Origin of the sequence: Xanthomonas sp. WHRI 6106, from assembly GCF_040202405.1 — a bacterium.
Taxonomy (GTDB): Bacteria; Pseudomonadota; Gammaproteobacteria; order Xanthomonadales; family Xanthomonadaceae; genus Xanthomonas; species Xanthomonas cannabis.
In genome coordinates, this window is the sequence record NZ_JBEGFC010000001.1 from 85435 (window position 1) to 314381 (window position 228947).

Annotated in this window: 189 protein-coding genes, 4 tRNA genes, 2 other RNA genes, 4 pseudogenes and 1 riboswitch (1 of these 200 running past the window's edge); of the genes and pseudogenes, 126 read left to right on the plus strand and 73 right to left on the minus strand. The window is 65.7% G+C overall.

Translation table 11 applies throughout. From position 1 onward, the window contains the following. Nucleotides 1–277 precede the first annotated feature (277 nt). Nucleotides 278–2248: a peptidyl-prolyl cis-trans isomerase gene (locus ABQZ09_RS00465; protein ID WP_184552621.1), complete on the plus strand. Its 1971-nt coding sequence runs from the start codon at nucleotides 278–280 to the stop codon at nucleotides 2246–2248. Between the two features lie 433 nt (nucleotides 2249–2681). On the opposite strand, the gene ABQZ09_RS00470 is transcribed toward ABQZ09_RS00465, so the two are convergent. After that, a complete protein-coding gene (locus ABQZ09_RS00470) occupies nucleotides 2682–3857 on the minus strand; it encodes a lytic transglycosylase domain-containing protein (protein WP_166744013.1) in 1176 nt (391 codons plus the stop codon). Further along, entirely contained in the window at nucleotides 3854–4621 is a 768-nt protein-coding gene (gene gloB / locus ABQZ09_RS00475) for a hydroxyacylglutathione hydrolase (RefSeq protein ID WP_349775829.1), read from the minus strand. The genes ABQZ09_RS00470 and gloB overlap by 4 nt, the downstream gene beginning before the upstream one ends. A 12-nt stretch (nucleotides 4622–4633) precedes the next feature. Between gloB and ABQZ09_RS00480 the strand changes: the two genes are divergently transcribed. The 3 genes from ABQZ09_RS00480 to dnaQ are packed head-to-tail and all read left to right on the plus strand — an operon-like array spanning nucleotide 4634 to nucleotide 6516. After that, nucleotides 4634–5290 carry a hypothetical protein gene (locus ABQZ09_RS00480; RefSeq protein WP_184552618.1) on the plus strand — a complete coding sequence of 219 codons (657 nt, stop codon included), beginning with the start codon at nucleotides 4634–4636 and terminating at the stop codon, nucleotides 5288–5290. 30 nt (nucleotides 5291–5320) lie between these two features. Then, nucleotides 5321–5773 (plus strand): ribonuclease HI, encoded by a 453-nt coding sequence (rnhA, locus tag ABQZ09_RS00485; protein ID WP_047695411.1) that lies wholly within the window; start codon nucleotides 5321–5323, stop codon nucleotides 5771–5773. An 8-nt stretch (nucleotides 5774–5781) separates the two neighbouring features. Next, complete coding sequence (gene dnaQ / locus ABQZ09_RS00490; protein WP_039404011.1) at nucleotides 5782–6516, plus strand: DNA polymerase III subunit epsilon; 735 nt, start codon at nucleotides 5782–5784, stop codon at nucleotides 6514–6516. Nucleotides 6517–6647: 131 nt separating this feature from the next. Here the strand turns inward: dnaQ and ABQZ09_RS00495 are convergent, their stop codons facing one another. Then, on the minus strand, nucleotides 6648–7352 hold the full coding sequence (locus ABQZ09_RS00495) for a PP2C family protein-serine/threonine phosphatase (protein WP_039404013.1): 705 nt from the start codon (nucleotides 7350–7352) through the stop codon (nucleotides 6648–6650). 195 nt (nucleotides 7353–7547) lie between these two features. Here ABQZ09_RS00495 and ABQZ09_RS00500 point away from each other — a divergent pair. Then, a tRNA-Ser gene (locus ABQZ09_RS00500) sits at nucleotides 7548–7638 on the plus strand. Nucleotides 7639–7895: 257 nt separating this feature from the next. Beyond that, nucleotides 7896–8300, plus strand: coding sequence for a DUF6165 family protein (locus ABQZ09_RS00505; RefSeq protein WP_039404016.1), 405 nt, complete (start codon nucleotides 7896–7898; stop codon nucleotides 8298–8300). A 177-nt stretch (nucleotides 8301–8477) separates the two neighbouring features. Here the strand turns inward: ABQZ09_RS00505 and ABQZ09_RS00510 are convergent, their stop codons facing one another. Further along, the gene (locus tag ABQZ09_RS00510) at nucleotides 8478–9527 is read right to left on the minus strand and encodes a glycosyltransferase family 9 protein (RefSeq protein WP_349775830.1); all 1050 of its coding nucleotides are present in this window, start codon (nucleotides 9525–9527) and stop codon (nucleotides 8478–8480) included. 20 nt (nucleotides 9528–9547) lie between these two features. On the opposite strand from ABQZ09_RS00510, the gene ABQZ09_RS00515 reads away from it, so the two are divergent. The 6 genes from ABQZ09_RS00515 to ABQZ09_RS00540 all read left to right on the plus strand — a co-directional run bounded on the left by ABQZ09_RS00515 (nucleotide 9548) and on the right by ABQZ09_RS00540 (nucleotide 13645). Next, nucleotides 9548–10297: a 3-deoxy-D-manno-octulosonic acid kinase gene (locus tag ABQZ09_RS00515; protein ID WP_047695414.1), complete on the plus strand. Its 750-nt coding sequence runs from the start codon at nucleotides 9548–9550 to the stop codon at nucleotides 10295–10297. Then, nucleotides 10297–11046, plus strand: a complete 750-nt coding sequence (locus tag ABQZ09_RS00520; RefSeq protein ID WP_349775831.1) for an MBL fold metallo-hydrolase — start codon at nucleotides 10297–10299, stop codon at nucleotides 11044–11046. The genes ABQZ09_RS00515 and ABQZ09_RS00520 overlap by 1 nt, the downstream gene beginning before the upstream one ends. Continuing rightward, nucleotides 11046–12080 (plus strand): GTP 3',8-cyclase MoaA, encoded by a 1035-nt coding sequence (gene moaA / locus ABQZ09_RS00525; RefSeq protein WP_039404024.1) that lies wholly within the window; start codon nucleotides 11046–11048, stop codon nucleotides 12078–12080. The genes ABQZ09_RS00520 and moaA overlap by 1 nt, the downstream gene beginning before the upstream one ends. A 388-nt stretch (nucleotides 12081–12468) precedes the next feature. Beyond that, a complete protein-coding gene (gene moaC / locus ABQZ09_RS00530) occupies nucleotides 12469–12966 on the plus strand; it encodes a cyclic pyranopterin monophosphate synthase MoaC (RefSeq protein ID WP_184552613.1) in 498 nt (165 codons plus the stop codon). After that, complete coding sequence (moaD, locus tag ABQZ09_RS00535; RefSeq protein WP_039404028.1) at nucleotides 12963–13208, plus strand: molybdopterin converting factor subunit 1; 246 nt, start codon at nucleotides 12963–12965, stop codon at nucleotides 13206–13208. The genes moaC and moaD overlap by 4 nt, the downstream gene beginning before the upstream one ends. Beyond that, the gene (locus tag ABQZ09_RS00540; RefSeq protein ID WP_104581094.1) at nucleotides 13205–13645 is read left to right on the plus strand and encodes a molybdenum cofactor biosynthesis protein MoaE; all 441 of its coding nucleotides are present in this window, start codon (nucleotides 13205–13207) and stop codon (nucleotides 13643–13645) included. Before moaD ends, ABQZ09_RS00540 begins: the two co-directional genes overlap by 4 nt. Before the next feature lie 536 nt (nucleotides 13646–14181). On the opposite strand, the gene ffs is transcribed toward ABQZ09_RS00540, so the two are convergent. After that, nucleotides 14182–14278, minus strand: an RNA gene (gene ffs / locus ABQZ09_RS00545) — signal recognition particle sRNA small type. Nucleotides 14279–14352: 74 nt separating this feature from the next. Further along, a tRNA-Ser gene (locus ABQZ09_RS00550) sits at nucleotides 14353–14445 on the minus strand. A 135-nt stretch (nucleotides 14446–14580) separates the two neighbouring features. On the opposite strand from ABQZ09_RS00550, the gene dnaX reads away from it, so the two are divergent. The 4 genes from dnaX (at nucleotide 14581) to ABQZ09_RS00570 (ending at nucleotide 18046) form a co-directional block, all read left to right on the plus strand. Beyond that, the gene (gene dnaX / locus ABQZ09_RS00555; RefSeq protein WP_349775832.1) at nucleotides 14581–16581 is read left to right on the plus strand and encodes a DNA polymerase III subunit gamma/tau; all 2001 of its coding nucleotides are present in this window, start codon (nucleotides 14581–14583) and stop codon (nucleotides 16579–16581) included. Between the two features lie 6 nt (nucleotides 16582–16587). Then, nucleotides 16588–16908, plus strand: coding sequence for a YbaB/EbfC family nucleoid-associated protein (locus ABQZ09_RS00560; RefSeq protein ID WP_005913896.1), 321 nt, complete (start codon nucleotides 16588–16590; stop codon nucleotides 16906–16908). A 100-nt stretch (nucleotides 16909–17008) separates the two neighbouring features. Further along, nucleotides 17009–17602 carry a recombination mediator RecR gene (gene recR, locus ABQZ09_RS00565; RefSeq protein ID WP_039564564.1) on the plus strand — a complete coding sequence of 198 codons (594 nt, stop codon included), beginning with the start codon at nucleotides 17009–17011 and terminating at the stop codon, nucleotides 17600–17602. A gap of 93 nt (nucleotides 17603–17695) precedes the next feature. Further along, entirely contained in the window at nucleotides 17696–18046 is a 351-nt protein-coding gene (locus ABQZ09_RS00570; protein WP_039404049.1) for a histidine triad nucleotide-binding protein, read from the plus strand. Between the two features lie 299 nt (nucleotides 18047–18345). On the opposite strand, the gene ABQZ09_RS00575 is transcribed toward ABQZ09_RS00570, so the two are convergent. Genes ABQZ09_RS00575 through ABQZ09_RS00590 form a run of 4 tightly spaced genes read right to left on the minus strand, consistent with a single transcriptional unit; the run spans nucleotide 18346 to nucleotide 22736 of the window. Continuing rightward, on the minus strand, nucleotides 18346–18879 hold the full coding sequence (locus ABQZ09_RS00575) for a Slp family lipoprotein (protein ID WP_039404052.1): 534 nt from the start codon (nucleotides 18877–18879) through the stop codon (nucleotides 18346–18348). Further along, complete coding sequence (locus ABQZ09_RS00580) at nucleotides 18876–20828, minus strand: transglutaminase TgpA family protein (RefSeq protein ID WP_349775833.1); 1953 nt, start codon at nucleotides 20826–20828, stop codon at nucleotides 18876–18878. The genes ABQZ09_RS00575 and ABQZ09_RS00580 overlap by 4 nt, the downstream gene beginning before the upstream one ends. Continuing rightward, nucleotides 20821–21777 (minus strand): DUF58 domain-containing protein, encoded by a 957-nt coding sequence (locus tag ABQZ09_RS00585; RefSeq protein ID WP_039404056.1) that lies wholly within the window; start codon nucleotides 21775–21777, stop codon nucleotides 20821–20823. Before ABQZ09_RS00585 ends, ABQZ09_RS00580 begins: the two co-directional genes overlap by 8 nt. 5 nt (nucleotides 21778–21782) lie before the next feature. Then, on the minus strand, nucleotides 21783–22736 hold the full coding sequence (locus ABQZ09_RS00590) for an AAA family ATPase (protein ID WP_039404058.1): 954 nt from the start codon (nucleotides 22734–22736) through the stop codon (nucleotides 21783–21785). Nucleotides 22737–22773: 37 nt separating this feature from the next. Here ABQZ09_RS00590 and ABQZ09_RS00595 point away from each other — a divergent pair, with 37 nt between their 5' ends. From ABQZ09_RS00595 to ABQZ09_RS00605, 3 genes are all read left to right on the plus strand, one after another. Then, nucleotides 22774–24615, plus strand: a complete 1842-nt coding sequence (locus ABQZ09_RS00595) for a glycosyltransferase family 39 protein (RefSeq protein ID WP_349775834.1) — start codon at nucleotides 22774–22776, stop codon at nucleotides 24613–24615. Between the two features lie 8 nt (nucleotides 24616–24623). Beyond that, complete coding sequence (locus tag ABQZ09_RS00600) at nucleotides 24624–25598, plus strand: glycosyltransferase family 2 protein (protein ID WP_039404062.1); 975 nt, start codon at nucleotides 24624–24626, stop codon at nucleotides 25596–25598. A 266-nt stretch (nucleotides 25599–25864) separates the two neighbouring features. Beyond that, nucleotides 25865–27451 (plus strand): hypothetical protein, encoded by a 1587-nt coding sequence (locus ABQZ09_RS00605; protein WP_349775835.1) that lies wholly within the window; start codon nucleotides 25865–25867, stop codon nucleotides 27449–27451. A gap of 14 nt (nucleotides 27452–27465) precedes the next feature. Here ABQZ09_RS00605 and ABQZ09_RS00610 read toward each other — a convergent pair whose 3' ends face one another. Then, nucleotides 27466–28041 carry a Maf family protein gene (locus ABQZ09_RS00610; protein ID WP_349775836.1) on the minus strand — a complete coding sequence of 192 codons (576 nt, stop codon included), beginning with the start codon at nucleotides 28039–28041 and terminating at the stop codon, nucleotides 27466–27468. 108 nt (nucleotides 28042–28149) lie between these two features. On the opposite strand from ABQZ09_RS00610, the gene ABQZ09_RS00615 reads away from it, so the two are divergent. From ABQZ09_RS00615 to ABQZ09_RS00680, 14 genes are all read left to right on the plus strand, one after another. Further along, a complete protein-coding gene (locus ABQZ09_RS00615) occupies nucleotides 28150–28659 on the plus strand; it encodes a YceD family protein (protein ID WP_039564560.1) in 510 nt (169 codons plus the stop codon). A 97-nt stretch (nucleotides 28660–28756) separates the two neighbouring features. Beyond that, nucleotides 28757–28951 carry a 50S ribosomal protein L32 gene (rpmF, locus tag ABQZ09_RS00620; protein WP_039404068.1) on the plus strand — a complete coding sequence of 65 codons (195 nt, stop codon included), beginning with the start codon at nucleotides 28757–28759 and terminating at the stop codon, nucleotides 28949–28951. An 89-nt stretch (nucleotides 28952–29040) separates the two neighbouring features. After that, nucleotides 29041–30018, plus strand: coding sequence for a beta-ketoacyl-ACP synthase III (locus tag ABQZ09_RS00625; protein WP_005995227.1), 978 nt, complete (start codon nucleotides 29041–29043; stop codon nucleotides 30016–30018). Nucleotides 30019–30078: 60 nt separating this feature from the next. Beyond that, nucleotides 30079–30861, plus strand: a complete 783-nt coding sequence (locus tag ABQZ09_RS00630) for a BUD32 family EKC/KEOPS complex subunit (protein WP_349775837.1) — start codon at nucleotides 30079–30081, stop codon at nucleotides 30859–30861. Between the two features lie 104 nt (nucleotides 30862–30965). Continuing rightward, the gene (gene fabD / locus ABQZ09_RS00635) at nucleotides 30966–31910 is read left to right on the plus strand and encodes an ACP S-malonyltransferase (protein ID WP_349775838.1); all 945 of its coding nucleotides are present in this window, start codon (nucleotides 30966–30968) and stop codon (nucleotides 31908–31910) included. Nucleotides 31911–31992: 82 nt separating this feature from the next. Continuing rightward, nucleotides 31993–32736, plus strand: a complete 744-nt coding sequence (fabG, locus tag ABQZ09_RS00640; RefSeq protein ID WP_349775839.1) for a 3-oxoacyl-ACP reductase FabG — start codon at nucleotides 31993–31995, stop codon at nucleotides 32734–32736. 154 nt (nucleotides 32737–32890) lie between these two features. Next, on the plus strand, nucleotides 32891–33130 hold the full coding sequence (gene acpP / locus ABQZ09_RS00645) for an acyl carrier protein (protein ID WP_002814322.1): 240 nt from the start codon (nucleotides 32891–32893) through the stop codon (nucleotides 33128–33130). A 143-nt stretch (nucleotides 33131–33273) separates the two neighbouring features. Next, nucleotides 33274–34509: a beta-ketoacyl-ACP synthase II gene (fabF, locus tag ABQZ09_RS00650; RefSeq protein WP_349775840.1), complete on the plus strand. Its 1236-nt coding sequence runs from the start codon at nucleotides 33274–33276 to the stop codon at nucleotides 34507–34509. Nucleotides 34510–34682: 173 nt separating this feature from the next. Continuing rightward, on the plus strand, nucleotides 34683–36038 hold the full coding sequence (locus tag ABQZ09_RS00655; RefSeq protein WP_349775841.1) for an aminodeoxychorismate synthase component I: 1356 nt from the start codon (nucleotides 34683–34685) through the stop codon (nucleotides 36036–36038). Between the two features lie 60 nt (nucleotides 36039–36098). Further along, nucleotides 36099–37172, plus strand: a complete 1074-nt coding sequence (mltG, locus tag ABQZ09_RS00660) for an endolytic transglycosylase MltG (RefSeq protein ID WP_039404093.1) — start codon at nucleotides 36099–36101, stop codon at nucleotides 37170–37172. Continuing rightward, a complete protein-coding gene (locus ABQZ09_RS00665; RefSeq protein WP_349775842.1) occupies nucleotides 37169–38128 on the plus strand; it encodes a DNA polymerase III subunit delta' in 960 nt (319 codons plus the stop codon). The genes mltG and ABQZ09_RS00665 overlap by 4 nt, the downstream gene beginning before the upstream one ends. Further along, nucleotides 38125–38478, plus strand: coding sequence for a PilZ domain-containing protein (locus ABQZ09_RS00670; RefSeq protein ID WP_003483889.1), 354 nt, complete (start codon nucleotides 38125–38127; stop codon nucleotides 38476–38478). The genes ABQZ09_RS00665 and ABQZ09_RS00670 overlap by 4 nt, the downstream gene beginning before the upstream one ends. 231 nt (nucleotides 38479–38709) lie before the next feature. Then, nucleotides 38710–38784, plus strand: a tRNA-Val gene (locus tag ABQZ09_RS00675). 280 nt (nucleotides 38785–39064) lie between these two features. After that, a complete protein-coding gene (locus ABQZ09_RS00680; protein ID WP_039404101.1) occupies nucleotides 39065–39391 on the plus strand; it encodes a hypothetical protein in 327 nt (108 codons plus the stop codon). Nucleotides 39392–39440: 49 nt separating this feature from the next. Here the strand turns inward: ABQZ09_RS00680 and prpR are convergent, their stop codons facing one another. Next, nucleotides 39441–41051, minus strand: a complete 1611-nt coding sequence (gene prpR, locus ABQZ09_RS00685) for a propionate catabolism operon regulatory protein PrpR (protein WP_349775843.1) — start codon at nucleotides 41049–41051, stop codon at nucleotides 39441–39443. Between the two features lie 124 nt (nucleotides 41052–41175). On the opposite strand from prpR, the gene prpB reads away from it, so the two are divergent. Both prpB and prpC read left to right on the plus strand, forming a co-directional pair. After that, a complete protein-coding gene (gene prpB, locus ABQZ09_RS00690; RefSeq protein WP_349775844.1) occupies nucleotides 41176–42072 on the plus strand; it encodes a methylisocitrate lyase in 897 nt (298 codons plus the stop codon). 72 nt (nucleotides 42073–42144) lie between these two features. Continuing rightward, a complete protein-coding gene (prpC, locus tag ABQZ09_RS00695; protein WP_184552579.1) occupies nucleotides 42145–43299 on the plus strand; it encodes a bifunctional 2-methylcitrate synthase/citrate synthase in 1155 nt (384 codons plus the stop codon). Nucleotides 43300–43322: 23 nt separating this feature from the next. Here the strand turns inward: prpC and ABQZ09_RS00700 are convergent, their stop codons facing one another. Beyond that, the gene (locus tag ABQZ09_RS00700; protein WP_349775845.1) at nucleotides 43323–43505 is read right to left on the minus strand and encodes a hypothetical protein; all 183 of its coding nucleotides are present in this window, start codon (nucleotides 43503–43505) and stop codon (nucleotides 43323–43325) included. A 32-nt stretch (nucleotides 43506–43537) separates the two neighbouring features. On the opposite strand from ABQZ09_RS00700, the gene acnD reads away from it, so the two are divergent. From acnD to pbpC, 10 genes are all read left to right on the plus strand, one after another. Beyond that, nucleotides 43538–46129, plus strand: a complete 2592-nt coding sequence (acnD, locus tag ABQZ09_RS00705) for a Fe/S-dependent 2-methylisocitrate dehydratase AcnD (RefSeq protein ID WP_349775846.1) — start codon at nucleotides 43538–43540, stop codon at nucleotides 46127–46129. 91 nt (nucleotides 46130–46220) lie between these two features. Continuing rightward, nucleotides 46221–46463 (plus strand): type II toxin-antitoxin system ParD family antitoxin, encoded by a 243-nt coding sequence (locus ABQZ09_RS00710; RefSeq protein WP_349775847.1) that lies wholly within the window; start codon nucleotides 46221–46223, stop codon nucleotides 46461–46463. Further along, on the plus strand, nucleotides 46460–46777 hold the full coding sequence (locus ABQZ09_RS00715) for a type II toxin-antitoxin system RelE/ParE family toxin (protein WP_349775848.1): 318 nt from the start codon (nucleotides 46460–46462) through the stop codon (nucleotides 46775–46777). The genes ABQZ09_RS00710 and ABQZ09_RS00715 overlap by 4 nt, the downstream gene beginning before the upstream one ends. Nucleotides 46778–46866: 89 nt before the next feature. Next, complete coding sequence (prpF, locus tag ABQZ09_RS00720; RefSeq protein ID WP_349775849.1) at nucleotides 46867–48066, plus strand: 2-methylaconitate cis-trans isomerase PrpF; 1200 nt, start codon at nucleotides 46867–46869, stop codon at nucleotides 48064–48066. Nucleotides 48067–48539: 473 nt separating this feature from the next. Further along, entirely contained in the window at nucleotides 48540–50756 is a 2217-nt protein-coding gene (locus ABQZ09_RS00725; RefSeq protein ID WP_349775850.1) for a TonB-dependent receptor, read from the plus strand. 75 nt (nucleotides 50757–50831) lie between these two features. After that, on the plus strand, nucleotides 50832–51827 hold the full coding sequence (locus tag ABQZ09_RS00730) for a nucleoside hydrolase (protein WP_266103843.1): 996 nt from the start codon (nucleotides 50832–50834) through the stop codon (nucleotides 51825–51827). A gap of 1054 nt (nucleotides 51828–52881) precedes the next feature. Then, complete coding sequence (locus tag ABQZ09_RS00735) at nucleotides 52882–57759, plus strand: alpha-2-macroglobulin family protein (protein WP_503018387.1); 4878 nt, start codon at nucleotides 52882–52884, stop codon at nucleotides 57757–57759. A gap of 674 nt (nucleotides 57760–58433) precedes the next feature. Then, nucleotides 58434–61496 carry a TonB-dependent receptor gene (locus ABQZ09_RS00740; protein WP_349775852.1) on the plus strand — a complete coding sequence of 1021 codons (3063 nt, stop codon included), beginning with the start codon at nucleotides 58434–58436 and terminating at the stop codon, nucleotides 61494–61496. Between the two features lie 187 nt (nucleotides 61497–61683). Continuing rightward, on the plus strand, nucleotides 61684–62631 hold the full coding sequence (locus tag ABQZ09_RS00745) for a glycerophosphodiester phosphodiesterase family protein (protein WP_349775853.1): 948 nt from the start codon (nucleotides 61684–61686) through the stop codon (nucleotides 62629–62631). Nucleotides 62632–63017: 386 nt separating this feature from the next. Next, nucleotides 63018–65438, plus strand: a complete 2421-nt coding sequence (pbpC, locus tag ABQZ09_RS00750; protein ID WP_503018261.1) for a penicillin-binding protein 1C — start codon at nucleotides 63018–63020, stop codon at nucleotides 65436–65438. A gap of 462 nt (nucleotides 65439–65900) precedes the next feature. Here pbpC and ABQZ09_RS00755 read toward each other — a convergent pair whose 3' ends face one another. Together ABQZ09_RS00755 and ABQZ09_RS00760 are read right to left on the minus strand one after the other, a co-directional pair. Further along, nucleotides 65901–66461: a ferritin-like domain-containing protein gene (locus ABQZ09_RS00755; RefSeq protein WP_349775855.1), complete on the minus strand. Its 561-nt coding sequence runs from the start codon at nucleotides 66459–66461 to the stop codon at nucleotides 65901–65903. Nucleotides 66462–66502: 41 nt separating this feature from the next. Then, nucleotides 66503–66985, minus strand: coding sequence for a peroxiredoxin (locus ABQZ09_RS00760; RefSeq protein ID WP_039407975.1), 483 nt, complete (start codon nucleotides 66983–66985; stop codon nucleotides 66503–66505). Nucleotides 66986–67148: 163 nt separating this feature from the next. Here ABQZ09_RS00760 and ABQZ09_RS00765 point away from each other — a divergent pair, with 163 nt between their 5' ends. The 10 genes from ABQZ09_RS00765 (at nucleotide 67149) to ABQZ09_RS00810 (ending at nucleotide 76554) form a co-directional block, all read left to right on the plus strand. Continuing rightward, entirely contained in the window at nucleotides 67149–67625 is a 477-nt protein-coding gene (locus tag ABQZ09_RS00765; RefSeq protein WP_349775856.1) for an Hsp20/alpha crystallin family protein, read from the plus strand. A 397-nt stretch (nucleotides 67626–68022) separates the two neighbouring features. After that, nucleotides 68023–68919 (plus strand): DnaJ C-terminal domain-containing protein, encoded by an 897-nt coding sequence (locus tag ABQZ09_RS00770; RefSeq protein WP_039407969.1) that lies wholly within the window; start codon nucleotides 68023–68025, stop codon nucleotides 68917–68919. Nucleotides 68920–69750: 831 nt separating this feature from the next. Further along, nucleotides 69751–70137, plus strand: a complete 387-nt coding sequence (gene pilH, locus ABQZ09_RS00775) for a twitching motility response regulator PilH (protein ID WP_039407238.1) — start codon at nucleotides 69751–69753, stop codon at nucleotides 70135–70137. Nucleotides 70138–70579: 442 nt separating this feature from the next. After that, nucleotides 70580–71716, plus strand: a complete 1137-nt coding sequence (hflK, locus tag ABQZ09_RS00780) for an FtsH protease activity modulator HflK (RefSeq protein WP_039407235.1) — start codon at nucleotides 70580–70582, stop codon at nucleotides 71714–71716. After that, nucleotides 71716–72579, plus strand: a complete 864-nt coding sequence (hflC, locus tag ABQZ09_RS00785) for a protease modulator HflC (RefSeq protein WP_039407232.1) — start codon at nucleotides 71716–71718, stop codon at nucleotides 72577–72579. The genes hflK and hflC overlap by 1 nt, the downstream gene beginning before the upstream one ends. Nucleotides 72580–73107: 528 nt before the next feature. Continuing rightward, nucleotides 73108–73572: an REP-associated tyrosine transposase gene (locus ABQZ09_RS00790; RefSeq protein ID WP_349775857.1), complete on the plus strand. Its 465-nt coding sequence runs from the start codon at nucleotides 73108–73110 to the stop codon at nucleotides 73570–73572. A 329-nt stretch (nucleotides 73573–73901) separates the two neighbouring features. Beyond that, nucleotides 73902–74087, plus strand: a complete 186-nt coding sequence (locus tag ABQZ09_RS00795; protein ID WP_039407247.1) for a DUF2065 domain-containing protein — start codon at nucleotides 73902–73904, stop codon at nucleotides 74085–74087. A gap of 415 nt (nucleotides 74088–74502) precedes the next feature. Next, nucleotides 74503–75795 (plus strand): adenylosuccinate synthase, encoded by a 1293-nt coding sequence (locus tag ABQZ09_RS00800; protein WP_024938603.1) that lies wholly within the window; start codon nucleotides 74503–74505, stop codon nucleotides 75793–75795. Nucleotides 75796–75971: 176 nt separating this feature from the next. Beyond that, nucleotides 75972–76256 carry a YlcI/YnfO family protein gene (locus tag ABQZ09_RS00805; protein WP_104581120.1) on the plus strand — a complete coding sequence of 95 codons (285 nt, stop codon included), beginning with the start codon at nucleotides 75972–75974 and terminating at the stop codon, nucleotides 76254–76256. A 1-nt stretch (nucleotide 76257) separates the two neighbouring features. Then, the gene (locus ABQZ09_RS00810) at nucleotides 76258–76554 is read left to right on the plus strand and encodes a type II toxin-antitoxin system RelE/ParE family toxin (RefSeq protein ID WP_349775858.1); all 297 of its coding nucleotides are present in this window, start codon (nucleotides 76258–76260) and stop codon (nucleotides 76552–76554) included. Between the two features lie 175 nt (nucleotides 76555–76729). Here the strand turns inward: ABQZ09_RS00810 and ABQZ09_RS00815 are convergent, their stop codons facing one another. From ABQZ09_RS00815 to bdcA, 3 genes are all read right to left on the minus strand, one after another. Then, nucleotides 76730–78055: a Smlt3024 family type IV secretion system effector gene (locus ABQZ09_RS00815; RefSeq protein WP_349775859.1), complete on the minus strand. Its 1326-nt coding sequence runs from the start codon at nucleotides 78053–78055 to the stop codon at nucleotides 76730–76732. 25 nt (nucleotides 78056–78080) lie between these two features. Continuing rightward, a complete protein-coding gene (locus tag ABQZ09_RS00820; RefSeq protein WP_349775860.1) occupies nucleotides 78081–78944 on the minus strand; it encodes a Smlt3025 familytype IV secretion system inhibitor in 864 nt (287 codons plus the stop codon). A 258-nt stretch (nucleotides 78945–79202) separates the two neighbouring features. Further along, nucleotides 79203–79916 (minus strand): SDR family oxidoreductase, encoded by a 714-nt coding sequence (gene bdcA / locus ABQZ09_RS00825; RefSeq protein WP_349775861.1) that lies wholly within the window; start codon nucleotides 79914–79916, stop codon nucleotides 79203–79205. A gap of 71 nt (nucleotides 79917–79987) precedes the next feature. On the opposite strand from bdcA, the gene ABQZ09_RS00830 reads away from it, so the two are divergent. Beyond that, nucleotides 79988–80578, plus strand: a complete 591-nt coding sequence (locus ABQZ09_RS00830; protein ID WP_349775862.1) for a TetR/AcrR family transcriptional regulator — start codon at nucleotides 79988–79990, stop codon at nucleotides 80576–80578. Nucleotides 80579–81187: 609 nt separating this feature from the next. Continuing rightward, nucleotides 81188–81823, plus strand: coding sequence for a hypothetical protein (locus ABQZ09_RS00835; RefSeq protein ID WP_349776096.1), 636 nt, complete (start codon nucleotides 81188–81190; stop codon nucleotides 81821–81823). Between the two features lie 41 nt (nucleotides 81824–81864). On the opposite strand, the gene ABQZ09_RS00840 is transcribed toward ABQZ09_RS00835, so the two are convergent. Further along, on the minus strand, nucleotides 81865–82083 hold the full coding sequence (locus ABQZ09_RS00840; protein WP_349775863.1) for a hypothetical protein: 219 nt from the start codon (nucleotides 82081–82083) through the stop codon (nucleotides 81865–81867). 1095 nt (nucleotides 82084–83178) lie between these two features. Between ABQZ09_RS00840 and ABQZ09_RS19855 the strand changes: the two genes are divergently transcribed. From ABQZ09_RS19855 to ABQZ09_RS00860, 4 genes and pseudogenes are all read left to right on the plus strand, one after another. Further along, the gene (locus ABQZ09_RS19855) at nucleotides 83179–83517 is read left to right on the plus strand and encodes an XVIPCD domain-containing protein (protein WP_503018388.1); all 339 of its coding nucleotides are present in this window, start codon (nucleotides 83179–83181) and stop codon (nucleotides 83515–83517) included. A 417-nt stretch (nucleotides 83518–83934) separates the two neighbouring features. Then, nucleotides 83935–84198, plus strand: coding sequence for a YlcI/YnfO family protein (locus ABQZ09_RS00850; protein WP_349776098.1), 264 nt, complete (start codon nucleotides 83935–83937; stop codon nucleotides 84196–84198). Nucleotides 84199–84204: 6 nt separating this feature from the next. Next, nucleotides 84205–84513, plus strand: a complete 309-nt coding sequence (locus ABQZ09_RS00855; protein WP_349775864.1) for a type II toxin-antitoxin system RelE/ParE family toxin — start codon at nucleotides 84205–84207, stop codon at nucleotides 84511–84513. 40 nt (nucleotides 84514–84553) lie between these two features. Beyond that, nucleotides 84554–84670, plus strand: a pseudogene (locus ABQZ09_RS00860) (restriction endonuclease); the annotation flags it as partial. 148 nt (nucleotides 84671–84818) lie between these two features. Here ABQZ09_RS00860 and ABQZ09_RS00865 read toward each other — a convergent pair. The 3 genes from ABQZ09_RS00865 to ABQZ09_RS00875 are packed head-to-tail and all read right to left on the minus strand — an operon-like array spanning nucleotide 84819 to nucleotide 91432. Then, a complete protein-coding gene (locus ABQZ09_RS00865; RefSeq protein ID WP_349775865.1) occupies nucleotides 84819–88082 on the minus strand; it encodes a type I restriction endonuclease subunit R in 3264 nt (1087 codons plus the stop codon). Nucleotides 88083–88091: 9 nt separating this feature from the next. Beyond that, entirely contained in the window at nucleotides 88092–89372 is a 1281-nt protein-coding gene (locus tag ABQZ09_RS00870) for a restriction endonuclease subunit S domain-containing protein (RefSeq protein WP_349775866.1), read from the minus strand. Next, nucleotides 89369–91432: a type I restriction-modification system subunit M gene (locus ABQZ09_RS00875; protein ID WP_349775867.1), complete on the minus strand. Its 2064-nt coding sequence runs from the start codon at nucleotides 91430–91432 to the stop codon at nucleotides 89369–89371. Before ABQZ09_RS00875 ends, ABQZ09_RS00870 begins: the two co-directional genes overlap by 4 nt. Before the next feature lie 906 nt (nucleotides 91433–92338). On the opposite strand from ABQZ09_RS00875, the gene ABQZ09_RS00880 reads away from it, so the two are divergent. Further along, nucleotides 92339–92605 (plus strand): XAC0095 family protein, encoded by a 267-nt coding sequence (locus ABQZ09_RS00880; protein WP_349775868.1) that lies wholly within the window; start codon nucleotides 92339–92341, stop codon nucleotides 92603–92605. 5 nt (nucleotides 92606–92610) lie between these two features. Here the strand turns inward: ABQZ09_RS00880 and ABQZ09_RS00885 are convergent, their stop codons facing one another. Further along, nucleotides 92611–93240: a TetR/AcrR family transcriptional regulator gene (locus tag ABQZ09_RS00885; RefSeq protein WP_104581130.1), complete on the minus strand. Its 630-nt coding sequence runs from the start codon at nucleotides 93238–93240 to the stop codon at nucleotides 92611–92613. Between the two features lie 181 nt (nucleotides 93241–93421). Between ABQZ09_RS00885 and ABQZ09_RS00890 the strand changes: the two genes are divergently transcribed. The 3 genes from ABQZ09_RS00890 (at nucleotide 93422) to ABQZ09_RS00900 (ending at nucleotide 96850) form a co-directional block, all read left to right on the plus strand. Continuing rightward, a complete protein-coding gene (locus ABQZ09_RS00890) occupies nucleotides 93422–94201 on the plus strand; it encodes a histidine phosphatase family protein (RefSeq protein WP_349775869.1) in 780 nt (259 codons plus the stop codon). Then, nucleotides 94201–95070, plus strand: a complete 870-nt coding sequence (locus ABQZ09_RS00895) for an NAD(P)H-hydrate dehydratase (protein WP_349775870.1) — start codon at nucleotides 94201–94203, stop codon at nucleotides 95068–95070. The genes ABQZ09_RS00890 and ABQZ09_RS00895 overlap by 1 nt, the downstream gene beginning before the upstream one ends. 301 nt (nucleotides 95071–95371) lie before the next feature. Then, a complete protein-coding gene (locus tag ABQZ09_RS00900; RefSeq protein ID WP_349776099.1) occupies nucleotides 95372–96850 on the plus strand; it encodes a glycoside hydrolase family 30 protein in 1479 nt (492 codons plus the stop codon). Between the two features lie 279 nt (nucleotides 96851–97129). On the opposite strand, the gene ABQZ09_RS00905 is transcribed toward ABQZ09_RS00900, so the two are convergent. Both ABQZ09_RS00905 and ABQZ09_RS00910 read right to left on the minus strand, forming a co-directional pair. Beyond that, complete coding sequence (locus tag ABQZ09_RS00905; RefSeq protein ID WP_349775871.1) at nucleotides 97130–98935, minus strand: glycoside hydrolase family 15 protein; 1806 nt, start codon at nucleotides 98933–98935, stop codon at nucleotides 97130–97132. Then, entirely contained in the window at nucleotides 98932–99834 is a 903-nt protein-coding gene (locus ABQZ09_RS00910; RefSeq protein WP_349775872.1) for an SDR family oxidoreductase, read from the minus strand. Before ABQZ09_RS00910 ends, ABQZ09_RS00905 begins: the two co-directional genes overlap by 4 nt. A gap of 248 nt (nucleotides 99835–100082) precedes the next feature. Here ABQZ09_RS00910 and ABQZ09_RS00915 point away from each other — a divergent pair. Together ABQZ09_RS00915 and ABQZ09_RS00920 are read left to right on the plus strand one after the other, a co-directional pair. Further along, nucleotides 100083–100520: pseudogene (locus ABQZ09_RS00915) on the plus strand (DUF429 domain-containing protein); the annotation flags it as partial. Between the two features lie 82 nt (nucleotides 100521–100602). Beyond that, nucleotides 100603–100746, plus strand: a complete 144-nt coding sequence (locus tag ABQZ09_RS00920; RefSeq protein WP_349775873.1) for a DUF429 domain-containing protein — start codon at nucleotides 100603–100605, stop codon at nucleotides 100744–100746. A gap of 1 nt (nucleotide 100747) precedes the next feature. On the opposite strand, the gene ABQZ09_RS00925 is transcribed toward ABQZ09_RS00920, so the two are convergent. Together ABQZ09_RS00925 and ABQZ09_RS00930 are read right to left on the minus strand one after the other, a co-directional pair. Next, a complete protein-coding gene (locus ABQZ09_RS00925) occupies nucleotides 100748–103102 on the minus strand; it encodes a GH92 family glycosyl hydrolase (protein ID WP_349775874.1) in 2355 nt (784 codons plus the stop codon). A gap of 280 nt (nucleotides 103103–103382) precedes the next feature. Then, entirely contained in the window at nucleotides 103383–104363 is a 981-nt protein-coding gene (locus ABQZ09_RS00930) for an SDR family oxidoreductase (RefSeq protein ID WP_349775875.1), read from the minus strand. Between the two features lie 161 nt (nucleotides 104364–104524). Here ABQZ09_RS00930 and ABQZ09_RS00935 point away from each other — a divergent pair, with 161 nt between their 5' ends. Continuing rightward, the gene (locus ABQZ09_RS00935) at nucleotides 104525–105154 is read left to right on the plus strand and encodes an alpha-ketoglutarate-dependent dioxygenase AlkB (protein WP_349775876.1); all 630 of its coding nucleotides are present in this window, start codon (nucleotides 104525–104527) and stop codon (nucleotides 105152–105154) included. A gap of 211 nt (nucleotides 105155–105365) precedes the next feature. Further along, on the plus strand, nucleotides 105366–107060 hold the full coding sequence (locus tag ABQZ09_RS00940; RefSeq protein ID WP_349775877.1) for an FAD-dependent oxidoreductase: 1695 nt from the start codon (nucleotides 105366–105368) through the stop codon (nucleotides 107058–107060). Between the two features lie 116 nt (nucleotides 107061–107176). Here the strand turns inward: ABQZ09_RS00940 and ABQZ09_RS00945 are convergent, their stop codons facing one another. Continuing rightward, a complete protein-coding gene (locus ABQZ09_RS00945; RefSeq protein ID WP_349775878.1) occupies nucleotides 107177–107923 on the minus strand; it encodes an EAL domain-containing protein in 747 nt (248 codons plus the stop codon). 148 nt (nucleotides 107924–108071) lie between these two features. On the opposite strand from ABQZ09_RS00945, the gene ABQZ09_RS00950 reads away from it, so the two are divergent. Continuing rightward, nucleotides 108072–108710 carry an HD domain-containing protein gene (locus ABQZ09_RS00950; protein WP_349775879.1) on the plus strand — a complete coding sequence of 213 codons (639 nt, stop codon included), beginning with the start codon at nucleotides 108072–108074 and terminating at the stop codon, nucleotides 108708–108710. A 114-nt stretch (nucleotides 108711–108824) separates the two neighbouring features. After that, the gene (locus ABQZ09_RS00955) at nucleotides 108825–111359 is read left to right on the plus strand and encodes an excinuclease ABC subunit UvrA (RefSeq protein WP_349775880.1); all 2535 of its coding nucleotides are present in this window, start codon (nucleotides 108825–108827) and stop codon (nucleotides 111357–111359) included. A 257-nt stretch (nucleotides 111360–111616) separates the two neighbouring features. On the opposite strand, the gene ABQZ09_RS00960 is transcribed toward ABQZ09_RS00955, so the two are convergent. From ABQZ09_RS00960 to ABQZ09_RS00975, 4 genes are all read right to left on the minus strand, one after another. Next, nucleotides 111617–113902: a glycoside hydrolase family 3 N-terminal domain-containing protein gene (locus ABQZ09_RS00960; protein ID WP_349775881.1), complete on the minus strand. Its 2286-nt coding sequence runs from the start codon at nucleotides 113900–113902 to the stop codon at nucleotides 111617–111619. A 224-nt stretch (nucleotides 113903–114126) separates the two neighbouring features. After that, nucleotides 114127–116424 carry a xanthine dehydrogenase family protein molybdopterin-binding subunit gene (locus tag ABQZ09_RS00965; protein ID WP_349775882.1) on the minus strand — a complete coding sequence of 766 codons (2298 nt, stop codon included), beginning with the start codon at nucleotides 116422–116424 and terminating at the stop codon, nucleotides 114127–114129. Beyond that, on the minus strand, nucleotides 116421–117509 hold the full coding sequence (locus tag ABQZ09_RS00970; protein WP_349775883.1) for an FAD binding domain-containing protein: 1089 nt from the start codon (nucleotides 117507–117509) through the stop codon (nucleotides 116421–116423). The genes ABQZ09_RS00965 and ABQZ09_RS00970 overlap by 4 nt, the downstream gene beginning before the upstream one ends. After that, nucleotides 117482–118060 carry a (2Fe-2S)-binding protein gene (locus ABQZ09_RS00975; RefSeq protein WP_349775884.1) on the minus strand — a complete coding sequence of 193 codons (579 nt, stop codon included), beginning with the start codon at nucleotides 118058–118060 and terminating at the stop codon, nucleotides 117482–117484. The genes ABQZ09_RS00970 and ABQZ09_RS00975 overlap by 28 nt, the downstream gene beginning before the upstream one ends. Nucleotides 118061–118344: 284 nt before the next feature. Between ABQZ09_RS00975 and ABQZ09_RS00980 the strand changes: the two genes are divergently transcribed. The 4 genes from ABQZ09_RS00980 to ABQZ09_RS00995 all read left to right on the plus strand — a co-directional run bounded on the left by ABQZ09_RS00980 (nucleotide 118345) and on the right by ABQZ09_RS00995 (nucleotide 121361). Next, a complete protein-coding gene (locus tag ABQZ09_RS00980) occupies nucleotides 118345–119676 on the plus strand; it encodes a DUF763 domain-containing protein (protein WP_349775885.1) in 1332 nt (443 codons plus the stop codon). Beyond that, entirely contained in the window at nucleotides 119673–120266 is a 594-nt protein-coding gene (locus ABQZ09_RS00985; RefSeq protein ID WP_184552507.1) for a GIY-YIG nuclease family protein, read from the plus strand. The genes ABQZ09_RS00980 and ABQZ09_RS00985 overlap by 4 nt, the downstream gene beginning before the upstream one ends. Nucleotides 120267–120329: 63 nt before the next feature. Then, nucleotides 120330–120671 (plus strand): cupin domain-containing protein, encoded by a 342-nt coding sequence (locus ABQZ09_RS00990; RefSeq protein ID WP_349775886.1) that lies wholly within the window; start codon nucleotides 120330–120332, stop codon nucleotides 120669–120671. A gap of 186 nt (nucleotides 120672–120857) precedes the next feature. Then, complete coding sequence (locus ABQZ09_RS00995; protein WP_349775887.1) at nucleotides 120858–121361, plus strand: DUF6496 domain-containing protein; 504 nt, start codon at nucleotides 120858–120860, stop codon at nucleotides 121359–121361. 103 nt (nucleotides 121362–121464) lie between these two features. On the opposite strand, the gene ABQZ09_RS01000 is transcribed toward ABQZ09_RS00995, so the two are convergent. Both ABQZ09_RS01000 and ABQZ09_RS01005 read right to left on the minus strand, forming a co-directional pair. Beyond that, nucleotides 121465–121890, minus strand: a complete 426-nt coding sequence (locus tag ABQZ09_RS01000; RefSeq protein ID WP_349775888.1) for a type II toxin-antitoxin system death-on-curing family toxin — start codon at nucleotides 121888–121890, stop codon at nucleotides 121465–121467. 8 nt (nucleotides 121891–121898) lie between these two features. After that, nucleotides 121899–122120 (minus strand): AbrB/MazE/SpoVT family DNA-binding domain-containing protein, encoded by a 222-nt coding sequence (locus ABQZ09_RS01005; protein ID WP_184552504.1) that lies wholly within the window; start codon nucleotides 122118–122120, stop codon nucleotides 121899–121901. Between the two features lie 151 nt (nucleotides 122121–122271). Between ABQZ09_RS01005 and lexA the strand changes: the two genes are divergently transcribed. The 6 genes from lexA to ABQZ09_RS01035 all read left to right on the plus strand — a co-directional run bounded on the left by lexA (nucleotide 122272) and on the right by ABQZ09_RS01035 (nucleotide 131942). Further along, a complete protein-coding gene (lexA, locus tag ABQZ09_RS01010; RefSeq protein WP_349775889.1) occupies nucleotides 122272–122877 on the plus strand; it encodes a transcriptional repressor LexA in 606 nt (201 codons plus the stop codon). A gap of 1 nt (nucleotide 122878) precedes the next feature. Continuing rightward, nucleotides 122879–123532, plus strand: coding sequence for a translesion DNA synthesis-associated protein ImuA (gene imuA, locus ABQZ09_RS01015; RefSeq protein WP_039413325.1), 654 nt, complete (start codon nucleotides 122879–122881; stop codon nucleotides 123530–123532). Between the two features lie 9 nt (nucleotides 123533–123541). Beyond that, the gene (locus ABQZ09_RS01020; RefSeq protein ID WP_349775890.1) at nucleotides 123542–124960 is read left to right on the plus strand and encodes a Y-family DNA polymerase; all 1419 of its coding nucleotides are present in this window, start codon (nucleotides 123542–123544) and stop codon (nucleotides 124958–124960) included. Nucleotides 124961–125131: 171 nt separating this feature from the next. Then, the gene (locus ABQZ09_RS01025) at nucleotides 125132–128383 is read left to right on the plus strand and encodes an error-prone DNA polymerase (protein ID WP_349775891.1); all 3252 of its coding nucleotides are present in this window, start codon (nucleotides 125132–125134) and stop codon (nucleotides 128381–128383) included. Between the two features lie 352 nt (nucleotides 128384–128735). Beyond that, nucleotides 128736–129554 (plus strand): HDOD domain-containing protein, encoded by an 819-nt coding sequence (locus tag ABQZ09_RS01030; RefSeq protein ID WP_039566614.1) that lies wholly within the window; start codon nucleotides 128736–128738, stop codon nucleotides 129552–129554. A 435-nt stretch (nucleotides 129555–129989) separates the two neighbouring features. Next, the gene (locus ABQZ09_RS01035) at nucleotides 129990–131942 is read left to right on the plus strand and encodes an OPT family oligopeptide transporter (RefSeq protein ID WP_349775892.1); all 1953 of its coding nucleotides are present in this window, start codon (nucleotides 129990–129992) and stop codon (nucleotides 131940–131942) included. Nucleotides 131943–132037: 95 nt separating this feature from the next. Here the strand turns inward: ABQZ09_RS01035 and ABQZ09_RS01040 are convergent, their stop codons facing one another. Continuing rightward, the gene (locus tag ABQZ09_RS01040; RefSeq protein WP_349775893.1) at nucleotides 132038–132415 is read right to left on the minus strand and encodes a hypothetical protein; all 378 of its coding nucleotides are present in this window, start codon (nucleotides 132413–132415) and stop codon (nucleotides 132038–132040) included. A 63-nt stretch (nucleotides 132416–132478) separates the two neighbouring features. On the opposite strand from ABQZ09_RS01040, the gene ABQZ09_RS01045 reads away from it, so the two are divergent. From ABQZ09_RS01045 to ABQZ09_RS01060, 4 genes are all read left to right on the plus strand, one after another. After that, complete coding sequence (locus tag ABQZ09_RS01045) at nucleotides 132479–133324, plus strand: transporter (RefSeq protein ID WP_349775894.1); 846 nt, start codon at nucleotides 132479–132481, stop codon at nucleotides 133322–133324. 146 nt (nucleotides 133325–133470) lie between these two features. Continuing rightward, nucleotides 133471–135591, plus strand: a complete 2121-nt coding sequence (locus tag ABQZ09_RS01050; protein WP_349775895.1) for a prolyl oligopeptidase family serine peptidase — start codon at nucleotides 133471–133473, stop codon at nucleotides 135589–135591. 374 nt (nucleotides 135592–135965) lie between these two features. Continuing rightward, complete coding sequence (locus ABQZ09_RS01055) at nucleotides 135966–136445, plus strand: hypothetical protein (RefSeq protein ID WP_349775896.1); 480 nt, start codon at nucleotides 135966–135968, stop codon at nucleotides 136443–136445. Between the two features lie 123 nt (nucleotides 136446–136568). After that, a complete protein-coding gene (locus tag ABQZ09_RS01060) occupies nucleotides 136569–137294 on the plus strand; it encodes an AraC family transcriptional regulator (RefSeq protein WP_039413302.1) in 726 nt (241 codons plus the stop codon). 1171 nt (nucleotides 137295–138465) lie between these two features. Here ABQZ09_RS01060 and ABQZ09_RS01070 read toward each other — a convergent pair. The 4 genes from ABQZ09_RS01070 to gcvP all read right to left on the minus strand — a co-directional run bounded on the left by ABQZ09_RS01070 (nucleotide 138466) and on the right by gcvP (nucleotide 146416). Continuing rightward, the gene (locus ABQZ09_RS01070) at nucleotides 138466–140574 is read right to left on the minus strand and encodes a catalase (RefSeq protein WP_349775897.1); all 2109 of its coding nucleotides are present in this window, start codon (nucleotides 140572–140574) and stop codon (nucleotides 138466–138468) included. A 190-nt stretch (nucleotides 140575–140764) separates the two neighbouring features. After that, complete coding sequence (locus ABQZ09_RS01075; RefSeq protein ID WP_349775898.1) at nucleotides 140765–141619, minus strand: aldo/keto reductase; 855 nt, start codon at nucleotides 141617–141619, stop codon at nucleotides 140765–140767. Nucleotides 141620–141725: 106 nt separating this feature from the next. Continuing rightward, entirely contained in the window at nucleotides 141726–143396 is a 1671-nt protein-coding gene (locus ABQZ09_RS01080) for a carboxylesterase/lipase family protein (RefSeq protein ID WP_349775899.1), read from the minus strand. 146 nt (nucleotides 143397–143542) lie between these two features. Further along, nucleotides 143543–146416 (minus strand): aminomethyl-transferring glycine dehydrogenase, encoded by a 2874-nt coding sequence (gcvP, locus tag ABQZ09_RS01085; protein ID WP_349775900.1) that lies wholly within the window; start codon nucleotides 146414–146416, stop codon nucleotides 143543–143545. 90 nt (nucleotides 146417–146506) lie between these two features. After that, nucleotides 146507–146621, minus strand: a riboswitch (glycine riboswitch). Nucleotides 146622–146885: 264 nt separating this feature from the next. Between gcvP and ABQZ09_RS01090 the strand changes: the two genes are divergently transcribed. After that, complete coding sequence (locus ABQZ09_RS01090; RefSeq protein WP_039565791.1) at nucleotides 146886–148139, plus strand: multidrug effflux MFS transporter; 1254 nt, start codon at nucleotides 146886–146888, stop codon at nucleotides 148137–148139. Between the two features lie 16 nt (nucleotides 148140–148155). Then, nucleotides 148156–148560 (plus strand): hypothetical protein, encoded by a 405-nt coding sequence (locus ABQZ09_RS01095; RefSeq protein ID WP_349775901.1) that lies wholly within the window; start codon nucleotides 148156–148158, stop codon nucleotides 148558–148560. 276 nt (nucleotides 148561–148836) lie between these two features. On the opposite strand, the gene ABQZ09_RS01100 is transcribed toward ABQZ09_RS01095, so the two are convergent. From ABQZ09_RS01100 to ABQZ09_RS01120, 5 genes are all read right to left on the minus strand, one after another. Beyond that, on the minus strand, nucleotides 148837–150771 hold the full coding sequence (locus ABQZ09_RS01100; protein ID WP_349775902.1) for an XVIPCD domain-containing protein: 1935 nt from the start codon (nucleotides 150769–150771) through the stop codon (nucleotides 148837–148839). 132 nt (nucleotides 150772–150903) lie between these two features. Next, entirely contained in the window at nucleotides 150904–152922 is a 2019-nt protein-coding gene (locus ABQZ09_RS01105; RefSeq protein ID WP_184552483.1) for a M2 family metallopeptidase, read from the minus strand. 259 nt (nucleotides 152923–153181) lie between these two features. Further along, entirely contained in the window at nucleotides 153182–154843 is a 1662-nt protein-coding gene (locus ABQZ09_RS01110; protein ID WP_349775903.1) for a phosphoethanolamine transferase, read from the minus strand. Then, nucleotides 154840–155604, minus strand: a complete 765-nt coding sequence (locus ABQZ09_RS01115) for a phosphatase PAP2 family protein (protein ID WP_349775904.1) — start codon at nucleotides 155602–155604, stop codon at nucleotides 154840–154842. Before ABQZ09_RS01115 ends, ABQZ09_RS01110 begins: the two co-directional genes overlap by 4 nt. A gap of 99 nt (nucleotides 155605–155703) precedes the next feature. Then, the gene (locus ABQZ09_RS01120; protein WP_349776100.1) at nucleotides 155704–157437 is read right to left on the minus strand and encodes an ArnT family glycosyltransferase; all 1734 of its coding nucleotides are present in this window, start codon (nucleotides 157435–157437) and stop codon (nucleotides 155704–155706) included. 215 nt (nucleotides 157438–157652) lie between these two features. Between ABQZ09_RS01120 and ABQZ09_RS01125 the strand changes: the two genes are divergently transcribed. After that, on the plus strand, nucleotides 157653–158369 hold the full coding sequence (locus ABQZ09_RS01125; protein WP_166743392.1) for a response regulator transcription factor: 717 nt from the start codon (nucleotides 157653–157655) through the stop codon (nucleotides 158367–158369). Next, entirely contained in the window at nucleotides 158362–159669 is a 1308-nt protein-coding gene (locus tag ABQZ09_RS01130) for a sensor histidine kinase (protein ID WP_349775905.1), read from the plus strand. The genes ABQZ09_RS01125 and ABQZ09_RS01130 overlap by 8 nt, the downstream gene beginning before the upstream one ends. Here the strand turns inward: ABQZ09_RS01130 and ABQZ09_RS01135 are convergent. The 5 genes from ABQZ09_RS01135 to ABQZ09_RS01155 form a co-directional block, all read right to left on the minus strand. Beyond that, nucleotides 159655–160146: a hypothetical protein gene (locus ABQZ09_RS01135; RefSeq protein ID WP_039409866.1), complete on the minus strand. Its 492-nt coding sequence runs from the start codon at nucleotides 160144–160146 to the stop codon at nucleotides 159655–159657. The two genes, ABQZ09_RS01130 and ABQZ09_RS01135, sit on opposite strands and share 15 nt — an antisense overlap. A 153-nt stretch (nucleotides 160147–160299) precedes the next feature. Then, nucleotides 160300–160557, minus strand: a complete 258-nt coding sequence (gene minE / locus ABQZ09_RS01140; RefSeq protein WP_011036323.1) for a cell division topological specificity factor MinE — start codon at nucleotides 160555–160557, stop codon at nucleotides 160300–160302. Nucleotides 160558–160559: 2 nt separating this feature from the next. Continuing rightward, nucleotides 160560–161369 carry a septum site-determining protein MinD gene (gene minD, locus ABQZ09_RS01145; RefSeq protein WP_012444318.1) on the minus strand — a complete coding sequence of 270 codons (810 nt, stop codon included), beginning with the start codon at nucleotides 161367–161369 and terminating at the stop codon, nucleotides 160560–160562. A 35-nt stretch (nucleotides 161370–161404) separates the two neighbouring features. Next, a complete protein-coding gene (gene minC / locus ABQZ09_RS01150) occupies nucleotides 161405–162151 on the minus strand; it encodes a septum site-determining protein MinC (RefSeq protein ID WP_039409811.1) in 747 nt (248 codons plus the stop codon). A gap of 3 nt (nucleotides 162152–162154) precedes the next feature. Continuing rightward, entirely contained in the window at nucleotides 162155–162751 is a 597-nt protein-coding gene (locus ABQZ09_RS01155) for a GNAT family N-acetyltransferase (protein ID WP_039409814.1), read from the minus strand. A 244-nt stretch (nucleotides 162752–162995) separates the two neighbouring features. On the opposite strand from ABQZ09_RS01155, the gene ABQZ09_RS01160 reads away from it, so the two are divergent. The 5 genes from ABQZ09_RS01160 (at nucleotide 162996) to ABQZ09_RS01180 (ending at nucleotide 167488) form a co-directional block, all read left to right on the plus strand. Next, nucleotides 162996–164192, plus strand: a complete 1197-nt coding sequence (locus ABQZ09_RS01160; RefSeq protein ID WP_228313777.1) for a sensor histidine kinase — start codon at nucleotides 162996–162998, stop codon at nucleotides 164190–164192. Beyond that, complete coding sequence (locus tag ABQZ09_RS01165) at nucleotides 164193–164834, plus strand: response regulator (protein WP_349775906.1); 642 nt, start codon at nucleotides 164193–164195, stop codon at nucleotides 164832–164834. Between the two features lie 328 nt (nucleotides 164835–165162). Beyond that, on the plus strand, nucleotides 165163–166344 hold the full coding sequence (locus ABQZ09_RS01170) for a polyketide cyclase (RefSeq protein WP_039409823.1): 1182 nt from the start codon (nucleotides 165163–165165) through the stop codon (nucleotides 166342–166344). A 95-nt stretch (nucleotides 166345–166439) separates the two neighbouring features. Continuing rightward, on the plus strand, nucleotides 166440–166811 hold the full coding sequence (locus ABQZ09_RS01175) for a DUF423 domain-containing protein (protein WP_047695953.1): 372 nt from the start codon (nucleotides 166440–166442) through the stop codon (nucleotides 166809–166811). Nucleotides 166812–166813: 2 nt separating this feature from the next. Next, on the plus strand, nucleotides 166814–167488 hold the full coding sequence (locus ABQZ09_RS01180; RefSeq protein ID WP_349775907.1) for a DNA-3-methyladenine glycosylase family protein: 675 nt from the start codon (nucleotides 166814–166816) through the stop codon (nucleotides 167486–167488). 36 nt (nucleotides 167489–167524) lie between these two features. On the opposite strand, the gene ABQZ09_RS01185 is transcribed toward ABQZ09_RS01180, so the two are convergent. Next, a complete protein-coding gene (locus ABQZ09_RS01185; RefSeq protein WP_349775908.1) occupies nucleotides 167525–168322 on the minus strand; it encodes a M15 family metallopeptidase in 798 nt (265 codons plus the stop codon). Between the two features lie 105 nt (nucleotides 168323–168427). Here ABQZ09_RS01185 and ABQZ09_RS01190 point away from each other — a divergent pair. Then, nucleotides 168428–168494, plus strand: a non-coding RNA gene (locus ABQZ09_RS01190) — sX9 sRNA. Between the two features lie 14 nt (nucleotides 168495–168508). Here ABQZ09_RS01190 and ABQZ09_RS01195 read toward each other — a convergent pair. The 5 genes and pseudogenes from ABQZ09_RS01195 to ABQZ09_RS01215 form a co-directional block, all read right to left on the minus strand. Continuing rightward, a pseudogene (locus tag ABQZ09_RS01195) lies at nucleotides 168509–169078 on the minus strand (PH domain-containing protein); the annotation flags it as partial. 1 nt (nucleotide 169079) lies between these two features. Beyond that, the gene (locus tag ABQZ09_RS01200) at nucleotides 169080–169259 is read right to left on the minus strand and encodes a hypothetical protein (protein ID WP_349775909.1); all 180 of its coding nucleotides are present in this window, start codon (nucleotides 169257–169259) and stop codon (nucleotides 169080–169082) included. Then, a complete protein-coding gene (locus tag ABQZ09_RS01205; protein ID WP_228313775.1) occupies nucleotides 169256–169435 on the minus strand; it encodes a type II toxin-antitoxin system antitoxin in 180 nt (59 codons plus the stop codon). The genes ABQZ09_RS01200 and ABQZ09_RS01205 overlap by 4 nt, the downstream gene beginning before the upstream one ends. After that, the gene (locus ABQZ09_RS01210) at nucleotides 169432–169716 is read right to left on the minus strand and encodes a hypothetical protein (protein WP_349775910.1); all 285 of its coding nucleotides are present in this window, start codon (nucleotides 169714–169716) and stop codon (nucleotides 169432–169434) included. The genes ABQZ09_RS01205 and ABQZ09_RS01210 overlap by 4 nt, the downstream gene beginning before the upstream one ends. Nucleotides 169717–169725: 9 nt before the next feature. Further along, nucleotides 169726–170595 (minus strand): SPFH domain-containing protein, encoded by an 870-nt coding sequence (locus ABQZ09_RS01215; RefSeq protein ID WP_039564995.1) that lies wholly within the window; start codon nucleotides 170593–170595, stop codon nucleotides 169726–169728. A gap of 126 nt (nucleotides 170596–170721) precedes the next feature. Between ABQZ09_RS01215 and purT the strand changes: the two genes are divergently transcribed. Continuing rightward, a complete protein-coding gene (gene purT / locus ABQZ09_RS01220) occupies nucleotides 170722–171924 on the plus strand; it encodes a formate-dependent phosphoribosylglycinamide formyltransferase (protein ID WP_228313773.1) in 1203 nt (400 codons plus the stop codon). A 274-nt stretch (nucleotides 171925–172198) separates the two neighbouring features. Here purT and ABQZ09_RS01225 read toward each other — a convergent pair whose 3' ends face one another. Next, a complete protein-coding gene (locus ABQZ09_RS01225; protein WP_349775911.1) occupies nucleotides 172199–173428 on the minus strand; it encodes an endonuclease/exonuclease/phosphatase family protein in 1230 nt (409 codons plus the stop codon). A 51-nt stretch (nucleotides 173429–173479) separates the two neighbouring features. Next, nucleotides 173480–174394 (minus strand): arginyltransferase, encoded by a 915-nt coding sequence (locus ABQZ09_RS01230; RefSeq protein WP_349775912.1) that lies wholly within the window; start codon nucleotides 174392–174394, stop codon nucleotides 173480–173482. Nucleotides 174395–174434: 40 nt separating this feature from the next. Between ABQZ09_RS01230 and ABQZ09_RS01235 the strand changes: the two genes are divergently transcribed. Continuing rightward, a complete protein-coding gene (locus ABQZ09_RS01235) occupies nucleotides 174435–175025 on the plus strand; it encodes an EF-hand domain-containing protein (protein ID WP_349775913.1) in 591 nt (196 codons plus the stop codon). A gap of 480 nt (nucleotides 175026–175505) precedes the next feature. On the opposite strand, the pseudogene ABQZ09_RS01240 reads toward ABQZ09_RS01235, so the two are convergent. The 4 genes and pseudogenes from ABQZ09_RS01240 to ABQZ09_RS01255 all read right to left on the minus strand — a co-directional run bounded on the left by ABQZ09_RS01240 (nucleotide 175506) and on the right by ABQZ09_RS01255 (nucleotide 179481). Beyond that, nucleotides 175506–176698 (minus strand): annotated as a pseudogene (locus ABQZ09_RS01240) (RNA polymerase sigma factor). A gap of 330 nt (nucleotides 176699–177028) precedes the next feature. Continuing rightward, complete coding sequence (locus tag ABQZ09_RS01245) at nucleotides 177029–177526, minus strand: putative signal transducing protein (RefSeq protein ID WP_039409852.1); 498 nt, start codon at nucleotides 177524–177526, stop codon at nucleotides 177029–177031. Between the two features lie 208 nt (nucleotides 177527–177734). Next, complete coding sequence (tesB, locus tag ABQZ09_RS01250; RefSeq protein WP_039409857.1) at nucleotides 177735–178640, minus strand: acyl-CoA thioesterase II; 906 nt, start codon at nucleotides 178638–178640, stop codon at nucleotides 177735–177737. A gap of 70 nt (nucleotides 178641–178710) precedes the next feature. Then, complete coding sequence (locus ABQZ09_RS01255; protein WP_047695971.1) at nucleotides 178711–179481, minus strand: enoyl-CoA hydratase/isomerase family protein; 771 nt, start codon at nucleotides 179479–179481, stop codon at nucleotides 178711–178713. A 23-nt stretch (nucleotides 179482–179504) separates the two neighbouring features. On the opposite strand from ABQZ09_RS01255, the gene ABQZ09_RS01260 reads away from it, so the two are divergent. Beyond that, a complete protein-coding gene (locus tag ABQZ09_RS01260; RefSeq protein WP_221205392.1) occupies nucleotides 179505–179975 on the plus strand; it encodes a copper chaperone PCu(A)C in 471 nt (156 codons plus the stop codon). A gap of 213 nt (nucleotides 179976–180188) precedes the next feature. Here the strand turns inward: ABQZ09_RS01260 and ABQZ09_RS01265 are convergent, their stop codons facing one another. Further along, nucleotides 180189–180593 carry an acyl-CoA thioesterase gene (locus tag ABQZ09_RS01265; RefSeq protein ID WP_266103743.1) on the minus strand — a complete coding sequence of 135 codons (405 nt, stop codon included), beginning with the start codon at nucleotides 180591–180593 and terminating at the stop codon, nucleotides 180189–180191. After that, on the minus strand, nucleotides 180593–183559 hold the full coding sequence (gene uvrA / locus ABQZ09_RS01270) for an excinuclease ABC subunit UvrA (protein WP_349775914.1): 2967 nt from the start codon (nucleotides 183557–183559) through the stop codon (nucleotides 180593–180595). Before uvrA ends, ABQZ09_RS01265 begins: the two co-directional genes overlap by 1 nt. 291 nt (nucleotides 183560–183850) lie before the next feature. Between uvrA and rplU the strand changes: the two genes are divergently transcribed. The 3 genes from rplU to obgE all read left to right on the plus strand — a co-directional run bounded on the left by rplU (nucleotide 183851) and on the right by obgE (nucleotide 185736). After that, entirely contained in the window at nucleotides 183851–184171 is a 321-nt protein-coding gene (rplU, locus tag ABQZ09_RS01275; protein ID WP_003484328.1) for a 50S ribosomal protein L21, read from the plus strand. 12 nt (nucleotides 184172–184183) lie between these two features. After that, nucleotides 184184–184444 (plus strand): 50S ribosomal protein L27, encoded by a 261-nt coding sequence (rpmA, locus tag ABQZ09_RS01280; protein ID WP_003484326.1) that lies wholly within the window; start codon nucleotides 184184–184186, stop codon nucleotides 184442–184444. 239 nt (nucleotides 184445–184683) lie between these two features. Further along, nucleotides 184684–185736 (plus strand): GTPase ObgE, encoded by a 1053-nt coding sequence (obgE, locus tag ABQZ09_RS01285; protein ID WP_039409562.1) that lies wholly within the window; start codon nucleotides 184684–184686, stop codon nucleotides 185734–185736. A gap of 91 nt (nucleotides 185737–185827) precedes the next feature. Here obgE and rpsT read toward each other — a convergent pair whose 3' ends face one another. Continuing rightward, on the minus strand, nucleotides 185828–186097 hold the full coding sequence (gene rpsT / locus ABQZ09_RS01290) for a 30S ribosomal protein S20 (protein ID WP_003484323.1): 270 nt from the start codon (nucleotides 186095–186097) through the stop codon (nucleotides 185828–185830). A gap of 116 nt (nucleotides 186098–186213) precedes the next feature. Here rpsT and murJ point away from each other — a divergent pair, with 116 nt between their 5' ends. The 13 genes from murJ (at nucleotide 186214) to ABQZ09_RS01355 (ending at nucleotide 202812) form a co-directional block, all read left to right on the plus strand. Beyond that, entirely contained in the window at nucleotides 186214–187818 is a 1605-nt protein-coding gene (gene murJ / locus ABQZ09_RS01295; RefSeq protein ID WP_228333590.1) for a murein biosynthesis integral membrane protein MurJ, read from the plus strand. Between the two features lie 290 nt (nucleotides 187819–188108). Next, nucleotides 188109–189254, plus strand: coding sequence for a bifunctional riboflavin kinase/FAD synthetase (locus tag ABQZ09_RS01300; RefSeq protein ID WP_349775915.1), 1146 nt, complete (start codon nucleotides 188109–188111; stop codon nucleotides 189252–189254). Nucleotides 189255–189260: 6 nt separating this feature from the next. Continuing rightward, nucleotides 189261–192092 carry an isoleucine--tRNA ligase gene (gene ileS, locus ABQZ09_RS01305; RefSeq protein WP_349775916.1) on the plus strand — a complete coding sequence of 944 codons (2832 nt, stop codon included), beginning with the start codon at nucleotides 189261–189263 and terminating at the stop codon, nucleotides 192090–192092. A 259-nt stretch (nucleotides 192093–192351) separates the two neighbouring features. Then, nucleotides 192352–192870 carry a signal peptidase II gene (gene lspA / locus ABQZ09_RS01310; RefSeq protein ID WP_349775917.1) on the plus strand — a complete coding sequence of 173 codons (519 nt, stop codon included), beginning with the start codon at nucleotides 192352–192354 and terminating at the stop codon, nucleotides 192868–192870. Nucleotides 192871–192934: 64 nt separating this feature from the next. Then, complete coding sequence (ispH, locus tag ABQZ09_RS01315) at nucleotides 192935–193885, plus strand: 4-hydroxy-3-methylbut-2-enyl diphosphate reductase (protein WP_039564998.1); 951 nt, start codon at nucleotides 192935–192937, stop codon at nucleotides 193883–193885. A gap of 63 nt (nucleotides 193886–193948) precedes the next feature. Continuing rightward, nucleotides 193949–194024 (plus strand) — tRNA-Thr (locus ABQZ09_RS01320). A 357-nt stretch (nucleotides 194025–194381) separates the two neighbouring features. Beyond that, nucleotides 194382–195317, plus strand: a complete 936-nt coding sequence (cyoA, locus tag ABQZ09_RS01325; RefSeq protein WP_349775918.1) for a ubiquinol oxidase subunit II — start codon at nucleotides 194382–194384, stop codon at nucleotides 195315–195317. Then, a complete protein-coding gene (gene cyoB, locus ABQZ09_RS01330; protein WP_047696032.1) occupies nucleotides 195317–197317 on the plus strand; it encodes a cytochrome o ubiquinol oxidase subunit I in 2001 nt (666 codons plus the stop codon). Before cyoA ends, cyoB begins: the two co-directional genes overlap by 1 nt. Next, nucleotides 197314–197949: a cytochrome o ubiquinol oxidase subunit III gene (gene cyoC / locus ABQZ09_RS01335; RefSeq protein WP_179454805.1), complete on the plus strand. Its 636-nt coding sequence runs from the start codon at nucleotides 197314–197316 to the stop codon at nucleotides 197947–197949. Before cyoB ends, cyoC begins: the two co-directional genes overlap by 4 nt. Further along, nucleotides 197949–198284: a cytochrome o ubiquinol oxidase subunit IV gene (cyoD, locus tag ABQZ09_RS01340; RefSeq protein ID WP_003484294.1), complete on the plus strand. Its 336-nt coding sequence runs from the start codon at nucleotides 197949–197951 to the stop codon at nucleotides 198282–198284. The genes cyoC and cyoD overlap by 1 nt, the downstream gene beginning before the upstream one ends. A gap of 166 nt (nucleotides 198285–198450) precedes the next feature. After that, the gene (locus ABQZ09_RS01345) at nucleotides 198451–200331 is read left to right on the plus strand and encodes a M61 family metallopeptidase (protein ID WP_349775919.1); all 1881 of its coding nucleotides are present in this window, start codon (nucleotides 198451–198453) and stop codon (nucleotides 200329–200331) included. Nucleotides 200332–200704: 373 nt separating this feature from the next. After that, nucleotides 200705–202096 (plus strand): DNA repair protein RadA, encoded by a 1392-nt coding sequence (gene radA, locus ABQZ09_RS01350; RefSeq protein ID WP_349775920.1) that lies wholly within the window; start codon nucleotides 200705–200707, stop codon nucleotides 202094–202096. A 329-nt stretch (nucleotides 202097–202425) separates the two neighbouring features. Next, on the plus strand, nucleotides 202426–202812 hold the full coding sequence (locus ABQZ09_RS01355) for a DUF805 domain-containing protein (protein WP_184552449.1): 387 nt from the start codon (nucleotides 202426–202428) through the stop codon (nucleotides 202810–202812). 120 nt (nucleotides 202813–202932) lie between these two features. Here the strand turns inward: ABQZ09_RS01355 and ABQZ09_RS01360 are convergent, their stop codons facing one another. Beyond that, nucleotides 202933–203718: a winged helix-turn-helix transcriptional regulator gene (locus tag ABQZ09_RS01360; RefSeq protein WP_228313939.1), complete on the minus strand. Its 786-nt coding sequence runs from the start codon at nucleotides 203716–203718 to the stop codon at nucleotides 202933–202935. A 917-nt stretch (nucleotides 203719–204635) separates the two neighbouring features. Here ABQZ09_RS01360 and ABQZ09_RS01365 point away from each other — a divergent pair. From ABQZ09_RS01365 to ABQZ09_RS01375, 3 genes are all read left to right on the plus strand, one after another. Further along, nucleotides 204636–205991, plus strand: coding sequence for a helix-turn-helix transcriptional regulator (locus ABQZ09_RS01365; RefSeq protein ID WP_349776101.1), 1356 nt, complete (start codon nucleotides 204636–204638; stop codon nucleotides 205989–205991). Nucleotides 205992–206201: 210 nt separating this feature from the next. Further along, nucleotides 206202–208070: an ATP-binding protein gene (locus tag ABQZ09_RS01370; RefSeq protein WP_349775921.1), complete on the plus strand. Its 1869-nt coding sequence runs from the start codon at nucleotides 206202–206204 to the stop codon at nucleotides 208068–208070. A 24-nt stretch (nucleotides 208071–208094) separates the two neighbouring features. Next, nucleotides 208095–210419: a tetratricopeptide repeat protein gene (locus ABQZ09_RS01375; protein WP_349775922.1), complete on the plus strand. Its 2325-nt coding sequence runs from the start codon at nucleotides 208095–208097 to the stop codon at nucleotides 210417–210419. A 75-nt stretch (nucleotides 210420–210494) separates the two neighbouring features. Here ABQZ09_RS01375 and ABQZ09_RS01380 read toward each other — a convergent pair whose 3' ends face one another. Further along, entirely contained in the window at nucleotides 210495–210659 is a 165-nt protein-coding gene (locus tag ABQZ09_RS01380) for a hypothetical protein (RefSeq protein WP_349775923.1), read from the minus strand. Nucleotides 210660–211058: 399 nt separating this feature from the next. Between ABQZ09_RS01380 and ABQZ09_RS01385 the strand changes: the two genes are divergently transcribed. The 7 genes from ABQZ09_RS01385 (at nucleotide 211059) to ABQZ09_RS01415 (ending at nucleotide 219353) form a co-directional block, all read left to right on the plus strand. Further along, nucleotides 211059–211901: an STAS domain-containing protein gene (locus ABQZ09_RS01385; protein WP_349775924.1), complete on the plus strand. Its 843-nt coding sequence runs from the start codon at nucleotides 211059–211061 to the stop codon at nucleotides 211899–211901. A gap of 1 nt (nucleotide 211902) precedes the next feature. Next, nucleotides 211903–212265, plus strand: coding sequence for an STAS domain-containing protein (locus ABQZ09_RS01390; RefSeq protein ID WP_039410097.1), 363 nt, complete (start codon nucleotides 211903–211905; stop codon nucleotides 212263–212265). Continuing rightward, nucleotides 212262–212657, plus strand: coding sequence for an ATP-binding protein (locus ABQZ09_RS01395; RefSeq protein WP_039410100.1), 396 nt, complete (start codon nucleotides 212262–212264; stop codon nucleotides 212655–212657). The genes ABQZ09_RS01390 and ABQZ09_RS01395 overlap by 4 nt, the downstream gene beginning before the upstream one ends. Further along, nucleotides 212648–213658 (plus strand): ATP-binding protein, encoded by a 1011-nt coding sequence (locus tag ABQZ09_RS01400; RefSeq protein WP_349775925.1) that lies wholly within the window; start codon nucleotides 212648–212650, stop codon nucleotides 213656–213658. The genes ABQZ09_RS01395 and ABQZ09_RS01400 overlap by 10 nt, the downstream gene beginning before the upstream one ends. Beyond that, nucleotides 213655–214524, plus strand: a complete 870-nt coding sequence (locus tag ABQZ09_RS01405) for a sensor histidine kinase (protein ID WP_039410106.1) — start codon at nucleotides 213655–213657, stop codon at nucleotides 214522–214524. Before ABQZ09_RS01400 ends, ABQZ09_RS01405 begins: the two co-directional genes overlap by 4 nt. Further along, nucleotides 214521–216476 (plus strand): response regulator, encoded by a 1956-nt coding sequence (locus ABQZ09_RS01410; protein ID WP_349775926.1) that lies wholly within the window; start codon nucleotides 214521–214523, stop codon nucleotides 216474–216476. The genes ABQZ09_RS01405 and ABQZ09_RS01410 overlap by 4 nt, the downstream gene beginning before the upstream one ends. Before the next feature lie 510 nt (nucleotides 216477–216986). After that, entirely contained in the window at nucleotides 216987–219353 is a 2367-nt protein-coding gene (locus ABQZ09_RS01415; protein ID WP_349775927.1) for a TonB-dependent receptor, read from the plus strand. 102 nt (nucleotides 219354–219455) lie between these two features. On the opposite strand, the gene trxC is transcribed toward ABQZ09_RS01415, so the two are convergent. The 6 genes from trxC to ABQZ09_RS01445 all read right to left on the minus strand — a co-directional run bounded on the left by trxC (nucleotide 219456) and on the right by ABQZ09_RS01445 (nucleotide 226513). Beyond that, complete coding sequence (gene trxC, locus ABQZ09_RS01420; protein WP_184552438.1) at nucleotides 219456–219902, minus strand: thioredoxin TrxC; 447 nt, start codon at nucleotides 219900–219902, stop codon at nucleotides 219456–219458. Nucleotides 219903–220072: 170 nt separating this feature from the next. After that, nucleotides 220073–220438 carry a DUF1428 domain-containing protein gene (locus tag ABQZ09_RS01425; RefSeq protein WP_039410146.1) on the minus strand — a complete coding sequence of 122 codons (366 nt, stop codon included), beginning with the start codon at nucleotides 220436–220438 and terminating at the stop codon, nucleotides 220073–220075. A gap of 381 nt (nucleotides 220439–220819) precedes the next feature. Continuing rightward, nucleotides 220820–221944 (minus strand): hybrid sensor histidine kinase/response regulator, encoded by a 1125-nt coding sequence (locus tag ABQZ09_RS01430; protein WP_039410116.1) that lies wholly within the window; start codon nucleotides 221942–221944, stop codon nucleotides 220820–220822. Further along, a complete protein-coding gene (locus ABQZ09_RS01435; RefSeq protein WP_349775928.1) occupies nucleotides 221941–222525 on the minus strand; it encodes a chemotaxis protein CheB in 585 nt (194 codons plus the stop codon). The genes ABQZ09_RS01430 and ABQZ09_RS01435 overlap by 4 nt, the downstream gene beginning before the upstream one ends. Then, nucleotides 222522–223370, minus strand: a complete 849-nt coding sequence (locus tag ABQZ09_RS01440) for a CheR family methyltransferase (RefSeq protein ID WP_184552432.1) — start codon at nucleotides 223368–223370, stop codon at nucleotides 222522–222524. The genes ABQZ09_RS01435 and ABQZ09_RS01440 overlap by 4 nt, the downstream gene beginning before the upstream one ends. Next, the gene (locus ABQZ09_RS01445; RefSeq protein ID WP_228333161.1) at nucleotides 223343–226513 is read right to left on the minus strand and encodes a response regulator; all 3171 of its coding nucleotides are present in this window, start codon (nucleotides 226511–226513) and stop codon (nucleotides 223343–223345) included. Before ABQZ09_RS01445 ends, ABQZ09_RS01440 begins: the two co-directional genes overlap by 28 nt. Nucleotides 226514–226670: 157 nt before the next feature. Here ABQZ09_RS01445 and ABQZ09_RS01450 point away from each other — a divergent pair, with 157 nt between their 5' ends. Both ABQZ09_RS01450 and ABQZ09_RS01455 read left to right on the plus strand, forming a co-directional pair. After that, nucleotides 226671–227834, plus strand: coding sequence for a PAS domain-containing hybrid sensor histidine kinase/response regulator family protein (locus tag ABQZ09_RS01450; protein WP_349775929.1), 1164 nt, complete (start codon nucleotides 226671–226673; stop codon nucleotides 227832–227834). After that, complete coding sequence (locus ABQZ09_RS01455) at nucleotides 227827–228195, plus strand: response regulator (protein ID WP_349775930.1); 369 nt, start codon at nucleotides 227827–227829, stop codon at nucleotides 228193–228195. The genes ABQZ09_RS01450 and ABQZ09_RS01455 overlap by 8 nt, the downstream gene beginning before the upstream one ends. Before the next feature lie 28 nt (nucleotides 228196–228223). On the opposite strand, the gene ABQZ09_RS01460 is transcribed toward ABQZ09_RS01455, so the two are convergent. Then, nucleotides 228224–228947, minus strand: the 3' portion of a protein-coding gene (locus ABQZ09_RS01460; RefSeq protein WP_349775931.1) for a glycoside hydrolase family 16 protein. 626 nt of this gene lie beyond the right edge of the window; the window shows 724 of its 1350 coding nt (coding positions 627–1350); its start codon lies off the right edge, out of view; the stop codon is at nucleotides 228224–228226.

Below are 228947 nucleotides of genomic sequence, written 5' to 3' on the forward strand. Positions count from 1 at the left end.
CCAGTTGTACCCGAGCCCTCGGCCTTGTGCCGGGGGTTTTTTTTTATGGTGTCTGGCTCGCGGTGGGTTTGGCGGTTGCAGCGCTGCAGACAGATGGCCTGGGCATGGCGGAGTGGGTGCCATGTCTACCCTTCTCTCCACCACGTCCAGGGCGCCGCGGCCTCTGCGCCGGGATCCGGTTTTATGCATCGCCGCGCTGTGGTGGCGGGCGTCGGGCTGGGTGCTTGGCGTCAAGCGGGTTACACTGCGCGGCTCGCCCACAGGCCGTGATTTGCCAATGCTGCAGAAACTTCGCGACAAGACGTCAGGCTGGATCGCTACCGCCATCCTGGGGTTGCTGATGATTCCGTTCCTGTTCGTCATCGACAACAGCTACCTGGGCGGCATTGGCGCCAACAACGTGGCCAAGGTACAGGCGCCACCGACGTGGTGGAAATCGGCACCGTCATGGTGGCCGGTCTCGCTGCTGTGGCAGCACCACGAGATCAGTACGCAGGATTTCCGTGCACGCTTCGAGCAGGCGCGCATGCAGGAACGTCAGCGCCAGGGCGAGAATTTCGACCCGCGCACATTCGAATCCCGCGAGAACAAGCTGCAGGTACTCGATCAGCTGGTCGACGAACAAGTGGTGCGTCTGGGCGCGGAAGATGCCGGCATCGTGATCGGCGATGCGACGGTGCGCGACTACATCACCAACATCCAGGCGTTCCAGGTCGACGGCAAGTTCAGCCCCGACCAGTATCGCGCCGCGCTGGCACAGGGCACGCCGCCGCGCACGCCTGCGCAGTTCGACGCGCTGGTACGCGACAGCCTGCAGCAGTCGGTGATCCCGCAGGCCGTGGCCGAATCGGGGTTTGCAACCAAGGCCGAGTTCGAGCGCCTGCTCAAGCTGATGGGCGAGACGCGCGATGTGGAGTTGGCAATGCTGCCGGCGCCGGCGGCCGATACCGCACCCGTCAGCGATGCGCAGATCAAGCAGTGGTACGACACGCATGCGCAGGACTTCCGTCAGCCCGAGACGGTGACCATCGAATATGTGGAGCTCAATGCGGCCACGATGCCGCCTGCCACGGCAGCCGACGAGGCGACGTTGCGCAAGCGCTATGAGGAAGAGAAGGCGCGCTTCGTCGAGCCGGATCAGCGTCTGGCGTCGCATATCCTGATCAGTGCCGGCAGCGATGCTGCCGCGCAAAAGGCGGCCGAGGCGAAGGCGGCAAAGCTTGCAGCGGAAGCCAAGCAGCCAGGCGCCGATTTTGCGGCACTGGCCAAGGCCAACTCGCAGGACCCCGGTTCCAAGGCTGCCGGTGGCGACCTGGGTTGGGTCGAGAAGGGCACCATGGTCAAGCCATTCGAAGACGCACTGTTTTCGATGAAGGCGGGCGACGTGGTCGGGCCGGTCAAGAGCGAGTTCGGTTATCACGTGATCCAGTTGCGTGAGGTCAAGGGCGGCCAGGGCAAGTCGTTCGAGCAGGTTCGTGACCAGCTGGCCGCCGAGCAGCTCAAGGCAGACGCCGACAAGGCATTTGCGGACGTGAGCGGCAAGTTGGTGGATCAGGTCTACAAGAACCCCACCGCGCTGGAGCCTGCGGCCAAGCAGGTCGGCCTGCCGGTGCAGATGCTGGGCCCGTTCTCGCGGACCACGGCCAGCGGCATTGCCGCCAACCCGGCGGTGCTGCGTTCGGCGTTTTCCGAAACGCTGGTGCAGGACGGGACGGTGAGCGACCCGATCACCATCGCGCCCAACCACAGCGTGGTGCTGCGTGTGACCAATCACACCGCCGAACAGGCGTTGCCGTTGGACAAGGTGCGCGACAAGGTGATTGCCGCGGTCCACGCCGATCGCACTGAAAAGGCGGCGGCTGCTGCGGCCGATGCGCTGCTGGCGCGCGTGCAGAAGGGCGAGACCCTGCAGGCACTGGCTGCAAGCGAGAAGCTGCAGGTGCAGCCGATTCCGGGGTTGCCGCGTACCGCGCCGATTCCGACGCCGGCTGCAAACCGCGCAATCTTCAGTGCCCCGCGTCCGACTGCAGGCAAGCCATCGGCAGGAAAGGTGGAGCTCGATGGCGGTCGTTTCGCGGTCTTCGTCATCAGCAAGGCGACGCCGGGCGACCTCAAGCAGATGCCGGCAGAACAGCAGACGATGCTGCGCGAGCAGCTGAGCCAGATCGATGGCAACAATGCCGCGCAGGCCTATGTCAAAGAAATGCGCAAGCGGTACAAGATCCAGATCGAAGAAGCGCAGCTGTAAGGTCGCGCTGTCGGATGGTGTCAGAAACGAGCCCGGGTAACCGGGCTTTTTCTTTGCCTGTCACTGTGCCGCCCGAACAGTCCGAAGGTGCGGTGGTGTGTTCGCCTGTGCCAGCGTTTGGCGCATGCAGGACTTGCTGCCTGGATTGGGAAAGACGTTTCCAGGCAAGGCAGTTCGGTGGCAATGGCGCGCATGGCCCGCGCTCGGGCGGCGTTGCAAGCTATCCAGTGCAGGATTGCCGGGCACGAGCGGCCGACCGGGTCGTTACTCACTGCGCGTAGTGTTGTGGTGGTAGCGGCCGTGGCCGCGAGGGGCCGTTCCCGGTAACGCCCCCCTCGCGGCCAGGGTCGCTCCTGCACGAGCGTGATGGCTATGGCGGTTGGGGACTTCGGCACCCGGCACCGGAACAGTGGGGGCGCCGACTGGTGCGCCCTCAGGGTGCGTCGTTGAACGACAGCACCATGCCCGGCTTCAGTACCGCGCGCTTGTCCAGGCCATTGCTGGCAAGCAATGTGGCCACGGTGATGCCGTAGCGGCGGGCAATGGCCCAGGCAGATTCGCCGTTGCGAACCGTGTGGGTCCGGGCGGGCGCACTGGACGCCTTGGCTATCGCAGCACTGGTGGTGGCAGCGGCGCCGTTATCCGTGGCCATCATCGGAGTCGTCGAGGCGACGACGGCACCGCTGGATCCGGGCTGCGCGGGCGCTGCCGGAGCCAGGACATGGACGCCCCTGGGGGCCGCGCGCGCACCTGCCACGGCAGGGTTCAGGCGGGCCAGCAGTTGCGGCTCGATGGCACGCTGCCCGGCCCAGGTGTTGAGGCTGGTGCCGGCGGGGAGTGCGTGCTCGGTCAGTACGGGCACCTGGCGGTCCAGCGAGGTCAGCAACGTGCCCTGTTGCTGCGCGTGGTCCAGGACACAGGCCAGTGCATGCAATTTTTCGACGTAGTCGTAGGTGACCTTGGACATGCCGGGCAGTTGCGACGGGCTGGCATTCTGGGCATTCACCCCGGCGCTGCGCATTGCCTGCAGCACGCGGTACTCGCCGGCGTTGTACGCCATCAGCGCCAGTCGCCAGTCGCCACCGAACATGCCGTACAAGGTCTTGAGATAGCGCACCGCCGCAGTGGTGGAATCCACCGCCGACAGTCGGCCATCGTATTGCGCGCCCACCGGTACATGGTGGTTACGTGCAGTGGTGGCGACAAACTGCCACAGGCCCGCAGGGCCGCTGCCGTTACGTGCACCGGGGCGATAGCCGCTCTCGACGAAGGGAATCAGCGCGAATTCCGTCGGCATGTCTGCGGCGCGCAATTCATCGACGACATAACCGAACAGCGGCAGGACATCCTGCGCATCGTCGGCCAGGCGGGCCGGGGCGCGTGAGAAGTGCTGCTCCCAGCGCGTGTCGCTGTGTTCGCTGTCGCAGCCGGGATCGGCGCGGCCGTCCAGAAATGCCGAAAAGATCTCCCGCCCGTTACGCATGCTGGGGGCGGTGGGCGATGCGGTGGGGCCGTCTGCGGGTTTCAGGCGGGCTGCGTCGTTGGACGAGGCCGCTGCCGGTGCAGTGGCCGCAAACGCGGCCAGCACTGCCAACACCAACCGCCTCATGCGCGAAATTCGTCTTTCCAGCGCCGAAGTTCGGCGAATACGTCTACTTCGGAGGATACCGCTGCAGTCGCGCGCGTTGTGACTGCGGCGCGGATCTCGGGGCGGTTGGTACGTAAGAACGGATTGGTGGCCAGTTCACTCTTGAGCGAAATCGGCAGGGTAGGACGGGCTGCATGACGCATGGCCTGGGCTTCCTGTTGACGGCGCTGCAAGGCAGCGTTGGTGGGATCGACGTGCAGCGCAAAGGCCGCGTTGGCCAGGGTGTATTCGTGGCCACAACACACAAGCGTATCGCCAGGCAGGGAGGCCAGGCGCTGCAACGAGTCGAACATCTGGGGAGCGGTACCTTCGAACATCCGTCCACAGCCTAGGCTGAACAGGGTATCGCCGCTGAACAGATGGGTGTCCGTCACGAACGCGATATGGGTGCGGGTGTGGCCGGGAACCTCCAGCACCTCGAATGCCGTCCCCAACAGCGTCAGGCGCTCGCCCTGACCCACCGAATGCGCGTCGCCGGGAATGCGCTCGTCGTCAGGCCCGAACACCTCCAGGTCCGGCCAGCGCTGCTGAAGCGTGGCCACGCCGCCGACATGATCGGCGTGATGGTGGGTCAACAGGATGGCCGTGGGGACCACGCCATCGTGCTGTGCGGCAGCGATGACCGGCTCGGCCTGGCCGGGATCGACAATGAGGGCGCGGCCATCCGCGGCGACCAGCGCCCAGATGTAATTGTCATCGAATGCGGGCAGGGCGATCAGTCGCATAGAATTGGGACCATGCCTGCCCCGCCATTCTCCCGTCAAGCTGGTGTCTCATCCTGGTTTGATACGGGGGCGGGGCGCGGCCTGCTCCAGTCCGAGCGTCGCCTGGCACTGGAGGCGCTGCAGGCGCGTCCCTCCCAGCCGTGGTTGTGGCTGACGCCGACCAAGGATCTGCCACCACGCGAGTCGCTGGATGGACGCGGGCTGCGCCTGTTCCGCAGTGCGGGGCGGTTCGCCGGCGATGCCCGCTGCACCATGCCGTTCCCGCTGCCAACCGAAAGCCTGCAGGCCATCGTGGTGCAACATGCCGTGGTCGGCGGTGCGGCGGATTTCCTGAGCGAGTGCGAGCGGCTGTTGATGCCGGGTGGCCGGCTGTGGCTGTTTACGCTCAACCCGCTGAGCCCCTACCGGTTTCATTGGGCGCGTCGCGGCCCGGTGGCCTTGCGGCCGGATCGCTGGCGGCTGCTGGCGCAGCGCGCCGGCCTGCATTGCGTGGAAACAGAGCGCTACCTGGGGCCGGTCTGGCGTGTCGGGCGCGGCTCCTCCGATCCTGGCCGCGCTCCGTGGCGCGCGGTGTATTTACTTGAAGTGGAAAAGCGCGCCTCGGCACCGATCGCGCCCACACCGATTGCGCTGCCGTCGCGTTGGCCGCAACCGGTGGCCACGATCTGACCTTTGCCTCATTGCAACTCTTGGAACCTGATGAAATCAATTGAAGTGCATACCGACGGCTCCTGCCTCGGCAACCCCGGGCCGGGTGGCTGGGCAGCGCTGCTGCGTTACAACGGCCGCGAAAAGGAACTGGCCGGCGGCGAAGCGGTGTCCACCAACAATCGGATGGAGCTGATGGCGGCGATCATGGCCCTGGAAACATTGACCGAGCCATGCCAGATCGTGCTGCATACCGATTCGCAATACGTGCGCCAGGGCATTACCGAATGGATGTCCGGCTGGGTGCGTCGCGGATGGAAAACTGCCGGCGGCGATCCGGTCAAGAACCGCGAGTTGTGGGAGCGGCTGCACGCGGCAACCCAGCGCCATCGCATCGATTGGCGCTGGGTGAAGGGGCACAATGGCGACCCGGACAACGAGCGCGTCGACGTGCTCGCCCGCAACCAGGCCATCGCCCAGCGCGGTGGCGCTGCAACTGCGTAAGAGGATTCATGCGTCAGATCATTCTCGATACAGAAACCACCGGCCTGGAATGGCGCAAGGGCAACCGCGTCGTCGAAATCGGTGCGGTGGAGCTGCTGGAGCGACGGCCCAGCGGGAACAATTTCCATCGCTATCTGAAGCCGGATTGCGACTTCGAGCCCGGGGCACAGGAAGTGACCGGGCTGACCCTGGAATTCCTGGCCGACAAGCCGCTCTTCAGCGATGTGGTGGAGGAATTTCTTGCCTACATCGACGGTGCGGAGCTGATCATCCACAACGCCGCATTCGACCTGGGCTTTCTGGATAACGAGCTCTCGCTGCTGGGTAGCGGCTATGGCCGCATCACCGATCGCGCCAGCGTGACCGATACCTTGATGATGGCGCGCGAGCGTTACCCGGGGCAGCGCAACTCACTGGATGCCTTGTGCAAGCGCCTGGGCGTGGACAACTCGCATCGCCAGCTGCACGGCGCCCTACTCGATGCGCAGATCCTGGCCGATGTCTACATCGCGCTGACCTCCGGGCAGGAAGAGATCGGCTTTGCCAGCGACGATGCCGGCCAACGCTCCGAGGACGGCAGCGGCATGATCACTTTCGACCCGGCCTTGTTGTTACCGCGGCCGCGGGTCGTGGTCACCGCGTCGGAAACGCAGGCGCACGAGGCGCGGCTGGCGCAGTTGCGCAAGAAAGCCGGTCGTGCACTGTGGGATGCGCCGGTTGAGGAGGTTGCTGCGGCAGGCTAGGACGGCTGCGCCGGGGGCGTCTGCCGTCACGCGCTCGTGGCATACGCCATGACGGGCCTGTGCCGGGTGCAGCACGGCGCTGTGTTAGGCGATCCGCGCCGACGTCCGAGGCCGACGGCGCGCAGCCTTGCTCAGTAGCTGCGCACCAGGATGGCGGTGATGTTGTCCGAGCCGCCGCCATCCAGTGCCGCGGCCACCAGGCATTCCACGCACTCCTGCGCGCTGCAGTCGGCCTGCGACAGGGTTGCGGCGATGGCGGCATCGTCCACTTCCTCGGTCAGGCCGTCGCTGCACAGCAGTAGCTGCATGCCGGATTTGAGTTCGCCCTGCATGGTGGCAACGTTGAGGTGCGCCGGGTCGGTGACGCCCAGCGCCTGGGTCACCACATTGCGATGCGGATGCGCGCGCGCCTGCTCGCTGGTCAACGTGCCCTGGGCGATGAGTTCCTGCACATAACTGTGGTCCTGGCTCAACTGTGCCAGCCGGCCGTCGCGCCACAGATACGCGCGGCTGTCGCCGACCCAGGCCACTTCGAAGCGCTGGCCCAGCACACGTGCGGCGACCACGGTGGTGCCCATCGGCAACGTGTCGTTGCAGCGGCGCGAGGTCTTGATGATTTCTTCGTCGGCGATGCGTACGGCCTGGGCGAGCGGGGTGCCGGCGCGGACTTCGCGCACGATGGTCTCGCGCGCCAGGGCACTGGCCACCTCGCCGCAGGCGTGACCGCCCATGCCGTCGGCCACCAGCCACAGCCCCAGCTCGCTGTCGCCGTAATAGGTGTCCTCGTTGAGGTCACGGCGCAGGCCGACGTGGGTGAGGTGTCCGAATTCGAGCATGGGGCCGGTCGCCAGGGAGAAGATGCGCCACCATCATCGCGGCCGGGACGGCCAGCAGCAACCGAGCCATTGCCGGTGCCGCAGCGCCGGTTCACGCCGGGCCGGCAGGCGGTGACGCCAACGCTGGCCCAGGCCGCTTGTGGCCCGGCGCGTGTGCCCGTATGATGCACGGCCCCAGGACACTGGGGACCATCTGGAGAGGTGGCAGAGCGGTTGAATGTACCTGACTCGAAATCAGGCAGGCGTTTATAGCGCCTCGGGGGTTCGAATCCCCCCCTCTCCGCCAGATTAGGGCGAGCAGTTGTGCCAGTGCCGCGTGAGTTTCGCCGGCGGCATTGGGGGGTGAGAAGCCCCGGGTTCGACAGACAGCGCAGCTGTCTGCACGGCGAAGCCGCCCGCAGGGCGAAGGCACGTAGTGCCGAGTGAATCCCCCCCTCTCCGCCAGATTCGCATCAGCCCCCGCAAGGGGGCTTTTGTTTATGCGTCGCAGCCGGCTGTGGCTGCGATGACTACAATCCGCTCGATCCCCGTTGGAGGCCTGTCATGTCCGAGATCCTGGTGCCCGTGTCCTTTGGTGAGCTGCTCGACAAGATCGCGATCCTGCAGATCAAGTCCGAGCGCATGAGCGATGCGGCCAAGCTGGCGAATGTGCGCAACGAGTTGTCCGCGCTGGAAAACAGCTGGATGGCGCATCCGGCCGCCGGCCACGACATCGTGCGTCTGCGCGCCGAGCTCAAAGCCGTCAACGAGCGGCTGTGGGTGATCGAGGACGACATCCGGCTCAAGGAACAGGCGCAGACCTTCGACGACGGCTTCGTGCAGCTGGCACGCAGCGTGTACATCGAAAACGACGAGCGTGCGCGGATCAAGAAGCAGATCAATCTGGCGCTGGGCTCGTCGTATGTGGAAGAGAAGTCCTATCAGGATTACCGCGCGACCGGCGCCTGAGGCAGTGATCGGGTGATCGTGCTGGCGTACGTCAGTGGGGCCGCAGGGCCGGCGGTGCGTGTCCCGGCGGCTGGCGATCAGGGCGTTGCCCATTGCCTCGCGGGACGATGAGGTCGCTGCGTCGCGTTTGCGCACCGCGCAACACGCCGGTTCGCGCGTGCCTGCAGCGGCCAATGCTCAGCGCGGATGATCGGCGCGATAGCGTTCGAATGCGGCAATCGCGTCGTCGACGGTAATCAGCGACATCACCTCGTCGAACTCGATCTTGGTGCCCCAGCTGAGCTGCTCGGCCGGTTTGCCCAGGTGTTTGCGCGCGGCCGCGTCGTAGCGGTCCACGCAATAGCGCACATCCGAGTAAGGCCCGCTGCGTCTGGGGTTGCTGGCCGCGTGCAGGCCAAGCACCTTGGTGCCCATCGCGTTGGCGATGTGCATCGGCCCGGAATCGGGGGTGACCACCAGGTCTGCGCGGGCAAGCAGCGCGGGGAGCTGCTTGAGCGTGTCCTTGCCGACCAGGTCCAGTACCGGCGCGCGCGTGGCGGCGACGATGGCGTCGGCCGTGCTGCGTTCCAGTGCGCTGCGGCCGCCGCACAGCACGATGCGCCAACCTTGCGCCGCCGCGTGATCGGCCAGCGCCGCGTGGCGCTCCGGATACCAGTTACGACGCACATGGCTGGAGCAGGGCGAAATCATCAGCACCGGGCGGCCGTCGTCCTCCCACTGCGCGCGTGCCCAGGCGTGCGCCTCGGCGGGCACCGGCAGGTCCCAGCGAACCTGCGTCTGGCGCAGGCCCAGCGGCTCGGCGAAGCTGCCGATGGCATCGAGTACGTGGATGCCCGGGCGGTCGGGGATGCGCTCGTTGACGAACAGCCCGTGCAGATCCTTGGAGCGGCTGCGGTCGTAACCGATACGCCGGCGCGCCGGCACGAACGCCGACAACACGTTGGCGCGAAAGGCCACCTGCATTTGCAACAAGGCGTCGAAGCGCCCCAGCGGCGCCAGCGACCGGCGTAATGCGCGCATGCCGGCCACGCCGCTGCGTTTGTCGTAGGCATGGAACTGCACGCCGGGCAGGCCGTCGAGCAGCTTGAGGCCCGCCTGGTCGATGATCCAGTGCAGCTGCGTCTGCGGGAAACCCGCTTGCAGCGTGCGCACCAGCGGCACCACATGGGTGACATCGCCAAGGGCGGACAAGCGCAGCAGACACAGCGATGCAGGCGTTACAGCCATGGTGTTGTTAGACTCGATAGATGGTTTCTTTCGACGCCACCGAAGCGCTGACGCCGTACCGCGAGGGCCGCGGGTATGGCGCCATTCTGTTCGACCGCGAACGGCTGCGGCAAGCCGATGCCGGGCTGTTTTCGCCGCAACGCTGGGGCGACAGGGCGCGGCCGGTCGGTGAGGGCGGGCGCGGCGGGGCCTGGTTTGTGGATGCGCCATTCGGCCGCAGCGTGCTGCGCCAGTACCTGCGTGGCGGCATGGCGGCGCGGGTGAGCCATGACCGGTATCTGTGGAAAGGTGCCGGACGCACGCGCAGCTTTGCCGAGTTCCGGCTGATGCGCGAACTGATCAAGCGCAAGTTGCCGGTGCCGCGTCCGCTGGCGGCCTGCTATCTGCGCGAAGGCCTGGGCTACCGCGCGGCCTTGTTGATGGAGCGGCTTGAAGATGTGCGCTCGCTGGCCGACCACGCGCAGGTGGCCGGACGTGGCGCACCGTGGGAGGCCACCGGCCAACTGATTGCGCGGTTTCATCGCGCCGGGCTGGATCACGCCGATCTCAACGCGCACAACATCCTGTTCGATGCCGGCGGACATGGCTGGTTGATCGATTTCGACCGCGGTGTGCTACGCATTCCGGCCACCCGCTGGCGCGAGCGTAACCTCAAGCGGCTGCACCGTTCGCTGCTGAAGCTGCGCGGCAACCGTAGCCGCGAAGAGGTCGACAAGGATTACCAGCGGCTGCATCGCGCGTATGAGCTGGCCTGGGGCCGGGGCTACTGATGCATTGGGCGTTGCGGGTGCAGGGGGTCGGCAATGCGTCGGCGGTGGCGCTCGGTTCGCCGATGGCCACCATCGAGCGCGACGGTGCGCCGTGGTTGACCATCGATTGCGGCAGCGAGGGGCTGACTGCCTATCAGGCCCATTACGGCCAGCTGCCGCAGGCGATCTTCATCACCCATGTGCACCTGGATCATGTCGGCGGGCTGGAGCGGATGTTCGTCGACAGCTATTTCTCCGAGCGGCGTGGGCGCACGCGCTTGTATGTGCCCGCGCCGGTGGTGCCGCTGCTGCAGCGGCGCATTGCCGATTACCCGAACGTGCTGGCAGAAGGCGGGGCGAACTTCTGGGACGCATTCCAATTGGTGCCGGTCGGCGATGCCTTCTGGCACGACGGGGTGCGGCTGGAAGTGTTCCCGGTACGCCACCACTGGCCCGAGACCGCTTACGGGCTGCGTCTGAAGGGCGCGCTGGTATGGACCGGCGACACCCGGCCGATCCCGGAAATGCTGAAGCGTTATGCCGACGACAACGAGCTCATCGCGCATGACTGCGGTGTTCACGGCAACCCGTCGCATACTGGTGTGGACGATTTGGAGCGGGAATACCCGCAGGACCTGTTGAGCCGCATGCTGCTGTACCACTACGCCAGCGACGCCGATGCCGATGTGCTGCGCGCGCGCGGCCATCGTGTTGCCGTGCCTGGGCAGCATCTGGCACTGGCGGACTCGACCGCTGCCACGGTGCGCTGATGGGCGCCCTGACTCTGCCCACCCTGGCCGGTGCGCCCATGCAGGACCGCTACGGCCGCCCGTTGCGCGACCTGCGCCTGTCGGTGATCGAGGCCTGCAACTTCCGCTGTGGCTATTGCATGCCGGCCGATCGCGTGCCGGACGACTACGGGTTCGATGCGCAGCAGCGCCTGAGCTTCGAGCAACTGGAAACCCTGGTGCGGGCCTTTGTTTCGGTGGGCGTGACCAAGGTCCGCCTGACCGGTGGCGAGCCACTGCTGCGGCGTGACCTGCCGGCCCTGATCGCGCGTCTGACGGCGATCGACGGCATCGAGGATCTGGCATTGACCACCAATGGCGTCCTGCTCGCGCGCCAGGCTGTGGCGCTGCGCCAGGCCGGGCTGCGCCGCATCACGGTCAGCATGGATGCGTTGGAGCCGGCATTGTTCAGACGCATGAGCGGCGACCGCGGCGATATCGCCCAGGTGCTGGCCGGGATTGCGGCTGCCGAGCAGGCCGGCTTCACGCGGTTGAAGATCAATTGCGTGGTGCAGCGTGGCGTCAACGAGGATCAGGTGCTGCCGCTGGTGGAGCACTTCCGCGGTACCGGTCACGTGCTGCGCTTCATTGAATTCATGGACGTGGGGAGCTGCAACGGCTGGTCACCGGAGGCGGTGGTGAGCTCTGCGCAACTGCACGAGCGCATCCATGCACGCTGGCCGCTGATGCCGCTGGACGCCAATTACACCGGCGAAGTCGCGCAGCGCCACGCATTTGCAGATGGCGCCGGCGAAGTGGGGTTCGTCAGTTCGGTCAGCGTGCCGTTCTGTGGCGACTGCCAGCGCGCGCGCGTTTCGGCCGACGGCCATCTGTATACCTGTCTGTTTGCCAGCCAGGGCCATGATCTGAAGCCAGCCTTGTCCGACGGCGAGTACGGGTTGGCGGAACACCTGCGTCAGCGCTGGAGCCTGCGTGGCGACCGCTACAGCGAGGTGCGTGCGGTGGCGGCGCCGCGGCGGGGTAAACCGGTGGAGATGTTTCTGATCGGCGGGTGAGTGCGGGCATGCTTCTGGCGCTATGCGCGCCGCACGCGTGCCTGCGCGATTTGCTGATGCGCTGTGCGCGGGCGTTGGCGCATTGCGCGGCACGGACTGGACGTCACTGCGTCCGGGCGTCCTGCGGTCGCAGCGGACGATGTGCAGCGATCGCTGCGCTAAGTGCGGATCTCGCTATCGATGACCGGGTCGACGGTGTTCGAAGCGTTGTGTTCTTGCAATCCTGCGCCGCTGGATCATCGGTCGACCGCCGGGTGACTGCCGGATTGCGTGCTGCCGCGCGTCGCGCTGGCGCAAGGATGCACACTGCTGGCAGCTGCTGTTCCATCAAGGCGCCTCGTTCACCGAGAATGCCGCATCCTGCCCGCCTATCACCGTGTAGTTCTCCATGCCTCCCAAATCACGTTCCGCGCGCCTGACCCACCTGGATGATGCCGGGCTCCCCACGATGGTGGATGTCTCGGACAAAGCGGTCACCGCACGCAGCGCCACGGCCGTCAGCCGGGTGCGTTTTCCCGTTGCGGTCGCAGCCCAGTTGCGTGCCAGCGGCCTGCGCAGTGCCAAAGGTGGCATCGTCGAGACGGCAGTGATCGCCGGCACGATGGCGGTCAAGCGTACGCATGAGCTGATCCCGTTCTGCCATCCGCTGCCGATCGATGCCTGCCGTTTCGAGATCGATTGGGCTGGAGAGCAGGTGCTGGACATCCAGTGCACGGTCCGTTGCGTGCATCGCACCGGCGTGGAGATGGAGGCCCTGACCGGCGCCAGCGTTGCGGCATTGACGGTGTATGACATGTGCAAGGCGCTGTCACACGCCATGACCATCGGGCCGACCAGGTTGGTCTCCAAGCGTGGCGGCAAGCGCGACATCGGAGCGGTGCGATGACCGCCACGGTGACGGTGTTGTATTTCGCCAGCCTGCGCGAGGCGGCAGGGATGGCCGACGAGCGCGTGCAGTCCAGCGCCCAGGACCTGCGGGGCCTGTATGCCGAGCTCGATGCACGGCACGGCCTGCGCTGGACGCCGGCGCAGTTGCGCGTCGCCGTCGATGGAGCGTTTGCGCGCTGGGAGGATGCGGTGCGCGACGGCAGCGAAGTGGTGTTCATTCCGCCAGTGTCGGGAGGTTGAACGTGAGCGAGCAGACAACTGCCGTGTTTGCGCTGTCCGACATTGCGTTGCCGGTCGATCACTTGCGTGCAGGGATGGAGCATCCGCACGCCGGCGCCTTCGCCAGTTTCGAGGGCTGGGTGCGCGACCACAATGAAGGCCGCGGCGTTGCCGGCTTGCGCTACGAAGCCTATGCCGCACTCGCCCAGGCCGAAGGCCAGCGCGTGCTCGATGAGGCGGTCAGCCGCTTCGCCATCGTGCAGGCGCAGTGCGTGCATCGTGTGGGCGAGCTGCGTATCGGCGAGATGGCGGTGTGGGTCGGTGTGAGTGCGGCGCATCGCGGCGCCGCGTTCGACGCCTGCCGTTACATCATCGACGAGGTCAAGGCGCGCGTGCCGATCTGGAAGCACGAGCACTACCTGGAAGGGGATGCGGGCTGGCTGCATCCGGAGGCGTAGGTGAAGGCAGCGCAGTGGCGTGCCGAGCACTGCAAGTCTCACGTTGACGATGGCCAGCGGCTTCAGGCATCTGTCGCGCGCGTCAATGCGCTTGTGCAGTGCCCGGCCCTGCGCACGCCAGCTCGGTCCGCAACGCGGCACTCATTAGTGCAACTGCAGTTGGTCAGGAGCGGGTACGCGTTGAAGCTCCGGTGGTGTCCCGGCCGCTTATCTGCTCGAGCGCAATGAGCGATTCACGCCCAGCCGGGCGTCGCAGCGCGTTGCATCAATCCGCGTCGTAGGCGCCTTTGGCGCGCAGTTTCCTGGTGCGGGCGCTCGGCTGTCGCCAAGACCGCCATCAGGGACGGACGAGGGGTTTGCATGCGGTGCGAAGCACGACACCGACGGCCTGCACGGCAACATCGCCAACAACAGCGCACTGATGTTCCTACAGAACGCCAATGGAACTGCAGAGCGTGGTTGCCGCGTGATGCAGGCAAGTGTACCGCTGTGGCGGCGACTGGCCGGCCCGGCGCGTGCTGGAGGTTGGGGTGGTGTCCCCGCCGGTTGACCTCGGCGCCCGCATCAATCGATACCGTTGCTGCCTTCCGGCCCTGGCGGGATTTTCGATCTAGCGTCGCGAGGGACCGACGGGGCCACCATAAGACGTGGGCCACTGGCGTGGCCCGGGATCTGCTGCGACGGTGTCATCGCGCACATCATGAAACTGGCGGAGAGAGGGGGATTCGAACCCCCGAAGCGCGGTTTAGACGCTTACACACTTTCCAGGCGTGCTCCTTCAACCACTCGGACACCTCTCCGTACCTGCACGACCGGGGCCTTACAGGGCCGCAAATTCTAGCGGTCGCCGGCCCATACCACAAGCTGAATCTTGCAGGCGCAGTCGATGAGACGGGCCGTGGCACAATATCGGCTCAGAACAAGCTGGTTGCCCGATGTCTTATCTCGTTCTCGCCCGCAAGTGGCGCCCGAAGCGTTTTGCCGAACTCGTGGGCCAGGAACACGTGGTCCGCGCGCTCAGTAACGCGCTCGACAGTGGGCGCGTGCACCACGCGTTTCTGTTCACCGGCACGCGCGGCGTGGGCAAGACCACCATCGCGCGCATCTTCGCCAAGTCGCTGAACTGCGAGACAGGCACCAGCGCCGACCCGTGCGGGACGTGCCCGGCCTGCCTGGACATCGATGCCGGCCGCTATATCGACCTGCTGGAAATCGACGCCGCATCCAACACCGGCGTGGATGACGTGCGCGAGGTGATCGAGAATGCCCAGTACATGCCCTCGCGCGGCAAGTTCAAGGTCTATCTGATCGACGAAGTGCACATGCTCTCCAAGGCGGCGTTCAATGCGTTGCTGAAGACGCTGGAAGAGCCGCCGGAGCATGTGAAGTTCCTGCTGGCCACCACCGACCCGCAAAAGCTGCCGGTGACCGTGCTGTCGCGCTGCCTGCAGTTCAACCTCAAGCGGCTGGACGAGGATCAGATCCAGGGGCAGATGACGCGGATCCTGGCGGCCGAAGAGATCGAATCGGATCCGTCGGCGATCGTGCAGCTGTCCAAGGCGGCCGATGGCTCGCTGCGCGATGGTTTGTCGCTGCTGGATCAGGCGATCGCCTACGCCGGCGGCGCGCTGCGTGAGGACGTGGTGCGCACCATGCTGGGCACGGTCGATCGCACCCAGGTTGGGGCGATGCTGCAATCGCTGGCCGATGGCGATGGCGCGCGCCTGCTGCAGGTGGTGGCCGCGCTGGCTGAATTTTCGCCCGATTGGAGCGGCGTGCTGGAAGCCCTGGCCGAGGCGCTGCACCGGGTGCAGGTGCAGCAGCTGGTGCCATCGGTGGCCTTTGTGGGCGATGGGATCGACCCGACCCCGTTTGCCGCGCAGCTGCGCCCGGAAGTGGTGCAGCTGTGGTACCAGATGGCGCTCAATGGGCGCCGCGATCTGTATCTGGCGCCGAGCCCGCGCGCCGGGTTCGAAATGGCGGTGCTGCGCATGCTGGCCTTCCGGCCCGCGGCGGCGGTGCCTGCCGGTAGCAGCGACGACGGCCGTGGGGCCAGTGCCGGCAGTGGCACACGCGTGGCGGGCGCAGGCGTGCAGGCCGCTGCGCCTGCTGCCGCGGCCGCAGCTCCTGCAGCGATGCCGGCAGCGGCGATGGAAGCAGTGGCTGCGCCAAACGTGGCAGTTGCCGCTGCTGCGCCAGCAGCGGTCGTGGCAGCGCCGGTGGTCTCGCTGGCTGCTTCGGCGGTTCCCGCGGGCGCTGCGCCTGCGCGCACTGACGACACCCCACCCTGGGCGGTGGACGACGCACCAGTGAGGACGCCTGCCGCAGTGAGGGAGATCTCGGCTGCCGCATCCGGGGCGGCCACTGCCCCGTCGATCGCGTCGCCCTCGGTCATGGCCACGCCAGAAGCGGCCATGGCGCCTCCCTTGGACGCTGCAGATCCTGCAGCGGCCATCGAAACGATGGCGGCGACGCCGCCGTCGCACGTTGCAGCAGCATCCCCGGCGCCATCCACCGATGCGGCGGCGCCGATCGACGATGGCCGCATCGCCGATGCCGAACAGTGGCTGGAGCTGGTCACGCGCAGCGGCTTGAATGGCCCGTCGCGACAGCTTGCCGCCAACGCTGCGTTTATCGGGCATCGCGATGGCGTGCTGCGGCTGGCGCTGGCGCCGGGCTTCGAATACCTCAACTCAGAGCGCTCCATCGCCAACCTGGCTCAGGCATTGGCGCCGGTGCTGGGCGACACTCCGCGCATCGTGATCGAAACCGGCAACGCCGATGTCGAGACCTTGCACGAGCGGGCCAACCGCCAGAAAGGCGAGCGCCAGAGCGCAGCCGAAATCACCTTCATGAACGACCCCAATGTGCAGCAGCTGATTCAGCAGCAGGGCGCGCGGGTCGTCCCCGATTCCATCCGCCCTTACGACGAGTAACGCCCCATGCGTGGAAACATTGCCCAATTGATGCAGCAGGCGCAGAAGATGCAGGAAAACCTGCAGCGCGCCCAGGAAGAACTGGCCAAGCTGGAAGTCACCGGCACCGCCGGCGGCGGCATGGTCAGCGTGACGCTGACCGGCGCCAAGGAGTGCCGCAAGGTGCGCATCGACCCGAGCATCCTGTCCGACCAGGAAATGGCCGAAGACCTGATCGCCGCTGCGTTCAACGACGCCTCCAACAAGATCGACGCCGAATCCAAGGACCGCATGGGCTCGGCCACCGCCGGCATGCAGCTGCCGCCCGGCATGAAGTTGCCGTTCTGATCGAGGGGATTCGGGAGTCGGGATTGGGGATTCGCTAGAAGCGAGGCTCGCTTCTGCGTTTGCCAATCCCGAATCTCAACTCCCGAATCCCGGCCGCCCAATGTCCACTCTGCTCGAACAACTGATCGAGGCCTTCCGGGTATTGCCCGGTGTGGGCCAGAAATCGGCGCAGCGCATGGCCTACCACGTGCTCGAGCGCGAGCGCGAGGGCGGGCGGCGCCTGGCCGCGGCGCTGGGAAATGCGGTGGAAAAGGTCGGGCATTGCGTGCAATGCCGCGATTTCACCGAATCGGAAGTCTGCACCATCTGCGCCAGCAGCAGCCGTGACCGACAGCAGCTGTGCGTGGTCGAGTCGCCGGCCGATCGCCTGGCGATCGAGCATGCCACCGGCTACCGCGGCCTGTATTTCATCCTGCAGGGGCGCCTGTCGCCGCTTGATGGCATCGGCCCGCGCGAGCTGGGGCTGGACCGCCTCGGCGAGCGCCTGGCCGGCGGTGAAGTGACCGAAATGATCATCGCCACCAATGCCACCGTGGAGGGCGAGGCAACCGCCCATTACCTGGCGCAGCTGGCGCGTCAGCATGCGGTACGGCCAAGTCGGCTCGCCCAGGGCATGCCGCTGGGCGGCGAGCTGGAATACGTCGACCGCGGCACCCTGTCGCACGCCTTCGGCACCCGCAGTGAGGTGCTTTGAGGACGGGGATTGGGGAGTCGGGATTGGGGATTCGCAAAAGCCGGTCGGCGCGCGCGGTAAGCTTTGGCCAATCCCGAATCCCGAATCCCGTCTATGACCGACACCATCTTCGGCAAAATCATTCGTCGCGAAATTCCGGCCACCATCGTTTATGAAGACGACGAGGTGCTGGGCTTTGAGGACATCGCACCGCAGGCGCCGGTGCATGTGCTCTTCATTCCCAAGCAGCACGCCATTCCCACCCTGGACGATGTGCCGCCGGAGCAGGCGCTGCTGGTCGGCAAGCTGGCCATTGCGGCGGCGGCCTACGCGCGCGCGCAGGGACTGGCGCAGGACGGCTACCGCATCGTGATGAACTGCCGCGAGCATGCCGGCCAGACGGTCTTCCATATCCATCTGCACCTGCTGGCCGGTGCACCGCTGGGCCGCTTCGGCACCCCCTGACGGGACGTCGCCACCGATGTGGCCGAACAGATGGTCGAGCGGCAACGGCAGGCCGGGCTTGAGCATGGCCTGTCGTTGCTACTGCGGTCACGAGCCGATGCACACCAATAGGCGCTCATGGCAGCCGTGTAGCCGCGCAGCCGCGATTCCGGCCTTGTTGCGCCCGCGTAGCGCCGGGGCCGGCGAAATGGCGAAATAACGATCCTGCCGAGACGCGCCGCAGGCGGCTTGATCCGCACCAACAAAAACGCCGCTCCTTCAAGAGCGGCGTTTTGCATCGCGGCTGACTCAGCGGTGGATTACCACCAACCGCGGCCCCAACCCCAGCCGCCGCCCCAGCGCGGACCCCACGGGTCGCCCCAGGGGCCGTACGGGTAGGCCGGAATCACGTCGACGTCGCGCACTTCCGGCCACAGATACACCACATCGGCAGCCACCTTGGGCAGCTTGTAGTCGTACTCGCCGATCTTGGTGGTTTCATAGCCTTCGATCTTGCCGATGAAGGTGACCTCGCGGCCCGGCTCGAACACGGCCGGATCATAGAAGCCCGAGCGGCATGCCAGGAAGCGGCCATCGCTGGCATCCACCGCATTGCGGTCCGGACGGCCACTGGCGTTGAGCGGACGCGAGATCAGCTCGAAGCAGGTCTGGCCCTGGGCGGGTTTGGTCTGAATGATCTTGCCGCCCCAGCGCACCGAGGTGCCCAGCTGCGCGCTGGCAGTGGAATCGCTCGGGCTGACCGTGGGGAACTGGCCCTGCAGCGGCTTGGGCGCGGTCGCGCAGGCTGCGAGCCCGAGCACAGCGACAATGGGGAACAGAAAACGGGTACTCATGAGGAAGCTCCGGTTCGCGGGCGATGCTGCAGCAGGTCTTTCAGGAGAGTGGCGCTGTCGGAATCAGCGCCAGCGTATCGCGCGGCAGCGAAACGTTGGCTGAGCGCCAACAGTGCCGTGTCCGGGTGCGAACGGGCGACGCGTTGCGCCCAGTCAATGGCCGGTTCGTGGGGTTCGCGGGCCAGGCCCAGCTTGCCGTAGCGGCGACTCAGCCGATGCCAGGCGCGCAGTAGCGGGTCGCGTTCGCGCTCGCCGCGAGCCAGCAGCCAGCCCATCCAGGCCAGGGCACTGACGGCAAACACGCCGAAGATGGCAGCCAGTTGCGTGGGCTCCAGGCGGTCGATGCCGAACGGCTGCAGCAGGCGCTGCTGGCGGTCGGCATTGAACGACAGCACCAGGTCGTTCCAGCCGCGCCGCAGCCAGTCGCCGACCTGGCTCAGGCCGGCCCAGGTGCCGAGCTGGGCCAGGCCGGCGCCGCCATCGGTCTGCAGGCGATCTTCCAGCGTGTCGTAGATGCGTTCCGGCGCCACCGCGGCAGTCGGGTCCACGCGCACCCAGCCGCGGCCGGCCAGCCACACCTCGGTCCAGGCATGGGCATCCATGCGCCGCACCACCCAGTAGTTGCCCAGCCCGTTGTAGGTGCCGCCGGCATAGCCGGTGACCACGCGCGCCGGGATGCCGGCCGCACGCATCAGCACCACGAATGAAGAACTGAAGTGTTCGCAGAAACCGGCCTTTTGCTGGAACAGGAATACATCCACGCTGTTGCGGCCGAGCAGCGGCGTATCCAGCGTGTAGGCGAATTCGCGGGTGATCCAGCCCAGCGCGCGCTGCACCACCGCATCGTCGTTGCTGCCGGCCTCCGCGCGCCATTGCCGGGCCAGGGTGAGCGTGCGCGGATTGAAGCCTGGAGGCAGCGCGAGCGCGCGCTTGCGTAGCTGGTCGGGCAGGTCGGTATCGAAACGGGTGGGCGGTGCCGATTGCAGCTCCCAGCGCGTCAAGGCGCTCAACGGGCGCTGCGCGAACAGTTCGTAATCGGGTGAGAGCTCGGCGTTGGCAACGCCCCGAGTCGGCAGGTCCAGCGACACCAGCTGGCGACGATCGGTGGGCTCGTAGTCCAGTCGGTAACGATAGGTTTGCGGGCCTGCGGTGACCGAGGCGGGCTGGCCGCGGCCGGTCCAGCGCGCGCGCTGCCAGGTACGGCCATCGAAGTCCCACATCACCGGTCCGCGCCAGTAGCGTTGCTGCGGCGGTGGCGCATTGCCGGTGAACTGCACGCGCAAGGCCGGGCTGTCGTCGGCCATCAGGTCGATCCATTCGCCCGGGGACATGTTGTCCGACAGGCCGGGCCGCGACAGTGCGCGCTCGGACACGCCCCACAACGGCGAACTCAGGCGCGGCAGCAGCCAGAAGGTGACCAGCGCCAGCGGCACGCCGATGGCGACCAGTTTGCCGATGCTGCGTAGCTGCAGGCGCAGGCCGGGCGTGCCGGTGCGGTGCTCTTCGTCGGCCAGCCGCTGCATGCTGAGCAGGGCGCTGACCACCGCCAGCAGCGCCAGGCCCATCGTCGTCGGGCCCTGGTCGAGCAGGAAGGCCGCAAACGGCGCAAACAATGCAAAGCCCAGCAGGCTGCGCGCATCGCGCAGGGTGCGCAGTTCGGAGGCCTTGATCGCCAGCATCGCCGCCAGCACCGCGCAGCCGGTGTCGCGCCCGAAACGCATGCCAATTTGCCAGTACACCGCCGCCAGCATCGCGATCACCAGCAGGACGCGCACCGGTGCCATCAGGGTGCCGCGCCAGCTCATCACGCCCACCAGCAGTGCGGCGATGGCGATGGTGGAGGCCAGCAACCCGGGCAGCTGCAGCAGCAACGGCGTGAGCGCCAGCCAGCTGGTGGCCAGCACCCAGCCACGGCCGGCCTGGGAAATGGGAAGGGCGGGCTCAGTCATGGGGCAGCAGCGCCAGCGCGCGCAGGCAGAGGTGATGGTGCGAAGGCCCCTGTGCAGGGCCCAGCGGGGGTTGGCCCGGCAGCAGCAGCCGGTAGCGTCGCCCGTCGCGCTCGGCCAGGTTGACCCAGCGCGCCAGCCGCGCGATGCGGCGCTCGTAGGGCAGCGCGTGGAGGCTGCGCCAGTCCAGCGTCACTTCGATACCGAGCGGTTGCTCGTACTCGCGCACCAGCAAGGTGTCGCGCCGCGCCGAGTGCTTCCAGGAAATCGTGCGTGGCGCATCGCCTGTGCGGTACGGGCGCAGCTGATGCAGTTCCTCGCCTTGCGCGTGCAGCCGGGTCTGGTTGGGCGACCCGGCGCCCTCGGGCAATGACGGCCCCTGTTCTTCGGGTCTGGGGTAGGCCAGCAGCGGCGTTTCCGGCCACGCCCACGACCATGCCCGTACCAGCCCCAGTGGTTGGGTACTGGACAGGCGGATGCGTTCGATGTCCTGCCAGCCGCGGCGTGCGGTGGGCACCAGCAAGTCGACCTCGGCCATGTCGTGGTCGACCAGCGAACAGAAGCCGCTGCTGTCCAGATGATCCAGGCGCACGCCGCGGCGCGCGCGGGTGTCGCGGCGTGCCAGCGACACCCGCATGCGCAGCGGCTCGCCGGCCACCACCGGCTCGGCCGACACCGCCTCGATCCGCAGCGCCGACAACTGCAGGTGCGCCATGATGCTGCTGGCGACCCCGGCGGTGGCCAACAGCAGCGCCAGCAGCAGCGCGGGGTTGTTGTTGTAGTTCAGCGCGCCCAGCAGCATCGCCAGCAACAGTGCGGTGACGAACAGTCCGAAGCGGGTGGGCAGCACATAGATGCGCCGCCGGTCCAGCACGATCGGCAAGGCTTCGGCTCCCCGCGGACGCGCCAGCAGGCTGAGCCGGCGGCCGATGCCGCGCAGTGGCGCACGCACCTGGGTCAGTCCACCGGCACACTGTGCAGCAGCGCCTTGGCCAGCGCCGGCCCGGACGAGGATTCGGCCTCCGGCACCAGCCGGTGCCCGGCCACGGCGACAAACAGCGCCTGCACGTCTTCCGGTAGCACATGTTCGCGCCCCAGCAGCAGCGCGTAGGCCTTGGCGGCACGCAACAGCGCGATGCCGGCGCGTGGCGACAGCCCCACGCGCACCCCGGCGTGCTGACGGCTGCGCAGCAGCAAGGCCTGCACATAACCGATCAAGGCATCGCTGGTGTGGACCTGGCCGACCACTGCGCGCAGCGCCACCACGTCGGCGTCGCTGAGTTGCGGGGCGGCTTGGGCGATCAGCTCGCGTCGGTCGGTGCCCGACAGCAGCGCGCGCTCGGCATCGGCGCTGGGGTAGCCCAGACTCAGCCGCAGCAGGAAGCGGTCCAGTTGCGAATCGGGTAGCGGGAACGTGCCGGACAGATCGACCGGGTTCTGCGTGGCGATCACGAAGAACGGCTCCGGCAACGCATGCGTCACGCCGTCCAGTGTCACCTGCTGCTCGGCCATGGCTTCGAGCAGCGAGCTTTGCGTGCGCGGCGGAGCGCGATTGATCTCATCGGCCAGCAGCACGTTGGTGAACACCGGGCCGGGATGGAACTGGAACTGGCGCGAGGCCGCGTCGTAGACCGACACGCCCAGCACATCGGCCGGCAGCAGGTCGGAGGTGAACTGCACGCGCTGGAAGCCCAGCCCCAGGCTGGACGCCATCGCGTGGGCCAGGGTGGTCTTGCCCAGGCCGGGCAGATCCTCGATCAGCAGATGGCCGCCGGACAGCAGCGCCACGAACGCCAGCCGCACTTCCTGCGCCTTGCCCAGCAGCAGCGAATTGACCTGGTCTTGCGCGCGCCGCAGCGATTGACGCAGCGCATCGGTTAGCATTTCCGTGGAACGCAGCGGTGTCGACATCACAATTCCGTAGGTGAGAAGAAGAGTGCACAGGGCAATGCAGGGGGACCAACGCGCACATCGCACCTTCGTGATCCTGTGGACACTGGCGACGGCCGTCAAGCTATTGATCGCCGCACGCTTGCCGCTATTCGTGGACGAGGCGTTTTACTGGCAGGAAGGTCAGCATCTGGCCGCAGCCTACTCGGATCTGCCGGGCCTGACCGCCTGGCTGGCGCGGCTGGGCGTGGAGCTGGGCGGGCATCATCTGCTGGCCTTGCGGCTGCCGTTCCTGGCCATCGCCGCGCTGATTCCCTGGTTGATCGCGCACATCGCCACGCGCTGGTTCGGCTCCACCCTGGGCTGGCAGGCCGGCAGCCTGACCCTGCTGATGCCGCTGTCGGCCACGCTGGGCATCCTGGCGGTGCCGGACGTGCCGATGGCCCTGGCAGCGGTGCTGTGCATGGACGCTGGCGCGCGCTTGCTGCGCGAGGTCGATGCCACCAGTGCGCTGGAGCTCGCCATCGGTCTGGTGATCGGCGCGCTCAGCCACTACCGCTTTGCCGGCGTGATCGGGGTGGGCTGCATCGCGCTGCTGTGCATTCCGCAAGGGCGCACGGTGATGCGCGACCCGCGCATCTGGATGGCGCTGACGGTGGGCGCGATGAGCTGGCTGCCGCTGCTGTTCTGGAACACCGACCATGACGAGGCCGGCCTGCGCTTCCAGTTGGTCGACCGGCACCCGTGGCGCTTTCAGATCACCGGGCTGTGGTTTCTGCTGATCCAGGCGGCACTGGTGACGCCGTTGCTGGCCTGGGCAATGGTCAAGGTGGGCCTGGCCGGCACGCGGACCGGTGGCGGTTCGCGTGCGCAGTGGCGTTACTTCGGTTTGCTGGGCGGCATTTCGACCGTGGCGATCTTCGTGCTCGGGTTCTTCAGCGATGTCGAGCGGATCAGCTTCCATTGGCCACTGCCGGGGTATCTGGCGCTGCTGGTGGCGGTGCCGGTGATCCTGATGCGCTGGCCGCACCCGCTGCGCCGTGCGGCGTGGCTGATCGCGCTGCTCGGCACGCTTGGTGCGTATGGCTATTACCTGGCCGTCTCGGTGCCGTCGATCCGCGCGCACGCGGCTGGCGAAAAATACTACCCGCGCAACTTTGCCGGCTGGAACGATCTGGCGCGCGCGGTCAAACGTCAGCTGGCGCAGATGCCGCCGGGCACGCGCGTGCTGGCAGAAAACTTCAAGGTCGGCGCCGAGCTCGGTTTCCAGTTGCACGACGCCAATATCGAGGTGCTGCGCGCCGACTTGAACGACAAGCACGGGCGCAGTGCGCAGTTGCTGCAGTGGGGGTTGCTCAGCGATGGCACGCGGGATGGGCCGCGATTGCTGGTGCTGTCGCCCAGCGATCAGCGTTACCGCGATCTGCTCGTGCGCTACCACGACATCTGCAAGATGGTCGGGCCATTGCCATCGCCCACCGTCGTCTCCACCGATCACGGCTATCAGCGCTTCCTGCTGCTTGCATTGCCGGCGCAGCACGCACCCGGGGCGTGCGTCACCCCGGCGATGGCCTGGATCGACGCGCCGCTGCCGGACGCGGCGGTGTCCGGCCAGGTTCAGGTGCGCGGTTGGGCATTCAAGGACGGCGTCGGCCTGGCGGCCGTGGAGCTGCTGCTGAACGGTCGCCCGGTTGCGCAGGCCGATTACGGCAGCGCGCTGGACGTGCGCCCGTACTGGAAGATTTCCACCGACCCGCAGCACCCGAACGTCGGCTTCTCCGCCACGCTCGACACGCACGCGCTGCCGCCAGGCACGCATTGGTTGGGACTGCGCCTGCACGGCCGCGACGGCAGCGTCGAGGACTGGTGGGAGCAGCCCGTCACCGTTCCCGCACCCTAGATCGCCCAATGACGCAATCCTTGCCTGTTACCCATCCCGCACCGCTGTCCGGGATTCGAATCGCCGTGCTGGTGCCTTGCCATGACGAAGCGGCAACAGTGGCCGAGGTGGTCGGCGCGTTTGCTGCCGCCCTGCCGGGCGCGGTGATCTACGTGCTGGACAACAATTCCAGCGATGCCACCGCAGCAGTCGCCGCCGCAGCAGGTGCACAGGTATGTCGTGTCGCACTGCAAGGCAAGGGCAACGTGGTGCGGCGTGGATTTGCCGACGTCGAAGCCGACATCTACGTGCTGGTCGACGGCGATGCCACCTACGACGCCGGTGCTGCGCCCGCGCTGGTGCGCAAGCTCATCGACGAACGCCTGGACATGGTGGTCGGCGCGCGGCGCGATCAGCAGCAGGCCGCCTATCGCCCGGGCCATCGGCTGGGGAACGTGTTGCTGACGCGGTGCGCCGGGCTGCTGTTCGGGCGCAGTTTCGATGACATGCTGTCCGGGTACCGGGTGTTCTCGCGGCGCTACGTCAAATCCTTCGCGGCCCATGCCCATGGTTTCGAGACCGAAACCGAACTGGCCGTGCACGCATTGCAGTTGCGCATGCCGGTGGCCGAGGTCGAAACCGCCTACGGCGTGCGCCCGGAAGGCTCGCAAAGCAAGTTGAATACCTGGCGCGATGGCTGGCGCATCCTCACCACGATCGCCAAGTTGTTCAAGGCCGAGCGGCCGCTGTTGTTTTTCTCGGTGGGTTTTATTGCCTGTGCCCTGGCTTCGGTGGGGTTGGCGATCCCGTTGTTTGAAACCTACGCCCAGACCGGCCTGGTTCCGCGCTTTCCTACCGCCATCCTGTGCGTGGCGCTGATGCTGCTGGGGTTCTTGTTGCTGGCCTGCGGGTTGATCCTGGATACCGTCACCCGTGGACGCATCGAGGCCAAGCATCTGGCCTATCTTGCCGAGCCCTTGCTGGGGCCGGGGGCGCATCGATGAGTGCCCTGTTCGCGCGCGTCTACGCCGGCGCTGCCGTCTCCGGACGGGGGCGCAGGATCGCCCGCTTGTTGCATTGGGCCGATCACCGCTTCGCGTTCCGGCGTCCAGCCAACGTGGTCGCGGCGGTGACCGCCGTTGCGCTGCTAGGTGGTCTGGTGGCGTTGTGTCTTGGGCAGGATGCCAACTGGGACCTGCGCAATTACCACGTCTATAACGGCTATGCGTGGTGGCACGGTCGCCTGACCCAGGATCTGGCTCCGGCACAGTTGCAGAGCTATTTCAATCCGGCGCTGGATATCGTCCAGTACGGGCTGCTGACACGCTGGCCCGGGCCAATGGCCGGCGCGCTGATGGGCGTGCTGCATGCATTAGTGTTCGTGCCGGTGGCGGCAATCGCCTGGTATGTGCTGGAGGCAGACTCCCAGCGCGCTCGCCTCGCCCCGCTGCTGGCGCTGGCTGGCCTGTGCAGCGCGGCATTCCTTTCCGAATTTGCCAACACCATGGGCGATGCAAGCACGGCGCTGCCATTGCTCGCGGCGCTGGCATTGGTGATGCGCGCGCAGCGCCGACAACAGGCCGGTAGTGCGCTTGCTGCGGGTCATTGGCTGCTCGCCGGGTTTTTGCTTGGTCTCGCCGTGGCGTGCAAGTTGACCAACGCGCCTTATGCAGTGGCATTGGCTTGTGCGGCGCTCTGCGCCGGTGGGCGGCCGCGCGCACGGGCGCTGGGTGTGGTGAGCATGGCGCTAACGGCATTGCTGGTCTTTGCCGTGATCGCTGCCCCCTGGTATCTGCGGGTCTGGGAGCAGTTCGGCAACCCCTTGTTTCCGCAGTTCAATGGCCTGTTTCGCGCGCCACTCGCGCAACCTGTCTCGCTAGGTGACACCCGTTGGCTGCCGCGCAATGTTGGCGAGTGGTTGGCGTGGCCGCTGGTACTGACCTTCAATCCCTGGCGGGTGAGTGAAATTGCGCTGTTTCAATGCATCTGGGCACTGCTTTATCTGGCCGTGCTGGGAATCGTGGGGCGTGCGCTATGGCGCAGGTCGTTGCCCGTTCCCGGCTGGAATGCACAGGCGATGACGCTGCTGGTGTTTGTCGGCGTGGGTTATCTGCTCTGGCAGAGCATGTTTTCGATCCATCGTTACCTGGCGGCGTTGGAACTACTGGCGCCGTTGGCGCTCTGGCTTTGCTGTCAGCGGCTGTTCGCTGCCGCCCGGGCCCGCACTTTGGCCGCCTGCCTGGTGCTCTTTAGTGCGGTGATTGCGCTCGGGGGCTGGAACGACTGGGGCCATGAATCGTGGGCACGGCACAGCATCCAGGTGCAGCCACCACCGATCGATGCACCGGCGTCCAGTACCGTGTTACTGGTCGGAAACCAGCCACAGGCATGGCGGATTGCGCTGCTTGCGCCAGCGGCACGCTATGTCGGTGTGGCCAGCAACCTTGCCGAGTCGGATGCCTATCGCGCCCGCGTGCGCGCACTGGTGGCAGAGCGGCCCCAGCTGTATGCGTTATGGGATGCTACCCAGGACAAGCAGACCCCCCGCGTGGAACGGATGAATCGGTGGGCGCGGCGTCTGGGATGGAGTGCTGGACCGGAATGCGCCCAATTGCGCTGGCTGACGGCGCATGGATTGCGTGCCGAACTCGATGCATCCCGGCCCGGACTGTGTCAGCTGCGCGTTCCCGAGTACAAGGCGAGGGAATTGGTGGCTGCCGATCACCGCCTATTGGAGCAGGCGCGGCAACAGCTGCTTGCCTATGGGGTGAAGCTGGATCCGGCGAGTTGTCGCAGGCTTTCCTCGCAAATCGGGCAGGGGGAGTATCCCTACCAGTTCTGCAGGCTCGATCGATGAGGCCAGGCGATAGCTCAGGGCAGTTGAAACCCCGCCTGACGCAGTAACCGTGCCAGCGCGATCAGCGGCAGCCCGATCAGGGCCGTGGGGTCCTCAGAGCGAATCGCATCGAACAGGCTGATGCCAAGGCCCTCGCATTTGAAGCTGCCGGCACACTCCAGTGCGGGTTCGGTGGCCAGGTAACGCGCGATCGCGTCGGGCGTCAGCGGGCGAAGCTGGACTTCGGTCAGGTCCAGGGCGTGAAAGGCGCCCTCCGGGCCGATCAGGCTGACCGCGGTGTGGAAGCGCATCGTGCGCCCGGACATGGCGCTCAACTGCGCGCGTGCCTGGTCCAGGGTGCCGGGCTTGCCCAGCGCCTGGCCGTCGAGGTCGGCCATCTGATCCGAGCCGATCACCCAGGCGTCGGGCGCGTGGGTCGCGATGGCGGCGGCCTTTTCGGCAGCCAGGCGGCTTGCGAGGGCACTCGGGGCCTCACCCGGCTGCGCCCGCTCATCGACCTGCGGGCGTGCGGTGGTGAAGTCCAGTTGCAGGCGGCCAAGCAGCTCGCGCCGGTACACGGAAGTGGAGGCTAGGATCAGGCGTGGCATCATGGACGCTGCTGGAAACGGGCAGGGCAGTCTGCCAGTCTGCACCCGGTGCAGCACACTGAAGGGGTGCATTTGACATGGCCACGGCGGGTCTTTAACATTCTGCGGCTTATGTCCGCGAACGTACCCGAAATGCTGGATGCTTGGCGGATGGTCGCAGCGCGCAGGCGCTTCGATGGCCGCATCCCGCTCTCTGCGATGACCCGTCTGCAGGGGAGTCTGGTCGATACCGAAGGCGAGTGTGTCTATTCGCTCCAGTTCGATCAGGACGCTCTGCTCAAGGTCGCCTATGTCGAACTCAGCATCGATGTCGAGCTGCCGCTGGCCTGCCAGCGCACCTTGCAGCGTTTTCTGTACCCGGTGCAGATCAGGCAGCGTCTTGGCCTGATCCGCGACGAGGACGAAGAAGCCGCGTTGCCGCCGGATTACGAAGCCTTGCTGGTGCCCGACGACGGCATGTTGCGGGCGGCGGACCTGGTGGAGGACGAACTGGTGCTGTCGGTGCCAGTGGTGCCGATGGCGCCGGGCAGCGAAGCGATCGATGCCGAATGGGTTCCGACCCAGGAAGAGCAGGACAAGGCCAGTCCGTTCGCGGCGCTGGCAGCGTTGAAGAAACAGTAACCGCCGCTGTTAAGGGCGGAAAAACAGGTCGACGCGGGCGTAGAGCGTGCTGTTCGACTCAACAGACAAGTTATCGAACTAAAGTTGGAGCAATCCCATGGCTGTGCAGAAATCCCGTGTCACCCCGTCCCGTCGCGGCCAGCGTCGTTCGCACGACGCCCTGACCGCCAAGCAGCTGTCGACCGACCCGACCAGCGGCGAGATCCATCTGCGCCACCACATCACCGCTGACGGTTACTACCGCGGCAAGAAGGTGATCGCGACCAAGTCGTCGGCCATTCAAGAAGATTGATTCGTGGCACCCGGCGCCTCTGCGCGGCCGGGTGACTCTCGCTTCTTCCGGAGCCGCCGGTCACCGCGGCTCTTGCACCAGGAAACAGTATGAGCAAGCGGATCTATTCCAGAATCGCGGGCACGGGTAGCTATTTGCCCGAAAAGGTGTTGACCAACGACGACATGTCCAAGATCGTCGACACCAGCGATGAATGGATCTTCTCGCGCACTGGTATCCGTGAGCGTCACATCGTCGCCGACGACCAGACCACCAGCGATCTGGCGTATTTCGCCTCGCTGAAGGCGATGGAAGCGGCCGGCGTCACCGCCGACGAGATCGACCTGATCGTCATCGGCACCACCACCCCCGACCTGATCTTCCCGTCCACGGCCTGCCTGCTGCAGGCGCGGCTGGGCAACGTCGGCTGCGGGGCGATGGATGTCAACGCGGCCTGCTCGGGCTTCGTCTACGCGCTCAGCGTGGCCGATAAGTTCGTGCGCAGCGGCGATGCCAAGACCGTGCTGGTGGTCGGCGCCGAGACCCTGACCCGCATCGTCGACTGGACCGACCGCACCACCTGCGTGCTGTTCGGCGACGGTGCCGGTGCGGTAATCCTCAAGGCCGACGAAGAAACCGGCATCCTCAGCACCCACCTGCATGCCGATGGCAGCAAGAAGGAACTGCTGTGGGACCCGGTGGGCGTGTCGGTCGGCTTCGGTGAAGGCAAGAACGGCGGTGGCGCGTTGCTGATGAAGGGCAACGACGTGTTCAAGTACGCGGTCAAGGCGCTGGATTCGGTGGTCGATGAGACCCTGGCCGCCAACGGCTACGACAAGCACGACCTGGACTGGCTGATCCCGCATCAGGCCAACCTGCGCATCATCGAGGCCACCGCCAAGCGGCTGGACCTGCCGATGGAGCAGGTGGTGGTCACCGTGGATCGCCACGGCAACACCTCGTCGGCCTCGGTGCCGCTCGCGCTGGACGAAGCGGTCCGCTCGGGCCGCGTGCAGCGCGGCCAATTGCTGCTGCTGGAAGCGTTCGGTGGTGGATTTACCTGGGGCTCGGCGCTGCTGCGCTACTGAGTCCCGCAGGCCCGGCCGCGTCCGCCGGCTGGGTTTGACTGCGTCGAAGGACGGGCCGTCATGGCAGAACCGATCGTCATCGCCGGCCAGCGTGTCTGGCTCAAGCAGTACCGCCGCAGCGATCGGGCGGTCTCGCTGGGCGCACTCAACTTTGTCGCACGCCGCTGGGGCCTGGATGCACTGCGTCCACCGCCGCACCGTGGCGGCGACGCCGCGCGCGACCTCGAAGCGCGCCGGCTCGGCGAGCTGCATGCGCAGTCGGTCAATGTGCCGCGCGTGGTCGGCTGCGGGCAGGCGGCCCTGATCCTGAGCGACAACGGCCGCTCGTTTGCCACCTGCCTGCGCGAAGCTGACGTGCCCGAGCGCGACCGCCTGGTGGCGCTGGCGGTGTCGGCCATGGTCCATGCGCATGGTCATGGCGCCTATTTCGGGCAGCCGTTGCCACGCAACATGACCTTCGACGGCCAGTCGGTGGGTTTTATCGATTTCGAAGAAGATCCACTGGAAGTGATGAACCTGGCGCAGGCCCAGGCGCGCGACTGGCTGGTGTTCGGCTATGGCGTGGCCAAGTACTACCGTGGCCGGCGCGAGGTGCTGCAGCGCCTGCTGGCGCGTGCCTTCGATACCGCCGGCCCGGCGGTGGTCGAGCATGCGCATACGGTCACCGGGCGCCTGCGGCGCGTTGCGCAGGTGGCGCGCAGGCTGGGCCGCTCGGCAAGCGCGCTGGGGCGGGCGATCCAGGCCATCCATGCGGCCAGTGCCTTCGGCGTGGTGTTGGTGCTGGTGCTGTGCGTGGACTGGTTTGCCGACGGCGAAATGGACCTGCTCGAAGCCTTGCTGTAAGCGTGCCGGCCGCTGCGTCGGTGCCGGCTTGCATACGCGGCAGTACAGACGCCAGGGCGATTTCGCACGTATCATCCCGGCTCGATTTTTGCAGGCAGCAGCGCGTGACCGAATCCACTCTCGCCTTCGTGTTTCCCGGCCAGGGCTCCCAGTCCTTAGGGATGCTGGCCGAACTGGCCGAACTGCATCCGCAGATCCGTGACACGTTTGCCGAAGCCTCCGAAGGCGCCGGTGTCGATCTGTGGGCCCTGTCCCAGGGCGGCCCGGAAGAGATGCTCAACCGCACCGAGTACACCCAGCCGGCCTTGCTGGCCGCTGGCGTGGCGGTGTGGAGGTTGTGGACCGCCCAGCGCGGGCAGCGCCCGGCGCTGCTGGCCGGGCACAGCCTGGGCGAATACACCGCCCTGGTCGCCTCCGGCGCCTTGTCGCTGCATGACGGCGCGCACCTGGTGCGGCTGCGCGGCCAGTTCATGCAGGCCGCCGCGCCGGCCGGTGTTGGTGCGATGGCGGCGGTGCTGGGTGCCGACGACGCGCTGGTGCTGGAGGTCTGCGCCGAGGCGGCAGGCAGCCAGGTAGTGGTGCCGGCCAATTTCAATTCGCCCGGTCAGATCGTGATTGGTGGCGATGCCGCCGCGGTGGACCGCGCCCTGGCCTTGCTGGCCGAGCGCGGCGTGCGCAAGGCAGTCAAGCTGGCGGTGAGCGTGCCCTCGCATACCCCGCTGATGCGCGATGCCGCCAATCAGCTGGCTGAAGCGATGGCCGGGCTGAGCTGGCAGGCGCCGCAGATCCCGGTGGTGCAGAACGTCGATGCGCGTGTGCACGAGGGCAGCGCCGCGATCCGCCAGGCGCTGGCCGAGCAGCTGTACCTGCCGGTGCAATGGACCGGATGCGTGCAGGCGCTGGCCTCCCAGGGCATCACACGGGTTGCCGAATGCGGCCCAGGCAAGGTGCTGAGCGGGCTGATCAAGCGCATCGACAAGAGCCTGGACGCGCGCCCGCTGGCCACGCCGGCCGACTATGCCGGCGCGCTCGACGCGTGGGTGCACTGATCCACTGCATATGCCGGTCGTGCCGGCCTCCCTCGACGTTCGCGGCCACGGTTGCGACGTCCCCCTTCGAGGAACAGCATTCATGAGCAAGCCTCTGCAGGGCGAAATCGCCCTCGTCACCGGTGCCAGCCGCGGGATCGGCGCGGCCATTGCCGACACGCTGGCCGCCCAGGGCGCCACCGTCATCGGCACCGCCACGTCGGCCTCCGGCGCTGCGGCGATCGGCGAGCGCCTGGCCGCCCACGGCGGGCACGGTCGCGAACTCAACGTCACCGATGCAGCCGCGGTCGATGGTCTGATCGATGCGATCGGCAAGGAATTCGGTGCGATCTCGATCCTGGTCAACAACGCCGGCATCACCCGCGACAACCTGTTGATGCGCATGAAGGACGACGACTGGCAGGCGATCATCGACACCAACCTGACCAGCGTGTTCCGCACCTCCAAGGCGGTCATGCGCGGCATGATGAAGGCACGCAAGGGCCGCATCGTCAATATCGCCTCGGTGGTCGGGGTGACCGGCAATCCGGGGCAGACCAACTACGCCGCGGCCAAGGCCGGCATCATTGCGTTCTCCAAGTCGCTGGCCAAGGAAATCGGCTCGCGCGGGGTCACCGTCAACGTGGTGGCGCCCGGTTTCATCGACACCGACATGACCAAGGCGCTGCCGGACGAGGCCAAGACCGCCTTGCAGCAGCAGATCGCACTGGGCCACCTGGGTGCCCCGGAAGACATCGCCAATGCGGTGGCATTCCTGGCTGGCCCGACCGCACGCTACATCACCGGCGAGACCCTGCACGTCAACGGCGGCATGTACATGCCGTGAGCGTGCGGCGCCGGGAGGCGCTAAGTGGCTGATCGGCCGGGACTTGTGATGCAATGCAAGGCTCGGGCGCTTCCACTACACTATCCAACGCGGCCATCGCAGCCCGATGGCGTTTTTTTGTACCACCACTACTCCATCTGGAGCGATATCCCCAATGAGCACCATCGAAGAACGCGTCAAGAAAATCGTCGTCGAACAACTCGGCGTCAAGGAAGAGGAAGTCACCACCAGCGCATCGTTCGTCGATGACCTGGGTGCCGACTCGCTGGACACCGTCGAGCTGGTGATGGCGCTGGAAGAAGAGTTCGAGTGCGAGATCCCGGACGAAGAGGCCGAGAAGATCACCTCGGTCCAGCAGGCGATCGACTACGTCAAGGCTCACGTCAAGAGCTGATGCGTTGTTCCTGACCGCGGTGGCGCGCATCATCACGCCGCTGCTGCGTCAGACATTCCATGGGGCCGCTGATGCGGCCCTGTGTTTTTCAGCGTCACCCGCAAACCGCAAGCACCGTTCGTTCCGTGGTGAGGAGATCTGCAATGAGTCGTCGTGTTGTCGTTACCGGCATGGGCATTGTGTCGCCGCTGGGCAATGATCTGGCCAGCAGCTGGGATGGAATCATCCACGGGCGCTCCGGCATTGGCCCGATCACGCAGATCGATGCCTCGCAGTTCACCACCAAGATCGCCGGCGAAATCAAGAATTTCGACCCCACGCTTTTTGTGTCCGCCAAGGACGTCAAGAAGATGGATTCGTTCATCCACTACGGTGTCGGCGCCTCGTTCATGGCGCTGGACGATTCCGGGCTGGAAATCGACGAAAGCAATGCCGAACGCATTGGTGCCATTCTCGGCTCCGGCATCGGCGGGCTGCTCGGTATCGAAGAGCAGACCATCAAATTCCATGAGGGCGGCGCGCGCAAGATTTCGCCGTTCTACGTGCCCAGCACCATCATCAACATGTTGCCGGGCCAGGTCAGCCTGATCAAAGGCCTCAAGGGCCCGACGTTCTCGGCCGTGTCCGCGTGCGCCACGTCCAACCACTCGATCGGCACCGCAATGCGCATGATCCAGTACGGCGATGCCGACGTGATGCTGGCCGGCGGCGCCGAGCGCGGCTCCTCGCCGAGTTCGGTCGGCGGTTTCTGCGCCATGAAGGCGATGTCCACCCGCAACGACGATCCCGCTGCGGCCTCGCGCCCGTGGGACAGGCAGCGCGACGGCTTCGTGCTGGGCGACGGTGCCGGTGTGCTGGTGCTGGAAGAGTACGAACACGCCAAGGCGCGTGGCGCACGCATCTACGCAGAGCTGGTCGGCTTCGGTGCCAGCTCGGATGCGTTTCACATGACTGCCCCCAGCGAAGACGGCGAAGGCGCGGCGCGCAGCATGCTGGCCGCCATGCGCGATGCCAAGCTCAATCCCGAGCAGATCGGCTACCTCAACGCGCACGGTACCTCCACGCCGTTGGGCGATCTGGCCGAAACCCTGGCGATGAAGCGCGCGCTGGGCGATCACGCCTACAAGACCATGGTGAGCTCGACCAAGTCGATGACCGGACACCTGCTCGGCGCGGCCGGCGGCGTGGAAGCGATCTTCTCGGTGATGGCGCTGCACACCGGCATCATTCCGCCGACCATCAACCTGGAAGAGCCCAGCGAAGGCTGCGACCTGGATTACGTACCCAACGTGGCGCGCGAGGTGCAGGTGGATGCGGTGATGTCCAACGGCTTCGGCTTTGGCGGCACCAACGGCACCTTGGTGTTCAAGCGCGTCTGAGTCGATGCGCCGTTTTCTTCGCTGAAAACGGTGTGTGGTGCCTCAGCTGCTGCGCGTGGTGCGTCCGCGCGGCAGTCGCTGCCGACGTTTCCGATTGACAGCCGATCCATCTCATCGCGGACGCTGCGTTTACCGCAGCGGCCCGCGTCTGCACCTCACGCCACGCCGGACCGATGACGCTCACCCGATCACTGCATGCGGACATCGACCTGCTGGCGCTGCATCGGCTGGCACCGCAACGCTATCCGGCCCTGCTCGAATCCACCGCTTCCGGAACCGCCCACGGGCGCTGGGATGTGCTGCTGCTGGCAGAGGGCGCAAGCCTGCGGTTGGACGGCGATGGGCGCACCCGCGATGGCGATGGCCGGGTGCTCGAAAGCACATTTCTGGACGCGCTGGATGCCGCCTGGCAGGCCGAGCGCGTGCCGTACGATACGACCAGCCCGTGGCCGTTTCGCGGCGGCTGGGCGGTGCTACTGGATTACGAACTGGCCGCGCAGGTCGAGCCGATTCTGCAGCTGCCCGCCCGCGGTGATGGCATGCCGACTGCGCTGGCGTTGCGCGCGCCGGCGGCAGTGCTGCGCGACCGCGTGGAAGGGCGTTGCGTTGCGCTGGCCGAGCCGGGGCGTGAGGACTTGCTGCAGCAGATCGTTGACGACATCGCCGCCTGCGCCGCATTGCCGCCGTTGCCTGCGTGGGTGGGGCCGGTGGTAGTGGACGAGGACGCACCCGAGCGGTTCACCGACGCGGTGCAGCGAGTGCTGGATTACCTGCGGGCCGGCGATGTGTTCCAGGCCAATATCTCGCGTGCCTGGCAGGCCACATTCGCCAACTTAGTCGACCCGGCCGCGCTGCATGCGCGCCTGCGCGCGGCCAACCCTGCGCCGTTTGCCGGCCTGTTCGTGGCGGCCGGGCGCGCGGTGGTGAGCTCCTCGCCCGAGCGGCTAGTGTCGGTGCACGGCGATGCGGTGCAGACGCGCCCGATCGCCGGTACCCGCGCGCGCTTTGCCGGCGACGACGACGCGGCGCGGATCCGTGAACTGGTCGGGCATCCCAAGGAGCGTGCCGAGCACGTGATGCTGATCGATCTGGAGCGCAATGACCTGGGCCGCATCTGCGCGCCCGGCACGGTGGAAGTGGACGAGCTGATGGTCGTGGAGAGCTACGCGCACGTGCACCACATCGTCAGCAACGTGCGTGGCCGCCTGCGCGCCGGGGTGACCCCGGGCGCGGTAATCGCGGCGGTGTTTCCCGGCGGCACGATCACCGGTTGCCCCAAGGTGCGCTGCATGCAGATCATTGCCGAGCTCGAACAGACCGCGCGCGGCGCCTACACCGGTGCGTTCGGCTGGCTCAATCGCGATGGCGATATGGATCTGAATATCCTGATCCGCACGGCCGAGGTGGCCGGCGAGCAGGTGCGTTTCCGCACCGGTGCCGGGATCGTGGTGGACTCGGACCCGCAGCGCGAGCTGGACGAAACCCGCGCCAAGGCGCGTGGCGTGTTGCGCGCGATCGAGCAGACATGAGCGCTTCAACGGGACATCACCGGCGCGCGGTATCCTGCGCGGCGCTGGGGCAATGACGAGGTGGGTGTGGCGGTGACTGGCAAACGCGGATGTCTGGCCGTGCTGGGCACGGCATTGCTGCTCGCAGCGCTGCTGGCGATTGCCGCGGTGGTGGCGTGGCGGCATTACCTGCACTTCGCCGATACCCCCGTGCCTGCGAGCGCGCCCAGCGTGGTGATTGCGCCCGGCGATTCGCTCAAGGTCACGCTGCGCAAATTGCGCGCAGCCGGCCTGGAGCAGGGCACCGATCTGGAATGGCAGCTGCTCGCGCGCCAGGTGGATGCCGCCGGCAAGCTCAAGGTGGGCGAGTACGCATTGGCGCCGGCGCTGTCGCCACGCGAGGTGCTGACGCGCATGCGCCAGGGGCGTGTGATCCAGTACCGTTTCACGATCGTGGAGGGCTGGAATTTCCGGCAGCTCCGCGCCGCACTCGCCACCGCCACGCCGCTGCAGCACTCCATCGACGCGCTGGACGATGCGGCGCTGATGGCGCGGCTGGGATTTGCCAAGCAGCATCCGGAAGGGCGATTCCTGCCGGAAACCTATGTGTACCAGCGCGGCGATAGCGACCTCGACGTGCTCAAGCGCGCGCACGCGGCCATGGACAAGGCATTAGCGCAGGCCTGGGAACAGCGCGCCCCGAACCTGCCGCTTAGCTCGCCGGAACAGGCATTGATCCTGGCATCGATCATCGAAAAGGAAACCGCCCTGGGTTCCGAGCGGCCGCTGATCGCAGGAGTGTTCCTGCGTCGCCTGCAGCTGGGCATGAAGCTGCAGACCGACCCGACCGTGATCTACGGCATCGGCAGCAGCTACGACGGCAATATCCGCCGCCGCGACCTGACCACCGACACGCCGTACAACACCTATACGCGCACCGGCCTGACGCCGACGCCGATCGCCATGCCGGGCCGCGAGGCGCTGCTGGCGGCGGTGCAGCCGGCGCCCGGTGAGGCGCTGTATTTCGTGGCCGTCGGCGATGGCACCGGCGCGCACGCATTCTCGGCCACGCTGGCCGACCATAACGCGGCGGTGGCGCGCTACCTGCAGCGCCGCCGCCTGCCGAGCGCGCCGCAGACGGAGCCCACGCCATGACCGCCGCATTTTCGCCCTGGCAGCAACGCGCCTTCGACCAGACCGTTTCTGCACTGGATGCCGGACGGCTCGGGCACGGGTTGCTGATCTGCGGGCCGGAAGGGCTGGGCAAGCGCGCGGTCGCCCTGGCCCTGGCCGAGCACGTGCTGGCCGGCTCGCCGGACCCGGCACTGGCGCAGCGCACGCGGCAGTTGATCGCCGCCGGCACCCACCCCGACCTGCAGTTGGTGTCCTTCATTCCCAACCGTACCGGCGACAAGCTGCGTACCGAAATCGTCATCGAGCAGGTGCGCGAGATTTCGCAAAAGCTCTCGCTCACACCGCAGTACGGCATCGCCCAGGTGGTGATCGTCGACCCGGCCGATGCAATCAATCGCGCCGCCTGCAACGCCTTGCTCAAGACGCTGGAAGAACCATCGCCCGGCCGCTACCTGTGGTTGATCAGTGCCCAGCCGGCGCGGCTGCCGGCGACCATCCGCAGCCGCTGCCAGCGCCTGGAATTCAAATTACCGCCCGCGCACGAGGCACTGGCCTGGTTGCTGTCGCAAGGCGTCAGCGAGCGCGCTGCGCAGGAGGCCCTGGACGCCGCCCGCGGCCATCCCGGCCTTGCCGCGCAATGGCTGCGCGAAGACGGCCTGGCGGTGCGGCGTGCGGTGGCGCAGGACCTGGAGCAGATTGCCAGCGGCCGCGCTGGCGCGGTGGAGGTGGCGCAGCGCTGGACCAATGATGGCCAGGCCGACCAGCGCCTGCGCCATGCCGCCGATCTGGCATTGGCGCAGGCCTCGGCCGGCTTGACCGATCCATCGCGGTTGCACAAGCTGGCGACCTGGTTCGACGCCGCCAACCGCACCCGCGACCTGCTGCGCACCACCGTCCGCGCCGACCTGGCAGTGACGGAATTGTTGCTGGCCTGGCGCGAGGGAGAGCGCCAGCCACGTTCTAGGGGAACTCGATGAGTGCAATGAATGCACGCCAGGGCATTTTGTCGCTGGCGTTGAAAGACAAGCCGGCGCTCTACAGCGCCTACATGCCGTTCGTGAAAGGTGGCGGCATCTTCGTGCCGACCCCCAAGCGCTACATGCTGGGCGACGAAGTCTTCCTGCTGCTGACCCTGCCCGATTCCAGCGAGCGCCTGCCGGTGGCCGGCAAGGTGATCTGGACCACGCCGGCCGGCGCGCAGGGCAACCGCGCCGCCGGTATCGGCGTGCAGTTCCCGGACGGCCCGGAAGGTGAGGCAGTGCGCAACAAGATCGAGACCCTGCTGGCAGGCCTGACGACCTCGGACAAACCGACGCATACGATGTGAGGTAGTGCGGTGCGGTTGCGCGGGTGATTGCCGTCGTATTGGAAGCGGGTCGTCGAAGGGCGTAGCGGGCGTTTGAATGGCGCCGAATCGATTATCGCCATGGCGCCGCCAGACCGTCGGCACGCCGCGCCCAGTCATTGGATCGGGACGTTTTCGACCAAGTCATCGTCGTCGCGGATCAACCTGTTGACGATTGCCGCAGCTGCCCTATAATGTGCGGCTCGCGTCACCGGGCGGTTAGCTCAGCGGTAGAGCATTGCCTTCACACGGCAAGGGTCACAGGTTCGAACCCTGTACCGCCCACCATAGAAATCCTGCACTCCACGGGATTCGACGCGAAGAAAAAGCCGGCCATGTGCCGGTTTTTTTGTGTCTTGCGTTCCATGCGGAAGGCTCCAGGACGCAGCAGAGCGCTAGACGTCATCGGTGACACGTGCATGTCCGTTAGTGACCGGAGAGTCGAGCCTGCGCCCCCCGTGACCGTGCTTTCCAGATGGCCTGTCTCGTCGCTTGTGCCTGCTTGTTGCGGGCTCAACAAGGACTTGCCATCCTGGGAGACCCCCCCCGCGTTGAAGAAGGTCTGGCGATGAAAGCATTGCTTGGAAGTGCCCTGATTGCGATGGCGCTGCTAGCCGGCTGCGCGCGCGATGTTGGCGAGCAGTACGTTGGCAAGTGGGTCAATGTGAAGTCGCAGAAGAATGTGTTGAGTATCGAGCACAACGGCGAGAGCTTCATCATCCGCGACACCTCGCCGGAGATGTTCGGCAATGGGGTCAAGACCCGAAATTACCCGGCGTTGTTGACCAAGGGTGTGCTGCAGGTGTCCAGTGGCAGTGGCACGGTCAACTATGCGATCGACGAGGCGAGCGGTCGTTTGAGCACCGGCGATACCGAGTACACACGGGTCAAGTGAGCTTCTGCGCGCCTGGGGCGAATCGCCGTACGGTCGTCGCGCCAGTTCTCTAGGTAGCTTGCGTCTGCATCCAGCGCCACAGCGTCGTGCGCGAAACGCCGAGCGCCTGTGCGGCGAGGGCGCGATTGCCGTTTGCGCGATCGAGCGCCGCGCGGACGGCTGCAGCGGTGAGCTGCAGGCGGGACGCCGCCAGGTCGCTGCGTGCGGATGCCGCTGCGGTATCGCCGATCTGTGTGTCGAACAGCTCCGGTGCCCACCACTGCAGTTGCTCAAGGCTCAGGCTCTCGTGCGCCTGCGCCTTCCAGTGGATGCACAGGCGTTCGACCAGGTTGCGCAGCTCGCGCACGTTGCCGGGCCAGGCGTGCAGTTGCAGTCGTTGCAATGCAGCCTCCGACAGCGGCGAGGCGATATTGCCGAGTTGCTGGAAGTAATGCGCCAGCAGCAGTGCGATGTCGTCGGGGCGCTGACGCAAGGGGGGCAGCGCGATGCGTAACGCTGCCAGGCGGTAGAACAGGTCGCGACGGAATCGTCCTTGCTCGACCAGCGCGTGCAGCGCCTGCAGGCTGGCGGCCACCACACGCACGTCGATTGCGACGGGCAGGGTTGCGCCAACGCGCAACACTTCGCGTTCTTCCAATACGCGCAAGAGCCGTGTCTGCAACGGCATGGGCAATTCGCCGATTTCGTCGAGGAACAGCGTGCCATCCTGCGCGGCTTCGATCAGGCCGGTGTGGCCGCCGCGGCGGGCACCGGTGAAGGCGCCATCGCTGTAGCCGAACAGCTCTGCCTCCAGCAACGATTCGCTGATGGCCGCGCAATTGATTGCCACGAAACGGCCGCGGCGACGGCTGCCGGCATGCAATTGTCGGGCGACCAATTCCTTGCCGGTGCCGGTTTCGCCGCTGATCAACACGGTGCCCGCATGCGGGGCATACAGCTGCACCAAGGCACGCACCTGCGCCATGGCGGCGTCGTCGCCAAGCAGCGCATCGCTACGTCGGGGGCGCCTTGAGTGACTACGCGCAGCGGGCCGCTCCCGGCTCGATGCCGTGCCCAGTGCGATGGCCTGCTCCAGCGCCTGACGCACCGACCCTGCCGAATACAGCAGCACGCCTGGCAGCCCGGCCTGTTCGGCGAAATCGATCGCCATGCCGGTGCCCACGATGACCTGGATACCGGCGGCGCGCAGGTCGGCAATGCAATCGCGCGCGTCCTCGGCAGTGACGAATCGGCGGTGCTCGATGTCCAGGTCGAAACTGGTCTGGAAGGCATGGAACGACGGGACGTCGCTGGCATGGGTCACCACGCCGATGCGCGGGGCAATGCGGCGCGCGCGCGCCAGCGCTTCCATCAGGTCGAACCCGGTCGCCTGGATTGGCGCCAGTGGCAATGCCAGGCGGCTGCGCAGATAGGCGGCGTTGGAGCCGCCGGCCACCAGGGCGTCGCAGCGTTCGCGGCGCAGTCGCTGGCCGATGACCTCCACCGCTTCGGCAAAGCCGAGGTTGATCTGCTCGATGCGCGCGCGCTGGTCGAACTCGGGGATGACGTCGGCGAGCAGGCCGGTCAGGCGGGACACGCTGACGGTCCAGATCACCGGCAGAGAGATACCCGCTGCATCGGAGATGCTGGGGCGGCGCGGGAAGTCGAGCTGTTTCGTCATGTTTCATGATGTTCCATCAGTTCCGAAACTGCAACGGCGAGGTCTTCCGCTCGTAGCACAATCAAACACTTGCGATTGGCACGGCGTTTGCGACCCAGCTAAACCTCTCCTCCTGGAAACCGTCATGACGTCCTCCTATCCAGCCTCTGCCGGCACGCGCTTTCGCGCAGCGCTGGCTGCCGAGTCGCCGCTGCAGGTGATCGGTGCGATCAATGCCAACCACGCGCTACTGGCCCAGCGTGCGGGCTACCAGGCCATCTACCTGTCTGGCGGCGGCGTGGCGGCGGGGTCGCTGGGGTTGCCGGACCTGGGGATCAACACACTGGAAGACGTGCTGATCGATGTGCGCCGCATCACCGACGTGTGCGAACTGCCGCTGCTGGTGGATGTGGATACCGGCTTCGGGCCGAGTGCCTTCAACATCGAGCGCACCATCAAGTCGCTGATCAAGGCCGGCGCGGCCGGTTGCCATATCGAAGACCAGGTGGGCGCCAAGCGTTGCGGGCATCGGCCGGGTAAGGAGATCGTAAGCCAGGGCGAGATGGTCGACCGGGTCAAGGCGGCGGCCGATGCCAAGACCGATCCGGCGTTTTTCTTGATCGCACGCACCGACGCCATCCAGATGGAAGGGGTGGATGCAGCGATCGAACGCGCCATCGCCTGCGTGGACGCGGGCGCCGACGGCATCTTTGCCGAGGCCGCCTACGACCTGGAGACCTACGCGCGCTTTGTCGATGCAGTGAAGGTGCCTGTGCTGGCCAACATCACCGAATTCGGCAAGACCCCGCTGTTCACGCGCGGCCAACTTGCGCAGGCCGGTGTGGCGATCCAGCTGTTCCCGCTGTCGGCGTTCCGTGCAGCCAACAAGGCCGCCGAGGCGGTCTATACGGCGGTTCGGCGCGACGGCCACCAGCAGGCCGTGCTGGAAACGATGCAGACCCGCGAAGAACTCTACGAACGCATCGGCTATCACGGCTACGAACAGCGCCTGGACGCGTTGTTTGCGCGCAAGGGCGCATGATCGCCGCTTGCTGGGTCCATCTGGTCAATCCTTCGTGACATTGCAACACGCCACAGCTTGGGAGCTCATCGCATGAACGACACTGCCATTCCCGGTTTCAAGCCGAAAAAATCCGTCGCACTGTCAGGCACTGCCGCCGGCAATACCGCCCTGTGCACCGTGGGCCGCAGCGGCAACGATCTGCATTACCGCGGTTACGACATCCTGGACCTGGCCACCACCAGCGAGTTCGAGGAGATCGCCTACCTGCTGGTGCATGGCAAGTTGCCCAACAGCGGCGAGCTGCGTGGCTATAAGGCCAAGCTGCGCTCGTTGCGTGGTGTGCCGGCGGCGGTGAAAACCGCGCTGGAACAGCTGCCGCCATCCGCGCACCCGATGGATGTGATGCGCACCGGTGTGTCGGTGCTTGGCTGCCTGCAGCCGGAAAAGGACGATCACAACCATCCCGGTGCGCGCGATATCGCCGACAAGTTGATGGCCTCGCTCGGTTCGATGCTGCTGTACTGGTATCACTACAGCCACAACGGCAAGCGCATCGAGGTGGAGACCGACGACGACTCCATCGGTGGGCATTTCCTGCACCTGCTGCATGGCTTTGCGCCGAAGGATTCGTGGGTGCGCGCAATGCACACCAGCCTGATCCTGTACGCCGAGCACGAATTCAATGCCTCCACGTTTGCGAGCCGCGTGATTGCCGGTACCGGTAGCGACATGTACAGCGCCATTGCTGGTGGTATCGGCGCGTTGCGCGGTCCCAAGCATGGCGGCGCCAACGAGGTGGCCTTCGAGGTACAGAAGCGCTATGACACGCCAGACGACGCCGAGGCCGACATCAAGGCACGTGTGGAGCGCAAGGAAGTGGTGATCGGCTTCGGGCATCCGGTCTACACCGTGTCCGACCCGCGCAACAAGGTGATCAAGGACGTGGCGCGCGAGCTGTCCGAGGAGCAGGGCAGCCGCAAGATGTATGACATCGCCGAGCGTCTGGAGAGCGTGATGTGGGACATCAAGAAGATGTTCCCGAATCTGGACTGGTTCAGTGCAGTGAGCTACCACATGATGGGTGTGCCGACAGCGATGTTCACCCCGCTGTTCGTGCTGGCACGCACGGCGGGCTGGAGTGCGCACGTGATCGAGCAGCGCGTGGATGGCAAGATCATTCGGCCTTCGGCCAATTACACCGGGCCGGAAGATCAGGTGTTTGTGCCGTTGGATCAGCGCGTCTGAAAAGTGCCACTTGCGAGCGGCCCTCATCCGCCCCTCGGGCACCTTCTCCCGCGTTGCGGGAGAAGGGAGCGTGGCGAGTGGCACGTGGTGAGCAGGAATACGAGCAGCATCAGCGACAACAGCAACAGCAGTAGCAGTAGCAGCAGCAACAGCAACAGCAACAGCAGCAGCAACAGCAGCAACAGCAACAGCAACAGCAACAGCAAAAAACCCCGCCCGCCTTGTGATATCGCCAGCCATGAATAGCCAATACCGCAAGTCCTTGCCGGGCACCGCGTTGGATTACTTCGATGCACGCGCCGCCGTGGACGCGTTGCAGCCCGGTGCATATGCAGGCTTGCCGTACACCGCACGCGTGCACGCGGAAAATCTGGTGCGGCGCGCCGAGCCGCCGATGCTGGAGGCGTATCTGCGCCAATTGATCGAGCGCAAGCGCGAGCTGGATTTCCCGTGGTTTCCGGCGCGTGTGGTCTGCCACGACATCCTGGGCCAGACCGCTCTGGTGGATCTTGCCGGCCTGCGTGATGCAATCGCCGAGCAGGGCGGCGATCCGGCGCAGGTCAACCCGGTGGTGCCGGTGCAGCTGATCGTCGACCACTCGCTGGCGGTGGAATACGCTGGCTTCGACAAGCAGGCCTTTGCCAAGAACCGCGGCGTGGAAGACCGTCGCAATGCCGATCGCTTCCATTTCATCGAATGGACCAAGCGCGCGTTCGAAAACATGGAAGTGATTCCGCCAGGCAACGGGATCATGCATCAGATCAACCTGGAGAAGATGTCGCCGGTGATCTACACGCTGGACGGCGTGGCGTTTCCGGATACCTGCGTGGGCACCGATAGCCACACTCCGCATGTGGATGCGCTGGGCGTCATCGCAGTGGGCGTGGGCGGCCTGGAAGCAGAAAACGTGATGTTGGGTCGCGCCTCGTGGATGCGTCTGCCGGACATCATCGGCGTGGAACTCACCGGGCGGCCGGCACCGGGAATGACTGCCACCGATATCGTGCTGGCCTTGACCGAATTCCTGCGCCAGCAACGCGTGGTGGGCGCCTATCTCGAATTCTATGGTGCAGGCGCCAGCGCGCTGACCATCGGCGACCGCGCCACCATTTCCAACATGACGCCGGAATTCGGGGCGACCGCGGCGATGTTCTACATCGACCAGCAGACCATCGACTACCTGCGGCTCACCGGTCGCGACGACGCGCAGGTGGCATTGGTGGAGAACTATGCACGTCATACCGGGCTGTGGGCCGACGATCTGGCCACCGCACAGTATGAGCGCGTGCTGCAGTTCGATCTGTCCAGCGTGGTGCGCAACATGGCCGGGCCCTCCAACCCGCACAAGCGCGTGGCCACCAGCGAGCTGGCTGCGCGCGGCATTGCCGGTGCTTGGGACCAGGTGCCGGGGCAGATGCCCGATGGCGCGGTGATCATCGCGGCAATCACCTCGTGTACCAATACCTCCAACCCGCGCAACGTCATCTCGGCCGGTCTGCTGGCACGCAATGCCAACGCGCGTGGCTTGACCCGTAAGCCGTGGGTAAAGAGTTCGCTGGCGCCGGGTTCCAAGGCAGTGCAGCTGTACCTGGAAGATGCCGGCTTATTGAGCGAACTGGAACAGCTGGGCTTCGGCATCGTGGCGTTCGCCTGCACCACCTGCAATGGCATGAGCGGTGCGCTCGACCCAACCATCCAGCAGGAAATCATCGACCGCGATCTGTATGCCACGGCGGTGCTGTCGGGCAACCGCAATTTCGACGGGCGCATCCACCCGTATGCCAAGCAGGCGTTTCTCGCCTCGCCGCCGTTGGTGATCGCCTATGCAATCGCCGGAACCGTGCGCTTCGATATCGAAAAGGACGTGCTGGGCATCGATGCAGACGGCGTCGCGGTAACGCTCAAGGATCTGTGGCCGAGCGATGCGGAGATCGACGCGGTGGTGGCGCGCAGCGTCAAGCCGGAGCACTTCCGTCGCGTGTACGACCCGATGTTTCAGCGCAGCAGTGGGCAGGGCATCAACGTGAGCCCGTTGTACGACTGGCGCCCGACCAGCACCTACATTCGCCGCCCGCCGTATTGGGAGGGCGCATTGGCAGGGGCACGCACCCTGCACGGCATGCGGCCGCTGGCTGTGCTCGGCGACAACATCACCACCGATCATCTGTCGCCATCCAATGCGATCCAGGCCGGCAGCGCGGCTGGCGAGTACCTCGCGCACATGGGCGTGCCCGAGGAGGATTTCAATTCCTACGCCACCCATCGCGGCGACCATCTCACCGCGCAGCGCGCCACCTTCGCCAATCCCAAATTGATCAACGAAATGGCCGTGATCGATGGGCAGGTCACCGCAGGCTCGCTGGCGCGGCTGGAGCCGGAAGGGCAGGTGATGCGCATGTGGGAGGCCATCGAAACCTACATGACCCGCAAGCAGCCGTTGATCATCGTTGCCGGTGCCGATTACGGGCAGGGCTCCTCGCGCGACTGGGCAGCCAAGGGCGTGCGTCTGGCCGGTGTGGAGGTGATCGTGGCCGAAGGCTTCGAACGGATCCACCGCACCAACCTGATCGGCATGGGCGTGTTGCCACTGGAGTTCAAGCCAGGCACCGATCGCAAGACACTTGGCATCGATGGTAGCGAAACCTTCGACGTGACCGGACAGCGCACGCCGGGGGCCACGCTGACACTCTCGATCCACCGGCGCAACGGCGAGCAGCTGCAGGTGCCGGTCACGTGCCGCCTGGACACCGCAGAGGAAGTCTCGATCTACGAGGCCGGTGGTGTGTTGCAACGGTTTGCGCAGGATTTTCTGGAAGCCACGGCTGCCTGATGCCCTTGGTACTCAAGGCTCTCAGGCCGCCCGCTTGCACCCGCCCGGCCCGGCGCGCACACTTTGGCAATCTTTGCCATCAGGAGGCTGCATGGCCACCATGAACATCTCTTTGCCTGACGAACTCAAGCAGTTCGTCGATCAACAGGTGCTGGAGCATGCCTACGGTTCCAGCAGCGAATACCTGCGCGAACTGATCCGCAAACAACGCGATGTGGAACAGCTGCGTGGGCTGCTGCTGGACGGAGCTAACTCAGGTCCGGCGGTTGCGATCGAGCCGGATTTCTTTGAGGCCATGCGTGAGCGCGCGCAGGTACGCGCTGCGGGCAAGTGAAGCCGGCGCGCTGGCGTCCGTTGGCGCTGCGTGACGTGGATGAAGCCGCTGCGTGGTACGGCGAACAGGCTGGGCTCGCAGTGGAATTGGCGTTTACCGACGCGCTGGAAGTGGCGGTCAAAACCCTGATGCGGCACCCTGGAGTCGGTTCGAGCCGACATGCGGTACTACTGAAGCTGCAGCATCTGCGCGTGTGGCCGCTCAAGGGTTTTCCCTATTTGATTTTCTATATCGAACGCGATGCAGACGTCGTCATCTGGCGTGTACTGCAGATGCAGCGCGATATTCCAGCATGGATGCGCGACGACACCTGAGTGGCTCGACGTCTTTCGCGCAGGGCCTTGCCAATGCCGCAGATGGCGCATTGTTGCTGCACTGACGCTCAACCGAGATAGACCAACCCATGACCCATCTCCCCCAACTCCGTATCCCCGCCACCTACATGCGTGGCGGCACCAGCAAGGGCGTGTTTTTCCGTTTGCAGGATCTGCCCGAGGCCGCACAGCAGCCGGGCGGTGCACGCGATGCGCTGTTGCTGCGGGTGATCGGCAGCCCGGATCCGTATGCCAAGCAGATCGATGGCATGGGCGGGGCGACCTCGAGCACCAGCAAGAGTGTGATCGTCTCTGCCAGTACGCGTGATGGGCACGATGTGGACTATCTGTTCGGGCAGGTGTCCATCGATAGCGCGTTCGTGGATTGGAGTGGCAACTGCGGTAACCTTTCCGCAGCGGTGGGGCCGTTCGCGATTGCCAGCGGATTGATCGACGCCACACGCGTTCCGCGCGATGGCATGGCCACGGTGCGGATCTGGCAGGCCAATATCGGCAAGACGATCGTGGCGCATGTGCCGATGACCGATGGGCTGGTGCAGGAAACCGGCGACTTCGAACTGGATGGCGTGACCTTTCCGGCGGCCGAGGTGCAGCTGGAATTTCTCGACCCGGCCGATGACGCCGAAGGCGAGGGTGGGGCGATGTTCCCCACCGGCAATCTCATCGATCGATTGGAGATTCCCGGGCTGGGCACGCTGGATGCCACGCTGATCAATGCGGGCATTCCGACCATCTTCGTCAATGCGCGCGATCTGGGCTACACCGGCACCGAGTTGCAGGAGGCCATCAATGGCGACCCGCGGGCGTTGACCATGTTCGAAACGCTGCGCGCACACGGTGCGGTGCGGATGGGCTTGATTGCAAAGATAGAAGACGCCGCGACGCGGCAACACACGCCCAAGGTCGCCTTCGTGGCGCCGCCGGCCGACTACACCGCCTCCAGCGGCAAGCCGGTGCACGCGGCCGAGATCGATCTGCTGGTGCGTGCGATGTCGATGGGCAAGTTGCACCACGCGATGATGGGCACCGCAGCGGTGGCGATTGGCACTGCTGCGGCGGTGCCGGGCACCTTGGTCAACCTGGCGGCCGGCGGCGCGGCCCGCTCGGCGGTGCGCTTCGGGCATCCGTCCGGCACCTTGCGCGTGGGCGCCGAGGCAATACAGGTCGATGGGCAGTGGCAGGTGACCAAGGCGTTGATGAGCCGCAGTGCGCGGGTGCTGATGGAGGGTTGGGTGCGGGTGCCCGGCGGCATCGCCGAACGCGACTGAGCAGAACCTGGCACGGGTGGTGTGCTTGCGGCAGGTGCGCATGTTCGGGATGGACAACGCGGCTGAGTAGGTCTGCGCCGTAGTTGTCATGTCCAGGAGCTCGGTGCGCCGTCCGGGTCGAGTGTCGCGATGGCGCGGCGGGTGCGCTTGCGAATCGGTAAGGTGCTGGTGCAGGGGCGCGTCCCTGACGTCTTGTCACGCCAGGCCAGCTCTTAGCGATGCGCCTGGGTCGCGACCTGTGTAGCCGACCATGTGGATGCCGAAGTTGGCAGTTGCCGGCCACGGACCGCCTTTGAGACTGACAGGGCTCCGACGCACAAATTGCACGCCCGTGTTGCATTAATTAGAACGCTAATGCGAATTATGGAAACTTTTTCGTACGGGCTCTGCCATATTTGTGTAAATCGTGTTAATTCTGTTGCACCGCGGCATGCAGGCCAGGCCGCCCCGCCACCAGAATTCGGAGTCTTCCCATGTCAGCCAGCCGGTCGCTCAAGATCAGCGCGCTTGCCGCTGCCGTCGCGTCTTTCCTCCCGCTCCACGCTGCCGCGCAGCAGGCTCCCGGCGACGACGGTGTCGTGCGTCTGGATGCGGTCAAGGTGACGGTCGAGCGTCGCTCGGAAGATTCCAAGGATGTGCCGGTTTCCGCCAGCGTGCTGCGCCCGGAATTTCTCGATGCCATCTCCACCAGCGGCTCGGACATCCGCGTGCTGGCCGGCAAGGCGCCGAGCCTCAACATCGAATCGTCCAACGGCCGTGTGTTCCCGCGCGTGTACATCCGCGGCTACGGCAACACCGACTTCAACACCTACGCGTCGCAGCCGGTGTCGCTGATCTATGACGACGTGGTGCAGGAAAACGCGTTTTTGAAGGGCTTCCCGATCTTCGATCTGGAAGGCCTGGAAGTGCTGCGCGGCCCGCAGGGCACGCTGTTCGGCCGCAATACGCCGGCCGGCGTGGTCAAGTTCAATTCGGTCAAGCCGACCATCGGCGCCAACGACGGCTACGCCAGCCTGTCGTACGGCACCTACGGCACCATGACCCTGGAAAGCGGCCTGAGCATCGCGATGGGCGACCATTGGGCAGCGCGTCTGTCCACCTTGGGCCAGCGCCGCGACGATTGGGTGGAAAACCGCGACGGCCGCGACCTGGAAGGCTATACCGATTCGGCCGTGCGTCTGCAGCTGCTGTACCAGGCCAGCGACGATTTCAGCGCGTTGTTCAACGCGCATGCGCGCCATCTGGACGGCACTGCGCGGCTGTTCCGCGCCAACATCATCCAGCCCGGCACCAACCAGCTGGTGGATGGCTTCGACGAAGAAAAATCCTTCATCGACGGCGCCAACAACCAGGAACTGCAGACCTACGGTGGCAGCGCCAACCTGACCTGGGACCTGGGCGACATTGCGTTGCACTCGATCACCGCGTACGAGGGCATCGGCAAGTACTACAGCCGCGGCGACATCGACGGCGGCTTCGGCGCGGTGTTCGCACCGCCGTCCGGCCCGGGCGTCATTCCGTTCCCGGTGGAAACCGCCGGCGGCATCAAGAGCCTGGACCAGTACAGCCAGGAAGTGCGTGCCGAATCGCAGTACGAGGGCCCGCTCAACTGGCAGGCCGGCCTCTACTACTTCCACGACGATGTGGAAGGCGAAAACTACACCTACAACACCTTCAGCGGCGGCGACCTGGCCAGCTACCAGCTGACCCGCCAGCGCAACACCTCGTGGGCGGCATTCGGCTCGCTGAACTACGCGGCCACCGACCGCCTGAACCTGCGCGCCGGTATCCGCTACACCTACGACAAGAAGACCTTCGACGTGCTGGCGCTGGACCGCGTCACGCTGGTGGAGCCGTCCAGCGGCGAGACCGACAACTCCAAGGTCACCGGCGACCTGGCCGCCACGTTCTCGATCAGCGACGACGTCAACGTGTATGCCCGTGCGGCACGCGGTTTCCGCGGCGCCAGTTTCGGCGTGCCCTCGGGCACCGCGCCGCTGACCGTGGCCGAGCCGGAGACCGTGGATTCGTTCGAGGTCGGCATCAAGTCGGATCTGTTCGACAACCGTGCACGCCTGAGCTTCGACATCTACGATTTCCGCGTCAAGAACCAGCAGCTCACCGCAGTGGGCGGCGCGTCCAACGACGTGCGCCTGCTCAACGCCGACAAGACCAAGGCGCGCGGTGCCGAGTTCGACTTCGAAGCGTTGATCACCCAGAACCTGCGCGTCACCGCCGGCGGCGCCTACAACTGGACCCGCATCGACGACCCGAGCCTGTCGGTGGGCGTGTGCCGCAGCTGCACCGTGACCGACCCGCTCAACGCGGCCGGCCGCGCGCTGATCGACGGCAACGACCTGCCGCAGGCGGCCAAGTGGATGGCCAACGCCACGCTGCGTTACGGCATCCCGATGGGCAACGACGGCGAGCTGTTCTTCTACACCGACTGGTCCTACCGCAGCGAAGTGAACTTCTTCCTGTACGACTCGCGTGAGTTCACCGGCCAGCCGCTGGTCGAGGGCGGCGCCAAGATCGGTTACAACTGGGGCGCGGGTGCGTACGAGTTGTCGGTGTTCTGCCGCAACTGCACCAACCAGATCCGCGTGACCGGTGCGATCGACTTCAACAACCTCACCGGCTTCATCAACGACCCGCGCATCGTGGGTGCGCAGTTCCGCGCCAACTTCTGATCGGCGTTGCGGTGTAGCACCATCGAACCGCCGGCTATCATGCCGGCGGTTTTTTATGGCGGCAGGAGTAGATGCATGCGGCGGATCATTCGAAATGCGTGGTTGATTGCTGTGTTGTGCTGTGCGGCTGCCGTGGCGCAGGGGCAGGCGGCTGCGGCGACGACAGCGCGGGCCACGCAACCGCCCGCGGCCACCGAGCTGCTGGTGGTTTCCACCGATATCGGCGACGACATCGACGATGCGTTTGCGCTGGGGCTGCTATTGCGCAGCCCGCAGTTGCAGGTGCTGGGCATCGCATCGGCATGGGGCGACACCACGTTGCGTGCGCAGCTGTTGCAGCGCTTGTTGCAGCAGGCCGGGCGAAGCGAGATTCCATTGGCGGTGGGCGCGCGCACCACCAGCACCATTCCCTTCAGCCAGGCACGCTGGGCCGCCAAGGGGCAGCTGGCCGGCAAGCTGCCGGATGCGGCGGCCATGATCCTGCAGCAGGCGCGCCGGCATCCGGGCGAGGTCACCTTGCTGGTGCTGGGGCCGATGACCGATGCGGCGTTGGCGCAGCAGCGCGACCCGGCCGGCTTTGCCAAGCTCAAGCGCATCGTGGCGATGGGCGGCTCGGTGCGGGTGGGTTACGGCAAGTCTGCCTATCGGCCGGCCAGCGCACCGGCGCCGGAGTACAACATCCTCTCCGATGTGCAGGCGGCGCAACGCGTGTTCGCGGCCGGCGTGCCGATCGTGTTGCTGCCGCTGGACGCTACGCAGATCACGCTGGAAGAACCCGAGCGTATCGCCTTGTTCGCGCATGGCGATGGACTCACCGATGCGCTCACCCAGCTGTACTACCAGTGGCGCAACACCGACCAGCCCTGGGCCAATGCCACACCGACGGTGTTCGACGCGGTACCGGTCGCCTGGCTGCTACATCCGGCGCTGTGCCAGACCAAGCCGCTGCATCTGGATGTGGATGCACAGGGTTATACGCGCGAAGGGCCAGGCATACCGAACGTGCAGGCGTGCCTGCGTCTGGACAAGCCGGCGTTCACTGCGGTGTACATGCGCCAGCTGCTGCGCTGAGACGCGTGCCGCGGCGTTGCCAGCAAGGCGCTTGGGTAGGTTGTGCTGTCGGTCCTGCGCCGGGTCATTGGTCTGGGGCAGCGGCGCGAACCGCCCCTCATCCGCCCTTCGGGCACCTTCTCCCGTTGACGGGAGAAGGAACGGCTTGAGCTTCATGGCCTTGGTGGCACGGCTGGTGTGCGCGTTCGTGTTGGCATGAACCGTCCCTCATCCGCCCTTCGGGCACCTTCTTCCGTTGACGGGAGAAGGTACGGCTTGAGCTTCATGGTGTTGGCGACACAGCTGTTGTGAGCGTTCGCAATGGCGTGAGCCGTCCCTCATCCGCCCTTCGGGCACCTTCTCCCGTTGACAGGAGAAGGTACGGCTTGAGGTTCATGGCATTGGTGGCACGGCTGGTGGGAGCGTTCGTAATGGAGTGAGCCGTCCCTCGTCCGCCCTTCGGGCACCTTCTCCCGTTGACGGGAGAAGGAACGGCTTGTGCTTCATGGTGTTGGTGGTACGGCTGGTGTGCGCGTTCGTAATGGCGTGAGCCGCCCCTCATCTATCCTCGGGCACTTTTCCCACTAGCGGGAGAGGGGGTGTCGACGAGCTTCTTGGTGGTACTAGCACCGCTCAAGTGTCGAAACAGCTCCGCGGGTACGTAGCAGGCGAGCCGACGAACAGGTATGTACATCGCTTGCATGGGTACGGCGACTCAACGCGCGGTGCCAAGCATCACGCTGGCGGCCCAGACCTAGTCCATCCAGCCCCGGAACTCCTTCTCCCGCGTGCGGGAGAAGGTGCCCGAAGGGCGGATGAGGGGCTGTTGAGGACATCCCCGCCAGCCCACCACAGGCGCATCCAGTCTCCAGCTTGCCTGCGCGCAGCCGATCCAGCAGGCGCCAGGAGTCCTTGCCCGAGGCCACTGCAAGACACATGGCGCGCAGCGCCACGGGGGTGATGCCCATGCGCCGCGCAGCGCGTGCGGGTGCGTCGCTATACTGGTCGTCTCAGTCATGGGATAGCACGAATGGACAGCCGGGAATCAGGGATGAGGGCGTCGGGCACGCGGCGCATGTTGCTGTGGGTGGTATTGCTCACGGTGACGATTGGCGCGGTGGCCTGCAAGCGCAACGAAAGCGGCCAGTTGCCTGCCGCCAGCGGCGAGGCGATCAAGGCCGACAAGCAGGCCATTACCGGCTTCGCGCTGGCGCGTGCCTATCCCGACCAGACCAGCGATGGGCTGTCGCTGGCGCTGGAGTTCTCGCGGCCGTTGGTGGGCACGCAGGATTTCGACGCGCTGGTGCGCTTCGAAGAAAAGGTCGGTACCGGCGACAGCAGTTGGTCGCTGTCCGAGGACGGCAAGACGCTGCGCTACCCGTATGTGGAGGCCGCCAAGGACTACACGGTGCTGATCGACGCCAATTTGCTGGCCGCCGACGGCAGCCGCCTGGGCAAGCCGCTCAAGCAGAAGGTCTACACCGGCGAACTCAAGCCTGTGGCCGGGTTCGCTTCGCAAGGCAGCGTGTTGCCGGCGCGCGAAAGCCGCGGCCTGCCGGTGGTGTCGGTCAACGTGCCGGAAGTGGACGTGGAGTTCCTGCGCGTGCGCGAGAAGTCGCTGCCGGCGTTCTTCCAGCAGTTCCAGCGCGGCGGTCGCCGCGGCAGCTGGGATCTGGAAAGCGAATACAGCGGCAACGAGCCGCTGTCCAAGCTGGCCGACCCGGTCTACGTCAACCGTTTTATTTTGGGCGGCAAGCAGAACGAGCGTGTGCTGACCTACCTGCCCACGCAGGACATCAAGGAGCTGCAGGAGCCGGGCCTGTACTTCGCGGTGATGAAGCGTGCCGGCAGTTTCGAAAACGAATTCGATACCGCATTCTTCACCGTCAGCGACATTGGCCTGCACACGCGTGCCTACAAGGACAAGCTGTTCGTGCACACCGCCTCGTTGCAGAGCGGCGAGCCGATCAAGAACGTGGAACTGCGCATCCTCGATGCCAAGGGCGAGCTGTTCCTGAAAGGTGCCACCGACGGCAACGGCAACGCATTGCTCAACTACACGCTTGATGCCGGCCATGTGCTGACCGCGCGCAGCAAGACCGATGTGTCGTTGCTGCCATTCAATCAGCCGGCATTGGATCTGAGCGAGTTCGCCGTGGCCGGGCGCCAGAGCGCGTGGTTCGACGTGTTTGCCTGGGCAGGTCGCGATCTGTATCGCCCCGGTGAGACCATGCGTGTCTCGGCGATCCTGCGCGACAACGACGGCAAGCCGACCAAGCCGCAGCCGGTGTTCCTGCGTCTGAAACAACCGGACGGCAAGACGTTTCGCGAGACCAAACTGCAGCCCGGCGAGCAGGGCTATTTCGAGTTCACCCAGCAGATTCCGGCCGATGCGCCGACTGGCCGCTGGCAGGTGGAATTCCGCACCGACCCGGCCAGCAAGGACGCTGTGCAGGGCATGACCGTGCGTGTGGAAGAGTTCCTGCCCGAGCGCATGAAGCTGGACCTGGACAGCACGCAAAAGACCCTGGGCGCCGGGCAGCCGTTCAAGCTGGTGGCCAATGCCGCGTACTTGTACGGCGCACCGGCCGATGGCAACCGTTTCACCGCCAAGCTGGCTGTCAGCGTGGAGCAGCATCCGCTCGAATCGTTGCCGGGCTGGTTCTTCGGCGACCCGACGCTGGAACTGCCGCGCGAAGCCAAGGATGTGATCGATACCGAGTTCGGCAGCGACGGCATCCTGCGCGAAGACATCGCGTTGCCGGCCGAGGCCAAGCCGGTCAGCACGATTGCGGCAGTGGTCTCCGGCAGCGTGTACGAAACCGGCGGGCGTACCGTCACCCGCACCCTCAAGCGGGTGCTGTGGCCGGCCAAGGCGCTGGTCGGTGTGCGCCCCTTGTTCGACGACGCCGATGGTGCCGACGCCAACAGCAATGCGCGTTTCGAAATCACCCGCGTGGATGCCGATGGCAAACCGCAGCCGGCCAAGGGGTTGAAAGCCACCCTGGTGCGCGAGCTGCGCGACTACCACTGGAACTACACCGACAACCATTGGGATTACGACTTCACCCGCCGCTTCGAGAACAAGGACACGCGCACGCTGGACGTGGGCAGCGCCAATGCCAAGATCGATTTCCCGGTGGAGTGGGGCGAATACCGCCTGGACGTGTTCGACCCGGCGAGCGGGCTGACCACACGTTACCCGTTCCGTGCGGGCTGGAGCTGGAACGATGAAAACCGCGGCCTGGACGCGCGCCCGGACAAGGTCAAGCTGGCGCTGGACAAGACCGGCTACCGCGCCGGCGACACGCTCAAGGTGACGCTGACCCCGCCACATGCCGGCAAGGGCGTGCTGCTGGTGGAAAGCGACAAGCTGCTGTACGTGCAGGACATCGACGTCAAGCCGGGCAGCACGTTTGAACTCCCGGTCACGGAAGCCTGGGAGCGGCACGACGTCTATGTCACCGCGCTGGTGTTCCGCGGCGGCACCGCGCCGAGCAAGATCACCCCCGCGCGTGCGGTGGGCGTGGCGCATGTGCCGATGGATCGCAAGGCACGGCGTGTGGCGGTGGGCTTGTCCGCACCCAAACAGATGCGCCCCGAGCAACCCCTGCCGGTGACGGTGAGCGTGCCCGAGCTGGCCGGCAAGGCCGCGCACGTGACCATTTCGGCAGTGGACGTGGGCATCCTCAACATCACCCGTTTCCCGGTGCCCGATGCCAACGCGCAGTTCTTCGCGCAGCGCCGCCTGGGCACCGATGCCTATGACATCTACGGGCGGGTGATCGAAAGCTTCGAAGGCGCCAGCGGCAAGCTCAAGTTTGGCGGCGACATGGCACTGGAAGCCTTGCCGCAGGCCAAGCGCCCGACCGCGCGCGTACAGACCGTGGACCTGTTCTCCGGCTCGGTGACACTCGATGCCAAGGGCAACGCACGCGTGCAACTACCGGTGCCGGATTTCAACGGCACCTTGCGGGTGTCGGCATTGGTGTATTCGGACACGCGTTACGGCAACCGCGACATGGAAACCATCGTGCGCGCGCCGATCCTGGCCGAGGCCAGCATGCCGCGGGTGATGGCCCCGGGCGACCGCAGCACGGTGACGCTGGACGTGCAGAACTTCACCGGCAAACCGGGCGAGTTCAACGTGCGTGTGGAAGGCATCGGCCCGCTCGCCATCGCCGAGGCGGCGCGCAGCGTCAAGCTGGCTGTGGACGCCAAGCAGACGTTGAGCTTTCCGCTGAGCGCCACCGAAGGCTATAGCGTGGCCAAGGTGCGTGTGCGCGTGGATGGCAACGGCTTCAAGGCCGACCGCAGCTACGAGCTGCCGGTACGTGCCGGCTGGCCGCAGGTGTTGCGTGCGCAGACGCGTGTGCTCGACCCGCTGGCGCCGATCGCCCTGGACAACAGCTTCGCCGATGGCCTGATGGCCGGGTCGGTGACCGCACGCATGGTGGTCAGCCCGCTGCCGCCGATTCCGTTCGCCAGCGCCCTGCAAGGCGCGTTGGAGTACCCGTACGGATGCGCCGAGCAGACCACCAGCAAGGGCTACGCGGCGCTGTTGCTCGACGATGCCACCGCCAGGGCGCTGGGTACCAAGGGATTGGAAGCGGCCAAGCGCCGCGAGCGCATGGAAGGCGCGTTCGGCCGGCTGGCGTCGATGCAGATCGCCAGCGGGCATTTTTCGATGTGGGGCGACGATGGCTACGTCAACCCGGGGCTGACGCCGTATATCGCCGAGTTCCTGCTCGATGCCAAGGACGCCGGCTTTGCGGTGCCCGACAACGTGCTGCAGAAGGCGCTCAATCGTTTGAGCGAAGACCTGTTGTCCGGCGGCAACGAGTTCTACGGGCAGGACCGCCGCGACAACTTGAAGTTCGCCAATCAGGCCTGGTCGGGCTATGTCCTGGCGCGCGTCAATCGCGCCCCGCTGGGCACCTTGCGCGCGCTGTACGACAACCAGCGCGACAAGGCGCTGACCGGTCTGTCGCTGGTGCACCTGGGTGTGGCGTTGTCGCTGCAGGGCGACACCAAGCGCGGCGATGCGGCAATCAAGGCCGGCTTTGCCAAGGACAGCAGCGAGCGGCCGCCGTATTTCGGTGATTACGGCAGCGCGATCCGCGACGACGCACTGATGATGGCGTTGCTGCACGAGCGTGGCTTGTCCAAGCCCGAGTATGACACCCGTGCGGTGGCCCTCGGGCGCGCGCTGGACGCACGTCGCGCCACCGGCTGGCTGTGGCTGAGCACGCAGGAACAGGTCGCCCTGGCGCGCCTGGGCAAGGCGCTGATGGTGGGGCAGGGGAAGCAGGTGTCCGGCACGCTGACGGTCGGCGGCGATGCACAGCAGATCGCCCCCGCACGTTTGTTCGGGCGCAGCTTCGATAGCGCCGCGCTGGCGCGTGGGGTGCAGTTCGCACCGCAGGGCGAAGCCCCGATGTATGCCAGCCTGGAAGTGGCCGGCATCCCGCGCAGCGCACCGGAACCGGACACGCGCCATCTCAGCGTGGAGCGCAGCTGGTACACCACTGACGGCAAGCCGTGGACACCGCAGGCCTTGAAGGAAGGCGAAGCGTTGATCGTGCGCGTCACCATCACCGCCAACAGCAACATGCCCGACGCCCTGCTCACCGACCTGTTGCCGGCCGGGCTGGAGATCGAGAATTTCAATCTCGGCGATGCCAAACAGTGGGCCGACGTGGTGGTGGACGGCATCGGCATCAGCGAGCGTTCCAGCGCCGCCGACGTCAAGCACGAAGAGTTCCGCGACGACCGCTATGTGGCCGCGCTGGCGCTGTCCTCGGGCAGCAAGGCGCAGGTGTACTACCTGGTGCGCGCAGTCTCGCCGGGTACGTACACGGTGCCGCCATCGCTGGTGGAAGACATGTACCGCCCCGAGCTGCGTGGCGTGGGCCGCAGCACGCCGGCCACGATGACGGTGGTGCAGCCGTAGGTGATGCGTTGCTCCTTCTCCCGTCGGGAGAAGAAGGATGGCCGGCCGCTGAAGTTACCCTTCTCCCGTTGGGAGAAGGTGCCCCGCAGGGGCGGATGAGGGTGCGTGCGAAGCCCCGTGTGTTTGGAACGGCATGAGTGGCTTTGCCCCGTACCCTCACCCCAACCCCTCTCCCGGTGGGAGAGGGGCGATGTCCGATCGCTGAAGCTGCGCTTCTCCCGTTGGGAGAAGGTGCCCCGCAGGGGCGGATGAGGGTACGTGCGAAGCCCCGTGTGTTTTGGAACGACATGAATGGCTTTGCCCCGTACCCTCACCCCAACCCCTCTCCCGGTGGGAGAGGGGCGATGTCCGATCGCTGAAGCTACCCTTCTCCCGCTGGGAGAAGGTGCCCCGCAGGGGCGGATGAGGGTACGTACGAAGCCCCTTGTGTTTGGAAAGACATGAGTGGCTTTGCCCCGTACCCTCACCCCAACCCCTCTCCTGGTGGGAGAGGGGTTTTTATTGCGATCGCCGAGTTCTAGGTAAGTGCTGAGCTCTTGCTTCGCACGCGGCGACATCGCTGCGCGCTGTCTTTTCGGTGCGATGCGGCCGACACGCAGGGGTCATTTTTACGGGCTACGGTGGCGTGCTTTCTCATCGGCGCGGCGTGATTGCTGCGCGACTTACGGGATTCCATGCAGCGCTCCGATTCGTTCCGTGTGCACCTGTCCGTTCTCGCCGTGGCCATCGCGGCCTGTTCGCCTGCCTCGCAGGCATCCGCCAACGAGCGCGCAGCGATTGCAGTCGACGCCTCGTCTCAGACGTCTTCTGCGGCGATGGCCACGGCCAGGAGCGCATCGGCAAGCGCAGTTACAGCGACAACCGAGAATGGCGAGGCAACCACGTCCGGTGCGGGGATTGCGCCCGCAATGCAAGGCTCTTCGGTGTCAGCAGATGCCTCTGCAGATTCCAGAGACCCTGCATCGTCGTCATCGATACAAGACGATGCAACCAACGCCGACAGACCGCCCACCACCGCATCAGGCGTACAAACCCTCGATGCAATGCAGGTCACCGGCGTGCGCCGCGCCAATGCGGCGGCGGTGGAGAGCAAGCGTGCGGCGACCAACATCGCCGATGTGATCAGCGCCACCGACGTACGCGCCTTGCCCGACAGCACCATCGTCGAAGCGTTGCGCCGCGTGCCCGGCCTGTCGGTGTTGCCGGCCACCGACAACGAGCATCCCCGCGATGAAGCCGCCACGCCGGTATTGCGTGGCCTGGGGCCGTCGTATAACAACGTCACCATTGACGGACTGACCATCGCCTCGCCCGGTACGCCGAACGGGACGCTCGGTTCGATCACCCGCGGCGTGCGTCTGGATTTGCTGCCCGCCTCGATGGTCAGCGAGTTGCAGGTGGTCAAGACGTTCACCCCCGACCTGGATCCCAATGCCACCGGCGGTGCAATCAATCTCAAGACCCGCAGCGCATTCGAAAACGGCGGCAAGCCGTTCTTCAGCGCCGAGGCGGCGCTAGGCCACGCCAACGATGTAGGCAAACCGCGCGATCAGGACGACCCCGGTTATCGCTTGAACGCCACCGGCAGCCGCACCTTCGGCAGCGAGCAGCAGTACGGGTTCACCCTGTCGGCCAATTACCAGAGCCTGAGCAGTTACACCGAAACCCACATGACCACCGACACAGTGCATTACGGGTTCTACGACAACAACGGCGTGCTGCAGACCGGCGCCAATCTCGGCAATGGCTGGGCAGTGCCGCAGCAGGACAAGTATTGGTACGTGCAAAACCAGCGCGACCGCTACGGCGTCACCGGCAAGTTCGAGATGCGACCCAGTGCCGCGCTCGAAGCGTATGCGATGGCCGGCTACTACTATTTCAAGGACGACATGGAGCGCAACGAGGTCATCATCGACCCGCGCAACCGCAACCAGGTATTCAATCAGACTGCCACCTCCGGCAGTTATCCGGGTGGCGACATCGAGGTGGGTTACTCGAACCAAATCGTCACCACGCGCACCAAGGTCGCGCAGCTGGGCACCATCTGGCGGCCCACCGATCGGCAGCAGTTTTCCGCGCGCGGTGCATGGTCCGATGCGACCTACGACGAGCCGATCCGCATGATCAAGTACGCCACCGGCATCAGTCGCGCCGCGCCAGTGCTGGTGGGCCAGACCGGCAGTGGCGTGACCATCAATGCCACGCCAAATTATGCGTTCAACTACGACACCTCCGGCTTCGATCAACGCTTCGCGGTATCGCCGCAGGCGTACAACACCCTCGACAACTACAGCCTGTCGTACTGGCGCCCGGACTATAAGCGCACCGCGGCCGATCGCATCCTCACCGGCCGGCTCGATTACGGCTTCAATCAAGGGGAAAGCGATCAGGGCGTCGGTTTCGCGGCGGGCGTGTCGTACACCACCGACAAGCCGTCCTACGATATCTTTCGTGTCGAGTATCAGCCCAACACGACGGCGCCCGCGTTCGGCCTGGCCGATGTGGTCGGCACCGGCAGGGCGCCGATGCGCTACGCCGGTTTGAACCTGCTGAGCATCGACCCGAACAAGGCCAATCGCGTGCTGGCCGCCACGCCGCTGAGCGCGTTCAATAGTACCGACCAGCAGGCCTTCAGCAATCAGGACAACTTTAGTCATACCGAAAAAACCTTCGGCAGCTACGGCCTGGTCAGCTATCGCAGTGACCGCTTCAACGTGCAGGCAGGCGTGCATTTCGACAGCACCAGGCTCGACACGGTCGGCCGCCAGCGGCAGCTGGATGCAGCAAGCAATCGCTACGTGTACGTCGATAACCCAACCAGCGCGGACTACGACTACCTGTTGCCGTCGGCCATCATGACCTATCACCTGACCGACGCACTGGACCTGCGCGCCGGTGCAAGCCGCACGCTGGGCCGCCCACCGTACGATGCCTATGCGGCGCGCACCTCGATCGGCTTCGTCAACACGGCAGATGCCGGCAACCCGAATGCGCAGGGCGTCACTGTCACCATCGGCAACCCGGACATCAAGCCGCGCGTGTCCAACAACCTGGATCTTTCGCTGGAATGGCGCCTGCCCGGCGACTTCGATGCCTTCGCGTCCGCTGCCGTGTTCGACAAGCGCATCCAGGACGAGATCTTTACGCTCTCGCGCACCGACAGCTTCACTTTCGATGGCACCACTTACGCGAATGCGTTGATCAGCACGCCAGCCAATGCGGCCAAGGCGCGTATTCGCGGCGTGGAGCTCAACGGCATCGTCAATACGCTGGCGCCCATCGCGCCGTGGTTGAGCGGTGTCGGCTTCAGCGCCAATGTCGCGGTGCTCGATGGTCGCCTGGATGTGCCTTACAGCGTTGGTAGCGGCAGCAGCCTGACCCAGCGCGAGCGCAAACTCGACAATCTGGTCGGTCAGCCCGACTACACCGCCAATGCCACGCTGTTCTACAACACCGGCGGGCTGGAGTTGCGTGCGGCCTACAACCGGCAAGGCAAGGCATTGCGGTCCATCGTCAGCAACATCGATTGGCAGGACCTGTATTGGTCGCCGCGCTCGCAGCTAGATTTCACTGCCACCTATGCGGTCAGCAAGCAATTGAGCCTGATCGGCCAGGTCAGCAACATCACCCACAGCCGTATCACCAGCGTGACCGGCCCGGGGCAGAATCTGCTCAAGGACAGTTATTCGGTGCCCACCACCTACTGGGTGGGTCTGCGGTTTACGCCGGCGTTGTAAGCGCGGTCAGTTTGCGTTGGCAACGTTGTAGAGCTGTGCCATCCCGTCGGAGTGCTGCCATCCAGAAGCGCATCACTACAACCTACACACCTCGTCCGCATCTGCATCTGCAGCGGCGAGCACGCCACGCGGCAATGCAGCTGCGCCGCACAGTGGTTTTGCAAGTCACCTGATTGGAGTTGTTCGAATGACACCACGTTCCATTGCCATCCTCACCGCCGTGCTGTGCGCTGCCCTGGTAACCACTGCGAGCGCAGCGCCTGCGGGCGTCGCCGCGATCCAGGCACGCCTGGCCAACCCGCAAGGCGGCATCGTGGTGGTGGCGCACCGCGGCTGTCATGTCGCCGCACCACAGCACGGCTTCACGGATACCGTACCGGAGAACTCGCTTGCGGCACTGGAGCGCTGCATCGCAATCGGGGCCGATGTGATGGAAACCGATGTGCGGCGCGCGGCCGATGGCACGCTGGTAATGCTGCACGATGCCACCGTGGACCGCACCACCGACGGCACCGGCAAGCTGTCCGAGCTCGCGCTGAGCGACCTGCAAAAACTGCGCCTGCGCAGCGATGAAGGTGGCGCACAGGCACCGCTCACCGACCAGCGCGTGGTCACGCTCGACCAGATGCTTGCCAAGGCCAAAGGGCACATCCTGCTCAACCTGGACGTCAAGGATGCGATCTATGTGCAAGTGATCGATGCGGTCGCGCGCGCCGGCATGCAGCATCAGGTGATCGTCAAGGCCGAGGCTGGCATCGCCACGCCACCGCTGGCAGCAATGGTGCCGTTCGACACCGTGTACTTCTTCCCGATCCTGATCAATGCGGACGACAACGCCGACCTGGCCGCCATTGCCACCGCACAGGCCCGCAATGCGCGTCCGATGGCGTTCGAGTTGCCCAAGATGGCTGCAGCGCAATTACCGGCATTGGTGGCGGTGAGCAAGGCACGCAATGTGCGGCTGATGGTCAATTCGCTGTGGGATGGCTTTATCGCCGGCTACGGTGGCGACGCCGATGCCGAGCGCGACCCGGACAAGGTGTGGGGCCGGATGTACCGCGATGGCGTGTCGATCATCCAGACCGATGCGCCGGAAGCCTTGTTGCGCTATCGCGCCAGCTTGGAAAAGCGCTGAGCGGAAGCGACCAGGCGGCCGTCCCGCGCGGTAGCAACCAGGTGTAGCACGGCGCGCGGTGCATCAACAACGCAACGACCGATACCTTACGTCAACCGCACTGTATTTGTAGGCATTGCCATTGCTTACCGGCAATGCGTGCTGCTACCGATGGGCGCCGACCACGCCCTTCGGTGTGAGTGGCCTGATCGTTGCAGGCACTTCATGCGGCGGCCACGGATAAGATCAGACGGTTGAGCGCAAGGATATCCACCTGTCGCTCAGGGTTTGCGCCTGGCCCTTGGGCCAGTAGCTTGTCCGGCTGTCGTGCAGCTGATCGCGCCAAGACGCCGGGCCCGGGCGCATAGCAGTGGCCGAAACGCGTTTTGCCCTGCATGCTTTGCGCGATGGATGAACAGCCGCAGGCACAAACAGGGATGGATCGGACGCAGGCGCACCCGCAAGCGCCGAACCATCAGGCTCGCGACGGGCGCCGCTGGCTGCGGTGGCTGCGCTTGAGTGCGGCTGCCCTGCTGAGCGTCCTGCTGCTGCTCGACCTGGCCTTCCCGTTGCCGTTGCCCAAATCCCGCGACACCTCCACCCTGGTGGTTGCGCGCGACGGCACGCCGTTACGTGCGTTTGCCGACCGCAATGGCGTGTGGCGCTATCCGGCCACGCCGCAGAGCGTATCGCCGCTGTATCTGCAGGCATTGCTCAATTACGAAGACCGCTGGTTCTGGCGCCATCCCGGCGTCAATCCGTGGGGTCTGCTGCGTGCCGGCGGGCAGTGGATCGCGCAGGGCCGCATCGTGTCCGGCGGCTCCACGCTGACCATGCAGGTGGCGCGCATTCTGGACCCGCACACGCGCACGCCGTGGGGCAAGGCCAAGCAGCTGTTGCGCGCATTGCAGCTGGAAGCGCACCTGAGCAAGCGCGAGATTCTCAACCTGTACCTGGAACGCGCGCCCTACGGGGGCACCATCGAAGGCGTGGAAGCGGCCAGCTGGGCGTATCTGGGTAAACCGGCGAAAGCGTTGTCGCAGGCCGAAGCCGCGTTGCTGGCGGTGCTGCCGCAATCGCCCAGCCGGCTGCGGCCGGACCGTCACCCGGAAGCGGCGCAACGTGCGCGCGACAAGGTGCTCGATCGCATGGTGGAGCTGGGCGTGTGGTCGCGCGCGCAGGTGGACGATGCGCGTATCGAGCCGGTGGTCACGCGCTCGCTCAAGCCGCCGTTGCATGCGGCCTTGCTTGCCCAGCGCCTGCACAGCGCGCAGCCACGCGCGGCGCGCATCGTGACCACGCTGGATGTGGAGTTGCAGCGCACGCTGGAAGAGCGCGTGGCCACGTATTTTTCGCAGCTGCCCGAGCGCACCTCGGCAGCCTTGCTGGTGGTGGACAACGCCAGCATGGAAGTGCGCGCCTATGTCGGCTCGGCCAGCTTCGGCGATCGTCAGCGGCTGGGGCATGTGGACATGGTGCAGGCCTGGCGCTCGCCCGGCTCCACGCTCAAGCCGTTCCTGTACGGCATGGCGCTGGACGATGGCCTGATCCACTCGGAGAGCCTGCTGGTAGACGCGCCGCAGAGCTTTGGCGACTACCGGCCGGGCAACTTCGATGCAGCCTTCAATGGCCCGGTGAGCGCAGCCACGGCATTGCGCTTGTCGTTGAACGTGCCGGCAGTGGATCTGCTCGATCGCATCGGCCCGGCGCGCTTTGCCGCGCGATTGGGCAATGCCGGCATCGCCCTGCATTTCCCGCGTGGCAGTACGCCGTCGCTGGCCGTGATCCTGGGTGGCACCGGCGCGCAATTGCAGGAACTGGTGGGCGCATTCGCCGCGCTCAATCGCGGCGGCATCGCCGGGCGTGTGCGCTATACGCCGGGCGATGCGCGCATCGAGCGCCGGCTGATGTCGCCGGGCGCGGCCTGGATCGTGCGCGAGATCCTGCAGAGCAATCCGCGCCCTGGCTACGGCAGCGGCACCTTCGATACCGCAGCGCGTCCGGGCGTGGCGTGGAAGACCGGTACCAGCTATGGCTACCGCGATGCCTGGGCGATCGGTGGCACGCGGCGTTACACCGTGGGCGTGTGGGTGGGGCGGCCGGATGGCACGCCGTTGCCCGGCCAGTACGGCGCGGTGACTGCGTTGCCATTGATGTTCGAAGTCATCGATGCCTTGCCGCGCAGTGCCGGCGACAGTGCGCCGCTGCCGATGCCGGCCACGGTGCAGCCCGTGCAGATCTGCTGGCCACTGGGTGGTGCGGCTGACCAGACGCCACCGCCCTTGTGCGCGCGCCGTGCCGACGCCTACGCGCTCGACGGCGCGGTGCCGCCCACCTTTGCCGAGCGCGATGCACGTCTGTGGCAAAGCGGGCAGCTGCAGTTCGAGGTGGACGCGCGCAGCGGCCTGCGCCTGTCACAGGAATGCACCCAGCCGCACGCGCGTGCGGCGCGTGCATTGGCGCGCTGGCCGGCACTGGTGTCACCCTGGCTCAGCGCCGCAGAACGTCACGCCGCGCAACTGCCGCCACTGGCGCCGGACTGCCTGCCGGATGGGCGCATGACTGGCGGCGGCGTGCTGCGGATCGACGGCCTGACCGACCGCGCCACCCTGGCGCGCGCCAACGACACCGCACGTCCGGTGCGCCTGCAGCTGCGCGCACTGGGCAGCGAGGCGCGCATCGACTGGCTGCTGGACGGCCGCTGGATCGCGCAGACCAGCGGGCGCCAGGCATTCCAGCGCAACTTTGCCGAGACAGGTGCGCACACGCTGACCGCCATGGCCAGCGACGGCGCCTGGACGCAACTGCGGTTTCGCGTATTGCGCTGAGCGCCGCACCAGCGTGATCGATTGCCAGCTGACATGTAGGAGCGCCCGGGGGGCGACGGGCGTTACCGGTAAGGCCCGTCGCGCCCAAGGGCGCTCCTACGAGAAGCGGTGGGTATCGCGAGTCTGCTGCATCGTTCGCTGATGACGTCTGCGCAACGTGTGTGGCACCGGATTCGTCCGTATCGCTGTTTCGGGGGTAGCCCGGCCAACCCGATCCTACGAGAAGCACTGCGTATCGATCTTGTGACTTGCTGACGCGGTTGCGTTGTCGTGCGTAATGCGCCGAAAACAGACAGGGCGCACGTGGCGCCCTGTCTGTTTCGTCATCGCTGTCGTGGTGTTCGCGTCATGCCGCTGCAGTCATCTGGCATGACGTAGCGCATCGCGGTTGCAGTCACGTGCAAATGATAGACACTGCCCGCGCGCTTGATGCATGCGGTGCGCAGCACCACACCGATCACCTCATTCGCCAATCCAGCCTTCCAGCATGTCGGCGAACTCGTCGGCGTGCTCTTCTTCCTGGGCCAGGATGCTTTCCAGGATGCGCTTGGTGGTGGTGTCCTTGTCGCCGATGAAATCGATCATCTCGCGGTAGCTGTCGATGGCGATGCGCTCGGCGATCAGGTTTTCCTTGACCATGTCGCGCAGGTCGGTGCCTTCCTTGTATTCGGCGTGCGAACGCTCGGTCAGGGTGTCCGGGTTGAGGTCTGGTTCGCCGCCCAGTTGCACGATGCGCTCGGCAAGCTTGTGCGCGTGCGCCTGTTCCTGCTGCGCGTGCTCCAGGAATTCGCTCTTGACCGCATCGGCCAACATGCCCTTGGCCATGAAGTAATGGCGGTAGTAGCGCAAGGTGCACACGTATTCGGTGGCGAGCGCGGTGTTGAGCAACTCGATCACCTTTTCGCGATCGGCATGGTAGCTCTCGGTGATGGCGCCGTCTTCGATACTCTGGCGTGCGCGGGCGCGCAGGGTGGCGGTGTCGGTGATACCGGCGGGGGTGGTGCTGGCTGGCTGATCAGACATGGCTGGCCGTTTTCCTTCTGAGTGGACGGGGGACTTACGCTTCAATCGGGCAGGTGCTGCAGCACGTAATCGGCTGCAGACACCTTGAATTCACCGGGCTCTTCGACGAACAAGGCCTTGACCACGCCATCGTCGGCATACAGCGCGTAGCGACGCGAACGCAGGCCCATGCCCGAGCCGCTCGCGTCGATTTCCAGGCCCAGGGCGCGGGCAAGTTCGGCATTGCCGTCGGGCAGCAGATGCAGGCCGTCGGGTAGCAACTGGCTGCGGCCCCAGGCCTGCATCACGAACGGGTCGTTGACGGCGGTGCACAGTACTTCGATACCGCGTTTGCGGAACGCTTCGAAGTGCTCCACGTAGCCCGGCAGGTGCTTGGCCGAACAGGTCGGCGTGAATGCGCCCGGCACCGCGAACAGCAGCACCTTGCGGCCGGCAAACAAGGTATGGGTGTCGACCGCCTCGATGCCTTCGCGCATGCGCTTGAGCACCACTTCGGGAATGCTGTCACCAACGGCGATGGTCATGGGGCTGTGCTCCTGTGGCTGAACGAATTCTAGAAAAGGGCAGGGGAAAGGCGCGTCAACGCGCTTGAAATCCGCAGCGCGACGCCTATCTGACGCACATGGCCGGCGCGGTGTGCGCATGCCGCCGCCGCCGGCCCCTTACCCAACCTTTTGGAGGCTCGCAATGAACATCGTTCGTTATCCCCAGTGGCCCACCCACGCCCTGCAAAACGAGATCAAGCATGTGTTCGACCGCTTCTTCGAACAGAACGGCGAAACCGACGAATCGGCGGTGGTGACCGCGCAGTGGGTGCCGCGTGTGGACATCAAGGAAGAGGCCAATCACTTCGTGCTGTATGCCGACCTGCCGGGGATCGACCCCAGCCAGATCGAGGTGCAGATGGACAAGGGCATTCTGTCGATCAAGGGCGAGCGCAAGGGCGAGTCCAGCACCGAGACCGAGCGTTTCTCGCGTATCGAGCGCCGCTACGGCAGCTTCCACCGCCGCTTCGCGCTGCCCGATAGCGCCGATGCCGACGGCATCACCGCAGCCGGGCATAACGGTGTGCTGGAAATCCGCATTCCCAAGCGTCCGGCGGCCACCCCGCGTCGCATTCAGGTGGGCAACGGGCAGGACACCAGTGGCGGCACCGTGCAGTAAGCGCGCGCAGCGGTTGCGCTGATGTAGTTGCCAGGTGAGTCGCCGGTTTGGTTTGAGCGTCGGTGCGCCCAGCCTTCGGCCCTCCGGCGACCACCGGCCGTGCAGGTGGCGCACCGCTGCGAGGCAGCGGACCCTGGAGCGATGTCACCTGACTTCGCTCCCCGGCGACGACCGCGCCGTAGAATAGGCGCGGTCGCCCGCCCGGCTGCGAAGAGATCGGCCAGCAACCCCGTTGCGTGACCGTCATGCGGGTGCGGCTGGTGTTGCAGTGGCGGGTACGGCATGTACCCGCCACGTTTCGCCAGCTGCGCCATCCATGGCTGTCCTACGGGAATGCCCGCCCTCGAACTGGCTCGTGGCCTCGGCTGCGGGCCGTTTTTTTTCCAGAGGTGATTAGATGGAATTCAAGGATTACTACGCAACGCTGGGCGTGGAGCCCAGCGCGGGCGATGCGGAAATCAAGACCGCCTATCGCCGGTTGGCGCGCAAGTACCACCCCGACGTCAGCAAGGAAGCCGGCGCCGAGGACAAGTTCAAGGCGATCAACGAAGCCTACGAGGCATTGCGCGACCCGGCCAAGCGCAAGGCCTACGATCAGTTGAAGGCGCAGGGGTATCGCCCGGGCGACGAGTTCCAGGCCCCGCCCAGCTATGGTGGCGGGCAGGGCTTCGACTATGAAGAGGTGTTCGGCAACGGCGGCGCCGGTGGCGGTTTCAGCGATTTCTTCGAGAGCCTGTTCGCCGGCCAACGCGGTGGCCGTCCGCGCGGCCCGGGTGCCGGTGCGGGCGCAGGTGCCGGCCCACAGGCGCGCGGCGACACCCGCGCCAAACTCGCGGTACCGCTGGAAGCGGTGCATTCGGGTGACAGCGTGCGCATCACCATCAACGGCAAGCAGCTGGACGTGCGCGTGCCCAAGGGCGTGCAGCCGGGTCAGGTGATCCGCCTGAGCGGGCAGGGCAACGGCGGCGGCAACCTGCTGCTGGAGATCGAGTACGCCGCGCACCCGCAGTTCGAGGTGGACGGGCGCAACATTCTGTACACCCTGCAGGTCATGCCCTGGCAGGCAGCGCTGGGCACCACCATCAGCGTGCCGACCCTGGGCGGCTCGGTGGAACTGAAGGTGCCCGCCGACTCGGACGCTGGCCGCAAGCTGCGCCTGCGCGGCCGTGGCCTGCCGGGCACGACCCCGGGCGATCAGATCGTGGAGCTGGAGATCCTGGCCCCGGCTCCCACCGACGACGCGCAGAAGAAGGCGTACCGTAATCTCGCCAAGGCATTTGGCGAGACGGTGTGAGCCGGTCCGCACGAGTGCGCGTGTGACCTGGCCCCTCTCCCGGTGGGTGCAGAAAATAAGCCGCTCTCCCTGCGGGAGAGGGGTTGGGGTGAGGGCACGGTAGGTCAGCAATGTGGCAGTCGACCTCGACCTGCGCCATCGAGCCGCAGCCGCACCCTCATCCGGCGCTGCGCGCCACCTACTTCCGGTGGGAGAAGGGTGCACGTCCCTCTCCTCGTGGGGGAGAAGAAGGATAAGCCCCTCTCCTGCGGGAGAGGGGTTGGGGTGAGGGTACGGTAGGTCAGCGATGCGGCAGTCGCCCTCGAACTGCGCCATCGAATCGCAGCCGCACCCTCATCCGGCGCTGCGCGCCACCTTCTCCCGGTGGGAGAAGGATGCACGTCCCTCTCCTCGTGGGGGAGAAGAAGGCATAAGCCCCTCTCCCTGCGGGAGAGGGGTTGGGGTGAGGGTACGTAGGTCAGCAATGCGGCAGTCGACCTCGACCTGCGCCATCGAGCCGCAGCCGCACCTCATCCGGCGCTGCGCGCCACCTTCTCCCCCATGCAGGAGGGCAATGTCCCGATAGGAGAAGGGGATCAGCGTCGCTGTCCGTCGTGCTGCCTTGAATCCAACCGTGCCTTGGCCGACGTAGTACTCCGGCAGCCGCCTACAAAGAACGACTGCGCGTCAGTCCACTGCATGTCGCAACCTTCGCAAACCACCAACCACCAACCACCAACCACCAACCACCAACCACCAACCACCAACCACCAACCACCAACCACCCACCTGGCCCAGCTATCGAAAGCGCAGCCGGCGCACTACACTCGCCGCGCACACTAGGGGAAACACATGGCACGCATTTTGATCGTCGACGACTCGCCGTCGCAGCTGCTGGGGATTCAGCGCATCGTCGAGAAGCTCGGGCACGAGACCATCACCGCCACCGATGGCGCCGCTGGCGTGGAAGCGGCCAAGGAGTCGCTGCCGGATCTGGTGCTGATGGACGTGGTCATGCCCAACCTCAACGGCTTCCAGGCCACGCGCACGCTCAAGCGCGAGCCCACCACCCAGCACATCCCGGTGATCCTGGTGACCACCAAGGACCAGGACACCGACCGCATGTGGGGCATGCGCCAGGGCGCCCGCGCCTACATCACCAAGCCGTTTTCCGAAGACGAACTGCTGGAGGTGATGGAGCGCGTGTTCAACCAGAAGGACGAATCGCCGACGGCGTGATCGCGCGGGGTGCCGCGCCGCGTGTGCAGCACCTGCGGCCGTTGCCGCACTACCGTGGCGTCCGGCGCCGCAGTTGCCGGCAGTGTCGGTCGCGGCTCCACATCAGCCAGCCAGGCAAGGCTGCCGCCGGGCAAGGCAAGGCAAGGCAAGGCAGGGCAGGTCAGCGCTGCGCGTCCGTCCTCGCGCATGCCCGGTCAGAACGGCAGGTACTTGTGCTGGCCATCCATCAACAGGGCACCGGCGCGCCAGCGAGGTCCCTCGTCCCCCGCACATGCCATGCTGCACAGCAATGCGCCCCAATCCACCCGGCGGCTAAATCGCCGATGCACCGGACCGGGCCTTTCAAAACGGCCGGTCTGCCCCATCTAGTAGAATCGGCGAATCAAACAACACGGCGGCACTGCGGGACTGGCCCGCACAGCCCCTCGATCATGGAGCGTGCATGGCCTGGAACACACCCGGCAACAAGGGCGGAGACGGCCCGGATCCCAACCGTCGCAGGTCCTGGGGCCCGCGCGGTGGTGGCAACGGTGGCGGTTGGGGCAATCTGCCCGCCCCGGTGAAAGAGCTGTTCGACGGTGGTGTGGGGCGCTGGATCCTGGTCGCGGTGGTGCTGATGGTGCTGTTTTCCAGCTTCCAGCTCATCGGTGAACAGCAGCGTGGCGTGGTGCTGCGCTTCGGCCAGTTTTCGCGCATCCTGCAGCCCGGCCCCAACTTCAAGCTGCCCTGGCCCATCGAGTCGGTGCGCAAGGTCAATGCCACCGAGATCAAGACCTTCAGCAACCAGGTGCCGGTGCTGACCCGCGACGAGAACATCGTCAACGTCTCGCTCAACGTGCAGTACCAGATCAGCGACCCGCGCAAATACCTGTTCGGCTCGCGCAATGCCGATCTGGTGCTGGAGCAGGCCGCGCAAAGCGCCGTGCGTGAGCAGGTGGGCCGTTCCGATCTGAATACCGTGCTCAACAATCGCGGCCCGCTGGCGATCGCCTCCAAGGACCGCCTGCAGGCGGCACTGGATGCCTACAACACCGGCCTGGCCGTCACTGGCGTGACCCTGCCGGACGCGCGCCCGCCGGAAGAGGTGAAGCCGGCCTTCGACGAGGTCAACGGTGCCCAGCAGGTGCGCGAGCGCCTGATCAACGAAGCCCAGGCCTATGCCGCCAAGGTGGTACCGGAAGCACGTGGCCAGGGTGCACGCACCCGCACCGGTGCCGAAGGCTACAAGCAGGCGGTGATCTCCAAGGCCGAGGGCGACGCCGACCGCTTCACCCTGCTGCAGGAGCAGTACGCCGGCGCGCCCGAAGTCACGCGCAAGCGCCTGTGGCTGGAAACCGTGCAGAAGGTGCTGTCGGAGAACCGCAAGGTGATCGGCAGCGATGGCCGCCAGGTCATCTACGTACCGCTGCCGGCCGATGCCAACAAGGCGTCCGCGACCAGCGGCAATACCGGCAACAGCGGAATGCCGTCGATGGTGCCGCAGGACGTGCTGTTGAATCCGCCGCAGAATTCCAGCAGCGAGGCCATCCGCAATCCGGAGCGCGGGCCGCGCCCGACCGGCCGTGAGGGAACCGAATAATGAAGAATTCGCTAGTCATCGGCCTGATCGTCGCCGTGTTGCTGACCCTGATGGGCTCGGTGTTCGTGGTGCGCGAGGACCAGACCGCCATGGTGCTCAACCTGGGCCGCGTAGTGCGCGCCGACCTCAAGCCCGGCCTGCACTTCAAGATCCCGGTGGTGGAATCGGTGCGCGTGTTCGATCGCCGCTTCCAGGTGCTGGACACCGCCCCGGCGCGCTACTTCACCGCTGAGCAGAAAGACGTCAGCGTGGACTTCTTCGCCATCGGCTACATCTCCGATGTGCGGGCGTTCTATCGCGCCACCGGTGGTGAGGAGTCGGTCGCCAATTCGCGCCTGGCCCCGATCATCACCGACTCGCTGCGCAACCAGATCAACTCGCGTACCCTGCAACAGCTGGTCTCCGGCGACCGCAGCGAATTGATCGCCAACCAGCTCAAGGGCATCAATGGCGCCATCAAGGGCCTGGGGATGCAGATCACCGACCTGCGCATCAAGCAGATCGACCTGCCGACCGACAGCCAGGTGATTACCGACGTCTACGAGCGCATGCGCGCCCAGCGCAAGCAGGAAGCCAGCAAGTTGCGCGCAGAAGGCGAAGAGCAGGCCCTGACCATCCGTGCTCAGGCCGACCGCGAAAGCACGATCATCAAGGCCGATGCCGAGCGCGATGCCCAGAAACTGCGCGGCGAAGGCGATGCCGACGCGGCCCGCATCTATGGCCAGGCCGGCGCAAAGGACCCCTCGTTCTACGCCTTCTACCGCAGCCTGGAGGCGTACCGCGAGTCCATGACCGACGGCAACGGCGTGGTCGTACTCGACAAGAACGACCCATTCCTGCAGTACCTCAAGAGCGATCGGTGATCGCTCTGCCTTGAAACAAAAGCGCCCGCGTAATGCGGGCGTTTTTGTATGTGCCTGTTACTGTCGGGCAGACAGACGCGCCCCCCACCGTAGGAGCGCACCCGGGCGCGCCGGCCTTACCGGGGATGCCCGTTGCGCCCAGGTGCGCTCCTACGCAGGGCACAGGTGGCCGATAGATCGGGCGCATGGCGCTTCGTGCGCTGCGATGCTGATGGGCATGTTCGGAGTTCGCAGCTGCCTGGGACGCGTCTCCCGTCGTTTTGGCCAGACTCGGTCCTACGCTTTGCGCGTATGGATTGGGTGCATGGCCTTTCGTGGACTGCAATGTGCGTCTGGATCCGCAGATGCCTGACGTCGCTCCCGTTTTATTAACCAGACGCGGCGAGGCAGGAGCGCACCCGGGCGCGACAGGCCTTACCGGCGGACCCCGCTGATCTCCCCTGGTAGTCAATCGCCACAGAGATCCCCTAGCGCAGAACGCGGCAACCGCTGATATCCCGCGTCGCCCAAGGCCGTCAGCATCACGCCATGGCCGATATCGATTCTCCGGGGCATCGCGCGTTGCGCCGCGGCAGGCAGTCTTTGCCCAACAGCGCATACCTGCTGACCACCGCGACATGGCAGCGTCGCGCCGTGTTCGCAGATTTTCTGCTTGCAGCAACCGCCTGCCGGGCATTCACTGCCGCCACGCCTTGCGATGCCACGCTGCTGGCCTGGGTGTTGATGCCGGATCATGTGCATTGGCTGTTGCAACTGGGGAGCGTCACCTCGTTGGCCGACGCCGCTTCACGCATGAAGGCGTGCGCAGCGCGTGCGGTGAACGAGCAGCGCCAGCATCACGCACCGGTCTGGAGTCACAGCTATCACGACCACGCGTTGCGCAAGGACGACGACCTGCACGCAGCCGCGCGTTACCTCATCGCCAATCCCCTCCGTGCCGGGCTGGTCAGCCGCGCGGGCGATTACCCATTCTGGGACGCAATCTGGCTCTGAAAGGGGATTAATGCGCATCCAAACCCCGGCATCCGCGTAGGAGCGCACCCGAGCGCGCCGGCCTTACCGGCAATGCCCGTCGCGCCCAGGTGCGCTCCTACCGGCGCGGTGTGCCCGTGTGTCCATTCAGTGCCTATCGTGGATCGAATGATCGTGCGTCGGGCGATCTGCAGATCTCGCGAGGCACACCGCCCTGCCATGTAGGAGCGCATCCGGGCGCGACCGCTTTACCGGCAATGCCCGTCGCGCCCAGGTGCGCTCCTACGGTGTGGCGTGTCGGGCTGCCGAACCGGGCACACTGCAGCTCCCACGTTGTCCTGGTGTTGCTGATGCACGAGTTCCTGTCCGCGTTATGCCTGATCGCCGTCATCGAAGGCCTGCTGCTGTTCGCCGCGCCCGCCGCCTGGAAGCGGATGGTCGAGCAGCTGTTCAGCCTGCCCACGGCCCAACTGCGTGCCATCGGCGGTGTGACATTGGTGCTGGGCGCGATCGCGCTGTGGATCGTGCGCCACTGAGTGGGTGGTCCATTCCGACCGAAATGGGCAGCGTAGGAGCGCACCTGGGCGCGACAGGCGTTACCGGTAAAGCAGTCGCGCCCGGGTGCGCTCCTACGACCCGCGATGGGGGGTTGGGATTGCTGGGGGCCGGCAGCGCCCGGAGCACCGCGCAACCGCTGGCCAGCGGCAATCCGGCTAGCCCTCGATCCGCCGTTCGCCAAGGGTAGTGCACGCCACCCAAAACCCGGATAATGCACAAAAGCCGGCCGGGCACGCTCCAACCAGAGCACCCCGTTCGGCTTTTTCCGTGTCAGGGCTGGTCGCCGCTGCAACGCTCCCCGATGGAGCCGCGCGCACGGTGGCGCCGCCAGCCCCGAGTCGGTCCCATCCCGCGGCCCCGATGGCTGCAGCAAAACTCAGGAGTTCACCCGTCATGGGTCAATCAGTTGTCGTGCTCGGTGCCCAGTGGGGCGATGAAGGCAAAGGCAAGATCGTCGATCTGCTTACCGAAGAGATCGGTGCAGTCGTCCGCTTCCAGGGCGGCCACAACGCTGGCCATACCCTGGTCATCAACGGCAAGAAGACCGTCTTGCATCTGATTCCGTCCGGCATCCTGCGCGACGACGCGCTGTGCCTGATCGGCAATGGCGTGGTGATCTCCCCGGCCGCGTTGATCAAGGAGATCAGCGAGCTGGAAGGCGCCGGTGTGGAAGTGCGTTCGCGCCTGAAGATCTCCCCGGCTGCGCCGCTGATCATGCCGTACCACATCGCCCTGGACCAGGCGCGCGAGAAGGCCGCCGGCGGCAAGGCCATCGGCACCACCGGCCGTGGCATCGGCCCTGCGTACGAAGACAAGGTGGCCCGCCGCGGTATCCGCATCGCCGACCTGCATTACCCGCCGCAGCTGGAAGAACTGCTGCGCACCGCACTGGACTACCACAACTTCGTGCTGACCAAGTACCTGGGTGTGGAAGCGGTGGACTTCCAGAAGACCTTCGACGAGGCACTGGCTTTCGGCGATTACGTGCAGCCGATGAAGTCCGACGTGGCCGGCATCCTGCACGACCTGCGCAAGCAGGGTAAGCGCGTGCTGTTCGAAGGCGCGCAGGGCGCGTTGCTGGACATCGACCACGGCACCTACCCGTACGTCACCAGCTCCAACACCACCGTGGGCGGCGCACTGGCCGGCACCGGCGTGGGCGCTGACGCCATCGACTACGTGCTGGGCATCGCCAAGGCCTACGCCACGCGCGTGGGAGGCGGCCCGTTCCCGACCGAGCTGGACGACGAAGTGGGCCAGGGCATCCGCGACCGCGGTGCCGAGTACGGCGCCTCCACCGGTCGCCCGCGTCGCTGCGGCTGGATGGACATCGTCGCGCTCAAACGCGCGGTGGCCATCAACGGCATCTCCGGCCTGTGCATCACCAAGCTCGACGTGCTCGACGGCATGGAAAAGCTCAAGGTCTGCATTGCGTACGAATACCGCGGCAAGCGCACCGAATATGCGCCGCTGGACGCGCAGGGCTGGGAAGAGTGCACCCCCGTGTACCTGGAGTTCCCGGGCTGGACCGAGAACACCCACGGCATCACCGAGTGGGACAAGCTGCCGGTGGCCGCACGTGCCTACCTGCGCGCGCTGGAAGAACTGGCCGGCTGCCCGATCAGCATCGTCTCCACCGGCCCGGATCGTGACCACACGATGGTGCTGCAGGACCCGTTCGCCTGATCGGTTGATCTCGCGTTGTCATACCCAACGGCCCGGCTTGTCCGGGCCGTTGGCGTTTGAGGATCAGGCGCGGTTGCTTCCGGGCGGGCCGGCAACGGCATGCGGTGTGACGACACGATGGTGTGACACACCTGTGCTACATTTGCGCGTACGAAATGCACACGCTTGAGGGGTTCATGAGCACCACAACCATCCGTCTCCCAGACGAACTCAAGATGCGCGTTGCTGCGGCAGCGAAGCAGGGCGGCACGACGGCACATAATTTCATTCTGGAAGCGATCGCGGAAAAGGCGGAGTCGGTCGAGCGTCGTGCCGATTTCGATGCGGTTGCCGAACAGCGTTATGCCGGCATCGTGGCGTCCGGGAAGACCATCGCCTGGGACGACATGCGTGGCTATCTGGAAAAGCGCATGGCCGGAGAGCCGGCAAAGCGTCCCACGGCCCGCAAACTAGCCCGGTAGCATGGCGCGTATCGAACTGGCACCGGAGGTTGCACAGGATCTTGAGCGGATCTTCGACCACCTCCAGCGGCATGAGGCCGCACATGTCGCAGCACGCCTGCACGAGATCATCGCGGCAATCGATGTGCTGGAAACCAATCCGCTGATCGGCCGGCCGGCTGGTGGCGACAAGCGCGAACTGGTGATCGGTCGCGGCGCGCTCGGCTATCTGGCGCTGTACTGCTATGTCGCGCAGATCGACACGGTGTTTGTGCTGGCCGTTCGCTCGCAACGTGAGGCGGGCTTTGCGGGGCCGTGAAGTTCGCAGTTGCCTCATCGCCGTAGCCCGGCGTCCCTGTTTTTCGATGCACTGCCACTTGACCAGCGCAAACCGGTGCTGGAGATCGTCGCGCGCCACGCCGACGTTGCCAACCGGTATCGCCCGCACGCCATTGCCCAAGCCGCCGCAATGCCTTGCCACCCGCCCAGCGCCGTTATCCCATGCGCATCGACGCACCCTCACGTTGCTGGTTGTCCATTTCCTGCTGCTGGCGCTGCGCCAACGCCTGCTGGCGGTCGGTACTGGCCACCTCCAGCTGCTGCAGCGACTGCGCCACCGGCGTCTGCACGGCCACATCGGTTGGCATATGGGCGCGCAGGTGCGCCGGGTTGTTCAACTCGCCCTGCACCACAAACACGTGGCGGCCGGCCGGGCTGTCGGCGGTCTGTTGGCTCAGCACCACGTGGTCGGCCCGATCCAGGTTGTTCTGGCGGGCGAGGGTCATCACGCTGGCGATCAGGCGCTCGCTGCTCTCGTCCGGCGTGCGCCCGGCGTGCGCATCGATCGCATTCACGCCCGCGCGCACCTGCCGTAGCAGTGCGTAGTCCCGGTGATCAGGGCCGATATCGGTCAGTTTGGTGGGCGCCTGAATCTGATCGGGCAGGCCGTCCGTCGATGCAGTGAACGGGCTGCGGGTGATGGTGCGGTACGGGTCGTCTTCGTGGAACTGCGTGGCTTTCTGCTGCCGCTCCAGGCGCACGGCGCGGGCATCATCGAGTTCGGCGATACGGCCGGGACTGGTTTCTTCGCGCATGGACAGATGCCCGCCGCCTGCGCTGACGTTCACCCACTTCTGTTCTTTCTCGAAGTACATCGCATAGAAGCTGTTGCTGCCGACCACATTGGGGTCGACGGCGGAGCGGCCCTCCAGCATCTGGATCGCTTCTGTAGTGCCGAGCTTGGTCAGGTACTCGCTGCCGGCTGCCAGGCCCATCTGCGCAAAGGTCTCATAGCTCGTGTTTTTTATACGGGCAGCGCCGCGATACTCGTTGTCGAGCATGTTGGTCCAGATCTGTTCCAGCTTCTGGGGACCGCTTTTTTCAAGCGCTGCCTGCAGCAGCACGCGGGGTGTCCAGCAGTTGGGGTCGAGCTCATGGTCCAGGAAGGCTTGGTCGTGCGCTCGCATGACGTCCTTACCGGGAAGGTTGAGTGCCAGGTCGGGGCGCTGAACTTCCATCCAGGACTGCCGAAGCGCAAGATCCTTTTTAATCAGAGTCTGTCCGAACTTCTCCCATTGCCTTTCGCTAAGCTCGGCGTTGGGGAAGTGCGAGCCATTGTCATGTTGATTTTTTGCGTAGTCCTGAGCATAGCTATTGGCGACCCGTCCAGGCAGGCTGTCATTGCGAACAACGCCTAACGCTAAGGTGCCATAGCCATCAGCGCCCTGCAGTTGCGAGAGGTAGTTCCAATATAACTCCCGATTTCCCGCGTTCGCATAGTCGCTCAAAATCTTGATGTCTTGATCGGTCAATCCGCTCATGTCCTGCTCCCTGATACTTGCTCCATTACTTTACTTTGGTACGCGCCAGAACTTCCCTTACGGCATCTTCCATGCGTTTCCAGTCTTTCAAGAACGCTCTTTTGTAGTTCAGGCTAATCGAAAGTTTATTTTCGATATCAGCGAAATAATGGAAACAACTTGCAGCAATGGCTCCTTTCTCATGGATAACCTCATTGCCCACAAGTTTTACGCCATCTTCGCGAAACTTGGTGCTGTCGCACTTGATGAAGGTGGTGAGCTTGCCGCTGGCATCACGTGCAACATACCAGTCATCTTCATAAGCAAGATTGCGGACTGGCTGCTTCCCGTAGCGTGCCTCGTACTCGCTTGAGTACCCCTGCATTCTTACTTCGTCGATGGCATAGGGTGTTAGCCCCAGGGTCTGGTCTTTAGAAACACGGAGGTCGAGACGGCTCCTTGGATCCTTTCGTTCCACGGAATCCGCCTCGGTAATAGCTTCATTGGAAGAACGCCTGGCCAACAAGGTTTCGATTGGAACCCGGTCGACATAGTCGATCGATACAGATATCTCCTTGCGGAAATCATTCGTACGCGGGTTAGCCCGTGCCCCAGGCGGGGTGGGGGTCATATCTGGCCACTCGATGACAAGCGTGACGCCTTCGCCCGGCCATGGTGCGATCTGGCTGTCCAGGTAGTTGGCGGGGATGCGGAAGGTGTTCGGCCCCAGCTTTACGTCAACCGGAGCGTCCGAATAGGTGTGCCCGTTGATGGTGCGGCCTGTGGTGACGTTGTCTGGCATGGGGGAAGTCCTTTTGTGTTCGGGTGATGGCGTCCGTGCACAGGCACTGCCGGTCACAGCGACGGCGAGTGCAAGGGCCAGGCACCGGCCGGATGACATCATGTGCATTGGTCAATCCATTGCAGGGTTCGTCGCGAACTATAGGCAAATCACGATCAACGCGACAGCAAGGGCCCAGACAGCCAGTACCTGTGCAATACGCCGCAAGAGATCGGAATGCGATCACGCGCTGTGGGTAGGAGATGCGCGTGGACACAAGGTTGGCGGTGCAACAGCAGCTCGCCATGCGCGTTGACGGAGGGCGTTTGCGGCCATCCGTCGCGCAACCTGGCGAGCTGCAATGCCATCAATGCAAACGTCGCCGCGTCATGCCCCGAAAGCGCCGTCGATCGTATGCATCGCGCCAGTCACAAAGCTCGCTTCCGGGCCGGCCAGCCAGGCCACCATGCCGGCCACTTCCTCGGCGCGGCCGTGGCGTTTGATCGCCATGAAGCTGTGCATCAGGTCTTTCATCGGCCCGTTTTCCGGGTTGGCATCGGTATCGATCGGGCCCGGTTGCACCACGTTGATGGTGATGCCACGCGGCCCGAAGTCGCGGGCCAGCCCGCGCGCCAGCCCTTGCAGCGCGGATTTGCTCAGCGCGTAGGACGCCATGCCGGGCAGCGGCATGCGGTCGCCGTTGACCGAGCCGATCACGATGATGCGCCCGCCGGGCGGCATCTGCCGCGCGGCCTCCACGGCGGCGTGGTAGGGCGCGTGCACGTTGATGCGGAACAGCCGGTCCACCGCATCCGGATCCTGGTCCAGCGCATCGCCGAACAATGCGATGCCGGAGTTGACCACCAGCACATCCAGCGGCCCGCTGCGGCGCACCGTGGCGATGACCGCATCGCGGTCGGCGCTGTCGGCCAGCACCGCGGTGCTGCCGGTGTCGCTGGCCAGGCGCTGCGCCGCCTCGGCAGAGCCGGCATAGGTAAACGTCACCCGCGCGCCCTCGGCCACGAAGCGCCGCACGATGGCGGCCCCAATTCCCCGGCTGCCACCAAGCACCAGTACCGACTTGTCTTTGAACGCTGACATGCACCCACCCCGCTATTAATGTAGCGAGTAATACATAATAGATTTCGTCTGCCGTCAAGGATTTTGTAACAATGACTACAGAAACCTCTCGATCCCGCGGGCGGCCGCGGGCGTTCGACCCGGACCAAGCGGTCGCCACCGCGCAGCGGCTATTCCATGCGCGCGGCTACGACGCCCTGAGCGTGGCCGACCTCACCCAGGCGCTGGGCATCAACCCGCCCAGTTTCTACGCCGCCTTCGGCAGCAAGGCCGGCCTGTATGCGCGCATCCTCGACCGCTACGCGCAGACCGGCGCCATCCCGCTGCCGCAGGTTCTGGACGCCAACCGCCCGCTGGCCGACGCGCTGGCCGACGTACTGGAACAGGCCGCGCGCTGCTACGCCGCAGACCCCGCTGCCACCGGCTGCCTGGTGCTGGAAGGCACGCGCAGCAACGACCCGCAGGCGCGCGAGGCCGCCTGTGGCTTTCATGTTGCGGCCCAGGAGTTGATCCGCTCCCACATCGCCAAGCAGTGCCCGCACGACGCAGACCGGCTGGCGGATTTCGTCAGCACCACCATGGCCGGCCTGTCCGCCAGCGCCCGGCATGGGCAGAGCTTGGAGCGTCTGTTGGCGAGTGCGCGGTTGGCAGGAGAGGCGATTAGGGCAGCGCTGCGCGGATAGAGCAGGGTGGCGGCACAGCGCCTATGGCCCATCCATGTTCTGGGCTGGCTTTAACACAGGCTCACTTCGACCTTTTTATTCAACGCTGACGATCACATGGAGTCGCACGCAGCGTGTTAGTTGAACTTTTAGCGCCATCCGGATTGCTGTCCAACCCGGACTGTCGCGCTGAATGCCTACAGATGGCGTCGTTGCTGGATGCAGTGTTCATTTCGGTCCCACAATGGGAGCGCCGCTGCACCATTTTAATTTCCGATCAGTCACTTGACCGAGCCTGCTCATACGGCCACAGTCCGTGGCGTTCGCCCTCTCCGTTCAAGGATGCCCGTGAAGAAGCTGACGCATTGCATCGTGGCGACCGCGCTGGCGCCCATCATGACGCTTGGGTGTGCACGGCTTTCGATGGAACAGGCTGCCGCAAAACCCCCAAGTGGTGCACACGAAGCATCGTCTTTTCCTCAGGCGCCTGCTGCCACGCCTTCACCCTGGGTGTCCTTCAAACTGGAACGGCAGATGGGCGCCGTCTGTGTGGACCGTACGCAATCACAGGGCTCCTCACCTGCGCCCTTGCTAAGGGACGGGTTTTGCAAAGGCCCGGCACCTGCGCATATGGTGGCTGCATTGCTTGCCCTGCCTGCAGATGCGGTCGATGCCTCGCCGCAAGCGCGCGAAGCGGGCCTGCGCGATGCCGTATACGTGGCCGCACCCGGCCTGGGACGGCGCGCGGACTTCACCGTGGTTGCCGGTGATCTGACGATCCGTTCGTTTGAAAGTGCGGATCCTGACAAAACGGTGTACTTGGTCTGGCCGGTGAAATGTGGCGCGGGCGAGGCAGGCCTTGCGTGCCAGTCAGGCAAAGGGCGAAAGGCATATCGCGTCACCAAGGACGGCACCGCACGCGATGTCAGTGCAGCGGTGTTTCCACCAGCGCCTAGCCTGACTGCAGAAGATGTTGCCCGGCAAAACGACCACGGCGGCTCGGAGCTTTTTCTGTTCGACGACAAGCTGCCCTTGGCGCCGACAATGCGATGGTTGATGGAATTCGACCCTGACCAGCCGCTGGCCACCGATGACCCGAAGCGCGTCGGGTCTTACGCCCATTTTGGTTTTATTCGGTGGACAGGCGAACGCTTCGAGCTGGTAGAACGAGTCGCTAGAGCGCAGTGGCCGTGTCGCCAGCAGCGCACAGGCGAACCGGCATGTGCGGATTATCCAGATGGTGAGGACCGTTTCATCAGCGAGTGACCACTTCTGCAAGGAGCATCGAAATGGCGAGATCCAACGATTTAGACATCCGCGCGACTGCCGACCAGATTTCTGCGTTGTTCAACGCCAATCGACAGGCCGAGGCGCTGCGCATGCTTGATGAGCGCAGACAAGGCCAGGCAGAGGTCGTGCGTGACGCACTGGATCGCTATATCGGCGCAGCGTCCGCCGGTGCAATCGCCAATCAACAACAAGGGCCGGTCGCCGCCGCGGATGCCAGTGTGCTGCAACGCTTGCAACTAGCCGCGTCAAACCAGCCAGCAATTCCGCCGCAGGCGCAAATGGCTGCCGTGAGCGACGCACAGCGCTATGACGTCTACGCCAGCATCGTACAGGTGAGAGGTAACGAAGCCGCGCACGAGGCACTCTCGCGACTCAACGAGCGCGTGGTATTAGGCCTTCGCCAGGAAAACTCAACGCTTGCGGCCATGCAGGATCGCGCGCATGCCGGAAGCTTGCGGAGCGACGATCCGGCAACCCCTGCCATCAACGAAGCTCAGGGCGGCACGGGCGTCTACAACGACTGCCTGGTCGTACTGTGGAAGGATGCCGACGGCACGCGGCATACGCAGGTCGCCCAACAAGCAAACACCGAGCCGACTGCGCAGTACGATCATCATGCAGGCAACACGGGGCGGCGCCCGCGTGCGGAAGGCGGCATGGAGAACAGGACATTTGCACCGTCGCCAGGCTTTGAAAGCATCACCAGGCCCAGGAAGATCGAAGGCGAGGACGTCAATGCCGATGGCATCAGGGATCTCGGTCGCCTGAGCGAAGGCACCATCGAGATGCGGATGGGGCAGCACCCAAATCCCAGCCGGCCAGGCACCCAAGACAACGCATTACGCCCAAGTCAGGCGGCAGTCGATGCAGGGCGGGGCGGGGTACAGCGGGATAGCAATGCGGACGGCTGGTTTGATCAAGCCGATCTCAACGGTGTGCAAAATCTCAACGACACCTTCAAGATTCATCGAGGTTCCAGCGGCAGTACCGATTCGGCTGGCTGCCAGACAATTCATCCAGCCGAGTACGATGGGTTCATCGCGGCGGTGCAAGGCAACCCAGCGCAGACGCGCTGGCAATACGTGCTGACCAGCACCACACCCGGGCCGGTGCGGGACCAGCATCAGGACCAAGGGCGAGGGCATGAAGGGGTACAGCCAGGGCAGGAGGAGCAGGGGCATCGGCCGGCCCAGCCGCAGCGGCAGAACGACGGGCCTGCAGCGCCTGTGCCTGGGAGGCCGCGACAGGCAGACGCAGAAGACGCCCAACCCGCGCCGCCTCATCCGTTGCATGCACAGGCCAGCACCTTGGTTGGCCGGTTGGATGCCAGCATGGGCCGCGCCAGCGATGCGCACAGCGAGCGGATGAGCGCCAGCCTGGCCAATCTGGCAAAGGAGCACGGGCTCGAGCGCATCGACCACGTAATGCTGAGCAACCAGACGCCGCGTGCAGCGGCCGGTGCCACCGTGTTCGTGGTACAGGGCGAACCCAGCAACCCGGCCCATCTGCGCGCCAGCATGCCCACCGACGTGGCCGTCACTACGCCGGTGGAGCAATCGCTGGCAAAGCTGCAAGAGCTAGATGCGCGTACCTTGGCGCAAGCGCAGAGTCAGGCGCAGGAGAGAGGGGTAGTGCAGGAAGAGGCTGTCAAGCCGCGAAGCATTGGATGAGAGCTTTTGGCTTCCGCCTTTGATCTGTAGACGGCTGCTCCAGACAGCGTGTAGCTGAGACTGCCTGCACAAACACGTTGTTCGCCTCATTCCATATTCCGGAATATGGAATGGGGCAGACTTGGCTGTGGAATTGAAGCCCAAGGAGCGAGTGGTGCCAATCAAGCAGGTCGCCCGGGCGGGACAGGCCTCGACCTTGCATATCTTGGAGAAGTGCTGTGTATGAGCGCTTCTCACGTGCGTCGTAGCGTCAAGCGCGCGGTGGGATTCTGGCACACGCAAGCATTGTGTTTCAGCGTTCATGGCCCATCGCGTCAGCGTAGCTGCGACATCGTCGGGTTAGGTCTGCACGGAAAACTTGAAGCACGGGCATTCGCTTGCGATGATGCATCGCAATTGCAACGCACTGGGCCTGCCATGAAATCCGCATCTCTTCCATCGCTCCGGGTAGACCCGGCGCTGCGCGAAGCGGCCGAAGCCGTGTTGCAGGAGGGTGAGACGCTTTCCAGCTTTGTCGAGCACTCCGTGCGCGCCCAGGTGCAGCAGCGCCAGCAGCAGGAAGCCTTCATTGCGCGCGGGCTGGCGTCGCGCGACAGCGCCAAGGCGTCTGGCCGGTATATCGACGCGACCGATGTGCTGGCCGGGCTGCAGTCCCAACTGGACAAGGCGCGCAAGGGCTGACCCAAGGTGGGATTTTCTGTCCGTTTCACTCAGCAAGCGCGCGACGATCTCGCGCGTCTTTACGGCTGGCTGCTACAGCGTGCCGAAGGCGACTTCACCGTGGCCGAGCGCGCGCTGCAGGCCATCGGCGATGGCGTCACCGTGCTTGAACTGGCGCCGCTGAGCTGCCGCAAGGCGCGGGTGGCAGACCCGTTCTTGCGCGAGCTGGTGATCGGCTTCGGTGCCAGCGGCTACGTGCTGCTGTTTGAGGTGGAAAGCGATCAGGTCGTCACCGTTTTGGCAGTCAGGCATCAGCGTGAAGACGACTATCATTAAGCACGGCGTTCGCGCCAACGTCGCGCCACAAGGGAAGTAGATGGCCAATATCAGCAGGCGCCGTACGGGGGAACTGACTCGAGCGCTGTTCCATATCCTCAAGACCCAGCCGGAAGGCATGCGTGCGTCCGATGCGCTGGCCTCACTGGAAAAGCGCGCCAGCTGATCTTCGCCAGAGTGCCTGTGCCTTGGCTAGTTCATTGGTCTCCTAGGTAATTCGATTCACCCGACCAGCGAGATATAAATGCTGCAGCGCTTACGATCAGATTAACGACCACAATACCCAGTTCACTTTTCGTAGTACGTCATGTCCTCAGCTCTCTGCGGTCAATGTTTTGCTCGCCCTTAACCATCTCGTAGAGCAAGCCAACAAGCGGTGCGAGCGCTTGTTTGTCGTTCTTCAATACTTGGGTCACCAAGTCCGTGTGCGACCCTAACGCCCGAACTAACGCGGACTGGACAGTACCCTTGATGTTGCCATTCATCGCTACTTCGCGCGGATTATTCTTGATCTGGGCGACAGTGTTGTGGTCTTCGCGGACAATGTCGGCTAGGTGGTTCACGAGTGCCACCTTGTCGGTTAGCGGAGTTGCCTCGCCGAAAATCGAGTTCAGGCGCTCTATCACCTGGCGCAGATATACAGGCAGTTCTGCCTGTCCACCGCCACCCGGGCCGACCGGCTTAAGGATGACCGCGTCATCCTCGGGGGGGGCGTCAGAATCAGGCATGTCTTCAGGCTTAATGTCGAAGCCAGTCAAAACCAAGGCGGACACATCCACTTGCTCCGGCGGAACGCCGTTGAGACGCTTGGCCAACAGGCGAGCGAAGCTGGCAAACCCTTCCAGACGGGCGTCGGCCAGGTCGATGGTCTGCGCAATGTAGGTGTACAGCGAGCCAAACCGGCTCAGGCCAGACTTGAAGTCCATCAGCTGCTGCAGGAATTCGGCGTGAACCGTCCGACTAGCATCGGCCTTCTTCATGCTTCCCTCATTGCCCTGCAACTTTGCCGCCTCGAATGCGGCCTCGGCGGCTTGGATTGCCGCGCGCTCCGCTTGCACGCTGTCGTTGAAGCGCTGAGTCGGGGCACTAGTCGCCGCGTATAGTTCCTTGTGCTGGGCTTGGTCACCCGCGGCATAGGCCGCAGCAGACTTGAACCGGACGGCGATGTAGAGGTCAACCTCGCTTGGAGTGTAGATCGAGGCGTTGTCCAGATCGGCCTGCAGGTCGTAGATAACGTTGGGGTTCTGAACGTCCTGGATCCGAGCGCCCTTGTCGTACTTGGCGAAAGCGTCGAGAACCGCCTGGGGCTCATTGACGAAGTCAACCACGAAGGTTGTGTCCTTGCCCGGCGCGGTACGGTTAAGGCGGGACAGCGTCTGGACGATCTCCACCGGGTTGGCGATCTTCTTATCCAGATACATCGCGCATAGCTTAGGCTGGTCGAAGCCGGTCTGGAACTTGTTGGCCACGATCATGACCCGGAACTCGGGGCGATCGAACACCTTGCGCAGCTCAGAACCGTACTGCTTGGGATTCATGTTGCTCTCGGTGAACTGTTCGTCGGCTTGAGCCTTAAAAGGGTCATGTTTAAGCTGCTCATCGGATGCGTGTATAACCTCGGTGCCCGTAAGCGAGCCAGAGAACGCCACTAGGGCCTGGAAGGCTTTGTAGTGCGGATGGGCCTTGGTGTAAGCGTCGAAGGCGCGCTTGTAACGCACGGCCGAAGCTCGCGAAGAGGTTACGATCATTGCTTTGGCCGTTCCCCCCAGCAGTGGTGCCACGTTGGCTGCGAAGTGCTCGACGATGAATTCGACCTTCTGGGTGACGTTTGTCGCGTGCAGGTTCAGCCACTTAGCCAAGGCGCGCTTGGCTGCCTTCTGTGATACCCGCTTGCCTTCCTTGACCGGCTTGGCCAAGTTGAAGGCGGTCTTGTAGGGCAGATAGCACTCCATGACGTCCAGGATGAACCCCTCATCGATTGCTTGGCGCATGGGGTACTTGTGGAACGACTGCGGCTGATTTTCCTTGCTAGCAGGCTTCGTCGGGTCAGCGAGACGGCCGAACAGGGTCAAAGTGGCGTGCTTAGGCGTGGCAGTGAAGGCGAAATAGGACACGTTCTTCGGACGTACGCGCGAGGACTGGATCTTCCCCAAAAGCTCCTCGACAGTCAGTCCCTCCATTTCCTTAGCGTCGCGCAGGGCAAGGGTAGCTTGCAGCTTGGAGGCAGCCGAGCCTGTCTGGCTGGTGTGAGCCTCGTCAATGATGACCGCAAAACTGCGATCTTTCAGCTTGCCATTGGTCAGCACCTGCTCCATAGCGTAGGGGAAGGTTTGCAGCGTCACCACGATGATGGGCGTGCCGTTCTCCATTGCCGTGGCCAGTTCTGCCGACTTGCTCTGGCCTGTCTCCTTGTCACCAATGGCCGCAATTAGACCGGTCTGGTGGTCGAGCTGCTGGACGGCGTCCTGGAGCTGTTTGTCCAGGACCGTACGGTCGGTGACCACGATGATCGAATGAAAGTACGGATCGCCCTTGTCAGGGGTGCGCAGACGGATCAAGTCGTGTGCCGTCCAAGCGATGGTGCTCGTCTTGCCAGAACCTGCCGAGTGTTCGCATAGGTAAGTCATGCCGGGGCCATTGGACTTGGCGTCAGCGACCATTTTGGTCACAGCATCCCACTGATGGAAGCGCGGGAAGATCTGGGTTTCCTTGCGTTGGTGGTTGCCAGCTAGGTCCACCACATCCTTCTTCTCCGTATATACAAAGCTGTGGAAGATTCGCAGCCAGTTGTCGCGCTGGCAGACCTGTTCCCAGAAATGGGCCACCGGGTACTCCCCATCCTCCCGGATCGGGTTGCCAATCCAGATGCCATTACTACCGTCACGGCCTTGGTTGAATGGGAGGAAATAGCTGTTCTTGCCCTCAAGCTTGGTGCACATCTGAATGTCACTGTCGGACATGGCGAAATGAACGACAGCGCCGCGCTTGAAAGTCAGCAACGGTTCCTTGCGCCGAGTGGTCGGATCCATCGGCAGGCGATCGTTCTTGTATTGCAGGACGGCGGCGTCAGCCGATTGAGTGAAGTCGGTCTTGATCTCCACGGTGGCCATGGGGAGGCCATTAATGAAGAACACAAGGTCGATGGCTAGTTGACTGCCAGGGCGGTACATCAGCTGAGGTACCACTCGCAGAATGTTGGCGTTGTAGCGCTCCCAGGCAGAAGGATCGCGCTCGTCTTCGGGCAGCCCTTCACTCACGACAATCTCGCCAGCACCAGCGACCTTGATGCCCTTGCGCAGCACGTTGACTGTACCTTCGCGCTCCAGGGATTGGGCCAGCCGGTCCGTGAGTGTGGCGGTAGCTTTTTCGCCGTTGCCGGAGACCAGCCTTCTCCACTTTTCCGGCTGTGTTGTCTCTACCCAGTTGGCCAGATCTTCCGGGTAAAGCGCGTAGTTCTGGTTGTAGCCGGCAGTGGTTCCAACCTGCCAGCCGCGCACTTCCAGCTGTCTGACGATGTACTGCTCAAAGTACTTCTCGCTATGGGCAGTATCGGTGAGGGCGGCGGGCATGGTGTGTCCTTATACCGAGGGGCTGAGGTCGATCTTTCCGGTGACGGCGGCGGTGATGAGGGCAGTGCGGTGCTCGCGGAGTAGCTCAATGGATCGCCGGGTCTTAGCAATCAGTGTATCGATGCGAGAGGTGGCGCGGTCGAGATGGGCAACGATGGCCCTGGCTTCATCTTCCTTCGGGCGCGGCACTTGAATTGACAGAAATGGGCCGGGTCGAATGGTTTTACGAAGACCTTTGTAGAAGGGCTTCAGCCGCTTGTGCTCGTCCACATGCAGGAAGAAGTAGTAGAGGTAGCGCGCCCAGAGATCGCTATGTGGTCGGAACACCGTATAGGCGCTGGTCAACATCCCATCCTGTGGTGCTACGCCTACCGTCCTTGGGGTTTCGTCTATGTCGAATAGGCAGAAGACCATTTCACCTGCGGCTATGCGTTGATATCCGTCGAACGAGGCAGGCATCTTTCCCGTCAGATTCTCGAGATCGCGCTCGATCACCCCCTGCATGGTAAGCGATAGCAACTTGGTGTTAGCGCTGTTTGTACCGACAATGTCCCTGCGCAATTGGAGCAACGACTTGAGCGGAACGGTATCCCAGCCGTCCGGTACCCCGCCCAACCACTCGGCCCCGCTATCCTTCATAGGAACGTTCGGATCCAGACCCTTCGTGACGGTCTGCGTAATTAGAGCCTGGCGCTTCTCGCGCAACAGATCGATGAAGCGAGTCTTCTTGGCAACCAGGGTATCGATGCGTGTAGTGGCGCGGTCGATGTAGGCGACGATGGCCTTCTGCTCGAGCTTGGGTGGATGAGGCACACGCTGCTCTGCAAATGTCGCCCAGCGGAAGTCCGTTGAACGTTCGCGAATGCCCTTAGCCAAGCTTTCAATGAAGCCTGTCGTAGACATGGTTCGCACGCAGTAGGCGTAGAACTCACTTAAAGCTTCATTGCTGGGCACACAACACGAGTACACCGGGGTGCATTTCCCGTCCGAGTCACTAACGCCGATAGCGCCTGCAAAGGCATCCATCGCATGAATAACGAGATCGCCCTTGTGTACTCGCTGGTAGCCCGCCTCCTTCAGAGCGTTTGTGAAGCCGTCCGTCCTGCGATTGGATCGCAGCGTGACTTGGCCGTCTCTAAATGCCGTTACGATACCTTCGTCGGGACGCGGAGGGCGTTGAGCAAGCGAGAACAAAAACTTCGCCCGCTTCATGCTCCAAGTCGCAGGAATGAGTCCCACCCAGGGAATGCCCGAGTCTTTCATCTTGATATTGGATGAGCGTGTGGTCATTCCGCCACCTCATCCAGCAGTGCAGCAATCTCGGCCTCCACAGCCTTCAACTCAGTGTCGATTTCGTGCAGGTCGCGCGGCGGCGTATACTTGTAGAAATAACGGTTGAAGTTGATTTCATAGCCTACTTTGCCTATATGCCCGTCGCCTTCATCGGTGTAGCCGGCATCCACCCAAGCGTCCGGCACGTGGGGTAGAACTTCGGCGTCCATGTAGTCACCGATGTTCTTCTCAAGCGGCACGCTCTCGAAGTCTTCGAGCTCTTTGTCGGCCACTGGGTTGCCTTCCTCGTCCAGAACATCTGGGGCAGTGGATTCGCGAGCTCCTAGTGCAGCTTCGAGGGCGTTGGCGAGGGGCTTGGCGATCTTGGGCAAGCCTGCCTTTTTGGCCAGCGTCGTTAGGGTGGCGAACCACTTGTAAGAGTGGATCTGGCCCAGCTCCGCACGCAGGACGGTTAGCCACCTATCCTGATCTTCTTGGTCAAGCTTGGTGAACGCCTTGCTGGTCTGAAGCGCGGTCAGGCCTTCCTCGGTAATCTTGGCGACAAGTCGCAGGGGGCGTAGCACCTTGATCCGGCGATAGCCGAAGTCCTTATAGTTCACGATCCGCACATTTTCACTAGGTGTGAAATCAGCATAGAGGCGGGCGATATCTTGGGCCTGCTTGTCGCTCATATAGCGGCGCTTGTTGCCCTCGGACTTTCGCATGGGGCTGTGCATGTCGGTGGCATCGATCAGCTGGATCTTTCCCTTACGTTCCGCTGCCTTGTTGTTATCCAGCAGCCATATGTACGTGCCGATGCCGGTGCGGAAGAAAATGTCATTGGGCAGTGCAACGATGGTCTCCACATAGTCCTCTTCTAGCAGCCATCTGCGGATTTGGGATTCGCTGTGGCCGTGGCCGCCAGCTGTACCTGTAAATAGTGGCGAGCCGGACAGGATGATAGCTGCGCGGCCGCCGCCGTTTTCCGGGCTTTCCAGCTTGGAGATCAGATGCTGGATGAAGAGCATAGAGCCGTCGGAGACGCGCGGGGTTCCTGCGCCAAAGCGTCCCTTGAAGCCCTTCTCCTTGGACTCGCGCTCAACGAAGGCTTGGTCCTTCTCCCATTTCTTGCCGAAGGGTGGGTTGGACAAGCAATAGTGAAAACGCTGGCCAGCGAACGCATCTTGGGAAAGCGTTGACCTAGGACCGGCGATGTTCGCGGATAGGTCTCGAGCGGGCTCGGTTTCAAGCCGGCGCAGCAGCATATTAGCCAGAGCAACGGCGTGGGTTTCCGGTTCAAGTTCCTGGCCGAAGGGAATCAATACCGGGGGCGCCTTTCCCTGGGTTGCGAACCCATCGACGTGGTTCATGGCGTCCGTCAGAAAGCCACCGGTGCCGCAGGTGGGATCATAGAGCGTGCGGATCAGGCCGGGGTTCTCACGGAATAGGGCGTCGTCTGGATCAAGCAGCAATGTCGTGGCCAGGTGGACCACGTCGCGAGGCGTCATAAAATCTTCGGCCGCCTCATTGACCTCCGATCCAAACCGTCGGATCAGGTGCTCGTAGATGTTGGACATCACTCGGTCAGGCACGACGTCCGGGTGCAGGTCAGTGTTGGCGAAGTTGTGGCAGATCTTGAACAGGATGTCGGCACGCGCTAGGCGGGAAATCGTGTCAGTGAAGTTGAACTGGTCGAAGATAACGCGAGCGTTGTCCGAAAAGCCTGCAACGTAGGCCTCCAGGTTCGACTTGGTCTTGGTCGCGCCAAGGGAAGCCAGCGAATACTGGGAGGTGTTGTAGAAGGGCAGGTCCGCCGTCTGGCGCAAAATTAGGTCGGTATCCAGCCCCTTGTCCTTGAACTTGGCATGTGCCTCACGCACTTTATCGCGGGTGGGCTCCAACACGCATTCCAGGCGGCGCAGCAGGGTAAATGGAAGGATGATTTTGCCGAAATCGGTATGCCTGAAGTCGCCCCAAAGGTCCTCGGCGTTCTTCCAGATGAAGCTGGCCAGCACGTCATCGAAAGCCCTGGGGGAGGCAGCCGGGATAGTGCTGGAAGTCTTGCTGTTTGTAGTCATTGTGTCTGCATCATGATCGAAAAATAGTCAGCTGCGCCCGCAGGGGGCGAGAGCCGCGCAGTTGCTTGAAATGGACCACTTCACGTCCCAGTAAATGCCGGTTTGCACGGTCGGGATAGGGAATGTGCCGCTGGCGTGGGACCAACCTAGCCAACGGATTTTTCCTCGCGAACTCCGCCACGATCTGGCCTGTACGCACTTTGGATCACTTGTTGTTTGGGTGGCGGTGCGCCTCGGCTAGAGCTTGGTGAAGCGCCTCTTGGAGCTCGGCGTCCGTTTGCCCTTGGATCACTCGGGCCGCCACCGCATTGGATGTTGCCATGACCTTGGCGGCGGCGAGCTTCTTGCGTTCCCCATATGCCCGGCCTCGTTCGGCAATGCTCATAGGGCCGACTGACGGATCGTTACATGGGCGGCCGGTCTGGAGCTTGGTTGAGGCGGAAGCGTGTGGCATCACGGATGCGCGGAATAGGGTCCCGTAACCTAGGTGTGATGCAACACAAAAGCAAGAGAGTAGGAAGTTTTGCTGGCAATGGGAGCGTTTCGGGGGGCTATTCGTTCCTATGGGGAAGTCAGAACGGGGGTGGAACCCATGCTCCTAGGCCCGCACCTTTGGGGCGGTGCAGGGTCATTCGCGCTTGACGTTAACTTCGTGCGATAGCACGATGATGTCAAGGAGCCTCGAAACTCCCCGAACAGCGGTACCCACCTCCGACAAACCGGTGGGTTTTTTGTGCCTGCAACTTTTGTGGGTGCAACCGACGTGATGCTCTGCGTCGGGAGGGCGGCTAATACAACACCCGTAAGGGAAATACGCCCGCCGGCTGTTCGCGGTTTCGAGCCTCCCGACTTCCCGTCCGTCGCCTTGCGGCGGGCGGGCTGATTCCATGGAATGAGGAGCAGGCCATGTCGGACGTTGTACGCGATGTGCAGTCACACCCGGGTTACTACCTGCCGGAGGGCGCGCAATACCGCTTGCAGCAACTGCGCGACCATATGCGCTTTCTGGCGCGCCTGGCGCAGCCGCGCACGCAGGCCGAAGAGCAGTTGCGGCAGCCAGCCATCCACGTGGACGAGCTGGCGTTTTGTCTGGAGTTGCTTGCCGATCAGATGACCCATGCGCTGAAGCAGGTGCAGTGGCCGGCAAGTCTGGAAGAATCAGGTGGAAAGTAGCGCTCCTACACCGGCGCAGACTTCAATATCCCCGACAAGCTCTCGCGCAGGATCAGCTGCAGATGCATGCGGTTGAGTTCCATGCCGCTGGTCATCACGTTGTGCAGGCCGCCGCACATGGCGGCGACGGCGAAGACGCGGGCCTGGAATTCCTGTTCGCTGCTGGCCGGGTCGGCGTGGCCGCGGAGCAGGCGCTTGAGCAGGGCGCTGAGGTGTTCGATCAGCGATGCGCTCTGCCGGCGCATGAAGGCAGCCAGCACCGGGTCGCGCAGGGTGGCCAGGTGCAGCTCCAGGTCGATGCGGGTGCGCTTGATGTTGATTTCCTGCAGCAGCCAGTCTTCGAGCAGGCCGGCGATGAAGTCCACCACGTGTACGTTGGCCGGGCGTTCCACCAGCCACATCTGGCGGATGGCACGCATGTAGTTGCGCTCCAGCAATGCGCGCACCAGGGCATCCTTGTCTTCGAAACGTTGCAGCAGGCTGCCGCAGGAGACCTTGGCACGTTCGGCGATCAGCTCGAAGCTGGTGGCGCCCAGGCCAATCTCGTCGATGCACTGTTCGGTGGCGTCCAGCACCTCTTCCAGGCGCAGTTCTTCGCGCTCTTTCGCCGTGCGTAGCAGCAGAACGTTGGACATGGGGAGCAGGTAGGCGGGGGGGCTGCAGTATAGCGGCGTTGCGTTAGCCATCCGTTGCGTTCGCTTGGCTGTAGGCCATTGGTCATGGGTGCTGTGTGCGCTGCATTGCAGTTGGCGCAGATGCGGTGATCGACCGGTTTTTCACGGCCGCTGTGCGACACGTGCTGCTCGGTTGCAGGAGATGCATGTGAGTGAGAACAGTGCGGTTGCAGGGGTGTCGGCGCAGTGGCCGGCGCGGTTGTGGGTGGTGCGGCATGGGCAGAGCGCGGGCAATGTGGCGCGCGATGTGGCCGAGTCCAATGGCGCCACGTTGATCGACCTGGAGCACCGCGATGCGGATGTGCCGTTGTCGGACTTGGGCGAGCGCCAGGCCGAGGCGTTGGGGGCATGGATGGCCGGGTTGCCCGAGCACGAGCGGCCAACCTTGATCTTGAGCTCCACTTATGTGCGTGCGCGGCAGACGGCTGCGGCGGTGGCGCGGGCGCTGGGCCAACCGGACGCTGCGGTGAGCGTGGACGAGCGGCTGCGCGAGAAAGAGTTTGGCGTGCTGGACCGCTACACCACGGCCGGCATCCTGGCGACGTTTCCGGAGTTGGCCGAACAACGCAAGTTGGTGGGCAAGTTCTATTTCCGCCCGCCCGGTGGCGAGAGCTGGTGCGATGTGATCTTCCGCCTGCGCAGCGTTGTGGGCGATTTGCAGCGCAATCATGTGGGGGCGCGCGTGTTGATCGTGGGGCACCAGGTGATCGTCAATTGCTTCCGTTATCTGATCGAGCGGATGGACGAGGCCACCATCCTGGGGATCGACCGCGAGGGCGATGTGCCCAACTGCGGGGTCACCGAATACGCCGCTGTGGCCGACGGGCAATCGCTGGAGTTGGTGCGGACCAAGTTTGTGTCGCCAGAGCTCGCACAGGAGCCGGTGACCACCGAATCCGACCGGCCGGCCGGAGCACGCTGATGGCCGCCACCCGCCTGCGCACGTTGAACGCTGCCGCGCTGCGCGCGATGCCGTTGCCACCGCCCGGCGGCGACAAGGAGCAGCGCGGGCGCGTGTTGATCGTGGGTGGCTCGATGCGTGTGCCGGGTGCGGCCTTGCTGGCGGGCGAGGCGGCATTGCGTGCAGGCGCGGGCAAGTTGCAGATCGCCACGGCGGCCAGCGTGGCGCCCGGCATGGCGTTGGCGGTGCCGGAAGCCTTGGTGCTGGGGCTGGCACAGAACGGGCAGGGCGAGATTACGCGTGGGCATCGTGCGCTGGAGGCGGCCTTGGCTGCCTGCGATGCGGCAGTGATCGGGCCGGGCATGGCGTCTTCTGCGACGACCGCCGCACTGGTGAAGCTTGCCGTGCAGAAGGCGGTGTGCACGCTGGTGCTGGACGCGGGCGCGTTGTCGCGCACCTTGCGCGCGCCGCCAGGCCGCCCATTCGTGCTGACGCCGCATGCGGGCGAGATGGCCACGTTGGCTGGCGACGAAAAGGCAGCGGTGGAAGCGGCGCCCGGTGAGTACGCGTTGGCATTCGCAAAGAAGATGCGCAGCGTGGTCATCGTCAAGGGTGCGGACAGTTTTATCGCCGGGCCGGACGGTGCGCTGTGGGTGCACCGTGGTGGCGTGCCGGGTTTGGGTACCTCCGGGTCGGGCGACACCTTGGCCGGGGTGATCGCCGGGTTTGCTGCGCGCGGTAGCGATGCGCTGACCGCGGCACTGTGGGGTGTGTTTGTGCATGCGGCTGCGGGTAAGCAGTTGGCGAAGCGGATCGGCACGGTGGGGTTTCTGGCGCGTGAGATTCCGCCGGAAGTGCCAGGCATCCTGGATCGTTTGTCACGCGGGTAATCAAGCCCCTCTCCCTGCGGGAGAGGGGGTGGGGTGAGGGTACGGCTGCCGGGATTGGTGCGGATTGCAATCTTGTACTTCAGGTTGTTGGCGATGCATTGCATGCGTGGCTGGCACCGCTGCGTGTGCACGTACCCTCATCCGGCGCTGCGCGCCACCTTCTCCCAGAGGGAGAAGGGGAGGCCGATGTGCGCTTGCGCTCGTTTGCAGGGCGATGCTGCGGCGCGCTGCTCGGTTAGGCTTGCGTGACCTACCTGGAGGGTGCGCGGTGAAGCGAGCGATGACGTGGTCGGTGGTGGGAATGCTGGGGATGGGCCTGGGCATGGTGAGCAGCGCGAGTGCCGTAACGGCGGCCGCAGCGATCGCGGCGACCCCAGCAGCGTCAGATGCGAGCTCGCCAGCGACGCGCAGCGATGGCGCGTTGCGTATCTACACCAGCGCTCAAGGCGCCACGCAACAGATGCGCGCCAGTACAGCGGCCGCTCCTGTCGCCGGGCATGTGTTGACCGAGAAGGAGAACTCCATCTTCGTGAATCCGCAGCGGCAGTTTCAGGAGTTGCTTGGGATCGGCGGGGCCATCACCGATTCCAGCGCAGAGACCTTCGCCAAGCTGCCCAAGCGTGCGCAACGCGCGCTGCTCACCGCCTACTACGACCCGCAGAACGGCATTGGCTACACGTTGGCGCGTACCACCATCCACAGTTCGGACTTCAGTAGCGGCAGCTACACCTACATCAAGGAGGGCGATGCGGCGCTGAAGACCTTCTCGGTCAAGCACGATGCCAGGTACCGCATTCCGATGTTGCGCCAGGCCATTGCCGCTGCAGGCGGCACGCTCACCACCTTTGCCAGCCCGTGGAGCGCGCCGGCCTTTATGAAAGACAGCAAGACCATGCTCAAGGGCGGCAAGCTATTGCCGGAGTATGCGCAGGCCTGGGCGCGTTACTACACGCGGTTTATTGCGGCGTACGAGAAGGCGGGTATCCCGATCTGGGGCATCAGCCTTCAGAACGAACCGATGGCGGTGCAGACCTGGGAGTCGATGCTGTTCTCTGCCGAAGAAGAGCGCGATTTCTTGAAGAACCATCTCGGGCCCACCATGGCCAGCGCCGGCTACGGCGATCGCAAGATCATCGTGTGGGATCACAACCGCGACATGATGGTGCACCGCGCGCATGTGATCTTCGACGACCCGGAGGCGGCCAAATATGCCTGGGGCATGGGCTTCCACTGGTACGAAACCTGGGCAGGATTCGAGCCGATGGTGGAGAACGTGGCGGCGGTGGCGCAGGCCTACCCGGACAAGCATCTGTTGCTGACCGAAGCGGCGGTGGAAAAGTTCGATGCCGCCAAGTTGCAGTATTGGCCCAATGGCGAACGCTACGGCACCGCCATCATCAACGACCTCAATCATGGGGCGGTGGGCTGGACCGACTGGAACATCCTGCTCGACCAGCATGGCGGGCCGAACCATGTAGGCAATTACTGCTTTGCGCCGGTGCATGCAGATACGCGCACCGGTGAGGTGGCGTACACGCCGAGCTATTGGTATATCGGCCACTTTTCCAAGTTCATCCGGCCCGGTGCACGGCGGGTGAGTGCGGCCAGTAGCAGGAGCAATCTGATGACGACTGCCTTTGCGAACCGCGATGGGTCACTGGCGACGGTGGTGATGAATGCCAGCGACGTGGCGATCCGCTACAACCTGTATGTGGGTGAGGCGTCGAGCGCGTTGGAGATCCCGGCGCATGCGATCCAGACGGTGGTGCTGATGCAGTAGGTGGGCGACGATGGCTGGTTTGGATCGCGAGCAAGCGTGCCCTCATCCGTCCCACGGGCATCTTCTCCCGGTGGGAGAAGGGGAAGCCTCTCCATAGTTTAGAGCGGCTAACAAAACGACTGCGCTCACCGCCAGGCGGGCGCAGCCGGTGCGCGGATTCGGTATATGCCATTCGTACTGCGTTTGCTCCGGGCCGTGCATCTCCACCTGACGACTGCTCGCCAGCTTTCGTGCGCCGCACGTATTCCGGCGCACGGCGTGGGTTGCCACTTCGCGGGCCTATATGCCGTCCACAGCCAGCGCTGCATGGATCAGCGCCAGATGACTCAGGCCTTGCGGTAGATTGCCCAAGGCTTCACCGGTGGCGGCATCCACCATCTCCGGCATCAGGTGAACGTCGTTGCCTTGCTGCTCCAGCAGGCACTCGAACAAGCGTCTGGCTTCCTGGCGATCGCCGAGCAGGCCGTAGGCTTCCACCATCCAGAAGGCGCAGGCGGTGAAGCTGCCTTCGCGGGTTTGCATGCCGCTGTAGCGGTGCACCAGTGCGCCCGTGGCGAGTTCCTTGCGGATGGCCTCGCGTGTGGCAATCATGCGCTCGCGGCGTGGGCCGCCCAGGCCGAAGCGCGATGCCAGCAGCAGACTGGCATCCAGATCCTCGGTGCCGGCGTAAAACGTGTACGACTGCTTCGCGTCTGACCAGCAATGGGTGTCGATCCAGTCGAGGATGCGCTGTTGTTCGCGCTCCCAACGCGGCAGCATGGCGCTGGATAAATGCCCGGCCCTGGCAAGTTCGCTGGCGCGGCGCAGTGCGAGCCAGCATTCCACCTTGGACATGGTGTAGTGCTCGTTGGTCTCCAGTTCCCAGAAGCCGGCGTCCTTGCGCATCCAGGTGTTGGCGCATTCATTGCCGAGCTCGAACAGCTGGCGGGCGGTCTCCTGGTCCAGGATGTGGCCGGCATCCAAAAAGCGCGCTGCCATCTCGAAGATGTCGCCATACAGGCACAGCTGCAGCTGGGTGTTGGCGGTGTTGCCCACACGCACCGGGCGGGTGTCGCGGTAGCCGGGGATGTCGATCTCGCGTTCGTCCGGTACCAGCTCGCCATCGAGCGTGTAGCACGGCCGCACGCCGGGGCGGTGGCGGCGGATGGTGCGCATCAGCCAGCTGAAGGCGGCCTTGGCGTCGGCCAATGCGCCTACGCGCAAGAACGCCTTGGTGGTGTATGCCGCATCGCGTACCCAGGCGTAGCGGTAGTCCCAATTGCCGTTCTCGCCGATCTGCTCGGGCAACGAGGTGGTCACCGCCGCGGCAATCGCGCCGGTGGGCGAAAACCACAGGAACTTCAGCGCCAATGCCGAGCGGATCACCTCGTTGCGGTAGCCGTTGTCGTAGCGCAGATTGCCGCTCCATTCACGCCATTCTTCATCGCTGCGATCGATGCGCCCATCGATATCGGTCAGCGACGGGACTGGCAGGGCATCGTCTTCGGCAGCCAGCAGGGCGACCACGTGGGTCTCGCCCGCGCGTGCGGTGAGCGTGGCATGCACGCTGCGATCATCGCAGTGGGTGACGTCGACGGCTGCGCTGTCGAAGCGCAGCATCGTCATCAACGGGCCGATGTGATGCACGCGGCCGTTGGGCGTTTCGCTTTGCCAGGGCGTTGCCTCGCCGGCGCGGGTGCCGGGGCGGTAAACCAGATCGAACAGCACCTCGCCGTCGATGCCTTCGATACGCCGTGCCAATTCCGACCACGGCAGGCGGCCCGCTTCGCCGCTATTGAGCGACTCGGTCAGGCGCGCACTGCCAGTGTCAGTGGCAAAAGTGGTTTCCAGAATGTTGCTGCCGTCGCGATAGCGGCGGCTTACCTGCTGCAAGGCACGCGGCGTCAGGGCGAAATAGCCGCCTGCGCCCGCATCGAGCAGGCGGTCGAACAGCGGGGGCGAGTCCATCTTCGGTACGCACCACCAGTCGATGCTGCCGTCGGCGCCGCACAGGGCGACCGAACGCCCGTCGCCGACCGCTGCATAGGCAGCGATCGGCAAGGTGCCGCTGGCATCGCGTTTGAACTGCGCGTCGGGCCGGCTCAAGATAGCAGCAGGCCGCCGGTGGCGCCGAACACTTCACCGGTGACGTAGCTGGATTCCTGCGTGGCCAGGATGACGTAGAGCGGCGCCATTTCTACCGGTTGGCCGGCACGCTTGAGTGGCGTTTCCGAGCCGAAATCCGGAATCTTTTCCGGCGGCTGGCCACCGCTGGGCTGTAACGGCGTCCACACCGGGCCGGGCGCGACCGCGTTGACGCGGATGCCTTTGTCCGCAACCTGCTGGGCCAGGCCCTTGGTGAAGTTCACGATGGCCGCCTTGGTGGAGGCGTAGTCGAGCAGGGTGGGCGAGGGCTGGTAGGACTGGATCGAGCCGGTGTTGATGATGGACGCGCCCGGCGGCAGGTGCGGGATGGCCGCCTTGCACAGCCAGAACATTGCGTACACGTTGGTCTTGTAGGTCGCGTCGAACTGCTCGGTGGTGATGTCGGCAATGTCCTTGATGGCGGTCTGCTTGCCGGCGACATTGACCAGCAGGTCGAGCCCGCCCAATTCGGTGACCGCGCGTGCCACCAGTTCGTTGCAGAATGCTTCGTCCTTGAGGTCGCCGGGGATGGGGATCGCCTTACGGCCTTCGGCCTTGATCAGTTCGACGACCTCGGCGGCGTCCTGTTCTTCTTCAGGCAGGTAATTGAGCACGATGTCGGCGCCTTCGCGTGCATAGGCAATGGCGGTGGCACGGCCGATGCCGGAATCTGCGCCGGTGATCAGCGCCTTGCGGCCGAGCAGGCGGCCAAAGCCTTTATAGCTCTGCTCGCCGTGGTCGGCCTTGGGCTGCAGCGCATGGATAGTGCCGGGTGCGTCCTGGGTCTGCTCCGGGAACTGCGGCTGCGGGAATTGGGTCAGGGGGTTTTGCATTTCGTACTGGTTCTTCGCGCTGGACATGCACGGACTCCTGCAGTGGGGGATGGCGCGGTACGCGCGGACACAGCGCACCGGTGCCGCCCAGTGTGGGAACGCCCCTGCTGTGCACGGGTGAAAAAAACTTGTGCATCATGTGAACGCGTGACGCGACGACGCTAGGCGCGCGTCACTCCAGGGTCACCTCGTCCATTCTTCACGCAAGAGACTTTGTAGCCGTGCAACAAGCTTGGTGTGTTGGCGTCGATGGGGCGCGCAGTGGCTGGATCGCCGTGTGGGACAACGGCGACGGGCTGGCATTTGCCTACTACCCAAGCGTGGCTGCGCTTGCAGTGGCCTTGCCTGCGGTGGACGTGCTGGGCGTGGATATCCCAATCGGACTGAGCGAGCATGCACCGCGTGCGGCGGATGCGCAGGCGCGCGCATTTGTGGGCGGGCGGCGTGCGTGCAGCATCTTTGCTGCGCCGTTGCGCGGCATCTTGCAGGCACGCACGCAAGCGGAAGCCTCTGCGCTGCACCGCGCGCTGGATCATGAGAAGCAGCGTGGCTTTGGCGTGCAGTCGTTTGCGTTGCTACCCAAGATCCGCGCGTGGGACGACGCCTTGCGGGCAGACCCTGCATGGGCCGCACGTGTGTTCGAGGTGCATCCGGAAGTGTCGTTTGCGGTGCTTGCCGGCGGGCCGGGCCTGGCTGCAGCGAAGAAAAGCAGCGAAGGGCAACGGCAACGCTGCCGGTTGCTACGCGACCACTACGGCGCGGCGCGCGTTGCCTCGCTGCTGGAACGCGTGCCGCGTGCCTGCGCGCAACCCAGACGATGTGCTGGATGCCCTGGCGGCCTGCTGGAGTGCGCAGCGGATTGCGGCAGGCACCGCCGGCAGCCTGCCGGCGGTGGTCGAGCGCGACGCCTGCGGCCTGCGCATGGGCATCTACTTCTGAATCAGCGTGGCTGCGCCGACATCGAATACGGCCGTTGCGCCGGGTCCCTTGCCCACTGCTGGTTCGGTGTGGCCTGCATGCGGAACCGCAGCTCACCACCGGCCTGAATCTCCTGATGCGTCAGGTAGGCACGGTTCAAGGCCTGGCCATTGAGCGTGGCGCTGCCGATATACGGGCGCGACGCGCTCAGGCCATCGGCGACGATGTTGAAACGCTTGCCATTGGGCAGGTTGAGCGTGGCGCGCGGCAGGAACGGGCGGCCGATGATGTATTGATTGCTGCCCGGCGCCACCGGGTAGAAGCCCAGCGTGGTGAACACGTACCAGGCCGACATCTGGCCGAGATCGTCGTTGCCGGCCAGGCCTTCGGGGCCGGCGTGATACTGGCTACCGATGATCTGGGTCAGGCGCGCCTGCGTGCGCCAGGGCTGGCCGGCGTAGGCGTAGAGATAGGCCACGTGGTGGCTGGGTTCGTTGCCATGCGCATACCAGCCGATCAGCCCGGTGATGTCTTCCATGTGCTCGAAGACCTTGGGGTCGACCTTGGCATCGAACACCGCATCCAGGCGCGCGAGGAGTTTGTCTTCGCCGCCATGCGCGGCGGCCAGCCCGGCCACGTCTTGCGGCACGTACCACGAGTACTGCCATGCATTGCCTTCGGTGTAGTCGCTGCCGTAGCCGCTGGCCGACGGGTCGAACGGTTCGCGGAAGTTGCCGGCACGGGTACGCGCGCGCATGTAGCCGGTGGCCGGGTCGAAGGCGTGTTTCCAGTTGCCGGCGCGTTTGTTGAACTCTGCGGCGATCTCCGGCTTGCCGAGCGCCTGGGCCATGCGCGCGATGGTCCAGTCGTCAAAGGCGTATTCCAGCGTCTTGGAGGCTGCTTCGCCTTCTTCGTCGATGGGCACATAGCCGAGCTCGCGGTATTGCGCGATGCCGTCGTACGGGCCGTAGTCGGCACTGGCCACCATGGCCTGCAAGGCTTCGTTGGCGTCGAAGCCACCGATGCCCTTCATGTACGCATCGGCAATCACCGGCACAGCGTGGTAGCCGATCATGCACCAGGTTTCCAGGCCGTGGAATGCCCACACCGGCAGGATGCCGTAAGGGCTGTCTCGGCGTGCGGCCAGCAGCGAGTTGACCATGTCGCTGCTGCGTTGCGGCGGCTGCACCAGGGTCAGCAACGGATGCAGCGCGCGGTAGGTGTCCCATAGCGAGAAGGTGGAGTAGTTGGTCCAGCCGCTGGCGTGATGCACGGCGTTGTCCGGCCCGCGATACTGGCCGTCGCTGTCCATGAACAATGTGGGGCCGAGCAGCGTGTGATACAGCGCGGTGTAGAGTTGGGTGCGTTGTTGCGGCGTGCCTTGTGCATCGATCGCCGCCAGCGCCTGCGTCCATTGCGCACGCGCATCGGCGCGCACGCGGTCGAAGTCGAAGTCCGGCACTTCCGCATCGAGATTGGCGATGGCGCCGGCTTCGCTGACCGGCGATAGCGCGACGGTCACCACCAGCGGCGTGCCGTCGTTGGCGACATCGAACACGCCCACCAGTTGCCGGCCTTCGATCTGCGCGCGCTGCGCCGGGTTGTTCGCTCCGGGCGGTGGGAAACCCTTGTACGCAATGTCCTGCTCGGTGTCGTGCAGTTGCGTGGCAGTGAGCGGGCGTGAAAACCGCATGGCGAAGTACAACTGGCGGCCGGGCGCCCAGCCACGGGTTTCACGAAAGCCGGTGACGGTGCCATCGCCGCGCACGCGCAACCGCGACCACTGCACCTTGCCCGGGTAGTCATACAGGCTGGTGCGCAGGTCCACCAGCACATGTGCCGGTACGCCCTTGGGAAACTGATAGCGATGCACACCCACGCGCGCACTGGCGGTGAGTTCGGCGCGGATGTTGCGGTCCTTCAAGGTCACCGCGTAATAGCCGGGCTGCGCCTGCTCGCTGGCGTGGTCGAACTGCGCGGTGTAGCCGCTGCCCGGTATGGCGGCATCGCCGCGTTCGAGCTTGATTTCGCCCACCTGCGGCATCAGCAGGATGTCGCCCAGGTCCGAATGCCCGGAGCCGGAAAAATGCGTATGCGAAAAGCCGACGATGGTGGTGTCGCTATGCCGGTAACCCGCAGCCCAGCCATAGGCCTCCTTGCGCGGTTTGATCTGCGTATCCGGGCTCAGCTGCACCATGCCGAACGGGACCGTGGCGCCGGGATAGGTGTGGCCTTCGCCACCGGTGCCGATAAATGGGTCTACGGCGGCAAAGGCAGACTCGGCCGTGCGGGCTGCCGCGTTGCCGGTGACGGCCGCAAAACTGGTCAATAGCAGCAACCAGCGCAGACGAGGAAATGCGATCAATCGATGCGGCATGCGAACGGCTCCGGCGGGTGCAGCGCCGGACCGTAGCACAGCGCCCTGGCGAGCCACAGGGGTGCAGCGCAGGCAGCAGTGCGTTGTCGGTTGGGTTCGCCACACGACCAGACGCCGGGCAGATTTGTTCAGCGCGGACCGGCAGGCACGCTGTTGTAGGCAGCGCTGCCGGCCGGGTATCCGTTGCACACGGTTGGCGTGCAACTGCCAGCCAATCGCCACTACCGCCTATCGCATGCAACGCGTTGCCCAGCCATTGCGGCAGCAGGATGGCGGTGCCTCAACGCCGCCGCAGCGCCAGTACGGCCAGGGCCGCAAGTCCCGCTGCTGCCGCGCCAATCACCAGCGTGTTGCGGGGCGAACGTGGATGCGCTGCGGCGCGCCTGCGGTAGCCACCGTCGATGCCTCCTGCAATGGCCGGCGGGCCGAGCACATTGCCGCTGGATTGCAGCATGCGCGGTGCCTGCGCGAAGTAACGCGTAAACACGCGATGGGTGAGGCGGGCCAGCAGATTGGGCGCCAGTGCGTGTGCGGCGCGCATTGCGTGCACGGGCGCGCCCAGCACGACGGTGGCGCGCGGGCGGTCGAGCAGGCGCAGCACCGCTGCAGCCACGGTGCGGGTGTCCAGCATCAACGGCGGGCCACCCAGACGCCGGCCCACGTAGTTGGCGCCGTGGGTGAGGCCGGGCGTGTCGACAAAATACGGGTACACGTCGCAGACATGGATGCGCGGGTAGTCGGCCAGCTCGGCACGCAGCGCTTCGGAAAACCCGCGCTGGCCGAACTTGCTGGCGCTGTACGCTGCCGCATACGGCGTAGGTGCAAAGCCGCCGGAGGAAATCATGTTGACGAAGACGCCATGGCCCTGCGCGATGAAGATCGGGATCACCGCGTGCGCATCGTGCATGCGCCCCAGCAGGTTGGCGTGGATGACCGCAGCGCTGGCGTCGATCGGCACCTCGTGAAATTTGCCCACCGCGCCAACACCGACATTGCCGAACCACAGATCGATGCGGCCCAGAAAACTCTGTGCGGCGGTGGCCAGTGCCTTGACCTGGTCGGCGTGCTTGACGTCGGTGGGCACCACCAGCACGGTGGCGCCGCGTGCGCGGCAGCGTTCGGCAACGGCCTGCAGGGCGTCTTCGCCGCGTGCAGCCAGCACCAGGCGCGCGCCGTGTTCGGCAAAGGCTTCGGCAGTGGCCTGGCCGATGCCGCTGGAGGCGCCGGAGATCACCACGTGGGCAGGAGAAGTGCGATGCATGCGAGAGTTCCACAACGTTGGACACGCATGCTTGATCGCCCGGCGTGAACACGACGCGGCTGTTTGCGTACCGCTGCGTGAAGCTGAACTGGTCGGGTTGCTGCACGGCGTGACGCGGGCGTGGCGCTGAAATCGCCAGCGCCCGCCCGCATATGGCAGCGATGGATCTGTTCGACACTGCCACCACGCCCTTGCAGGTGCTGGACGATGCCGAAGGCGGCGTGCGCTATTGGCCGCAGCTGCTTGCGCCGGCGCTGGCACAGGCGTGCTTCGACGCGCTGCGCGATGCAGTGGACTGGCGCAGCCAGCGGCGCGAGATGTACGACCGCATGGTCGAGGTGCCGCGCCTGCTGGCCTCCTATCGGCTGGATGGCGCGTTGCCTGCCGGCTTGCCGTTGCACTGCCTGCTCGATGCGGTGCAGGCGGTGGTGCCCGCGCCGTACAACGCGGTGGGGCTGAACCTCTATCGCGACGGGCGCGACAGCGTGGCGATGCATCACGACACGCTGCAGACGCTGGTGGCGCCGTATCCGATTGCACTGGTGTCACTGGGAACGCCGCGACGCATGAACCTGCGTGCCAACACTGGCCATGCGCGCGCCATCGGCCTGGAGCTGGCGCCGGGCAGTCTGCTGGCGATGAGCCATGCGTCGCAGCGAACGCATACCCATGGCATTCCCAAGACCAGCCGCGCAGTGGGCGAACGCCTGAGTGTGGTGTTTCGCGTGCGCCCGGCCGAGCGCATGGCCGCAGGCCGGCATGGGCCGCACTGGGAGCCACCGTCGCCGTGATGCGCGTGCAGATGTGATGGCCCGGTGGCGCTCGCCTGTGCGAGCGTCACGCCAGGACGTGGCCGTGCGCAATCGGCTGCCACGTCCGCTCGCGTGCGCTTGTGGCGCGTGTGCCGCGTGTCATGCGCTGCCGTGCCTATTTCGAGTGATTGCCATTGCCGTCACCACTGCGCATGCTTGCATGCAATCCCCCCTTCAACGCTGCCGATCCATGCCTCTGGACGAGACCCGCCACCATCAGATGTTTCCCGAGCTGGATGCGGGCCAGTTGGCGATCACGCGGCGCTTTGCCAGCGGGCCGGCGCAGCGGTTCGGCGCTGGCGAGGCCGTGTTCGAAGTGGGTGATGCGCATGCGCCGGTGTGGGTGGTGCTGGAAGGCGCCATCGAAGTGGTGCGCCGCGACGGCCTGGGCAACGAAAAACCGATCACGCTGCACACGCCCGGCCAGTTCACCGGCGAGGTGAGCCAGCTGGCCGGGCGCGCGTCGCTGGCGGCCGGGCGCGCCGGGCCGGACGGTTGCCTGGCGCTGCCGTTCGATACCGCACATCTGCGCGCGCTGATGATCAGTTCGGCCGAAGTGGGCGAAGTGGTGATGCGTGCGCTGATCCTGCGCCGGGTGGGGCTGATCGAAGGCGATGCCTCCGGCTCGGTGTTGATCGGCGAGCCGGACGACCCGCATCTGACCCGTTTGCAGGGCTTTTTGACCCGCAATGGCTACCCCAACACGGTGATGGATGTCTCCGACGACGACGGCCGCGCGTTGGTGGAGCGGCTGGGCATCCAGGAGCACGACCTGCCGGTGATGGTGTGCCCCAGTGGCCGCGTGCTGCGCCAGCCCAGCGATGCCGAGGCCGCGCATTGCCTGGGCATGACCCCTGATATCGACCCGGACAAGCGCTACGACGTGGCGATTGTGGGCGCCGGCCCGGCCGGCCTGGCGACGGCGGTGTATGCGGCCTCGGAAGGCTTGTCGGTGCTGGTGCTGGATCAGCGCGCCATCGGCGGGCAGGCGGGCGCCTCGGCGCGGATCGAAAATTATCTGGGCTTTCCTACCGGGATTTCCGGGCAGGCGCTGGCCGGACGTGCGTATAACCAGGCGCTGAAATTCGGCGCCGAGCTGGCCATCCCGCTCGAAGCGGCAACGCTGGAGTGCGGGCGCGACGACGGTGCGCTGCATCTGGACCTGGCCGATGGCAAACAGGTGCTGGCCAGCACCGTGGTGATTGCGTCCGGTGCGCGTTATCGACGCCCCGACATCGAAGGACTGGCGCGCTTCGAAGGCCACGGCGTGTCGTACTGGGCCTCGCCGGTGGAAGCGCGCCTGTGCGAGGGCGGCGTGGTGGCGTTGGTGGGCGGCGGTAATTCTGCAGGGCAGGCGGTGGCGTTCCTGGCGCCGCGGGTCAAGGAATTGCACCTGATCATCCGCGGCGACGGGCTGGAAGCGTCGATGTCGCAATACTTGATCGAGCGCATCGCCGCGTTGCCGAACGTGCAGCTGCATACCGGCACCGAAGTGGCCGCGCTGGACGGTGACCCCGATCGCGGCCTGCAGGCCGCCGTCCTGCGTACCCGCGCAGATGGTGCGACCACATGGGTGGAGTTGCGCCACCTGTTCCTGTTCGTCGGTGCCGACCCCAATACCGGTTGGCTGCAGAATTGCGTGGAAACCGACAAACGCGGCTTTGTCATTACCGGCACCGCGCGCGGCGATGGCGTGCCGGCCTGCCTGCCGCTGGAAACCAATCGCCCGGGTGTATTCGCCATCGGCGATGTGCGGGCCGGCTCGGTCAAGCGCGTGGCCGCCGCGGTGGGCGAGGGCGCGGCGGTGGTGGCGCAGGTCCATCAATACCTGGCGCATCAGGCCAACCCGGTGCCGGTCTCTGAACTTGCCAGTGCTGGGGAATAGGGAATCGGGAAGCGGCTTGCGTGCCGGGTGATGTCTTCGGGTGCGGATGGTGTGTCGGGCGATTGCGATTGTGCCGATGGGTGCGCGATTGGCTTGCTTCTTGCGCCTGCGCCTGTTTACTGCGGCCAGTGCACCTGCGGTAGTGCGCCGATCTGCGGTCTGGCGAACAGGTAGCCTTGCTGCAGGTGGATGCCCATGTCGCGCAGGGCGCGGGATTCGTCAGGTTGTTCGATGCCTTCGGCGATGACGGTGATGCCGAGTTCTTCGCACATGCGGGTGACGTGCAGGACGATGGCCTGGCGGCCGCGGTTGGTGTCGACGCCGCGGATCAGGGCGATGTCGAGCTTGAGCAGGTCGGGCTGGAAGTCGGCCAGCAGGCCGAGCCCGGCGTAGCCAGCGCCGAAATCGTCGATGGCGGTCTTGAGGCCGCGGGCCTGGTAGGTGCGCAGGATGTCGAGCAGGTGGGCCGGGTCGGTGAGGTGCTCCTGCTCGCTGACCTCGAAGATGATGGCATCCAGCGGCCAGCCGTATTGTTCTGTAGCCGAGAGCGTGGCGCGCAGGCAATGCTCGGGGTTGTAGACCGCATTGGGCATGAAGTTGATCGACAGCAGCGTGGGCAGTGCGATCTGCGCGGCGCATTCAATCGCCTTGATGCGGCAGGCCTGGTCGAAGGCATAGCGGTTGCGCGCATCCACCGCCGCCAGGATGCTGCCGGCCGACTCGCCGTTGACCCCGCGCACCAGCGCTTCGCCGGCATAGAGGCTGCGCGTGGCGACATCGACGATGGGCTGGAACGCCATGGTGATGGCGGTGGGAAATTCCTGGCCGTCGCGGCAGGCGTTGCAAACAGGAATCTGGGTCATGGCGTGGTCCATCATGCGGCGTGGGTCGAGCCTAGTCCTATCGGCCGCAACAGCGCGTCATTGAGGGCGGATTGTCCATCGCAGCATCCTCACTCCGCGCGTGGTCGCGCTCGGCGATACTGTGGCCATCACTCGCATCGGACGCCCCATGACCGCTCTTACCGAACGCTACGCCCTGGCCATGGACTACGCGCGCATTGCCCATGCCGGACAGGTGCGCAAGGGCACGCAGATTCCATATCTGAGCCATCTGCTGGGCGTATCGACACTGGTGCTGGAATGCGGTGGCGACGAAGAGCAGGCCATTGCCGGCCTGCTGCATGACGTGGTGGAAGACTGCGGTGGCGGCCACGAGGCGTCGATCCGCGCGCAGTTTGGCGACGCCGTGGCCGACATCGTGATGGCCTGCACCGACGCCACCGCCGAAGACAAGGCCGAGGTGGACGACAGCGCGCGTGCGCGCAAGCGCGATTGGCGCGAGCGCAAGCTGGCCTATCTGGAGCACCTGCGCAAGACGCCCGAGCGCGCGCTGCTGGTGTCCGGCTGCGACAAGCTCTATAACGCGCGCACCATCGTGCAGGACCTGGACAACCCGGCGGTGGGGCAGGACATCTTCAAGGTGTTCACCGCCGGCCGCGACGGCACGCTGTGGTACTACGCCGCGCTGGAAGAGATCTTCCGCAGCCGCAACGCCGCCACCGCACGCCTGTTCAGCGGCGTGGTCGCGCGGATGCAGGCATTGGCCGACCATGGCGAACAGGCGCTGCCGGCGCACGCACCGGGCTGAGCGCGGGCGCACGCTGGTCGATCAGCGCTGGGTGACAGCACCGGCCGCAAGCGCTGACATCGGCTGCATGCCGCGCGCGCTAGGCTGCGGCCTTGTCGATCTGGTTTTACCGTCATGTCCAACGCAATGTCTGCTTCTTCCGGCCTGGTGCGCGTGCGCGGTGCGCGCGAGCACAATCTTCAGCATGTGGACGTGGATATCCCACGCGACGCGCTGGTGGTGTTCACCGGTGTGTCTGGTTCGGGCAAGTCGTCGTTGGCATTCGGCACCATCTTTGCCGAGGCGCAGCGGCGCTATCTGGATTCCATCTCGCCCTATGCGCGGCGGCTGATCGACCAGGTCGGCGTGCCGGAGGTGGATTCCATCGATGGCCTGCCGCCGGCGGTGGCGTTGCAGCAGGCGCGTGGCGCGCCGAGTGCGCGGTCGTCGGTGGGCAGCGTCACCACCATCTCCAACTCGTTGCGCATGCTGTATTCGCGTGCGGGCAGCTACCCGCCGGGGCAGGAGATCATCTACGCGGACGGGTTTTCGCCGAATACGCCGGCCGGCGCCTGCCCCACCTGCCACGGCCTGGGACGCATCTACGACGCCACCGAGGCGACCATGGTGCTGGACCGCAGCCTGAGCATCCGCGACCGCGCGGTGGCAGCCTGGCCAGGCGCCTGGCATGGGCAGAACCAGCGCGACATCCTGACCACGCTGGGCCACGACGTGGATGTGCCGTGGCACAGCCTGCCGAAGAAGACCCGCGACTGGATTCTCTACACCGACGAACAGCCGGTGGTGCCGGTGTATGCCGGCTACAGCCTGGCCGAGGTCAAGCGCGCCCTCAAACGCAAGGAAGAGCCCAGTTACATGGGCACCTTCACCAGTGCGCGCCGCTATGTGCTGCACACCTTTGCCACCACGCAGAGCGCGCAGATGAAAAAGCGCGTGGCGCAGTATCTGATCAGCACGCAATGCCCGCAGTGCGATGGCAAGCGGCTGCGCCGCGAGGCGCTGTCGGTGACCTTTGCCGGGCTGGATATCGGCGAGTTGTCGCGCCGGCCGCTGGACGAGGTGGCCGAGTTGCTGCGCCCGGCCGCGCAGGCCGATGTGCGTACGCAAGGCAGCAGGAAGGGCGCTGCCAGCCACCCGGAGCAGGCGATTGCCGCGCAACGCATCGCCGCCGACCTGCGCGCGCGCATCGAAGTGGTGCAGGCGCTGGGGTTGGGCTATCTGAGCCTGGAACGCAGCACGCCCACGCTGTCGCCGGGCGAGCTGCAACGGCTGCGGCTTGCCACGCAGATCCGCTCGCAGTTGTTCGGCGTGGTGTACGTAATGGACGAGCCATCGGCGGGCCTGCATCCGGCCGATGCGCAGGCCCTGCTGGGTGCATTGGACCAGCTCAAGGCGGCCGGCAATTCGGTGTTCGTGGTCGAACACGAGGTGGACGTGATCCGCCACGCCGACTGGATCGTGGACGTGGGCCCGGCCGCCGGCGTGCATGGCGGGCAGGTGTTGTACAGCGGCCCGCCTGCCGGATTGGAACAGGTGCAGGCCTCGTCCACGCGGCGCTATCTGTTCGGCACGCCGCCACCGGTGCACAGCCGCGCGCGCGCGGCGACTGGCTGGCTGCAGCTACGCGGCATCACTCGCAACAATGTGCGCGCGCTGGACGTGGATCTGCCGCTGGGCGTGTTCACCACCGTCACCGGTGTGTCCGGCTCGGGCAAGTCGTCGCTGGTGAGCCAGGCGCTGGTGGAACTGCTGGCGGCTCACCTGGGGCACACGCCGGCAGACGAAGACGAGGCACTGGACCCGCTGGAGCGCGGCACGCAGCTGCCGTTGGGCGGGGCGATCGTGGGCGGGCTGGAGCAGGTGCGCCGGCTGGTACGCGTGGACCAGAAGCCGATCGGCCGCACGCCGCGCTCCAACCTGGCCACCTACACGGGCCTGTTCGACCCGGTGCGCAAGTTGTTTGCCGCCACGCCTACCGCCCGCCGCCGGCGCTACGACCCGGGGCAGTTCTCCTTCAACGTTGCCAAGGGCCGTTGCGCCACCTGCGAAGGCGAGGGCTCGGTGTCGGTGGAATTGCTGTTCATGCCCAGCGTGTATGCGCCGTGCCCCACCTGCCACGGCGCACGCTACAACGCCAAGACCCTGGAGATCGAACTGCGCGGGCACACCATTGCGCAGGTGCTGGCGATGACGGTGGATCAGGCGGCCGACTTCTTTGCCGACGACACCAGCGTGCTGCGGCCGCTGCAGGTGTTACGCGAAGTGGGGCTGGGGTATCTGCGCCTGGGCCAGCCGGCCACCGAACTCTCCGGCGGCGAGGCGCAGCGCATCAAGCTGGCGAGCGAGTTGCAGCGTGCGCAACGCCGCGACACCGTCTATGTGCTGGACGAACCCACCACCGGCCTGCATCCGGCCGACGTGGATACCTTGATGGCCCAGCTGCAGGGCCTGGTGGATGCCGGCAACACGGTCATCGTGGTCGAGCACGACATGCGCGTGGCGGCCAGCAGCGACTGGGTGCTGGACATGGGGCCGGGCGCCGGTGGTGCCGGTGGCAGCGTGGTGGCGGCGGGGGCGCCGGCCCAGGTTGCGCGGCAGCGTGGCAGCCGCACGGCGCCGTTTCTGGCGCAGGTGCTGGCCGGGCACTAGGCAGGGCTGGGCCGGTGGCCGGCATTGCAGGCTGCGTGTGCCGGCGATGCAGCGCGCCGGATGCGCGTGCGCAGTGCGCACCTCGGTGTGGTCGCGCGCTGGCGCCGACGCATCGCGTTGATGCCTTGCGTGGCCGCCGGCCTGCCGGCCACTGCGTCGACAGCCGGCGCGTGTTGCGATGGTGCCGCTGCTGCAGTGCCCGGGCTCTGCAATCAAGCGCAACGCAACGCGCAACGACTGCGGCGACGTCGCCGCGCTCATCCCAGCAGTTCGAATCTGCCGCTCACGCCATCGGCTTCGGCCGACGGCGCGATCCACACATCGAACACGCCAGGCTCCACGGTCGGCGTCATTGCCTGCCCGACAAACAGCAGGTGCTCGCGGCGCAGCTCGAACTGCACCTCGACGCTCGCGCCGGCCGGCACCCTGACCTTGCGGAAACCCTTGAGCTCGCGCACCGGGCGGGTAACGCTGGCGGTGCGGTCGCGCACATACAGCTGCACCACTTCGTCTGCATCGCGGCTGCCGCGGTTGCCGATGCGCGCGCTGAGCTGCAGGCGGCCGGTGGCGGTCAGCTGCGGTGCGCTCAGGCGCAGGTCGCTGTAGTCGATGCGGCCGTAGGTCAGGCCATGGCCGAACGGAAACAGCGCCGTATTGGGCACGTCCCGGTAATGCGTGGTGTACGGCTGCAAGGCTGCCGGGTCCAGATTGGGCCGGCCGCTGGGCGGATGCGCGTAGGTGTAGGGCACCTGGCCTGCCGCCTGCGGATAACTCACCGGCAAGCGGCCGCTGGGTGCCTGCGCACCGAACAGGATGTCGGCCATGGCGTTGCCGGCCTCCGAGCCCAGGAACCAGGTGACCAGGATCGCTGCGCTCTGCAGCGCCGGGCCTTGCAACGCCAGCGCCCGGCCGGTGCTGAGCAGCAACACGACGGGTGTGCCGGTGGCCGCCACCGCTGCCAGCACCTGCTGTTGCACGTCCGGCAGGACGATCTCGATCCGCGATTGCGCCTCGCCGGAGTAGGTCATCGGTTCGCCGACCGCCAGCAGGGCCACGTCGGCCGTGCGCGCGGCCGCCACTGCGGCCTGCACGCCGCCGGGCAGCGGCTGGTCGAAGCCGCACCCGTCCACCACCTGCAGCAGCTGCGGGTCGGCCATGGCACGCGCCACGGCCGCGGCCACGGTGTTGTTGCGGTCTTCCTGGTCGAACAGGCTCCATGGCCCGGCGTGGTTGATCCAGTCGCGCGCCATCGGCCCGATCAGCGCAATACGTTGGCCGCTGCGCTGCAGGGGCAGCAGCTCGCGTTCGTTTTTCAGCAGCACCACCGACTTGCAGGCGGCCTCGCGCGCCAGCGCCAGCGTGTCTGCCTGGCGCTGGCGCGGCTGCGCCCGTGCCGGCTGCAGACGCCGGAACGGGTCGTCGAACAACCCCAATGCCGCCTTGAAACCCAGCACCCGGCGCACCGAAGCGTCCAGGCGCTGCATCGGCACCACGCCCGCGGTCACTAGCGCAGGCAGATGGCGCAGATACAGGCCACTCTCCATGCTGATGTCCACGCCGGCCAGAAACGCCAGCCGTGCCGCGTCGCGGTCGTCGGCGGCTACGCCATGCGCCACCAGTTCCTGGTCGGCGGTGAAGTCGGACACCACCAGGCCGCGGTACTGCAGGTCCTGCCGCAGCACCGTGCCCAGCAACCAGGCGTTGGCGGTTGCCGGCACACCCGACAGCGCGTTGAACGCGGCCATGGTGGTCACCGCGCCGGCGTCGAAGGCGGCCTGAAACGGAGGCAGATACACCTCGCGCAACGTGCGCTCGGAGATGTCCACGCTGGCGTAGTCCAGGCCGCCTTCGGCCGCGCCATAGGCGGCAAAATGCTTGGGGCAGGCGGCAAGCGCATCGGCATGCGCCAGCCCGGCCTCGCCCTGGAAGCCACGCACGCGTGCCTGCGCAAACTGCTGCGCCAGCAGCACGTCTTCGCCGGCGCCTTCCACCCCGCGGCCCCAGCGGGCATCGCGGGCGATGTCCACCATCGGCGCGAATGTCCAGTCGATGCCGACCGCGCTGGCTTCCATCGCAGCGGCACGCGCGGTGCGTTGCGCCAGCTCCGGCTCGAAGCTGGCCGCTTCGCCCAGCGGCACCGGAAAGACCGTGGTGTAGCCATGGATCACGTCGGCGGCAAAGACCAGCGGGATTTTCAGCCGGCTCTGCATGGCGGCCTGCTGCAACTGCCGATGCCAGCGCACGTAGGAGCCGTTGAAAACCCCGGTCAGCTGCCCAGCGCGCGCTGCTGCCAGCTGGGTGCGGCCGGCCGCGTCCTTGTGGATCGGGTTGGCGACGATGGCCTTGTCGATCTGTTCTGCCGAGCTGAAAAGACTGAGCTGGCCGGCCTTTTCCTCCAGCGTCATGCGTGCAATCAGGTCTTCGATGAAGGCCGGCCCGCGCGCAGGGGCGTGCGGCAGCGCCCAACCGCTCGGGACCCGGCTGAGCACGGCCAGCGTGGCCGCACCGCGGAGCAACTGTCGACGGGTGGTGCGCGGTGCCATACGAGCCTTGCGGTGGGCGGAGGTCCGCTCACGCTACAGCAGCGCCGCGGCATTCGCGCCGTTGGCGTTCGCATTTGATGTGGACGCTTCGGAGGGGCTGGCCTGTGCAACGCGCATGCCAGCGATGCAGTCGCAAGACGCGACGGGCCCGACATCGTGCACTGTCGAGCCCGTGCGTTGCCGTCCTGGTCACGCCGCGGATGGATGCATCCGCGGCCAATCGCTCAGTCCGCCATCACCTTGTCCGGCGTCATCGGCGTGCTGCGGATGCGTTTGCCGGTGGCGTGGAAGATCGCATTGCAGATGGCCGCCGACACGCCGACCTGCCCGATCTCGCCCACGCCCTTGGCGCCCAGGCTGCTGACCACGCGGTCGTCTTCATCGGCAAAGATCACCTCGATGTCGTGGATGTCGGCGTTGGCCGAGACGTGGTACAGCGCCAGGTCGTGATTCATGAAGCGGCCAAAACGATGGTCGGACTGGGTGTGTTCGTGCAGGGCCTGGCCGATGCCCCACACCACGCCGCCGATGATCTGGCTGCGCGCGGTGGTGGGGTTGAGGATGCGTCCCGCGGCAATGGCGCTGACCACGCGCGTCACCCGAACCGTGCCCAGCTCCTCGTCCACCCGCACTTCCACGAAGACTGCGCCATGCGTGGCGCGGGTGTATTTGCGCTGCTTGAGCACGTTGGGCAGCAGCAGGAACTTGTCCTCGATCTGCTCCAGCTCGGCCGCGCTCAGCAACGCCGGTAGCGCAACCGCACTGCCGGCATCGCCACGCAAGGCAATTGCCCCATCGGCGAACACCACATCATCCTGCTTGACCCGCGCAAAGCGCGAGTTGGGCAAGGCCTGCGCCAACCGGAACAACTTGGTGCGCAATTTGCCGCAGACCCCATCCACGGCCGAACCCACCGTGCTGACATGCGAGGAGCCGCCTTCGATCGGCGCGACGGGCAGGGTGGAATCGCCCAGCTGGAAGGTCACCTGTTCCAGCGGCAGGCCCAGCGCCTCGGCGGCGATCATCGCCATCACGGTGTAGGTGCCGGTGCCGATATCGCTGGCAGCGCTGCTCACCACCAGGCGGCCATCGGCATGCAGCACGGCGTGCGCACGTGCAAACATCTGCATGGCATCCCACTGCCCGGTGGCCATGCCCCAGCCCACCCACTCGCTGCCTTCCTTGCGCGCACGCGGTTGCATGGGGCGCTGCGCCCAACCAAAGCGTTCGGCGCCTTGCTGGTAGCACTCGCGCAGCGCCTTGGTGGAGAACGGCTTGTCGTCGGCCGGATTGACCTCGGCGTAATTTTTCAACCGCAACGCCAACGGGTCGATACCGACCTCGTAGGCCAGCTCGTCCATCGCCACTTCCAGCGCATGCACGCCGTGGGTGGCGCCAGGCGCGCGCATGTCCATCGGGCTGTACTGGTCCAGGCTGACCAGGTTGTAGCCCAGGTGCACATTGTCGCAGGCGTACAGCTGGCCGCTCCAGTTGACCACCACCTCCACGTAATCCTCGATGCGCGAGGTTTCGGCGATGGCCTCGTGCCAGATCGCACGCAACGTGCCGTCGCGGTCGGCGCCGAGCTTGAGCCGCTGCACGGTTTCCGGGCGATGGCCGAAGGTGAACATCTGTTGGCGGGTGAGCACCACCCGCACCGAGCGATCCAGCAGGATCGAGGCCATCACCGCCAATGCCAGCTGATATTGCGGGCGCAGGCCCGAACCGAAGGCACCGCCCACATACGGGTTGCGCACAGTGACCTTGCGCTTGCTCAGGCCAAACACGTGCGACACATACCAACGGCTGTTTTGCGAGCCCTGGGTCTTGTCGTAGATGGTGAAGTGGCCGTCCGCCTCACGGATCACGGTGGAGGCGAACAATTCCATCGGATTGTGATGCTCCACGCCGCTGTAATAGTCGCCTTGCACCTGGCAGGCGGCATTGACGAACGCGGTGTCCGGCTCGCCCTTGTCCTTGGGCGGCGGCGAGAAGCCGGCCTTCATCGCCTTGGGCTTGTGCGCCCGGTCCAGATTGGTCATCAGGTTGGTGTCGTGCGGCTCCTGCGCGTAGTTCACCTGCACCAGATGCGCGGCGTGACGTGCCGCTTCGAAGGTCTCGGCCACCACCAAGGCGATCGGCTGCCCGCTGTACAGCACGGTGTTGTCGTACAACGGGCGGAACGGCGAGCCGGCCGGTGCGGTCATGTCCTTGTAGAACAGGTCCATGCCGCGCATGTGCGGACGGTTTTCATGGGTGATGATGTCCAGCACGCCCGGTACCGCACGCGCGGCTGCCAAGTCGAAGCCAACGATGGTTCCCTTCGCGATGCTGCTGCTGACCACCACGCCATAGGCCAGGTCCGGCACCGGCCATTCGGCGGCATAGCGTGCCTGGCCGGTGACTTTTGCGCGCCCGTCGATGCGCGGGACACCGGTGCCGGTCGGGCGAAAGCCGGTGCCCTGGTCGGCAACCGGTGGCGTCAGTTCGGTGTTGGACAGGTCGGTGCTGCGTGCATTCATGGCGATTCCTCCAGCGCGCTGGTGCGCCCGCGGTTGTCGATGGTGCCCTCGCGTGCGACCTCCAGTGCGCGCACGATGGCGCGGCGCGCCAGCGGCAGCTTGAAGCCGTTTTCGCCTTGCGACTGTGCGCCGTGCAGCAGCGCATCTGCCAGGCGTGCGAAGGTCTCGGCGGTGGCGGGCAGACCCACCAGCTGCGCTTCGGCATCGGGCTTGCGCCATGGCTTGTGCGCCACGCCGCCGAGCGCGACGCGCACCTCGCCGATGCTGCCGTCCTCTGTCAGATCCAGCGCTGCGGCAACCGACACCAGCGCGAATGCATACGACAGGCGCTCGCGGATTTTGAGATAAGCGCTGTGGGCGACAAAGCGCTGCGCGTCGGGCAGGTCGATGTGCACGATCAACTCGTCCGGCGCCAGGGTGCTGTCCAGCTCCGGATGGTCGCCGGGCAGGCGATGGAAATCAGGGAAGGCAATGGCGCGTTCGCCCTGCGGGCCCTGCACATGCACCACCGCATTCAACGCAGCCAACGCCACGCACATGTCTGAAGGGTGCGTGGCGATGCAGTGCGCGCTGGCGCCGAGAATGGCGTTGTACTTGGTGAGCCCGCCAATGGCCGAACAGCCGCTGCCCGGTGCGCGCTTGTTGCAGGGCGTGGCACGGTCATAGAAATACATGCAGCGCGTGCGCTGCAGCAGGTTGCCGCCATTGCTGGCCATGTTGCGGATCTGCGGCGAGGCACCGGCCAGGATGGCCGCGCTCAGCAACGGATAGCGCGTTTCCACCTCCGGGTGGTAGGCGGTATCGGCATTGCGTGCCAACGCACCCAGGCGCAGCCCGCCGTCCGGCAGCGTGGTGATGCTGTCCAGCGGCAAGCGGTTGATGTCGACCAGGCTGCTGGGCCGCATCAGCTGCAGCTTCATCAGGTCGGTGAGGTTGGTGCCACCGGCAATCAACCGCACCGGCGCGTCTGCGGGTACCGGATGCGGATCATCCCCACGCGGCGCGATGGCGGTGAGCGCGGCATCGATGCTGTCCGGGCGCGCGTAGCTGAGCGGAATCATGCCGGCACCGTCCCGGGCGTCCACGGTGTGGCGGCGCTGTCGCGGCTGTCGCTGGGCTTGCCCAGGACCTCCATCACCGCATCGGTGATCTGCGGATAGGCACCGCAACGGCACAGATTGCCGCTCATCAGCTCGCGCACCTGGTCACGATCGTGCGCCTTGCCCTCGTTGATCAGGCCCACCGCGGAGCACAGCTGGCCCGGCGTGCAATAACCGCACTGGAAGGCATCGTGGTCGATGAAGGCGCGCTGCAACGGGTGCAATTGCTCGCCATCGGCCAGGCCTTCGATGGTGGTGATGTCGGCGCCGTCCTGCATCACTGCCAGGGTCAGGCAGCTGTTGATGCGGCGCCCGTCGACCAGCACGGTGCAGGCACCGCACTGGCCGTGGTCGCAGCCCTTCTTGCTGCCGGTCAGGTCCAGTCGGTCGCGCAACAGATCGAGCAGGCTGACCCAGGCTTCGAGCTGGAGGTGATAGGGCTGGCCGTTGATGCGCAGATTCACCGGATAAGTCGGCGCAGGGGCAGTGGCGGTGGCCGGTGCCGTTTCATGGGCAGTGGCGGGCGTGGCATTCATGCGAACCCCGTGGCGATGGCTGAGGAGGGCCACCACCTTGACGACGAAGGGGTCAACGCAGAGTGACCACCTCCCTCTATTCACGCGAGGTGATATCGCCCACCTGCAGCGCTGCACGGCACTGTGACGGTTGCACCCCCGTCGTGAAGGGCATGCTGATCCGCTGCGAGGCTGCAAACGCTCCGAACTGAATTCGTCAGCAATGCGGCGCGCTGCAACAGCTGCGTCCCAGCGGGTGCGACGCAGCGCCGGTATTCTGGTGGCATGAACAAGCAGTGGCAGTCATGAGCCGGCGCGGCGGCAGTGCAGATCTTCCCTTGCATGGCGGACGCGTGCCGCAATGGCTGGGGCAGCGGATGACGCGGCTGGGTGCGGTGATGTGCGAGGCCATCGTGCACAGCTATGGACGCGATGAGTTGTTGCGTCGGCTTGCGCATCCGTTCTGGTTTCAGTCGTTCGGTGCGGTGATGGGCATGGACTGGCATTCGTCCGGCATCACCACCAGCGTGATCGGCGCGCTCAAGCGTGGGCTGACACCTCTGGCTGGCGAGCTGGGCATCCATGTGTGTGGCGGGCGCGGCCGGCATTCGCGCGCCACACCGGCCGAGCTGCTGGCGGTGGGCGACGCGGTGGGGCTTGATGGCGCGGCGTTGGCGCAGGCCAGCCGGCTGGTGGCCAAGGTCGACAGCGCAGCAGTGCAGGACGGTTTCGAGCTGTACCTGCACGGTTTCATCGTCAGCGATGACGGCCGCTGGGTGGTGGTGCAGCAGGGCATGCATGGGCAACGCAAGCAGGCGCGCCGGTATCACTGGCTCTCCGAGGGGCTGAGCAGTTTCGTGGATGCGCCGCATGCGGCCATCGACGGGGCGCATCAGGGCAGGATCGTCAATCTTGCCGATCAACGGGCCGCCGCCTCGCGTGAGGCGCAGGTGGAGTTGCTGCGCAGCACCGCGCCGGATCAGCTAGCGCGTGAATGGCAGCGGCTTGTGGGTGTGGAAGCGCCTGTAGCGGCGCCCGCTGCGCAAGGCCCGGTGACTGGCGATCTGTTCGCCGGGCACGGTTGGGACCCGGCGCAGCAACCGCATCTGTCCATGCCCGAGCATCACGACGTGCGCAGCGAAAACGTGATCGTCCGGCGGCTGCACGCCAGCCTGGCTGCTGCCGCCGAAGCCGGGCCACGCGATTTCACCGCATTGCTGCAAGTACCTGGCGTAGGCGCGCGGACCTTGCGTTCGCTGGCGATGGTGGCCGAAGTGGTGCATGGCACGCCATGCCGTTTCAGCGACCCGGCGCGCTTTTCATTGGCCCATGGCGGCAAGGACCGGCAGCCGTTTCCGGTGCCCACGCGCGTGCTCGATCACACCATTGGCGTACTCAAGCAGGCGATGCAGCAGGCCAAACTGGGCAACGACGAACGCTTGCAGGCGATCGCACGGCTGGACGCGCAGGCGCGCCGGCTCGAAGCCAGTGCGCAAGGTCCCACGGCGGAGGAGTACATCGCGCAGGAACGCCGCGATTCGCACCGTTACGGCGGGCGCAGCGTCTTCGGCTGGGAGCCGGCGCCGTCACCGTCACAACCCGCTGCGCCAGTGCGTGCGCGTGCGAGGCAGCGGTGAGCACGCGGGCACGCCGCGCCACGACGGTCGCCACCGACGGACGCTGCTTCACCTACGTGTTCCCGTGCCAATGGGAAGACCATTGCAAGATCGGTTTCTCGCGCGACCCGTTGGGACGCATCGGCAGCCTGCACCCGCGCTGGTTCGATTTTTTCGATCTGGAGCGCGGGCTGTTGGTGGAAGCCGAACGTGAGCGCGATGCGCGCGACCTGGAGCTGCAACTGCGCCGCCCGTTGCTTGCGCACAACGCGCCGGCGCCCTTGGCCATCCGTGCGACGGCAGGCGGGCATACCGAGTGGTTTCGTGGGGTGAGCCAGGCGCTGGAACTGGCGGTGGCTGACCTGCAGACGCAGGGGTATCGCGTCTTTGTGCTGCGCGATTGGCTGCAGGCGGCGATGGCGCAGCGGATCGATCGCCTGTACGACTGGTCGGCCGTGCAGTTGAGCCCGGACGAACTGGATGGCCTGCTCGGCACCACGCCGGCGCAACGCGCGCTACGCGATGTGCTCGATGGGTATCGTGCGCTGGATCTGCCGCTGCAGGCGCACCTGCCCGACCAGGTCTGGGCGTGGTACTGCCGTCACCCATGAGCGCGTTGCCAGCGCGTTGACGCGTGGCGGCCCAGCATCGCGGCAATCCCGAGGAGATGCCACATGCGCAGTGCACAGCTGACGTTGACCGATGCGTTCAAGGTGCTGTTTTCGGTGCGGCAAGTGCAGGCCGCCGAAATGGTGATCGCGCCGGGCGAGGGCGAAGGCGGGCCCGACAACCGCCACCGCGGCGCCGATCAATGGCTGTACGTGGTGGACGGCACCGGCGTGGCAGTGGTCGAGGGGCAGGCGCATGCGCTGAAGGCCGGTTGCCTGATCGCCATCGAGCGCGGTGAAACGCACGAGATCCGCAACACCGGGCACACGCCATTGAAGACGGTCAATTTCTATCACCCACCCGCCTACGATGCGCAAGGTGAGCCGCTACCGGCTGGCGAAGCGTAGTGAGTTGAGCGCGGTGACGCATGCATCCGCTGGATACGCCGATGCGCTCAGGCTTGCGCAAGCCAGGCGCATGCACAGTCCTGGGGTAGTGCCAGGCACGCTTCAACGTTAGGTGAGCATTGCGCCCACTGCATATTGACGCCGCGCTTGTTACATCGGGCTGCCATCCACAGCCCGGGAAGTGCCATGCCACAGACCAAGACGCGCCGCGCTGCCGACAAGGACAAGCGCGAAGGAAAATCGCCTAGTACCCAGGCCGGCGAATACGTCAAAGAAGAAATCGAACAGGTGCGCGAAGGCGCGCATGGGGTCAAAAGCACCAAGCAGGCCATTGCAATCGGGCTGTCCAAGGCGCGCCGCGATGGCGTGGATGTTGCACCGCCCGATTCCGCGTCCAAAGCCACCAAGAAGAAAGCTGCGCAAGACACTGCAGCTGCGAGGTCCGACAAACCGGTGTCGCCCACGCGCTCGGCCGGCGCCAAGAAAGCCTTGAAGACTGCCAGCAAGAGCACCAGCGCCAGGAAGACAGTGGGCAAGCAGGCCTTGTCCACGCAGACCAAGGGCGCCGCAAAAAAGCGCACAGCCAGTGATCGCTCGACAGCAGCGAAAAAAGCCGCAACGACCAAGGGCCCGGCAGTGCGCAAGGCGGCCGCGAAGAAGGCAGCTGCAACGCGTAAGCGTGCGGAGTAAAGCGCCTGCGCCATGTGGCGACTTCAATGCCGATCGAGTTGCGGCGTGTGGATACTTGCGCATGCATGTGACAACACGGGCGTGTTGCTGCCACAGGCATGCTTCAGCCGTAATGGCCCTGCGGTTCGTGCACGTGCGTGTCCGCGCGCAAGCGCACGCGCGGCCGTAGCCAGTGCGCAAATGTTGCTTCGCTCCACGCGCCATCGGCCAGGCCCATCATGGCAACGTATTTCTCTTCCTGCGAAGCGATGAGCTCCGCGCCGTTGAGCAGCAAAAAGACCCGGTAGCACACATGGGCAGTGCGTTTATTGCCATCGACGAACGGGTGATTGCGCGCAAGCCCATAGGCCAGGCTGGCCGTCAGCTCCACCAGATCGGGCGGCGGATCACCGTAGGAGAACAGCTGTTGCGGGCGTGCCAGTGCCGAGGCCAGTAGCGCCTCGTCGCGCACTCCACTCGCGCCGCCGTGCTCGCTCAATTGACGTTCGTGGATCGCCAATGCAAGCGCATGCGTGATCCAGACCAGCATGCGCGTGTTCACTTGGCCAGCTTGTTCAACACTTGGCGATCCTCACGCATCACCTGCTCGGCCACATCCATCTGCGCAGCCAAGGTGGGGTCGAATGCGGTCAGCTTGATGCCGTCTGACGTTTCCAGCGCATAGAGTTCGTCGCCCTTGCCCAGGCGCAGGCGGGCGAGCAGTTCCTTGGGCAGGATGATGCCGGAGGAATTGCCGATGGCAGTGATCTTGAGTTTCATGGCAGCACCTTGCGTTAATACGTAAGTTATAACTCTCCAGCGACGCGCTCGCAAGCCGGCCCGGCTGAATCGGCTCAGTAAGCCAATCTCGTCTGCTGCGACCGATGGGTGTACAAATGTACACCTTGCCCCGTCCGGCTGTTGCACGCCTATGCCCCCACTGTCTCCTCAACGCGCCGCGGTGCTGGCCTTCCTGCAAGAGCAGGCCCAGGCCGGCGTGTCGCCTAGCCTGGCCGAGATTGCGCAGGCCTTCGGGTTTGCCTCGCGCAACGCGGCGCAAAAGCATGTGCAGGCCCTGGCCGAGGCCGGGTTGATCGAGCTGCTGCCCAACCAGAAGCGCGGCATCCGCATGCCCGGCGGGGCCAGGCGCGATGCGGTGCTGGCCTTGCCGGTGCTGGGGCGGGTGGCGGCGGGTGTGCCGATCGGCGCAGACATCGGGCTGGAACGTCAGCTCTGGCTGGACCGCGCGCTGTTTTCGCTGCGCCCGGATTACCTGCTGAAAGTGCAGGGCGATTCGATGATCGACGACGGCATCCTGGATGGCGACCTGGTGGGCGTGCATCGCAGCAACGAGGCGCGCGATGGACAGATCGTGGTGGCGCGGGTGGACGGCGAAATCACCATCAAGCGCCTGGAACGTGGGCCCGAGCGCATCCGCCTGCTGCCGCGTAACCGCGCGCATGCGCCGATCGTGGTGGCAGCCGATGCCGACTTCGCGATCGAAGGACTGTACTGCGGCCTGATCCGGCAGGTCTGACATGAGCCAGGAGCCCGCGCGCACCAGACAACACGGCAATGCGGCGCTGGCCTTGCCGCTGGATGCCTTGCTGGCCGCGCGCACGGTGTGGCGGGCCGGCCATGGCACGGCCACCGCCAATGGCGGCGAAGCCACCGGGCATGCCGCACTGGATGCGCTGCTGCCCGACGGCGGCTGGCCGCGGCGTGCGCTGACCGAGTTGCTGTTGCCTGCCCACGGCGTGGGCGAAATCGCCTTGTTGTTGCCCACCCTGGCACGCATGACCGCTGCCAGCAGCCGGGTGGTGCTGGTAGCCCCGCCGTTCATTCCGTATGCGCCGGCCTGGCAGGCGGGCGGGGTGGTGCTGGAACATCTGGAGGTGGTGCAGGCCGAGCCGCGCGACGCCTTGTGGGCGTTCGAACAATGCCTGCGCAGTGGCGCCTGCGCGGCGGTGCTGGGCTGGCCGCAGACCGGCGATGCGCGCGCATTGCGGCGGCTGCAGGTGGCAGCCGACAGCGGCAACTGCTGCGCGTTTGCGTTGCGCGACCGCCGCCATGCGGTCAATGCATCGCCGGCAGCCCTGCGGCTGGAATTTCTGCCCGAGCGCGATGCCTGGCAGGTGCGCAAATGCCGCGGCGGGCAGGTCCCGTCGCAGCCGTTGCGGCTGGCGCATTGAGGCGCGCGCATGTTGTGGGCCTGCATCTTATTGCCGCAGCTGGCACTGGACGCCGTTCTCCGGCGGCTTGAAGCGCCACACGCGCCGCTGGTGCTGGTGCAGGGGCCGGCGCAGCTGCGCAGCCTGCACTCGGTCAATCTCGCCGCCGCGCAGGCGGGGCTCAAACCGGGCATGCGCTTGTCGGCGGCGCACGCCTTGATGGCGCAGGTGCGCACGATCGATTACGAGGCGCACAACGAGGCGCGCACGCAGCGCTTTCTGGCCGCCTGGGCCTACCGGCACAGCTCGCTGGTGAGCCAGCAGTGGTCGCGCGCCATCGTGCTGGAAGCCGGCGCCAGCTTTCGCTTGTTCGGCCCCTGGCCACGCTTCGAGCGGCGCCTGCGCGACGAGCTGCAGGCGCTGGGCTTCCAGCACCGGCTGGCGCTGGCACCCACGCCGCGCGCCGCGCGCGTACTGGCCGGCCTGCGCGATGGCATGGTGGTGACGCAATTGCCGGCCCTGCACAGCACGCTCGACAAGGTGCCGGTGCGCCGCGCTGCATTGCCCGAGGATACCGGCGAGCGCCTGCAGCACATGGGCGTGCGCACGCTTGCGGCGCTGCGCGCACTGCCGCGCGACGGGCTGCGTCGACGCTTCGGTGCGGGCCTGCTGGATCACCTGGATCGCCTCTACGGCACCGTCGACGACCCGCTGGAGTGCTACGCACCGCCAGACCATTTCGACCACCGCGTGGAGCTGGGCTACGAGGTGGAAACGCATCCGGCGCTGCTGTTTCCGCTGCGCCGGCTGATCGGCGACCTGTGCACGTACCTGTCCATTCGCGATGGCGGCGTACAGCGGTTTTTGCTGCGCCTGGAACACGAAGAGGGCGCCACCGATGTGGAGATCGGTCTGCTCACGCCGGAGCGCACGCCCACGCTGCTGTTCGAGCTGGCGCGCAACCGGCTGGAGCGGGTGGAGATTCCGCGCCCGGTGGTGGCGATGCGGCTGCTGGCGCGGCAACTGCCGCCGTTCGTGCCGGCGATGCGCGACCTGTTCGATCAGCGTGCGCAGCAATCGGTGGACTGGCCGCAGCTGCGCGAACGCTTGCGTGCGCGGTTGGGCGACGAGGCGGTGTACCGCGTGCTGCCGGCCGACGACCCGCGCCCGGAACGCGCCTGGCGTCGCGCCATCGGCGATGCGCTGCGCGAAACCGCCGCGCCGCCACGTCCGCCACGCCCCACCTGGCTGCTGCCGCAGCCGGTGCCGCTGCACGACCCGCACCTGCGCATCGTGTCCGGGCCGGAGCGGCTGGAAAGCGGCTGGTGGGACGACGACGACGCGCGTCGCGATTACTACGTGGTGGAAACCGCCCGCGGCCGGCGCGGTTGGGCATTCGCCGCACCGGGCCGGGTGGATGGCTGGATGCTGCATGGGTGGTTCGCATGAGCGCGCACGCCCGCGCGGTATCGGAGCACGTGTTGCCTGGCTGCTCATTGCGGCTGGGCGCACGCGGCCGGTGCCACGGCTCCAGACAAAACGCGGCAGGGCCTGCGGCGACGCGATCTGCCGCGCACTTGAAATCTGCAGGGCGCAACATGCAGTTGAAGGCCTCCGTGCATGAGCTGGGATGACGCCGTCGATGGCGTGGACCGCGACACCCCCGGCGGGCGCATGCCGCGCGCCTGGAATGTGGCCGCGCGGCTGCGTGCGGCCAACGACGACATCACCCATGCGCAGGTTGCCGATGGCTTGCCCGCGTATGCCGAGCTGCATTGCCTGTCGGATTTCTCGTTCCTGCGTGGCGCCTCCAGCGCCGAAGAGCTGTTCGTGCGCGCACAGCACTGCGGCTACAGCGCCTTGGCCATTACCGACGAATGCTCGCTGGCTGGCATCGTGCGTGGCCTGGAAGCGTCGCGTGCCACCGGCGTGCGGTTGATCGTCGGCAGCGAATTCACCCTGGTCGATGGCACCCGCTTCGTGCTGTTGGTGGAAAACGCGCAGGGCTATCCGCAGTTGTGTGCGCTGATCACCAGCGCGCGGCGTGCGGCAAGCAAGGGCGCGTATCGGTTGGGACGTGCCGACGTGGAAGCGCAGTTTCGCGACGGTGTACCAGGTGTGTTTGCACTGTGGTTGCCTGGCGCGCAGCCGCAGGCAGAGCAGGGCGCCTGGTTGCAACAGGTGTTTGGCGAGCGCGCGTTTCTGGCGGTGGAACTGCATCGCGAACAGGACGACGCCGCACGCCTGCAGGCGCTGCAATCGCTGGCGCAGCAACTGGGCATGACCGCCTTGGCCAGCGGCGATGTGCATATGGCGCAACGCCGCGAGCGTATCGTGCAGGACACCCTGACCGCCATCCGCCACACCCTGCCGCTGGCCGAGTGCGGCGCGCATCTGTTTCGCAATGGCGAGCGCCATCTGCGTACGCGGCGTGCGTTGGGCAATATCTACCCGGATGCACTATTGCAGGCCACGGTGGAGGTGGCGCAACGCTGCACTTTCGATATTTCCACGATCAACTACACCTATCCTAAAGAACTGGTTCCGGAAGGGCATACGCCAACCAGTTATCTACGTCAGCTCACCGAAGCCGGCATTCGCAAACGCTGGCCGGGCGGCATCTCGGCAAAGGTGCGCGAGGACATCGAAAAAGAGCTGGCGCTGATCGCGTTCAAGAAGTACGAAGCATTCTTCCTCACCGTGCACGATGTGGTGCGCTTCGCGCGCGAGCAAAAAATTCTTTGCCAGGGCCGTGGCTCGTCGGCCAATTCGGCGGTGTGTTATGCGCTGGACATCACCGCAGTCAACCCGGACGAGACGCGTTTGTTGATGGCGCGCTTTCTTTCCGAAAAACGCGATGAACCGCCAGACATCGACGTGGATTTCGAACACGAACGCCGCGAGGAAGTGCTGCAGTACGTCTACAGCAAGTACGGCCGCGAACGTGCGGCGCTGGCGGCAACGGTGATCTGCTATCGCGGCAAGAGTGCGGTACGCGACGTGGCCAAGGCTTTCGGCCTGCCGCCGGACCAGATCGCGCTGCTGGCCAATTGCTACGGCTGGGGCAATGGTGAAACGCCGATGGAACAGCGCATCGAAGAAGCCGGGTTCGATCTGGCCAATCCGTTGATCAACAAGATCCTTGCAGTGACCGAGCAGCTGCGCGATCACCCACGGCATCTCTCCCAGCATGTCGGCGGTTTCGTCATCTCCGACGAACCGCTATCGCTGCTGGTGCCGGTGGAAAACGCCGCCATGGCCGGGCGCACCATCATCCAGTGGGACAAGGACGATCTGGAAACCATGAAACTGCTCAAGGTCGATTGCCTGGCGCTGGGCATGCTGACCTGCATCCGCAAGACTCTGGAGTTGGTGCGCGGTCACCGCAGGCGCGACTACAGCATTGCCACGCTTCCGGGTGACGATCTCCCAACCTACAAGATGATCCAGCGCGCCGATACGGTCGGTGTCTTCCAGATCGAGTCGCGCGCGCAGATGGCGATGCTGCCGCGGCTCAAACCTGCGGTGTTCTACGACCTGGTGATCGAAGTGGCGATCGTGCGTCCCGGGCCGATCCAGGGCGACATGGTGCACCCGTATCTGCGCAGGCGACAGGGCCGCGAGGAAGTGAACTATCCATCGGCGGAAGTGGAAGACATCCTCAAGCCAACACTGGGCGTGCCGTTGTTCCAGGAGCAGGTGATGGAACTGCTGATGCATGCCGCCGAGTACACCGAAAGCGAAGCGGACAATCTGCGCCGCTCCATGGCGGCCTGGCGGCGCGGCGGCGACATGGAACAACATCGCATGCGTGTGCGCGAGCGCATGCAGAACAGAGGCTACGCCTCCACCTTCATCGACCAGATCTTCGAACAGATCAAGGGCTTCGGCTCCTACGGGTTTCCGCAAAGCCACGCCGCCTCGTTCGCCAAACTCGTCTATGCCAGCTGCTGGCTCAAACGCCACGAACCGGCGGCCTTTGCCTGCGGACTGCTCAATTCGCAGCCGATGGGCTTTTATTCGGCCAGCCAGATCGTGCAGGACGCGCGCCGTGGCAGCCCGGAGCGCGAACGCGTGGAGGTGCTGCCGGTGGACGTGTTGCACAGCGACTGGGACAACACCCTGGTCGGTGGCCGGCCGTGGCGCAGCGACGCCGACCCGGGCGAACAACCGGCGATCCGGCTGGGCATGCGGCAAGTTGCCGGGTTATCGGAAGTGGTGGCAAATCGCATTGTCGCTGCACGCACGCAACGGGTTTTCGCCGACATCGGCGACCTGTGCCTGCGCGCGGCACTCGACGAAAAAGCGCGCCTGGCCCTGGCCGAAGCCGGCGCCCTGCAGGGCCTGGTGGGCAATCGCAACGCCGCGCGTTGGGCCATGGCCGGCGTGGAGGCGCGGCGGCCGTTGCTGCCGGGCAGCCCGGAAGAACGCCCGGTGGAGTTCGAAGCGCCGCGCGCGGGCGAAGAAATCCTGGCCGACTACCGCGCGGTCGGCCTGAGCCTGCGCCAGCACCCGATGGCGCTGCTGCGCCCGCAGATGCGCCAGCGGCGCATCCTGGGCTTGCGCGAATTGCAGGGACGCCGACATGGCAGCGGCGTGCATGTGGCTGGCCTGGTCACCCAGCGTCAGCGCCCGGCCACCGCCAAGGGCACCATCTTCGTCACCCTGGAAGACGAGCACGGCATGATCAACGTCATCGTCTGGTCGCACCTGGCGCTGCGCCGCCGCCGCGCGCTGCTGGAATCGCGCCTGCTCGCCGTGCGCGGCCGCTGGGAACGCGTGGATGGCGTGGAGCACCTCATCGCCGGCGACCTGCACGACCTCAGCAACCTACTCGGCGAGATGCAGCTGCCCTCGCGCGATTTCCATTGAGCGCTGCCCGCGTGCAGCAGGTATCGGTAGCGCAACACTCCATCGCGTCGATACGCTTGCCCGGATGCCTTCATTCGTGCGCTGCAATGCGGGGTGGGTGCCCACCTGTGGTGCCGATCACCCGCGCATCGCCGGTATCACAGGCGCCGAGCGACGCCGGGCAGGGCGGAGTTGTCGAGGTCGCTATCGGCGAAGACCCGCCTGAGGCCCGTCCACGCAGGCGCTGTGCACCACGAAACCCAGACGCGCATGAATACTGCCCTGCGTCGGTCACCGACAGCCAACCGGTCTGTGCTACACCATGCAGGCTGGCGCGGCCGCGCTGGCTTATCCCTTCACCCACGAGGCGATCATGAAGTTGGAGGCGCTGTTCGAGCAGTTGCACACCTTGCCCACGGTACCCAAGGTGGCGCAGGACCTGATCCGTCAATTCGACGATCCGCAGACCGATATCGATACGTTGGCGCGCAGCATCGAGCGCGATCCGGTGATCGCCGCCAAGGTGCTGCGGCTGGCCAATTCGGCGCGCTTTCACGGCCTGCGCGATTCCACCAGCGTGGAAGACGCCGCGATGCGCCTGGGCTTCAATACGCTGCGCACCCTGGTGCTGGCCTCGGCGATGACTGGCGCCTTCCGCGCCGGCCCGGGCTTCGACCTCAAGGCATTCTGGCGGCACAGTTTCGAAGTGGCCGGCATCGCCCGCCTGCTGGCGCGCCAGCATGGCCTGGACCCGGAAACCGCCTTTACCTGCGGCATGATGCACAACATCGGCGAGCTGCTGATCCAGTCCGGCGCCCCGGATTACGCCAGCCGCATCAACCACGACACCTCGTCGGCCGGCCATGCCGCCGAAGAGACGCTGCAGCTGGGTTTCGGCTACCCGGAAGTGGGCGCCGAGCTGGTGCGTCGCTGGCAGTTGCCAGCCGTGATCCAGGAAGCCATCGCCTACCAGGTCCGCCCCGCGGCCGCACCCGACGGCGCGCGCATGCCCTTGCTGGTCGCCCAGGCCGTGCAGGTCTCCGACGCCCTGCATGCCCATGGCGGCGACCCTGCGGCGGCACTGCAGGCGGTACGTGGCCCGCTGATGGACGGCGTGGATCTGGACGCGTTATTCGCTGCGCTGCCGGAGGTCATCGAGGCCGATCGCGCCTTTGCCGAGTTGCTGCACTGACACGTAATCGCACGCGCCGCGGCGTCATTCCAGGCGCAGCGGCGCAAATACGCAGGCCTTTACGTTTTGCATGGGTAGCGCGGGTATCGAGGCTCGTGGTCCTGAGCCGGCCATCGTGTCAGGCGCACGCTGCGAGAGGTAGACGGGCGCCGTAACGCTCGCCTCGCAACGCGCCGCAGCAGCAGGTGCCGGGCGGTGCGCGCTTCCATCAAGCGCTTGAATATGTTTCGAAACGTATCTGTGTCCGCGAAAGGGTCACTGCGCCGGGTGTCGCGGCCATTCGAAAGATCGCCACCCATCCAGCCGGGTGCACATGTTGGCTTCCGACCAAGCCACCCGCCACAGCACGCACACTGTCACGCCGCGCCGCAGCTGGACGGAACCCCGCGCAGGCGCTAGCGTGGTGCGGATTTTTTGCCTACAGGGGAACGCCCAATGCGCCATGACGCGCAGCCGCGCCAGCTCACTTTCCGCGCCGTCGTGCTGGCCATCGTGCTGGCGGTGGTGCTTTCGGCCGCCAACGCCTATCTCGGCCTGTTTGCCGGCCTGACCATCGCCACCGCCATTCCGGCGGCGGTAGTGTCGATGGGCGTGCTGCGCCTGCTCGGCGGCGGCACCATCCTGGAAAACAACATCGTCCAGACCGGCGCCTCGGCCGGTTCGTCGATCGCGGCGGGGGTGATCTTCACCATCCCGGCGCTGGTGATCATGGGCTACTGGCCGGACTTCAAGTACTGGTGGGTGCTGGGCATCGCCGGCATGGGCGGTCTGCTGGGCGTGCTGTTCTCGGTGCCGCTGCGGCGCTCGATGATCGTCGAAGACCCGCTGCCGTTCCCCGAAGGCAAGGCCGCCGCGGAGGTACTCAAGGCCGGCGAAAACCCCGGCCCGGGCCTGAAGATCCTGGCCGCCTCCGGCGCCATCGGTGCGCTGGTCAAGCTCGGTGCGGCCAGCGGCCTGCGCGTGATCCCCGATACCTGGGCGCAGGCCACCTACCTGGGCAGCAGCCGCCTGGTCGGCTATATCGGTACCAACCTGTCGCCGGCGCTGCTGGGCGTGGGCTATATCGTCGGCCTGAATGTCGGCATCGTGGTGCTGTCCGGCTCGATCCTGTCCTGGCATATCGCCATCCCGCTGTATCAGCAGTTCTTCATGGGCAGCGATCCGGCGCTGGCGCAGAGCCTGGCCGGTGCGCCGGCCGCCGATGCGGCATTCGGCATCTGGGGCGCGAAGATCCGCTACCTCGGCGTCGGTGCGATGCTGATTGGCGGCGTGTGGACGCTGTTCTCGCTGCGCAAGTCGCTGTTTTCCGGCATCAAGAGCGGCTTTGCGGCCGCGCGCAAGAGCAGTGGCGGCGTGGTCGCCGAGACCGAGCGCGACCTGCCGATGAAGTGGATGCTGGTGGCGCTGGTGCTGTGCACGCTGCCGCTGCTGGGCCTGTACCAGGCCATCGTGCAGCAGTGGCATGTGTCGATCCCGATGACCATCATCATGATCGTGGCCGGCTTTCTGTTCGTGTCGGTGTCCGGCTACCTGGCCGGGTTGATCGGCTCGTCCAACAACCCGGTTTCCGGCATCACCATCTCCACCATCCTGTTCGCTTCGGCGGTGCTGGTGCTGCTGCTGGGCAAGAGCGGCCTGGTACCGGTTGGCATCGGTGCTGCGCCCCTGGGCGCGGTGGCCGCGATCATGATCGGCGCGGTGGTGTGCTGCGCGGCGGCGGTGGGCGGTGACAACCTGCAGGACCTTAAAACGGGTTATCTAGTGGGCGCCACGCCTTGGAAGCAGCAGTTGATGCTGGCTATCGGCGCTTTCTCGTGTGCTCTGATCATGGCGCCGGTGCTCAATTTGCTTGCAGCAGCTTACGGTATCGGCTCAAAGACATTGCCAGCACCACAGGCAATGCTGATGGCATCGGTGGCAAAAGGGCTCTTTGGAGGTCAGCTACCTTGGGCCATCATCGCCATCGGTGCTGGCGTGGGGGCGGCGATCATTGCGGTAGATGAGTGGCTGAAAAGAACCGGAAAGCGCTTCCGCGTGCCGGTACTGGCTGCAGCAATCGGCATCTATTTGCCATTGGAACTGATGGTGCCGATCTTCCTTGGTGGCCTGATCGCGCACTTGGTGGAGCGTTTTCACAAGATTCGGGCGGACGACGAAGAAGGCCGTGACCGCGTGCATCGTCCGGGCGTACTGTTTGCTGCCGGACTGATTACTGGCGAAGCGCTAATGGGCATTGGTATTGCGCTGCCGATTGTGATCACGAACAACAAGGACGTGCTGGCCTTGCCTGGAGGTTTTCAGCTCAATCAATGGATCGGCCTGGCCATTCTCGCCCTGGTTGGTTGGCTGCTGTACCGCGTCGGCAAGCGCGGCGAACAGGCCGCCTGAGCCTGCGACGGACACGGCGCATGCGATGCATGCGCCGTCCCGGCAGGTGCGCAAGGCGACCTGCCCGCAGCGGATTGCCGCTGCCATCATCTGCATCATCCCCGTGCACCGCCGCTGCGGACTCCATCGACGGTCCCTGACGGCACCTCGTCGTCTGCAGCCTGTTTTTGCGCCGACTTTATGCCGGGTCCAGCGCTCATGCATAGCGCCTTTATGCCGCCGCTGCGTATCGTGCCGTCTCCCGCACGGATGATGCGCCACCACTGCCGCAAGCCTGGATCGACCCCGCTGATCTCCGCGCCATAGGCCATCGCGCCGCCGCCGCTGCCGACAAAAACGTTAACCCAATCGCACTGCGCTTCTTCCAAGGCACGGTTGCGGCCGCTTTTTGTCTTGCGGGCGCGACAGCTCGATGGGATCGACCAGACGGCGCCGTTGGGCGGCGTGCGCTCGATCCGCCTTTCCACGCGCATTCCCCCTCACTCACTGCTGGCCTGTTGTGTCTTGGCCCAGCGCTCTGCCATGGAGTTACTGCAATGCTGACTGTTATTTCCGGTTCTTCTTCCCGCGCACGCCGCATCTTGCTGCCGACCATCGCCGTGGCCGGCGTGCTGTGCGGGCTGGCCGTTCAAGCGCAGGCGCAAGACGCCACCGAAGCGGCGCTATGCACCGATCGGCCGACCAAGTCCAATTCCACCTGTACCGTGCCGACCGGTGCCTGGCAGCTGGAAACCGACATCGGCAGCTACACCCGCGACAGCCAGCCTGGCACACGCATCGAAACCTCGGTGTTTACCAATCCCACGCTCAAGTACGGCGTCAGCGACCGCATCGATCTGCAGCTCAACTGGGCACCACAGCTGCAGGTCAAGACCACAGACCGCGCCACCGGCGCGCGCAGCAGCCTGAGCGGTGGCGGCGATCTCTATCTGCGCATGAAGGCGCGTGTGTACGAGAGCGACACCGCCAGCGTGGCGCTGCTGCCGTTCGTCAAGGCGCCCACTGCGCGTACCGGCCTGGGCAACGACACCTGGGAAGGCGGCCTGGCGCTGCCGGTCAACTTCGTGCTGCCCAGCAGCTTCTCGCTGACGTTTGGTCCGGAACTGGATTGGCTGGCCGACAGCGATGGCAGCGGCAAGCATGTCGCCATCGTCAATGTGATCAATCTGGCGCGTCCGATCACGCCGAAGTTATCGATGGCGGTAGAGCTGTGGTCCTCGATCAACCGCGATCCTGCACAGACGGTCGAACAGTATTCGGCCGATATCGCCGCGGCGTATCTGCTCAACCCGCTGTTGCAACTGGACGTGGGCGCCAACTTCGGCCTCAACGACCGCACCCCGGATGCGCAGGTGTATGTGGGCATGTCGCACCGCTTCTGATGCGCTGCCGCCCGTGCCCCCCATAGGTGGCATGGGCAACGCGCGCGACGGCGTGCCGCACCACTTCACGCCGCATGACGTTCTGCCTTTGCGCGTGCGCCGCAGCAACGCCTACCATCGGCGTTTTGCCGTTGCGGGAATTACCGATGAAGCTGCGTCACGCCGTATTGCCCTTGTGTTTGCTGGCCGCCTTGCCAGACCTTGCCGCCGCGCGCGGTTTCGATGTGCGCGACATGGTGGCGCTGGACCGGGTGTCCTCACCCACGCTCACGCCCGATGGCGGCAGCGTGCTGTTCGCCAAACGCCAGGCCAAGACCAGCAATGGCAAGCCCGCCACCAGCCTGTGGGTGCGCAATCTGCGCACGCGCGATCTGGCGCCGCCCAAGCGGCTGACCCCGGAAGGCTGGAACGTCAACAGCCCGGCGTTGTCGCCCGATGGCAAGACGGTGTACTTCCTCAGTAGTAAATCCGGCAGCCAGCAGCTCTATGCGCAGCCGATGGCCGGCGGTACCCCGCAGCAACTCACCGCCTTTGCGGTGGATGTGGACAGCTACAAGCTCTCGCCCGAGGGCAAGCGCATCGTCTTCAGTGCGGGCGTGTTCCAGGATTGCGGTTCGGACCTGGGCTGCACCAAGAAGCGGCTGGGCGAGCTGAAGAACAGCAAAGCCAGCGGCGTGGTGTACGACCAGCTGTTCGTGCGGCATTGGGACACCTGGAACGATGGCCGCCGCAATACCTTGTTCGTGGCCGACCTGCCAGCAGCAGGCGGTAAGGCCGTGGTCGGGGCGTCGGCCATCAGTGCCACGCTGGCCGGTGACGCGCCCTCCAAGCCATTTGGCGGCAACGACGACTACACCTGGTCGCCCGATGGCAGCACCGTGGTGGCCAGTGTGCGCATCCCGCAGCCGCATGGCCCGGAAGCGGGCAAGAACGCCAAGGCCAGCGCCAGGCCCACCGGCAACGACGAGCCGTGGCAGACCAACTTCGATCTGTATCGCCTGGATGCCAGCGGCAAGTCTGCACCGGTCAACCTCACCGCGGCCAATCCGGCCTGGGACGCCGGCCCGGTGTTCAGCGCCGACGGCAAGACGCTGTACTACCGCGCCATGAAGCGCCCGGGGTTCGAGGCCGACCGCTTCGGCCTGATGGCGATGGACGTGGCCAGTGGCAAGACGCGCGAGATTGCGCCGAAGTGGGATCGCTCCGCCGGTGAGATCGTCTTGAGCGAGGACGGTACCAGCCTGTACACCAGCGCCGACGAGCTCGGCGAGCACCCGTTGTTCAAGATCGACCTCGCCACCGGCACCACGACCAAGCTGGTCGGCGAGGGCGCGGTGCACGCACCGACGCTGGCCGGAACCACGCTGGCGTTTACCCGCAACTCGCTCAAGAGCGGCGACCAAATCTTCGTGAGCGACCTGCAGGGCCAGGGTCTGCGTGCGATCAGTCAGAGCGCCGGCGAGCAACTGCCCGACGTGCAGTTCGGCGACTACGAGCAGTTCCAGTTCAAGGGCTGGAACAACGACACCGTCTACGGCTACGTGGTCAAGCCGTACAACTATCAGGAAGGCAAGACCTATCCGGTGACGTTCCTGATCCACGGCGGGCCGCAGGGCAGCTTCGGCAATGGTTGGAGCAACCGCTGGAATCCGCAGACCTACGCCGGCCAGGGCTACGCGGTGGTGATGATCGACTTCCACGGCTCCACCGGCTATGGCCAGGAATTCACCGATGCGATCAGCCAGCATTGGGGCGACCGCCCGCTGGAAGACCTGCAAAAGGGCTGGGCGGCTGCGCAGAAACAGTACGGCTTCCTCAACGGTGACAAGGCCTGCGCATTGGGCGCCAGCTATGGCGGCTACATGGTCTACTGGATGGCCGGCAATTGGAACCAGCCGTGGAAGTGCCTGGTCGACCACGACGGTGTGTTCGACAACCGCACCATGGGCTACGCCACCGAGGAACTATGGTTCAGCGAATGGGAAAACGGCGGAACGCCGTGGCAGAACCCGGCCGGCTACGAAAAGTTCAACCCGGTGCTGCACGTGGACAAGTGGAAGGTGCCGATGCTGGTGATCCACGGCCAGCAGGATTTCCGCATCCCGGTCGAACAGGGTCTGGCCGCATTCACTGCGCTGCAGCGAAAGGGCATCGACTCCAAGTTCCTGTATTTCCCGGACGAAAACCACTGGGTGCTCAAGCCGGACAACAGCATCCTGTGGCACGACACCGTCAACGGCTGGTTGAAGCAACACATCGGACAATAAGCCGGTGATACCCGGCACGCTGCGCAATGCGGCGTGCCGGTCTGCATCAATGGGCACGCTGCAACGTTGGTTTACGAAGAGCAGCGCGACAAGTGTGCGCACGCAGCCGCGACACATGCGGTTGCGTGCGCCGCGGTCGGTCCGCGGCATGCAGCGATCGCTGCCACAGGCGCCTTGCTGTCGGGTTCGCTTGCGGCCACGCACGTGACGCCGAGACGAGCGCTGTCGAGTGCGCTTGCCGGCGCGCCAAACCGTGTCGCGACGAAACGGCGGCTGATCGCGCATGGGCGTCATCGCCCCGGCGTCATGTCGACGTGTCAAAATAGCGCTTCTTTAACTTTCCCAGTCCCTGCAGGATCGCAAGGATCTTCCGTATGCGCACGTTCGCCCGTCCCGCCCTGCTGGGCCTCGCCCTGATCTTCAGCCCTGCCTGGAGCGCCGCGCCGCGGGCGGCAGCTGGCGCACCTGCGCGTGTGCCGGCACCTGCGGCGCCGGTGGCCACAGCGGAGGCGGCCGACAGCGAGCTGCTGGTGCCGCTGCCGGCAACACTGAAGTCGGGCATGAACTACCGCGCGTTCTCGCAGGCAATCGCCGACCAGGGCTGGCAGCCGGTGGATCCGCTTGCAGCCGACAGCTGCATGGCGGCGGGCGACTGCGAAATCGAATTTGTGGCACCGGCTGCCGGTGCGCGCCTGCGCGTGCAGGTGGGGTCGCAATCGGGTGCGGCCGTGGTGCAGAGCTGGGCGGCGCGGCGCACGCCGGCCGATCGTCTGGGCGCGACCAGTGCTTCGCTCGACCCCGCCAAGGCCGCTCCCGCTGCAGCCACGGCCACCGTGGCCGAAGAGCCGCGCTGACCTCCTGCAAGCCGTGCGGCCTGCGCGGCGTATCATGACGCGGCGCGGCGATGCTGTTCGCCGAGATGGCTGCGTCATTGCCTTGCCGCCGCGTCTTTCCTGCTCACGAGCCCACCGTCCTGCATGAAGAGCATCGATCCTGCCGATCTGGAAGCGTTGTTCGATGCCGTGCCGGACGTGCTGTTCTTCGTCAAGGATCGCGAGGGCCGCTATACCCACGTCAACCAGACCATGCTGCGGCGGCTTGGCCTGAAATCGCGCAAGGAGCTGATCGGCAAGCGCGTGGCCGAGGTATACCCGAGCGGCCTGGGTGCCAACTACGCCAACCAGGATGAGCAGGTGCTGGCCGGCGAGGTGATCGACAACCTGCTGGAGCTACACCTGTTCGCCAACCGCGAACCGGGTTGGTGTCTCACCTGCAAACGCCCGCTGCTGGTGGATGGCAAGGTGCAGGGCATCATCGGCATCTCCCGCGACCTCGGTCCGCAGGACGGGCACGAGTCGCAGTACGAAAAATTGCGGCTCGCACTGGCCTACCTCAACGCCAACTACGCGCAGAACGTGCGCATGCAGGCGCTGGTGGAAATCACCGGGTTTTCGATGTCCAAGCTGCAACGCTCGTTCCGCAAGGTGTTCCAGCTCACTCCGCAGCAGGTATTGGCCAAGTTGCGGCTGCAGATGGCCATGCATCTGCTGCACGGCGACAAGAGCCTGACCGAAATCGGCCACGCCTGCGGCTTCAGCGATCAAAGCGCGTTTGCGCGGCAATTCAAGCAGGCCGTGGGCATGACGCCGCGCGAGTATCGTGCGCTGGCGAATGCGCAACGGTTTGCTGTCGAAGCGGTGTAGAGCTGCAGACCACACGACTGCACCGCTGCGGCGTGTGCATGGCTAGTTCCAGCATCTCTCTTCCAATGTTCAACATCTAACGATGGGTCGGTCGAGGGCGCGGTGCCCTCACCGCTCGCGGGACACGCCGTGAATCCGTCCGTGGAGGCTCGGTGGCGGCATCCATGCCGCCACACGGTCCCGCAATCGGTGAGGACACCACGCCAGACAGTTGGCTAGTGCTTTTTTTGAAGAGCATAAGGTCACCGCGCCGCCAGGCTGCTGGCCGCTGGTGGAGATCCTTGCCCACCGACCATCTCGACTGGTCCTTGCCCGCCCACCATCGCGGGACCCTGAGCGGCATGGATGCCGCGCCGGAGCCTACATGGACGTACTTGCGGCGTGTCCCGCGATGGTGGGCGGGCAAGGGCCCTGCAGCAAAATGCAGAGGTAGCACTCCGCAGCTGATCTTCCGCGCTGTCAACGTACCTTATGGCGATCAGCATCGGCGTTCTGGTCTTGCTGGTTCAGTCAAACGCTGAGTCGGTCGAGGGCGCGGCGCCCTCACCGCTCGCGGGACACGCCGTGAATCCGTCCATGGAGGCTCGGTGGCGGCATCCATGCCGCCACACGGTCCCGCAATCGGTGAGGGCACCGCACCAGACAGTGTGCTGGCGACGTCGTTGAAGGACGAAAGCACCGCACCGGACAGTTGGCCGATGGTTTTGTTGAAGAGCGAAGAAGCCACGCCACGCGCCTTGCCGATCGCTTATCAAAGCGCTGCGCATCAACTAACACCGCGCACCGACCATCTCCACTGGTCCTTGCCCGCCCACCGTCGCGGGACCCTTGGCGGCATGGATGCCGCCACGGAGCTTACAGGGACGTACTTGCAGCGTGTCCTGCGATGGTGGGCGGGCAAGGGCCCTGCAGCAAAATGCAGAGGTAGCACTCCGCGGCTATCTTCTGCGCTGCCAACGTACCTCATGGCATCAGCATCAGCGTCCTCGTCTTGCAGGGCCAACCAAATGCTGCATCGATCGAGGGCGCGGTGGTCTTGACCCATGCAATCAACAGCGAGCTCAACGCCTCCGGCGCTGATCTTCATCGCTGCCTGCGGAAACAACTTGGGCGCGAAACGGCTACTGGAAAGCCGCTCGCGCCCAAGCCTGCATCTGCCAACCAGGCGTGATTACGCCAGCATGCGGACCTTCGGCTCGCGTGCCCACTGGCGGGTCTTTGCAGCCGCGATGAAGGCCTTGGTATCGGCGGCAGAGACGATGCCCGCGTCCTTGCCGACGTTGCCGGCCTTGAGCAGGAGTTGCGCACCGTCGTCGAAGGCAATCGCCTTCAGATGCGCCCAGGCGTTGCTAACGAAATCTAGCGCCGCCGATTCGTTGGTCAATGCCTTGGCCGCTTCCGACGACAGCAACACCGCCACCGCATCGAAGATGATCGATGGGGTGCCGGCCAGCTGGCCATCGGCCGCCAGTTGCTTGCCATCGCTGAGCCTGGCGCCCCCCAGTTTGGGTGCCACGATCTTGACCGTGGCGCCGGCCGCTTCCGCCGCCTTGCGCACTGCCTTGATCGCCGCGGCATCCGAGCCGTCGTGGATCAGGATGCCGACGGTGCGGCCTTGCAGGGTGTCTTTCATCTTGCCGATCAGCTGCAACGCCGGCGACAACGGCATGTCGGTGGGCGCAACTGCCGCTGGCGGCGCGGGTGGTAGCGTGGTCATGCCCATGCCGTCGGCCACGCGCTTGGCCAGGCTTTCATCGATGTGGCGCAGATGGCCGACAACGGCCTCGCGCACGTGCGCAGTTTCGACCTTGGACAGTTCAAACACCAGCGCCGATGCCACGTGTGCCTGCTCCGGTGCGGTCTGGCTGCGGAAGAACATGCGCGCCTGGCTGTAATGATCGGCAAAGCTCTCCGCACGCACGCGGCCCTTGGCGCCGTCTTCGGCTGGTGTGGCATGGCTGGGGAATCCACGCAGCGCCTCGCGCGGCGCATCTGCCTGCAATGAGCTCGGTTCGTAGGCCACGCGGCCCTTCGGCACGCCCATCTGCATGTGGCCATCGCGTTGGTTGTTGGCGAACGGGCACTTGGGTGCGTTGATCGGAATCTGGTGGAAATTCGGCCCGCCCAGGCGGCTGAGCTGGGTGTCCAGATACGAGAACAGGCGCCCCTGCAGCAGCGGATCGTTGCTGAAGTCGATGCCGGGCACGATGTTGGCCGGGCAATACGCCACCTGCTCGGTCTCGGCAAAGAAGTTGTCCGGCCAGCGGTCCAGCACCATGCGCCCGACGATCTGCAGCGGCACCAGTTCTTCCGGAATGACCTTGGTCGAATCCAGATGGTCGAACGGGAATGCCTCGGCCTCGGCCTCGGTGAACAGCTGCACGCCCAATTCCCATTCCGGGAAGTCGCCGTTCTGGATCGCTTCGAACAGGTCGCGGCGCTGGAAGTCCGGGTCGGCGCCGGCTATCTTCACCGCTTCGTCCCAGATGGTCGATTGCAGGCCAAGCTTGGGACGCCAATGGAACTTGACGAAGGTGCTTTCACCGGCCTCATTGAGCAGGCGGAAACTGTGGATGCCGAAGCCTTCGATCATGCGCAGCGAACGCGGAATGGTGCGGTCGCTCATTGCCCACATGATCATGTGCATGGATTCGGGCGTGAGCGAGACAAAATCCCAGAACGTGTCGTGCGCGCTGGCGGCCTGTGGAAAGCCACGGTCCGGCTCCATCTTTACCGCATGGATCAGGTCCGGGAACTTCATCGCATCCTGGATGAAGAACACCGGGATGTTGTTGCCGACCAGATCCCAGTTGCCTTCCTTGGTGTAGAACTTCACTGCGAACCCACGCACGTCGCGCGGCGTGTCCACCGAGCCGGCGCCACCTGCCACGGTGGAAAAGCGCGTAAACAGCGGTGTTTTCTCGCCGACCTCGGTGAAGATCTTGGCCGTGGTGTACTGGCTCAACGATTTGGTCAGCTCGAAATAGCCATGCGCCGCACTGCCGCGCGCATGCACGATGCGCTCAGGAATACGCTCGTGATCGAAGTGGGTGATCTTTTCGCGCAGGATGAAGTCTTCCAGCAACGTCGGCCCGCGCGGCGTGGCGCGGAGCGAGTTCTGGTTGTCGCCAACCGGGATGCCTTGATTGGTGGTCAGTTGCGGATGCGAGCCACCGGCCTTTTGATGCAGTTCGTCGCCGCGGCCGCGCGACACATCGGCGGTGGCGCTTGCGGTAGCGACGGCAGGAACCTGCGCGGGTTTACTGGGGGACTTGGCCATGGGACTCCACTCTGGCGAGCTGATTGCGGGCTGAGCCGCAGAGCGTGCGAGTGGCGCTGTTAACTGCATGTGTCCGCTTGAGAACGAATACTCACATCTGCGCAGAACCCTGCAACGCGTCGCAGCGCTTTGTTGCGCGCGTCACGCCAGTGGGCGCATGCACCGAATGACGTGCATGCGCAGGGCGGTGTTACAGCAGATCCAACGGCTGCTTGCGCGTTGGCGCAGGGAAGCTGCGGTCCAGCTCGGCAAGATCGTCGTCATCCAGCTGCAACGCACAGGCGGCGGCGTTCGCACGCACATGCTCCGGCGTACCCGACTCGGGAATGGCGATGACCTTGCCGCTGCGAATCGCCCACGCCAGTGCGACGGCAGTGGCCGCCACGCCGCGTCGCGCACCAATGGCCTGCAAGGTTGGGTGGCCGAGCAGGGCGCGGCTACCCAACGGCGAGTACGCCATCACTGTCACCTGATGCTCGGCGCACCACGGCAGCAGATCGAATTCGATGCCACGGCTACCGGCGTGGTACAGCACCTGGTTGACCAGGCAGCGTTGTCCGCCATCGAGGGACCACAATTCTTCCATGTCATCGACATCGAAGTTGGATACGCCCCAGTCGCGGATCTTGCCGGCATCGCGCAAGGCTTCGAACGCATCGACCACTTCGGCCAGCGCGCTGCCGCCGCGCCAATGCAGCAGGTACAGGTCCAGCGTGCGCACCCCCAGCCGCTGCAGGCTGGCCTCGCAGGCGCGCGCAATACCGCGCGCGCTGGCATTGCTGGGTAACACCTTCGACACCAGATACGGCGGCTGCCTGCTGTCGATGGCCTGGCCGATCAGTTGCTCTGAGCGACCATTGCCGTACATTTCGGCGGTATCGATCAGCCGCATGCCCAACTGCTGGCCGACCTGCAGCGCATCGATCTCCTGCTGCGACGGATGCCGGCCCTGGCCCAGATTCCACGAGCCCAGCCCGAGTGCCGGTACCTCGCGCCCGTGACGCAGGCGCACCTGGGGACAGGAAGGTGACGGGGCGATGGACATGGATGGCTCCTCTGCGGTGATGGCGGTTGGTCGTGTGTCCCGTGCGACGTGCATGCACGGTTGCGGGCGCCTGCCGGCATCGCACGGCAGCTCGGCCACAACGGTCCTATCGTTGAGCAGCGTGCGTTACGTCGGGCTGATGCTGTTGCGAAGGCGATGGGACGTTCGCCGTGGCAGCGCGCGCCTGTGCATCCCAGAACCCGCAGCGGTGCCGTTGCACGAAGTCCGGCGTTGCGCCGACCCGGGCGGGCGACAAGGTCAGCGGTGTCCGGCCATCGAATTGCGGCCAGTGCGGGCGGCCGTGACCGTTCGGGTCGCCGGTGCGGGCGAACGCGCCCCAGTAGTCCTGCAACGTGTCGGAGAACGCCTGTTGCGCCGGACTGAACTGCGGATCGCCGCTGAGCACCCAGGGGCGCTGAAACAGATACACCAGCTCGGAGGCGTGGAAGGCGCCCAACGCCGGCGAGAACGGCAGGCGCAGCAGCCCGTACGGCGCCTGCGGATCATCGAACTCGTAGGCGTACACCGGGGCATGCGTGCGCAATGCCTGGCCCAGCCTCCGCGTCGGACAGGCGAAGCCGCCGTCGGTGACGATGTCGGCAAGCGCCTCCCAGCGCGAGTGCGTAGCGACATCAGCGTACTGCGCCATGATCGGACCGGGCGAGGCATGCATGCGCTGCACGCGTGCTGCATAGCCGCTGCGCAGGCTGAGCTTGCCGAGGTAGGACAGCAGCTGCGCGAACAAACGTCCTTCGTCGCGATTGTTGCCGATCAGCACCGGCACCTGCGCATGCTGGCCGCTGGCAATTGCGGCAGCTGGCGGCAGCGGCAAGACCTGGCCACCGGACATCGGCGCCCATGCATCGCGGCCGGTTAGCCCGCGTCGTTGTGGTTTTGCATCAGCCAGCGTGTCCGCAGGAAGCGCGCGCAGGCATGCTGCAACGTCCGCCGTGTGCGTGCAGCCAAGCGCCTGCGCCATGCGCACACCGCCGTGTTCGGCTTCATCGCGGGTCACGCTGGAATCGGCGGCCAGGCAGCTGCCGCTTTGCAGGATGGCACGCTGGAATAGCCCTTCGGCCGTTGGCGAGGCGAGCTGGTAACAGATGCTCCATGCGCCGGCGGATTCACCAAACACGCTGACGTTGTGTGCATCGCCGCCGAACCCGGCGATATTGCGTTGTACCCAGCGCAGCGCGGCCTGCTGGTCGAGCAGTGCATACGCGCCTTCGCCCTCGCCACGCAGGCCAGGGTGCGCGAGAAAGCCGAACACGCCCAGCCGGTAGTTGGGCGCCACCACGATGACATCCTGGCGCGCCGCCAGTGCGCTCAGGTCGTAATCCGCATTGCTGCCCAGCTCCAGCGCACCGCCATAGATCCATACCATCACCGCGCGTGGATGCGCGGGGGCCGGGCCGGGCGGGGCATAGATGTTCAGCGTGAGGCAGTCCTCGGAGACATGCGTGCGCCCGACGCGATAGCGCGGCAGGCAGGCGGGCCCTGCGTGCGTGGCATCGCGCACGTCCTTCCAGGCCGGCACCGGTTGTGGCGCGCGAAAGCGCAATGCACCCACCGGCGGCGCTGCGAACGGTATGCCCAGGAAGACCTTGCCGTGCGCGCTGGCCACACCGCGCACAGGCCCGGCGTCGGTCTGCACCACCGCCGCGCGCGCATCGTGCGCCTGCACCAGTGCCGGCACCTCGCCGGGACGACGCGGTGCGCAGCCGCCCAACATGCAGGCGGCCAGCAGCACGGCGCCGAGATGTTTCAGTTCAAGCATGTGCGAGGCTCTGCCAGTGCGGTAAGGACGTCCGCCATCATCCCGACTGCACGTGTAGGCCAGGCAAATGAACGAGGCGCCTTGCGCGCAATGAAAAACCCAGCCGTTTCCGGCTGGGTTTTTTGTTTGCAGCATGCGTGCGCTACTCAGGCTTCGGCGTCTTCCTTGTACGCGTCCACCGGGATGCAGGCGCACATCACGTTCTTGTCGCCATAGACGTTGTCCACGCGCGCCACCGGCGGCCAGTACTTCTGCTGCTTCAGGCTGGGCAGCGGGAAGGCGGCCAGTTCGCGCGGGTAGGCATGGGTCCACTCGCTGGCCGAGACCTGTGTGGCAGTGTGCGGGGCGTGCTTGAGCGGGTTGTCCTCGCGGTCCAGGCGGCCGTCCTCGATGGCGCGGATCTCTTCGCGGATCTGGATCATCGCGTCGATGAAGCGGTCCAGCTCATGCTGCGATTCGCTTTCGGTGGGTTCCACCATCAGCGTGCCGGCGACCGGGAAGCTCAAGGTCGGCGCGTGGAAGCCGAAGTCGATCAACCGCTTGGCGATGTCTTCGGCGCCGATGCCGCTGGTCTTCTCCAACGGGCGCACGTCGAGGATGCATTCATGCGCCACCAGCCCGTTGCGGCCGGTGTACAGCGTCTTGTAGTGCGGGGCCAGGCGCTTGGCGATGTAGTTGGCATTGAGCAGCGCCACCTGCGTGGCCTTGCGCAGGCCGGCGCTGCCCATCATGGTCACGTACATCCAGCTGATCGGCAGGATGGAGGCGGAGCCATAGCTGGCCGCGCTGACCATGCCCACATCGCCTTCGCCGCCCAGCGTTCTCGGTAGAAACGGCGCCAGATGCGATTTGACCGCACACGGGCCCACGCCCGGGCCGCCGCCGCCGTGCGGAATGCAGAAGGTCTTGTGCAGATTCAGGTGCGACACGTCCGAGCCCCACTTGCCGGGCTTGGCCACGCCGACCAGCGCGTTCATGTTGGCGCCGTCGGTGTACACCTGGCCGCCATGCGCATGCACGGCTTCGCAGATCGCCACCACGTCTTCTTCGAACACGCCGTGCGTGGACGGGTAGGTGATCATCAGCGCGGCCAGGCGGTCGGAATATTTCTCCGCCTTGGCGCGGATGTCTTCGACATCGACGTTGCCGTTGGCATCGCACTTGGTGACCACCACGGTCATGCCGCACATCTGTGCGGAGGCCGGGTTGGTGCCGTGTGCGGATTCCGGGATCAGGCAGATGTCGCGATGCGCTTCGCCGCGCGAGCGGTGATAGGCACGGATTGCCAGCAGGCCGGCGTACTCGCCCTGCGCGCCGGAATTGGGCTGCAGGCTCACCGCGTCGTAGCCAGTGCATTCGACCAGCATCGCTTCCAGCTCGTCGATCAGCTGCGCGTACCCGGCCGACTGTTCGGCCGGGGCTAGCGGGTGGATCGCGCCGAACTCCGGCCAGGTCACCGGGATCATTTCGGCGGTGGCGTTGAGCTTCATGGTGCAGCTGCCCAGCGGGATCATGGTGCGATCCATCGCCAGGTCCTTGTCGGCCAGCGAACGCATGTAGCGCAGCAGTTCGTGCTCGCTGTGGTGGGTGTTAAACACCGGGTGGGTCAGGAACGGCGTCGTGCGCAGCAGGCCTTGCGGCAGTGCATCGGCGGTGGCGGCATCCAGCGCGTCCACATCGGCCGTGGCACCGAACAGCTGCGCCAGCGCGACCACGTCGGCGCGCGTGGTGGTTTCGTCCAGGCTGATGCCCACCGCTTCGCTGTCGATGGCGCGCAGGTTGATGCCGGCCGCACGCGCGCGGGCGTGGATGGCGTCGGCATCGATTGCCTTGACGTGCAGGGTGTCGAAGAAATGTTCGCCCACGGTAACGCCGGCGCTGCGCAAGGCAGCAGCCAGGATCGCCGCCAGGCGATGCGTGCGGCGCGCAATGCGGGTCAGGCCATCAGGGCCGTGGTAGACCGCGTACATCGAGGCCATCACCGCCAGCAGCACCTGCGCGGTGCAGATGTTGGAGGTGGCCTTCTCGCGGCGGATATGTTGTTCGCGGGTCTGCAGGGTGAGGCGGTAGGCCGGGTTGCCGGCGGCATCGATCGACACACCGATCAGGCGGCCCGGCATCGAACGCTTGTAGGCATCGCGGCAGGCCATGAAGGCCGCATGCGGGCCACCAAAGCCGAACGGCACGCCGAAGCGCTGCGAATTGCCGACCACGATGTCCGCGCCCCATTCGCCGGGGGCGGCAATCAGGGTCAGCGCGAGCAGGTCGGTGGCCACTGCGACCAGGCCGCCCTGTGCATGCACCGCCTCGGCCAGCGCGGCGTGATCGCCGATATGCCCAAAGCTGTCCGGGTACTGCAGCAGCACGCCGAAGCATTCGGCCTGCAGTGCTTCTTCCGGCGTACCCACGCGCAGCACGATGCCCAGCGGCTCGGCGCGCGTGCGCAGCAGTTCCTGCGTCTGCGGATGCACCGCGTCGTGCACGAAGAAGATGTCGGACTTCGATTTGGCCGAGCGCTTGGCCAGCGTCATCGCTTCGGCCGCGGCGGTGGCTTCGTCCAGCAGCGAGGCGTTGGCGATCTGCATGCCGGTCAGATCCGCGCACAGGGTCTGGAAGTTGATCAGCGCTTCCATGCGGCCCTGCGAAATCTCCGCCTGATACGGCGTGTAGGCGGTGTACCAGGCCGGGTTTTCCAGGATGTTGCGCAGGATCACCTTGGGCGTATGGGTGCCGTAGTAGCCCTGGCCGATGAAGGTGCGCTGCACCTGGTTCTTGCCGGCGATGGCGCGGATCTTGGCCAGCGCTTCTTCTTCGGTGATGGCATCGGGCAGCGCCAGCGCGGCCGGCGACTTGATGTTGCCCGGCACGATGGCGTCGGTGAGCGCATCCAGCGAGGCGTGGCCGACCACCCCGAGCATCTGCGCGATTTCCGCGTCGTTGGGGCCGATATGGCGTTCGACGAACGCGCCGTGGTGTTCGAGGTCGCGCAGGGAAGACGGGGTCTGGGACATGGCGGGCATCCGGGGCAGGGGACAGACGAATGGTCGACGCGTCCCGCAGCCGGCCCGGCGCGCATGGCGCACCGCAACCCGCCGTAGCGACGGTCTTCCTCGCGCCCCTCTGTCCTTTTGCCTGAGAGTTTAAAAACGCGGCATGGCGCCTGGCCTGCCTGCGTTCCGTGCCCCTTCGGCGCCGGCATCGGCCGGTCTCTCCAGAGTTGTACTGCGGATGGTATCGGGCCTGAGCGATTACGGGCTGTTGCGCCTTCGGCAGCGGCCGTGCCGCTTCTCCCACCGTGTTGCCAGCCGATTATAGCGTGGCTGCGCATGCTGGCGGGCCCGCGTGGGTCGCCGGCAACGGCCCGTGCACTTGGGTTTGCTTAACCTCGCCGGCGCAAGCGCCTATCATCGGCGCCCTCACGCGCTATCCGGTGCCGCCCCCGGCGGATGCCGGCGTGCGTCCCGGATGCATCACGTTTCGGATCCCTGCATGACCCCCACCACGCCCTCCACCCGGCGCATGGCGCTGCTGCTCGCCGGGCTGGCGATGTTCGGCCCGTTTTCCATCGACACCATCTTCCCGGCGTTCTCGCGGCTCAGCCGCAGCCTGGCGGTGGACCAGGTGGCGATCCAGCAGACCATCAGCGTCTACCTGCTGGCCTATGGCGTGATGAGCATCGCGCACGGGCCGCTGTCCGATGCCTGGGGCCGCAAGCGAGTGATCCTGGGCGGGCTGGTGCTGTTCATTGCCGGCTCGATCGGCTGCGCGCTGTCGCAGGACCTGCCCACGCTGCTGGCGTTCCGCGCCTTGCAGGGCCTGTCGGCCGGAGTGGGCATGATCGTCGGGCGGGCGGTGATCCGCGACCTGTTCCATGGCCCGGACGCGCAGCGGCTGATGAGCCAGGTGTCGATGATCTTTGGCATCGCGCCGGCCATCGCGCCCATCATCGGCGGCTGGATTTTGCTCAGCGGTGCCGGCTGGCCGCTGATCTTCTGGTTTCTGGTGGTGTTCGGGCTGGTGCTGCTGGTGGCCACCATGACCTGGCTGCCGGAAACCCACCCGGTGGAGGCACGCACACCGCTGCAGTTCAAGCGCCTGCTGCAGGACTACGTGCGCATCGGCTTCAATCCGCGCTTCCAGCGGCTGGCCGCGGCCGGGTCGTTCAATTTCGCCGGCATCTTCCTGTACATCGCCTCGGCGCCGGTGCTGATCATGCAGCACCTGGGTCTGGGCGAGGGCGACTTCGCCTGGCTGTTCATTCCCACCATCGGCGGCATGACGCTGGGTTCGTTCCTGTCCGGGCGCATGGCCGGACGCATGGAGCCGGTGCGGCAGATCCGCATCGGCTTCATCTGCTGCGGCGTGGCAGCGCTCGCCAACCTGGGCTACACCTTGTCGGTGACGCAGATCGCCCTGCCATGGGCGGTGCTGCCGATCTTCCTGGCCGGCGTCGGCATGGCGCTGATCTTCCCGATCCTGGCACTGGCTGTGCTGGACATGTACCCGCAGCAGCGCGGGCTGGCGTCCTCGCTGCAGGCCTTTACCCAGTTGATGACCAATACCGTGGTGGCCGGCGTGCTGTCGCCGCTGCTGAGTGAACACCCGCGGCATCTGGCGATCGGGATGACCGGTTTTTTCTTGCTGGGCTGGCTATTCTGGCGTTGGGAGCGCCGCAGCGGCCGCCGTCTACGGCACCGCCAGGCCACCGAGGCAGTGCCTCTGGAGCCGGCCGACCACCTTTGATCCCACAGGAGCCCGCATGTCCACCGATTCCAAGTTGCGCCGCGATGCCCGCAAACGCGCCGCCGAGCGCCAGCGCAACCAGGCTGCCGCCAAGGCCACGGCCGACTCGCCGATCGAACCGCATGCAGAACTCCGCGACCAGCAGCGCACCCTGCTGGCCGGCATCGTCCGCCGCGACGGCGAATGGGTGCTGGGCATGGACGGCCGCATCGCCGGCGAAAGCACCAGCGCCGCGCAGGTGCTGGCGCTGATCATGCGCGCGGCCGAACTGCACGAACGCCAGGGTACGCCGGTGCGCCTGACCTACTCGGACGCCCTTAAGGACGCCGCGCACGCCGAAGCCCGGGCCGACGGCATGGAGTTTGAACAATTCAAGACCCGGCTGAGCGAGCGGCTGCAGGGCGGCGCCAAGCTCAATTGAGCCACGCTCGCCGTGTGCCTTCGCTGGTGCCTTGAGAGATGCGCCGTTTAGAACGGGTTATCGGGTTACCGGGGTACCGGGTTGCTGTGCCTGCTGCAAGGATGTGCAGCAGGCCGGTGTTAGATCTGCTGCCTGGCAGGTGTGGCGCGCGGTATCACCGGCCAGCCAGCAGATCATCGTTCCCGTCCAGCCCACCGGGCCAACATCGCGGTTGGCCATGCGTGTCTTCGAACGCTTTCGATCGGGGAATCCAGGTGCAGCCCCCAGCGCGCAGTCTCAGCGCGCCTGCGCCTGTCGCTGCGTTTCCTGCTGCGACGCCTGCGCCTGCGTGGCGGCATCGCGCTCCGTGCCGGTTTCCAGCGCCTGCAGGCGTTGCAGGCTGTTGGCAATGGGCTCCTCCTGCACAGCCTTGGCATCGAAGCTGCCCCGCAAATGCGCTGGCGAGTCGAGCGCTCCCTGCACCACGAACCCGCGCGCGGGATCGTTGCCGAGTAGCACGTGATCGACCCGCTGCAAGCCATTCTCGCGTGCGGCTACCACCGACCCCAAGGCCAGGCGTTCGCTGTCCATCCCGGCCGCAGGGCCGGGCGTCGCCTGCAGGCGCTCCACTGCCGCCGTGCATTGCTGCAGCAATGCATGATCCGGGTGCGTTGCATCGCGCGGGTCCGGCAGCGTCGGGGTGGCGTCCGTCGGTCGCGGCAGTACGGTGGCATCCACACGCTGCAGCTGGCCGTCGTATGTTCCGTCGGCACCGTCGGCGATGCGCTGCAGCCGCTCGGCAAACCCATAAGGCGATCCACCCACATTGCGCGCCATCGCGATTGCGAACTGCTCGGACGACTGCGACGGGGCGTTGCGGTCGCCGACCAGCGCCGTCAACGCGCTGCCGCCGATCTTGCCGGCGTCGGCGCTGGCGCGGGTCTGCTCCAGCAGTGCCTGCATCTGCACCTCGCTGAATTCCAGCGTGGTTTTCTGCCCTGGCGCGATTGCGCCAGTGCCCGCCATGTCGCCGCTCAACGCGCTGTTGAGGGTCTGCGCGATCGCCTTTTCCTCGCTGGCCTCGTTGCGCCCGCCCAGGCGCTGCAACAAGCCCGGCGCGGCCACATCGCCATCGATCTCGAAACGGTAGCTGCGCTGCTCCACGCGTTCGGCATCGTTGCCGTCGTACTGGCGCACGATCGTCAGCGGCACGTTGTCGCCGTACTGCAGCTGCTGCACCACGGTGTAGCCGTCCTGGCCCGGCGTCCTGATGCGCACCTGGCTGCCTTGGTTGCGGTTGCCGGCGACATCGGCGCTGAGCGGGCCCAGTTCCAGCTGCAGACGCTGCTGCGAGCTGAAATTGATCCGTTCCAGCGTCTGCATCTCATCGACGCCGGGCACGCCCGGGGCAATCTTGCCCTCGCGCACGAACGCGCCCATGGCCGCAAGCGCACGCGGATCGGCCAGGTCGAATTGCGCGCTGTGCACCTGCGACTGGCCCAGCGAGTCGGCGCGTCCGAGCAGGGCCTGCGCCGGTCCGGCCTTGATGCCCAACGCATTCACCGCCTCGATGGCCGCGTTCGGCCCAGTCACCACCCGCACGTGGCGCTCGTCGACGCGTTCGATCATGTAGCTGCGGCCGCTGGCTTCGGTGATCTCGCTCTGCGTGCTCAGCGATCGCAGGCTTGCCGAGGATTCGCGCTGCACAAAAGTCTGGGTGTCCATCACCGCGCGTGCGCCGATCGGAAGGCTCTCCGGCTGCAGCGGATTGACTCGCCTGGCGGCTTCCAGCGGTTGATCGACACCGGGCAGCGTCACTACGTAGCGCATGCGCTGCCCGGCACTGGCGCCTGCCTCGATGCTCAGCTTGCTGTCGCCGAGCTTGGATTGCAGGCTTTGGTGCTGGCCGGTCTGTGCGTCGGCCTCAAGGCTGAAGGTGGTGGTCTTTGCATCGGCATCGCTGAGCATGCCTGCGCTCAGCGCGCCGCCGCGACGCAGGCTGGTCTCGCCCGGTGGCTGCGTCGGGCTGCCGCTGCTCTGCTCGCTGGTCTGCGAAACTTTGGCCGACTGCTCTGCCGGGGTGACCGAGATGGTGCCGCTTCCCACCTTCGCCGCGTATTCGCTGTTGGAGCTGCTGTAGGTCGGGTCGAACGCGCGATCGTTCGCATCGTCGATGAACTGCGTGTTGCGGTCCACATCGCGCGCGTCCGGGCCGGTGGAGGCGTTGCTCATTAGGATGCTTCCTGCATGCTGCGCCTGTGCAGCGGGCGCGCAGTATATCGCCGGCGTTTTAGGCGTTTATCAAAGGAACGTTAGGCGGCGGCCCTGGTGACGGCCGCCGCATGCCGCAGCGACAGCGGCGCGTCAGTGCAGCGCGGCAGGCGCAGGCGCGTTGCTCGCGGCAGCAGGCGCAGTCGCCTGCCACCCGCACATCTGCCCCTGGTTCTGCTGCTTCAGCCACTCGCTCATCGGCGCGAAATATTCCAGCATCGGGCCGGCGTCGAGTCTGTCGCTGCCGGTGAGTTCCTTCAGCGTGGTCTGCCACGGCTGGCTCGCTCCACGTTGCAGCATCGACCAGAATTTCTGCCCGGCGTCCTTGTTGCCGTAGAAGCTGCACTCGTACAACGGGCCCTGGTGGCCGGCGGCCTGGCACAGGCCCTTGTAGAACTGGAATTGCAGGATGTGCGCCAGGAAGTAGCGCGTGTAGGGGGTGTTGCCCGGCACATGGTATTTGGCGCCGGCATCGAAGAACGCTTCGTCGCGCGCGGTTGCCGGCGCCACGCCTTGATAGCGGGCTTTCAGTTCCCACCAGGCCTGGTTGTAGCGCTCCGGCGGAATCGAGCCATCGAACACCCCCCAGCGCCAGCGGTCGATCATCAGGCCGAACGGCAGGAATGCCACCTTGCTCAAGGCCATGCGCATCTGCGAGTTGATCAACGCCTCGCGGCCGGCCTGTTGTTCGCCCACCATGCCGATCGACTGCAGATACCTGGGCGTCATCGCCAGCACGATAGTGTCGCCGATCGCTTCATGAAACCCATCGTTGGCACCGTTCTGGAACAGCGGCGGCAACGGGTTGTAGGCCAGGTCGTAATAGATGTGGCCCAGCTCATGGTAGATGGTGGTGAAGTCTTCCTCGGTGGGTTTGATGCACATCTTGGTGCGTACGTCCGCACCGATGTTCTGGTTCGCCTCGCCGCCCATGTTCATGTCCCAGGCGCTGGCGTGGCAGACCACATCGCGGTCCAGCGGTTTGATGAACTGCGAGCGCTGCCAGTAGGTGTCCGGCAACTTGGGCATGCCCAGCGAGGTGTAGAAATCCTGCGCGCGCTCGGTCATCTGCCTGGCGGTGCGCAGCTGCGCCTCGCGCTCGGCATTGAAGCGTGCCGCGGTGCCGCCGTCGCCACCGGTATTGCGTGCCAGCACTGCGCTCAGATTGCCCTGGTACTGCTTTTCCAGGGCTGAAGTGATGTCCAGATCGCCGGCGCCGGGGTAGGGCTGCAACAGGTCCCACAGATTGCTCCAGTCCTGCTGCCACATGTTGCCCATCAGATGCGCCGGCAACAGGCCGCCGGGAAGCTCGCCCTTGTCCTTGCCGTATTGCGTGTCCAGCTTGCCGCGCGCATAGCACTGCAGCTGTGCGTACAGCGGTTTGACCTGCTCCCACAGGCGGTCGGTTTCGCTGGCCAGCTGCTGCGGCGGCATGTCGTAGCCGCTGCGCCACATCACGCCGACATCGGCAAACCCCAGGCCGCGCGCGCCTTCGTTGGCCAGCTCGGCAAAGCGCTGGTAGTCCTTGCGCATCGGCTGCGCGGTGCGATGCCAGCCCTGCCAGGCATCGAGTTGTTCGTTGTAGTCGCGGCTGCTGGCCAGTACCTGCTCCAGCTCGCCCAGCTGGCGGCAGCGGCGTTGCTCGCCATCGCCCACACAATAGGTTCCGGCGCCGTAGTCGCCTTCCATCTTGGCGGCGATGCGGGTGAGTTCGGCCAGTTTGGCCGGGTCGCGCGGAGCGGGCAGGGCGCTCATCAATTTGAGCAACTGCAGCGCACGCGCGCTGTCGGCCGACATTGACGTGCCCGCGTAGTGCTTGGATTGTTCGATCCAGCGATCCAGCTGCGCCAGCGAACGCTCGTTGGCCTTGGCGGCCAGCAGTTGCGAATCGCCGTTGATGTAGGTGGACGACAGCCACTGCGCCGCGGTGACTTCCGGGTAGGCCGCCTTGTACTCGGCGCTGATGCGCGCAACGAACTGGTCGGCAGTTTCGCCCGGCGCGGCGTTGGGTGCGGCCGGCGTGACCGGCGGTGCGGCATCCTTGCGACAGGCCGACAGCGACAACGCGCCGGCGGCAACGGCCAGCGCCAGCAACAGCAGACGAGGATTCACGGGTGGTCCTTGCGGTGAAGTCCGGCGAAGGCTAGAGCGCGCCGGTCTTCAGGGCAAGCGGTGCGGCGGTCGGCGTCACGCCGCGACGATCGATCCGGGCAGCAATCCGGCAGAATGGTTGGCGCGCGCGCAGACCCTGGCAGACCAGGGTCAGGCGGTGTGATCGGCGCCCAAGCTGCAACGCCGCAGGTGGAGATGCGGCGCCGAGCACCGCCCGCGCCCGCCTGCTGCGCGCGCTGAAGGCATGGACGCGCTCAGCTCAGCGCTTGCCCGTGCATTGCGCGAACACGTCCCGCTCGCGCGCATACACGCTGGTCCTGACCTGCATCAGGCCCAGCACCGAAGGAAACAGCGCATCCTGATCGGTGTACTGCCCGGCGCGGTGGCGCAGGCAGGCCTCGTCCAGGCCGCGGTCGCGCGCGAACTCCGGCGAGAACCACATCACCATCGGCACATGGGTCTGCTCCTTGGGCGCGATCGCATACGGCACGCCATGCAGGTACAGGCCTTTTTCGCCCAGCGATTCGCCATGGTCGGAGAGATAAATCATGGCCGTGTCGTAGTCCTGTAGCCCACGCAAGGTGTGGATGGCCTGGTTGAGGAAATGGTCGGTGTAGCTGATCGAATTGTCGTAGGCATTGACGATGCTCTGGCGGCTGCAGCTGCCCAGGTCGGCGGTCCTGCAAACCGGTTTGAAGCGTTCGAAGTGCGCCGGATAGCGTTCGAAATAGCTCGGGCCGTGGCTGCCCAGTTGATGCAGTACCACCACGCGGTCGCCAGGCTTTGCCCGCACCTGCGCGGCCAGATCGCTTAGCAGGATTTCGTCCATGCAGCGGCCATCGGCGCACAGGCCCGGCGTGGTGGCATCGTCGAGCTTCTGCAGTTCCAGTCCGTCGCATACACCCTTGCAGCCGGACTGGTTGTCGCGCCACAGCGTGGAGATGCCGGCGTGTTCGAGCACATGCAGGAACGATTGATGCCCGCGGATCCTGTCTTCGTTGTAGTCGCGGCGGCCGAATGGCGAAAACATGCAGGGCACCGAGACCTCGGTGCTGGTACCGCACGAATGCATGTCCGGGAAGTTGATGACCCCGGCCTGGGCCAGCTCAGGGGTGGTCTGGCGCGCATAGCCGTTGAGGCCCCAGTTCTGCGCACGCGCCGTTTCGCCCAGCACCAGCAGCAACAGGCGCGGGCGGCTGCCGGCAGCGCGCGGTGTGGCCGTGGCGTCGTGTTCGATCGGCTGCTTGGGCGCATGCTTGATCGGCGATTCGGATTTGAGGTTCTGCCGCAGCGCCACGATGTAGTTGATCGGCGTGGCCAGATAGCGCACCTCACGGTGGTTGCGCATCAATGCCGAAATATCCTGCGACGACAGCAGCGTGCCCGCAGCGCCCACCAGCGCGACCGCCAGCAAAAACCCCACCCGCACCAGGAACGCCCTGCCCACGCTGCGAGCGCGCAGACGCGTGTGCCACAGCAACGTGGTCGGGATCAGGAAGTAGCCCACCAGCGGCAAGATCAGGCCGGGCGTGAGCAGCTCGCGCGACTCCTTGTGGTCGGTATGCAGCACGTTGCGCAGCATGTCCGCATCCAGATAGACGTTGTAGCTGTCCATGTAGTGCGCGGCCAGGGCGGTGGTGAACAGCAGCAGCGTGAGCAGCGGCTTGGCATTCCAGCGCCAGACCAGCACCCCGAGCAGCAGCGCATGCACGGCGACCAGCAGCGCCATCAATGACACCGCAAATCCAAGGCTGCCCGGATGCGTGGCCATTGCGGTGCGCCAGAACAGCTGGTTGCACACCAGCGCGAAAAACAGGCTCGACAGTAATACCAGCGCTTCGGTCGACACTGTCGGCCGCGTACTCCATGTCAGCGCGCGCAGGCCACTCCGCCCGCGCGGTTCCGGTAACCAGGTGCTCATGCTGCGTCCCCCGATAGCAACATCAAACCAAGCGCGCGACGCGGTCGTTGCAGCATCACGCCGTACAGTGCCAGTGCGCTCACCCAGCACACCGCCAACGACCAGACATCGTGCGAGAGAAAATGCGCGCCACGCAGTTGTTGCGCAACACCGAAAATGAGACCTGCTGTCAAGCCTGCGAACAAGCCTGCAAAGCGCCATGCAGGACGGAGCGCCAGCGCACAGAAATACAGCGCCACCCACGCATAACCGGCACTGGCATGGCCTGCCGGAAAACAACCGGACGCAGCAATGCCGTTGCGCGATTCAAACAGCCCGATCATCGCGTGCGTGCCGCCATAGCGACTCAGATCCCACGGGCAGTCCATCGCAGTCCACGACTTGAGCAACGACACCAGCGAGGTCGACAGTGCGACCGATGCGGCCAGATACGTCAGCGGCCAGCGCAATCCCTTCAGACGCGGCCGGCACCACGCAAGGCTGGCCAGCACCAACACGCTGACACCGGCAGTCGTGCTCAACCCTTTGCCCACACGGTGGATCACGCCGCTGGTAAACCAATGGTCCTTGAGCAGCCAATGCCCGCCTTCCAGCCGATACAGCGCGTCGGCAATCCACTGGTCGCCACCGGCGCCCATCAGCAGCGCACTCGCCAACAGCACGCAGGCCAGCGGCAGCCACAGATGCCGAACAAGAAACTGCGCCTGCAGATCGCCGGCGGTGTGCGCCACGCTGGGCGCATGGAAAGGAAACGAGCTCATCGAGATGCCGGTCTGTGTCAATGCCCGGCATCTTCGAAACCCGGATGTCGGAGAGCGGTCGGACCGGAGTTGCTCAGGTGTTAACCCGACACCAAGCGTTCAGTCTGTCTCGTCGTCATTGCCGGTTTGCGCGCTGTCAGACGCCGTGGCAGCGCATCCAACATGCCACGCAGTGCCCGGCACCAACTGCCATTGATTGCGATTGGATTCGCCGATATCGATGCGTTGCGCAGGGTCGATACACGCCGGCACCGCCTGCCGGAGCACGAACAGCCAACGTCGCTCCGGCGCCTGCGCGAGCCAGGGGCCCGCCTTGGCCCACTGCTCCTGCCAACTCGCCTTGAAGCCGAAGTCGGTGACCGGGCGATCGGCCTGCAGCAGGTTCTGCTCGCGCCAGGCCAGCATGCCCAACTCCGCGTCCGGCCCGATGCGCTGGCCCACCCGCTGCATCAGACGCGCGGACGAACTGTACGGGTCCAGCGCCGGCATCAAGCCCAGGCCGTACACCGTCCATAGCGCGGCGGTCGTCACCACCAACGCGGTGCCCGCGCGTCTGCCACGCGACCAGACGAGTGCAGCCAGGGCGACCACGCCCAGGCCGATCAGCCAGAACCCCACCGACTGCAGCGAAGCCAGTTCCATCCCGCGTTTCAGTGCCGGGTTTTCCGCCCAGTGCAGATGCAGCGCGATGCCGCCTCCAAGGATCAACCCGACCAGCGCAAGCAGCAGCACATAGCCGCCCAGCAACACGCGCACGCCGCGTCGGCGCAACAGCCCGGCCAGCAGCGGCGCGGCTGCAACGCACAACGCCGGCAACATCGGAAAGATATAGACCTCCCGCTTGCCCGGGCTGGCGCTGAAGAACAGCAGTACCAATACGCTCCAGGCCAGCAGCAGCACATAGCGTGGGTCGCCGCGGCGCAGTCGCCGCCACCAGGCCGGCAGTAGCCACGGCAGCAACAGGCAGCCGGGCAGCCACAAAGTGGCGATCACCTGCAGGTAGTACCAGAACGGTTTGACGTGATGCCAGGCGTGCGCGTACCGCGTGCCGGTTTGCTTGAACAACAACTCGTGCGCGTAAGCGTGCAGCTGCGGGTCGTCGCTGTGCAGTAGCGCAATGCACAGCGGCCCCAGCCACACCGCCGTACCGGCCACGAACGCCGGCAGCACCAGCAGCCAGCTGCGCCCTGCCTGCGCACGGGCCGGCAACACGCTCCAGTGCCGGCGTGGCAGCGCCATCCAAGGCAACAGCAGCAACAGCGGCAGGAAGCCGACGCCCTTGGTCACCGTGCCGACTCCGGCGGCAAACAGCCCCAGCGTCCAGGCGCGCCAGTCCGGCCCGCGCAACACATGCCGCAGCAGCCCCCACAGCGAGAGGGTGGTCAGCGCCACCAGCACCATGTCGATCTGCGCACGCTTGGCCATCAGGCCGAACTGCAGCACCGTGAACAAGGCCAGCACCGCATACACCGCCACGCGCCGGTTCCACAGCCGGCGGGTCATGTCCCAGGTCAGCCACAGCGTGGCCAGCGCGGCCAGCAGCGAAGGCAGTAGAAACGCGATTGGCCAATGCGGAATCAGCGTGTAGGTGGCGCCCTGCAGCCACATGAACACCGGCGGCTTTTCCGCATACAGCTCGCTGCCTCGGTGCGGCAGCAGCCACTGGCCGCTTTCGACCATCGTGCGCGCGGCCAGCACGAAGCGCGGCTCGTCCGGCGGGTTGGGCTGGCGCATGCCCAGCCCGGCCAGCAGGCTGATCACGATCAACAGCAACGCGGTCATCAGCGCGCGCTGGCGGGATGAGAAGGCAGAGATGGCAGCCAACACGCGCACGCCCTGAGTGAATGCGGGCACACACTATCTGGCAAACAGGTCGGAAATTTGTCGGAACCGCGCAAGCGGAGCACACGCCGCAGTGCAGGCGTTACAGCGTGACGGGGTCTTGAGCACACCCGATTGCGAGGCGATCCGGCAATACCGGCCGCGTTCGGCTTGCCTCGGTTAGGATGCGCACACCGTCCCGGTCGGGCCGTTCTGGAATCGCGCGCATGCGGCTGCTGGTCATCGAAGACAACCGCAACATGGTTGCCAACCTGTTCGACTATTTCGAAGCGCGCGGGCACACCCTGGACGCAGCGCCCGACGGCGTCACCGGCCTGCACCTGGCCACCACCCAGCAGTACGACGTGCTGGTGCTGGACTGGATGATGCCGCGCATGGACGGCCCGGAAGTGTTGCGCCGCCTGCGCGAGCAGCATCAGTCCGAATTGCCGGTGATCATGCTCACCGCCCGTGACGAGCTGCCCGACAAGATCGCCGGCTTCCGCGCCGGCGCCGACGACTACCTGACCAAACCGTTCGCACTGCCCGAGCTGGAAGTGCGCATCGACGCCTTGCTGGCGCGTGCGCACGGCCGCCGCCGCGGCAAGCTGTTGCAGGTGGCCGACCTGCGCCTGGATCTGGCCACGCTGGAGGCCACCCGCGCCGGCCAGGCGCTGCACCTGTATCCGGCCTGCCGCAAATTGCTGGAGGTGCTGATGCAGGCCAGCCCGGCGGCGGTGACCCGGCAGCGGCTGGAGCAATCGCTGTGGGGCGACGACCCGCCCGATGGCGACATGCTGCGTTCGCATATCTACGAATTGCGCCGCAGCGTGGACGGCCCGTTCGCGCAGAAGTTGATCCACACCCTGCCGCGGCTCGGCTACCGCCTGGCCGAGCTCGACAGCGGCAGCGAGCCTGCACGCAGCGACAGCGTCGATGGCTAAGCAGCGCCCGCTGGGCCGCCGCGTCATGGTGTGGCTGTTCGGGTACACGCTGCTGATGACGCTGGCGGTGTTCGGCACCGCGCAGTACCTGCACGAGCGCGCAGAGCATGGCGTGTGGCGCTCGCTGCTGAACTCCGAGCTGGACAGCATCCTCGACCGCAGCACGCAGAATCCGGACTACCGCTGGCAGGACTCGGACACCTTGCGGCTGTACCGCATCGATGGCTCGTCAGGCGTGCCGCCGGTGCTGCGCACCCTGCACCCGGGTCTGCACGACGAGCTGGAGGTGGCCGGCCGCCAGAGCGCGGTGATGGTGCGCGATACCCCCCAGGCCGGCCGCCTGGCGCTGGTGCTGGACATCACCGATTTCGAGGCGCTGGAAAAGTTCCTGACCCGCTGGATGCTGGCCGCCGGCATCGCGCTGATCGGCATCACCGTGCTGATGGGTACCTATGCGATGGCGCGCCTGGTGCGCCCGCTGGTGGAACTGGCCCGCGACATCGGCGCGCTGCGCCCGGAGCAGCGCGCGCAGCAGGTCGCGGTGGGCGCACAGGGCAGCGCCGAGCTGTACGTCATCGCCGATGCGCTCAACGATTATCTGGAGCGCAACCGCCACTTCGTCGAGCGCGAACGTGCCTTCATCGACAGCACCAGCCACGAGCTGCGCACGCCGATCGCGGTGATCGGCAATGCGGTGGAGCTGGCGCTCGAACAACCCGGCACGCCGCCAGCCGTGCGTCATCAGCTGCAGCGCATCGCCCAGACCAGCGCGGCGGTGGAGCAGCTGATCACCTTGTTGCTGGTGCTGGCCAAGGACCCGGGCCGGCTGGTGCGCAGCAGCGATACGCTGCGGCTGGATCAGCTGCTGCCGGACATCGTTGCCGACCATGCGCATCTGTGTGCCGACAAGGACCTGCAGCTGGTCATCGACCCGCTGCCGGCCTGCAGCCTGACCGCGCCGGTGGCCATCGTGCAGACCGCCATCGGCAATCTGCTGCGCAATGCCATCGAAAACAGCGACCGCGGCATCATCCGGATTTCGCTCTCGGCACCGGGCACGGTGCGCATCGCCGACCCGGGCCACGGCATGACGCCGGAAGAAGTCAGCGCCATCTACGCCCGCTTGGCGCGCGGCAATGCACGCCAGGGCAATGGCATCGGGCTGGAGCTGATCGGCCGGCTGTGCGAGCACCTGGGCTGGAAGCTGAGCCTTGCATCCGATGCAGGGCAGGGCACGGTGGCCACGCTGGATCTGGTCGATGCCAGCACGGCGGGTGCACCGGCCTCAGGCAGGCAGTAACCCGCGCGCGTTCAACCAGCTGCGCGCGTTCTCGGCATCCTGCTCGAACCAGGCGCGCGTGGAGCCCAGGCGATAGGTGTAGCCCCAGGCGTCCATGTCGGCCATCAACCGCGCGCTGCCCACCCCGGGCAGCTGTTCGGCCAGCAGGATCTGCAGGTAGCAGGTGGCGTCTTCCTCATCCACCGAATCGGTGGCATCGGTGTGCACGGCTGCACGCCTGTCGGCTGGCAACACGATCAGGTGCCCGGCTTCATGCAGCATCGAATGCACCGGGGTGTCATCGCGCACATAGACATCGCAGCCGATGATGCCGGCCTCCGGTTCGCCCCAGAAACTGCCGGGAATCGGTGCGCCCGCGTCGACGCGGTGCAGGCGCAGGCCGTAGCGGCCGAGCAACGCCGTCGGCGCCTCCAGGCCGATATCGGCCACGCACAGCACTTGGGAAGCATCAGGCACCGGGGCAGGGTCAGCAGTCACGCGCAGTCGCTCGCGGTCGGGCGCGCCGCAGGGCGCGGTGGGACAGACACCAAAACGGTACCGTGCGAACACGGTACCGTCGGCAGAAGGTCGCCGCTGCGGCCATGCAGCGCGCCCGTGTGGGCGGACGGCATGGCCGCAGCGCGAGGTCGCTTACTTGTCGCCGTCTTCCGGCAGCGCGACCGTGATATCGAGCACGTCGTGTTCGCCATCCTTGACCAGATCAACCCGCACCGCATCGGCATCGATGTTGACGTATTTCTTGATCACTTCCAGCAATTCGCGCTGCATCAGCGGCAGGTAATCCGGCCCGCCACGGTGGTTGCGCTCCTGCGCAATGATGATCTGCAGGCGGTTCTTGGCCGTCTCGGCGGTGTTCTTCTTGCTCTTGAGAAAATCGAGCAGGCCCATGCTTACCCTCCGAACAGCTTGCTGAAGAAGCCTTTCTTCTCCACGGATGTGAATCGCATCGGGCGCTCCTCGCCCATGATGCGGGCGACTGCGTCGTCATACGCCTGACCGGCCGGGGATTCGGCGTCCAGGATCACCGGCTCGCCCTTGTTGGAGGCATTGAGCACATCGCCGGACTCGGGAATCACGCCGATGGCCTTGAGCCCCAGCACTTCTTCCACGTCGGTGATGCTCAGCATCTCGCCGCCTTCCACGCGGCCGGGGCTGTAACGGGTCAGCAGCAGGAAGGCCGGTACCGCCTTGCCTTCCTCGGCCTTGCGGGTCTTGGAGTCGAGCAGGCCGATGATGCGGTCGGAGTCGCGCACCGAGGACACTTCCGGGTTGACCACCACCACCGCGCGGTCGGCGAAATACATCGCCAGGAACGCGCCCTTCTCGATACCGGCCGGCGAATCGCAGACGATGTAATCGAAACCGTCGGCGGCCAGATCCTTGAGCACCTTTTCCACGCCTTCCTGGGTCAGTGCATCCTTGTCGCGCGTCTGCGAGGCCGCCAGCACGTACAGGTTGTCGAAGCGCTTGTCCTTGATCAGCGACTGCTTGAGCGTGGCTTCGCCATGCACGACGTTGACAAAGTCGTACACCACGCGCCGCTCGCAGCCCATGATCAGGTCGAGGTTGCGCAGACCGACGTCGAAGTCGATGACGGCCACCTTCTTGCCGCGCTTTGCCAGCCCGCAGGCCAGGCTCGCGCTGGTGGTGGTCTTGCCGACGCCGCCCTTGCCGGAGGTGACTACGATGATTTCAGCCAAAGGATTTCTCCGAATGTTTCTGTGGTTGGGCCGCGTCAATCAAGCGCAGCGATCTTGATCTGATCCTGCTCCAGCCAGACCTGGACGGCCTTGCCACGCAGGTCCATGGGAACATCGTCCAACACCTTGTAGTGGCCAGCGATGGCGACCAGTTCGGCGTGGAAGTCGCGGCAGAAGATGCGCGCGTCCGGGTTGCCCTGCGCGCCGGCCAGAGCGCGGCCACGCAGGGTACCGTAGATATGGATGCTGCCGTCGGCGATGACCTCCGCCCCCGCACCCACCGTATTGAGGACGGTCAGGTCGCAGTTCTCCGCGTACAGCTGCTGGCCCGAACGCACCGCGGTGCGCTGCATGCGGCCCGGTGCCGGGCGCGCGGCGGGTGGTGCCGGTTCGGCGCGTGCGGGCGGCGGTGGCGGTGGCGGCGGGCTGACTGCAGTCGGCTCGTACTGCGCGCGGAACTTGGCCAGCAGCGGCACGCCGAGCTGCTGCGACAGCAGGTCGATCTCGCTGGTGCCGTAGGCCAGGGCCACCGGCAGCACGCCGGCATCGCGCAGGCCGTCCAGCAGTGCCTTGGCGGTGGCCACGTCCGGCACCTGCGACAACCCGCCGAAATCCAGGATCACCGCTGCGCGCCCGAACAGCTTGGGGGCACGGTTCACGCGTTCGCGCATTTCGCGCACCAGGCGCGGCACGTCCAGGGTACGTATGCGCAGGTTGGCAATACCCACCTGGCCGATCTTCAGTTCGCCGGCCTGCTCAAAATCCACATTCACGCTCGACACGCCTCAGGCCCCCGTCGGTTGATTGGCGGTGGCGGCATGACGCGGCCGGCCGACCCACGGCAGGTCCTCGGGCAGGTTGCCGCCATAGGTCTCCTTGACCCACGGATAGCTGCACATGTCCTTCAGCAGCATGCTGGCGCGCACATCCACGTCGGGCATGGTGTTCTGGCCCACTTCGCGGAAGCCGAAGCTGCCATGGAACAGCAGCGCCGCATCCGCGCCATGGTCCAGGAACACCTCGCAGGCCAGTTGCGGGTAGCGCAGCTCGGTGTAGCTCTGCACATCGGCGTAGAACGCGCGGCCCACGCCACCACCGCGGCGGCGGCTGGCGACCACGATGCGGTCGATATAGAAGAATTCCGGATGACGGTCCCGGAACCAGGCGAAATTGCTGCTGTCGTGCGCACTGCCGCTACCGAACCCGACCAGGAACCCGGCCAGGTTGCCGTCGCGCTCGGCGACGCGGAAATATTCGGCCTGCGCATAGAACCGTTGCAGCTTGTTTGAATCCAGCGGCAGGATCGCCAGTCCGGCATTGTTGTTCAGGGCCAGGACGGAATCGAGCTCGTGCTCGCGCACGTCGCGGATGACGATCGACATTGGGACTCCGTGGGGTAACGCTCTCGATCCGAAATCGGATCTGCGTCGGATTATTACATGCGTGGCCTGAAGCGGCGACCCGGAGCGCGCACCGCGATGGCGCGCCGCGTCCCCGCAGGCACGCGCACGCACGCCGGGATGCTGCGCAGGCACCGCCGTCGCCAGTCCGCGCACGCCGCCGATGACGTGCAGGCATGACTTCCGGCAAGAGGGCAGCGGCGCGGCTTGGCCCTAAGATGCGGACATGTTGGGATACCTCAGTCATACGCGCGTCCTGCGCTTCGCCGGCCTGTTCACCTGGGCCATGATCGCCATGCCGCTGGTGTACACGTATTGGCCGCCGGTCGAAGAGGGCGATCATCGCAGCGTGGCCGAGGCCCTGATCATGGCGGCCTTCTTCGTCGGCTTCGGCGCCAGCTACTTCTGGTTGACCCGCGGCCTGAGCAGTGGCGGCCACGCGCACTGGTACGACCGGCTACTGCTGTTGCTGCTGACGATCTGCGCCCTGGCGGTGAGTTATCTGAGCGGCACCGGCCTGGGCAGCATCCTGATGATGGTGGCGGCCGGGGTGATCCCGTGGCTGTTGCCGCTGCGGGTGGGCGTGCTGTGGCTGGTGCTGAGCCAGCTGGCGGTGTTGCCGGTGTTCTATTACCTGCGGGCGGACTTCACCCTGCTGGCCGCACTGATGCAGTCGCTGCTCTACGGCGGCTTTTCGATGTTCATCTTCGTCACCAGCCTGGTGGCCCGTCAGCAGACCGAAGCGCGCGAAGAACAGCGCCGGCTCAATGCCGAACTGCGCGCCACCCGCGCGCTGCTGGCCGAGAGCGCGCGCATCAACGAGCGCACCCGCATTTCGCGGGAATTGCACGATCTGCTGGGCCATCACCTCACCGCGCTGAGCCTGAATCTGGAAGTGGCCGGCCATATCACCGAGGGCCAGGCACAGGAGCACGTGCGCCAGGCGCATACCCTGGCCAAGCTGCTGCTCACCGACGTGCGCGAAGCGGTCAGCCAGCTGCGCGACAGCGGCGCCATCGACCTGGAGGCGGCGCTGCGCCCGCTGGTGACCCAGGTGCCCTCGCTGGACATCCACCTGGACATCGCCCAGCCGCTGACCCTGGACGACCCCGAGCGCGCCCACGTGCTGCTGCGCTGCACCCAGGAAATCATCACCAATGCGGTCCGCCACGCCGGCGCGCGCAATCTGTGGATCCAGGTGCGCCGCGACGCCGACAGCGTGCTGATCGACGCCCGCGACGACGGCCACGGCGCCGACACGGTCGCGCCCGGCAATGGCTTGCGCGGCATGCGAGAGCGGCTCAACCAGTATGGTGGGCAGCTGGAAATCCAAACCCGGCGGGGTGACGGCTTCGGCCTGCGCATCTCCGTTCCAGGCGCGCCGGCACTGATGCCGGCGGCCGTGACTCAAGGAGTGTTCTAGATGATCCGTGTGTGCCTGGTCGACGACCAAACCCTGGTACGCCAGGGCATCCGCTCGCTGCTGGCGCTGGACAACGGCATCGAGGTGGTGGCCGAGGCCTCGGACGGCAGACAGGCGGTGGAGCAGATTCCGCAGATCCGGCCGGACGTGGTGCTGATGGACATGCGCATGCCGGTGATGTCCGGGCTGGAGGCCCTGCAGATGCTCTCGCGCAACGGCACGCTGCCGCCGACCATCATCCTGACCACCTTCGACGACGACCAGCTGGTACTGGCCGGGCTCAAGGCCGGCGCCAAGGGCTACCTGCTCAAGGACGTCTCGCTGGAACAGCTGGTCGGCGCCATCCGCACCGTGGCCGATGGCGGTTCGCTGGTGCAGCCGGCAGTGACCCAGCGCCTGCTCTCGGGTTTGGAGCACATGCGCAACGAGTTCGTCAGCCTGGACCGGCCCGATCCGCTGACCGATCGCGAGACCGAGATCCTGCGCCTGATGGCCAGCGGCTTTTCCAACAAGGAGATCGCCAACTCGCTGGGCGTGGCCGAAGGCACCATCAAGAATCACGTCTCCAACATCCTGTCCAAACTGGGCGTGCGCGACCGTACCCGCGCGGTGCTGAAGGCGTTCGAGCTGCAACTGGTCTGATCGTGACCGCTGCGGCCGCCTGCGTGCCGCAGGTCGTGGTCCGGTTGCCGCGGCGGCCCGTTCAGACGTGGTGCCGGCGCCCATCGGTGCCTGCAATGGGCACGGCATCACGCGCACGCAGCGCACGATGTGCATGATGGCTGCGCGCGCGGCGCAAACCCTTGCGCAGGCAGGGATTGCGCAGTTCCACTACGGCGTCGCGCGCGCTGGATGACACCGCAAGACCGCGCTACCCGTCGCACAACTGAACATCTTTCTCGAAGCCTGCTAGGATGGTGGCTTCGCTTCACTCAACCCGGCCGTGGGATCGGCCCCGGAGACCTCCTGAATGACCCGTATTATCGAGTTCCTGATCGCCTTGGGGATCGTGGCTGGCTTGTTTGTCGTGGTGGGCTTGGTGTTGCCCTCGGAGCGGCAGATGTCCGAGAGTGTTGAGACCAACCGCAGGATGACGATTGTTTACGACACCGTGAACAGCTTCCGTCGTTTCAAGGATTGGAACCCGCTTGTGCTGCGTGACCCGAAGATCCAGCTGAAGCTGGCCGGCCCGGAAGAGGGCAAGGGTGCACGCGTCGAGTACAGCTCCAACGAGGGCTATATCGGCAAGGGCAGCTGGGAAATCACCAACACCGTCAAGAACGAGCGTGTTGAGATCGCGATCGAAGATCCCACCAAGGGCTACGACAAGGTCACCAATTTCACTCTGGCTCCGACCGGCAAGAACAACAAGAACGTCAAGATCACCCAGGACTACAGCGTCAAGTACGGCTGGAACCTGTTCGGTCGCTATGCCGGCTTGTATGTCAGCCGTCACGTGGGCGATGACCTGAAGCTGGGTCTGTCGCGTCTGGCAACCGCCTTGGCCACCGTGCCGAATTTCGACTACCGCGCCCAGCTCGACGGAAAGCCGGTGTTGAGCGATCTCAAGATCGTCGATGTGCCCGCCGAGGACCTGCTGGTCGTCACCGCAGGCAACATCGATCGTGACAACGAGACGATCAAGAAGTCGATCAAGGACAACCAGGAGTGGATCAAGCGCGTCATGGACGCCAATGGTCTGGAAACTGCTGGCCCGGTGCGCATCGTCACCACCGACTTCGCCACCGACAAGTACGCGTTCGACGTCGTGCAGCCGGTCCGCAAGCGTGCCGGTGGCGCGCCGAAGGCCGACGCCAAGACCGATACCGCCAAGGCCGATGCCAAGAAGGACGACGCCGCAGCCGCTGCACCCGTCGATGCAACCCCGGTTGCCGCAACGGGCGAAGAGCTGAAGGTCAACATCCCGTCCGAGGCGCCGGTGAAGTACGAGCGCACCAAGGCGCACCGTTCGGCGTTTGCCACCTACGCAGGCCATATGGCCGGCCTGGATGCAGTGCGTAGCTCGCTGCGTGCCTGGGCTGCCACCAGCGGCAACGACGTGACCGAGCGTCCGTACGAGTCGTGGAAGGGCGGCGTGGACAAGTCCTTTACGCAGGACGGCACCTACGACGTCTACTGGGCCATCAAGTAATCGTCTCACCACGATGATCTGATCCAGACAAAACGCGCCGCAGTCCTGCGGCGCGTTTTTTTTTGCGCCATGGCGCTGCCAGGAAGTCTCCCCTTATGTCGTTGCTCGACCGTCGCAAGAAACACCCCTCGTTGCTGGCGTTCTGCGGCGGCCTGCTGGCCGCCACCGCAGTGGGCCTGTCGGCCTACGCCTCACATGGCGTGTCCGATGCGCTGGTGCAGTCGCGGCTGCAACTGGCGTCCCTGTACGCCTTCGGGCACGGCGCGGTGCTCACCGTGCTTGGCGCTACCGACACGCGTGCACTGGCGCGGGTCGGGCTGTCGTTGTTGTTGCTCGGCACCGTCCTGTTTTCGGGCAGCCTGGTCGGCGGCGCGCTGCTGCATTGGCCGACCAGCCTGGCGCCCGTTGGCGGCATGAGCCTGATGCTGGGTTGGGTGGTGCTGGCCATCGGTGCGTTGAGGCGCTGAGCATGCCGCGCCATACCCGCGGCTTCGATGTGGAGATGGCGTTCGCACACCTGAGCCAGCGCGATCGCGCCCTGGGTGCGTGGATGCGGCGTATCGGCCCGATCGCCCCGCAGCCGGGGTGGCGCAAGCCGTTCGACCCGGTGGATGCGTTGGCGCGCGCCATCCTGTTCCAGCAACTCAGCGGCAAGGCGGCGTCCACCATCGTGGCACGTGTGGAAGCGGCGATCGGCTCGCCGCGTCTGCATGCGGACACCCTCGGTCGCGTGGACGATGCGGCATTGCGTGGCTGCGGAGTTTCCGGCAACAAGGCGCTGGCGTTGCGCGATCTGGTACGCCGCGCGTGCGACGGCCAGATTCCCTCCGTGCGCAAGCTTGCTTTCATGGACGACGAGGCGATTGTCCAGGCACTGATTCCGGTGCGTGGCATCGGCCGCTGGACGGTGGAAATGATGCTGATGTTCCGCCTGGGCCGGCCGGATCTGCTGCCGATCGATGACCTGGGCGTGCGCAAGGGCGCCCAGCGCGTGGACAGGCAGGCGCAGATGCCGACGCCCAAGGAGCTGGCCATCCGCGGCGAACGTTGGGGCCCGTACCGCACCTATGCCGCGTTCTATCTGTGGAAGATTGCCGACTTCAGCGTGGCAGCCAAGGTGCCGACGCCGCGCTCGCAGGAGTGATCCATCGCGGCCACTGCGTCTTGCATATCGCGTCTGTCAGGGAGCATGCCAACGCCAATGCCACGGCTCGTAGACGATGCCGTGCGGGTTGTTGCGTGGGTAGCTCAGGCGATAGCCGAAATCTGCCGCATGCTCGTTCAACCAGGCAAACGCCGCGGTGGTCTCAAACGACTCTTCCGCCGGTGGCTCGCCGGGGGTGCCGATATCCAGCGCGTCGCCGCTGTGGTGTTCGCTGAAACCGGGCGCGGCGTTGACTGCCAGGATCTGTTCCAGGGTAAGTCCACGCGCAAATTTGCGCTCGAAGATTCCCAGCTGGTAGTCGTGACTGCGGTAGCCGGAGATGGCATCCAGCACGATGTCCGTTCGCAGTGCTGCCGCGCGCATGTGGTGCCAGGCGCGCGCGGCGCCTGCGCCGAGCCAGAGCGGGCGGCCGAAGCGATCGCGCCCGGCAGATTGCAAGGTCGCCGGCTCGGCGATCAGCTGCAGGCCGGTTTGTTGCTGATAGCCGTCTGCATCCAGACCGAGTCGGCTCAGGCGGCGCTGCAGGCCGTCGATCATCAGCGTCATGGCGTGCGGCGGTTGCGTGCGGGCAGCGGCGGCGTGCAGCCGGTCCAGCGCCTCGTCCAGCCCGGGCTCGCGTGCCAACCGCGGTATCAGCGGCATGAGGCCCTGTGCCAGCTGCGCGGCCAGATAGCGTCCGTCGCGCTTGCGCCGCAGCAGCCAGTCGGTCTGCGCCAGCACGCGTGCATCGGCATTGCTGCGCGCGCGCATCAAGGCGGCGGGTAGCAACTCGATGGCAGTGGTGTTGAGCAACGTGGTGGGGAGAGTGCGCATGGCGACAGGGTAGGGCCAAGCGTGGCCTACGGCCAGCTGCCGCAAAAGCAGATTGCAAAACCACTGCGCGGCCGCCGAACGGCCGCGGCCGTTGCTCGGGACGGCATGTGCCGCCCATACACCGCGGTTCGCCCACGTCCGGCTGATGACTGCTCGCTACGATCCGTCAGCCGCTCTTAAGTCCTCGAGTAATTGGCGTGGCTGATCAGGGCTGAGCACCACCAGGCTGTTGTCGCGCAGCGGCAGAATCAGTACGCGCCTGGATTGGGTCAGTAGATAAAAGCCTCTGATTGCGGACTTGCTGCGGTAATGCCCCGATTTGAAACCCGGGTAGCCGAAGCCGAGCAACTGCAGGCCAGGTTTGAACGCCGTCTGTTCGGCCAGGTCGACAATGCGTGCGCGGTCCAGGCGCAGTGCGCTGAGCGGCACACGTTTGGTGAAGAAGGTCGAGCGGACGATCAGGCAATCGTCGTCCAGCTGGATGCTGCGTCGTGCGTGCGCAACGGTGCACACCACCGCCACTGCCAGCAGGATGCCCAGATGCACCATCAGCGTACCGGGATGGTCATGACTGCTTGGGTGCGCGATGGTGATGAGGCCTGCCGCGATCGACAGTGGGAGCCAAAGCCAGACTGCCAGGCCCCAGTGCGTCGCCGGCGCCGCTGCGTAGTCGCGTCGGCGCGGCTGCGAGTGGTGCCCGGTGTGCGCTTTGGGCGCTGTGGCACTGCGTTGGGGCTGGTCGGAATGCGTCGCCATCTCAGCGTTCCTTCTTCAACGCCAGCAATGCCGTACCCGGTGGCCGATGTATGGCGAGCGTGGTCAGCGCCCCACCCGAGCAGCTCCGGGCGATCGATTCGCCCCGGCGGTCATCAGGTGAGATGTCGCCGACGGGCGCGTGTGCCAGCGCGACGATGGCTGAGTCCACAGATCTGGTCATGCGGAGGGTTCCGTGTCGCCCTGCGGCTTCGGCAGTCGCCCGGCCTTGCGCAGCGCATCGCGCAGCACGTATTCGATCTGCGCGTTGAGGCTGCGCAGTTCGTCGTCGGCCCAGCGCTGCGCGGCGGCCAGAACATCGGCATTGATGCGCAGCGGATAGGCCTTCTTTTCGCTCATTCGCCGTTCCTGCGGCTGCCGTGGCGGCGCAGGTGCATGACCATCGACACGATCAGCGTGTTGACGCCGATGATCATGCCGATCACCACTGCGTAGATGCCGGCGCGGTTGTCGCCGGCCCAGTACAGGCATGCCGCGCCGACCAGGATCACCAGGCTGATCAACGTCCAGCGCAGGCCCAGGCCGCGCGCGCGGTCGTCGTCGTCCGCCCCGATCGAGGCGGCGATCGCCAGCGCGGGCAAGCCGGACAGCGCGACGACCAGTGGCACCATGACATTCATTGCATCACCTCAATACAAAGAGCCGGCATTGACCACCGGTTGGGTACCGCGATCAGAACACAACACGGTGAGCAGGTTGCTGACCATATGCGCCTTGCGCTCTTCGTCCAGCTGTACCACGCCGTTTTTCTGCAGCTCGGCCAGCGCCATCTCCACCATGCCGACCGCGCCGGCCACGATGCGGGTGCGTGCGGCGATCACCGCATTGGCCTGCTGGCGCTGCAGCATGGCCTGGGCGATTTCCGGCGCATAGGCCAGGTGGCTGATGCGTGCTTCGATCACGTCCACGCCGGCCTGGGTGAGGCGCTCGTCCAGGTGCCGCTTGAGCTGCTCGCTGATTTCGGCCGGGTGACTGCGCAGCGAGATCTGGCCGTCTTCGTGCTGGTCGTACGGGTAGCTGGTGGCCATGGCGCGCAGCGCCGCCTCGGACTGGATGTGCACGAAGCTCTCGTAGTCGTCCACGTTGTAGACGGCTTCGGAGGCATCCAGCACCTGCCACACGATCACCGCGGCGATCTCGATCGGGCTGCCGTCCAGTTCGTTGACCTTGAGCCGCCCGCTCTCGAAGTTGCGCACGCGCTGGCTGACGCGGCGCTTGGCGTAGAACGGCACATTCCAGCGCAGGCCGGCGTCCTTGACCGTACCGACATACTTGCCGAACAGGCTCAGCACCGCAGCCTGGTTCGGTTCCAGGGTGTACAGACCCGCCAGGATGAAGATGCACGCCGCCGCCCCCAACGTCGCCCCGATCAATCCGCCGGGCGTGAGGCTGGTGCCGGCCATCGCGGTCAGCAGGTACCAGGCTGCGCCGATCAGGCCGGCGCCGGCAACGAGGACGAGGGGGATGCCCGGCAATGAGCGGATCGGCTTCTCTTTCATGAGTATGTCTCCTTGGGTCCGAAGAAAAAGATATCAAAGTGATATCAGTCAACGCAAGCCGCCGGGCGGCGATGATCGGGGCAGGCCGTTAGAATGGCCGCCCCTTTCCCATCTGGACCTGCGCTCATGACTACTCTCGGCACGCCGCTGTCGCCTTCCGCCACCCGCGTGCTGTTGCTGGGCTCGGGCGAGTTGGGCAAGGAAGTGGCGATCGAACTGCAGCGCTTCGGGGTGGAAGTCATCGCCGCCGATCGCTACGCGAACGCGCCGGCGATGCAGGTGGCGCACCGCTCGCACGTGCTGGACATGCTCGATCCCGCCGCCTTGCGCGCGCTGATCGCCACCGAGCAGCCGCATCTGATCGTGCCGGAGATCGAAGCGATCCATACCGAGACCCTGGTGGCGCTGGAGCGCGACCAGGGCCAGAAGGTGATTCCGACCGCGCGTGCCGCACGCCTGACCATGGACCGCGAAGGCATCCGCCGGCTGGCTGCCGAAACGCTGGGCCTGCCGACCTCGCCGTATCGCTTCGTCGACACCGCCGCGGAATACCGCGAGGCGATTGCTGCGGTGGGTCTGCCGTGCGTGGTCAAGCCGGTGATGTCGTCCTCGGGCAAGGGCCAGAGCACCTTGCGCAGCGAAGCGGATATCGACGCGGCGTGGAACTACGCGCAGACCGGCGGCCGTGCCGGTGCCGGGCGCTGCATCGTCGAAGGCTTCATCGATTTCGATTACGAGATCACCTTGCTGACCGTGCGGCATGCCGGCGGCACCTCGTTCTGCGACCCGATTGGCCACTGGCAGCAGGACGGCGACTACCGCGAAAGCTGGCAGCCGCAGCCGATGTCGGAAGCCGCATTGCGTCGCTCGCAGCAGATCGCAAAAGCCATCACCGACGACCTGGGCGGCTGGGGCCTGTTCGGCGTGGAGCTGTTCGTCAAGGGCGACGCGGTGTGGTTCAGCGAAGTGTCGCCGCGCCCGCACGACACCGGACTGGTCACGCTGGTCTCGCAGGACCTCAGCGAATTCGCACTGCATGCGCGCGCGATTCTCGGCTTGCCGGTGGGCGCAGAAGACGGCGGCGTCATCCGTCAGAGCGGCCCGTCGGCCTCCTGCGCCTTGCTCGCGCACGGCCATGGCGCGCCGTTGTTCGACAACGTGGCCGACGCCCTGCGCGACCCGGATACCGCGCTGCGCCTGTTCGGCAAGCCGCGCGTGGACGGTCACCGCCGTGTGGGCGTGACGCTTGCCCGCGCGGGCAGCATCGACGACGCACGCGAGAAGGCGCGCGTGGCGGCCGCTGCACTGTCGATCCAGTTGCAGGCCTGACGCGCTGCACGTCCGACGCAATGCAGCGCACCGCCGCATTGCGTCAACGCGCCAAAGCACCAAAGCATGGCGAGGTTCGTGCGCACGCCCGGGCGCGCTGCCCGTCGCCAAATGATTGACCACTCTTGGTGACGCCACGTCACTGCAGGCGGAGCTGCGTCGCGCCGCACGGCTGGCCGCGCATGCTCACGTCCATTACCAGCCGAGCTCCATTAACGTAGCCGGACAGGGAACGCGCTCTTCCGACTCCCCAATCCCGACTCCCCAATCCCCGCTACCAACCCACATCCACCCACACCGCATGATGGTCGCTGCCATCGGCAATTGCCGCGTCGGCGGTGGTGCCGGCCGGCCAGAAGATGCCGCTGCCGACCAGGGTGAACTGGCGGGAGGGCAGGACGTAGTCCAGGCGCATGGTGCCGGCCTGCGGGCCGAAGTCGCCGGTGACCTGGTGTGGGTCGCCGGTATGCGCGATGCCGCGCGCGGCGTATTCGGCGGTCTTTTCCGCGCCGCCTTCGCTGCGCGGTGTGGAGTACTGCAGGACGCGCGGGTGATGGATCAGTGCGCGGATCGCTTCGTGGCGGCCGGCGCCATCGATCGGATCGTTGTTCAGATCGCCCAGAATCACAAAGCGCGCATCCGCCGGCAGGCCGCCGCAGGTGCCCTTGTCGTCGCAGAGCCAGCGCGTGCTGTCGGCGGCGTTGTCCAGGTACGCACGCCACAGCGCGAGCTCGTCATGATTGCGCGCGGCATTGCGTTTTTCCGCGCCATCGAACACCGGCGGGGTGGGGTGCGACACCAGTGCATGGACCACGCCCTGTGGCGTGCGGACCGGTACGTCCCAATGCGACTTGGACGACAGCCGCAGCTGCGCCCAGATTGCGTCGCTATAAAACGAGGTCCGCGTGGTCGGATCGATCGGCCGCAGCGCACCCGGTAATGCACTCCATTTCAGCAACTGGAAACTGCGCACGGCCTGCGCATCGATCGGATAACGCGACAGCACCAGCATGCCGTATTGCCCCGGATGCAGGCCGAACCCCCAGGCATCATTGCCGCGGTTGCGGCCATCGCCGCCGACGCTGCCGCTGTTGTCCAGATCCAGCCCGCTCGGCACACCGGTGTTGACCGGTGCCAGATACCGATACGGATAACGCAACGGCTCGCCGCCGCCGGGCTGGGCGACCTGCAGATAGCGCTGCTGGAACAATTCGGCGGCACGGTGGTCGGGGTCGAAATCGAACTCGTTGAGCAGCACCAGATCCGGGCGCACGCGCTGCAGCACGGCCGCAATCTTGCGCGCGTGCGCACTGTCGCCCTGCAGCTCACGGACCAGGCCGCCGGCCTCGTCGGAGTACAGCGAGGTGTTGTAGGTGGCGATGCGCAACTGTGTGGGCGACGCCTGGCCGGGCGCAGTGTCGGCGGTCGCCGCCGATGTGGCCGTGCGATGGGTACAGGCAGCGCAGAGCGCGGTCAGTGCGAGCAGCAGCAGTGGTTTGATCATTGCGCGATTGTCGCATGCTGGATGCGACAGGCCGATGTCGCCGCCGACACGTCAGGGCGCTGGCGCAGTGGCCGGCAGTCCGCGCCAGTGGCGGCCGTCGTAGGCTTCCAGCGCGCCGAACCGCCGCTTGTAGTTCATCTTTGCGTGGCCGTCGATCCAGTAGCCCAGATAGACATGCGCGCGCCGCTCGCGGCGTGCCCATTGAATCTGCTGCAGGATCGCCAGCGTGCCCAGGCTGCGCTCGGCCGCATCCGGCGCATAGAACGTGTACACCGCCGAGAGCGCGTGCTCGGTCACGTCGGTGACCGCGACGGCCAGCAGGCGCCCGGGCACATGCGCGACAGCCGGTTCGCGGATCTCAAGAAAACGCCCGTGCGACCAACCGCCGATCAGGAACTGATCGAACTCGGTGGCGCCATGTTCGTCCATGCCGCCGCCGGGATGACGGTGCTTGAGGTAGTGGCGATACAAGGCCAGTTGCTCGTCGGTGCGTTCGGCCGCAACCACACGCACCACCAGATCCGCATTGCGCGCGAGGCAACGGCGTTGACTGCGATCGGGTCGGAACGCGTCCACCGCGATACGCACCGGCACACAGGCGCGGCACCGTTCGCAATGCGGCCGGTAGACCAGATCGCCGGAGCGACGGAATCCCCAGGCCAACGCCTGCGGATAGATGGTGCCAAGCCGTGGGTCGTGCGGGTCCAGCACCAGGTCGCGCGCCTGGCGGTCGGACCAGTAGCCACAGGCATGCTCGCCGGTCTGGAACAGGCGCAGGTCGTCGTGGGTGTCGGCATGGATGGCCATGGACGCAGGATAGCGCCTGTGTGTCGCAGCAGCGGCGACTGTCCGCCGGATGAATGCGCCCGGTACCTGCGTCAACGCCTGCGGCAGTAGCTCGTTGATGTGGGTGTTGGTGGCAGCGCACGGCTGATCCGGATGCGCCACCCACGCGATGCGGCCCATGCAGGTGCCGCGTGTGGTTCCCACAAATCAGGAGTTTCTCATGACGTCCCGCAAACCTTTCCTCGCACTGGCCGTGCTGGCTGCGCTGTCCACCGGCGCGGTGTTCGCTGCCACTCCGCCGGCTTCCGGCGATGCTTCGCGTCCTGGCAAGCTCGACAGCAATGGCGACGGCGTCATCGATCGCAGCGAAGCGGCCGCCGCCCCGAAGCTGGCCGCGCAGTTCGATACGCTGGACACCAACAAGGATGGCAAGCTGTCGCGCGACGAGCGCCCACGTCATCGTGGCCCGGGGCGCGAGGGCCGTGGCGAATGGATGGCCAAGCTCGACACCAACAAGGACGGCCGCATCAGCCGTGAGGAGGCCAAGGCCGACCCGAAGCTTGCAGCACGCTTCGATCAGATGGACCTCAACAAGGATGGCTTTGTCGATCGCGCCGACCGCGAGCTACGCATGCAGCAACACCGCGATGCGTGGTTTGCCAAGGCCGACACCGACAAGGACGGCAAGCTGAGCAAGGCCGAGTTCGATGCGGCCTCGAAGCTGCGCCGCGAGCATGGTCCGCGCGGTCCGGGCGAGCATGGTGATCACGGCAAGCGCCCGATGCCGGCCAAGCCTGCCGCCGCCAACTGAGTGTGACCCGTGGTCAGCGGCCTCCCGGTGGTGGGGCTGAACCGGGAGGCCTGGCCGCGAACGCAGCATGTCAGCAGCAACACGCATTAAGGCGCCGATCGACCGACGGCCTCCCGCGCAAGCAGGAGGCCGTTTTTTGTGGGTGCCATACCGGGCAAGTCCAGACGCCAGTACCGCGGGGCGTGACCATGGCGCCAGCTGCAGGGTGTGGAGGCGCGGTCGCCAGGTTGCAGGGTCTGTTGCCGATCCAGGGCGCGGTGCAGATGCGTAGCGGCATCGTACGGCGATGGCGCGGCAGCGTCGGTAATCGGTCTATGAGCTGCAATGACCGATTGCATCAGCAAGCGTTGCGGCGAGCACACAGGGTGCGGTTGTCGCGCGGCAATGCAGGACGACGCGCCTGCGGCAACCGGCGCGGCAGGCGAGGATCCGTCAGTTGCACGCGCTTGCCGACATGCCCGGCCCTGACGCTCAAGTGCCTCAGACCATGCCCAGCCTGTTGTAGTGATGCAGGACCGGAAGCAGCACTGCGATGTTGCTGACGATCACGGCGCCAGGGCTGAACATGCACCGGTACAGCAGCGGCGCTCGCGTGGCCCCGCGTCTGCGTGCGTCGCGCTCCAGCATGGGGCGCATGACACGCGGCAGCACCACGATGGACTGATAACTGATCACCAGCAGGCCTGCGCACAGCACCGACAGCGAGGCCCATGCGTTGACATCGAACCGCTTCATCAGCAGCGTGCTGGCGCAGACCAGGGCCGAGATCAAAGTGATGGCACGGGTGAAGCGGCGTACGCCTGCCGCTTCATCCGGCGATTGCGCAAAGCGCAGCAGATACCAGCCCGACCAGTACGTGCCCAGCGCGGCGACCAGCACGCTGCCGGCGGCGAGCACGGCCGGTGCGCCAAACCAGACGCTCAGCGCGCCCGCTGCACCGCCACCGCTGAGTGCCGATCCGGTCAATCCGCCGGCACCCAGCTTGCCCGCGCCGCTCAGGCCGCCGAGTGCGATGGCGGCGCTGGCGGTACCCGGCGCGGCCAGCATCGTCGCCGAGGTCACGCCGGTGGCGAAGGCAACGCCGGGCGCGCTGCCGCGGGCGAATTCGCCAAACCGTCTCAACAACGCGTCGCGCACGCTGGCACGTGCGCGCGACAGGCGCTTGCGTACCGCCGCGTCGCTGAGCCCGAGCAGCGATGCCACCTGTTGCGAGCTCTGGCCTTCGCGGTAATACAGCAGCAACGTCTCGCGGCTTTCCTGCGGCAGTGCGGAAATGATGTCGATCGCGGCGATTTCTTCTTCCGCCTGCAACAGCTGGTCGGCGGGCGAGGGCGCCGGATCGGCGGCCATGGCGATCGCCAGATCCGCCGCCTCGCCACTCAGGGGGCGGTGACGATGGGCGCGCAGCCAGTCGCGCGCCAGGTTGCGGGTGATCTGGCGCAGCCAGGGCAGGAAGCTGGCCGGCTGATGCAGTTGCGCCAGCCGTGCCAGGCACGCAGAAACGCTTCCTGGGCGATGTCTTCGCTGGCGGCGACATCCCGGGTGATCGCCAGCGCGATGGCGGTGACGGTGTTCTGGCAGGCACCGACGATGCGGCCGTATGCCTGCCGGCAGCCGGCTGCGGCACTGGGCAGTTCGCGTTGCAGCATCAGGTCCAGCGTCTCGGCATTCATCGGCACACTCCATGTCCTGTTTCCAGCATGACGCATGAGCGCGGGGGATGTGACCTGGAGGATGGGGCAGGGGCACCGGGATCATCGCAGCGCACTGCGCGGGCGGTGGATGCGTGGTCAGCGGGACCCGGCCTGCCAGACAGTGCCGGGCTCGGCGTTCGCCGGTGGGGTGCCGCTGGCGAACGGCCTGGCGCCGCGAGCGAGCGTTTGTGCAAGACGCTGGTTGCAGGTGCAGCGCACTGCAGGCTTGCGGCAACAATGACCACCTACGCGGCGGGCGATTCCAGGTCCGCTCCGGCCGTCAGACCCTGCGCAGCGAGTTGCTCACGCTCAGCGGGACGGCTGGATCCGTACCCGCATTTCCTCGTCCTCGGCCGCTGGCGCCGAGTCCGGTGCCGAAGCCGGCTGGGTTGCCGGGGCGACCGGCGCAGGCGCGCTGCGATGGCGCATGACCACCACCATGGCCACGGCGCCGATCACCAGCAGCAGCACCAGACGGATGCGCCAGGCCCAGCTGCGCGCACTGGCACTGGAGCCGTTTTCGCCGTCGCGGAAGGTGTATTCCACGTTCGGCAGATCGCGGCGGGTGGTGTCGAGCAGGCGTGCATCGCGCAGCAGTTCGCGCGCACGCGGTTGGTCGTTGGCATGCACGATCCACACGGTGGGATGCGCCTGCGCGTTGCCTTGCTCCAGATAGCTGAACTGGCCGCCGCGCTTGCTCTGGTAGGAGCGGCCATTACTGAGACGGATCTCGATCCCCGCATCGCGCAACAGATTGGCGACGCCCTCGGCGGTTTCGATACGTTGACTGCTGAAGATCTTGCGCATGCTGGAAACCGCCGTTGGGTCCGAAACAAATGGCGCCACTGCTGCGCCGGTTCAAGGTGGAAAGGAAAGCCGATCAACACTGCCACTGACGGTGCACGCAACGCAGGCGTGCGACAGCAGGTCCCGGTAGCAGTACGCCGGGGGGCATGGGACGCACGTGGTCAGTGCACGGTCACCCAGCCACTCGGCGCGACGCAACGCTGCACGCCTAGCCCTTGGCCGGCACGGCAATCGCACTGCCATCGGGCACCACGCGGATCAGCCCCTCCTGCGTGGTGCTGGCCACCAGCACGCCATCGCGGGTGAAGAACTGCCCGCGCGCCAGGCCGCGGGAGCCTTGTGCGGTCGGGCTGTCCAACGAATACAGCAGCCAGTCGTCGGTGCGGAACGGCCGATGGAACCACAGCGCGTGATCGAGCGAGGCCATCTGCACGTTGGGCGTGTAGTAGCTGATGCCGTGCGGAAACGTGGAGGTGCCCAGCAACTGAAAGTCCGACGCGTACGCCAGCAGCACCTGATGCAGGCCCACGTCGTCGCCGATCGGGTCGTTCAAGCGCAGCCACATCTGCTGGAACGGCGGGCGCTTGGGCGGCCTGAGTTCATCGCGCGGAAACACGTGGCGAAATTCGAACGGGCCGCCGCGCGACAGCCAGCGCTGCACTTTCGGCGGCAGGTTCGCCAGCACCTCCGGTGCCAGCGGCGCGGCTGGTTCGATGTCTTCCGGTGGCGGCACCACCGGCATCGCCGACTGATGCTCGGCGCCGTCTTCGCGTTCCTGAAACGAGGCCGCGCAGAAAAAGATCACCTTGCCGTGCTGGATCGCGGTGACCCGGCGGACCGAAAAACTGCCCCCATCGCGGGTGCGGTCGACGTCGTAGACGATGGGGTGGTCGATGTTGCCGGCACGCAGAAAATAGGCATGCAGCGAATGCGCCTGGCGCCCGTTGTCGACCGTGGCCTGCGCGGCCGACAGCGCCTGGCCCAGCACTTGTCCACCGAAGACGTATTTGGTGCCGATGTCGCGGCTCTGGCCGCGGAACAGGTTGTCCTCCAGGCGCTCCAGCGACAGCAGGCTGATCAGTTCGGAGACGACGGGTTCGGCGGTGGCGGACAAGGGGCTGGCCTGGGTGCGACGGACCGCGATTATAGCGGGCCGCTTCGTGGTCACCGCGGCAGTGGAAGGCTCAGCCCTTCTGCAGGCGCGCGACCAGCCCGTGCAGCGCGGCCTGTGCATCCGGGGCGTACCAGCCGTCGACGAACCGCTCCAGCTGGATCAGCTCCGGCGCCAGGGCCGCGCGCAGGTCGGCGCGGGCCACCGCACGCGTGGCCAGCATCGGCTGACGCGGCAGCTGCTGCAGTTCGTGCAGCCAGGCCACCGCGCGCGCGGTGACCAGCTCGCCGTCGACCAGTTCATCCACCAGGCCGATCTGCACCGCCTGTTCGGCAGGCAGCAGCTGCCCGGCGATCAGCAGGCGCTCGGCACGGTGCGCGCCGACCACCCGGCGCAACAGCCGCTGGATGCCTTCCGGTGCGGCCAGGCCGACCTGCACTTCGTTCAAGCCGATCGTGTACGGCCTGGCGGTATCGGCGCTGCGTGCCATTACCCGGTAGTCGCAGCACAGCGCCAGCACGCAGCCGCCGGCCGGCGCATGCCCGCCGATCGCCGCAACCACCGGAATCCGGCTGTTGGCCAGCGCCTGCGCAGCCTCGAAGAATGCCGTCCAGCTGGCCAGCAACGCCGCGCGGTCGGTACCGTGCGCCAGCAGCTGCGGCACATCCATGCCACCGGAGAAGATCCGTTCGCTGCCCGACAACACGATGCCGTCGGCCTCGTCGCCGGCCTGTTGCACTGCAGCGCTCAGTGCCTGGCACAGCGCACGATCCAGCGCATTGACCGGCGGGCGCGCCAGACGGATTTCGCGAACTCGGCCATGGTCTAAGATCTGGATGCTCATTCGGGGCTCCTGGAGGTCGGGTCATGATAGACGGCAGTCGAAGCAGGTGGCAGCTGCGTGCACGCGTGTGGCTTGGTGTGATGGCGCTGCTGGCCAGCGCGGGCGCTGCGGCGCAGTGCATGCCGGAGTTCAAGGACGGCTGGATCCGCATCCCGCCACCCGGCGGCATGGGCATGGCCGCGGGATTCGGGCAATTCCACAATGGCTGCACGCAACCGTTGACGATCACCGCGGCCACGAGCAGCGCCTTCGCCGACGTGTCGCTGCACGAGACCACGCAGAGCAATGGCGTCAGCCGCATGCGTGCAGTACCTGCGCTGGCCCTGCCCGCCGGCAAGACGGTGCCCCTGGCACCCGGCGGCCTGCATCTGATGTTGATGGAGGCACGCGCCCCGCTGCAGGAAGGCGCGCAGGTGCCGGTGACGTTCACCTTGCAGGACGGTCGCCAATTCAAGGCCACGCTGCAGGCACGCAAGCGCGCGCCGGGCGGATGAGGAACGGGGCGGATATACGCCCGGGGAGCCGGCTTCGTCTTCCGCATGCACGTGCGTGCGGCATTGCCGGGGCGCTTGGGCCTGCGGCCAGGTGCAGCGGGATCGGCTCGCGCGGCACCACTGCCAGATAAAGCACGCGCCCACAAAAAAACGGCGGCTCCCGCAAGAGCCGCCGTCGATGGCGTGATTGCCCAGGCCTGGCTGCGCGACCGCTCAGGTGCTGGCGAGGCGCACCGCGTCCGGCAGCGGCGCACTCTTGCCGGTCTGCGTATCGATCCACACCACCACCACGTTGCCATCGGAATACAGCACGCTGTCGTTCTTCTGGTCGAAGATGCGGTGGCCGATGGTGACGCTGCTGTTGCCCAGCCGCTCCACGAACAGCTCCACTGTGATGTCGTTGGGCCAGATCAGCGGCTGCTTGTAGTTGACGTTGGTGGCCGCGACCACCGGTGCGATGCGGTCGGTCATCGCCACGCCTTGCACGCCCAGCATCCAGCGCACGCGTGCTTCTTCCAGATAGGAAATGTATTTGGCGTTGTTGACGTGGCCCATGCTGTCCATGTCGCGCCAGCGCACGCTGATCGGAATGCGTGCCAGGATCTTGTGTTCGCTCATCAGCTTGCCTTCTTCTTCGCGGTTTTTTTGGTGGCGGATTTGGCGACCTTGGTCACCTTCTCCGGTTTGACCTTGCGCGGCGGGCGCGCATCCGGCTTGTTGGCCATCGCGGCCGGACGCGTCTCGCGCGCCTTCACCGATGGCAGCATCTTTGCCAGGAACTGGCCGGTGTAGGACGCCTCGTGCACGGCCACATCTTCCGGCGTGCCGGAGACCAGGATGGTGCCGCCACGGTGGCCGCCTTCCGGGCCCAGGTCCACGATCCAGTCCGCGGTCTTGATCACGTCCAGATTGTGTTCGATCACCACCACCGTATTGCCTTCGTCGCGCAGCTTGTGCAACACGCCGAGCAGGGCTTCGATATCGTGGAAGTGCAGGCCGGTGGTCGGCTCGTCCAGGATGTACAAGGTGCGTCCGGTATCGCGACGCGACAGTTCCTTGGACAGCTTGACGCGCTGCGCTTCACCGCCGGAGAGCGTGGTCGCGCTCTGGCCCAGCTTGATGTAGCTCAGACCGACATCGACCAGGGTTTCCAGCTTGCGCGCGATCGACGGCACCGGCTCGAACAGGCGCAGCGCGTCTTCCACGGTCATCTGCAGCACATCGCTGATATTGAACCCCTTGTAGCGGATCTCCAGCGTCTCGCGGTTATAGCGCTTGCCATGGCAGACATCGCAGGGCACGTAGACGTCGGGCAGGAAGTGCATCTCCACCTTGATCATGCCGTCGCCCTGGCAGGCCTCGCAGCGGCCGCCGCGCACGTTGAAGCTGAAACGCCCCGGCGAGTAGCCGCGCGCGCGCGCCTCGGGCACCTGCGCAAACAACTCGCGCAACGGGGTGAACATGCCGGTGTAGGTGGCCGGGTTTGAACGTGGCGTGCGACCGATCGGCGACTGGTCGATGTCCACCACCTTGTCGAACAGATCGAGATTTTCGACTTCGCGATGTGGCGCCACCACGTGCGAGGCACCGTTGATCTCGTTGGCCGCCAGCGTGAACAAGGTATCGTTGATCAGCGTCGACTTGCCCGAGCCGGATACGCCGGTGATGCAGGTCAGCAGGCCGGCCGGAATGTCCAGATCGACGTTCTTGAGGTTGTTGCCGGTCGCCCCGCGCAGATGCAGCATCATCTTCGGGTTGGGCTTGTGGCGCTGCTTGGGGATCTCGATGCGGCGCTTGCCCGACAGGTATTGGCCGGTCAGCGAGCGCGGCGATTTCAGGATGTCCTCCAGCGTGCCTTGCGCGCAGATCTCGCCGCCATGCACGCCGGCACCGGGGCCGATGTCCAGCACATGGTCGGCCAAGCGGATCGCATCTTCGTCATGCTCGACCACGATCACCGTGTTGCCCAGATCGCGCAGCCGCGTCAGCGTGCCGAGCAGGCGTTCGTTGTCGCGCTGGTGCAGGCCGATCGATGGCTCATCCAGCACGTACATCACGCCGACCAGGCCGGCACCGATCTGGCTGGCCAGACGGATGCGCTGCGCCTCGCCGCCGGACAAGGTGTCGGCCTTGCGTTCCAGGGTGAGGTAATCCAGGCCCACATCGACCAGGAAGCCCAGCCGCTCGCCGATCTCCTTGACAATCTTGGCCGCGATCTCGCCACGCCAGCCCGGCAGCGACAAACCACGGAAAAAGTTCAGCGCTTCGTTGACCGGCAGCACCACCAACTCCGGCAACGGGCGGTCGGCGACGAACACATTGCGCGCAGCGCGATTCAAGCGCGTGCCGTTGCAGGCCGGGCAGGGTTGCTGGCTAACGTACTTGGTCAGTTCTTCGCGCACCGCCGGCGATTCGGTTTCGCGGTAGCGACGTTCCAGGTTCGGCAGGATGCCCTCGAAGCGATGCTTGCGCGTGGTGCGCCCGCCCGCATCGGTGAAGTAGGTGAAGCTGATCACTTCATCGCCGCTGCCGAACAGCACCGCCTGGCGCACCTTGGCCGGCAGCGTGTTCCATACCGCGTCCACATCGAACTTGTAGTGCTTGGCCAGCGAGGCGATCAGCTGGAAGTAATAGGCATTGCGTCGATCCCAGCCACGCACCGCACCGGCCGACAGCGACAGCTCCGGATGCACCACCACACGGTCCGGGTCGAAGAACTCGGCCACGCCCAGGCCATCGCAACTCGGGCAGGCGCCGACCGGTGCGTTGAACGAGAACAGCCGCGGTTCCAGCTCCGGCAGCGAGTAATCGCACACCGGGCAGCTGTATTTGGACGAGAACAGGTGCGGTGCGGCCGCCGGGTCGTCCAGTGACTGCACCGCCACCATGCCTTCGCCCAGCTTGAGCGCGGTTTCGAAACTTTCCGCCAGGCGCTGCTTGATGTCCTCGCGCGGGCGGAAACGGTCGATCACCACTTCGATGGTGTGTTTCTGGCGCAATGCCAGCGGCGGCACCGCATCGATCTCGTACAGTTCGCCGTCCACGCGCACGCGCACGAAGCCCTGCGCACGCAGTTGTTCGAACACCTGCGCATGCTCGCCCTTGCGGTCGCGGATCACCGGGGCCAGCAGCATGTAGCGCTGTTCCTGGTCCTGGGTGAGCATGTGGTCGACCATCTGGCTAACGGTCTGCGCTTCCAGCGGGAAGCCGTGGTCCGGGCAGCGCGGCTGGCCGACGCGCGCATACAGCAGACGCAGGTAGTCGTAGATCTCGGTGATGGTGCCGACGGTGGAGCGTGGGTTGTGCGAAGTCGATTTCTGTTCAATCGAAATCGCCGGGGACAGCCCTTCGATATGGTCCAGGTCCGGCTTTTCCATCACGCTCAGGAACTGGCGCGCATACGCCGACAGCGACTCGACGTAGCGGCGCTGGCCTTCTGCATAGATGGTGTCGAACGCCAGCGACGACTTGCCCGAACCGGACAGGCCGGTGATCACGATCAGTTTGTCGCGGGGCAGGTCGAGGTCGATGTTCTTGAGGTTGTGCGTCCGCGCGCCGCGGATGCGGATGAAATCCATCGCCATGGGGGATCCGATGTCGGGCCGGCGAACCGGCGGTGGTGCGAGCGTGCTCAGCAGGAATGAGTGGCAGTCGATCAGCCTACCCGCCGACCTAGGTGAGGGCAATTGCCCCAAATGCCAGTCTGCCGGGGCCGTTGTGGCGGCCGGATGATGCGTTCCACTAAGGCGATCCGGCCGGCAGCGGCGGGCCGGCTTGCGGGTTGACCCGAAACCGGCTAGGCCAGTACAATTCCGCTCCTGTCTGCCCCATGGGCAAGTCAGGCGACCATAATAACTACAGAGGAACACCTGGTCATGTACGCAGTTCTGGTAACCGGCGGTAAGCAATACCGCGTCGCGCAGGGCGAAACGCTCCGCGTGGAAAAGCTCGAAGTCGAAGCTGGCAACGAGATCAAGTTCGACACCATCCTGATGCTGGGTGATAGCGACGGCATCAAGCTGGGCGATGCGCTGAAGGGCGCCTCGGTCACCGCCAAGGTCGTGGCCCATGGCCGCGCCGACAAGGTGCGCATCATCAAGTTCCGTCGCCGCAAGCACCACATGAAGCGTCAGGGACACCGTCAGCACTACACCGAAATCGAGATCACCGGCATCGCCGGTGGCGACAAGAAGTAAGGAGAACCAGTCATGGCACATAAAAAGGGCGTAGGTTCCTCGCGCAACGGTCGCGATTCCAACCCGAAGTACCTCGGCGTGAAGATCTTCGGTGGCCAGGCCATCGACGCCGGCAACATCATCGTGCGTCAGCGCGGCACCCAGTTCCATCCGGGCGCCGGCGTCGGCCTGGGCCGTGACCACACGCTGTTTGCGCTGGTCGACGGCAAGGTGGAATTCTCCACCAAGGGCCCGAAGAAGCGTCGCACCGTCAGCGTGGTTGCCGAGGCGTAATCGCCCGCTCCATGCAGGCCAGTTCGCCCGGCAACGCTGCCGGGCGAATGAGACGGAAAGCCCCGCTTTTGCGGGGTTTTGCGTTTGAGAGCTGCGAATCGGGATTCGGGATTGGGGATTCGCAAGAGCGGACCCCTCGGCATCCTGGCGTCCCCATCCTTTCCTGCTGACGGGCTCGCCATGGTTGCGTTGCAGCGTTGTCACCAATCCCAAATCACGAATCCCGAATCCCGAATCCCATGAAATTAGTCGACGAAGCAGAAATCCTGGTCACCGCCGGTAATGGCGGCAATGGCTGTGTCGGCTTTCGCCGCGAGAAGTTCATCCCGTTGGGCGGGCCCGATGGCGGTGATGGCGGGGCAGGCGGCAGCGTCTGGATCGTGGCCGACGAGAACGTCAACACCCTGGTCGACTTCCGTCATGAGCGCACCTTCAAGGCGCAGCGCGGCGAGAACGGCATGGGCCGCCAGGCCTATGGCAAGGGCGGCGAAGATCGCGTCATCGTGGTGCCGGTCGGCACCGTGGTGATCAACGTGCAGACCGATGAAATCATTGGCGACCTGGTTCAGCACGGCGATCGCCTGCTGGTGGCCAAGGGCGGCAAGGGCGGTCTGGGCAACATGCATTTCAAGAGCTCGGTCAACCGTGCGCCGCGCCAGTCCACCACCGGTGAAGAGGGCGAGGAGCGCCTGCTCAAACTGGAGCTCAAGCTGCTGGCCGACGTTGGCCTGCTGGGCTTCCCGAATGCCGGCAAGAGCACGCTGATCCGAGCGGTGTCTTCGGCCACGCCGAAGGTGGCGGACTACCCGTTCACCACGCTGTATCCCAATCTGGGTGTGGTCAGTGTCGAGGCGTACCGCAGCTTCGTGATCGCGGACGTGCCCGGCCTGATCGAAGGCGCAGCCGATGGCGCCGGCCTGGGCACGCAGTTCCTGCGTCACCTGCAGCGCACCCGCCTGCTGCTGCATCTGGTGGACATGGCCCCGATGGATGGTGGGGTGGACGGTGTGTCGCCGGCCGATCAGGTGCGTACCCTCGAGCGCGAGCTCGAGCGGCATGATCCCGAGTTGCTGAAGAAGCCGCGCTGGCTGGTGCTCAACAAGGCCGACCTGATGTTCGAGGACGAGGCGCGCGCCGCTGCCGAGGCCATCGTGGCCGAGCTGGGCTGGACTGCGCCGTGGTATCTGGTCTCGGCGCTGGGCCGTGACGGTACGTTCCCGATCATGAAGGACGTCATGGCCTTCTTCGACCGCCAGCGCGAGGACGAGCTCGAGGCGCGCGATGCGGGCTGAGTGCGCACACGCACACACAAAAAACCCGGCCGAGGCCGGGTTTTTCTGTGCTACCGGAAGCCAGGCTTCCGGCAACGTCGCTGCCGATCGCTTACGCGGCCTTGATAGCCTTGATGCGTGCGGTCAGGCGGCTCTTGTGGCGTGCAGCCTTGTTCTTGTGAATCAGGCCACGGGCGCTGAAACGGTCGAGGATCGGCTGTGCAACGGCGAAAGCAGCTTCGGCGCCTGCAGCATCGTTGGCGTCAAGGGCCTTGATCACCTTCTTGACGGCGGTGCGCAGCATCGAGCGCTGACCGGTGTTGCGCTCATTGCGCACAATGGTCTGCTTGGCGCGCTTCTTGGCGGACTTGATATTGGCCACGGTGGTGGTTTCCTGAAAAATCGGTGTGGTGGAAAAAGCAAGCGCGAAAGTATGATGGACCCAGATATGTACGTCAAGTCAGTTGTCAAGAGGCAGTCCCCATGAGCACCCCCCGCATGATGAGGGGCCTGCTCTCCTTCAGCAGCATGACCATGGTGTCGCGGGTATTGGGGCTGGTGCGCGACCAGGTCATCACCACCACCTTCGGCAGCAATGCGGTGACCGATGCGTTCTGGGTGGCCTTCCGGGTTCCCAATTTCCTGCGGCGGCTATTTGCCGAAGGCTCCTTCGCCACCGCCTTCGTGCCGGTGTTTACCGAAGTCAAGGAAACCCGGTCGCATGCCGAGCTGCGCGAGCTGATGGCGCGCGTGGCCGGGACCCTCGGCGGCGTGCTGCTGCTGGTCACCGCGCTGGCGCTGATCTTCGCCCCGCAGCTGGCTACGCTGTTCTCCAGCGGGGTGGACACCGATCCGGCCAAGCATGGCCTGCTGGTGGATCTGTTCCGTCTGACCTTCCCGTTCCTGCTGTTCGTGTCGCTGACTGCGCTGGCGGGCGGGGCGTTGAACAGTTTCCAGAAGTTCGCCATGCCGGCGCTGACCCCGGTGATCCTCAACCTGTGCATGATCGCCGGCGCCGTGTGGCTGGCGCCGAAGTTGGGCGGGACGCCGGAAAGGCAGATCCTCGCGCTGGGCTGGGCGGTGCTGGCGGCGGGCATGCTGCAGTTGCTGTTCCAGCTGCCTTCGCTGAAGGGCATCAACCTGCTGACCCTGCCGCGCTGGGGCTGGCGACATCCGGGTGTGCGCAAGGTGCTGACCCTGATGGTGCCGACCCTGTTCGGCTCCTCGGTGGCGCAGATCAACCTGCTGCTGGACACCGTGATCGCCGCCAAGCTGACCGATGGCTCGCAGTCGTGGCTGTCGCTGGCCGACCGGTTCCTGGAACTGCCGCTGGGCGTATTCGGGGTGGCGCTGGGCACGGTGATCCTGCCGGCGCTGGCGCGTCATCACGTCAAGACCGACCGCGCCGCGTTTTCCAGTGCGCTGGACTGGGGCTTCCGGACAACCTTGCTGATCGCAATGCCGGCCATGCTGGGGTTGTTGTTGCTGGCCGAGCCGCTGGTGGCAACGTTGTTCCAGTATCACAAGTTCACCGCTTTCGACACCCGCATGACGGCCTTGTCGGTGTACGGGCTGAGCTTCGGACTACCGGCTTACGCCATGCTCAAGGTGGTGCTGCCGGCGTTCTATGCGCGCCAGGACACCCGCACCCCGGTGCGTGCCGGCGTGGCGGCGCTGGTGGCCAATATGGTGTTCAACTTTGCGTTCCTGGCGGTGCTGTACCACCTCATGGTGCCGCCCGAGCTCAAGGCGCAGGGCGTGATGCAGGCGCTGGGTAAACAGCCTGGGCTGCATCTGGCGCTGGGCATTGCCAGCGCGCTGTCGAGTTATCTCAACCTGGGGCTACTGTGGTACTGGCTGGGCAAGTCCGGCGTGTATCAGCGCCGGCCGGGCTGGGGCGGCTATGTGATGCGTCTGCTGCTGGCATGCACGGCGATGGCGGTGGTGCTGTTGGGCCTGCTGTGGTGGCTGCCGTCGTTCACCGGAATGGACAAGTGGCAGCGGATCGGCTGGCTGGCGGTGCTGGTCGGCAGTGGCGGGCTGACCTACGTGCTGGCACAGCTGGCGCTGGGCTTGCGGCCGCGGGATCTGCGCGAGGGCTGAGCCTGGACGTCGGGGTTTGTGATGGGGGCAGACAAGCCTTGCCGGCCTCTGGAATGGGGAGCGGCAGGGCAGCATGAAAGGCGGATTTGCCCCTTGTCCACGGTGACGGCCGGCGGATTGCCGGCCGCGGCCTGCCCGACAGGTGCGTCCCGGAGGCTGGTGTAGCGCGTCGTGCCCATTGGCGCTTGCGTGATCGGTGCGGGCCGTGCGGGTTGACAGGCACGGCTATACTTACAAGTTATGTATCAGCGAGGGTCGGCCGCCAAGCCGGCATCTGTTTGGATCGAGGAATGAGCAGGCTGTTTAGAGACGTCGAGGGCGGGACGCTGTTCCCGCACGGAAGCGTGGTCTGCATCGGCGCCTTCGATGGCCTGCACCTGGGGCATCGGGCGTTGGTGCAGCACGCGGTTGACCGCGCGCGCGCGCTCGGCGTGCCGGCAGTGGCGTTGAGCTTCGAGCCATTGCCGCGCGAGTTCTTCGCCCCGGCCGCACCGCCGCCGCGGCTGACCCTGGCGCGCGCCAAGATCGAAGGCTTGCTCGGCTTCGGGGCCGACAGCGTCGGCCTGATCCGGTTCGATGGCCGTCTGTCGGCGATGCGCGCCGAAGACTTCGTGCGGCTGGCGCTGGTGGGCCGGCTCTGCGCACGCGAGGTATGGATCGGCCCGGAATTCCGTTTCGGCCATCGCCGTGGCGGCGACATCGCCTTGTTGCGCACACTCGGCGAACAGCACGGATTTGCGGCCGGGGAGATTGCGCCGGTGCATCTGCATGGCGAGCGCATTTCCGCCACGCGCATCCGTGAATTATTGGTGGCAGGCGAGTTTGCGCACGCCGCCGATCTGCTCGGCCGCCCGTACGCCATCGGCGGGCGGGTGGTGCGCGGCAAGCAACTGGGTCGCACGTTGGGCTACCCCACCGCGAATCTGCGGTTTTCGCGCACGCCGGCGCTGTCGGGCATCTATGCCACCTGGGTGCACGGCGTAGCCGCGCAGCCATGGCCATCGGTGTCCAGCTTCGGCACTCGGCCGACCGTGGCTGGCGTGGAGCCGCTGCTGGAGGCGCACCTGTTCGATTTCCAGGGTGACCTGTACGGCCGGCACTTGGAGGTCGAATTCGTCGCCAAGCTGCGCGACGAGGAAAAGTTCGACGGGCTCGATGCGTTGACCGTGCAGATGCACCGTGATGCCGAGCAGGCGCGCGCGGTGCTTCAGCGCAGTCCGTCGCGAATGCTGGTGGGCGCTGGACGTAGTGGCGGCCTGCAGCAGGCTCACGATGTGTCCGTGGGGGCCGAAAGCAGTCACGCGCAAGGTGCTGCGGCTCCCGGTGCAGACAGTATCCATGCGAGTTCCTCGCAACAGCCCGCCTATGATGCGAGTCCTTCGCAACGGCCCGCACATCCCTGTGCGGACTCAGTAAAAAATCCAGCGCAACGGTAGATTCCTGTGACCCAAGACTACAAAGCCACTCTTCATCTGCCTGCGACGGACTTTCCGATGCGCGGCGACCTGCCCAAGCGCGAGCCCGCGATGCTGGACCGCTGGGAGCGCGAGGGCCTGTATGCGCAGCTGCGCGCCAACGCGGCCGGGCGCCCGCTGTTCGTACTGCACGATGGCCCGCCGTATGCCAACGGCCAGATCCATCTCGGCCACGCGGTCAACAAGATCCTCAAGGACATCATCGTCAAGTCGAAGTATCTGGCTGGCTTCGATGCGCCCTACATCCCGGGCTGGGACTGCCACGGCTTGCCGATCGAGATCGCGATCGAGAAAAAGTACGGCAAGGTCGGCGTGAAGCTGGACGCGGCGGAATTTCGTCAGAAGTGCCGCGAGTACGCGAGCGAGCAGATCGACCTGCAGCGCCGCGACTTCAAGCGCCTGGGCGTGGTGGGCGATTGGGACAACCCGTACAAGACCCTGGATTTCCGCTTCGAGGCCAACGAGCTGCGCGCGCTGGCCAGGATCATCGAGAACGGCCATCTGACCCGTGGCGTCAAGCCGGTGCACTGGTGCTTCGATTGCGGCTCGGCGCTGGCCGAAGCCGAGATCGAATACGCCGACAAGGTCTCGCCGACGGTGGATATCGCCTATCCGGCGCGCGATCCGGGTGCTGTCGCTGCCGCATTCGGCGCGACGCTACCGGCGGGCGTGGGCGTGGCGGTGCCGATCTGGACCACCACGCCGTGGACACTGCCGGCGTCGCTGGCGGTGAGCCTGGGTGCGGAACTGGATTACGTGCTGGTCGAAGGCCCGGCCGATCGCGGCCAGCCGCGTTGGCTGGTGGTGGCAGAGGCCTTGGCGGCCAAGGCGCTGTCGCGCTACGGCGTGGACGAGGTGGTGGTGCAGGGTCGCGCCAAGGGCGCGGTGCTGGATCAGATGCTGCTGAATCACCCGTTCTACGTCGAGCGCGAGATCCCGCTGCTGCTGGGTGACCATGTGTCGGCCGAGGACGGTACCGGCGCGGTGCACACCGCCCCAGGTCACGGCCAGGAGGACTACCAGGTCTCCAAGCAGTACGGGCTGCTGGAGCGCTACGGCGCTGCGCAGATCAATCCGGTGGACGGACGCGGCGTGTATCTGCCGTCGACCCCGCCGCTGGGCGACACCGCGCTGGCGGGGCTGCATATCTGGAAGGCCAACGAGGTCATCATCGACGCGCTGCGCGACACCGGCGTGCTGCTGGCGGCCAGCAAGATGGAGCACAGCTATCCGCACTGCTGGCGGCACAAAACGCCGATCGCGTTCCGTGCCACGCCGCAGTGGTTCTTTTCGATGGAGCAGGCCAACCTGCGCGCTGACGCGCTCAAGGCGATCCAACAGGTGACGTGGTACCCGGCCTGGGGCCAGGCGCGTATTGCCGGCATGGTCGAAGGACGTCCGGACTGGACCATCTCGCGCCAGCGCACCTGGGGCGTGCCGATCGCCCTGTTCGTGCATCGCGAAACCGGCGAGCCGCATCCACGCAGCACCGAATTGCTGGGGCAGGTGGCCGACCGGGTGGAGCAGGGCGGTGTGGACGTGTGGTACACGCTGGATGCCGCCGAGCTGCTGGGCGACGAGGCCGCCGACTACGACAAGATCACCGACATCCTGGATGTGTGGTTCGACTCGGGCGTGACCCACGAGGCGGTGCTGGTGGACCGCGGCCTGCCCACGCCGGCGGACCTGTATCTGGAAGGTTCCGATCAGCACCGTGGCTGGTTCCAGTCCTCGCTGCTGACCGGCGTGGCCATGAATAAGGCGGCGCCGTACAAGCAGTGCCTGACCCACGGCTTCACCGTGGACGAGCACGGCCGCAAGATGTCCAAGTCGCTGGGCAACGGCATCGAGCCGCAGGACATCATGAAGACGCTGGGCGCGGACATCCTGCGCCTGTGGATCGCCTCGGCCGACTACAGCAACGAGATGTCGCTGTCGCAGGAGATCCTCAAGCGCAATGCCGATGCATATCGCCGGCTGCGCAATACCGCGCGTTTCCTGCTGGGCAACCTGCATGGCTTCGACCCGCTGCAGCATCTAGTGGCGCTGGACGACATGGTGTTGCTGGACCGTTGGATCGTGCATCGCGCGCATGAGCTGCAGGAAAAGATCGTGGCCGCCTACGCGCGCTACGACTTCGCCGAAATCGTGCAGGCGCTGCTCAATTTCTGCAGCGTGGATCTGGGCTCCTTGTACCTGGACGTCACCAAGGACCGTCTGTACACGATGGCCGAAGAGTCGCGCGGCCGCCGGTCTGCGCAGAGTGCGATGTATCACGTGGCCGAAGCGTTCGTGCGCTGGGTCGCGCCGGTGCTCACCTTCACCGCTGAAGAGCTATGGGCATATCTGCCGGGCGAGCATGTCGGCAACGTGCTGTTCGCCACCTGGTATGACGGCCTGGCGCCGCTGCCGGCCGATGCCGCCTTGACCGGCGCGGACTTCGACAAGTTGCTGGCCCTGCGTGAGCAGGTGGCCAAGGTGCTGGAGCCGATGCGTGCAAACGGCGCGATTGGCGCGGCACTGGAGGCGGAGATCACCGTGGCTGCCGATGCGCAGACCGCCGCGCGCTGGCAGCCGTTGGCCGATGAACTGCGCTTTTTGTTCATCAGTGGCGATGTCACCGTGACAGCGGCCAGCACCGACGACATCTTCGTCAGCGCGCAGCCCACGACCAAGGCCAAGTGCGTGCGCTGCTGGCATCACCAGGCCAGCGTGGGCAGCGACCCGCGGCATCCCGAGCTGTGCAGCCGCTGCGTCAGCAATATCGAAGGCCCCGGCGAGGTGCGTCGCAGGTTCTAGCGGCGCGGGTCCTGATGTGTTGAGTGCTTCTCCCGTGAGTGGGAGTCCATTCCAATACCCTTCTCCCGCAAGCGGGAGTCCGTTCCAATATTCCTTTTCCCGCAAGCGGGAGTCCATTCCAATACCCTTCTCCCGCAAGCGGGAGAAGGTGGCGCGCAGCGCCGGATGAGGGCATGACTTCGCATCCGGCACTGCTTGCCGATTTGCCCGTCGGGCAGCTTCTTCCGAACCCGGAAGTAGCAACAGCTAAGGTGATTCGATGACCGCAAGACCCAAATCCTCTGCATTGATCTGGTTGCTGCTCTCGGCCGTGGTGATCGGGCTGGACCAGTGGAGCAAGGCCTGGGTGCTGTCCAGCCTGCCCGAGTACACCCCGGTGCCGGTCATCGAGGGTTTTTGGAACTGGTACCGCACCTATAACACGGGCGCGGCCTTCAGCTTTCTGAGCGATGCCGGCGGCTGGCAGCTGTGGTTCTTCACTGCGTTGGCGGTGGGTATCAGCGGCCTGCTGGCGTTCTGGCTGTCGCGCACCGCGCGCAACGAGTGGCGCAGCGCGCTGCCGTATGCGCTGGTGATCGGTGGGGCGATCGGCAACGTGATCGACCGGCTGATGCACGGCCATGTGGTCGATTTCATCCAGTGGTACATCGGCAGCCATACCTGGCCGTCGTTCAACATCGCCGATTCGGCGATCGTGGGGGGCGCGATCGGGATTGCCGTGTTCGGCCTGTTCGACAAGTCCGGCAAGCGGGAGCCGGGAATCGGGAATCGCCGCTGAAGTTCCCGCGGACCGGCGCTGCCCGGCTCCATTCCCCAATCGCCATTCCCGTAGAATGCACCGCATGGATGTCCTGCTCGCCAATCCCCGTGGTTTTTGTGCCGGCGTCGACCGCGCGATCGAGATCGTCAAGCGTGCGATCGAGACGCTGGGCGCCCCGATCTATGTGCGGCACGAGGTGGTGCACAACCGTTTCGTGGTTGACGACCTCAAGCAGCGCGGCGCGATCTTCGTCGAAGAGCTGGACGAGGTGCCCGACAACGCCACGGTGATCTTCAGTGCGCACGGCGTCTCACAGGCGGTGCGCCAGGAAGCCGAGCGCCGTGGGCTTAAAGTGTTCGATGCCACCTGCCCGCTGGTGACCAAGGTGCATTTCGAGGTGGCGCGGCACTGCCGGGCCGGCCGCGATGTGGTGCTGATCGGCCATGCCGGGCATCCGGAGGTGGAAGGCACGATGGGGCAGTGGAGCCGTGAGCGTGGCGCGGGCACGATCTATCTGGTCGAGGACATCGAGCAGGTGGCCACACTCCACATCAACCAGCCGGAAAACCTGGCCTACACCACCCAGACCACGCTGTCGGTGGACGACACCATGGGCATCATCGAGGCCCTGCGCGCACGCTACCCGGCGATGCAGGGGCCCAGGCACGACGACATCTGCTACGCCACCCAGAACCGCCAGGACGCCGTGCGCGATCTGGCGCGCCAGTGCGACCTGGTGCTGGTGGTCGGTTCGCCCAACAGTTCCAACTCCAACCGGCTGAGCGAGCTGGCCCGGCGCGATGGCGTGGAGTCGTACCTGATCGACAATGCCAGCGAGATCGACCCGGCCTGGGTCGTCGGCAAGCAGCATATCGGCCTGACTGCCGGTGCCTCCGCGCCACAGGTGCTGGTCGACGGCGTGCTGGCCCGGTTGCGCGAGCTCGGTGCGGCCGGCGTGTCCGAACTGGAAGGCGAGCCAGAATCGATGGTCTTTGCGCTGCCCAAGGAACTGCGGCTGCGCCTGGTCAGTTGAGCGCGGCGGAGGCCGGCGGCATCGATTGACCGGGCTGCGTCGTGCTCCTACAATGCACGGCTCGCCGGAATAGCTCAGTTGGTAGAGCGGCGCATTCGTAATGCGTAGGTCGTAGGTTCGATTCCTATTTCCGGCACCAACGCTTCAGCACTGGGTCGGCCCTTGGCCGGCCCAGTCGCGTTTTGGGAGGGCGCGCAACTGGATGCGTCTTTCAACGCCGCTTTTTTTGGCACGGTCGCAGCGCTTCAGTAACGGCCACGGCCGCCCACTGCACCCGCGCGCTGCGCTGCGACAACATGTCGCACACTTTTGCGCGCATTAATTGCGGCAGATCATTGCCAATGGGTTTCGTGCAGGTGCAGCAAAGATTAAAATTGGCGCGCTAACCCGTGTCTTCGGTCTGCGCGGGCCCGCCTTCACCAGGAAGGGCAGTGTCGGACATCTCCCTTGCGGAGCGACGAACGAGGCTGGCGTTCCTTCGCACTTGGATCGACCGATGATTCCGCTGAAACATCTCGGGCGTTTACTTCGTCCAGGCCTGGTGTTGCCGTTCCTGCTGCTGGCAGGCTGCAACTCGGCCATCCTCAATCCGAAAGGCCAGATCGGCCACGACGAGAAGCAACTGCTGATCACCTCGGTGGTGCTGATGCTGATCGTGGTCATCCCGGTGATCGTGATGACGATTGCGTTCGCCTGGAAGTATCGCGCGTCCAACACGAAGGCACGCTACGAGCCGGATTGGTCGCACTCCACCGCCATCGAAGTGGTGGTGTGGTCGATCCCGTGCGTGATCATTCTGGTGCTGGCGGTGCTGACCTGGCGCTCGTCGCACGCACTGGACCCGTACCGGCCGCTGGATTCGGACGTCAAGCCGATCACCATCGAAGCGGTGTCGCTGGACTGGAAGTGGATGTTCATCTACCCGGACCAGAACATCGCCACGGTCAACGAAATCGCCTTCCCGGTGCATACGCCGCTGAACTTCAAGATCACCTCCGACACGGTGATGAATTCGTTCTTCATCCCGCACCTGGGTACGATGATCTACGCGATGGCCGGCATGGAAACCAAGCTGCACCTGGTGGCCAACGAGCCGGGCGAATACTTCGGCCTGTCGACCAACTACAGCGGTCACGGCTTTTCGAAGATGAGCTTCAAGGCGCACGCCGTCGATCAGGCCGGCTTCGAGGCGTGGGTGGCCAAGGTCAAGGCCTCGCCGACCGCGTTGAATGCTGCCGAGTACCAGGTGCTGGCCGCCAATCGCAACGACAAGGAACAGTATCCGGTCACCTACTACTCGTCGGTGCAGGACGGCATGTTCCGCTCGCTGGTCGACAAATACATGAATGGTCCGGGCCACAGCAAGGGTCATGGCGACCATGAGGCATCGGCTGCAGAGCCGGTCGCCATGTGCACTTCTGGAGACAAGTGATGCTAGGCAAACTTACGATCGAGGCAGTTCCGTACCACGAGCCGATCATCATGGTCGCGCTGGGTGGTGCAGGGCTGCTCGGCCTGCTCATCGCGGGCGCCATCACCAAGTACAAGCTATGGGGCTACCTGTGGAAGGAGTGGTTCACCTCGGTGGATCACAAGCGCATCGGTGTGATGTACATCATCGTGGCGCTGGTCATGCTGCTGCGCGGCTTTGCCGACGCGGCCATGATGCGTACCCAGCAGGCGCTGGCAGGTAACGGCGGCGAAGGTGTGCTGCCGCCGCACCACTACGACCAGATCTTTACCGCGCATGGCGTGATCATGATCTTCTTCATGGCCATGCCGTTCATGACCGGCCTGTTGAACCTGATCGTGCCGCTGCAGATCGGCGCACGCGACGTGGCGTTCCCGTTCCTGAACTCGCTGAGCTTCTGGCTGTTCGTGGCCGGTGCGGCGCTGATCAACATTTCGCTGGGTGTCGGTGAATTCGCGCAGACCGGCTGGCTGGCGTATCCGCCATTGTCGGGGCTGGAATACAGTCCAGGGGTCGGTGTCGATTACTACATCTGGGCGTTGCAGGTGTCCGGGTTGGGCACGTTGCTGACCGGCATCAACTTCTTCGTGACGATCATGCGGATGCGTGCGCCGGGCATGACCCTGATGCGCATGCCGATCTTCACCTGGACCGCGCTGATCACCAACATCCTGATCATTGCCGCGTTCCCGATCCTGACCGTGGCGCTGGCGCTGCTGGGTGCCGACCGTTACCTGGGCACGCACTTCTTCACCAACGACGGTGGCGGCAACGCCATGATGTACGTCAACCTGATCTGGATCTGGGGTCACCCGGAGGTCTACATCCTGATCCTGCCGGCGTTCGGCATCTTCTCCGAGTTGATCGCCACCTATAGCCGCAAGCGGCTGTTCGGCTACACCTCGATGGTCTACGCCACCTCGTGCATCGGCGTGCTGTCGTTCGTGGTGTGGTTGCACCACTTCTTCACCATGGGCTCGGGTGCCAACGTCAATGCCTTCTTCGGCATCACGACGATGATCATCTCGATTCCGACCGGCGTGAAGATCTTCAACTGGCTGTTCACCATGTTCCGCGGTCGCGTGCACATGACTTCGCCGGTGCTGTGGACGATCGGCTTCATCATCACCTTCACCATCGGCGGCATGACCGGCGTGATGCTGGCGATTCCGGCCGTGGACTTCGTGCTGCACAACAGCCTGTTCCTGATCGCGCACTTCCATAACGTGATCATCGGTGGCGTGGTGTTCGGTTATCTTGCAGGTCTGACCTACTGGTTCCCGAAGGCGTTCGGCTTCAAGCTCAACGAGAAGATCGGCAAGGCGTCGTTCTGGTGCTGGATCATCGGTTTCTTCGTGGCCTTCATGCCGCTGTACGTGCTTGGCTTCATGGGCATGACCCGTCGCATGAACACCTACAACCACCCCGAGTGGGCACCGTGGCTGTATGTCGCCGCGGTGGGTGCTGCGATCATCGGCCTGGGTATCTTCCTGAACCTGGTGCAGATCGGCTACAGCGTGTGGAAGCGCAAGGAGCATATGGACTACACGGGCGATCCGTGGGATGGCCGCACGCTGGAATGGGCCACCTCCTCGCCGCCGCCGTTCTATAACTTCGCCGTGCTGCCGCATATCGACGACCGCGACCAGTTCTGGGCCGACAAGCAGAACGGCAAGGGCTGGGTGCGTCCGTCCAAGTACGAGCCGATCCACATGCCGCGTAACACCGGTGCAGGCGTCTATATCGGTGCCTTCAGTGTGCTGCTGGGTTTCGGCCTGATCTGGCACATCTGGTGGCTGGCCATCATCGGCCTGGTGGGCATGATCGGCAGCTTCATTGCACGCACCTTCGATGACGACATCGATTACTGGGTGCCGGCCGATGAAGTGGAGCGCATCGAAAACGCACGCTTTGCCCTGCTCGAACAGCAACAGGCGGCGCAGGCCGCGAAGGTGGTATGACCATGGCTTCCTCGACCACGCTTGACCACGCCGCCCACGCGGGCGGCCACGATCACGACCACGACGAGCATCACGACGGCGGTGGCAACACCGTCTTCGGGTTCTGGGTCTACCTGATGAGCGACTGCCTGCTGTTTGCGGGCCTGTTCGCCACCTATGCGGTGCTCTCGGGCGCCACGGTGGACGGGCCGACCGCCAAGGAGCTGTTCGACCTGAAGTTCGTGCTGGTGGAAACCTTCTTGCTGTTGTTCAGCAGCCTGAGCTTCGGCTTTGCGATGATCTCCGCGCACAAGCGCAGCATGACCGGCCTGTACGGCTGGCTGGGCGTCACCGCGCTGCTGGGTATCGGCTTCCTGTGCATGGAAGTGTGGGAGTTCAATCACCTGATCCATGAAGGTGCCGGCCCGGGTCGCAGTGCGTTCCTGTCCGCCTTCTTCACCCTGGTGGGCACGCACGGTCTGCACGTGGCCTCGGGTCTGTTGTGGATGGCGGTGCTGGTGATCCAGATCTCCAAGAACGGCCTGACTCCGCGCAACAGCACGCGTCTGGCCTGCCTGAGCCTGTTCTGGCACTTCCTGGACATCATCTGGATCGGTGTGTTCACCGTCGTCTATCTGTTGGGAGCGCTGTAATGGCCAATCACCACCACACCGATACCGCTGCCGATGCGCATGCCGGCGGCCTGAAGTCCTACCTGATCGGCTTCGTGATGGCCGTGATCCTCACTGTCATCCCGTTTGCGATGGTGATGAGCGGCGCCTTCTCCAAGGGCGTCACCATCGTCGTCATCTCGGTCATGGCCGCGGTGCAGATGCTGGTGCACATGGTGTACTTCCTGCATATGGACCGCACGCCCGAGCAGCGCTCCAACGTGCAGGTGGGCCTGTTCTCGCTGCTGATCATCGGCATCGTGATCGTCGGCTCGCTGTGGGTGCTGCACAACATGAACGTCAACATGATGCATTGAGACGGCACCACGCCGGATCGACGCACCGTTGAAGAAAAGGCCGCCAAGCGATTGGCGGTTTTTTTTATGCGTCAATCGCGCGCAACATGACCAATGGCATACGGGGAAGCACAGGCGGGCGCTTAGCATCGTGGGCTTGCCTGTTCCAGGTCCCTGCGGAGTTGCGATGAAGATGCCCACCCTGTTGTCCGTGTCGTTGCTGGCGGCACTGTCGTTGCCTGCGGCCGCGCAAACCGCACCGCCGCAGGACGTGCCGTTCGACGGCACCTTGAAGATCGACGTGGATGCCACCGATCTGGCGCACCGCGTCTTCAAGGTCAAGACCACCATGCCGGCCAAGCCCGGCCCGATGACGTTGCTGTACCCGCAATGGATTCCCGGCAACCACTCGCCGACCGGCCCGATCGACAAGCTGGCCGGTCTGGTGATCAAGGTCGATGGCAAGGTGGCGCCATGGACGCGCGACCAGTTCGATGTCTACGCGTTCAAGGTGGACGTGCCGCAGGGCGCCACCGAGCTGACCGCCGAGTTCAAGTTTCTCTCGCCGCAGGCTCCCACCCAGGGCCGGGTGATGATGACCCCGGAAATGCTCAACCTGCAGTGGAACACCACCGCGCTGTATCCGGCCGGTTATTTCGCACGCAACATCAAGGCGCAGGCCAGCGTCACCTTGCCGGCCGGCTGGAGCTATGCCACGGCGCTGGAAACCGACCGCCGCGTGGGCGACACGGTGACCTTCAAGCCGATCGATTTCGACGACCTGGTCGATTCGCCGATGTTCGCCGGCAAGTACTACAAGCGCGTGGAGCTGAGTACCGGCAAACAGCCGGTCTATCTCAATGTGTTTGCCGACGAAGCCAAGTCGCTGGAGGCCAAGCCCGAGCAGATCAAGGCGCATGCGGCGCTGGTGCAGCAGATGGACAAGCTCTATGGCGCGCGGCATTTCGATCATTACGAATTCCTGCTGGCGCTGACCAAAAAGCTGGGCGGCATCGGGCTGGAGCACCATCGCTCCAGCGAAAACAGCGGCGTGCCGACCTACTTCACCGAGTGGGACAAGAGCTGGACCGGGCGCGACCTGCTCGCGCACGAATTCAACCATTCCTGGAACGGCAAGTACCGCCGTGGCGCCGACCTGGCCACGCCCAATTTCAACGTGCCAATGGGCGACAGCCTGCTGTGGTTGTACGAAGGCCAGACCCAGTTCTGGGGCGAAGTGATGGCTGCGCGGTCCGGCCTGTGGACGCAGGACCAGGCGCGCGACATGCTGGCCGGCGTGGCGGCCCAGTACGAGCGTGGTCGCCCCGGCATGGCCTGGCGCACGGTGCAGGACACCACCAACGATCCGACCATGTCGATGCGCCGCCCGAAGGCGTACCGCAACTATCAGATGAGCGAGGATTACTATTCCGGCGGCCAGATGATGTGGCTGGAGGTGGACAGCAAGCTGCGCGCGCTGACCAACAACAAGCGCTCCATCGACGACTTCGGCAAGGCGTTCTTCGGCATGAAGAACGGCGATTGGGACGTCAACCCGTACACCTTCGACGATATCGTGAGCACGCTCAACGGCGTTGCACCATACGACTGGGCGAGTCTGTTGCGCGAGCGCATGGACGGACACGGCTCGTTGAATGGCGGCATCGAGGCCAATGGCTGGAAGCTGGTCTACACCGAGGAGCCGAACCTGGCGACCAAGGCCGACGAGAGCGACGACAAGGACGTCAGCCTGACCTATTCGCTTGGCCTGTCCTTGAAAGCCTCGGGTGATATCAGCGATGTGCTGTGGGACGGCCCTGCGTTCAATGCGGGCCTGATTACCGGCAATACCATCGTGGCGGTGAATGGCCGCGCTTTCAGCGCAGACGTGATCAAGGACGCCATCAAGGCGGCCAAGGGCACCACCACGCCGATCGAACTGCTGGTCAAGCGCCTGGACCGCTATGACACCGTGCGCCTCGATTATCACGGCGGGCTGTTGTACCCGCATCTGGAACGCATCGCCGGCAAGCCGGATCGCCTGAGCGAGTTGTACAAGCCACGCTAAGTCATGCACTCCCACGGCGTTCCGCACCGTGGGAGTAGTGGAGCCGAAGCTGCCTGACTGCTCGTACCGGTCAGGCAGCTTTTTTGCATTGATGCGTCGATGTGATCCGAGATGGACAGCAGCCGAGCACATGGCCATCGTCTGCGCGCACGTCATTGCATAGCGCACCAGGCCGTCTTTGACTTTGACGATCCCCGATCCCCGATCCCCGATCCCCGATCCCCGATCCCCGATCCCCGATCCCCGACTCCCGACTCCCGACTCCCGAATCCCGAATCCCGAATCCCGAATCCCGAATCCCGCAAAGCTCGCGTCGCGCACACTGAGACCGTCAGCCACTATCCTGCTGCTTCAATAACGATGGGCAAGAGCGATGGCGAAGGCGAAGACGGCCTATGTCTGCGGCGAGTGTGGCGCCGAGTACACCAAGTGGCAGGGGCAGTGCACCGAATGCGGTGTCTGGAACACGCTGAGCGAAATCGTGCTCGAAAGCGCCACGCCGGGCGGCAAGGCATCGCCAGCGGCATCGCGGCGTAGCGGCTGGGCCGGCAAGGCCGAAGCGCCCAAAATCATGGCACTCAAGGATGTGCAGCAGACCGAGCAGGCGCGCGTGTCCACCGGCATTGGCGAGTTCGACCGGGTGTTGGGCGGCGGGTTGGTCGAGGGCGCAGTGGTACTGATCGGCGGCGACCCGGGCATCGGCAAGTCGACGCTGCTGCTGCAGGCTCTGGCGAGCATGGCCTCCACGTTGCCGGTGTTGTATGTGACCGGCGAAGAATCGCTGGCCCAGGTGGCAGGGCGCGCGGTGCGCCTGGACCTGCCGCTGGAAGGCCTGAACGCCCTGGCCGAAACCGGCATCGAAAACATCCTGCAGCATGCCAGCGTGGCGCGGCCGAAGCTGATCGTGGCCGATTCGGTTCAAACCTTGTGGACCGAGTCGTTGACCGCAGCGCCGGGCTCGGTGAGCCAGGTACGCGAGAGCGCGGCGCGGCTGGTGCGCTTCGCCAAGGAGACCGGCACCGCCGTGTTCCTGGTGGGCCATGTCACCAAGGAGGGCGGCATTGCCGGCCCGCGCGTACTCGAGCACATGGTTGATGCGGTGCTGTATTTCGAAGGCGAGAGCGGCAGCCGGTTCCGCTTGTTGCGCGCGTTCAAGAACCGCTTCGGTGCGGTGAACGAGCTGGGCGTGTTCGCGATGGGCGAGAAGGGCCTCAAGGAGGTCTCCAACCCGTCGGCGATTTTCCTGTCCGGCGGCAGTACCCAGCAGCCGGGCAGTTGCGTGATGGTCACCCGCGAAGGCACCCGGCCGTTGATGGTGGAAGTGCAGGCGCTGGTGGATGCATCCCCCTTGTCCAATCCGCGGCGGGTCGCCGTGGGGCTGGAGCAGAACCGCCTGGCGATGTTGCTGGCAGTGCTGCATCGGCACGGCGGCATCGTGGTGGGCGATCAGGACGTATTCGTCAACGTGGTGGGCGGCATTCGCGTGCAGGAAACCGCGGCCGACCTGCCGGTGCTGCTGGCGGTGCTGTCCTCGTTGCGCGACCGGCCGTTGTCCGAGAAGACCATTGCCTTTGGCGAAGTGGGCCTGTCCGGCGAGATCCGCCCGGTGCCCAATGGCGAGGACCGGTTGAAGGAGGCCGCCACCCATGGCTTCAAGCGCGCAATCGTGCCCCGGGCCAACGCGCCCAAGACTGCCAGCATCAAGGGCATGGAGATCGTCGCGGTGGAGCGGCTGAGCCAGGCGCTGGAAGCGGCGGCAGAGTAGCGGCATTCCCGCCTGATTCGTGCGGGCAGCCTGCACGAGGACAACCCGGTCGGCCCGTTGCCGGGCGGGGCTCCGCGAACAGTTGCAGCAGGCGGTTGCGCTGTCGCCTGACACCGGACGCCTTACGAGTCCAGCCTGCCGGACAGTGCGCCGTCCCGGCAGAAACGGCCTCTACCGAGGCTGCGACCGTCTGTCGGCTGGCCCGGTGTCATCTGCATCTGTGGAGACAGAAACCGTTTTCACCCGATGTGCGCTATGGCAACATGCGCGGCCGCTGCAGTGAGCAGCGGATCACAAACACCGCTGACTGCCCGAACTGGAGAAACACAATGGAATGGATGTTGTTGCCGCTCAAGCGCTATGCCGACTTCGAAGGGCGTTCGCGTCGCAAGGAATATTGGATGTTCATGCTGTTGCAGGCGATCATCCTGGTCGTCTTGACCATCATGTTCGGTATTGCGGCAGCGGTCATGGGCGGCGACGGCAACCCCGGCCCGCTGGCGTGGCTGGTGTTCGCCATCATGATGATCGTGGTATTGGCGATGATGGTGCCGAGCATCGCGGTGACGGTGCGTCGCCTGCATGACCAGGACAAGTCGGGCTGGTTCTATCTGATCAGCTTCGTGCCGTACGTCGGCGGTCTTGTCGTGCTGGTCTTCATGTGCCTGGAAGGCACGCCCGGCCCGAATCAGTACGGCGAAAACCCGAAGCTGTAAGCAGCTGGTTCAAGCGTGATCGAGCGATGGCGCAGGCATCCCCTGCGCCATCGTCGTTTACGCGGCCGGTTGTCTACGGCGCGGCGCATGGCATGAGGCACGAACTCATCGGCAGCTTGCTCAGCAGGCAGCCGAATGATGCGCAGTGGTTGCACTCAGGCTCTTACCTGGCAAAAGCGGATCCTTGTCTGATGAGGCAAGTTCCAGCTTGTATCCGTGCGAATACACGGTCCGGATACGTACCGCACCACTGTGATTGCACAGCTGCAGTTTCTTGCGCAGCTTGTAGATGTGCTGCTCCATCGTGCGGTCGGTGAATTCGGTGTGGCTACCCCAGACCGCCTTGGCCAACTGGCAGCGGCGGAAGCACACGCCAGGGCTGGAGAACAGGAGCCAGGCAATCGAAAATTCGCGCGAGGTCAGCACGATCGGCTTGCCATGCAGGTAGACGGTGTTTTCCTCGCGCACGAGTTGGTACGGGCCGACACTCAGGTGCTGGGCTTCCTGGCAGGCCTGGGGCGCCGGGCTGACCGCCAACGCCGCACGCACTTGCAGCTCGTGCGAGTTGAATGGGAGCGCTAACACTTCCTGTGCGCCGGACTGGTACCAGGCCAGGATGTCGTTCGGGCAGTCGAACCGCCCCAGCACGATCAGTGGCGTGGGATGGCCGCTGTGGCAGCGCTGCCAGGCCAGCACCGAGCTGTCGTCCGAGGTCACGCAAGTGGCGTCGAAGATCAGCAGCTCGCAGGGCGAATGCCGCAGCGTCCGCAAGAGTTCCAGTTCATCGGAAAACACCGCAACGTGGGGAGTCAGCGGGGCAAGGCTCGCATTGACCTGCGAGGCCAGGCGCGCGTCCTGCGTCAACAGGAAAGCCGATCCCTGCTTCCCGGAGGCGTTGCCGTGCATCAGCCGGCCTTCCCGTGCTGGCACGCAGACAGGCCATGCATTGGATGCCGGCAATGGGCGGTTGGCACCATGTTGAAACCCACATCTCTGGATAAGTGCATCGCCATACCATCGGGCTGCCGGGGGAAGGGTCTGACCGAGGTCGGACGAATGGTATGTACCATTCCAAGGGCAGAAAGTTTCACTGCTGCGCACTTTTCTTCGGGTTCGGGTAGCCGCGCTTTAGCTTGCGCTCATGTATGCGCAATGCAGCTCTTACGCACAGGGCATGCGCGACACGGAAGACGCATAGCGCGCAGTTGGCAGCGCAATCCTGGCGGCTCCAGCTGTGCAGGTGGCTGGGCGCAGCCATGGAATTGGTCATGAGAGGTCTAGACCAGGGTATTGCGATTAGGACACTCGCGCATCGCACTTGGAATAGGTTCGCGGGGTCGGTAACCAGAAAGTGACTTCGGTTATGAGTGGCCGACGCGCGTGCGTTGAATGCTCTGGATCATCACACGTGCCGATGCGATGCGACAGCTAACCGCCCAAAATCCATATCGAGGTGATGTGTTGGCAGACGTTGTGCAACGAGCGCGCAGGAAGTGCCGCCAACGTGTCTTCGATACACGCTCGAATCGGTTGCAATGTCCTGCGCTAGACATTCTCTGGCGTACGCAAACTGTAGCGGCGCTTATGCAAAACGCACGGCAGCGCCGGTGGTGGACAGAGTGAGATTTTTTGATTTTTGCGGTGCTCCCAGGTGAGAAATTCCATTGGATCCGCTGCATACAATCGTTTGCGCCAGCGAGAGCGGCGCGCTGTTGTCATTTGCTCATCCCCCTATGAGAGAGCCCGGCATGATCCTTTCCACCTACTTCGCAGCGATTTCTGCCTTGTCGTACGCAGATCGTCTTCCTACCTATACAAGCAGGATGCTGGTTGGTGCCTGGCCGCAAGGTCTGCAACATCTTCAACAACGCCGTGATGGACAGGCCGCGCCCGAGGGAACCGACGATGAGGTCGCCCTGCTCGGTGCCAGCGGCGATGCGTTGTTGATCCTGGAGTACCAGGAAGAGGCCGAAGATGCCTACCGCCACGCACTGAAGGCAATGCGTGGCCATCAGCGGCAACTGCGGCTGCTCTCCTGCCGCAATACCGCGTGGTTGATGCTCAGCCAGCGCCGACTCAGCGCTGCATTGAACTGCTTCGCGCAGCTGGCGATGGATCGCGATACCCCCGCCTGCCTGGGCGGCGAGAGCCTGCTGGGCAAGGCGCTGACCCATTTCCACCTTGGCCAGAGCACGCTGGCACTGCAGACCCTGGAGCGGGCGCACGAGGTGCTGGCGGAGCTGGAAAGCGGAGCCTCGGACTGGCTGCGGATCACCACCGCGTTGCGGCTGGACATGATTGCGCAGTTGCGCATCCGCCGTGCCGACCGCATGAGCGACCACGTGTTCTGGCAGGCCACGCTGCGCCAGGACGATGCCGCGCATGCGTTCGAGCCCAGCGAACTGCGGGCCTGCATTGCCGATCTTGCCGAGAGCATGCCGGTGCTTGCGCAGCGCATGCGGCATGTCCGCAACCTGCTGCGGATTGCCGGCGGCGACACGTTCGGTTTCGACGCCCAGATCGATGCATTGCCGGCGGCGGCGAACGGCTGCCCGCCGTGCGCACGACAGGATGCGCAGGTGGAGCTGGCGCTGGCGGCGCTGGCGGTGGGCCGGGCCGATCTGGCCGAGCGTGCGCTGGCCGGCGCCGGGCGGCATCACGCGCCACGCTGGAATCTGGAGTACGAGTATTGCCAGGCCAAGATCAGCCAGGCGCTGGGTCGTACCGAACAGGCCTTGCTGCTGTACAACCGCTACGCGCTGGGTGCGGTGCAATGCCTGCGCAGCGAAGTGCAGGCGCCGCGGCTGCTGGAAAGCGGCACGCCTGCGCATGTGAGCGACGACATCTCCGCGCGGTTGCCGGCCAAGTACCGGCGCGCGTATAGCTACATGATCACCAACGCGCACCGCTCGGATCTGTCGATCAATGAAGTCGCCGCGCAGATCGGGGTGACCGGGCGCGCGCTGCAGCAGGCGTTCAAGTCGGCCACCGGGCTGTCGCCGACCCAGGTCCTGCGGCGTTACCGCATGCAGAGCATCCGCGACGAACTGCTGGCCGACGGCGGATGCGGCAGTGTGCTGCAGGCGGCCAGCCGCTGGGGCGTTGGCAGTCGTTCAGCGCTGGCCAAGGGGTACCGCCAGCACTTCAACGAGGCGCCGATGGAAACCTTGCAGCGCTAGTCGAGCCGGCCGCGGCCCGGTGCGCATGCCGGGCCGTGGCGCGTCGTTTTCGATGACCGGAGACAGGCGCCGTTGGCTGTACGCACGGTAGGGCAGGAGCCGAAGTGAGACGTGCGTACAAGATGGCCAGCGGCTATCCTTGCCGGCTCGCACTGCCATCAGGAGGCGCGTCCGAGGACGGGCGTGGCCGCCAAGGAAACGACGACGATCATGCAAGATCCCATCTCCGAGGCGACGGACGCCTCACAGATCCGCCGCGCCGGCGTCGATCTCAATGGACTGATGTCCGTCCTCAGCAAGCATCTGTATTCCACGCCGGTGGTCGCGCTGCGCGAGCTGGTGCAGAACGCGCACGATTCGATTCTGCGCCGCCGCCTGGAGCAGCCTGATTGGCATGGCGAGTCGCGTATCCATGTGCAGGCCGATCCGGCGCAGGGCATCGTGCGCATCATCGATACCGGTGCCGGGCTCACCCAGCAGGAAATCCACGACTATCTGGCCACCGTCGGGGTGGGATACACCCGCGGGCTGCGTCAGGGCGGGCATGAAGACAGCGGTTTGATCGGCATGTTCGGGCTGGGGTTCTTGTCTGCCTTCGTGCTGGCACGGCGCGTCACCGTGCGCACCACCTCCTACCAGAGCCCGACGTTGGGCCATTGCTACATCTCCAGCAATGCCGAGCACTACACGGTGAGCCCGATTCCGGCGCGTGCCCAGGTGGGCACCGAGGTGGTGCTGGAACTGCATGAGCAATATCTGCCATTGGCGCTGCAGGGGCGGCTGCACGAGATCCTGTCGCGTTACTGCGCATTGCTGCGCGAGCCGATCTGGGTCGGCGCCGATGCGCAGCCGATCAATCCCGAGCCGCCGCCGTGGCGCACGCACGATGCGGTGCCGCTGCATCCGGTGCAGGCGTGGCGCCGGCAACGCGAGTTCGCGGCACGCTTCGAGCGCAACTTCGAACCGCTCTGCTGCATGCCGGTACGTGCCGACGATGGCAGCGATGCGGTGGGCCTGCTGTGGGTGCAGGACGGCGCAACCTATGGCACCAGCGACAACCGCAATCTGTCGGTGTTTTTGCGTGGCATGTTGCTGGACGACAATGCGCGCGAACTGCTGCCACCGTGGGCGGGCTTCATCGGCGGGGTGATCGAATCCAACCGCCTGACCCCGACCGCAAGCCGCGAGGATCTGCAGCGCGACACGGTTTACAGCGCGGTGCAGCATGCCTTGTCCGAGGCGCTGGTGCAGGGGCTGGCGGAGGTGGCGCGCCAGCAACCGGAGGCGTGGCGCCGCATCCTGTTGCGGCACAACGAAGCATTGCTAGGCGCGGCGCTGTGCGATGAGCGCCTGTTCGAACTGCTGCTGGAACACGTGCGCGTACCCACCTCGCAGGGCGACCTGCCGGCGCAGCAGTTGCCGGCGCGTGGCGCGGTGCATGTGATCCTCGACAGCGACGGCGGTTTCGAGGAAATGTTGTTCCGTGCGATGGGCGTGCCGGTGGCCTATGGAAACCGCTATGCGGTGGTGCCGTTCCTGCGTCGCTGGGCGCAGGCCAAGGGCGTGCGGCTGGTCGAACTGGGCACCGAGCACGGCAACCGCCAACTGTTCCATCTGGACACGTTGCCGGCCGACGAACTGGCGTGGCTGGAACAGCACCTGGGCGATGGCGAAGCCCTGGTGCCGGCGCGCTTCAGCCCCGAAGAACTGCCGCTGGTGGTGGTGCCCGACCGCGAGGCCGAGCTCAAACGCCGGCTGGAGCAGGACGAAAACGACAAGCGGGTGTCCACCGCCGCATTGCGGCTGGCGCGCCAGTTCACCGCGCGCATCGAAGCACGTCAGACCCAGCGGCTGTATCTCAATCTGGACAACCCGGCGTTGCAGGCATTGCTGGCCGCGCAGCGCGCCGGCAACCCCCAGGCAGCGGTTGCCGCGCGTCTGCTGCGCTCGCTCAAAGTGATCGTGTCGGCACAGGGGCGCACGCAGCCGCCGCCCGGCGGCAGCGCGTCGGGCGGTCCGGATCTCAACCAGGCGTTCGGCGATCTTGCCGGGGCCGTGACGCAATTGCTGGCGCGCTGAGCGCCGCACTGAAGGACGCACGCGATGGAAATCTGGAACTGGGTGGAAAAGCTGCAGGACGACCTGGGCGACGCCGGGCAGCCGCAGAACGCGCAGCTGCTGACGCGCCTGACCGACCATATCTGCGATCTGCAAATCGAGCGCGCCGAGGCCCTGTTGCCCGAGGCGCGTGCGCTGGGCAAGACGCTCGCCAACCCGTGGCTGGAGGTGTTCGTCGGCCACTGGGAGATGCGCAACCGGGTCGGCAATCTGTGCGAGGGCGAGCGTGCGCTGGGCGATGCGGTGGCCTTGTTCGAGCGGGCGCACCGTGCCGATGCAGTGGAGTGCCCGCAATCGGTGTGCGTGACGCAGGACCTGGCGGCGTGCTACGCCAATATCGATGGCCCCGGCTGGGTGCAGGAGCGTATCGAGGTCTGCGACGAAACCCTGGGCCGCATCGACCCGAGCTGGTCGTGCTATCAGTGCCTGAGCTGCGAAAAGGCCGATGCCCTGCTCGACGACGGTCGTGGCGACGCTGCACTGGCGTACCTGGATCAACAATCGCAGGCCATCGTTGCGCACAGCGGCGAGATCTTTGATGGCGTGCCGGACATGCGCATCTCGATCCTGCTGTCGCTGGGGCGTGCAGACGAGGCGCTGGCTCTGATCGAACAACGCGAACGCGACGCGGCGCGCGAAGGCGCGGAGTGGGCCAATTGCAGTCAGCCACGTCGCTTGCAGAAGGCGCGCGCGCTGGCCATGTTGCATCGCGATGACGAAGCGATGGAGTCGCTGCTGCCGTGGCGCGAGGTGGCGCCGCGGTATCGCCTGCACTGGCTGCGCGCGGTGGCGGTGCTGGTCGCGCGCGCGCCTGCACGCAACACCTGGGATCTGGGCAGCCGCCTGCAGCTGATGCTCGATCATTACGCGCAGGTCGGCGCCCATCGCATTCTGATCGAGGCGGCCGAGCTGGCGATCGACCTGGCACTGCAGCGCGGCGCGGTGTGGACCGCGCGCCGGCATCTGGTCCTGGCACGCACGCATGCGTCCAAGCTGCGCCAGGACCGTGGCGCGACGCAGGCGCTGGATGGCTGGGCCGCGCGTATCGAGGCGGCCTCCACCGGCGAGGCGCCACCGGTGCCAGCCGCACAGTTGCTGGCGTGGTTGAACGCGCAGGGCGACGAGGTGGTGCGTAACCCGGAGCGTGAAGCGCAATGGCTGTTGCAGGCGGCCGACGAGCGCCCCGACGACGCCGAGTTGGTCGACACCGCGGCATCGGCGCTGAGCGCCTGCGCGGCGGACGAGCAGGCCATCGCGCTGCTGTGGTCTTTCGTGCAGCGGCATGCCGACCACGAAACCAGTCCGACCTTCCGCCTGATGAATTTATTGCTGGGCCGTGGCGACGATGCCGGTGTGCGCCGCCTGGCGCTGCTGTATCGCCCGCAGGTGCCGGTGGTGGCGTTGTGGTGCGAGGCGCAACTGGCCCAGCGGCTGGCCGACTGGCCGGCGCTGGAGCAGGCCTGCACGGCGCTGCTGGAACTTTCCCCGGGCTCGCATGGCGCGCGCGGATTGCTGGCGCGCATGTATCTCACCATCGGCCGTTTTACCGAGGCGGCCGCGGTGTATCGCCAGTTGATCGCGCTGATGGAGGAGCCACGTTCGGCGTACTGGGACCACATGACCGCGGCCAGCGCCGCGCAGGACTGGGACGCGGTGCGGGCCTCGGCAGCGGCGATCGGCATGGAACTGAGCAGCACCAGCGGGGTGGTCGAGGAAGACTGGGGCTGGGTGATCGTGCGTTGCGTCGACGATGGCGAAGTGGCCGAGTACTACGCGCGCCGCACCGGTCCGGTGACGGCGCGCATCATCGAAAACGCGCCCGCGCACCGCCGCCAGCATGTGGGCGATTGGGTCGTGTTCGATGCCGAGTTGCTGTACCCGGCGCCGGACGACGACGCCGAGCGCGAGCGCTTCGTGCCGACCTATGCGCAGGTGCACGTGCTGCAGACCGGCGGCTACGGCAGCAGCTGGCTGGTGGATGGTGTGGACCCGGGAGAAGAGGTGGTCGAGGCCTTGCGTGCCGACCTGGAGATGCGTGGATGGAAGCTGTGGCGGCATAGCCGCGCGGACTACCGCGTGGTCGACCCGGAACACCCGGAGGCGTTCGATCCGGAGGACCCCACCTCGGGTCTGCCGGGAGTGTTGTTCACGGTGGCGCTTCCGGAAAACGTCTCGCCGCAGGAATTGCATCGCGTCTTGCGGTGTACGACCTCGCGCTGGTCGCACCCGATGTGCTGGCTGCGCCTGGCCGAGGCCTGCGATCAGGATCCGCGCCCGCATCTGGATGCGGTGGAGCGCTACGGGCTGTAGGGCAGCCGGTGGGTCACACGCTGCGCTGGCTGCGAGGCTGCCGCATCCAGCGGCACCCTTGCAGCATGCCGACGATCAACTGCGCTTGCCGTAGCGCTCCAGCCAGTGCGCGCAGGAGGCCGGCAGCACCCACGACGGGCGTACCTGGCCCAGTGCCAGTGCCGCCGGAGACGGCCACTGCGGGTTGGCCAGGTGCGCACGGCCGATCATCACCAGCGCCATCTGCCCGTCGGCCGCCACCTGGTCTGCTTCGTGCGGGTCCTGGACGAGGCAACCGGCAACTACGCCTCGCGGCCGTCGACTTCGGGAACGCGCCGATGCGAAGGACGGATGCAGGGTGGTGCCGTTCGCACCGATGCAGCAGGACAGAGGCACGCCGCCGTCGCGGCGGCCCGCTCCGGACGTCATCGATGCGCCGCGCGGGCGTTGTCTGCAGGCGTGGCCCGGCGCACGTTCGATGGTGGCGCTGCAATGTCAAACTGCCGCGGTGGCGTCCTCTGACCGCTACAGATTTGCGTGCTGGTTGCCGAATCTGAATTGCTTTACTCTGCTGCGCATCGGCGTGGGGGCGCCGCGTCGGACAGGGCGCAGTCCAGCCCGCATGCCCAGCCTCTCTACTTTTACTTGGCGGGTGATCTCATGGTGGCACTGCAGCAGCGCTCGATCGACGCGATTCGTGACCAGGAAGCCGCGTTGCTGGCCGCCTGGCTGGGGTCGGGCCTTGGCAACGATGCGCGCATCTCGCGGCAGGATCTGCAGGCCCAGGGCGCGGACTTCCTGCGCTTGCTGGTCGCCTCGCTGAAGGACGACGGCAGCAGTCTCGACAGCGCCGAGTGGAGCGAAGTGCGGCGCTTCCTGGAGACGCTTTCGCGCGATCGCGCCACGCGCGGCTTCGATTCGCAGGAAACCGCCAACTTCATTTTCTCGCTCAAACGCGTGCTGTTCGAACTGGTGCAGCGCCAATACGCCAGCACGCCGGATGACCTCGGGCAGCAGCTGTGGGCGCTGTCCGAACTGCTCGACCGCCTGGGTCTGTACACCGTCAAGGCGTTCCAGAAGACCCGCGAAGACATCATCGTGCGGCAGCAGGAAGAGATGCTGGAGCTGTCCACGCCGGTGGTGAAACTGTGGGAGGGCGTGCTGGCGCTGCCGATGATCGGCACGCTGGATTCGCAACGTACCCAGGTGGTGATGGAATCGCTGTTGCAGCGCATCGTCGACACCGGTTCGGAAATCGCCATCATCGACATCACAGGCGTGCCCACCGTGGACACGCTGGTGGCGCAGCATCTGCTCAAGACCGTCACCGCGATCCGGTTGATGGGCGCCGATGCCATCATCAGCGGCGTGCGCCCGCAGATTGCGCAGACCATCGTGCATCTGGGGCTGGATCTGCAGGGCATCGTGACCAAGGCCAACCTGGCCGACGCGTTGGCGCTGGCGCTCAAGCGCACCGGCCTGACCGTCAGCAGGGCAGACTGACATGGAGCGCATCCCGATCCTGCGGATGGGCAACCTGTTGCTGGTCACCATCCAGGTGGACATGCATGACCAGCTCGCGCTGCAACTGCAGGAAGACCTGTCGGAAAAGATCAGCGCCACCTCGGCGCGTGGCGTGCTGATCGACATCTCCGCGCTGGATATCGTCGATTCGTTCATCGGCCGCATGATCAGCACCATCTCCGGGCTGGCCGCGCTGATGGGCGCCAGGACCGTGGTGGTCGGCATGCAGCCGGCGGTGGCGATCACCCTGGTCGAGCTGGGCCTGACCCTGCCTTCGGTGCGCACCGCGCTCGATGTCGAACGCGGCATGCGGCTGCTGCAACAACCCAACGCATCGTCATGAGCGCCGGCTCGCAACCGGTGCGCACCGAGCAGGATGTGGTGCTGGCGCGGCAGACCGTGCGCAAGCTGGTGGTGCAGTGCGGCCTGCGCTTGGTCGACCAGACCAAGCTGGTCACCGCCGCCAGCGAGCTGGCGCGCAATACGGTGATCTATGGCGGCGGCGGCGACATGGACTGGGCGGTGGTGGAAAGCGGCATCCGCAAGGGCGTGCAGCTGACCTTCCGCGACGACGGCCCGGGCATCCCCGATCTGGAACTTGCGCTCACCGACGGCTGGACCTCCGGCAGCGGGCTGGGCCTGGGCCTGTCCGGCAGCCGGCGGCTAGTGGACGACTTCGTGCTGGACAGCGCTGCGGGGAAGGGCACGCGCATCACCATCACCAAATGGAAGTGAATGTTGCCGGTGCGCTCACCCAGGTCATCCGTGTCGAGGAAGTGACCCAGGTGGGGCAGGTGCGCCGCGATGCGGTGGCGCTTGCCCAGGCCAGCGGATTCGACCAGGACGCCTGCGGACGTGTTGCGCTGGTCGCCACCGAGCTGTGCACCAACCTGCTCAATCACGGCGGCGGCGGGCAACTGCACCTGTGCACCGTGGCCGGGCGCGGTGGCCTCGGCGTGGAGCTGTGTTCGATCGACTGGGGCCCGGGCTTCGTGCTCGCCGATTGTCTGCCGGACGGCTATTCCACCGGCAGCACACCGGGCAACGGCCTGGGTGCGGTGCAGCGGCATGCCGCGGTGCTGGACGCGTATTCGGACGCCACCGGCGCGGTGGTGCTGGCGCGGGTGTATGCCGATGCGCAGGCCACGCCCGACCTGCCGTATGGCGCGATCCGGCTCCCGCTGCACACCGAAGTGGTGTGCGGCGATGGCTGGCACCTGGGCGTCGATGGGTCACGTGTGACGGTCACCATGATCGATGGTCTGGGCCATGGGCCGGGCGCGGTCGATGCCGCCGATGCCGGCATCCGGGTGGCGGCGACGGCCAGCGGTGAGCCTGGCGAGCGCATCGCGCGACTGCATGCGGGCATGTGCGGCACCCGTGGCGGTGCGGCGGCGGTCATGCAGTTCGACGGCAGCAGCGGGCAGGTGCGCTTTGCCGGCGTCGGTAATCTCGGTGCGGCGCTCTGCGATGGCGATGGCGCGCGCGGCATGCCCTCGCATCCGGGCATCGTGGGGGTGCAATTTCGCAAGGCGCAGCCGTTCGATTTTCCGCAGGCCGCCGGCAAGTTGCTGGTGATGCACAGCGACGGCCTGCAATCGCGCTGGAACCTGCGCGACCACCCTGCGCTGTTGTCGCGCCATCCACGCATCATCGCCGCCGTGCTGTTGCGCGACTACGCGCGCGGCCGCGACGATGCCTGCGTCTTCGTCATGCGCCTGGGAGGCATGCAATGAATTCATCCGATGCGGCATCGGGCCACGCGGCTGACACCGAACTTGCCACCTTGCGCCAGCAGAACCAGGCCTTGCGCGAGGAGCTGGAAGAAACCAACCAGGGCGTGCTGGCCCTGTATGCCGAGCTCGATCAGCAGGCCGAGCAGCTGCGCGAGGTGTCCGAGCTAAAGAGCCGGTTCCTGTCGTACATGAGCCACGAATTCCGCACCCCGCTGGGCTCGATCCTGAGCATCACGCGGCTGCTGGAAGATGGCATGGACGGCCCGCTCAACGACGAACAACTCAAGCAGGTGCGCTTTGTCAGCGCGTCGGCGCGCGAGCTCACCGAGATGGTGGACGACCTGCTGGACCTGGCCAAGATCGAGGCCGGCCGCATCACCATTTCGCCGGGTTGGTTCGACCTGATGGACCTGTTCGCCGCGCTGCGCGGCATGTTTCGCCCGCTCACCGATGTCGGCACCACCACGCTGATCTTCGAAGATCCGCCGGTGCTGCCGATGCTCTATACCGACGACAAGAAGCTGGCGCAGATCCTGCGCAACTTCATTTCCAATGCGCTCAAGTTCACCCCGCAAGGCCACGTGCGCGTGCTGGCGCAGCTGGAAGGCGACAGCCACGTGCGCTTCAGCGTGCAGGACACCGGTATCGGCATTGCGCCCGAGCTTCACGATGCGTTGTTCGAGGATTTTGTACAGGTGGACTCGCCGCTGCAGAAGCGCCTGACCGGGACGGGGCTGGGGCTGTCGATCTGCAAGCGCTTCGCCGAGCTGCTGGGCGGCCGGGTGGGCATCAACAGCGTGGTCGGGCAGGGCTCGGAATTTTTCGTGGTGTTGCCGGTGACGCTGGCAGCGGAGAACGCAACGTGAGCAGCAGGCAGCACATTCTGGTCGTCGACGACAACGCGGTGACGCGGTATTCGGTGCGGCGCGTGCTCGAACACCATCGGTTCGTGGTCGAGGAGGCCGGCACCGGCGCCGAGGGTCTGGCCAAGCTGGCCGCGCAGTCGTTTGCCGGCGTGGTGCTGGACGTCAACCTTCCGGACATGAGCGGCTTCGACATCGTGCGCACCTTGCGCGCCGAGCCACGCACCGCGTTGCTGCCGGTGGTGCATGTGTCGGCCGCCTCGATCGCCACCGGCGACATGATCACCGGCCTGGATGCAGGTGCCGATGCGTACCTGATCCATCCGGTCGACCCCAACGTGCTGGTCGCCACCTTGCGTACGTTGTTGCGCGCGCGCAACGCCGAGGAGGCACTGCGGGTCAGCGAGGCACGCTTTCGCGAGATGTTCGAACACATCAGCGCGCCGATTGCGGTGGTCGATGCCAACCTGCAGACACACGAACTCAATGCGGCCTTCCAGCGCCTGATCGGCAGCGCCACGCCGGGCGAGGCGATTCGCGCGGCCGGGCTGGATCAGGCGGCCACGGTGCAGGCGCTGACCACCGCACTGGCCCGGCGTGAACGCTGGAGCGGCGCGGTGTCGCTCCTGCGCGAGGGCAAGCTGTGCGAGACCGAATGGCGGGTGTCGCCGTACCGCGAGCCGGACCTGGGCCTGCTGCTGGTGGAAGATGTCACCGAACAACGCCTGCGCGAGCGCGAACAGCGCCAGGAGCTGGATACCGCCACCACCGAACTGGCGCACCAGATCGCCGAGCGCCAGCGCACCGAAATCCAGCTGCTGCAGGCGCAGAAGATGGAAGCGTTGGGCAAGCTCACCGGCGGCATCGCGCATGACTTCAACAACCTGCTGACCAGCATCATTTCCGGCCTGGACATGATCCAGCTGGCGGTGGAATCCAACCGCATCGAGCGGGTGCCGCGGCTGGCCGAGATCGCCACCGGATCGGCGCACCGTGCAGCGGCACTGACCCAGCGCATGCTGGCGTTTGCGCGCAAGCAATCGCTGGATGCGCAACCATTCGACGTCAACCTGCGGGTGCGCTCGCTGGAAGACATGCTGCACCGTTCCATCGGCGAGAACATCGCCTTGGAGCTGGAGCTGGCCGATGGCTCGCTGGTGGCGATTGCCGACGCCAACCAGCTCGAGAACGTGGTGCTCAACCTGGTGATCAACGCCCGCGACGCACTGCAGGGGCACGGCACCATCCGTGTGCAGACGGCCGCCTATACCGCGCACCAGGACCCCGAGCTGGAGGACGGCGAATACGTGGCGGTGAACGTCATCGACAACGGCAGCGGCATCGCACCGGCCATCCTCAGCCAGGTCTTCGAGCCGTTCTTCACCACCAAGCCGATCGGCGAAGGCACCGGGCTGGGCCTGTCGATGACCTACGGGTTTGCGCGCCAGTCCGGTGGCACCGCGCGGATCAGCAGCGAGGTCGGGCAGGGCACCACGGTGGCGTTGCTGCTGCCGCGGGGGCTGTCGGCAGGCGAGGTGGCACCGGCGCCGGCGCCGAGCACGCCGCGCGCGCGCAACGAGCGCATCCTGCTGGTGGACGATACCGATGTGGTGCGCATGATGGTGAGCGAGGTGCTCAGCGACGCCGGGTATCAGGTGGTCGAAGCCGAAGACGCTACCGGTGCGTTGGAGCAGCTGCGCAGCGATGTGCCGATCGACCTGGTGGTGTCCGATGTCGGTCTGCCGGGCATGAACGGGCGCGACATGGCCGATGTGGCGCGCACGTTGCGGCCCGCGTTGCCGATCCTGTTCGTCACCGGCTACGCCGAAAACGCAATCACCCGGCAGGAATTTCTGGCCGACGGCATGGCCCTGCTGCCCAAGCCCTTCAGCCTCAACGACCTGCTCAACACGGTCGGGCAGATGCTCGACAGCAGCGCGCAGGCGCGCACGTAGGGCGCAGCGGCGCGCGCCGCTGCGGTTGCCGCGGCCTCACCGCCAATGGCGCCGCAGCGCGATGGCGCGCTTGTTTGGCTCGCATGGCGTTGTGTCTGCCACGGGCTGCGCAGTGCCAGGCAACCGCGATGCGGCGATACGGCGCCACCGAGGCACCGGCGTCGTCGCGCACCAACGTGGCCGCCAGAAAGTGACTCTCCTTGGCGACCACTGCCAGGCCTGCCTTTTCGCGGGCTGCCAGTGTTTCAAGACAGTTCTCCGATGCTCAGCCCTGGCGCGGCGCCAGCCCGGCCAGCATGACAGCTCGCGACCGGGCGAGGCAGGAGGGTGCGAGGTGCTGCGCGGGCGTGGCATGGCGTCCGCGACCGCACCGATCTGCGTCGGTGGACGTCTGCCACGCCGCTGCAACATTGCTGACATATCGTGCGCGCGGCGCCATGCTGCGCCTCCCTCCGGCATGCCCATGCCGAACGCACTCACTTCCGCGTCTCATCCCAAGGATCCTCCCGCATGTCGTTGTACTCGTCTGTCTCCCCGTCGCTGACGTCCGCCGCCCCGCACGCCGCTGCTCGTAGCATCGCTCCGCAGCGCACGCCGCTGGCGCGTGCCTGCGCCGGCCTGCTGCTGGCCTCGATGGCGGCCGCCGCATCGGCGCAGCAAACGCCGAGCAGCCAGGGCGAGGGCAGCCCGACCGCGCTGGATGCCGTCACCGTCACCGCCGAGCACCGCGAGCAGAACCTGCAGGAGGTGCCGGTGTCGGTGGGCGTGGTGCAAGGCGCGGCGATGCGCGAGTACACCGCCGGTGGCGACGACACGCTGCTGGCGCTGTCCGGCCGCGTGCCGGGCTTCTATGCCGAGACCACGACCGGGCGCATCTTCCCGCGCTTCTATATCCGCGGCCTGGGCAATATCGACTTCTACCTCGGCGCCTCGCAGCCGGTGTCCATCATCCAGGACGACGTGGTGCTGGAGCACGTGGTGCTCAAGTCCAACCCGGTCTACGACGTGGACCAGATCGAAGTGCTGCGCGGCCCGCAAGGCACTCTGTTCGGCCGCAATACCACCGCCGGCATCGTCAAGTTCGACACCGTCAAACCGGGCGATACCTATACCGGCCGTCTCGATGCCAGCTACGGCAGCTACAACACTGTGTCGCTGGACGGCGGTTTCGGTGGGCCGATCAACGACGTGCTGTCGTTCCGCGTGTCGGCCCTGTACCAGCACCGCGACGATTGGGTGGACAACACCTTTGCCGGCAGCAGCGCCGATGGCACGCGTACCCCGCGCAAGGACGCGATGGGCGGCTACAACGACCGCAACGTGCGCCTGCAGGTGCTGCTCAAGCCCAGCGAAGCGTTCTCGCTGCTGGGCTCGGTGCACACGCGCGACTACGACGGCACCTCCACGCTGTTCCTGCGCAACGCGGTCACCCGCGGCAGCGACAAGGTCGATGTGCCGCGCGACCGCGTGGCTTACGATGAAGCGCACGACAACCCGCAGGCCTATCAAACCGATGGCGGCTCGATCAAGGCGGTCTACGATTTCGGTGGCGTGTCGCTGACCTCCATCACCGCCTACGAAACCACCTCCGGCTTCAGCCGTGGCGACACCGATGGCGGCGCGGCTGCCAATTTCCCGGTCAACGGCGTGCCCAACGGGTTCGGCCAGTCGATGGGGCAGATCCGCGACCTGGACCAGTACACCCAGGAGTTGCGCCTGGCCAGCGAAGGCGACGCCGCACTGCAATGGCAGATGGGCGCGTTCTATTTCGATGGCCGCGACACCACCGATTTCTATCAGCGTGCCTTCTTCCTGCAGACCGCCGCGCGCAACCCGAACAACTGGGTGCGCCTGCGCAACACCAATACCTCGTGGGCCGGCTTCGGCCAGCTCAGCTACAAGGCCACCGACGCGCTGACGCTCACCGCCGGCATCCGCCAGACCAAGGACACCAAGCAAACCCGCCTGCTCAAGACCGCCGATACCGCCGCCGGTGCGGTGACCTACCGTGGCCGTCGCGACGTGCGCATGTCCGACACCCAGCCCAGCTGGGACCTGAGCGCGATGTATGCAATCGACCCGCAGCTGAGCGTATACGCACGCGTGGCACGCGGCTTCCGTGGCCCCACCATCCAGGGCCGCAGCGCAGTGTTCAATTCGGATTTCACCACCGCCGATTCGGAAACCATCCTGTCGTGGGAGGCCGGCATCAAGAGCAGCCTGTTCGACAATCGCCTGCGGTTGAATGTCAGCGGCTTCACCTACACCGTCGATGACATCCAGCTCAACGGCAACGACTCGGACGGCAATGGTGTGCTGTTCAATGCCGACAAGGCCAAGGCCTACGGTCTGGAAGCGGACCTGGACTGGCGCCCGATCTCCAACCTCTCGCTGACCGCCGGCCTGAGCCTGCTGCACAGCGAAATCAACGACAAGCGCGTGTTCGCGCAGGCCTGCGCGCTCAATGGCGTGGTGGTGTGCACGGTCAACGATCCCACCATCCGCGTGGGCGCCAACACCTTTGCGCAGATCGACGGCAACCCGCTGCCCAACGCGCCCAAGTACAACCTCAACCTGGCTGCGCGCTACGACATCCCCATGGGCAACGATGGCGCGTTCTTCGTGTCCACCGACTGGAACAAGCAGGGCGAGACCAGCTTCGTGCTGTACGACTCCACCGAGTTCCGCGCCGACGGCAACTTCGAAGGCGGCCTCAAGCTGGGTTACACCGGCGGCTACGGAGCATGGGAAGTGGCGGCGTTTGCGCGCAACATCACCAACGAAAAGAACGTCAAGGGCGTGATCGAGAACTACATGGCGGCGGTGTACAACGAGCCGCGTATCGTGGGCGTGTCGGTCAACGTCAACTGGCAATGATGGGTTGACACCTTGAGTGCAGTCACTGCGGCGGATGCGTCGCAGTGATAGTTGCCGTGTGTCCACAGGTCAGCTGCGTGCATGCGCAGCTGGCCTGTTGCCTCACCGCTTGCTCAGGACCGACCGCACCCAGCTGACGATCTGCGCACTGCTCACTGCGCCGGAATGCCGGCCGATCTCATGCCCGCCCTGGATGGCCAGCAACGTGGGGATGCTGCGGATGCCAAAGCGCGTGCCCAGCGCCGGATGCAGGTCGGTGTCCACCTTGGCCAGCCGCACCTGTGGCTCCAGCGTGGCGGCGGCTGCGGCAAATTGCGGCGCCATGCTCAGGCACGGCCCGCACCACGGTGCCCAGAAATCCACCACCAGCGGCAGCGTGCTGCGTACCGCGTGCTTGTCGAAGTCGGCCGCCGACAAGGCGACCGGCGCGCGCTGGAACAGCGGCCGGTGGCAGCTGCCGCAGTTGGGCGCCTCGTGCAGGCGCGTGGCCGCCACGCGGTTCATCGCCGCGCAGCTGGGGCAGGCGATCAGAAGCGGTGCGTCGGTCATGCAGTGATCTCCGATGGTCAGGCAGTCCAGCGGCGGCGCCCTCGCCGCGCGCGCAACGGCGCACCGCCAGTGTACCGATCACGGCGCAGACGCTTGTGTGCAACACCGCAGGCGAGCTGGCACTGCCGATGGCGGCATGCAGCTGGCATGACGCCATCGCACGGCATCACTCAGGCCGGTTGGCCCAAGGCCACCACCGGCACGAAGCCGCCATAGATCATGCGCTTGCCATCGAACGGCATCGGGTTGACGGCCGGGTCCATGCGCGGGTCGTCCATCATCTTGCGCATGCCGGCATCGCGGGTGGCCTTGTCCGGCCATTCGATCCACGAGAACACCACGGTTTCGTCGTCGGTGGCATCGACCGCACGCTGGAAGTCGGTCCATTGCCCCTGCTGGACGTCGTCGCCCCAGCACTCCACCACGCGGAGTGCGCCGTATTCCATGATGATTGCATCGCCCATGCGGGCGTGCGCGATAAATGCATCCTTGTTCGCTCTGGGGACTGCAAGGACGAAACCATCCACATACGACATGACCACCTCCGCTGACATGACGCACGGCGTGCGCCTGATGATGACGAGACAGATCCTGATGCTGGAGCGGGGGGCGGCAGGAGTGGGGCGGCGTCATGACGCCGGTGCGCTTGCTGGCGAGCATACGGCGCATTGCGTTGCCGAGCACTGCTCGCGCTCGCATAAGACGTGTGCCGTGTCGAGCTCGCCCGGCGGGCAATTGCCCGCCGATCACTGCCGGATTTAGCAACGGATCAGTCCGCCAGCGGCAGCGCACGGCCGCGCGTCAGGCGGCCCGGCCGCCGTTGCCGCCGTCGACAAATGCATCAAGCACGGAGCTGCATTGGCCACGCGCGATGGTGCAGGCACGCGCGGTCTTACCCAGCGCAACGCCTGCGGCGGTTATGCCGCCAGGTTGTGCCGCCGCAGCCTGGCTTCGAACACCACGTCGCCGTCCTCGTTGCGGGCCTGCAGCGTGCCGCCGTGTGCCTTGACGAACTGATCGGCAATGAACAGCCCCAGGCCCAAGCCCTGGCTGGCGTGGAAACTCGCCTTGAACGGTTCGAACAGGCGCGGCATCAGGCTGTCGGGAATGTGCCCGGCGTTGCGCACCGACAGCCGCACGACGTCGCGCTCGCGGCCGTCCAGATGCACCTGCACCGGGTGGCGGCCGCCGTGCAGCACTGCGTTGCCCACCAGATTGGAGACGACCTGCGCCAGCCGGTCGCCATCGCCGTCGCCATCCAGGTCGCCCTCGGTGCGCAGGTCGATAGTGGTATGCGGGTTGGCCTGGGCCACCTCGCCGACCACGCTGTGCGCCACCTCGCCGAGGTTGCAGGGACCAAACTGCATCGACAATCCATCGGTGCGCAGGCGCGAGAAATCCAGCAACTGTTCGACCATGCGCGCCATGCGCCGTGCGCTGTTTTCCAGGTGTTCGAGCGTGCGCGCCGCCGAACCGTCGGCATCCACGTCCAGGCTCAGCTTGTCGGCGCATAGCAGGATCACCGACAGCGGCGTGCGCAGGTCGTGGGTGAGCACCGCCATCATGGTTTCATTGAGGGTGAGCGCACGTTCCAGTGAAGCATTGCGTGCCTTGAGCAGCCGCCGCTGCTGATACAACTCGATGAACACGTTGACCTTGCTCAGGATCACATGCGGTTCGATCGGCTTGTGCAGGAAATCCACCGCGCCGGTCTCGTACCCCTGGAAGGCACGCATCGGATCGTTCGGCGAGGCGGTCAGGAAAATAATCGGCACATGCCGGGTGCGCTGCGAACCGCGCATCAATTCCGCCAGCGAAAAACCGTCCATCTCCGGCATGTGCACATCGAGCAGTGCCAGCGCCACATCGTGTTCGAGCAGCAACTCCAATGCCTGCGCACCGGACGATGCGCACAGCACCTGGATGCCGTCGCGCTGCAACAGCGCCTGCATGGCCACCAGGTTCTGCGGCACGTCATCGACGATCAACAGCTTGGCGGGTTCGTCGCTGTGTGCAGCGAGGCCGGTCGCGGTGAGGTTCATGGATGAAAGGTTTCCAGTCGGCTGCAGATCGCCTGCAGGGTCAGCACCGCATCGGCACCGGCGTGGGCAAGTGCAGAGGCGGGCATCAGCGGGGAGGCGGCATCGTCGGGCAGCTGGATCCAGGCGGTGCCGCCGGCCGCGCGCACGGCGGCGACACCGGCGCTGCCGTCGCTGCTGGCGCCGGTGAGCAGGATCGCCAGCAGGCGCTCGGCAAACACGTCCGCGGCCGATTCGAACAACGGGTCGATGGCCGGGCGCGAAAACAGCACCGGCGCATCCATCGACAGCGCCAGGCTGTCGCGGGTTTCCACCAGCAGATGGTAGTCGGGCGGGGCAATGGTGACCGTGCCGGGCAGCAAGGGTTGCTTGTCCTCGGCCTCGCGCACCGGTAGCGCGCAGCGCGCATCCAGCAGTTCGGCCACGTGGCTGGTGCGGTCGCGCGGCAGATGCAGCACCACCAGGACCGGCACCGGCAGCTTGGCGGGCAGGCGCGACAACAGCGCCTGCAACGCCATCACACCGCCGGCGGATGCGCCGATCACCATCGCCTCGAAGGGCGGATGCGCCGCTGCAGTGCTCATGCGGCCTTCCGGTACAGGCGCTGCTCGCGTGCGCAGGTCTCGAACGCCTGTGCATGCGCGCCGAACTGCAGCGATTCCTTGCTGCCCAGCCCGAGAAACCCGCGGTGCACCAGCGCATCGAAGAACAGGCCCACTGCGCGATCCTGCAGGCTGCGGTTGAAATAGATCAGCACGTTGCGGCACGACACCAGATGCACTTCGGAAAACACCGTGTCGGTGGCCAGGCTGTGATCGGCGAAGACGATGTTGCGCTTCAGGCGGCGGTCGAACACCGCACCGTCGTAGGCGGTGGTGTAGTAATCCGACAGCGAGCCACGGCCGCCGGCCTCCAGGTAGTTGCGGCTGAACTGCGCAATGCGGTCGATGCCATAGGCACCGGCCTCGGCCATGTTCAGCGCCTCCGGATTGATGTCGGTGGCATAGATCACCGCCCGCTCCAGCAGGCCTTCCTCGTGCAGCAGGATCGCCAGCGACCAGACTTCTTCGCCGGTGCTGCATCCGGCCACCCACAGCTTGATCGAGGGATAGGTGCGCAGGACCGGCACCGCATGCTCGCGCAGCACGCGGAAGTAGGCCGGGTCGCGGAACATTTCCGAGACCTGCACGGTGAAGAACTGCATCGCCTGCGCAAACGCATCCGGTTCGTGCAGCAGCCGGTGTTGCAGATCGGCCACCCGCTCGCACTCGAAGCGCGCCATCGCGTGACGCATACGTCGCCGCAGCGACGACACCGCGTAGTCGCGGAAGTCGTAGTGATAGCGCTGGTAGACCGCTTCCAGCAGTACGCGCAGCTCCAGGTCGAACAGCTCCACCGGAGTCATTGCCGCGAGCACCACACGCGGCACAGCGACACCAGCTTGTCCACGTCGATGGGCTTGGCGATGTAGTCGTTGGCGCCGGCCTCCAGGCAGCGTTCGCGGTCGTCGGCCATCGCCTTGGCGGTCAGGGCGATGATCGGCAGGTCCTGCCACTGACGGTTGGCGCGGATCTGCCGCATCGCGGTGATGCCATCCATCTCCGGCATCATGATGTCCATCAGCACCAGGTCAACGTCGTGCTTGGCCAGATGCTCCAACGCCTCGCGGCCATTGCGTGCGATCTGCAGCGTGACGCCCAGCGGTTCGAGCACGCTGGACAGCGCAAAGATGTTGCGCACATCGTCTTCGGCCAGCAGCACCGTTGCGCCGTCCAGCACGGCATCGCGTCGGCGCGCTTCGCGGAGCAGGCGTTGCTGGTCGCTCGGCAGCGAGGCTTCCACGCTGTGCAGGAACAGCGTCACTTCGTCGAGCAGCCGTTCCGGCGACCGCACGCCCTTGATGATGATGCTCTTGGAATACCGGCGCAGGCGCTGTTCTTCGTCGCGCGTCAAGGCACGGCCGGTGTAGACGATCACCGGCGGGAAGGCAACCGCATCGTTGCCGGCCATGCGTTCCAGCAGGTCGTAGCCGCTGCCGTCCGGCAGGGCCAGGTCGGTCACCATGCAGTCGAAGGTGGAGCCGGCCAGCTGCTCCATCGCCTCGGCAATGCTGCCGACCGCCACGATGTCCAGCTGATCGCGCGCCAGCAGCAATTGCAGGTTCGCGCGCAGCGCGCTGTCGTCTTCGACGATCAGCAGGCGCCGCACCGCACGCGCATTGGTTTCTTCCAGCTGGCGGATCGCGCCGGCAAGCAACTCGCGCGTGGCCGGCTTGATCAGATATCCCACCGCACCCAGCTCCAGTGCAATCTGGCTGCGCTCCAGCGCCGACACCACATGCACCGGGATATGGCGCGTGGCCGGGTCGCGCTTGAGGCGTTCGAGCACGCTCAGCCCGGAGGCGTCCGGCAGTCCGATGTCCAGCAGGATGCCGCTGGGGCGCAGTTCGCCGGCAAGGCGGAGCGCTTCTTCGGCATTGGGCGCGACCACGCAATCGAAGTCCAGTTCATGCGCCAGATCGACCAGGGCCTGCGCAAACCGGGTCTCGTCTTCCACCGCCATGATCAGCCGCCCGGGGCGCGTACGCTGGTCGCGATCGTCGTCTGCACGTTGCAGCGGCGCGGCGCTGGGCGCAGGAATCGGCAGCGGCTGCGGCGGGCTGGCGATGGCGACGGCCTCGCGGCTGCGCGCGGGCACGCGGGCGCCGTCGTGCGGGTGCCGCTGCGCCGTGGTGACGGGGGGCGATGCGGTGGCCGCGCCGGGTGCCTGGGCCGCAGTGTCGGTCTCTGCGGGTGCGCCGTCGACGGGCAGTTCCAGCGTGAAGCAGCTGCCGCGTCCCGGTTCGCTGTCCACCGCGATGCTGCCACCCATGCGTTGCGCAAGGTCGCGCGAGATCGACAGGCCCAGCCCGGTGCCGCCATAGCGCCGCCGCGTGCTGCCATCGGCCTGACGGAATGCCTCGAAGATCACCTCCGTCTGTTCGCGCGCGATGCCGATACCGGTGTCGTTGACCTTGAACAGCACGCGTCCTGGCGCATGCGCCTGCACCGACAGGCTCACCGTGCCGTGCTCGGTGAACTTGATTGCATTGGCCAGCAGGTTCTTGAGGATCTGCTGCAGACGTTGGTTGTCCACCACCAGCTGGGTCGGCGCACCGGCGTCGGCGCCGATCTCCAGGCTCAGGCCCTTTTGCCGCGCCAACGGTTCGAAGGTCTCGCGCAGACGCTGCAGCACCGAACCGGTCGCCACGGTTTCGTCGGCCAGCTCCACGTGCCCGGCTTCAATCTTGGACAGGTCCAGGATGTCGTTGATCAGCGCAAGCAGATCGTTGTTGGACGACAGGATTGCCTGGGCGTACTTGACCTGTTCGGTGCTGAGCGTGCCGTCCTTGTTGTCGGCCAGCAGCTTGGCCAGGATCAGTGCGCTATTGAGCGGAGTGCGCAGCTCATGCGACATATTGGCCAGAAACTCGGACTTGTAGCGCGAGGCGGTGGACAACTCGTTGCTGTTGCGCACCAGCTGATTCTGCGCGATCAACAAGGCCTGTTTCTGTGCCTCCAGCGCCTGGGTGCGTTCTTCCAGCTGCACGTTGGTCTGTTCCAGCTCGGCCTGCTGTTGCTCCAGATCGCTCTGCGATTGCTGCAGGCTGCGGCTTTGTTCTTCCAGCTCTTCGTTGGCAACACGCAGTTCTTCCTGCTGCGTCTGCAGCTCTTCGCTCTGGCGTTGGGTCTCTTCCAGCAAGGCCACCAGCTGCGCACGCAGCAGCGCGGTGCGCAGCGCCAGGCCGATGTTTTCACCGCAACGGGCAAGCAGCTCCTGTTCGCGCGAACCGGCCGTCTGCGCGTCGGTGACGCGGCCCAGTTCCACCAGGCCGATCACACGACCGTCGGCGGTGACCGGCGCCAGCAGCAGTTCCGTGCATCCGCTCTGGCCCAGCCCGGAGGCTATCTGCAGATGCCCGGCCTCCACCCCACGCACCCGGCGCACCGTGCCACGCTGCAGCACCTCGCCCCATTGGCCGGCATTGGTCGGTAGGGTCTTCGGGATGTCTTCCGGCAGCGCTGCGCCGCCGGTGAGCCGCAAGCGCTCGCCTTCGATGCGATACAGCGCGCCCACCTGCGCGTCCAGCGTGTCGCACAGCGCGCGCAGGGCGGCGTCGGCCAGATCTTCCGGGCTTTGATCGCCGCGCAGGCTCGCCTCGACGGTGTTTTCCGCCTGCTGCAGCCACAGCGCGAATTCGGCCTGGCGCCGGGCACGGATTGCCTGCGTCACCACCAGCGCCATCGCCAGGAATGACACGCCACCGATGCTGCGGTTGATCGAGGAAAAACTTGAATTGGTGCTCGCCGGCGCCAGCTGGAACCCGATCGCCAGCAGCACGCACGACAGCACACCCACCACCAGCGGCGCTTGCGGACGATTCTGGAAGACGGTCACGCCCACGGCCATGAAATAGGTCAGCCACACCGCATAACCCAGGGGCGTTACCAACTCCACGCCCAGGGTTCCCGCCATCAAGGCCCCCGCGATGACCCACACCCAGCGGTCGCGTGTGGTCGAGATGTTCTGCATGAGGCGCACGCACTGACGAGGGGGGGCGGTCATGGTATCCGATAACTTTCACGCGCCAATCGCCGGGTTTTTGACGCTTTTGCGGCCGGGTTGGCTTGCACGTACCCTTCACGGCGACGTCACTAACGTCGCGCGTTTTTCCGGGAACCTCGCGAAAATGGGTACGGAAACGGTCATCGACAACGCGGGCCCGCTGTCGCACGACAGCCGGCAGTGCCAGCTGTTGGTGCAGAGCGTTTCCGATTACGCCATCTATATGCTCGACATCGGCGGGTATGTTCGCAGCTGGAACCCGGGCGGCGAGCGGATCAAGGGCTATTCCGCCGCCGAAGTGCTCGGCTCGCATTTTTCGCGTTTCTATCTTCCCGAAGACGTGCAGCGCGACGAGCCCACCCGCAACCTGGAAATTGCCAAGCGCCAGGGGCGCCTTGCCGCCGAAGGTTGGCGTGTGCGCAAGGACGGCAGCCGTTTCTGGGCCAGCGTGGTGATCGAGCCGGTGCTGGAATTCGGCGTGCTGGTGGGGTTTGCCAAGATCACCCGTGACATCACCGAGCGCCATGAAGCGCAGCGCCTGCTGCAACATGCGCAGGAGGCCTTGTTGCACTCGCAGAAAACCGAGGCGCTGGGCCGGCTGACGCTGGGCATGGCGCACGACTTCAATAACCTGCTGACCGTGATGGTGACCAGCCTCGACCTGATCGCGCTGCGCGCCGGCGAGGATGCGCGCACCCGCATGTTGGTGGAGGCCGCACAGACCGCCGTGGATCGCGGCACCCTGCTGACGCGCCAGTTGCTTGCGTTTGCGCGCGGCCAGCGCCTGATTCCGGAACGTCACGCGGCCAACGCGGTGGTGACGCGCTCGCTGGAATTGTTGCGCCGCGCCTGCCCCGCCGGAGTCGGGTTGTCGCTGGCCTTCGCCGATGCGCTGCCGGATGTGCGCGTGGACCCCGGGCAGCTGGAAGCGGCCCTGCTCAATCTTGTCTTCAACAGCTGCGATGCAATGCCCGGCGGTGGCGCGATCGAGCTGACTACTGCCGCGCAACGGCGGGTGGCGCCCTCGGATCCGCACGGCGTGCCGCGTGCATACGTCGGCATCGCGGTGCGCGACGACGGCCCCGGCATGTCGGCGCGGGTGGCGCGTTGCGCCAGCGAGCCGTTTTTCACCACCAAGGACGTCGGCAAGGGCTCCGGCCTGGGATTGAGCCAGGTGTATGGCTTCGCTTCCCAATCCGGCGGCTTTGTCGAGCTCGACACCGCACCCGGGTGCGGCACCACCGTGACCCTGTTTCTTCCGGCCATCGAGGAGGCCGAGCATGACTGAATCCCTGCGCCTGTTGATGGTGGAAGATCAAGAAGAACTGCGCGAGTTGATCGGCGAGGCGCTGCGCGATGCCGGCATCAGTGTCGACACCGCCGACGACGGGCATGCTGCATTGCGCATGCTGCGCGACAGCGGCCCCTACGATGTGGTGTTCAGCGACATCCGCATGCCCAACGGCATGTCGGGTATCGAACTGAGCGAGCAGGTGGCGCAACTGCTGCCGGACGCTCGCGTCATCCTGGCTTCGGGCTTTGCCAAGGCGCAGTTGCCGCCACTGCCGCCGCACGTGGATTTCCTGCCCAAACCCTATCGCCTGCGTCAGCTCATCGACATGCTGAAGGCCGCTGCCGCCAGCGCCTGAGCGCGTGCGGCAGCGTTGCAACGGCGGCTCAGCGACTCTGGTAGTAAACCTGGTCGATGGCGATCTCCACCGGCGCTGCCGGCGCATCGGCCGCCAGCATGAAGGGCTGTCTGACCGCCTGCAGGTCCAGGTCGTGGAATGCGCCGAGCGGGATCGTGACCTCGTGCCAGGCACCATCGCGCACCACGCCGTACTGATTGCCACCGGGCGCAATGGCCACCCAGCTGTCGCCGAAGCTGGTGTTGATGCCGATCCTGAAGGGAGAGGCGGTCGTGGTCTTCACCTGCAGCTTAAGCGCGCCGCCCGCGTAGGCCGCCAGATTGCGGTAATCGCTCTGGATCCCCAACCCGTACCAGGCACCGGCGTTGGCGCGATAGGCCATCACGTTGCGGCCCTCGAATGGCGCCTGCGCGATCGGGGTGAGGTTGTTCCACAGGTATAGCTCGGCGTCCTGGCCAAGGGTCAGTCGCGCGCCGGTGTCGGTCTGGTCGGTGAATACGCCGAAGCGTCCCGCCGGCGCGGCATGCTGGTTGCCCACGTACAGCTGCGCACCGGGGTTTTGATACAGCCGGATGTAGTCCACTTCCATCTTGCCCGGCAGCGGCGCGGTCACTGCGGTCGGCGAGGTCACGCCGGTATAGGTGCCTCCGACAGCGAGATTGAGCAGCAGATAGTGCTGCTGATGGAACTCGTGCAACGAGGCGCCCTCGATATTGGAGATCGCAAACTCGAAATAGTGCTGGCCATCGATC

What these genes read in the sequence shown, in the direction of transcription:
- prpR (WP_349775843.1), bottom strand. Translation starts at nt 41,051, where the DNA reads ATGACGAAACAGCTCGACTTCCCGCGCCGCCCCAGCATCTCCGATGCA.
- ABQZ09_RS01180 (WP_349775907.1), top strand. Translation starts at nt 166,814, where the DNA reads ATGCCGCGCCATACCCGCGGCTTCGATGTGGAGATGGCGTTCGCACAC.
- pbpC (WP_503018261.1), top strand. Translation starts at nt 63,018, where the DNA reads ATGGATGAACAGCCGCAGGCACAAACAGGGATGGATCGGACGCAGGCG.
- ABQZ09_RS01020 (WP_349775890.1), top strand. Translation starts at nt 123,542, where the DNA reads ATGTTGTGGGCCTGCATCTTATTGCCGCAGCTGGCACTGGACGCCGTT.
- ABQZ09_RS01115 (WP_349775904.1), bottom strand. Translation starts at nt 155,604, where the DNA reads ATGAGCTCGTTTCCTTTCCATGCGCCCAGCGTGGCGCACACCGCCGGC.
- hflC (WP_039407232.1), top strand. Translation starts at nt 71,716, where the DNA reads ATGAAGAATTCGCTAGTCATCGGCCTGATCGTCGCCGTGTTGCTGACC.
- ABQZ09_RS01050 (WP_349775895.1), top strand. Translation starts at nt 133,471, where the DNA reads ATGAAGCTGCGTCACGCCGTATTGCCCTTGTGTTTGCTGGCCGCCTTG.
- ABQZ09_RS00935 (WP_349775876.1), top strand. Translation starts at nt 104,525, where the DNA reads ATGGATCTGTTCGACACTGCCACCACGCCCTTGCAGGTGCTGGACGAT.
- ABQZ09_RS01415 (WP_349775927.1), top strand. Translation starts at nt 216,987, where the DNA reads ATGTCGTTGTACTCGTCTGTCTCCCCGTCGCTGACGTCCGCCGCCCCG.
- ABQZ09_RS01155 (WP_039409814.1), bottom strand. Translation starts at nt 162,751, where the DNA reads ATGTCGATCGTCATCCGCGACGTGCGCGAGCACGAGCTCGATTCCGTC.
- ABQZ09_RS01055 (WP_349775896.1), top strand. Translation starts at nt 135,966, where the DNA reads ATGCGCACGTTCGCCCGTCCCGCCCTGCTGGGCCTCGCCCTGATCTTC.
- lexA (WP_349775889.1), top strand. Translation starts at nt 122,272, where the DNA reads ATGCCCCCACTGTCTCCTCAACGCGCCGCGGTGCTGGCCTTCCTGCAA.
- ABQZ09_RS00670 (WP_003483889.1), top strand. Translation starts at nt 38,125, where the DNA reads ATGAGTGCAATGAATGCACGCCAGGGCATTTTGTCGCTGGCGTTGAAA.
- ABQZ09_RS01215 (WP_039564995.1), bottom strand. Translation starts at nt 170,595, where the DNA reads ATGAAAGAGAAGCCGATCCGCTCATTGCCGGGCATCCCCCTCGTCCTC.
- ABQZ09_RS00810 (WP_349775858.1), top strand. Translation starts at nt 76,258, where the DNA reads ATGGCGCGTATCGAACTGGCACCGGAGGTTGCACAGGATCTTGAGCGG.
- ABQZ09_RS00655 (WP_349775841.1), top strand. Translation starts at nt 34,683, where the DNA reads ATGACGCTCACCCGATCACTGCATGCGGACATCGACCTGCTGGCGCTG.
- ABQZ09_RS00730 (WP_266103843.1), top strand. Translation starts at nt 50,832, where the DNA reads ATGCGGCGGATCATTCGAAATGCGTGGTTGATTGCTGTGTTGTGCTGT.
- ABQZ09_RS01370 (WP_349775921.1), top strand. Translation starts at nt 206,202, where the DNA reads ATGCAAGATCCCATCTCCGAGGCGACGGACGCCTCACAGATCCGCCGC.
- ABQZ09_RS01070 (WP_349775897.1), bottom strand. Translation starts at nt 140,574, where the DNA reads ATGGCCAAGTCCCCCAGTAAACCCGCGCAGGTTCCTGCCGTCGCTACC.
- ABQZ09_RS01075 (WP_349775898.1), bottom strand. Translation starts at nt 141,619, where the DNA reads ATGTCCATCGCCCCGTCACCTTCCTGTCCCCAGGTGCGCCTGCGTCAC.
- cyoB (WP_047696032.1), top strand. Translation starts at nt 195,317, where the DNA reads ATGCTAGGCAAACTTACGATCGAGGCAGTTCCGTACCACGAGCCGATC.
- ABQZ09_RS01110 (WP_349775903.1), bottom strand. Translation starts at nt 154,843, where the DNA reads ATGAGCACCTGGTTACCGGAACCGCGCGGGCGGAGTGGCCTGCGCGCG.
- hflK (WP_039407235.1), top strand. Translation starts at nt 70,580, where the DNA reads ATGGCCTGGAACACACCCGGCAACAAGGGCGGAGACGGCCCGGATCCC.
- ABQZ09_RS01000 (WP_349775888.1), bottom strand. Translation starts at nt 121,890, where the DNA reads ATGCTGGTCTGGATCACGCATGCGCTTGCATTGGCGATCCACGAACGT.
- ABQZ09_RS00740 (WP_349775852.1), top strand. Translation starts at nt 58,434, where the DNA reads ATGCAGCGCTCCGATTCGTTCCGTGTGCACCTGTCCGTTCTCGCCGTG.
- ABQZ09_RS00725 (WP_349775850.1), top strand. Translation starts at nt 48,540, where the DNA reads ATGTCAGCCAGCCGGTCGCTCAAGATCAGCGCGCTTGCCGCTGCCGTC.
- uvrA (WP_349775914.1), bottom strand. Translation starts at nt 183,559, where the DNA reads ATGGCGATGGATTTCATCCGCATCCGCGGCGCGCGGACGCACAACCTC.
- cyoD (WP_003484294.1), top strand. Translation starts at nt 197,949, where the DNA reads ATGGCCAATCACCACCACACCGATACCGCTGCCGATGCGCATGCCGGC.
- ABQZ09_RS00760 (WP_039407975.1), bottom strand. Translation starts at nt 66,985, where the DNA reads ATGACCATCGCCGTTGGTGACAGCATTCCCGAAGTGGTGCTCAAGCGC.
- ABQZ09_RS01455 (WP_349775930.1), top strand. Translation starts at nt 227,827, where the DNA reads ATGACTGAATCCCTGCGCCTGTTGATGGTGGAAGATCAAGAAGAACTG.
- ABQZ09_RS01210 (WP_349775910.1), bottom strand. Translation starts at nt 169,716, where the DNA reads ATGAATGTCATGGTGCCACTGGTCGTCGCGCTGTCCGGCTTGCCCGCG.
- acnD (WP_349775846.1), top strand. Translation starts at nt 43,538, where the DNA reads ATGAATAGCCAATACCGCAAGTCCTTGCCGGGCACCGCGTTGGATTAC.
- ABQZ09_RS00930 (WP_349775875.1), bottom strand. Translation starts at nt 104,363, where the DNA reads ATGCATCGCACTTCTCCTGCCCACGTGGTGATCTCCGGCGCCTCCAGC.
- ABQZ09_RS01445 (WP_228333161.1), bottom strand. Translation starts at nt 226,513, where the DNA reads ATGCAGAACATCTCGACCACACGCGACCGCTGGGTGTGGGTCATCGCG.
- ABQZ09_RS01300 (WP_349775915.1), top strand. Translation starts at nt 188,109, where the DNA reads ATGAGCAGGCTGTTTAGAGACGTCGAGGGCGGGACGCTGTTCCCGCAC.
- ABQZ09_RS00870 (WP_349775866.1), bottom strand. Translation starts at nt 89,372, where the DNA reads ATGACCACACGCTCATCCAATATCAAGATGAAAGACTCGGGCATTCCC.
- ABQZ09_RS01365 (WP_349776101.1), top strand. Translation starts at nt 204,636, where the DNA reads ATGCTGGTTGGTGCCTGGCCGCAAGGTCTGCAACATCTTCAACAACGC.
- ABQZ09_RS00580 (WP_349775833.1), bottom strand. Translation starts at nt 20,828, where the DNA reads ATGACTGAGCCCGCCCTTCCCATTTCCCAGGCCGGCCGTGGCTGGGTG.
- ABQZ09_RS01160 (WP_228313777.1), top strand. Translation starts at nt 162,996, where the DNA reads ATGTTGGGATACCTCAGTCATACGCGCGTCCTGCGCTTCGCCGGCCTG.
- ABQZ09_RS00680 (WP_039404101.1), top strand. Translation starts at nt 39,065, where the DNA reads ATGAAAGCATTGCTTGGAAGTGCCCTGATTGCGATGGCGCTGCTAGCC.
- ABQZ09_RS01025 (WP_349775891.1), top strand. Translation starts at nt 125,132, where the DNA reads ATGAGCTGGGATGACGCCGTCGATGGCGTGGACCGCGACACCCCCGGC.
- ABQZ09_RS00770 (WP_039407969.1), top strand. Translation starts at nt 68,023, where the DNA reads ATGGAATTCAAGGATTACTACGCAACGCTGGGCGTGGAGCCCAGCGCG.
- ABQZ09_RS01255 (WP_047695971.1), bottom strand. Translation starts at nt 179,481, where the DNA reads ATGAGCATCCAGATCTTAGACCATGGCCGAGTTCGCGAAATCCGTCTG.
- ABQZ09_RS01395 (WP_039410100.1), top strand. Translation starts at nt 212,262, where the DNA reads ATGAGCGCCGGCTCGCAACCGGTGCGCACCGAGCAGGATGTGGTGCTG.
- ABQZ09_RS00495 (WP_039404013.1), bottom strand. Translation starts at nt 7,352, where the DNA reads ATGCTCGAATTCGGACACCTCACCCACGTCGGCCTGCGCCGTGACCTC.
- ABQZ09_RS01130 (WP_349775905.1), top strand. Translation starts at nt 158,362, where the DNA reads ATGGCTAAGCAGCGCCCGCTGGGCCGCCGCGTCATGGTGTGGCTGTTC.
- cyoC (WP_179454805.1), top strand. Translation starts at nt 197,314, where the DNA reads ATGACCATGGCTTCCTCGACCACGCTTGACCACGCCGCCCACGCGGGC.
- rpmF (WP_039404068.1), top strand. Translation starts at nt 28,757, where the DNA reads ATGGCTGTGCAGAAATCCCGTGTCACCCCGTCCCGTCGCGGCCAGCGT.
- ABQZ09_RS01355 (WP_184552449.1), top strand. Translation starts at nt 202,426, where the DNA reads ATGGAATGGATGTTGTTGCCGCTCAAGCGCTATGCCGACTTCGAAGGG.
- ABQZ09_RS00515 (WP_047695414.1), top strand. Translation starts at nt 9,548, where the DNA reads ATGGTTTCTTTCGACGCCACCGAAGCGCTGACGCCGTACCGCGAGGGC.
- ABQZ09_RS00570 (WP_039404049.1), top strand. Translation starts at nt 17,696, where the DNA reads ATGACCGACACCATCTTCGGCAAAATCATTCGTCGCGAAATTCCGGCC.
- ABQZ09_RS00955 (WP_349775880.1), top strand. Translation starts at nt 108,825, where the DNA reads ATGTCCAACGCAATGTCTGCTTCTTCCGGCCTGGTGCGCGTGCGCGGT.
- rpmA (WP_003484326.1), top strand. Translation starts at nt 184,184, where the DNA reads ATGGCACATAAAAAGGGCGTAGGTTCCTCGCGCAACGGTCGCGATTCC.
- dnaX (WP_349775832.1), top strand. Translation starts at nt 14,581, where the DNA reads ATGTCTTATCTCGTTCTCGCCCGCAAGTGGCGCCCGAAGCGTTTTGCC.
- purT (WP_228313773.1), top strand. Translation starts at nt 170,722, where the DNA reads ATGACTACTCTCGGCACGCCGCTGTCGCCTTCCGCCACCCGCGTGCTG.
- ABQZ09_RS01165 (WP_349775906.1), top strand. Translation starts at nt 164,193, where the DNA reads ATGATCCGTGTGTGCCTGGTCGACGACCAAACCCTGGTACGCCAGGGC.
- ABQZ09_RS00850 (WP_349776098.1), top strand. Translation starts at nt 83,935, where the DNA reads ATGAAATCCGCATCTCTTCCATCGCTCCGGGTAGACCCGGCGCTGCGC.
- ABQZ09_RS00885 (WP_104581130.1), bottom strand. Translation starts at nt 93,240, where the DNA reads ATGTCCAACGTTCTGCTGCTACGCACGGCGAAAGAGCGCGAAGAACTG.
- ABQZ09_RS00895 (WP_349775870.1), top strand. Translation starts at nt 94,201, where the DNA reads ATGGCCGCCACCCGCCTGCGCACGTTGAACGCTGCCGCGCTGCGCGCG.
- ABQZ09_RS00465 (WP_184552621.1), top strand. Translation starts at nt 278, where the DNA reads ATGCTGCAGAAACTTCGCGACAAGACGTCAGGCTGGATCGCTACCGCC.
- ABQZ09_RS00665 (WP_349775842.1), top strand. Translation starts at nt 37,169, where the DNA reads ATGACCGCCGCATTTTCGCCCTGGCAGCAACGCGCCTTCGACCAGACC.
- ABQZ09_RS01405 (WP_039410106.1), top strand. Translation starts at nt 213,655, where the DNA reads ATGAATTCATCCGATGCGGCATCGGGCCACGCGGCTGACACCGAACTT.
- moaC (WP_184552613.1), top strand. Translation starts at nt 12,469, where the DNA reads ATGCCTCCCAAATCACGTTCCGCGCGCCTGACCCACCTGGATGATGCC.
- ABQZ09_RS00950 (WP_349775879.1), top strand. Translation starts at nt 108,072, where the DNA reads ATGACCGCTCTTACCGAACGCTACGCCCTGGCCATGGACTACGCGCGC.
- ABQZ09_RS19855 (WP_503018388.1), top strand. Translation starts at nt 83,179, where the DNA reads ATGGGCCGCGCCAGCGATGCGCACAGCGAGCGGATGAGCGCCAGCCTG.
- ABQZ09_RS00765 (WP_349775856.1), top strand. Translation starts at nt 67,149, where the DNA reads ATGAACATCGTTCGTTATCCCCAGTGGCCCACCCACGCCCTGCAAAAC.
- ABQZ09_RS00995 (WP_349775887.1), top strand. Translation starts at nt 120,858, where the DNA reads ATGCCACAGACCAAGACGCGCCGCGCTGCCGACAAGGACAAGCGCGAA.
- ABQZ09_RS00945 (WP_349775878.1), bottom strand. Translation starts at nt 107,923, where the DNA reads ATGACCCAGATTCCTGTTTGCAACGCCTGCCGCGACGGCCAGGAATTT.
- rplU (WP_003484328.1), top strand. Translation starts at nt 183,851, where the DNA reads ATGTACGCAGTTCTGGTAACCGGCGGTAAGCAATACCGCGTCGCGCAG.
- ABQZ09_RS01205 (WP_228313775.1), bottom strand. Translation starts at nt 169,435, where the DNA reads ATGAGCGAAAAGAAGGCCTATCCGCTGCGCATCAATGCCGATGTTCTG.
- bdcA (WP_349775861.1), bottom strand. Translation starts at nt 79,916, where the DNA reads ATGTCAGCGTTCAAAGACAAGTCGGTACTGGTGCTTGGTGGCAGCCGG.
- ABQZ09_RS00575 (WP_039404052.1), bottom strand. Translation starts at nt 18,879, where the DNA reads ATGAGTACCCGTTTTCTGTTCCCCATTGTCGCTGTGCTCGGGCTCGCA.
- obgE (WP_039409562.1), top strand. Translation starts at nt 184,684, where the DNA reads ATGAAATTAGTCGACGAAGCAGAAATCCTGGTCACCGCCGGTAATGGC.
- ABQZ09_RS01175 (WP_047695953.1), top strand. Translation starts at nt 166,440, where the DNA reads ATGTCGTTGCTCGACCGTCGCAAGAAACACCCCTCGTTGCTGGCGTTC.
- ABQZ09_RS00805 (WP_104581120.1), top strand. Translation starts at nt 75,972, where the DNA reads ATGAGCACCACAACCATCCGTCTCCCAGACGAACTCAAGATGCGCGTT.
- trxC (WP_184552438.1), bottom strand. Translation starts at nt 219,902, where the DNA reads ATGACCGACGCACCGCTTCTGATCGCCTGCCCCAGCTGCGCGGCGATG.
- ABQZ09_RS00510 (WP_349775830.1), bottom strand. Translation starts at nt 9,527, where the DNA reads ATGGCTGTAACGCCTGCATCGCTGTGTCTGCTGCGCTTGTCCGCCCTT.
- dnaQ (WP_039404011.1), top strand. Translation starts at nt 5,782, where the DNA reads ATGCGTCAGATCATTCTCGATACAGAAACCACCGGCCTGGAATGGCGC.
- ABQZ09_RS00470 (WP_166744013.1), bottom strand. Translation starts at nt 3,857, where the DNA reads ATGAGGCGGTTGGTGTTGGCAGTGCTGGCCGCGTTTGCGGCCACTGCA.
- ABQZ09_RS00610 (WP_349775836.1), bottom strand. Translation starts at nt 28,041, where the DNA reads ATGATGCCACGCCTGATCCTAGCCTCCACTTCCGTGTACCGGCGCGAG.
- gcvP (WP_349775900.1), bottom strand. Translation starts at nt 146,416, where the DNA reads ATGCCCGCCATGTCCCAGACCCCGTCTTCCCTGCGCGACCTCGAACAC.
- ABQZ09_RS00910 (WP_349775872.1), bottom strand. Translation starts at nt 99,834, where the DNA reads ATGTCCAGCGCGAAGAACCAGTACGAAATGCAAAACCCCCTGACCCAA.
- ABQZ09_RS00975 (WP_349775884.1), bottom strand. Translation starts at nt 118,060, where the DNA reads ATGAATGCCACGCCCGCCACTGCCCATGAAACGGCACCGGCCACCGCC.
- ABQZ09_RS00890 (WP_349775869.1), top strand. Translation starts at nt 93,422, where the DNA reads ATGCATGTGAGTGAGAACAGTGCGGTTGCAGGGGTGTCGGCGCAGTGG.
- ABQZ09_RS01060 (WP_039413302.1), top strand. Translation starts at nt 136,569, where the DNA reads ATGAAGAGCATCGATCCTGCCGATCTGGAAGCGTTGTTCGATGCCGTG.
- ABQZ09_RS00820 (WP_349775860.1), bottom strand. Translation starts at nt 78,944, where the DNA reads ATGCACATGATGTCATCCGGCCGGTGCCTGGCCCTTGCACTCGCCGTC.
- ABQZ09_RS01035 (WP_349775892.1), top strand. Translation starts at nt 129,990, where the DNA reads ATGCGCCATGACGCGCAGCCGCGCCAGCTCACTTTCCGCGCCGTCGTG.
- ABQZ09_RS01430 (WP_039410116.1), bottom strand. Translation starts at nt 221,944, where the DNA reads ATGAACCTCACCGCGACCGGCCTCGCTGCACACAGCGACGAACCCGCC.
- ABQZ09_RS00590 (WP_039404058.1), bottom strand. Translation starts at nt 22,736, where the DNA reads ATGTCGACACCGCTGCGTTCCACGGAAATGCTAACCGATGCGCTGCGT.
- ABQZ09_RS01435 (WP_349775928.1), bottom strand. Translation starts at nt 222,525, where the DNA reads ATGAGCACTGCAGCGGCGCATCCGCCCTTCGAGGCGATGGTGATCGGC.
- ABQZ09_RS01385 (WP_349775924.1), top strand. Translation starts at nt 211,059, where the DNA reads ATGGTGGCACTGCAGCAGCGCTCGATCGACGCGATTCGTGACCAGGAA.
- ispH (WP_039564998.1), top strand. Translation starts at nt 192,935, where the DNA reads ATGGATGTCCTGCTCGCCAATCCCCGTGGTTTTTGTGCCGGCGTCGAC.
- prpB (WP_349775844.1), top strand. Translation starts at nt 41,176, where the DNA reads ATGACGTCCTCCTATCCAGCCTCTGCCGGCACGCGCTTTCGCGCAGCG.
- ABQZ09_RS01200 (WP_349775909.1), bottom strand. Translation starts at nt 169,259, where the DNA reads ATGACCAGATCTGTGGACTCAGCCATCGTCGCGCTGGCACACGCGCCC.
- ABQZ09_RS00560 (WP_005913896.1), top strand. Translation starts at nt 16,588, where the DNA reads ATGCGTGGAAACATTGCCCAATTGATGCAGCAGGCGCAGAAGATGCAG.
- ABQZ09_RS00745 (WP_349775853.1), top strand. Translation starts at nt 61,684, where the DNA reads ATGACACCACGTTCCATTGCCATCCTCACCGCCGTGCTGTGCGCTGCC.
- moaA (WP_039404024.1), top strand. Translation starts at nt 11,046, where the DNA reads ATGGGCGCCCTGACTCTGCCCACCCTGGCCGGTGCGCCCATGCAGGAC.
- lspA (WP_349775917.1), top strand. Translation starts at nt 192,352, where the DNA reads ATGACCGCAAGACCCAAATCCTCTGCATTGATCTGGTTGCTGCTCTCG.
- ABQZ09_RS00830 (WP_349775862.1), top strand. Translation starts at nt 79,988, where the DNA reads ATGACTACAGAAACCTCTCGATCCCGCGGGCGGCCGCGGGCGTTCGAC.
- ABQZ09_RS01345 (WP_349775919.1), top strand. Translation starts at nt 198,451, where the DNA reads ATGAAGATGCCCACCCTGTTGTCCGTGTCGTTGCTGGCGGCACTGTCG.
- ABQZ09_RS01260 (WP_221205392.1), top strand. Translation starts at nt 179,505, where the DNA reads ATGATAGACGGCAGTCGAAGCAGGTGGCAGCTGCGTGCACGCGTGTGG.
- ABQZ09_RS00520 (WP_349775831.1), top strand. Translation starts at nt 10,297, where the DNA reads ATGCATTGGGCGTTGCGGGTGCAGGGGGTCGGCAATGCGTCGGCGGTG.
- ABQZ09_RS00595 (WP_349775834.1), top strand. Translation starts at nt 22,774, where the DNA reads ATGCAGGGGGACCAACGCGCACATCGCACCTTCGTGATCCTGTGGACA.
- ABQZ09_RS00735 (WP_503018387.1), top strand. Translation starts at nt 52,882, where the DNA reads ATGTTGCTGTGGGTGGTATTGCTCACGGTGACGATTGGCGCGGTGGCC.
- ABQZ09_RS01375 (WP_349775922.1), top strand. Translation starts at nt 208,095, where the DNA reads ATGGAAATCTGGAACTGGGTGGAAAAGCTGCAGGACGACCTGGGCGAC.
- ABQZ09_RS01245 (WP_039409852.1), bottom strand. Translation starts at nt 177,526, where the DNA reads ATGCGCAAGATCTTCAGCAGTCAACGTATCGAAACCGCCGAGGGCGTC.
- ABQZ09_RS00625 (WP_005995227.1), top strand. Translation starts at nt 29,041, where the DNA reads ATGAGCAAGCGGATCTATTCCAGAATCGCGGGCACGGGTAGCTATTTG.
- ABQZ09_RS00710 (WP_349775847.1), top strand. Translation starts at nt 46,221, where the DNA reads ATGGCCACCATGAACATCTCTTTGCCTGACGAACTCAAGCAGTTCGTC.
- ABQZ09_RS01030 (WP_039566614.1), top strand. Translation starts at nt 128,736, where the DNA reads ATGAAGTTGGAGGCGCTGTTCGAGCAGTTGCACACCTTGCCCACGGTA.
- ABQZ09_RS00505 (WP_039404016.1), top strand. Translation starts at nt 7,896, where the DNA reads ATGTCCGAGATCCTGGTGCCCGTGTCCTTTGGTGAGCTGCTCGACAAG.
- ABQZ09_RS00800 (WP_024938603.1), top strand. Translation starts at nt 74,503, where the DNA reads ATGGGTCAATCAGTTGTCGTGCTCGGTGCCCAGTGGGGCGATGAAGGC.
- fabF (WP_349775840.1), top strand. Translation starts at nt 33,274, where the DNA reads ATGAGTCGTCGTGTTGTCGTTACCGGCATGGGCATTGTGTCGCCGCTG.
- ABQZ09_RS01095 (WP_349775901.1), top strand. Translation starts at nt 148,156, where the DNA reads ATGTCCACCGATTCCAAGTTGCGCCGCGATGCCCGCAAACGCGCCGCC.
- ABQZ09_RS01400 (WP_349775925.1), top strand. Translation starts at nt 212,648, where the DNA reads ATGGAAGTGAATGTTGCCGGTGCGCTCACCCAGGTCATCCGTGTCGAG.
- ABQZ09_RS00980 (WP_349775885.1), top strand. Translation starts at nt 118,345, where the DNA reads ATGAGCCGGCGCGGCGGCAGTGCAGATCTTCCCTTGCATGGCGGACGC.
- prpC (WP_184552579.1), top strand. Translation starts at nt 42,145, where the DNA reads ATGAACGACACTGCCATTCCCGGTTTCAAGCCGAAAAAATCCGTCGCA.
- ABQZ09_RS01225 (WP_349775911.1), bottom strand. Translation starts at nt 173,428, where the DNA reads ATGATCAAACCACTGCTGCTGCTCGCACTGACCGCGCTCTGCGCTGCC.
- ABQZ09_RS01230 (WP_349775912.1), bottom strand. Translation starts at nt 174,394, where the DNA reads ATGGGCCGCATCGCGTGGGTGGCGCATCCGGATCAGCCGTGCGCTGCC.
- ABQZ09_RS01040 (WP_349775893.1), bottom strand. Translation starts at nt 132,415, where the DNA reads ATGCGCGTGGAAAGGCGGATCGAGCGCACGCCGCCCAACGGCGCCGTC.
- ABQZ09_RS01425 (WP_039410146.1), bottom strand. Translation starts at nt 220,438, where the DNA reads ATGTCGTATGTGGATGGTTTCGTCCTTGCAGTCCCCAGAGCGAACAAG.
- ABQZ09_RS00880 (WP_349775868.1), top strand. Translation starts at nt 92,339, where the DNA reads ATGTCGGACGTTGTACGCGATGTGCAGTCACACCCGGGTTACTACCTG.
- ABQZ09_RS00815 (WP_349775859.1), bottom strand. Translation starts at nt 78,055, where the DNA reads ATGAGCGGATTGACCGATCAAGACATCAAGATTTTGAGCGACTATGCG.
- fabG (WP_349775839.1), top strand. Translation starts at nt 31,993, where the DNA reads ATGAGCAAGCCTCTGCAGGGCGAAATCGCCCTCGTCACCGGTGCCAGC.
- gloB (WP_349775829.1), bottom strand. Translation starts at nt 4,621, where the DNA reads ATGCGACTGATCGCCCTGCCCGCATTCGATGACAATTACATCTGGGCG.
- ABQZ09_RS01100 (WP_349775902.1), bottom strand. Translation starts at nt 150,771, where the DNA reads ATGAGCAACGCCTCCACCGGCCCGGACGCGCGCGATGTGGACCGCAAC.
- ABQZ09_RS01170 (WP_039409823.1), top strand. Translation starts at nt 165,163, where the DNA reads ATGACCCGTATTATCGAGTTCCTGATCGCCTTGGGGATCGTGGCTGGC.
- recR (WP_039564564.1), top strand. Translation starts at nt 17,009, where the DNA reads ATGTCCACTCTGCTCGAACAACTGATCGAGGCCTTCCGGGTATTGCCC.
- ABQZ09_RS01360 (WP_228313939.1), bottom strand. Translation starts at nt 203,718, where the DNA reads ATGCACGGCAACGCCTCCGGGAAGCAGGGATCGGCTTTCCTGTTGACG.
- ABQZ09_RS01265 (WP_266103743.1), bottom strand. Translation starts at nt 180,593, where the DNA reads ATGAGCGAACACAAGATCCTGGCACGCATTCCGATCAGCGTGCGCTGG.
- cyoA (WP_349775918.1), top strand. Translation starts at nt 194,382, where the DNA reads ATGATTCCGCTGAAACATCTCGGGCGTTTACTTCGTCCAGGCCTGGTG.
- ABQZ09_RS01125 (WP_166743392.1), top strand. Translation starts at nt 157,653, where the DNA reads ATGCGGCTGCTGGTCATCGAAGACAACCGCAACATGGTTGCCAACCTG.
- ABQZ09_RS00960 (WP_349775881.1), bottom strand. Translation starts at nt 113,902, where the DNA reads ATGGCACCGCGCACCACCCGTCGACAGTTGCTCCGCGGTGCGGCCACG.
- ABQZ09_RS01185 (WP_349775908.1), bottom strand. Translation starts at nt 168,322, where the DNA reads ATGCGCACTCTCCCCACCACGTTGCTCAACACCACTGCCATCGAGTTG.
- ABQZ09_RS00615 (WP_039564560.1), top strand. Translation starts at nt 28,150, where the DNA reads ATGTCCGCGAACGTACCCGAAATGCTGGATGCTTGGCGGATGGTCGCA.
- pilH (WP_039407238.1), top strand. Translation starts at nt 69,751, where the DNA reads ATGGCACGCATTTTGATCGTCGACGACTCGCCGTCGCAGCTGCTGGGG.
- imuA (WP_039413325.1), top strand. Translation starts at nt 122,879, where the DNA reads ATGAGCCAGGAGCCCGCGCGCACCAGACAACACGGCAATGCGGCGCTG.
- ABQZ09_RS00790 (WP_349775857.1), top strand. Translation starts at nt 73,108, where the DNA reads ATGGCCGATATCGATTCTCCGGGGCATCGCGCGTTGCGCCGCGGCAGG.
- ABQZ09_RS00755 (WP_349775855.1), bottom strand. Translation starts at nt 66,461, where the DNA reads ATGTCTGATCAGCCAGCCAGCACCACCCCCGCCGGTATCACCGACACC.
- ABQZ09_RS00925 (WP_349775874.1), bottom strand. Translation starts at nt 103,102, where the DNA reads ATGCCGCATCGATTGATCGCATTTCCTCGTCTGCGCTGGTTGCTGCTA.
- ABQZ09_RS01005 (WP_184552504.1), bottom strand. Translation starts at nt 122,120, where the DNA reads ATGAAACTCAAGATCACTGCCATCGGCAATTCCTCCGGCATCATCCTG.
- ABQZ09_RS01450 (WP_349775929.1), top strand. Translation starts at nt 226,671, where the DNA reads ATGGGTACGGAAACGGTCATCGACAACGCGGGCCCGCTGTCGCACGAC.
- prpF (WP_349775849.1), top strand. Translation starts at nt 46,867, where the DNA reads ATGACCCATCTCCCCCAACTCCGTATCCCCGCCACCTACATGCGTGGC.
- ABQZ09_RS01390 (WP_039410097.1), top strand. Translation starts at nt 211,903, where the DNA reads ATGGAGCGCATCCCGATCCTGCGGATGGGCAACCTGTTGCTGGTCACC.
- ABQZ09_RS00865 (WP_349775865.1), bottom strand. Translation starts at nt 88,082, where the DNA reads ATGCCCGCCGCCCTCACCGATACTGCCCATAGCGAGAAGTACTTTGAG.
- ABQZ09_RS01090 (WP_039565791.1), top strand. Translation starts at nt 146,886, where the DNA reads ATGACCCCCACCACGCCCTCCACCCGGCGCATGGCGCTGCTGCTCGCC.
- murJ (WP_228333590.1), top strand. Translation starts at nt 186,214, where the DNA reads ATGATGAGGGGCCTGCTCTCCTTCAGCAGCATGACCATGGTGTCGCGG.
- ABQZ09_RS01235 (WP_349775913.1), top strand. Translation starts at nt 174,435, where the DNA reads ATGACGTCCCGCAAACCTTTCCTCGCACTGGCCGTGCTGGCTGCGCTG.
- radA (WP_349775920.1), top strand. Translation starts at nt 200,705, where the DNA reads ATGGCGAAGGCGAAGACGGCCTATGTCTGCGGCGAGTGTGGCGCCGAG.
- ABQZ09_RS01080 (WP_349775899.1), bottom strand. Translation starts at nt 143,396, where the DNA reads ATGCTTGAACTGAAACATCTCGGCGCCGTGCTGCTGGCCGCCTGCATG.
- acpP (WP_002814322.1), top strand. Translation starts at nt 32,891, where the DNA reads ATGAGCACCATCGAAGAACGCGTCAAGAAAATCGTCGTCGAACAACTC.
- ABQZ09_RS00600 (WP_039404062.1), top strand. Translation starts at nt 24,624, where the DNA reads ATGACGCAATCCTTGCCTGTTACCCATCCCGCACCGCTGTCCGGGATT.
- ABQZ09_RS01045 (WP_349775894.1), top strand. Translation starts at nt 132,479, where the DNA reads ATGCTGACTGTTATTTCCGGTTCTTCTTCCCGCGCACGCCGCATCTTG.
- ABQZ09_RS00835 (WP_349776096.1), top strand. Translation starts at nt 81,188, where the DNA reads ATGGTGGCTGCATTGCTTGCCCTGCCTGCAGATGCGGTCGATGCCTCG.
- ABQZ09_RS00965 (WP_349775882.1), bottom strand. Translation starts at nt 116,424, where the DNA reads ATGAATGCACGCAGCACCGACCTGTCCAACACCGAACTGACGCCACCG.
- rnhA (WP_047695411.1), top strand. Translation starts at nt 5,321, where the DNA reads ATGAAATCAATTGAAGTGCATACCGACGGCTCCTGCCTCGGCAACCCC.
- ABQZ09_RS00940 (WP_349775877.1), top strand. Translation starts at nt 105,366, where the DNA reads ATGCCTCTGGACGAGACCCGCCACCATCAGATGTTTCCCGAGCTGGAT.
- moaD (WP_039404028.1), top strand. Translation starts at nt 12,963, where the DNA reads ATGACCGCCACGGTGACGGTGTTGTATTTCGCCAGCCTGCGCGAGGCG.
- ABQZ09_RS00480 (WP_184552618.1), top strand. Translation starts at nt 4,634, where the DNA reads ATGCCTGCCCCGCCATTCTCCCGTCAAGCTGGTGTCTCATCCTGGTTT.
- ABQZ09_RS00990 (WP_349775886.1), top strand. Translation starts at nt 120,330, where the DNA reads ATGCGCAGTGCACAGCTGACGTTGACCGATGCGTTCAAGGTGCTGTTT.
- ABQZ09_RS00875 (WP_349775867.1), bottom strand. Translation starts at nt 91,432, where the DNA reads ATGACTACAAACAGCAAGACTTCCAGCACTATCCCGGCTGCCTCCCCC.
- ABQZ09_RS00630 (WP_349775837.1), top strand. Translation starts at nt 30,079, where the DNA reads ATGGCAGAACCGATCGTCATCGCCGGCCAGCGTGTCTGGCTCAAGCAG.
- ABQZ09_RS00900 (WP_349776099.1), top strand. Translation starts at nt 95,372, where the DNA reads ATGCTGGGGATGGGCCTGGGCATGGTGAGCAGCGCGAGTGCCGTAACG.
- minE (WP_011036323.1), bottom strand. Translation starts at nt 160,557, where the DNA reads ATGGGCCTGCTCGATTTTCTCAAGAGCAAGAAGAACACCGCCGAGACG.
- ABQZ09_RS00795 (WP_039407247.1), top strand. Translation starts at nt 73,902, where the DNA reads ATGCACGAGTTCCTGTCCGCGTTATGCCTGATCGCCGTCATCGAAGGC.